Below are 230,686 nucleotides of genomic sequence, written 5' to 3' on the forward strand. Positions count from 1 at the left end.
CTTCAGGCCTCGCCCTGCGGGACTTCCAGGCTGGCCCGTACTCGTCGTTGCCACTTTTCGATGGGTGGGCACACACCGTCAAAGTGGCGCCTAGATTACGAACCAGCCTGAGAGTCTGAGTACGTAAGGGGTTTTTCAACAACCTGCTAGATGAACCACGGATAAAGAATGCATGCCCTGAAAGTTCCAGGGTGAGTCGGACAGAGCCCAGAAAGCGTTGCGCATTTGAGCCTGCTCTATACGCGGAAATATAAAATCAACAGCTTCCGCTTTGGAGGCACCGATAACGGCATCGTAAACACCATTACGGGTATCCTGTAAGGCGCGCAACCACGGCAAGATAGAGTAGCGAACCGAAATACCTTCATCCGCAAAGGCACGCTGAGCAATTTCCACCATAAAGCCCGGCGCTGCACTATCGGGCTCACAGTTATAGGGGCACCAATTATCGGCAACCAAATGTATGGTTTCGCCGAACACATTCGCACAGCTCAAAAATAGCGCTAGAACCGAGGCCGTCAGCGCTTTTGCGACACGTCGCGAACTTTTCGGCATGCAATCAATCCAAAGGGTTACAAATTCTGACAAGATTTGATCTCCTTTATACCATAATCTAGCGTTGTTTTTACTTCCTAAGGAGCTCTATATGAAAAGCGTTTACAGCGCCATTGCACTGTTACTGACAGTCTTAACTGCACACAGCTACGCCCAAAGCGGGCCAGACTTTCCTCACATAGTGGTATCGGGCCTGGCCAACATCGAGGTACCTCCCGACATAGTCACTCTTAACTTTCAAATAATGGAATACGCCAGCGAGGCGGAAGTCGCCGTCGATACCGTAACCCAGCGCGCCGCTCAAGTGGTGCGCCTTGCCGCAGAGGCAGGCCTGAAGCGTGAGCACATTGAATCCTGGGCTATTGATAAGCGCCCGCGCCGTAGCCACGAACCCGGTAGCAACAACATGGCCATTGTCGGTTACGAGGTCACGCAGCGCTTTGTGCTCAACATTGAAGGTTTGGAGGCCTACGAGACGATTGTCAACGCGTTATTGCGCATGCCCAACACCACAGGCCTTAATGCTGAATTTGACGTCAGCAACCGCGATGACGTTATTAGCAATTTAACGGCAAAAGCTGGGCAGGATGCTCGCCGCAAGGCCAAAGCTCTGGCTGCGGGGCTAGAAGTTGAGCTGGGCCAGGTGTTTTCCATCACGGATCAACAAGCAGGCTATAATCCCCGACCACAGTTTGGAATGGATGAAGCGCAATTTTCCAGAATGAGCGTGGGCGCCAAACAGCCCAGTTTTGAGCTCTTTGCACCACAGGGCATCACCCTCGATAAACAGATTCACGTTATATTCTCAATACAACAATAAGGATATTCATTTTGTGCTTCGGCGTAGCTACTGCTATCTTAATTGATACAGTATAAGTAGGAGCAGCCCCACATAGATTGGCTAAATGGGCACCGCTTATAAAGGGAATGCTCATGATCAAGACCCTTCGGGATAATTTTCGCCAAGCTATGGCACTTCTGTTATCTGGTTGCGCCATAGCTGCTATTGCACCGCTGGCGTTGATGAGAGCGCTGTCAGGCGAGTGGCTATTAGCGGGCCTGGATTTCGTGATTGTTCTGGGGATGCTGCTTATTTTTCGCCACACGCTGCGCCACCGGCGTAGCTCAGTAGCCAACCTCCTAAGCTCTGCATTTTACTCACTCGCCGCAACCGGAATGGTGCACCTACTCCCGGAAACAATGATTTACTGGATGTTTCCCGTGGTAATCGCAAATTTCTTTCTTCTCAAGTTAACCCAAGCTATCGGGATCAATATTGTTCTATTTATTGCTATCGGCCCCGCCGTACCTGCGCTGGTTAACCCGCTAGAGGCGGTGGATATGTATGTCGCCCTGGCTCTGGTTTGCGCTTTCGCCGGTATATTCTCCTGGAAAACAGAAGACCAACGCCTTCAGCTCGAGGCGCTTGCACACCTGGATCCACTGACAGGCATAGGCAATCGGCGCAAACTCTTCTCGGCACTGGGCGAAAACCGGCGCGAATATTCTGGCTCCGTGGTACTGATTGACCTCGATCGATTTAAAGCCATCAATGATGAATTGGGGCACGAAAAAGGCGATGATGTATTGCAGCAGCTTACCCGGCTAATACAAAAATTATTGCGAAGCAGCGATGAAATATATCGTTATGGTGGAGAAGAATTTTTAGTTGTTCTCAACAATACGAACCTGGAGAACGCTTGTAAAGTGGCCGAATTGCTGCGCATAGAAGTAGCTCAACACTTGCCGGTAACAGCATCCTTTGGTTGTGCCCAAAAACAGGAAACAGAAAGTTGGGATAGCTGGATTAATCGCGCCGACAAAGCACTGTATCGGGCAAAAAATGAAGGCCGCAACTGCGTGCGGCCAGCGCCTACCAGTTTTCAGAGTGAAACCGCAGATGCTCTTCAATGAAACTGGCAATAAAATAGTAGCTATGGTCGTAGCCTTGTTGCATACGTAAAGTCAGTGGGTAGTTGCTTTTTTCCGCAGCATTGGCCAGCGTCTGCGGCTTTAACTGCTCTTGCAGAAAATTATCACTGTCCCCCTGATCCACTAACATAGGCATGCTACCACCGCGTGCGATCAACACGCTGGCATCGTGCTCGCGCCACGCCTGTTGATCACTGCCCAAATACTGGCGCAATGCCTTTTGCCCCCACGGGCAATCTACCGGATTGGCTATTGGGCTGAATGCCGTCACTGAACTGTACCTACCCGGATTCTTGAGAGCGATAGTCAATGCACCGTGCCCACCCATCGAGTGACCACTGATGGCGCGCTGCTGGGTAACCGGAAATACCGTTTCGACCAGCTGTGGCAACTCCTGCAAAACATAGTCGTACATACGATAGTGCTGTGACCAAGGCGCCTCTGTGGCGTTCACATAAAAGCCCGCGCCGTGGCCAAAATCGTAAGCCCCCTCGGGGTCGTCTGGCACCCCGTCGCCGCGCGGACTCGTATCCGGCGCTACCAGTGCAATACCAAGTTCAGCGGCAACTCGCTGAGCACCTGCCTTTTGCATAAAGTTTTCATCGGTGCAGGTTAAACCCGACAACCAGTAAACCACCGGCACCGATTCGCCCTTTGAGACTTGTGGCGGTAAAAATACGGCGAAGCGCATACTGCAACTGAGAGCGGAGGAGTCATGACGGTACTGCTTATGCCAGCCGCCAAAACATTTGGTGTTTGATACAACCTCTAAACTCATGGGAGCTCCTTGTCACGCCTACTTATCGAAATGAATAACGCTGCGAATACTCTCACCGGAGTGCATAAGATCAAAGGCTTGATTGATATCATTTAACCCCATGGTGTGAGTAATAAAGTCATTGAGTTTAAACTTACCCGCTAAATAGTCATCCACAATTCCCGGCAGCTCGGAACGGCCTTTCACCCCGCCAAAGGCTGTGCCGCGCCAGACCCGACCGGTGACTAACTGGAAGGGGCGGGTACTGATCTCCTGGCCCGAACCCGCCACACCAATAATGACCGACTCGCCCCAACCTTTATGACAACACTCCAGCGCCGAGCGCATAACATTGACATTGCCAATACACTCAAACGAGTAATCAACACCGCCGTCGGTCAGCTCAACAATCACCTCTTGAATTGGCTTGTCATACTCCTGGGGGTTAATACAGTCAGTGGCCCCTAGCTTTTTCGCCAGATCAAATTTACGCTCGTTGATATCAATCGCAATAATGCGACTGGCACCGGCCATTGTTGCGCCAATAATGGCTGAAAGGCCAATCCCCCCCAAGCCAAAAATCGCCACACTGTCACCCTTCTCTACTTTGGCAGTGTTGAGCACCGCGCCCATGCCAGTGGTTACGCCACAGCCGAGCAGGCACACCTCTTCCAGTGGCGCCGTCTTGTTTACCTTGGCCAAAGAGATTTCCGGTAATACCGTGTACTCAGAGAAGGTCGAGCAACCCATATAGTGATAGATTGGCTCACCGTCCTTGTAAAAGCGAGTGGTGCCATCGGGCATTAATCCCTTGCCCTGTGTTTCGCGTATTTGTTGGCACAGGTTGGTTTTACCCGATAGACAAAACTTACATTCGCCGCACTCTGGGGTGTAAAGGGGAATGACATGGTCCCCCACCTCCACACTGGTAACTCCCTCGCCGACCTGCTCAACGATACCGCCGCCTTCGTGCCCCAAGATCGCCGGCCAATTGCCCTCCGGATCATCCCCAGACAGAGTAAACGCATCTGTATGACAAACACCGCTGGCGATTACGCGCACCAGCACCTCCCCCGCCTTTGGGGGCATAACATCGACAACTTCAATACTCAGGGGCTTGCCTGGGCCCCAGGCGACAGCGGCACGTGACTTAATCATGGTGAACTCCATTGCGGACAATAAGGTTTATTTCTAGCTTTCCACTATGGCACTCATTGTAATTATTTTCAGTTGAGCAATAATACGGGAAACGAGTAAAACATTTTTACCTGAGAGAAATAATGAGCAGCTGGGAAGGCATCACCGAATTTGTCGCTGTCAGCGAAACCGGCAGCTTTACCGCAGCCGCTCAGAGGCTGGGCACGTCCATAGCCCACATCAGCCGCCGTGTTAAAGAGCGCGAACAGCGAATGAACACTCGCCTGCTGGATCGCACTACGCGCAAAGTTAGCCTGACCGAGGAAGGCCAAGTGTTTTATCAGCACTGCCGGCAAATCCTAGACGCGATTAACACAGCCGAGAATGCGCTGGCGGACTTACAGACCAGCCCAACGGGCATTTTGCGAATGACAGCACCGGTGTCTTTCGGTGAAAAGTACATCGCGCCCTTGGTGAATGACTTCGCACTGCTGCACCCTAAACTGCGGATTGACCTTACGCTGAGTAATCAGCGCCTCGATTTGATGGACGAGGGACTGGATCTCGCCGTGCGGCTAGGGCCGCTGGAGGATGCCCGCCTCATCGCCAGACGCTTGGCAGAGCGCACACCGCGGGTATGCGCATCTCCAGAGTACTTGCAGCGCTTCGGCACCCCCCACACCCTAAGCGAACTCAACGACCACAACTGCCTGCTGGGAACCCTCGACTACTGGCGCTTTAATGAATCGGGGCGCGCCCGCAGTATTCGCGTCAGCGGTAGCTTGCGCTGCAATAACGGCCCGAGCTTAGTCAATGCCGCGCTTAAAGGATTGGGATTGATCCAGCTACCCGATTATTACCTCAGCGCCGCATTAAGGCAGAAGCAACTTATGGCGGTACTGCAAACCTATACGCCCGAGCGCGAAGGTATTTGGGCACTCTACCCCCCTACCAGGCGCCTCTCGCCTAAGGTGCGTTTACTTGTGCATCACCTGGAGATGCACGTCCCCAAGTTGCTCGACGTGTCTCGCTGAGCGTCCAACAATGCGCCCCGACATGTCGCAACAGTAAGAAAAACTAAAGAAAGCTCACTGCGCCCGATAACCTTCTAACGCATTCCGTTTGGCAGCGACAACGCTTGGATGACTTTCACTGAGACGTCGTCAAAGTCTTCTATACTTTGATCGATATTGCTCACGCTAGGGATAAGACATGTTCAGTACACTAAAAGCCAAACTTCTGGGTGTTATTGCCGCCGCCTTCGCACTGCTACTGGCCGTACTGGTCACTCAGCTGGTGCTTGGGCTGAACGGGATGAAATCGCAACTGGTCGAGCAAACCCAGACCACAATGGAGGCCGAAGTACTGGGCCGCCTGGAAAGTGAAGCGGCAAGCCTCGGCAATACGGTCTCAGGCTACCTCAACAGTTTGTTCCGGGTGACCACCACACTCGCCAGTAAGTTTTCCGACAGCATTCAGGAGGCAGACCACGCGCTTAGCCGCGAGCAGGTCAATAAGCTGCTGAGTTCGACGTTAAGTGCCCATCCGGACATCAGCGCCCTGTACAACCAGTATGAAGCCGACGCCTATGACGGTTTGGACACCGAGTATGTCGGCTCCGATGCAGTACATACCGTTGCCAATACCGGTGCACTGGAAATCTATTGGATTCGCGACGCCAGTGGTCAGCTGCAACAGGAGCGGGTAGAAGATTCCAGCGAAAAGTATCTGGACGAGAAAGACGAGTTTGGCCAACGCGAAGCCGAGTGGTACCTGTGCTCCAAAGACAGTCGCCGCTCATGCACCCTTGAACCCTACTTTTACGAAATACGCGAGGGCTACAGCGAGTTAATGACCAGCTTGACCAGCCCCGTCCTGGTGGATGGAGAGTTTCAGGGATTGGTCGGTATTGATGTTAATTTACCGGTCATTCAAAAGCTGATCGACGATTTGCAGAGTGACCTTTACGGCGGCCGCAGCCGCATCACGCTACTGAGCGAGATGGGCTTGATTGTAGGGTCCAGTGAATACACCGATAAGCTCACCCGCCCACTGGAGGAGGCGCGCGACACTTATAGCGGTACCCTGACCCGCCTGTACGAACAACGCGAACCCTATATGCAACGCGATGGCACTTACTTTGTTGCCTACCCACTGACTATAGAAGCTTCCGGCACGACATGGTCACTACTGCTGGAGCTACCGGAGGACATTGTACTGGCCACCACCAGTCAGCTAACCAATACCATCGATGGCAACATTGCCGCCCTATTGCGCAACGCTATTATTATTGCTCTGGTTGCCGCCATTGCCATTGGCTTTGTGCTTGTTCTCTTAGTGCAATCCATTGTTCGACCTATTCGCCAACTGGACGATCGCGTGCAAAACCTTTCCAGCCAAGAGGGTGACCTCAGCACCTCCATCGACATTCAAACCCATGCCGAGCTGATGTCGCTGTCTAATGGCTTTAACAGTTTTATTTTCAAGCTGCGCAATATGGTCAATGAGCTAAAAAGTATTGGCTCTGATGCACGCAGCTCAGCGGCAACCATTAAGTCGGTCAATACCCGCGCAGCACAAGCCACTACCGAACAGCAGCGCGAAATTGATAGCGTGGTCACCGCCACCAACCAAATGTCACAAACCGCCACCAGCGTCTCCCAACTGGCCGCTCAGGTTTCTGAGAATGCGACAACCTCCCTGGAAACAGTCGTGCAATCCCGCGAGGCTTTGTCCAGCACCGTTGAACGGGTGGAACAGCTAACGGGCGAAATGTTAACCGCGAGCGACAGCATTCGTGATGTCGCCTCGCGCACCGAAGATATCAACCGTATTCTCGATGTCATTCGCGCGATTGCCGAACAGACTAATTTGCTGGCGCTCAACGCGGCCATTGAAGCTGCACGCGCCGGTGAGCAGGGTCGTGGCTTTGCCGTCGTCGCCGATGAGGTGCGCAATCTGGCCAGCAAAACGCAAAACAGTACCGACGAAATTAACGACTTAATTACCAGTTTAAAAGAAGGTGTGCATCGCTCAGTGGCGGTTATCGCCAGCAGTGCCGAAAAAGCTGAAGACACTAAGCTCAATACTCAAGCATCGTTTGACTCCCTGTCTACGGTGGTATCCGACGTCAACTCCATTGCCGACAACATCACACAGGTAGCCACCGCCGCTGAGGAACAAAGTGCGGTCAGCGAAGAAATCAGTCGCAATCTCACAATCATTGGCGATGCCGCCAACCAACTGGCCGCTATGGCGCGTGAATCCGACGATGCGGGTAAAGAGCTAGACTCCATCATGCAGCGACTGGACGAGCAACTGTCCTCTTTGAAAACATAAGTTGAGTGTAGGTAATGGCGCAAAATGAGCTGGAAAGCGATTAGGAATATAGCCTAATATGGGAGTTTACCCAAACGCTAGGAAAGGGGATTCCACAATGCGCCTATGTTTTGTTCTACTCATCAGTCTGTTTACTTCCAGCCTTGTCATAGCAGACCCGCTGCCGTCGTGGGTCGATGCGAAAAGCAAGCAAAGTATTATTGAGTTTGTGGAAACGGTAACCGATAGCAGCGGCGATAAATTTGTGCCAGTTGCCGACCGGATCGCGGTCTTTGATAACGATGGTACCCTTTGGAGCGAACAACCCGTTTACTTTCAAATATTTTACGCTCTTGACCGAATTCAGCGCCTGGCCAAAGAAGACCCATCGATTTTAACCTCCGACGCGCTCAAAGCCGCCAACAAAGGCGATATAAAAGCGGTTGCCGCCGGCGGCATGTCAGCGCTCACTGAGGTGATTAATCTCTCCCACGCCAACATCAGCGTCACCGACTTCCAGGCCGATGTAAAACAATGGCTGAAAACGGCTCGCCACCCCGGTACCGGACTCGCCTATAATCACATGGTCTATCAGCCCATGCTGGAATTGTTGAGCTACCTGCGGGACAACGATTTCAAAACGTACATAGTAACCGGTGGCGGCATACATTTTGTTCGCGCTTTTGCCGAATCGACGTATGGTATTCCGCCCGAGCAAGTGGTAGGAAGCCAACTGAACCTCGCTTATGAAACCAGTGGCTCATCCTCTCGTATGGTAAAGAAACCTGACATCGCCTTTGTCGACGATGGCCCCGGCAAACCTGTAGCCATTGACATTCACATTGGCAGAAAGCCAATTTTTGCAGGGGGCAATTCCGACGGTGATTTCCAAATGCTGGAATGGACCAGCAGCAACAAGTTACCCAACCTTGCGATGATTGTGCATCACACCGACGCTAAACGGGAATTTTCCTACGACAAAAAGAGCCATATCGGCAAGCTGGAAAAGGGAATGGATCAGGCCGCCGATCGAGGGTGGTTGCTCGTCGACATGAAAAATGAGTGGAAGTCGATTTACCCGGAATAATGACTACTGGGTAATGGCGGCGAGCCGCCATTACCCATTTTTTTTGCAATTAAGGATTTAGCGGTAACAGTTTAAGCTCGTCTCTGTGCAGCGCACCCTTACAACTCTTCCTTAGCGCCCGCAGCTTGCTCGCGCGTACTTTTTTATTTTCCCGAGCGTCTTGGCGAAGGTAAATAGACAACTCAAACTCTACCACCAACTCATGATACTCCTGATCGAACCGGCTCGTAGTCAAGCGCTGCTGCCAAACTTGGTACCACTGCGCCAGCCGAGCAAGTGCTTTGCGCGAGGGCCGCTTGCAGCTGCGCAATAGCAGCCAGTACTGCCAAGGTTCGCTGCGATAAATACGTTTGGAATATAGCCATAGTACTCGCAGCAAAACCAAAACCAGTAGCACAAGCCCACAGAGCGCGGCCATTCGCACTGCCCACTGTCTGGGCGTAAGCGGTGCAGGCGCAACCACCAACGCTATGGCGGGCTCACTGACAGTTACAATACTCTCTGTATCCGGCTGGTAATACTGTAACTGAACGGCGGGCAATACAAACTCGCCTGCCGCTACTAAACGAATATTCTGAATTTCTCTGCGCGAGCCTATCAGGCCACCGTCTGTTTCCGATACCCGATCTTGTGTTTGCGGATTACTCAAATAGCTTCTCGCCCAATCGGGGTTTGCCAGCAGCTCTGGCACAAACATCGCGGATGAGCCTTTGACGGTGACCTGCAATTCACGCGAAATATTGTCGCCCACCTGCAGTTGATCCGGTATTTGAACTGATTGCTTCAGAGTAAGGTCATCAGCGATGACATAAGGCTGCAAAGACTTAGCCCCAACCGGAACACTGGCAACAATGGTGGCTGGCTGCGGCGACACTTTAACAACCTGTGGCCGCGCGTTCTGATCGGCAAAATGCAACGTTAACTCGGGTATGGTGACATCGTACTCACCTTCCACCATTGGGATGACGGTGTACTCTTTAACCACACCACTCCAGGTATCGGCTCCCACACGTCTCGATGTTGGATAAGAGCTCTTACTGGTAGCCAGGTTAATTAAATTGATCGATTCTACCGGTTCAAAATAAACCGGTTTGCTGAACCAGGTAGGTACCAACACAGTCACTCTGATAACGGACGGCCTACCCACGGTAACGGGAGTTTGTGGTGCAATCACCTCGACAATCGGCTCTACAGCGGCGAGTACCGGACGCACTATTAGCGATAACAAGACCAAGCCATAAAACCCATACCGGGACAACATCATTTCTGCCCCTCCTGAGCTGCGGCTTCATTGGCAAATTTGGCCGATAAGAAATCGCTCATGTCGGTGTTTACACTGCGCATCCACTGTTCTTTGGAGTCTACCGACAGGTTATCGCTCGCTTGGTAGGCCTGTGTTTTTACGTTGTCATCAACGTTTTTTGCGGTTGTATCGTCGACTTCCATTGACATACTTTGCTCGGCATCGACGTTGCCGCCAACCTCGATCAGTCGGTCGCGAATTCGCTCCGCGATGGCTTTGTTTTGTAAGGCTGGCGCATAATCAGGTCGCTGCTCCAAAACTTGCTGGTAGGTTGCAATAGCCGGTTCAAATTGATGCGCTTTTAGCAGCGCATTGCCGCGATTGTATAGGGCCTCTACAGAGCCAACAGTGGCAAACACGTGTGCCGCTTGCTCGTATTTTCCTTGTTCATACAGCGCTTTACCTTGCCACATAGGATCAGTAAACAGGTCGGCGGCCTGCTCGAAATTATTTTTATTAAAGGCAACAGAGCCCTGTTGATTTTTGGATAAGAACCAGTCAATAGGTTCAGCTGCTGCTTTAGGGCTTAACCCTGTCATTGCGATGCCAATCGCGGTAAGCACAATGACGGAATTTGTGGTGCGATAGACACTGGTAAACCCTTTGCGAAACCACAACGGAACGAGCAATAAAGCAGGCCAACAAAAGTACCAGGCCATGTCCTGATACGGCACTCCCTCTTGCGCCGACAGTGACTCGCGATTAAAGCGCTCAATGCGCTTATTAATACTGAGAATATCCTGATGATTGAGCGTGACATTCTGTGTTTCGACCAACGCCAGATCACGCTGCAAATCGGTGTTCAATACGAGCGTTAAAACCCCACCATCATTCGACTTTGCCAGGGTTCCATCCGACTCAACCAAAGTTCCGCCTTGATCTGTTGCAAACTGCCACCACACAAAGGGTAAGTTCAGATCGTTAATAGCCTGCAGTTCGCTCTCGGCAAAATTGTCAGCAATAACGACAACGCCACCACCCGATTGGGCGAGTTCTTGCTTTGCCAGGCTTAGCGCAAAGGCCGAATCGTCGGCCGTCACACTGTTATCGGGCATAACATCTGGCGTCAGGGCTTCAATAAACGGCAGAAAAACCTCATTGTCTTCGGTTAACGGCAACACTTTATGGCTGGTACCGGCATAGGCAATGAGTGCCGTTTTTGCACCCGCTCGATACTCCAGAAAATCGCGAATTTTTTGTTTTGCATACTCCAAACGATTAGGCTGGAAATCATTGGCCAACATGCTTTCACTGACTTTCAACACCAGCACCGCCGGCGCCTGTCCTTTGCCAGTTGCCGCCTCTTTAAACCACGCGGGGCCTGCCGCAGCCACAAACACTATAAGACCGACCACGGCGGCCAGATCCACTGGCTTAAAAATGCTCGACCAACGCCTTTTGGGCGCAAGAGCCCCGGCAAGGTGGGCGGCAATGACCGACTGGCCCGCACCGGCGTGACTTAACCGACGCCGTAAAAAAAGATAGCATAGAACCAATACCGGCAGGCCTAGTAACCACTCAGGGCGCAAGAAATGAAAATCAAACATGGCGTCCCCTCCACGCGATCTGCAAGCTGCGCAATAACATTGAGAGCAACACGATGACAGCGGCCATTGTCACCAACTCAGGCACTAACGAACTTTCCGAGCGACTCACGGACTGCTCCACTTTACTGGCGCTGACTTTATCAATTTCTGCATAGACGTTTGCTAACGCATCGGCATTTTCAGCGGAATAGAATGCGCCGTTTGTGACGGCGGAAATGTCGCGCAGGGTATCGAAATCAACGCGGTACTGCCCGTCGGCGTTCTCGTCGCCGATGCCAATCGTGTACACCGTCAGCCCTTCCTGTTCGGCGATGTGCGCGGCATTTTTGGGCGACATCTGTGAGCCGGTATCGGCCCCGTCAGTCAACAAAATGAGCAGGCGATTTTTCACATCGGATGACTGAAAGTGTTTGATTGCCAAACCTATCGCATCACCAACAGCGGTATGTGGTCCGGCCATAGACACAGACAGGTCATTTAATATTTTCTCCGCGCTGGCCAAGTCTTGTGTAAAAGGCACTTGTAGGTAGGCCCGCGTACCGAACACAATAAGCCCTATCCGGTCATCCTGGCGCTGGCGAATAAATTCAGTGACCACCTGCTTTACCCCGTCGAGCCGTGATACCAAAGCCCCACCACGGGATGGAAAGTCTTTTTCCTCCATTGACCCGGATAAATCTAACGTCAGCATAATATCGCGGCTCACTATCTGTTCGGTTACCGGCTCCCCCAAACGAACAGGCAAAGCTAACGCCACCACCAGCAAACCCCAAATCAATGATGCGAAAACAATATCGAGCCAAGGCTTAGCAAATATTTCACTACCAGAGCCGACATGCGCGCCCGAGGTTTTGGCGACCAGGTCAAAAAAAGGTATACGAATCGCGTTAGCTCTTTGTCGGAATACAGGCACCAACAGATACACTAAGGCAGGCAAGGGCAACAGACTCAATAGCCAGACATGCTTGAACACAATCATAACGTGAGCCTGTGGTGCGCTAACCAATAGCTAGCGTTACGACGCAACAACGCCCGATCAAATGATTGGCTCTTTAATGCGTAAAAATCCTCAAACTTCGCTTCACCATCGAGGCACGCATTCAAGTAATCCGACCATGCCTGTCCATAAAGTGACGCCACTTGAACGCGCGGTACCTGAGTCAGAACACAACGCTTCAAAATAGCGCTAACCTGCAGTGGATCATAGTCTTCTGGTAGCTGGTTTAACGCTTCAATCGCAAGATATCGATGGCGGTTTTGGTAACGCACCCTGCGCTTCAACCAAAAAATGAGCACAAATGTCACTAAAATTACACCACCCAAAACCCACCAACCTGGCTCGGTGGGCATCATAGAAATAGGCTCAATAGGTGCCAGCGGCTCCATACGATCAAACAGCTGGTAGACCTCTAGTCCGTCGAGTTCTTCAGCGTCCATAGTCAACCTCGAATCGCGAGCGCTTGCGCAATCTGCTCATAGGTGTCATCCGCAGTGCTCAGCTCAACAATAGTAAGATTTAATTTTTGTCGCCACGCCTCCAGCTGCCCCACCCGATCAGCAAGTGCGCGCTGCAGTTTGTCGTGCACGCGATCATTGCCTGTATCCAATGTCATTTGCGACTGTCCGTCACTGACGGCCACCTGTACATTTTTGGGCAGCTGCTTGGCGAGAGGATCGCGCACCAGTACCAGCACCACATCGTTGTGTTGCGACAGCTTCCCCAAATACTGCTCCGTAGACTGGTCGACATCGTCGAAATCGCTAATGATCACGACAAGTTGATCGCGGGCAACCTGCTCCACCGCCGCCTGTAACGGAGTATTGAGAGACATGCTGCGCTCGGGCAGCAAGTGTTGCGCATTCAGACGAAGGTTATAATCGCTGATGCATTTAATAATTTGCTCAGTGCCGGCTGGACTTTTACCCGGCTTAAAAGAGGTTACGTCGCTGTCATTAAAAACAACGGCACCAACGCGATCCCCCTTGGCTAAAATTGCGTACACGCATAAAGTGGCCGCTTCGCTGGCGGCAACAGATTTCATGTTATGCGTAGAGCCGAAGAACATACTCATGCGCTGGTCGACAATGACATGTGAGGCACGATCTTTTTCTTCGGCATAAACCCGAACATGGGCCTTGCCTGTGCGCGCGGTCACGCGCCAATCAATGGTGCGAATATCGTCGCCCGACCGGTAATCACGCAACTCTTCAAAATTGAGCCCCCGCCCGCGAATACGCGAGCTATGGCGACCAGCCAACACACTTTTACTGCGCTGCCTGGGTAGAAAGCTCAAACGTCGGGCCTGACGTTGCAAGCCCTTGAGGTGCGCAAAGCTGGTATAGATTCTGGGATCGGGGGCGCCGCTATCCAACGTTGAACGAGCCATTGATCACTCCACTTAGATTAGGGTAGTGCGACTAACTCGATGATCTTGTCGATAACATCGTCCGTGCTCAGGCCAAGCCCTTGCGCCTGATAACTCAAGGCGATACGGTGGCGCATAACGTCTTTGGCAATCGACCGAATATCTTCTGGCAAAACCTGATCGCGTCCGTTCAGCCATGCTTGCGTGCGAGCGCATTTATCAAGTGAAATGGATGCGCGTGGCGATACGCCTATATCAATCCAGTTAGCCAAATCTTCGTCGTACTTCTCCGGGGTGCGTGTGGCGTATACTAAATCTACCATATAGCGCGCCATGGCAGGATCAACCCCGACAGCGGCAATTTGATTGCGCGCTTCAAAAATAACCGACTGCTCTGTCTGCGCAATTTCTGCATGCGCTTTTATACCGCGTTCGGCCTGCTCTTCGCTGCGCACCAGGTCAATCACTCCCACCTCGTCTTCGGCACTGGGGTAATCAATGGTGATTTTCATAAGAAAGCGATCGAGCTGGGCTTCCGGCAGGGGGTAAGTCCCCTCTTGCTCAACCGGGTTTTGCGTGGCCAGCACCATAAACATCGGTTCCATTTTATGGCTTTTACCGGCAACCGTGATTTGACGCTCTTCCATTGCTTCGAGCAGGGCCGACTGCACCTTGGCCGGAGCGCGGTTAATTTCATCCGCCAGTACTATGTTGGCGAAAATCGGCCCCGGATCAAAGCGAAACTCACTGCCCGTTTCGGTTTGGTAGTACACCTCAGACCCGGTAATGTCCGAAGGTAGCAGGTCCGGCGTGAACTGGATGCGACTGAAACTGCTCACCAGCCCTTTAGCCAAAGCCTTAATAGCCCGGGTTTTTGCAAGGCCGGGTAAGCCCTCTATCAACAGGTTGCCATTGGCTAACAGACCGATCAGCAGCCTATCAATAACATCCTCTTGACCAATAATATTGGCCGCTATTTGTTGCTTTAATGCGTGAACCTGTTCCAGCGTCGTCATGACCAGACCTCTTGTCTTTGTCCAATACTGTCGTTACTGCGCAGCACTTTGCTGCTTTATTTGTTGAATCAGTTGCTCCACTTGCGCATTGTTGGGCACTAATTCAGCCAGCTTATTCGCGTAGTGCAATGCCTGGCGGTAATCTCCACTCGCCTGATAACTGATGGTTAAACTGTAACTCACATCAGGGTTCATCGGGTCTAAGGTATAGGCGCGCTGCAATTGCTGCCGCGCATTTTTACCATCACCTAGATCTTGCAATAGCAACGCATAGGTGTAAACGAAACGCGGGTTAGGATCGACACCGCTAGCGGCTTGTTTGAGAAAACCCGTCGCCTTGGCCTTGTCGCCACTGCGCACATAACTCATGGCCATCGCGTATTGCACGGTGGCCGCCTCGGGCTGAATCGCAAGTGCTTGCGTCAAAATGGCCCGGGCCTCGTCTTCATCGCGGCGCTCGCGATATAGATCCGCTAAATTAACGTAGGCGGGAATAAATATTGGCTCAACCTCAATTGCCTTGCGATAAAGCTTTTCGGCATTGCGTGAGCGGCCAAATATCTGCTCCAGGTTACCGAGATTGGTGTGGGAAAAGCCCCGGTCTGCGGCATAAGCCTGCACTTCACGGTATTCCGCCAAAGCGGATTCAAGCCGTTTTTTATCTTCGGGCAGCAAACTGGTTTCAGGGGGCTGTACCAGCATTTGCGCCAGCGCTCGTGCCGCCTCAACCCGGACCGGTAGGCGCGGGTCATCCAGCAATGAGTTTAACATCCGCCACTGATCCGGCATTGGGTAGGGTGCGGCGGCGGTTATGGCCGCCTGGCGCTTGAGAGGGTCGTCGTCGCGCACCGCACGGGCAATCGCCACAATGGCGTTGCGCCCTGGTGTTTGTGCCATTCGCTGCAACGCAGAGGCGCGAATAATATCCGGGTACTGCGGGTTCTGGGCGATCTTAGTCAGCTCTTGTCCGGCATCAGCCGCACCGGCCGCAGCCTTGTGAAATGCCTGGGCGAAATGCTCACTGCCCATATACAGGCTGTCAGGGTGCCACTCGCGAATTGCCTGCTCAGCCCAAGCCGGTGCTTTGTCCTCGTGGCAGCCGTTACAGGCATTGGGCGCACCCACCGACTGGGTTAGGTCTGGTCGCGGTACTTTAAAAGCGTGATCACGCCGGTCGTCGACTTGCATATAAGTAGTCGCAGGCATGTGACAATCGACACAATAGGCACCCTGAGTATTTGCCTGGTGACCGTGGTGGGTTTTGGCATCGTACTGGCTCACCTCATGACATTGGGTGCACAACTGATTGCCCGGCAGCTTCAGTCCACCTGAGTGTGGATTATGGCAATTGGTGCAAGTCACCCCCGCCTGATGCATTTTGCTTTGTAAAAATGAGCCCCACACATAATCTTCATCCCATATCTGTCCATCTACGTGATACAAATCGGGAGTGATCAATGAGGGTTGATACGTGTGGTGGAAATCGTCTGGTTGCGATTGGTCACTAAACGGCGCTCGCCTGGCATGACAACTGGCACAAACGTCTACTTGCTTACTGGGCTTTAGCGCCGCAATGTTTTTCATCAAACCCTCGTCATCGGCGCGAAACAGAGGTGTTTGACTGCCAATATAGTTGGGGTAGCCTTTTTGCTCGATCGTCTTGTCGCCAGCGGCCCAGCGCAGATGCTCACTGCCATCGCCATGACAGGCGGCGCAGCTTACATTTATTTCGCTATAGGTGGATTGATATTTATTTTTTTCGACATCAAATCCTTTCCGGAACTCGGTGGAGTGGCAGTCCGCACACATTTGATTCCAGTTTTGCCCCATTTGTGACCAGTGAAATTCATCGTTTGGCCCCTGCTCCGGGTGTAAGACAAACCAACGCTGGCCACCTTCTGCTTTTGTTCGCGCATCCCAGGCAAAAGGGAACAACTGAAACTTACCCGGCTCTTGCTCGAACATGTATTGCTGCAACGGATGGTAGCCGAATGTGTGGGCGACCTTATACTCTGCCTGTTTACCATCCAGCCCCGGCATAGTAATAGAATATTGGCCATCGACCGTATTAAATGTGGCGCTGCCGCCCTCAAACGCAACGGATTGATTGGAAAAATCGCCGACATTGGTCGCGCTATTAGCCTGTGCCATGGCATGAAAATGGTGGGACGATTGCCAATCCGCCACCTGTTCGGCGTGACAACTCGCGCAGTTTTGCAATTCTTTAGCAGCAGCCGAAGCCTCTGCACCCAACAGCGCAATTACAAATACCATCCAAACGGACAAAAGACCTTCCACTTTTCCTTGCGCATTCATCTTACAACTCACTATCGCCCCACTGCTGAAAACCTAAGTCCCTTGGCTTCACGTCTACCATAAACCAAACCTGCAAATACTATACAGCTTTACCGTGCATGCCTATAACCTAAAACGCATCGCGATGTAATTTGTAGCGACCGCTCTCGTCACAGCGGTTTAGGTCTAGACAGAACGCAAAGTGATTAATGCGCCATTTATTTGTCTAAAACTTAGAAGTTAAATGACATTGTCATAAATATGACATTTAACCCGTGCAATTTATACTGACTCTATTATTATTAACAGTCGAGGAAAGGTTATTCCCGCACTCTAGACAAGGCTTTGCCACATATTAGCTTGCGGTCGCATTCCCTTCGATTTTGTCTCTAAAGGAGTTAGCTTGTGTTTACATTAAAACAATCCTGGAAGAAAGTGGTCGCCCTAACGGCATTGACCTTAGGTGCAACGACCACCGCACACGGCGCCGACAAGCCCAATATACTGGTCATATGGGGTGACGATATCGGTGTTCACAATGTCAGTGCCTACAACCACGGCATCATGGGTTACCAAACCCCGAACATTGACCGTATCGCCAACGAAGGCGCAATGTTTACCGATGCTTACGCGCAACAATCCTGCACCGCCGGGCGCGCCTCATTTATTCTGGGCCAACACCCGTTCCGTACCGGCCTGCTTACCATTGGTATGCCCGGCTCTGACCACGGTATTCCAGATTGGTCGCCAACCATTGGCGACATTCTTAAAGAGCAGGGTTACGTAACCGGCCAGTTTGGTAAGAACCACCTAGGTGACCAAGACAAGCACTTGCCTACCAATCACGGATTTGATGAATTTTTCGGTAACTTGTATCACCTGAACGCGGAAGAAGAGCCAGAGGGTTACTACTACCCGAAAGACCCTGAGTTCCGTAAAAAGTACGGCCCTCGCGGCGTTTTGCACGCAACCGCCGACGGTAAAATTGAAGATACCGGCCCGCTGACCAAAAAGCGCATGGAAACCGCAGACGATGAGTTTATGGCAGCCGCGCTGGACTTTATCGACCGCGCCGTTAAGCAAGACAAGCCGTTCTTTGTCTGGATGAACACCACCCGTATGCACGTGTGGACTCACCTCAAGCCAGAATCAGATGGCGTAACCGGCAAAGGTTTGTACCCAGACGGCATGGTTGAACACGATAAGTCTGTTGGCGTTCTGCTCGACAAGCTGGACGAGCTGAAAATTGCTGACAACACCATTGTCATGTACTCCACCGACAATGGCGCCGAGACCATCAGCTGGCCCGATGGCGGTACCACGCCGTTCCACGGGGAGAAAGGCACTACCTGGGAAGGCGGTCATCGCATTCCGTTGGTGGTTCGCTGGCCTGGTGTTATCAAGCCCAACACCAAGATCAACGACATCATTTCTCACGAAGACTGGATGCCCACCTTCGCAGCGGCGGCAGGCGAGCCAAACCTGGTTAGCAAACTGAAGAAAGGCTACCGCGCCAATGGCAAGAAGTGGAAAGTCCACCCTGACGGCTATAACTTTATGCCTTACTTTAAAGGTGAAGCTGAAGCGCCACGTAAAGAAATATTCTACTTTGGTGCCACGGGTGAGTTGAACGCCGTACGTTACATGGACTGGAAAGTTCACTTTGCCACGCTGAGCGGCGGTATTAACACAGCGGTTCGTGAAGTACCGGCTTGGCCACTGGTGATTAACCTGCGCCAAGATCCGTATCAAAAAGGTGCTCTGGAATCAGAAATGTATCTGAAATGGTACGCGGAAAACACCATGTGGATTTTCGTACCGATTCAGCAGCAAGTCAGCAAATTCCTGGCAACCATTCCTGATTATCCGTTCCAGCCAGGTGCCAGCCTGAGCATGAGTGATATCAGCTACAAAACTTTCGCACAGAAAGATGCCATGCAGCGTCTAAAAGATCTAGAGGCCATGACCCCTCGTAACTAGTGGTTTAACACTAGGGGTTAATGTTAGCCCTACACTTAAAATGCCCTGGAACTACGCCGGGGCATTTTTTTGTCTGACATTCACAGAGACAATTTACTATGACAGAGTTCGAGATTTCCTACTTAACCGGCGAAGAGCTGAACCGCATGTGGGACATTATGCAATTTTGGGTCAGTATTACCTTTGGCCTGATCGCTATGTCACATATTGCCCGCCGCCATTTAAACGTTTTACTTGTGGGTGCTGTGAGCGTTTTATATTTACTGTTTTCCGTGTTTATCTTTCGGGTGACCTACTTCAACTTACAGGTACTGAAAGGCCACCTATTAGATCTCCATGACTTCGGGGCAAATAATTTAAGTGCTGGCCAACGACACTTTATTGAATATTTCCCATCGAGCTTAGAAATTGGCTTAGGCGTTATGTTTGCCTTTGTCGGGCTGCTTATTTGCGTACTGCTGTTTCTCTGGCACAACACCATAGAGCAAAACAAAGCGTTTAAAAGGAAAAGCACAAAAGACTTGCACAAAGCGAATAATTCAATCGCTGGCAATTGCAAGGTTACAACATAAAAAAACGGCGCCCGAAGGCGCCGTTTAACAGCAATCACTTATGATTAATTTTGATCCATCATTAGCGCGGAAACAGCAAAACGAAATTCATTCTAAAACCAAAACCTTCAGGGCCATTGTCAGGGCTGTCAAGCCAGTAGCGAACACCGCCACCGTACTGAATCATTTGCCCGCCTATTTTACCGATTTTATTAACCATGAAGTTAACGGGTACGGTGGCCTGGTCGGCCTCCCAGTCGTAGGTAGTCTCGCTGTTTACGGTGTAGCTAACACCAGTGCTGGTGCTATAACTTAAAAACGGCTGGAGAAAGGTCGCGCTGATATCGGCCCGGTCATCGTCACCGGCAACGCTTTCAATATGGTTGGTTAGCGCACCATAGGTCCAATGGCCGGTTTGCTTCAAGGCTACCGCGGTGGGCCCCAGCCCCCATTTTTTGGCCGATAGCATATCGTCAGAGCCCGTGGGCAATAACATCACCGGCCCCGCTCCGAGTATCCAGCCGCTATCGGTGGGCGCTTTGGGTGAGAAAAATACACTCTGTACTACATCGCCAATTCCCGACTGACTACCCGCGCCGGCAAAAATGTCCTGCTGGTCGGTGATTGGTAAAATGGTACGGGAGATAACATTCCAATTTTCGTTGAGGTCAATCGGAATGACAGGCTGCACATTCAAGGTAACGCGATCACCGGTATCATCCGGGCCAATATCAGTATCGTAGTTGAGCTGAAACGGTACACTGATGAGCGCCGCCACGGGATTACTGAGCTTTTTCGCAAGCTCAGCAGCTGTTGGCTCTTGTGCCAGGGATTGCTGACCGCTGCATGCGATAACTAGCCCAGCGAAAAGTGGCACATTTTTCATGGATTGCATGGTAAAGAACTCTCCCTATTTCATCTAAAGGTCACTATCAAAGATGGGTAACATTAAAAATATTCGGTTTAAGTGGTACCTATTCATTTAAAAAGGCCATGAATAATTGCTTCAATACCGACACCCGCGATACAGCACCTCACCCGCAACCTGTACCAACGCATCACCACCCTTGCTCCAGAAGACAAATTGACCATCAGTGTATTTTTCACCAGAGGCCGCCTCTACTCTTTTGAGACGATACGCCGTGTGGCTTTGGCGGTCGGAGAGCCACACTTCGTCATCGTCTAACTGGATGCGCATATCATCCGCGCGATACTCGCCAGTGAAAACCATAAACTGTTCGCCACCCTTACAGCTGTATGTACGCTTTTCATGGCTGGATGCTTTGTTATCAAAACAGTAGGGTTTTTGATACGCGGCGCAGGCTTTGCGGGTGCAAACGCCAACGTCGGCGCCTTCGGCCCGTCGGCACTGATTACAACCGTCAAAGTAAACGGTGCAGCTAGCGTCCAATATTGACTTCCAACTATTGGCGTCATAGGTTATGCCGCCGGGAGGTTGAGAATTAGGCAGGGGCGAAGAGCACGCCGCCAGCAAACCAATTGCGCAGCAGCCGATAATGAAGCGAAAGGACAGAAGGACTTTCATTAGAAACATTACCGTATTCCTTCACATAATTCGTTCCGCGGATTTAAAATCACCGTACCGCGTAAAAATACTGACCTACACTATACTGCCACTTGCCAATGCATACTATCGGACAGCGCCTCTCAATCTCCAATATTTACATTTCCTTGGCATAGGCCAATACATTTGGCGCATTTTTTCATTAAAAAGCTATAATCGTAGTGTGCCGGGGGAGCCAACCGTTTGTGATAGACATGTTAACTAACACATTTATGCGACAATTTTTGTGCGTGTTACTGCTGTTTTTCAGCGCTTTTGCCATGGCCAACCAGCATGGAAAGAGCAATACGTTAGAACAACTTGACGCCCAGGTATTACTAAAGGCTCCAGCCCTGAGTATTGATCAGGCTGTCAGCGACACTCGCTGGCAAAGCTACCAAAAACGCGATAGTAACCAGGGTATTGGCAACCAACTGTACTGGCTTCGCTTTGCAGTGGCAAACAACTCTGATGCGCCTAACTTTTACATACTTAGCACTGAGACTACCTATATAGACAATATAATTGTCTATCAGCGCACTGATGCCAATAAACCTTTCACGGTGACAGCACTTTCTGACAGAGAACCTTTCGCCCAGCGCCCTTTATTTTATCGTACACTTGCCACGCCACTGCAAATCCCGGCAATCTCCAGCTCTGAGATCTACATTCAGGCTTTTAACAGTAACCTGATTCAGTGACACTCGGGTTTACTCTGGATACGCCTCCGGCCTTTGGCGCTCGCCAACAACGCGAACATTTAGGCTTCGGCGTTTTCTATGGTGCCCTCAGCATAATGATTATAATGTCTTTGATCTTCGCGATTGCACTTAAACAACGCAATGCCGCTTACTACGCTGTATTTTTATTAAGCACCATCTTGTTCTGGTTAAAGTTAAACGGTATTGGTTTTCAGTATCTCTGGCCCGATGCTGTTTGGTGGCATAACGAAGGCTTTCATATCGTTTATTTGCTATTTGTGGGGTGCGCACTACAGTTTAGTAAATCTTTCCTGCAACTAGACTCTCTGGCGCCAAGACTTAATCGTGTCTTTGCCACCTTGCAGCTGCTAGCCCTTGCAGGCATAGTTGCGCGCTTGCTCGGGTTGTATGAGCCAGTGCTTATGCTGTCGTTTGCACTTCTTGTCGTACTGACGTTTGTTATACCATTCGCCAGCTATAAGGTCTGGCGCGATGGCCTGGATTACGCATTCTGGAGCTTGCTGGCCTGGCTACTTTATGCCGTAGGCCTATTGCTGAGTATTATAAGTGCTTCAACATCGCTCTTTAGCTGGGGAATGACGCCTCTATTTTACGCTCAGGTCGCAAGCCTACTGGAAACGCTTTTTTTGATGATTGGGTTGTCGAAATGGCTCATACAATTAGAGCTCGAGCGTCAAAAGGCAATCTCTCAGGCTAATGAAGACGCGCTAACAGGGCTTGGCAACCGCCGCCGCTTACAGCTTGCCTTTACGCAACTCAAAGACGCTATGGTGATTGATCACCGCCCAGCTTTTGTTTTAATGATTGACCTCGATTACTTTAAGCAGATCAACGACACTTTTGGCCACGATGCGGGTGACAAAGTGTTAACCGAAGTGGGCTCCTTGCTATTGCGCATTTGCCGCGAAAGTGATGTAGTCACTCGCTATGGAGGTGAAGAATTCGCAATTTTATTGCGCGCGCAGGACGTCGACACTGTTGTACAGGTAGCGGAACGAATCCGGGTCGAATTTGCGTCATCACCCACCAAGCACCATGACCATATGATCGAACACACCTTGTGTTGCGGTATTGCAGAGATAATGAACATCGACCAGCAGCCCTCGGTACAAGAAATGATGAAGCACGCTGACGAAGCCCTCTATCAGGCCAAGGCGGCGGGAAGAAACCAAAGCCATGTCTATGCGCATAAACAGCCCCATCATATAGTCTAAAAGACCAAGTGATATTAAGCGTTGCTTAGCGCAGCCAAGGTCTTATACTGTGCGTTAGGTATAATAAAAATCAGACAAATCAACCAGCTAAGACCCTCTATGGAAGCCTACATTTTCAATTTCCACGACGTCATAGTGTTTATGACGATCATTGAGTGCATCATGCTCGCGCTTTTCCAATGGGCGCTGCCTACCGATCGAAAAGTAGCCAGTCGGGCACTGATTGCGTTTTTATTGACCACCAGCTTACACAGTTTTTGTGTACTGCTACTGTGGAATGATTTAGTTCATACCACCGACTTTTTTGATTTGAATGTCGTGCCCTATCTATTGACGCTGGCAGCGTTTGTGAAAGGGCCGGCGCTGTATTTTTATGTTATTTCACTCACCGAGCAAGCATTCAAGCTGCAGCGCAAGCACTTAATTCACCTAGTGCCGCTGGCAGTAAGCTGGCTGTTATTGCTGGTTATGTTTATTGACAGCGATGCGTTGCGCTGGCGTGCCGATGGGCAATCTGAATTCTCGGTGGCTGTGGTTAATTTTATTTGGCACAGCACTAAGGTCATTCCCTTTTTATATGGTGTCGCGTCTGTGTATTTTGCACGTCGCTACTATCTGTCCCTGAAAGATCAGTACTCGTCCTTCTCAAGTGGTGAACCCGGATGGCTTATTGTGCTCACCGGTGGCTTTTTACTGCAGTGGACCTTTTCCTTGTGCGTTCATGTCGGCGCTCAGTTCAGCACCGTGAGCTTATCGAACTACCTGGGCATTTCTGAGAACTATGTCATTTTCGTATTGATCAATGGTTTGTTTGCCTACAGCGCAGCCTACGCACACCGGGTACTCACGACGAAGCCGGTTACCAGCAAAGAAACCTCTCAAGAACTACCCGATAAGATCGCTATCGACAAAGTGCAAAACGGCATGGAAGTAGAGAAGCTGTTTCTGGAGCACAGCCTTAACATTGAAGAATTCTCCAACCGAATCGATCTTCCGGTGCGGGATGTCTCCGGTGTGATAAACAAACACTTCGGCACTAACTTTTTTGAGTTTATGAACTCCTACCGGGTTGAAGAAGCCAAGCGCCTTCTGCTCGCCCCTGAGTACAAAGACCTAACAATTTTGGACATTCTGCTGCAAGCGGGTTTTAACAGTAAATCCGCCTTCCACCGATTCTTTAAGCGCTTGGTGGGCATGTCACCGTCTGAATACCGCAAGCAGAAAGGAGCGGAAGGTGGTGTAACAAATGGGACTTAGGAGCGTCAAACGTCTGATGTCAGACGTCTGACGCTTTGGAGAACTAGCGCACCTCCTTCAGACCTCAGACCTCAAGCTTCACGGCGCCAGATACCGAATATTATCCAACTGCAAATGAACGTTGGCTTGTGACTCCCAGGTAGGCGATATCACAATTGGGGTATTGACGCGAGACAGGTCAAGACCGCCGCTGGTTAAATCGTTCACCGGCAATTCAACCGTTTGCCATGAGCCCGCGCCCACCATACCTACGTCAATATCACCTGAACTACACGGGTGCACACAGTCCGCCCGCACTGAAATATTTGATGCCGAGCCGTAGTCCAGAACATGGATATCAAAGGAGAGAGTACCGCCGGAAAAAGCCGTCATGTCCTTGGTGCCGGTTGATTGAATAAAGGCTATGCCGCTGGCGCCGGAGTCGCCAAATTGCAAATCAATCACTTGACCGCGCACAACGTCTTCAGCGTCGACAATAGCGGCTGACACGTGACCTGCACCCGTTTCATAAATACCGATACCAAAATCCCAGTTCACGTCAATAGTATCGTCAAAAACCGCATGCGGAGCTTCCAAGGTATCTGACTGCCCCATTAGAACGGCCTGAGGGGCGCAATCACCTAAACATTCCAGTGCGATGTTATTGAGCTTTAATTTAGCCGTGCCTGTTGCTACTTCCAAAACGAAAGGATTGATGACATTTTCCAGATTAACCTGACCGGGTTCAATATTATTTGCTTGCAATTCATTGAAGCGTACCGCCATACGAACCCACTCACCAACGGGCGGATCAATTTCAGTAAAGCTGACATTAGGCCAACCACTGTCAACTTTAATCAAAAGGGTGGCATCGCTGGATTTTTCTTCTAGGTAAATATCAAACGCCAGCTGACCGGTTTGCGCAAACTCAGTGAGATTAACACCGGTATCCACGCCCTCTGCACCTGCGGTATTACTAATACCCAGAAAAATATTGGCAAGCCCAAAAAACTCGGCACTCCAAACGGTAGCGTTGTCATCGCTTTGGGCAGGATCGACAATAAGGTTGCCGGAAGCGGCTTCATAGTAGCCCGGTGTCAATGTGGCAGGTTCATCGCCTGCGGGAGACTCCATAGCCACACTGGCGGCACCATCTTTAAACAATTCATAACCTTGAGCACTAGGCGCCGAAAACCCATCGAGCGGCTCTACACTTTCATCCAACTGATCACTACAGCCTTTACCGGTCGTCGTATCCAGCGCGCATTCGTAAACACGCACATGATCAATCAGCAGCGTTTGCGGAAAGCTGGTACTGTCATCCGGTGCCCCGGGCCAATTCCCACCAACCGCGAGGTTCATGATTAAATGAAAAGCCTGATCAAAGGGTGCCGAGCCTTCACCCAACTGAAAACCTTGCCCTGCCGGGCCTTCATAGTAGGTGTACCAACCGTCAGACGTTTGTGTTGCGAAATGCGTATCGTCCACAAACCAGTGAATTTCGCCTTCGCTCCACTCAACAGCGTAGGTATGAAACTCCTCCCACACATTCGCAGGTGGTACAAATGAGGTGCCAGAGAAACGATTGCCTGGCCAGACCGCCCCATAGTGCAGCGTGCCATGCACTTCGTTGGCGCCAGCGGCATTTGTGTTGACCGCCTCCAGAACATCGATTTCACCACTGCGCGGCCAACCGCCATAAATATTTTCGGTAGGCAGCATCCAAAAAGCGGGCCAAATACCCTGTCCTTGTGGAAGCTTTGCCCGTATTTCCATGCGACCATATTTAAAGTCGCCTTTGTTTTTACTGCGCAGGCGGGCAGACGTGTAGTCGCGTTGAACTGAAGTATCGTTTGGGTCATAACTGGGGTCATCATCCCAGCGGCCCGGGCCACTGAAACTTTCCTGGCGGGCGACAATATTGAGGTGACCGTCTGCAACAAAAGCATTCTCGGGGCGCGGGGTATAACACTGTAATTCATTGTTGCCGCCACCAGTGCAATTGACTTCAAAGCTCCACTTACCGTTATCGATAGTATCGCCGTCAAATTCATCACTCCAGATGAGATTCCAGTTTTCATTGAGCGCTACAGAGCTGGACGAACTCGAGCTAGAAGAGCTGCTGGAACTGCTTACACTGCTTGAACTGTCGGAATCTGAAGAGGAACCACCACCGCAACCGTAGAGTCCCGTCAGTGCCAGAGCCAATAAAGATAAAGTGAATTTATTCATGGCTTGTTGTCTCGTTATTGTTTTGATGTGTTTGCAACGGCTGTCGCAGAGGTAGTGAACTTAGTACCTGAATACTGTGCCTGCCCTTGCCTGAAGAAATTATAATGGGGCCATATTATGTTATGTAAAAAGCCCCTCCCTTACGGGAGGGGAATACTATAAGGAGAGTCAGAAATACTCGCATATTCGTTAGACTCTAACCGCAGGCAACCTGACATGCCTGCGGCCGTGAACGTAATCCGGTAAACCGGTTGCCCATACATCCACAGTGCCAGTGTGCCTTCACCCACTCTCGCAATCGTCCCATTTTTACAACATCATCAAAGATGGGAATTCCCCCCAAACCCAGATAATTACTGGCCTGCAGGACATATCGCATTATCCGGGCCAGGCGCCAACCCGTCCCATTAAAAGTGGGATAGAAAAACCTCTCCATATAACACACATAAAAAATCGGCGCCCGAAAGCGCCGTTTTATACTCGTAGGTGACTGCTAAATTACAGCGACTCGATAAACCTCAGCAAGTTATCACGAGCATTATTCGACAAACCGTCGTAAGCCTGCTTCGAGGCCAGCGCCTCACCGCCGTGCCAACGAATGGCTTCATCAATGGTTCGAGCGCGACCGTCATGCAGGAAATTGGCATCGGGTGTGCAGTACTCGTAACCATCCAGGCCAAAGGCATCCCAGCCTCGACCACCTTCAACACCACCGGTGACGCACGCCGATAATCCAACACCCCAGAGCGGCGCTGTTCGCCATTCGCTGCCGGTCGCCTCACCTTCGCCAAGGTTGTCGGCAAGGCCGGGCCCCATGTCATGCAAAAGCATGTCGGTATAGGGGCGAATGGTTTGATCGCGAAGCTCCGCCAGCGGATGGTACTCGCTGGTTTGATGGCTAGGCGTATGACAATCCGCACATCCGATTTGGCCAAACGTTTGTTCACCATTCAATACCGCAGGGTCATTGTATGCGCGCTGTGGGCGAACCCCCAACAACGACACATACTTAATGAGGTTATTCAGGTGCTCATCGGCCAGTTCACTGCCAGCCGGGCCACAATTACTTTGCGCCGAACCGCAGTCAGGACTGGGCAGCAAATTGGTCATCACTCCCATATCGGTATTAAAGGCCGCAGCCACTTGATGCTCGACACTGACGGTTGCCGCCTTGTAACCAAAACGTCCCAGGCGTGTTTGTCCTGTAGCGGGATCACTAATACGGTTGGCCCTCCCTGAAATTCCGTCGCCATTGGCATCGTTGGGATCTTCCTTTGCCAAGATATCAGACTCGGGAATTGCCTCCAGCAAACCAATACCATTTAGGTTAGGCGCCAAACGAGCCGAGAAAGTATCTGGGGCGCCATTGCTGAAAGTGTAGTTGGGTGAGCGCAATCCACCGGACTCGGTCCAGGATTGAATGGCCACATTACCTTCACTGCCTATACCTTGTGGTTGGAGAACACGACCACGGGCAGGTTCAGGATTACCGTCGGCATCGCCGATTTTAAATACCCACCGATCCAGCGGCTCCCCAATTTCAGCGACCGAGGCGCGACCATTACGCACGTGACAATCCGAGCAACGCTCGTTGATATAGTGCGGGCCGGATTTACCCATGGCCGCGTTATTAACGCCGTTTTCCGGGTTCTCATCGTGGGTGCCGTCAACGAACGACGAGTGATGAACGCGACGTCCTAACACAAAAGGCTGGCCATTTTCATAGCCCAGGTTGTTCGCCATTTGTTGAAAGTGACCATCGGGCTCAGCGGTCATCTGCACATGCAAGGTCGTATCTCCACCCATGCGCGCTTTTTCCGGCACGGGGATAGAGTCTCGCTGCAGATAATTACCGCCGACAAATTCCACTTTATCGGTGACATCCCAAGGCACTAAACCTTCACCCACAATGTACAGGTATGTCGTGCCATAGTAGTTAGCACGGCCACGTGGAACACCGACATCAAGGAATTGACTAATTTCGAACTCAAGCTTATCGCCTACCTGAATTGGGCGGCCTTCACGGCAGTTCCAGCTTTCCTCTTTCCAGTAGTTGACATTGTCGTTAGTGTCCATAACACCATTGCCACAGTACTGGGCCAAAGTGTTCAGACCTTCGTACCACCAGCGATTTTCCGCTTCGGTGTCCGAGAGTTTGAACTCGCTACGCACATTCATACGAATGGAATCACCGCCCTTAGCGACGTAATCGACAATCTCAATCGCCGCTGTACGGTCTTCCCAGTAGAAGGTCAGATAATGATCGTAGGCCTGGAAGTGATTTTCCTTGGCGTGCCTATCGCGCGCGCGGTCAGAGAAGCGTGTCACTAATGCATCGCCACGGTCATAGACAATTACCGGCTCCAATGGTGTGTTTTGATCAAACAGTGGAACCACCTGAGCACCGGGTGGTGTCGTTAGCGGGCAACCATTGCCATCAACACTGGTGCCAGCCGGCGTGCCTGGGCACTGATCCTGAGCGTTAACCACACCATCACCATCGCTATCGGTCGGCGTTGGGTCTGGATCGGGACCGGGATCGGGATTGGAGCCGTTGCCGACAGTGTAACTCGCCCAAGGTGAGTCGACCGCACCAGCCAGATTGGCATTCCAGTAAGTGAAGCTGTAATCAATCACATCGCCCGAGCTAAAACCGTTAGCACTATAGGTATTGCGGCCACTGGCTTGCATCATGGCGACATTGATCTGACCACCGCCATTGACGGTGTAGTGCAAGTCAGCCCAGTCTGCTGTATTGAGATAAAACTCCAGGCTGCCAGCGCCAGGTTCGCCAATACCGTAACTGCCATCGTTGCTGTTCACCTCACAACCGTTGCCATCAACCGACGCACCTGCTGGGGTCGCGGGGCACTGATCAAGGTTATCGGTTACGCCATCGCCATCACTGTCACCAAATATCTGACAGCCGTTGGCATCGACATTGGCACCTGCGGGCGTACTGGGGCACGCATCGGCGCCATCAGCCACACCGTCGTTATCCGTATCTAACACCACAGCACAACCATTGCCATCCACCTGAGTACCAGCCGGTGTGTTGGGGCACTGATCCTGACCGTCGTTAACGCCATCATTATCACTGTCAGCGGGCGCAGTGCCAGGCGTCAGGGCCAACCAATTAATATTGAAGGGCACGCTGTCGGCGGTTAAGCGGATCGTAGTCACACCATTGCCTACGGTTACCGAGCCTAAATCGCGGGTAACCCAACTCTGCCAACCACCGGTATCACCAACAGCAGTAGAACCGGTACTGGCACCATCTGCGGTGACAGTGATGCGGCCACCACCACCTTGCGCAGCAACGCGTGCAGTGACGTTGTAAGTACCGGCAGCCAGCTCGGCGCTGTACTCAAGCCACTCACCCGTTGCGGTCCAGCCCACATTAAAACCACCGCCACTGTCGGCTGCCGCTTCGATATCGACATTATCATTGCGATAGGCACCACCTTCATTGCCGGGGGTCGTATCGGAATAGTTAATGTAGTCTTCCGCTTGTAACTGCACACCCGCACTGGCGCAGCCTGCTGCATTCACAGCAGAACCGGCTGCGGTCGCAGGACACTGATCCTGACTGTCGCCGACACCATCGCCGTCGGTATCTATGACTATCTTCTCAAGGCTGATCCAGTTTAAGTTAAAACCGGCAGCATCAATATTGATACGAACATTGGCATCGCCCGCGACAGTATCCACGGTGCCCAACACAATGCTTTGCCATGTTTGCCAACCGCCGGTGCTGTTGACTGCGGTGCTCGGTGTATAAGCGCCATTAATACCGACGCTCAGTGCGCCGCCATCATTGAGAGCCGCTACTCGGGCGGTTACCTGATAAGTGCCTGCGGCAAGATTGGAGCTGTACTCCAGCCACTCACCGGTGCCAGTCCAGCCCACATTGTAACCGCCGTCGGTGTCGCTGGTCGCTTCAATATCAACGTCATCGGTGCGATAGGCGCCGCCATTATTACCGGCATCGCCATCGATATAATTAACGTAATCTTCCGCCTGGACTCTTACACTCTCGGTACTGCAACCCAACGCATTAACGGTCACCCCCGCTTGGGTATTAGGACAGGCATCGTCGCCATCGAGTACGCCGTCACCGTCGGTGTCGGTGGGCACGACAAGCGCACAACCACTACTGTCTACCGAAGTACCCGCAGGCGTCGAAGGGCATGCGTCATTTTGATTGGGAACACCATCACCATCGTCGTCGGCCGCATTGCCTCCGCCCGTCCAAACAATGTCGTCGATCGCCAATGAAAAGTTAGCGCCCGGCAGATTATCGCCATTTAAAATGACAAATGGGTAGGCCAGTGACTGTATAGCGACCAGTGAACCACGCAAGTCCGCCACCGGAATGGTTACAGTTCCCCATTCACCATTACGCACCAAGCCGTACTTGTTTTCACCTGCTGGAAAATCAATGTAGTTTTCATTGGTATAGGTATCGGTCATACCCACTTTAAAGGAAACATTGGCTGGCACCTTGATTCGAAAGCTCACAGTGCCTTCGGCAAAGTTATCCATATTCAGTGGTTGGCGTGCCTGGATGCCACCGCCAAACCACTGCCCAGGGGCGGTATAGTCCCAACTAATAACGTTGTCGCCTTCATACGCAGGCTCGCTGCCACCAACAAGCGACCCAGTACTCCAGATATACACATCAGAGCTGCTGCCCGCTTCTAATTTATTGTTGGTAAAGGTGTCATCGGTAAACACACCAAAGGTACCCACCTCGGGCTGCGATGTTTGACCTAATATGACTTCCCCTAAGCCGTCGTACTCGTACACGCGCACATAGTCGATGTACATTTTGGCGGGAATCGGTGCGGTCACCTGATTGTTTTGCAAAGCGTCGGTAAAGTTACCCCCCACCGCCAGATTCATTAACAAATAGAAGGGCGCGCGAAATTCGTCGGACTCTTCCGTAATGCCAATAGGGGCGTCGTACATATCGTACTCAACGCCATTGTCGATAGCGGTAAATCGCAGTGATTCATCCGTCCAGTACAAACGATAGGTAATAAACCGGTCATTCATCGGCGATTGCGAGACATAAGCGTTATCCGTTTCCCAGGCAGACATAGCCGCACAGGTTGGATTGCCTTCTACACAGGCATCGTCAGAGTAAAAAATAGCGTTGCCGCCAACAAAACTGTTGGGCGTGGCGCCGGCATGGAATTTGTCGATCTCTTCCTGGCGATGGCCCATTTCCATCATGTCGATCTCACCCTTAGCAGGCCAGCTGGCAGTGCTGGTACCCAACAACCAAAAGGCTGGCCACAGGCCGGTTTCAAGGTTCGGCACGCGAATACGAGTTTCGATCATGCCATACTGAATGGCCACGGCATTTTGACTGTCCAGCTTACCGGAGGTAAAAGCGCTGCCGTCTACATTTTCCGAGCGGGCTTCAAACACCAGCGCCGAGTTACCGGGCTCGCCAGGCACAGATTCAATAGAGACATTGTCGGCCTGGTAGTACTCCAATTCCTGATTGCCCCAGCCACACAAGTTTGGGCCGAGCTGACAGCCATTGCCTTCAACAACGTTCCAGTGATTGGTATTGAGGTTATTAAAATTATCCTCCCACAATAACTGGCCCACCTGCTGGGCCTGTGAGGAAGCCGCACTAAGTGCTGCGGCAAGTGCCGCGGCCCCAACCAATAGTGGTCGGGGTGTTTTGCGCCGGTTGCGCTTGTTCATAGCTCTACTCCAGGGTTGATTATTGTTAGGTTCCCTTGGTGCTTATTAGCCTGTGCGATTGTAGATGGCAGTCCATTTAAGTCCGTTGCACAAACTTGAGGCGGCGATGCTTTGGCCCGGCGATTCATTTTAGGGAGCCAACTCATCACACGCACCCGCCTTGAGCATGTCAAACTAGTCAACAACACAGGTAATTTCGTCACTCTTTGACCAGAATCGCAATCTGTGACGAAAATAAAACTGGGAGGCCTGCAGCCCTTTATTTACAGGGGGTTCGGAGCCAAGATTTTTCAACCTTAATATCCCGACATTAACTTCCCACTTTTTCTTTTCGGCAAAAAAGGTGGGAAGATAGGAGTTTGAGGAGTACGGCGACGGCCAAAAGGGGGGTTCTGGCTTATGAGCCATGCTGGGGCAAGTGGGCCCGCCGAAACTCAGTCGGTGAGCATCCAACCAAGCGGTTAAAGAAACGGTGAAAAGATGATTTGTTATTGAAGCCTGAGGCCAATAATATGTCGAGAATGGTCATTCTGGCACAATTTGGATCCGTCAAAAGCGTCTTGGCGTGCTCCACCCGATGATGATTAATAAACTCGAAAAAGCGCGTACCAAGATCTCGGTTAATCACCTGCGAAACAACTCGCGGTGGCATACCCACCTTGTCGGCGAACTGGTCTATATTAATGCTTGGCTGTAGATGCAACTGATAGTGATCTATACCTTTTTGAATAGCCTTAATGACATCATCTGCAGCGGGTATTGTCTGCGCAACAGCGGTATCGGCAGGCTCAGCTAAACTGAGATTCCAAGCATACGCAAGGTTATAAAAAACCAAACCATTCATCAGTAAAAACCGTATTAAATTGTGCAATGTTCCGGTCGCATCCGCCACCTCGCCGCCAACGGTATCCGCCACCAGAACAACCAAGAACGACCAGGTCCAACTCACCAAAAAACAAATGCTGAGTACTGCCAGCCATGTAACCTCCGATACAGGCACACTCGACATACGCTGTTTTACCTGAACCATATAGCGGTTAATTACATACAGAGCCACAAGCGCATAAATGACTGACACCACACTTGAGATGTACCAAATTGCACTGGCGATCGAGTTAGCTAGTGTGTTATCTGATCGGGACTGTAAATCATAGGAGGTAACCCCCAAAACACCCACCGCGGTCAACGCAATCACAAATGGCATAGCATGGGCCATCAATTCTAATCGGCTAAAACGCCGGGAAAATAGCAAAGATGTCACATAAAAAAGGAATAACGGTCCTCGCACAAAGTGAGTAAAGGTAAACAAATAAGCCAGAAACTCCTGCTTAACCCAATGCGCCGCCGGAAACTCAGGGTTCCACATGACTAAATTGGCAAACATATCCAACGCGACCGCAACGAGAAAAAGCACTAGCCATAAATTTCCAGCACCAGCTTTAGTAGGCACTGTAATTCGGTAGGCAGCCAAAATAACCACTTCAAATATAGTTATGACTAAAAATATATCGTGAACATTAAATATTCTTGCGTCCATGGGACCGGCTCTTATTTTTTAGATTCATTATTATTAACAGGCACGACCCTTGCCATTTCTTCTAACAGTTATTACACATAAATATAAAGACAATAACCTATGCTTCCGTGAACTGTGTAAGCGATTAATTTTAAATGGGTTGATGGCCATTTACCAGATACCGTGCAGTAAGCGAAAATTGTTTTTCATCATATTTTTAGTCGCCGTTAGCCATTAAGACGACACTTAACAGAAAGTACACAGCCATCCATTATGTGCTCTGGACGCTATCGGCATTGGCCGCTATAGTGCTCCAATACGTACAAAATTGAGCCTATGTATGAATCAACACTTAAAGCACATCGTAGTACTTGGCGGCGGCAGTGCTGGCTGGTTAACGGCCAGCATTATCGCTGCAGAACACTGTTGCAACAGCCCCAATGGGGTAAAAATTACGCTAATAGAGTCGCCCGATGTCGCTACCGTTGGTGTCGGTGAAGGCACCTGGCCAACCATGCGTCAAACACTCAGCAGAATCGGCATCTCAGAAAAAATATTCTTCCGTGAGTGCGACGCATCGTTCAAACAGGGCTCACAATTTCGCGGCTGGGTTAACGGCTCTGACACAGATGCCTACTATCATCCGTTCGTCCTACCAGAGGGTTATTTTGAAGCTAACCTGCATAACTATTGGCGCCGCCAATTTCGAGGTGCTTCCTATGCAGATACTTTTACTTCCCAGACACACCTGTGTAAAAAAGGCTTGGCCCCAAAGCAAATGGCGACCCCTGATTACGCCGCTGTTGTAAATTACGGCTACCACTTAAACGTAGGTAAATTCGGCCAACTACTACAACGTCACGCGACTTCGAAGCTTGGCGTTAACCATATCCTGGATCATGTTACCGGGGTTAACAGCGCCGATAACGGCGACATACACTCCCTCAGCACTCACAACCACGGCGAACTTAAAGCTGATTTGTTTATTGATTGTAGCGGCAGTGCTTCGTTACTTTTGGGCAAGCACTACAACATAGGCTGGCGCGATTGTCGACCCTATTTGTTCAACGATCGAGCCGTTGCCACCCAAGTTCCCTATAGCGATCCGGAAGCACCGATCGCATCCACCACTATTTCCACAGCTCAAAATGAAGGCTGGATATGGGATATTGCACTTCCAACGCGACGCGGCGTAGGTTTCGTTTACGCCAGCGAATTCACTTCGGATGACCAGGCCGAACAAAATCTTCGCGAGCACATTGAACGCGATACATCTGAAAATATTTTTTCGTCTCTAAACATCAAAGCAATTAAATTCGACCCAGGTCACCGCCACCAGTTCTGGCACCGCAACTGCATTGGAGTCGGAATGTCTGCGGGATTCATTGAGCCACTTGAAGCATCTGCACTCGTTATGGTCGAACTAGCCGCCGAAATGATCCGGGATGACCTACCTACCAATCGCGAAATGATGGATTACACGGCCCGCAGGTTTAACGAAAAATTTCTCTATCGATGGGACCGGGTAATCGAGTTCCTAAAGCTGCACTATGTGTTATCGCAACGTAAAGGTGAATACTGGAACGCCCATCGCAATCCAGAATCAATTCCTGAATCGCTATCAGAAAAACTTATGCTTTGGAAGCATCGCCCACCATCGGAGCTAGACTTCGACCGCAAAGGGGAAGTTTTTCCCTCGGCCAGTTACCAATACGTTTTGTACGGCATGGGTTTTAACACAGAGCCAAGAAGTACTTACAAAGTTTCCGATAATGATGCAACAATTGAAAAATTCATTGCAATGAATAGGCAAAAGCTAACAAAGTACATTAATGCTTTACCGAGCAACCGGGCAATGATCAAACATTTACTACGTTAAACCTCAATATAAACTTCACTTCAACACTGAAGACATTTTGTTCGAACCTCTAAAGCTTCACCAAACTCTTAGCCGCGCCCTAAGAGAAGTCAACAAATATATTGGCAGTGAGCCGCCCCTTCAGAACACTGTGAGATACATCTCTAGCGGGATTTATAAGGCCTGAGTGTAATAAGTTTCCAGGATATACCAGCAATCGATTCATTTGATAATCTATAGAATCAATCATATCGAATTGATCACAGGAGCCTTGCACATACGCAGGGGCAGGGGGACTTTTTTCAATTTCTCGGCGCACGCTCTCGGTAAGCAAGCTTTTATTCTCCACAGTGACTCTTTCAATCGAGCTCGAACGATGCCGAAAGAATCCTGTACCACCAAAATCGCCATCACCCAGATAGTGCATTACCGCAAAATAGCTAGACTTATCCGTATCAAAGTGCGGCAGTCTTTGCAACAACGAAAGGTCTTCTTCTGCATTGGTAACCAGAGAAAACAACTGATGAAAGCAGCGCCCATAATTGTCACTAGGCAAGCCATATACTGACTTAATCAATGACTCCAGAGCGTTATAGATAGCGCCGCCATAAGCAGAAGGGAGAACGGCGCGCTGCCCCGGATACCCTCCCGTAGCCTTAGAAAAATGCGCATATCCATTCGCTATTTGACGCAGCGCATCTATTTGATCGCTAAAGTCGTCAATTACAATAACTGGGGTTTTACCGTTTCCCACTAGCCTGACTTTTGGATCTAGTTTTCCTCTTATATTGATCATTTCATCACAATTTCGGAAAATACTCTTTACCTGGACTCATAGATATCCGTCATTTTACAGTAATGATCGATAAACTGTTGATGAGAGGGTAACTTTGCAACCATTTGCGCCATAGATTGACGGATACTCGCCAGAAACTCGCCCAGCTCCTGATCGCTCATGACATCGGCAAACCCATGGTATGACTTGGGTATTACGCCTTGGCCCATCATCACCTGAATCCAGGACTCTTCACCAAAAAGCTCGTTATTTACTTTGAACACTTTGGCTGAATCAGAAAATAGATCAATTTTTTGTTGAAGTGTTTCCGGAATGGACATATTTTTGCAATATCGCCAGAACTCAGAATCGACTCTATCAGTCACTTTATAATGCAAGATAACAAAATCCCGAATTCGCTCTACGTCAATTTTGGTTTGTCGATTAAATTCGTCGACATCACTGAGATTAACCCCAGAGGACGGCAATAGCTGCATAAAGCGAACCAGCGATTTTTGAATAAGATGGATGCTGGTTGACTCTAGAGGCTCCAGAAATCCACTGGACAGCCCCAGCGCCAAACAGTTTTTGTGCCAGTGCTTGCGCCGGGTACCGGTGCGAAACTGGATAGGTTTGGGCTGACTAATAATGTCGCCCTCCAGGTTGGCCATCAGAACTTCTGCAGCTTTCTCATCACTCCAAAATCGACTTGAATACACGAGCCCATTACCCACCCGAGTTTGCAGGGGTATTCTCCACTGCCAACCAGCATCGTGGGCTATGGATCTGGTGTAAGGCAAGGGCGTCGCTACAGTTTTAGTTTGCACAGCCAGAGCCCGGTCGCAAGGTAGCCAATGTGACCAATCCTCGAATCCGGCATGCAGCGATTGCTCAATGAGCAGCGCACGAAAACCTGTACAGTCAATAAAGAAGTCGCCCTCTATAGTCTCTCCGGATTGCAGCAACAGTGAATGAATATCTCCTGTCGATTTATCAATATTGACCTTTTCTATCTTCCCCTCATGGCGTTTAGCGCCAAGCTTTTCGCTAAGAGAACGCAAATACTTAGCGTACCGTCCCGCGTCCATATGGTAAGCGTAATTCATTCTCCCATTTGGCAACACCGCAAACTTCCCTTCATACGCAGCTAAAAGCTCAGCGCAATAATCAGCGTAGGGGTAATCGATCCCGCGAGCCTTTCCTGCCAACCAGAAATGAACGAAGCTACAGGCCCAACAATCCTTGCCGGCATAACCAAAAGAGTGAATGTATTTATGGCCCTTTTCTCGCCAATTTTCAAAGCTTATACCAAGTTTAAAGGTGCCATTCACTGTCGCCATAAACTCCCGCTCGTCAATATCGAGAATATTATGAAATGTTGTTAGCGGTGGGATTGTTGCCTCACCCACACCCACCGTCGGAATAGCATCAGACTCCACCAAGGTGACTTGAAGGTTCTTTCCCATGGTTTTAGCCATCATTGCGGCCGCCATCCAACCTGCGGTACCACCTCCGGCAATGACGATTTTTTTGATGGGCTTCACGGGTAACACCTCGCTTAACAAGTCAATTGGGTAATGTACATCTTAATCTACGAATTTAGTTTTTTAGAAAAGTTGATCCAAGCCAGCCTGGCAGCTTGTTCATTTTCCGGATCTAACATGCCTTTCAGGTTTTCCGGAATGGCATCCGTAGCAATATTTTGTTCTGCGAAAACGTAGTGATCAAACAAAGCCTTCCAAGACGACCTATCACGATCATTCAATCCCCGAAGCGCCAAAATTGCATGCTCCAACGCGAGATCAGGAATTCCCATATGGTCCGGAGTTTCTTTCCACCAGTAATTGACCAGCATGTTAACCCTGCCTTCGCTTTTCACCCTATGCCACCAAAGCGGCGGAATATATATTGCATCGCCCGGGCTTAGCACTACAGTCTGCGCGTGATCAAGTGCTTTTCTGAATCTGGGATATCTATCAAAATCGGGAGCAGAAAAGTCAACCATACTAATTGCTCGGCCAGACGGAGTTTTGTCTACCGGACCTATATAGAGATTTTCGACTTGCTCGGGAGGAAACAAAGTAAACGTTCGCTTACCTGATACGCAACAAGCAATATTGAGCGGACTATCATAATGAGCCGCAATATCTGTCGCATTGCCAATCCAAAAATTGGCCAACGGCTTTTCAGAAGAAAACTCGACGTCATTTTCGTTGCGAAACCCCGGCAACCACCGATCAATGCGAGTTGAACCAATATAACGGGGGACATCTTCTTGCATCAAAAGAGTCAATACTTCCTGAAAACTTCCACCAAGGCGATCAAAGGTAAAACCACTAAAATCGTTCAGATACCCAATCCGACCTCCAGTTACTCCAGGTTTCACCTGGTAAAAAGTGACCGAAAGATCGGCGACATAGCGACTTAGATATTGCATTAACGCACGATCAGATTGGCACGCCTGCTCAACTACAGGCCAATGATCGACAAAACCTTTTAGTACAACCGGCTTTGCCAGCTGCGAAAGGGTTTGAGGTGCTTTTCCCTTTTCAGGAAAACTTAGAACTTCTACCTCTTGCATAAAAAATTCGCTAGCTGTCGGCAGCGGTGTTTAGAGCGACTTTACGCTCCATTAAACTGCGCACTTTCGCAATGGAAGCTATTGCCATATAGATGGGCTCGAGATAGTGACGCCGATGCAGGTCGGCGAGCTTGTCAGCGGTCAGCTCACGCAGTTTTTTTTCATCTATTGTATAGAAACCGAGTAATTGACCTTTAGTGCCATCATCAAGGGTGATATCCATTGACACTTGCTCCAACAATTCGAATTCTTCTAATGCCTTTAGAAAAACCTCGTTATCTTGATACCAGACATGAATGGTTTCCAACATTCCTGAAACCCGGTCAAGAAATGGCGTGGCGGCACCATGCTCCTCAAACAGACGTTGCCCGTGTTCCCTATTCACCTTGGGGTGCTCTATGTCTACATTGATCAAACGGCGGTCTTCAGCACCTAGGTCATCTTTAGCCACTCCGATCGAGAATGGAATACGCTGAATCATAAGCGGTACATAACCTGCATTCCACTGTCCATTCTCCATAAATAGATTCTCCCCTTGCTCAAACCCGAGCAATGCAACTGACATAAACTTTCCGGTCTGACTGTCTTTCTGGAAGAGTATTGGGTAGTGAGCTTGCGCATTGCGAAATTCGGCGGCAAAGGTTTGCGCCCACATAACGCCGTCCCCCAACTCTGGGGAATATTCGGTATTAATTCGTAAATCTTTGTGCTCTTCACTGTTGAGCATTACAGTTTTCGTCACATTGCCACCCATATTTCATTATTATTGATTGTTCACTTTAACTAAATTCTTGCGCATAAAAAAGCCGCCTTATCTTGGCGGCTTTCCCTGCTGCCAATACCGGCGGGAAGACCCACCGGCATTGCAATCCGCACTTTCTAAACTGGTACTTTAGAAAGTATAGCGGGCACCTAAGTTATAGCGAGCATATCCTTGGTAGTAACCCAGCACCTGATCGTATGAACGACCGTAGTTACGACCGCTTTCTTCGGTGATATTAAGCCCTTCAACAAACACAGACAGGTTATCGGTGACATCGTAGCTGACATTCACGTCAACCTGACTGTACTCGTCAACATATATGGGGTTGTTACCAGTGCCCGATGCGCCAGAGGCAAGGAATGCATCGCGCCAGTTGTAGGCCACACGAGCCTGGAATCCATTCTTTTCGTAAAAGCCCACCAAATTGGCAGTGTCACTTACGCCCGGCAATGAGAACTGTGGATCACGCAATACCATATTATCGAAGTTGGTGCTTACATCAACCATAGTGTAGTTGGCAATAACGCCAAAGCCACTTTCGCCAAAGGTGTGCTGAATAGCCATCTCGATACCATCGACATCGACTATGCGGTCTGAATTCGCCACCTCAGTGACTTCAACAGATACATTCGGATCCTGACCCGGTATGCCGACAATAACAATATTGCCGCTACCATCAATATACGCGGTATCTGGGTCGGCGTAATTTGCGTAAATGTATTCACGGATATCGACAACAGCATTGGGAGAAAGGCCAGAATCAACCGCCGCCTGGAAGCGTTCACCTTGCGCAGGGTGCGGAGTATTTTCCAAGGAATTTTCTTCGGTCACGACACGTGAACCAATAAAGTTTTCCACTTCTTTTTGGAAGTAACCCACTGACACATAACTGGCGTCGGCAAAATACCACTCCGCAGAAAAATCAAAGTTGTCGGCCTTATAAGGCTCTAAACCTGGCGAACCACGGCTAGCGGTAGTGCCATTAACGCGCGGCCCTTGACTATAAGAAGTACCACCGCGCAAATCCAACCAATTGGGACGAGCGATACTTTGCCCGTAAGAAGCACGTAGTATGACATCTTCCATCACCTCTAAACTGGTGTCGATGGACGGCAGCACAAAGTCGTACTCACCACTGTCTGTAATGGCTACCGGCTCTCCCACCGTTGGCATACTAAATTCGTTGGCTGACACCCAGGAAATTGGACCATATGCTTGGGCCGAAGCCGGAGTTTCCACTTCGCTCGACTCATAGCGGACCCCTGCCAATAGATTAAACGGCATCGATGCTATATCTGTATTCCAGGCAACCGATACATACGCACTCTCGGAGCTTTCAGATATGTCGTTGAACTGATCTGGAGCCTGCGCACAATACCAAGTTGACCCGTCGGGGCAATTAGTCGGACCTTCACCATCGTCCAGGTTATTGGCCGCGAAATTGCGCACATCCTCAAAGCTAAATGAGTAGCGCTCGTTCAGAGGCGAGGTATTGGTGCCGCCTAAGAAGTTGATCTCTTCCTGAGAGACTTCACTGTATGTGCCATCAAAGCGATCGAGGATTGTTTCTGGTGTAAACCAGTCTTCGTTCAACATGCCCGGCTCGCCCAAGCCACCCCAGGACTCACGCTGTACGTTGCTAAAGGACGAGCGGTAATCACTTTCTGTGCTGGCAACACCAAATTGTAATTTCAGGTTATCGGTAAATGCGTATTCGCCGTCCAATTGAATTTGGTCAATTTCCTGTTTCATGCGGCTATTGCGGAAATAGCTGCCAGATACCTGCATATCCTGCACACGCAGATTGTCGCCACCAGCACCATCGAGAATATCCAAAATCAATACTGGCATCTCACCGCGAACGTTCACTGTTGAACGATCACGCACATAAGCAGAAACCGCGATGCCTACACTGTTACCGTACTCATTGTCCGGGGTTGCCTCGGCCTCAGAGCTGTGAGCGTCTAAAGACAGTGTCAGCTTGTCAGTAACATTCCATTCAAGATTTACACCAATAGAGTTGTTCTCGTATTTTGCGGCCTGACGGCCCACACCCATAGGCAAATCGCCATCGGTCATGTCTTCTGAGTACAACACTGGAGTTTGGACTGCCGGGGAATCGTAATCGGTAAAAATGGTGCTTTGCCCACCAAAGTTAAACCAGCCACCCACATCGTTGTAAGTAGAGGCAATAGTGTTTTCGCTGTAGGTATAATCCAGCGTCGCAGTCAGATCATCCGTTGGGGCAAATTGCAGCGTAAGCTGACCATTCGTGCGCTCGCGCTCGAATTCGGTAAAAGCGTAGCCCATTTGCTGGGGGGTAGAATAGACGTCATCCGCAGATGGCTGATTTTGGTGATTACCATTAAAGTCGATGCCACCCCATTCCCAATCTACGGTTTCCTGACCACCCCAATCCTGCACTACCGTGCCGGGAAATGAACGCCATCCAGTCCCGATTTGCGCTGCAGCCGATCCACCGTTACGTTCTTGGTAGCTGGCCGTTACCGCCACGCCGATCTTGCCATCGGCAAAAGTCTCGCTGTAGATGCCGGAGATTTCAGGAGTGATTGACGAGTCTTGTGAAGATTGGTCGTATACTCCTTTCACACCGATTGACGCTTTCGAGCCAGCCTCTAATGGTTTCGGCGTTACGATGTTGATGGTTGCACCCATACCACCTGGAGGCGCATCGGCACGGGAGGTTTTATACACCTCTACCGCAGCCACACCTTCGGAGGCGATATTGGCAAAATCAAATGAGCGCGAACCGGAGGCCACTGTTGACTCGAGTGTCGCACCTGGCATTTGACGGCCATTAAGCATAACGAGGTTAAAGTCCGGCCCCAAACCACGGACCGTAACCTTGGACCCTTCACCATCGCGGCGATCGATCGATACACCGGATATCCTCTGCAGCGACTCAGCCAGGTTCGTGTCGGGGAATTTGCCAATGTCTTCAGCGGAAATCGCGTCTACAACACCGCTGGCGTCACGTTTTAAATCCATCGAACGCTGGAGACTGGCACGGATACCCGTAACAATCACCTCTTCCAACATAGCCTCTTCGTCTTGGGCATAGGATACATTGCCAAAACCCGCAATCGCTGTAGAAGCAATTGCAGAGGCAATAAGCTTGCGCTTGAAATTCTGCTTAATACTCATGGAGCTGATCCTCGAACCATTATTGTTATGTTTAAGGTCGGCCTTACCGACCTAACCGAGGCTAATATCGCGCCATAGCAAAAGAGCGTCGTCCCACTTTGACAGTGAGCGATAACATGGCGAGTCTCACTTTTATTTCAGTAAAACGGGAAACACTAACATCATGTATATCAACCACTTAACAATTGATAATACAAAAGCGAGTCAAATTTTATGGCAAATTAAATTCACCATATTTAACCCAAATTCGACTCAATCTAACCCGTCGACTAAAAGCCACCGGGGTGGTAGCGCAATCATTTTTGCGGCTGTGCGCTTGCCGAATACCAATAACAAACATACTTTTGCGAACGTTGAGGAGCTAACCTGTGCTCAGTGTTGTCAAAGTTCCATCGAATGCTCCACCACTCTTTAGGCTGCTCCAAAACGCTATACTGAGTGAATAAATATGACGGCGCTTAAAATCAGTATCGTTCAGGGCACGTTCAGTTTGACTTGTTACACTGTCCATAACACAGCTGAAAATACCCGTATCACGGGAGGCTTATATGATTAGGTTTAAAAGCACTCGCAACTCAAACACTCCATTGTTGGCGGTGCTACGCTTACTGCCAGTGTGGCTTGTTTCGCTCGTACTGATCGCCTCGGCACACACCTATGCCGAGTCTACCCAAGACGTTGAGGCCCCATCACCAGAGAAGCTCCAGCAGCTACTGGCGCCGGTGGCACTTTATCCGGATACCGTACTGACTCATCTGCTGATTGCCGCCACCTACCCATTGGAAGTGGTGCAAGCGGACCGCTGGGCCAAGCAACACCCCGAACATGAAGGCCAGGAAGCTGTGGAGGCAGCTCAGAATGAGCCCTGGGACCCCAGCGTAAAAGCACTCCTCGCGTTTCCCGACCTGCTGGCGCGCATGAGTGAGGACTTACTATGGACGCAGGAACTGGGCGAAGCCTTTCTAATCAGCGAAAGCGACACACTGGCGGCGGTACAAATACTGCGACAAAAAGCACTGAATGAAGGCTCGCTCGAGGATATGGAACATCAGGAAGTGGTTTATGAGAAAGAGCAGATTATTATTCAGCCCGTGCGTCGCGAGGTGGTCTATGTACCCTACTACGACTCGCGTTATGTTTATGGCTCCTGGAGCTGGGTTAACTACCCACCGGTATACTGGTCTTACCCGCCGCGCTACAACGGCGGCTTCTACTGGGGCTTCTATGCCCCCGTCGGTGACTGGTTTTATTTCGGCGGCTTTCACTGGGGCCAGCGCACCGTGGTCATCAGCTACGATCGCCCTTATTACTATAGCCATCACCACCACTATGGCTACCGTCCACGTTATACCGAGCGCTGGTATCACAACCCAACTCACCGCCGCGGTGTACGTTACTATGGCGGCGGCTCTCGCCATAACTACGGTGGCGGCCACGGCCGGCACAACCCGCCATCTCACGACCCGCGCCGCGAACAAGCTACCCGACAACTTGAGCACCACTCAAGCCGCTTAAATGCCATATACGGTGGTCGCGGCCAGCAATCCGGTCAACACCGTGCGGGCACTGCACAAAGCCGGGCCAATGCGGAAATGAGCAGACTTAACCGGGAGCGCACATCTGGACAATACAATGAGAGTGTTCGCCAGCGCGTACTACGCGATACCAGCAGCGCCAATGTACGCCGTAGCTCCACAGAAGAAATTCGCGCCAATCGGGCACCGGTTCGCCCCGGCACCCAAGTTACCCGCACACCAGAGCGCGTTAACCGCAATACACCACAATCAGTGCGCACACCTGCCGCCAGAGTGCCAAGCAACGTCTCACGCCCGGCAAGCACCCCGAGCACGCGCACGTCTCCCCCGGCAATAAACAGTGCGCAGCGCTCTACCTTACAACGGGCCACGAACAATAGCAGACCGGTAAGCCGCACTCCGGCAAGAAGCACTAGTCGCAGCGGTGGCGACCGGGGTGGCCGAATGCGCTAGCGAATATAGGCTATTGAACTTGATATTGCGCTATCACTGCGCGATTCTCAGAGATGGTGCCACGCAGCTCAGAGGCACCGCGCACGAGCTTCTCCGACACCGATGACATTTCGCGCCCTTCTGTATTGATAGCATTGGTATTACTGCCAATTTTCTCCATCACCCGGCGCTGCTCTTCCAGCGCTTGAGCAATTGCCTGAGACATTTCATTCACTTGCCGTGTTTCTTCCGCAATCGCAGCAAGCTTGTCACCCACTGTCATAACCTCGGAACTACTACGCTCCATTTCCTGTTGGCTGCGCCCCATTGACTCAACAGTTTTAGCCACACTGCTGTTAAGCTTTTCAATAAGTGTACCTATCTCACTGGCCGAACTCTTGGTGCGTGCCGCCAGTGTGCGTACTTCATCGGCCACAACAGCAAAACCTCGCCCAGACTCTCCAGCGCGAGCGGCCTCAATCGCGGCATTAAGGGCAAGTAGATTTGTCTGCTCAGAGATGGCCGTTATGCTTTCGACGATGGAGCCAACAGCCAAAGTATCGTCATTAACCTGATTCATCGAGCCAGCAACATCTCCCATATCGGACTCTAACCCCCGAATGGAGCTGACAATAGCCGTCATGCTTTGACTGGCCGCAGATACTTCATCCTCCAGGTGGTTTGTAAGCTGTGCCGAACGAGTGCTGCTTTGCTCTACGGCACCAATACTGTTGAGCATTTCTTCGGTAGACATTGCGATATTGGAAGTCTGATCATATTGCATTGCTATCAGGCGTCCTAAGTTTGAACTGATTTCATCGAGCGCATCACTCAAGGACTCGCTGTTATCAGCACTTTCTCTTAACCCGATAAAGGAATCTTGTAAGGTACTTACCAGCTCGTTGACAGCACGACCAGAATCGGTTTCATCGTGTTCACACCGCGCGAGTAAATTTCGGCTTGAAGCGACTTCTTCGACTACCCGAACAACAGCCTGATCGACCTGAGTTCTACGTCGAAGTATCTCGGCCAATATCGACAATATGGTGGCTTCAAATCCAGCAAAAGCGGCATGGAGGAACGTTATACCCCAGGTGCACTCCACTGCAAATGCCATCAGCGGCATGCCACCAATACTCGTCTCCGCCAATTGCCACAGCGTAAAGCTGATGTGATGTAGGGCTACCGTTAACAGCGCTGCCACAATGGGGCGCCAGTCCTCATACACCAAAAACACCGCCATCATCGCAAAAATGTGGAAGTGCATTTCAATCATGCCAAGCTGGGATTGAATTAAGATAGCGGAAAAACTCATCATCAGGATGGCAAAAGCGACCGACGCTTGCCAATGCCCACGCAGCACTATAAAACACACGAAGGCAACGCCCCCCAGAATTGAGGAGCTAATAACACTGAATAAAAATAAGCCCGCCCCCATCAACCCCGAAATCCAGAGAATAGGCACTTGCAACAGGAGTAAAATGAGCATGGCCTTATCAGTACGTTCACGGTAATCTTGCAGTGATGTCATAAAAACCTCGAGCTCATTAGGTGGTAGCATTTAGCATACTTAAATGTTTTTGCACAGCGTGTGCGCTTAATGCCTCCCCTTGGAAAATTGCTAAAACTCGCCCGTCCCGGGCCAGCAGGTAGGTACGCGGGCTATGTCGACTTAGCTCTTGATTTCGGTCATGAAGCCGTGACCTCAGCGCCCGCAAAGCCTGAGGCTCCAATAGCCCTGATCGGATACCGAGAGCATCAACCAGTTGCCGACGGATCCCAGCCGTATCACGTGTTGCGTCTATCGTAATAAATAAAACCTGAAGTTGTTCAGCATCGGTATTGCGAGAAATTAGCGCCATTTCCGACAAGCGCTTGGGGCAAACGGAGTCACACGATAGAAAACCTAAAAACAATAAGGTATAGGGCGCTGCGCTACTTTGTAACGAAGACCAGCTCCCGTCTACATTTTGCCACCGTAACGGGCCCGCATTGATAAGGCTATTTTGTTTCAATTCGGACATCAAAGACAGTGTCAACCACAAGCCAAACGGCAGCGCCAACAGCGCAAGTGCGAGGGCTGCGGTCATTTTCAGGTGATGCTTCATCATTTCCACCAAAAAGCAATGCTTATTCCACAAACATCAAAAAAAAGGAGTTGATATTCGCGTGGAGCAAGTTACTCTGCACCCTGTAATACCAGTCTAGCTTATACGCACCGCGCCAGTGTTGAGATGTATCGATTTAGACCACTTTTTTATACTTCTCGGCCAGCCTGCACTAAGGATTGCGATCGCGCCAAAAACTCACCAATACATATAAGGCGATACCCAACAGGGCCGTTCCAAGACAGAACCAATGAATGGCATCGTAGGAGAGTAACCCTAACAGCGGGTTGCCCATTCTGAAAGGAAACCAAGGCTGCACATCGGCGTGCATAATACTGTCGAGAAATACGTGGCTATAACTTCCGATTGCGGCGCTAACAAACGCGATTGGCCAGGTAATGGTTTTTCGCTCAGGCGTCACCCGCAATATTTTCAAACCGATCGCAGCCAGTGGTTTGCCCGTTACTGCGGCCAATACGGCGAGCAAACTTGCGCCCAGATAAGTATGAGAGAAACCGTGTAAGTGTCCATCCCCCGTTAACATGACCAACAGAGGCTGTATATCCATTATTATCTGCGCCCAGCCAAATACCATTAAACTAAACGCACCGCGCAGCACCGACTTTATTAGTAGGCCGGGCCCCATATGAAAAGGCGTAAAAGGCATAGCGGTACTCTCGTTATTTCTGTGGGTTTACTATTCCAGAATATACCCATCGCAGTTTACCGGCCAGAACGAAAAAAGCGGGCACAAGGCCCGCTCATACTCTAAAAACGACCGGAATTTTTACCAGCTACCAAACTGCAGGCTAAAGTCTGCTGGCGCTTGTTTAACGTGGATGTAGTGCGTGCAGTGGTTGGTGCCCGTGCTCACAGCACTAAAGCCATTCACCACCTGCGACACGTTGCTGATGACCTCTCCATTACAGTTGGTGACATCGTACTGCGTACCCGCCGCCGCACTCCAACTGCCTAAGCGAAGTTGACCGTCGCTATGATTGTACGCCAGACACTGACCTTGACTGACCCACGTGGTGTTGCCTCCGGTGTCTATGGCATTTGCGATATCACAACCCGAACTGGAAGAGCTAGAAGACGAACTGCTCGAAGAACTGCTCGAAGAACTGCTTGAGGAGGACGAAGTCGAGCCAAGTTCAAACCAATTCATATTCCAACCATCACCGGTAGCCGTTACCTTGATCTCCTGATTGCCAGCAGGCAAATCCACCTGGCTAGTTACTGTCTCCCAGTTTTGCCAGCCCCCGGTAGCCGAGCTTTGCACCACGTCGTATAAGCTAGCACCATCTTCTGACTCAAGCTCGAAGTAAGCCCCGCTAGCGAGTGATGCAACGCGGTAGTTCACGGCGTAAATGCCGGCAGTAGGAACATCAACCCGGTAGGTCACAAAATCGCCGGCATCTATCCAGCCTATGTTTTCGTCTCCAGCATTGTCAGCTGTCGCTTCGGTCTGCACACCACTTTGAGTACAGTAATTTTGCGCCTGTATCCGCCCCGGTACAGCGACCGCCGCGCAAGCCTGACTATCATCAACGGGCTGAACATCAATCCAGTTTAAATTCCAACCTCCAGCACCGACCGCTACGGCAATATTTTGCTCACCAGCCACCAACTCCACCTCGTGAGAAATTGTCTGCCAAGTTTGCCAGCCGCCAGTTGCCGGAACATCAAGCGATCCATACATAGGTGTGCCACCAGCCGCTTCTAGGTTGATGGTTCCAACCGCGTCCGCGGCGGCCACACGATAACTCACGGTGTAGGTTCCGGCAGCGGCCACATTAACCGAGTAGCTTAACCAGTCTCCGCTGTCTGTCCAGCCGACATTTTGACCTCCGCCGGTATCGGTGGTCGCCTCAGTCTGAATACCCTCCATAGCGCAGTAAGCTTCAGCTTCAATTTTACCCGGAAGGTTTATTTGCGAGCACTCAGGGTCTGGGTCAACGCCGCCATCGGACCAGGCGCGCACAATATCACGCACAAAAGTGCCGGAGGCCGTATACTGGCTATCGGGCCAACTGCCCGTTGTATTGGCGCCAGGAACTAAAACAGAAGAGCCTTCTGCCTTGTCGTTTAATGCCCAATTGGCGTGGCTTATATTTCGGCTTTTCAGAAAGTCCATCCAAATATTCGTTTCGTTGTAATCGACACCGCCATCACCGTTAGCATTTACCGTGCCCCACTCAGTGACAAACAAGGGGATCCCCATATCGAGTGCATACTGGGCTTTATCGCGAAGGTATTGAGTGTGAGAGCCCGCGTAAAAATGCAGGGTATAGGCAATATTACTGTAAGAGGTGATGGGGTCATTAGCGGCAGCGTCAACATCCTGCGACCAAGTTGGTGTGCCCACAACAATGAGGTTATCGGGATCTATCGCCCGGATGGCACCTATCACTTGCTCGGCATAGGGCTTAATTGTGCCACTCCATGAGACTTGCAGCGGCTCGTTGTACACCTCATAGATGATATTGTCATACTGTCCGTATTCACTCGCCATTTGCTGAAAAAAGCTCACAGCTTGTGCCGTATATTGCTCTGCGTGGTGACTGTGCCAATCAATAATAACGTACATGTCATTGGCAATAGCGGCATCAACCACTTCCCGCACTTTAGCCATATTGCCAGCCGGATCATCAATATAGCCGCCTGGATCCTCTACGCCCATGGCAGCGCGAATTATTTCGGCATTCCAGTCCTGATTGACACTCGCGACAGCACCAGAGTTGTAAAACTTCTCGCCGCCCCAACCGTTATTGCTCCAAAACAAGCTAGGCCCTGCAACACTGTCCGGAGTGCCACCTATCAGAACTTGATTACCGCTGGTGCTCATGGGCTCCACAGCCGTTGCCATTGCGGCCGACAACGCTAAAGATAATGCACTCAGGGATGTACACAGACTTTTGTGAGATTTTAAAATCATCGCTTACTTCCTCTTTGAGGTTCGTTATTATCAAATCAATGTCAGCGAAACTACTTAAGCTGACCTGCGCGCAGGCTCCTGAATACGAACCTGCTACGTCAGACTCTCCAGAATGAGCAACACTAGGAAAAATGCGCGATAACAACTACCCACTTTGCCTAAGAAGTTAAGTTGGGCAGGAAATACTGAAAGTGGGCAGTAACACTGGGCAAAAACGTAACGGCCTATGGCTATTTTCGTAACATACGTGAGACGAATACAAATACATGTGAAATGTACTCGTTATAGCGTTGCTGAAGATTACTTAGGTGACACTCGGTTACATTTAGTCAACATGATTGCCATTTATCTTATTTTTTATATACTGCCACTATTGCACCCTGCACATTGATACGGGCATTAGCTCAAGCATGGCTTGAGCGCTAACAAGACCAATAATAATGCAACAAACGCTGTTCAATTTACATGAAGTCATTCTACTGATTACTGTTACCGAGTCCCTACTACTTGCATTGGGTATTATTGTAATACCTAAGAAACGGCCTCAATCCCACTGTTTGCTCGCCGGGCTTTTAACCTTAATAGCATCCATACTTTTGGCAACATTGCTGGTCTGGAGCTCCGCCGTACAGCAAACCAGCGCTCTGTACTCCAGCCTACTTATTGCGATATTATCGTTTGGGCTACTGGCTCAGGGCCCTTTGCTGTATTTCTATATGCAGTCACTGACCAAGCACGTTAACTTTTATTCGGCGGCAGTGGCACTTCACTTTTCTCCAGCAGTGATGTCTGTCGTTATTATACTGGTCTTTGATCTAACGCTTTTCGATTGGCTCCCGCACAATTGGCCTCATATCGCCAACTACAAACACAACCTTATTTTGTTTATATGGGCTGGGTTTAAGTGCCTTCCTTTAGCTTATACCGTACTGTGCTGTACAGCAGAGTATCGACTGCGCAAACAGCTGCAAGATCGCTACTCAAACATACCTTTTTGGGAGCTACGCTGGGCGGAAATTATTCTGGGTGGCTTCTCCTTACACTGGCTTTGGGCGTTTGTTGCGTATTGGCTTTCGGGCTATGTTGGCCCGGAAGTCAATCAGCAGATGGGAAAAATTAGCGATTATGTAACGGCAGCCTTGATTAATGTGCTTTTTGGATTCACTTTGTGGAGCGGCCGCAAAGCACTGATACTTCCTGACATTTCCGATCACAAACGCGACTCAAGTATTGTAGAGAACAGCGAAGAAAAACTGGCAGCAATACGCCATGCCATTGACGTTGATTCACTTCACCTTGAGCCTCATATTAATCTGGAGCGCTTCTCAGAACATTGTGGGGTAAAGCCTAGGGAGGCGTCCACGCTTATTAATAAGCACTACGAAAAGAACTTTTTTGAGATCATCAACTACTACCGCGTGCAAGAGGTAAAAAAGCGATTGAGTGAAAATCGTACAAGCACCGTTTTGGATATCGCTTTAGCATCCGGTTTTAATAGCCAATCGGCGTTTCAGCGATTTTTCAAACGCTTTGAAGGCATTACGCCGACACAGTATCGGCGCCAAGCTAACAGCCCTAGCAAGAGGCCAGCGCAACGCGTCTCCGGTAACTTCCCTTAATAGCGCAAGAATCGGGTGGCCATCACTTGGGTTTGCCATTACAGTGCTTTATAACCAAACGGACATCGGCGCATGATAGCAAGCCCGCAATGAGTATTTTATGCGATGACCAAGCAAAGTACCTCAGACAGCAGAAATGGCCAATACCACGTCATTGCACAGGCAATACACTATATTCGCAGCCATTATCAGGATCAGCCATCGTTGGCCGCTATCGCTGCGCACGTAAATCTGAGCCCAGACCATTTGCAGAGAGTTTTCAGTCAATGGGCAGGGGTTAGCCCCAAAAAATTTTCCCAGTACCTGAGTATTGAGCACGCCAAGTCTATATTGACAGACGACTTTGTCGGCCTGGAGGATGCCGCCTACTCAACCGGGCTTTCAGGAACTGGCCGATTACATGACTTGTTTATTAACATAGAGTCAATGACACCCGGGCAGTGGCGTAATGGAGGGGAAAAACTATCCCTTAATTACCAATTTATAGCGACGGAGTTTGGCGAGCTTCTGGCGGCGGCAACGGAACAAGGTATTTGCCACCTACAGTTCTCACAAAACAGAGAGGCTGCACTTCGACAACTTAGATATGATTACCCCAAAGCCCAGTGCGTTGCCTCCAAATCAACCCATTTAGCTCGCGTCGAGAGTTTCTTCCAGCACACCTTCGCATCTGCCGATAGGCTGCATATTCATCTTAAAGGGACAGACTTTCAACTTCAGGTCTGGAAGAGTTTATTGAAAATTCCTCCAGGTAGGCTAACCACCTATGGCCAACTGGCCACTGCTAATGGCCAGCCCAATGCAGCACGGGCAGTCGGCGGTGCTATTGGTAAAAACCCCATCGCCATTTTGATACCGTGCCACAGAGTGATCCAAGCCAGCGGCTGTCTGGGCGGCTACCGCTGGGGTGAAGACCGAAAAGCGGCGCTCATTGGACGTGAAGCGGCCCAACTAAACAACAACTCATTTGATACCATTAAATAACTACGACCGCGCTAGCAGGCTGATAGTCTGAGTACGTAAGGGGTTTTTCAACAGCCTGCTAGTGAGTGGGTGCACTTTCAGATTTGTGGTCAGCATTTTCAAGTTCGCGATTGACCAATACCTTCGCAGCGGGCGCCTCCCCGTTTTTACTCTCGCCAAAATACAGGGTTTGATGCGGAAACGGAATTTCAATATTGTGCTTATCAAAGGCATACTTCATACGCCGATTAAATTCTCGCCCCACCTTCCATTGTCGAATAGGTTTGGTCTTAATACGCGCCTTAATCATAACGGCACTGTCGGCGAAGGAATCTACCCCAAGTATTTCCAGGGGTTCGAGAATATCATCACTATATTGTTCATCTTCCATCATCTCTTTGCTAATCTGATGCAATATTTCACACACTTCATCGGTACTTTCACGGTACGCCACACCGATATCGAACAAGTAATAGCTGAATATCTTGGTAAAATTTTTAACGACCGAAATTTCATTACATGGCACGGTATAGACACAGCCATCTAAGTCCCGCAACTGAATTTTGCGCAGGGTGATTTTTTCGACAATCCCTGTTCTTTCGCCGACTGTCACAACGTCACCAATGCCTAACAAGTCTTCCATGAGGATAATAAACCCATTCAGAACATCCTTAATTAGAGCTTGTGCAGCAAACCCAATAGCGATACCAAATACGCCGGCACTGGCCAATATAGGTGTAACATTAATACCCAACTGGGAAATCAGAGTTATGGCGAAAAGCAATAGCATAATCCCATAGACAATACTGCGCACAATAGGCATAACGGTATCTAAACGGGCGCTTCCTCTTGCCGACACTCTTATAAAGTAACTTTCAATTAGAGCAGATATGACCTCGAATAAAACCACCAGTATTACTAACGCCATTGCAAAGTGAACTGAGCTGGCCAACCAGTTTGTGACTTTTTCCGCTACCGACAGATCAGCGCCAGCACCAAACCAAATAACAAGTATGGTTAGCGTAACGAGTAATACTGTAATTACTTGTAGAACAGTTGAAACAATGTTTCTATATATTTTCAATCGTTTTTTATTGAATTTAAGTTTTTTGTCAATACTGACTATTTTCCGGTAGGCTTTTTTAGAACCGTTGGCGATTAGCCACATCAATAACAGCGCGACGAATACGGTAATCGCGGTGGCTGCCGCCTTTGCCGACCAGCCGGCAGTAAAACCCAGCTCGCTCATCCACGCACTGACTTGGGTTTCCCAGGATGACGCAAGCTTATCCACATCAACCATACCCTCTACTTTCAGATCGATCGGAGGTTTTGACGAATTCGACTCTTCATTCTCACACCCGTCCCCAGAACATTCAGACGGAGCGCTACTGCTTTGCGAAGACGACTGCTCGCCCGCGACTAGATCTACAGAAATTTGAGACCAACAGACAGCGGAAAACACCAGAAGAAAAACGCTTACTACCAACCGGGGACAACTCATTTCGACTAACCCTCAAGCTTTATCAAGAGCACATTACTATAACGTATACGGATTACAAACAAAGCCCCGGATCATCTCTCATCAAGATGATCCGGGGCTCAATGCTCAGCAATATCTATAACTGAAAGCTTAAACGACCTGCAACCTAACAGTTTTCGTCAGACACTTCCTCACAGGCATCTTCAGCCGTATCCGTAACAGTGTCAGCTGCATCATCCACCGCATCGCGGGTTGATTCGGCGGCCTCATCCAGTTTCTCGCCTAGCTGCTCAGCACCACCGTCGTTGGTGTCACAAGCGGCCAGTGGCAGGGCAATAACCAGTAATAAAGCAATACGTTTAAAAATTTCCATGCGTCCTCCTGAGTTTCAATTGTTTTCGCTACACAGGGGTAGTAGCTCAAATCGTGCCAATCTTATGATTAGGGCAACACTTGCGCTAATGGCTGCCAAAACAAAACCTAACACACTGTTTATAAAGGTTTTTTTGAAACGTGACATCTCTGACAACGACTCTTAGAGCCCATTGCCACAATATAAGCTTGATGACAGTGAAAAATAAGATACAAAAATTGAAAAAATTACAGAAGAACTTCTATAGAGACTTAAGAGCGTCGATACTGACAGGCTTTAATATACTTGTTGCGATTCCGGCGGCGCGCAGCTCTTCCTCATTCACACTCTGGCCACTCAATAACACAATGTGCGCCTCGGGTTGAGAATCGCTAATATTACGGGCCACCTGCATGCCATCAATATCGGGTAGATGTAGATCCGTTAGCACTACATCTGGTCTATAGAGATTAGCGCAATGGACAGCGGATTCACCGGTCTGCGCACAATATACCTGCCACCCAATGAGCTCCAACAAGCTAGCCGTAGCCTGGAGCGCGTCTCTATCATCATCAACGACCAGTATAGTTTTCTGTTGTACAGCGGTTACCGGTGATAACTCTCTGGCCAAGTGCTTAGCTAGCATGCCATGTAACTGAACGCGATCTACCGGTTTACTAATGTAAGCGGAAAATCCCGATGTCAGGCATTTATCCATATCGCCCTTCATGTGTGCCGCGGTTAAAGCAATAACGGGCTGCTCAAACCCCATACTTCGCATTTTTTGTGCCGCCTGATGGCCATCCATCACTGGCATATGAATATCCATGAGCACTAAATCTATCGGCTCTCCCGCTTCTTGCACACTGGCTTGCAATACGCGAACGGCATCTTCGCCATTCTTTGCGTAAACCACATCTATTCCACACTGCTTGACGAAATGCCCCACCAGATTACGTATATCAGGTAGGTCATCGACAACCAGAACCCGCCCCTGTAATTTCGGAAAATCTACAGGTTCAAATTTTTCTCCCGCGTACTCAAAAGAAAAAGGTATCATCTCTTTGAGGCTGGCCTTGTCGAATTCAATACAAAAGGTAAATTCGCTCCCCTTACCTGGAATACTCAATAGCTCAATAACGCCGCCCAGGCGGCGCGCAAGCTGTTGACTGATGGCAAGCCCCAACCCCGTACCTGAGCGTGGCTCAGCATAAGAATCTTTAGCTTGGACGAATGGCTGAAAAATATCCTTAGCAACCTCGGGCTTAATACCAATACCGGTATCTTTTACGCTGAACTGCAAACGGCCCACACTTTCCGAAGACAACGCTTCAACGGTTAAGCATACCTCGCCCACGTCGGTAAACTTAATAGCATTGCCAAGTAAATTAAGCAGAACCTGACGCAACCGTGTGGGGTCTGTTTGTATTTTTCTGGGAATGGATCCGATACATTCAACTTTAAGGTCGAGCGATTTATCAACCGCAGCCCCATGCATTAGAAAGTAAATGTCAGTGAGAAATGACGAAAGATATACGTCTTTATTTTCTAGCTCGAGCTTACCCGCCTCAATTTTCGATAGATCAAGGATATCGTTGAGTAGGCCTAGCAAGTGCTTACCGTTTCTATGCACCACCCGCAGATGCCCTTGAGATTCAGCATCACCCGCCTTATTCATCAACAGTTCGGTAAAACCTAGAATGGCAGAAAGTGGCGTGCGCAATTCGTGACTTAAATGGGCCAGAAACTCGCTTTTTGATCGGTTTTCAGATTCTGCCTTCAGACGCTCAACTCGCTCTTTTTCCATCTCTCGCCGCGACAATGCGTAGCGAATAGATCGGGCTAGTTGCTCCGAAGAAAGATGTGCTTTAACCAAATAGTCGACGGCACCGGCTTCCAGCGCCTCCATGTCCACATCACTTTGATGCATTCCTGTAAGCAAAATAACCGGCCCGGAAAATCCACAGTTAATTGCTTCTCGCAGAAGTTCAATACCATTGCGGGCACCTAACTGGTAGTCCATTAAGCACAAATCGTGTTGATCTAATGCAAGTTGCTTATAGCCGTTCTCAAAACTAGAAGCCCACTCAATTCGATAGGTTCCCGAGGAAATATCCTCCAGCAGATCACGCGTAAGAAGAAAATCATCCTCGTCGTCGTCAACAATGAGTAGCTTTATTTTTTCCATAAATATTAAGGCAACTCTACGAATTCCACCCAATATCGGCCCAAAGTCCGCATCAGCTCGACTAATACGTCAAATGTCACCGGTTTAGTAATGTACGAGGCAGCACCCAGGTCATAGCCACGCAACATATCCTCTTCCGCTTTGGACGTCGTGAGAATTACTACAGGGGTGCGCTTTAGAACAGGGTCTTGCTTAAGTTGAGCAAGTGCTTCCCGGCCATCCATTTTGGGCATATTCAAATCAAGCAGAATCAACCCTGGAAGCGGATACTTAGCGCGGTCAGAGTACTGACCCTCGCCTCGCAAATAGTTCAGTAACTGTACGCCATCCTCAACAAAATGAAGCTCATTGAGCACCCGGCTTTCGACTAAAGCTTCGGCCGTTAGCAATCGGTCGTCTTCATCGTCGTCAGCCATCAAAATCACTAAAGGTTTTTTTTCTGTGCTCACGCTTATTCCTCTAAGTAATCCAAATTTAACTGTTTAGTAGGCAGGCTGAATCTGAACTCAGTTCCCTGACCTGGTTCACTAATCGCTATAATCGTACCATTATGGCGTTCGACTATTTTGCGGCATAGCGCTAGACCAATACCAGTACCCTTGTACTCACCTCGACCATGCAGCCTCTGAAACAGGTTAAAGACCTTATCAGAATACTGATCTTCGAAACCGATGCCATTATCAACAACAGCAATACTCCACCATTGGCCATTGTACTCATCTTCTGCGTCTGCATGTTCTGTCAACTCACAAGTTATTGAAATCTCGGGAGTGATATCAGGCTTGCGAAACTTAATACTGTTACTCAGTAAATTCATGAATACCTGGCGTAACTGTGAGGCATCAGCCGCTAATGTTGGCAATTCTCCCACCGTCACTTTCGCATGAGAATCGTCGATGGCATACTCCAGATCTTCCAGCGCATCTGACACCACCTGATTGAGATCAACCTTTTCAAAGGGTTCTTGACGTGTCGTGACCCTGGAAAAGCTCAAAAGGTCGTCGATAAGTTGCGACATTCTCGCCGAGGCGGCATGCATTCTGTCAATATAGTCGGCACCACGCTCGTCAAGTGCGTCACTGTATTTCTGCTTAAGGCGATCACCGAATGCGCGGATCTTGCGCAGTGGTTCTTGCAGGTCGTGAGACGCAATAAACGCAAATTCTTCCAACTCTCTATTACTGCGCTGTAGCTCTTCAGAGTATTGCTGTAAAGCAAATGTTCTGTCAGCAACCTTTTGTTCTAACTCATCATTGGCACTTTCTATTTGTCTATAAAGGCCATGCAGTTTTCTGGCGTGTCGATAGCCGTATATAAAAATTGCAATTGCCAGCAACAGCCCTACGCCGTTAGTTGCCAATAATACGATAAGAATCGACTCTCTATCGCGATTAGCAATTTCACGATTGCGCTCCAGCAATGCCGTCTCATCGGCTTCCATATCTGTAAATAATCGGTCAACTTTACGCATTAGGTCGACGCCAACATCTTGCTTCAAAGATGCGACAGCCTCGGCTCTACGCCCCAGGTGCACCAACTGCACCTTTTCCTGCATACGATCGACCTTTTGGGCAATGAGCGAATCCAACTCCTGAAAACGCTCCTGCTGCTGATCAATTTCGGTATGAGAATCCCCTAAGGCCAATACTAGCCTGTCAATATCCTCCATAGCAGCGTGATAGGGTGCAAGATACTGCCCATCTTCCGTCAAAAGGTAACCGCGCTTGCCCGACTCTGCGCTGACTAGCGCCATTTTTAAGTCTCGAATAATGCCCATTACCCGAAGGGTATTGCCAACACTTAAATTATTTTCGTGCATTAGACCAATCGAGCGATAGGCGGACCCCATACTGCCCAAAAAAAATATTACGACAAGAATGAGAACATAGCCCCAAGTACGGCCAGTGATTCTGGATACGCTAGAGTATGCCTGAGTCACCTCTCCTCCTGTTCAGATTGAGCAATAGCTTCGGTCAGTGTGTCAAGTACATCGCTACACCTCTTACACTCACGTACAATTGTATCTAACACTTCGATAGCTCTCGCCTTATCATCTAAACTTTCAAGTGACAGTTTTCCCAGCTCAGCGTTGACCGAAATATTATTCAGTGGATTTCTCGCATCATGAACTATCTTTCTAAGATCATCTGTCATTCTAAACCTGTTCTTCCGCGTAGCTGTTCAAGCGGTTATATAAAGTTTTTAGACTCACACCCAAGACGTCTGCGGTTGTTTTTTTGTCCCCGTCATAGTGACTTAATGTAGACTGTATTAGCTCGCGCTCCACATCCTCTACTGTTTTACCCACAGCAATTCCCGGCGACGCTTCGCTTCCGCCCTGGGAAAAAGGCGATGAAAAATCGTCAGGTAATACAATCAATTCTTGCTCATCATCAGCCATAATGTAGGCCCGGTGAATGGCGTGACGTAGCTCGCGCACATTACCCGGCCAGTCATATTTTGAGAGTCTATCCATCGCCTCATCACTCACACCTATATTGGCTCCGTACTCCTCGTTAAAGTCTTTAAGAAAATAAGCCACCAACAGTGGTATATCTTCTTTGCGCTGCCTCAACGGGGGAATCGATATAGGGAACACAGCGAGCCGGTAGTAAAGGTCTTCGCGCAAGCACTTTTCTTTGGCTAACTGAGCTTCGCTACGATTCGTTGCGGACACAACCCGACAGTCTACATTTATCAATGTTGTTCCGCCCGTACGTGTCAGCTTTTGAGTTTCTAACACTCTTAATAAGCTGGGCTGTTGATCAATGGGCATTTCCGTCACTTCATCGAGAAATAACGTGCCGCCAATCGCCTGCTCAAACACCCCCTCCTTGCGCTGTATGGCGCCGGTAAATGCGCCTTTTTCATGACCAAAAAGTTCACTGGCGATTAACTCACCTGAAAACGCACCACAGTTTGTAGCAACCAACTCACCTTTTACCTGGCTGGCCGTGTGTACCGCCGCAGCGACCATTTCTTTACCGACACCACTTTCCCCCATCAACATAACGTTTGCCTTCGTTTTGGCAACACGCCTTATCTGCTCGTACAGTCTGTGCATGGGTTTAGATTCACCCACCAGGCAACCGAAGTGTAAATCACTGGAGTCAGACTTAACGTTGGTTCGCCGGGTAGAACTGATTGCCGCTTTTAATTGCTTTAAGTCAATCGGTTTGATCAGGTAAGAAATATTCGGCCCCAGCAGATCTTTTACCAAAGCTTTGACAGAAGGGTGTCCGGTAACCAACGTAATGCTGCTGGCGTTCTGATCTTCGATCGCATCAAGTAAATGAAGGCCGCTGCCATCTGGCAGAATAAGATCGAGTATAAGATGATCAAAGGTTCGGCTACTAATGATTTCTTTAGCAGAGGAAAAAGATGTAGCAGTTGCAACCGAGTGCCCAAGCAGCTCCAACAATTCGCGGGTAGTGTCCACAAATGTTTGATCGTCATCCACTAGCAGTATATTCGCCACTTGGTTCTATCGCCTCTAATGTATTGTTGTTGACTGAATGTACTCATCGCAATGATATTCATCCAAGTATACCAGTGCACGATGTGAGCGCATTAGTCTAAACCAAGCTCAGACCGGGCACAATTGGAATATAGAGGGGTTTGAGTGGGTATAGGCTGTCCTAGCCCTATAGCCCTGAAACGTATAACTGTGCTATTTGCATTACATTGAAACGTTACCAACCACTGGTAGCAGCCCTCTACGAACAAGCGTCGTAAATCTCACTTTAGAGCACAAGACTCCCAGGATAAATCCACAAGATATCAGAGTCACAGTTACGGCTCTTGGTGACACCTGAGCTTGCTGATCACTGAGCTGTTGACTCAGCTCTAGCTTCGCCTGCTGTAGGCGGCGCTGCCGTTGTTTGATGCGGGCCTTGAGTCGCACGATTAACCCCTTCTACGAATGAATGTATGTTTTCGCGTGTGTGCGGGAACGACATCCAGTACGCGGTTCTGCGCAAATACCACTGTAACACTGCAAAACAGATAACTTGCACTACAGTGAAAGTGGCCATGGCCGCAAACACCTGCTGACTCAATGAGTAGGCGAGCCAACCGAGAGTAGTGGAGAACCCGAGCCAGGCAAAAACTAAAACAGGCAATGACAACAACCACGCCGCAATCAACTTTGGAACAGAGTGAACTGTTTGACGTGCTTCCAAACCTACGATCGCAGAAAACTCTTGCAGTAAAGCAATAACTGTTTTGCCAATCACCGCATAGTCGCCGCCGAAAGGCGCAGCCTCTGCGGCCGCGCCCTGCTCGGCTGAAGCTTGCTCTTGCTGTTCAGTGGTCATTATGACCCCTTGCGTGAGCTCAACATACGAGACACCAACCAGCCAGCGGCAAAAGCCACGCCGACAGCAACGACAGGCTTCTCTCTGACGACACTTTCCGCTTTTTGCCCGTAGTCAGTCGCTTTCGCTCTGCCTTCGTCAAGTGCTTCGCGCGCCGTAGCCTTTCCTGCCTCAGACAAAGATCCAAACGCCTGGTACACACTGTTTGACGCCTCTTTAATTTGATTGATCGCTTCTACCACTTCTGCATTATCGGATACTGAATTCGACTTTTTTGCCGTTTGAGTAGCCATAAGTTTTCTCCTTTCCTGTTAAATTAATTGAGCCTTTTATGGGCGACGACGCCCAAAAATGATCGACAGTACAAAAAGTACTAGAAACACGAAGAACAAGATTTGTGCAATGCCTGTGGCCGCACCGGCAATACCGCCAAAACCAAGCACAGCAGCGATTAACGCTATTATGAAAAATAAAATTGCATAACCTAGCATGTCATTCTCCTTTAGTGGGTTCACAGTTATACCTTCAAACTTCGTGCCATCTCTAATTGCGCTGTTTTTAGCGGTTCTGAGAAGATTATTCGCTAATTTTTTGTATAAGCTGCAAATTGTTTACGCTCTTACAAGGATCGCGCCGAGTTGCGGCTCTTTAGAACTCTCTCCCAGCCCCCTAGTAGATTTAGTTGCGCTGCGAGTATTCGACAGCACATCAACAACGGAATAGCCAACAACATTCCTACGGCACCCCACAGCCAACCCCAGAAGAACATCCACAGCACAACAAACAGTGGATTAACGTTAAAGCGCTGCCCCAGGCAGGTAGGTGTTATAAATTGGCACTCAAGAAAATTGAGAATCAAAAAGGCACCTGGCACAATTAGAGCCTCCTGAATATTGTAGAACTCAATATAACCAACCCCTGTCAAGATTACCGTTAACAACATAGGTCCAATGTAAGGCGCAAAATTTAGCATTGTCGCCAGCGCTCCCCACAACAATGCATCGCGCACGCCCAATGCGTATAGAACGGCCGCAGTACATATACCTAAAAGAATGTTAATGAGTGAAATCACTAGAACATACCGGGACACATCGTTTTGAATTGCGCTAAATACTGAGACTATTGTTTTCTTCTTAGACATGGTTTTCTGAAAGCTGACCGTATTTCTAACCAGATCCTCACCAAAGGATAAAAAGAAATAGGTAATGACAACAATGGCACCTAGCTGTATCGCAAATATCACAGTCGTCTCAGCGAGCAGTGCAATGAGGCTATCTACCGAGGCATCTACGGCGCCCCCCATAGCGCCAGAAGCACTATCAGTTTCTGCCGTTGCACCACCCCTGATAGCGGCCAGCGGCTCTGCCACACCATTTACTTCGGATTTCAAGCGGTGAAGTATGTACGGAACTGTCTGTAGCCAGCGACTGGCCGGCTCCACAAGCAAGTTAATAACATAGGTTACCAAGGTGAGTAGGGCGCCAATTACCAACACCGAACCTATGGGTTTAGGCACCTTTACGAGCTGAAGGCCTTTTACTAATGGACTGCAGAAAAGTGCGACGAAACCCGCGACAAATACCGGCACAAGAAGGGATTTAGCGAAATATACGGTATACACAATGGCAAAAAACATTAGAACGTTAATTGCATAGCGCGCGTCACTTCTATCTACCGTTGAAATCCACGCCGTCTTCACTTTGCTGGTCATTGATGTATCCATTTTTGAGTTAAAGAAAGTGTGCCTCAGGCTTGATACCCGAACATCCATTTGTCGAAAGCGATTTTCATACCAATAGTATGAACGCCACCTAATACGCACTTGCTATGCCCCAATAGCTGAATCTACTTATAGCTTTTACAGTCCAATTGAAAAATTTTCAGAATAATCGCTATTTTGAGCACAATCTTTGAGTGGTAAATCCGCTACAGGCCGCGCGACACCGGAAACTATGATTGTTGGCACAATTCCAGCTACGCACCCACCGTATTGGTTTTAACATTTAAGGAGAAACCCTATGAAGCTTCCAACCAAAAAGACGTTACTCGCAACAACATCGGCCGCCTTCGTAACGGCCTCAATGGCAGCTCCTTCGGTACTGGCGGAGGAGCAACAGTACGAGAAGAAACGTACAGCCGAACAATATTGGTCGGAGTTCAAACAGGATGCAGAACAGAACTGGGACACAACAAAAGTGGCATTCCGCGACGGCTGGGTAGAAGGAAAGTTGGAAACGGCTATCGTCATGAATGAACACTTAAACCCTTTCCAGATTGACCTTAAAGTCGACGGTAACGTTGCTACGCTAAGTGGCGACGTCTCCAGCGCTATCGAACGCGAGCTTGCAAGCAACATTGCGCTCGGCATTGAAGGTATTGATGAAGTCAACAACAAGCTCAAGGTTGTAGACGACATCAAACCCGAAGCGAAAGAAGAAGGTCGCGACTTTGCTCAGTACGTGGAGGACCTAAGTACCACCGCCGCCATTAAAACAGAGCTGGTAAGTTCATCGAACATCAGTGGTCTCGATATCAATGTTGACACCTTCCGCGATGAAGTCACTCTGGAAGGTACAGTAGATTCAGAGGCAGAGAAAGAGCTAGTGGAAGCGATCGTGAAAAAACGCGAAGGCGTTGCTTCGGTCGATAACCAGCTGCAGGTTCAGTCATAAACCTCGCGTTGCGTCGGTTTATCTGCCACCACTGATTGCGAAACAGGAGACATTTTTAGTATGAAAAGTACAGCGTTTATTCACGACCTACAAACCCGAAAACAGCAAGCCAAGCAACACATGATGCGCGGCGCAGTCACAGAAGACTACACCAGCGATAGAGAAGTCATTGTTAAAATGCTCAACGAGGCGCTGGCAACCGAACTGATTTGCGTGTTGCGCTACAAAGTACACCATTACACAGCCAACGGACGCGGTGCTCGCGATGCTGCCGCGGAGTTTCTGGAGCACGCACAAGAGGAACAAATACACGCCGACAAACTTGCCGAGCGTATTTCACAACTCGGGGCAGAGCCTGAAATGAACCCAGCTGTTCTCACTGAGCGTGCACACAGCGAGTACCACAGCGGTGGCGACACCGTCGAAATGCTAAAAGAAGACCTGGTCGCCGAGCGTATAGCCATTAGCAGCTATCGTGAAATGATCCAGTTTATTGGCGATAAGGACCCAACCACTCGCCGGCTTCTTGAGGACCTGCTGGCTCAAGAGGAGGAGCATGCCGACGATTTGGTTGAGCTTTTAGAGCATATCGATGCTCAATAGCACTCGCGCGCGAGGCGCCCAGTGGCCACTGTGAGCTAGCAGGCTGCTGAAAAACCCCATGCATGCTCAGCGTAGCCTGAAGCGTGCAGATGTTGTGTCTTGTCTCGACGGACAGGATGGTTCCCTTTGCTAGAGGCAAGGCGCAGCAGATGTGCGTTTCAGGCCACGCCCTGCGGGGCTTTCAACAGCTTGCCAGGTCACTGGCTGGCGGCGGCGTCTTTCGCGTCATTGATAGCCTGAACCAGAAACTTAGGCTGATCAGTTCCCAATCTAACGCTGGCACCACTGCTCAGCGCTAGCTCCACGCCAAGCATTCCAGACACATTATAAATCCAGCCTGTACCATAGGCATGAATGCCAATGCCCATCCACCACGGGTTCTTAACAGCGCGGCAAGCATCGATATCGGACAGGGGTAATCGCTTCCTTATTAACCCTGGACCAAAGTACCAGACAATTTCCTGTTCATTAACCGCAATAGTCATTGAACTAAAGACAATACCCACACCCGTAAAAACCAGCCCTAGCGCGATAAGAACAGCACCCGGTATCACAGCGCCTGCATCGCGCAGAGCCATTATAATTGCCAGCACCATGGGTAAAATGACGAGCACCACCAACCCCCATTGCCGATGACAATAAGTCTGATAACCACCGGCACGCCACACCAGAGATTCCGCTGGCACTTCAAATACTGCCGCCAATGCTCGCACCGTCTCTTGTGAGCCTGTGCCTGCGGCCTCCAGCCTTTGTACGGTGCGCAAGCCAAGGCCCGCCGCCTCGGCCAACTGCTCTTGCGACCACATACGCTCGGCACGCATCCTTTTAACCACTGTGGATTTAACTTTCATATCTTTCGCTTGCATGTTCGGATCTCCGTTCGCTTGATTTACCCCAAGCTAAGCGAAGATGCATAAATTGCGTTACGCCAATCACCCGCCAGCTTTACGCCAACGCCCTAAATAGCTGATTTTATTTTATTTTTCTTGAAAAACAAGGTACACGCATACCTACGTAATAAGCGCTTAAGGTCTTACTAAAGCCTACCGTCTCCGCACTCAAAATAAAGTAAAACTCAATAACTGTCGGGCTCACCCGCAAAGCACTTCGCGTGCACAGCCTGTCGCTCCCATTGAGCTTCCCGCTTAATGAAAATATGCGCATCCGGAGCCTTTGTAATATCGTCATCCAGGCAGCCCGCAGGCAACATCACCAAACCCGATTCATCCAGTACCATAGGGACTGGCGAACCACACTGCGAGCAGAAACAACGCACATGTAGACTGTTCGGTACCTGATAGAATACCCGTAGCGACTCCCCCGCCAACCAGTGTATATCCGCACTTGCCACGAAAAGATTAGCGGCCGCTGCCGAACCACTGCCCTTTTTACAATAGATGCAGTGGCACAAATAAAAGCTTTGTATATCGCCGGTAATTACAAACTTAACGTCACCACACAAACAGCTGCCTTTCATTTATACCTCTTTCACAATGATTTGTATTCGGGAATATGCCTCTTTTCGAGCCCGCCCATCAGCTTAGCAAGCGATCACATCAGCAACCTCCAAAAGCAAATTGAATGGCGGCACCTTTCCCCCATGCATCGGGCCTGCTACGCTCTCTGGCTTATGTGACGTAACCGGCCGGAGCTAAATAGTATGACATTGTTACTGCTTTACATTACCTTGGCGCTCGGGGTTTCATTTCTCTGTTCTGTGGCTGAAGCTGTTCTCTTAAGTGTGACCTCGGCTTATTCATCACTGCTGGAGCAAAGCGGCAAGCGCTCCGGAAGTCTCCTGGCCTCACTCACCCGGGATGTAGAACGCCCCCTGGCAGCAATACTCACCCTCAACACAATTGCTCATACCATAGGCGCCGCAGGCGCTGGCGCACAAGCGACTGTAGTATTTGGCAGTGCCTATCTCGGCTTATTCTCGGCAATACTCACATTGCTCATTCTGGTACTTTCAGAAATCATCCCGAAGACGCTGGGTGCCTACTACTGGCGTACATTGGCACCGGCTACCGCTTATAGCTTGCACTACCTTATCAAAGTGTTATCGCCTTTTATTCGACTTTCCGAATTACTCACTAAACTGATAACGCGCGGCGAGCGCAGTGGCTCAGGCCTGAATCGACAGGAGCTGGCGATAGCGGCCGACATTAGTAGTGCCGAGGGGCATTTGGACGAAAACGAGAGCGAAGTCGTAAAGAACCTTTTGTCACTACGCCATACCACCATCCGTGAGGCCATGACGCCACGCACAGTGCTTTTCACCGAGGATGCCGACAGTACGATCGGCGAAGCTTTTAGTCGCCACAACACCATGCCATTTTCCCGTATCCCTATATACGAACGAGAAAGCGATAATATCAGCGGAGTTGTGCTTCTAAACGATTTACTTCTGGCTCAGGCAAGGGGGGAGACACACCATAAAGTTGGTCAATATAAGCGCGAATTACCGGCGCTTCTCGATGCCATGCCGCTAACTCAAGCACTCGAGGAGTTTTTACGACAAAAAACTCATATGATTTTAGTCGTCACCGAATTTGGCGACATTCAGGGTGTGATTACGCTCGAAGACGTACTTGAAACCTTGCTGGGCCGGGAAATTGTGGATGAGAGCGATAAGGCCCGAGATATGCAGGAGCTTGCACGCCGTCACTGGCAAAGACAAGCGCGCCGAGCACAACAACAAAATGGGCATATAGAAAACGCCAGCGAATAAGCAGGCAATCAAATAAATGTATCTTTGATTGCCTCATAACTGTCGGTTTCAGCAGGCACAAAAACGCATTTGTACTAGCAGGCCGTTGAAAAACCCCTAGCGCACCCAGGCTTTCAGGCTACGCTGAGCATGCATGAGGTTTTTCAACAGCGTGTTAGTTAGAGACGCCTTTATTTTCAGCTTCTAAGGCTTTTAGGTAATCAATACTCTGAGGAATTTGCTCCATAACCCGTGAAGATTCATCCTCCAGAAACATATAGTGAATACCCTGTAGCTTCGCCTCCTTTACCGCACTAGCAATCCCAACATCACCAGCACCAAGTACGACATTAGTTTCGACATCGGCGTGCCCAGTAGATGAGTTTGGCGTCCCTTTTTCACGATCTTTAAGGTGCAAAGACGTAAAAATTCCTGGGTATTTCTGTAACAGCTCAACCGGCTCTACACCAGCGTGCTTAATCCAGTACACATCCATCTGGAATTTCGCATGTTTTGTATGTTGGACCATATAATCAAATACAGTGCCATCTTGATAAGGCAAAAATTCGTATCCGTGAGCATGGTATTGCAACGTAATACCGTTCTCCTCCAACAATTTGCCTGCGCTATTTAACACTGCTACTGCCTCTTTAGCATCCTCAATGGAAAATGGGCGATTTTCACCATGTGGAATCCAGTAGAAAGTAGCGTAATCGGCCGAAAAATATTTGGCTTTGTAGACAGCCGCAATTGGGTTATCCCTTAACTCCGCATAGTTTGTATCAACACTGACAATTTTTAGCTGATTTTTGGCAAGTTCCGCCTTGTACTCATCCAACGGCATACCATTTAGCATGCTACCACCTTCAACGGCGTGCAGCCCCCAATCGCTAATCTGGGAAAATGCCAATGGCATATCCTCTTCCATTTGGTGGCGTAAGCTGTACAACTGCAAGCCATACTCATGAGCGAAGACGGGCATGCTGCTGAGAGACCCCGCACAAATGGCGGCACATACAATTGTGTTTATTATTTTATTCATAGCTACCTCGAACAATGATTGACAATTTTATTTGCACAACGAATATACGCCAATTTCAAAATGGTTAATTCAACTTTGACAATATATTTACTCTTGTTAACAAATTATGAGTGAATTACCGATTGAGCACTGTCGTCAACTCGATCAAATTGAGGCCGTTATGGCTGGCTAAAAAACCTACTGTGAACCTCTCTTAGGGTTTCAATGTCCGGCGCATAGCTCATAGATTGCTCGGCTCTTGCCATAGCTGTTCTCGCCATGGCGCCAGCGGATTGGTTAAACTGATCGCCATAGACGCTCAAGGCAGCAAGGGATTTTTGTACACGAATCTGAACTTCGATTAAGCCCGCACCATCGCGTGCAATGGGCGAAAAGAAATCCACGAAAAGTTCGTTAACATCGATACGAGGAACCCATACATAGGGGTAGGGAACATCTACATCACTAACGTCATCCGGCGTAACGCGCCACTTGCTAATAAGACGAACACCACGGCCAAGAATCTCAATAGCTGTGCCGGGATCATTAATGCCCGGTGAAAGAGCGCGCGAAGCAATTTCGGCCATGACTAACAAACCAAAGCGCGGGTCCTGATCAAACGAGCGTGTATCACCTATAGTGATCGCGTTTTGTAGTTTGGCGCATTCTTCCTGATTGCAACTTTTACTGGCGTAAAGTATTGGCCGCTGATCGTGCACAAAACTGCCCGGCAGACAAACCACATAGAGCTTTACTTCGTGTTCCTTCGCCCAACTGTTCAACGCCTGTATGTCAATATGCTGTATATAGCCAATTTCTGTGGCGGTGATGGCGTAAGCGCCCTTCGGAACATCCGCTAATCGGTCGAGCCGATTTGCATCGAGCCATGGGTGCTTGCCGCGCCGCACGATTGCGGAGCAGGCCGCCACTTCTACCTGTTCCGCAATTTCGCTGACGCGGCTTAAACGGGCCAAATGATTAATCCAAAGCAGTATGGTGCCAACAATGAGCACCACCACAGCAATGGTTACGATAAACAAAACAATGCGCCCCTGCTCGCCATAGAGCCCACTACTGAGCGCAATAATTCCCACCAGAGAGAATACAAATGAACCGACAAACGTCGCCAGTGCATTTTGTGTGGTTGAATCCTCCATCATCAGGCGAGTTGCCCGCGGCGTTAGATTATTGGCCGCCGCACTATGGGCAGATACCATAACGCTTAAGGAGAAAGTCGTTACAGCCAGCATGCTAGAGGCAAGAATTGAAAGAATCTTGTCGACCGCTTCAGCGCCGATCAAACCAGAGAATGAGGCGGGTATTACACCTTTCAATGCAATCGCAACCAAAGCGGTCAATACAGCTAAAATGGCGAACGCTAAAGTCCGCATCCATAGCGCGCGACTTAATTGCAATAACTTCCAGCCCAACTTTGTAAGCATCTGCGCTTTATCCTGTATTGTTTAACGGTTCCATTTCCACGCCTGTCAATTATCACAGGCGCCGCAAAAAATCTTTAATATCGCGCCGGGATGTTAAATGATATACCTCTTTAACTGACTTAACCTCAGATATCATTTGGCGGTACTTAGGCGTCAGCTTTTTATGGCATATCCAAAGGACTTTGTAACTACTCAAGGTGCCTTTAATAATGGGGCTACCATCAGGCCATCCCTCAGGATTAACATACCACCCTTTAAGCAGGCGCTTCGTGATCCACCAACCATGCTGGCATATAGGAAGGTCCACATATATCAGTGTATCGGCCGCAGCAAAGCGCTCCCATGCCGATGCCACGCAGCCAAACCCGTCAATTACCCACCTGTCTTGCTTAAGTAAGTCTGAGTGGTTTTTGAGATAATCTGCATGGGGAACCTCTGCCCCGCCGCTCTGGTACTTCATTTTGTCAAGCGAGCGCAACGGCAGCCCCTTAGCGTCAGCCAGCGCTTTGGCAAGGGTCGACTTACCTCCACCCGCATTGCCAAATATTGCCACCTTTTTCATATTGAACTCCTATAGTTTCGTCAAACCCAAGAAGCAAATACGAAAAACCCGCCTCTCGGGCGGGTTTGAAATACTCAATACATATCAAAACCCACCAACCCTAAGGGATGATGGTAATAATTTTAGAGGTTCTACGTTCTGAGTATTGAGTCATAGCCAAATCATTGCCCATACCGTACGGGATGTCAACTTGGTCTGCAGTACGGGCACGTCCCAGCGGGTGACTTGGCAACGTACCAGTCTCGGCTAGCAGACACTACCGATAGATCCCTTGAAAATAAACGAATTATATTTGAACCTTCCAGAGGTTGGCCTCGACTACCTAGGAAACACCACTTTGAATCTTAGGAGAACGACCATGTATAAGCACTTAACCTTTTCCGCACTTACTCTGGCTTCACTTTCGGCTGCCGCCGACGACACTTTTTATATTCGCGACTTCGATAGTGTTATTTCGCAGGCGCGCGTGATGAACCCTTACAGCCCCTAGGTTCTCGGTGACTACGAAGCCCGATTTATTGGCAGCACCACCCCCCCAGAAAACAGTGGACATTCGACTGCGCACAAAACTGGGATACTACAGTTCAGGCCAGAACCACAACATAGAAGTAACACGCGCCGTTGCAGCGGAAAGCTGTTTGAATATGGCAAACCAATTGCGCCTGAGCGGCAACAAAACATTAGCACTAAAGCTTACTATTCCTTCGGTAGGTGAAGTCAATCAAGAAACAGGTGCACTCGAATACTTGATCTACCATCATGACAACGTTAACTCTGCTCAGCATATGGGCTTTAAGTGTGAGCTGGCTTTACCACCAGGTGCGGTCACGCAATTTGATGGGAACCCTAGCTGGACACCACAAGAACCAAGCCAGCCTACCCGCCGATAATAAGTTCGACAGACGTCACTTGCCGTCGCACGCTGCAAGTGGCGTTATTACGCTACCGAAAAACATCAGAAATAGAATTAAATATTCTGGCAATTTTTTCCCTCCTTCTACAGGGCCGAAAATTAACACAATAGCCTGAAAAATCTACCGTTTCGCAATAATCCAGACAGCGTGAACAATGCCCGGAATATAACCACACAGTGTCAGCAGTATGTTCAACCAGAACTGCAGGCCTATACCGACCTGCAGAAAAACGCCAACGGGTGGAAGTAAGATTGACAGTACAACTCGTATTGCATCCATTACAGTATCCTCTGTTGTTTAAAATCTGCGATAAGCTATAGGCTTAGGTTAAATTACGCAGCTTGCCCTTCGTGCTTTCCTTCGCCAAGCTCCTCCAGAATTTTTGCGTTGAACTGTTCCAAATCTTCGGGACTACGACTCGTCACAAGGCCGCTGTCTACGACAACCGGGCGATCGTACCACCGGGCCCCAGCATTGACTAAGTCGTCTTTCACCGACGGGTAGGAAGTAACTTTTCGATTTCGAACAACACCAGCACTGATTAATAGCCAGGGAGCATGACATATGGCCGCCACAGGCTTGCGCTGCTGGAAGAAATCCCTGGTAAACTCGAGCGCCATCGGATTAGTGCGCAACGAATCAGGGTTAAACACACCTCCGGGTAAAACAAGCATATCGTAGTCATCACTATTGGCGTCCTCAAGCGTCTTATCTACCGTGTACTCTTGCCCCCAATTTGTCTTTGCCCAGGCAGTGATTTGCCAGCCATTGGGAGACACAATATCGACATTTACCTCGGCCGACACCAACGCTTCTCTAGGCGATGACAACTCAGACTCCTCAAAACCACCAGCTGCAAGGATGGCAACATTTTTACCTTTCAACGAAGTAGACATAGAAAACCTCCTAGTCGTTACTAAACATGTTACCTGTACTACCAGCAAAATATGGGCCGAAGATTTCGACGTCAAGTGGCGGGTAGAGTCTTGATTTTTGAAGATTCCACTGCATAAATTGCAATACATTGTGGGCTTTACATTAATCGATAGGAGTTAACGCTGACTTTCAAGGAGTCTCAAACCGAACATCGACGACTCACAATAACCTGTGAGGACATAACGGCTCTGGATAGACCAGCAAGTGGCGCGCGTGGGATTTAATAGTAATAGCAGCGCACAAGGGCTGCCGGAGTATCGACATTAATAAGAGCCCTAAGTAAAAGTAAATTCGGGGATCTTAGCCAAAGTTCCTGGTTGGGGAGGATGCACTAAAAGTGCATCCTTTAGGTTCCGCTGAGCATGCATGGGGTTTTTCAACAGCCTGTTAATTGAACTGGTACGGATTATCTGCCGTCACGCTCATTTCCTGAGCTCGCGACGCCTGCACACTATAATCGCTATTTTGTACCGAAGTTACAAACTCCCAGCGGGCAATAATGCGCTCGTGGGTAATATCCAAAGTTAGCAGTCCACGGTCCGCGCTATTAAGATACTTGAGCCCCTCCACCAAATTGACTATACCGGCTTCGGTTTGCGCGTAAGCATCGGCCGGTATAGCCAGGTACTCTTCCAACCCCGGCGAACTCACCGATGAGGTGGCTAATTCTACAGCGGCGGGGTTGCCTTCGGCGTCGGCAATTTCACTGGCCCATGCGTTGTGAGTATCCCCGGCTAACACCACTAATCGGGCATTTGCCTGGCGGGCCATGGCCAATACTTGTTCGCGTGCATAGCCGTAGCCGTCCCAGGCATCCAGGTTATACGGAATACTGGGCGCTTGCAGCAAGGCAACAACCTGGGGCGTAAGACGCTCTTGATTCGCCTGTAAGTAAAGCAGCTCATCGCTAGTCAGGCTCGGATCGCCTTGCTCTGCGCGAGCGGCTAATAAAGCCAGAGCACCCAGCTCGGCGTAATCCGGTATACTCAACTGTTGAGTGGCAATAGCGAAGGGCAAGTCCATGCGCCCCATTAATACCTGCTGGCCCAGCATCTGCCAGGTTGCACTTGATGTTGTCAACGCTGCCGCCAGCCAGTCACGCTGCTGCGCGCCCAACAGCTCGCGCGCCGGATCGTTAATATCGGCAAACAGACCGGCAAAGTCGAATGCACCTGTCTGTGCATTAAAGTAACTCGCGGTATTTAAGGGTTTAGCGCGCGCTTCGTTGCGGGTATCGAGCATCAATAAGTTAACGAGATTGCCCCATTCGAACTGACGATAAATGCTTGATGGCATAGCCAGACTGTCACTGTCGATAGCCCCTTCCGAGCGAATAGGCAACCATTCAAAATAAGCACGCAATGCTGCCAACTTACGCTCGGCAAAATCACCCTCGCTTGCGTCGTGATTTTCTGCGCCGTCGATGTAGGTGTCGTTGGCTATTTCGTGGTCATCCCACACCACCAAAAATGGTGCAGAGGCATGCGCCCTTTGCAAATCAGGATCTGTGCGGTACTGAGCATAGCGGGCACGGTAATCATCCAGCGATAGTATTTCGTGGGCAGGCAGTACTTCCCTGTTCATTTGCGCTGCCGCATCCGAAGCGTAGCCATTGCGACCATACTCGTAAATATAGTCGCCCAAATGCAGGACTAAATCTATATTCTTATTGGCAACCTCGTTGTATACATGAAAAAACCCCGCTGGGTAATTCGAGCAAGATACCACGGCCAATGACAGCTGCTCCGCGCTGTTATCAGGCATGGTTCTTGTGCGCCCAGTGGTAGAGACGGCATTGGCCGTTTTATATCGATAGTAATAGTGCGAGTCCGGCGTCAGGCCCCGTACATCCACCTTAATGGTAAAGTCACGCGCAATATGCGCCTCGCCCGAACCCCCGGCAATAATATTGTTAAACTCTTGATCATCGGCAACCTCCCAACTCACCCGTACTGCCTCTGCACTAGCATCAGAAGGCGTGACCCGCGCCCATAAAATGACGCTGTCGGCCACTGGATCACCTGAAGCTACACCGTGGGCGAAGCTGCCCATTCCCAAGTTTTCGTTGTCATCGCTGCCGGCGCAACCTGCCAGTACCGATGTCACATACACACCACCAAGGCCCATTAGACCGTTGCGGATAAAACCCCGCCTGGATACATCTGGCATACATCACCCCAAAGCTTTAGCAAATAAACAATTATTGCCGGCGTTGGTGACATAGGTGTGACAGACTTCGCCTTAAAACTAGCGGCATTCAGAAAGAGGGAAGGGGGGTTAGCAGAATGAAGAAAAGGGCGTAACTCATCACCCGCAGCTGTGCAACTGATCTAACACCTTGTTACACTAGCTTTTTTGCATACAATTTCTACTATGCGGCACGACGAACACTGGTCTTCACCAATCATTGAAAATACACTAACACATAATATTTATCTGCTAAGGCCGCACAGTAAAACACAGCTGGGAGAAAATATATGCGAAGCATCAACAAATTTTCAGCATTGAAAACCGCCATTGCCAATGGTGACAAAACATCAGTCAAAGATTTATTGGCCCAAGAACCCATTGTAGAGCTCGAAAAATCTTACCTCGTAGACCTCGCCGAATTGAACGGCAACGAAGAAATTATCGAGCTACTGAAAGACGCACCGATTAAAAGGTAAGACAACCGCGACGAATGGACTTATTTTACTGTCCGTATCCAGCAGCGATGTCAAATTTAGACTGGCTACACTAAACACGGAAGCCAGGCATTGAAGCTTAGAGCCTCAGCCGGAAAACAATATTCACAATTCAAGACTTGACCATCATATTTCTATGAACTCTTTCATTCCTTCGATATTGTCTTCTTCCCGATCAAAATAGTAACGTCCTTCATCAGCTCGACATTCAGCTATCAGGTGACCGAAAAAGTCATTTTCGAATAACTCTTTAGCTTTTTCACTTACGCCGACAACTCTTCGCATACTATCAAGAGCTTTAGCTTCATTCGACTTCCAGACCCCGAACAGACCACTCTGTTTGGTAAAATTAACCAAGCACCCAGTCAATAGAATTGAAAAACCCAAAAATATTATTTTCACTTGGAACATTGGCAGTTCTAACGCCGCGCTCTGCGGAAATTTAGGAGCTCTAGCGAGTAAATTTTTCCCAGCAGCGCTTGTTATATTTTCCCCGGTTATACTCTTGTGGATCAAGAAGGCCATTCCTGCGAAAATGCCTTTGTTAAATGCTGAATAACCAGCTTTATTCTTTCAACATTACGTAGATCAGGGTGTGTTAACAACCATAAGTTACTGGGTTTATTCACCTGAACGCCAAATAGCCTTGTTAATTCTGGTCGAAGTTGGTCGTCAGGCAAAAAAGCCAGGCCCTGGCCTGACTCTGCAAAGTAAGACATCGCGGTCAGATCATCACAGCGTGTTATCACTTGATCAGCAAAGTGTTTATCCAGCCAAACGAAAGCTGGAAGATTGCGCATTGCTCCTGTAGCACCAATTAAAGAATGATTTATCAACTCACCCTTATCGTTAGGCAAACCAAATTTATCTGCATATCTTTTGCTGCCAAACACACTCCAATTAAGGGTACTTACCTGTCTTCCAACCAAGTGTTCCGGCGGTGAAGATGTTGCTCTCACCGCAATATCAGCTTGACGATTCGACATATTCAATTCTTGATTACTCACCAATAACTCGATGTGTATCTCCGGATAAAGGCTATTAAATTCGGAGATATAGCGTGGCAAATAGCGATAAGCAATATTGTTGGGTGCGGTGATCTTCACGATACCCTTGGGTTGAAAATCCTTGCCAACAATGTAGCGATCTATGGTATCAAAAGAATTTTCGATATTTTGTGCGAGGTCAAGTAGTTCGTATCCCAATGTTGTCAATTCATAGCGGTTATTGATACGTTCAAATAGCTGCCCACCGATTTCTGCCTCAAAGGCATTCAAGCGTCGGAAAATGGTCGTGTGATTAACGTCGAGATCATTGGCCGCCCCAGATAAAGATCCACGACGAGCAATCGACAGAAACACTTTCAATGAATTCCAATCCATACAGCATCCCGTGCATTGCAATTATGCAATATTATTTTGCATATTTTGCTAATTTACCACCAATAACGCAAGGCGCATACTCTACAGCACTTACTTAAACGGAGATAACCACCATGAACCGCTTACTCAATCCAGATACCGGCGCATTTATCGTAAGAGTTTCCCTCGGCACCGTACTCCTAGCACACAGTCTCTACCTGAAACTGGTCGTGTTTACCTTGCCTGGCACTGCACAATTTTTTGGCTCAATCGGATTACCGGAAATACTAGCTTATATTGTCTTTCTTGTTGAAGCGATCGCTGGTGTGGCCCTTCTAGTGGGTTTCAATACAAGGATTTTTTCTGCACTCGCTATACCCGTTTTACTTGGCGCGACCTGGGCACACTCATCCAATGGATGGTTGTTCACTAACGCTGGAGGGGGTTGGGAATACCCACTACTGCTCACCTTCATTGCAGTCTCACAGATCGGCCTAGGCGATGGGAAGTACGCAATTAGTCATTACTTTTTATCAAAACAATCACAGCTCAGCTAATTGGAAAACCATGCTATGAAACAACAAAATTTCCATCTCATAACCCACGCCTTATGTCCATACGTGCAACGCTCAATTATCACTTTGGAAGAAAAGAGTATTGCCTATACCAGAACCGATATTGATCTTGCCAATAAGCCGACCTGGTTTAAACAAAAATCACCGATGGGAAGGGTTCCTGTTCTACTAGTTGATGAAAACCGCGCACTGTTTGAATCGGCGGTCATTTGCGAGTATTTAGATGAAGTGACATCCGGTTCTTTACACCCCACTGATATATTGGAGAAAGCGTATCACAGAGCGTGGATAGAGTTTGGCTCCGGCATACTGCAAAGTATCGCCAGCCTGTACAACGCAAAAAACAGCGCGAGCTTCCATAGAATTCATACTGAAATACACGGTAAATTCCGGATTATTGAAGGGAAAATTTCTGGCATCCCATTTTTTACAGGTGAACAGTTTCATTTGATAGACGCTGTGTATGGCCCCATTTTTCGGTATTTTGATGTATTCGACAGCTTCACTGATTTGAATACTTTTACCAATTTACCTAAGTGTCAGTGGTGGCGTAGCGCATTGAGACAACGGAAATCTGTTCAGCAGGCGGTTGCAGAAAATTACCCGGCTCTTTTAGTCCAATTTTTAAAAAATAGAGATAGTTATACATCACAGCTTATTCTGACAGAGGGCATGTAGTTGCCAGAAAAATAATCGTGGTAGAACGCCCCATTACTGAAACGCCCCCACACAGATCCGGACGTGCGGAATTACCGCACCCGGCTCCTCATTAATATCATTGCCCGCGTAAATCACAAGCTCTCTCATCATACCAGTCCACGATGACGCGCGGCTTGCGCACTCGCATTGACCGGAAACCAAAGTGGTTAAGCATACTTTTCATACCATTCCATGTAAAACTCCTTCTCTGACTACGTCTGTTGAGCCATTTGTAAAGACCATCAAGGATACAATCAAAGACTCTACCTACACTACGGCTATTGCCACTGAGTGCGAAGTAGCTTCGAAAGCCCTGCACCTTAGTTTAATTTTCCGTTTCAATAATCTTTAACTAAACCAATAGACTTCGAGCATTATATTATAAAATTTGAACAACTCTGGCCCTATTGACCCCCTACAATAAACGACATCGAGATTACAGCGCCGCCAAATATGAGTGGCAGCTTTGCAACATATACCGACTGAAGTGAACTTTCTCCAGAGAAAACACCCAAGAATATCACGCCAAAAATATTGTAAGCTTGACACTCATCGGAACCTTCACGCCTTAAATAAGGACGCACGTTAGTGCGTCTCGGCCGTAGTAGCGGTACTTGGCCTTGTGAGGGCTTATGGTGTATAGTCGTACGGAAATTCCGTACAAGAGGAAGCCCGTATGGACACAATTAGCGTAAACAAGTTTAGAGACAACCTGAAAAGTGTTGTAGAACAAGTGGTTAGTCGACATGAGCCCCTCAAGGTAACCAGACGGGCGGGCGAGGCATTTGTGGTCATTAGTGCCGACGACTGGGAGCGAGAGCAAGAAACTCTTTATGTGCTCCAGAACAAGAATCTCATGCAGCAGATTGCCAACTCCCTTGAATCCCATGCCCGTGGCCAAGGCTATAAGCCGATTGACGAACAACTGAATGAAATCACTGATATTTGAGGGTAATACATGGGAGGAGTATGAGGCTCTGCGCGAAAAGGACAAGCAGCTCCACAAGACCTTGCGGAAATTGCTCAAAGAAATACTCCGCTCCGACGACCCGTCTTCTGGCTTGGGAAAACCTGAGCCGCTGAAGCATAACCTTTCAGGTCTCTGGTCAAAACGAATTTCGCAAAAAGATCGCTTAGTATATCGCTTCGATGATAATTCCATTTATATCTTCGCGATTGGTGGACACTACGATCAGCCCTAACGAGTCTGCAGAATTGCAGTTTTCTTAAACCGGTAATTCGTTGGCGATTTTGATTGTAGTGAAGCTCATCATTTGAACATGTCTGCTTAACATAATCTCGCTCATCAACACTTTACACAAGGCGAGTATGAATAAGGCTGCGGATCAACTCACAGCTCCGTAATTCGCTAACTTCTCAATATTATGAGCTGAGCAATACAGTTGACAGAGCCTGCCCCAGACGCGGCTAACTCTCTCGCCAAACCGCCAATGTGAACTATGCCGCCAGCGGTCAAACGCAATGCCCCCACAAAGCGGAACTGTCGCCAAAATTGACTATACTGATCGGGTACGGGTAGCGAAAACACCGTACCCTTCGCTACCATGAACAGATGCCTGCGCGGCCAACAACAATACAGTGCCCGAAGATAAGGAGCCTCGCGAATGCAACCCGAAACCCGACGCAGACTGTCTGGCATGGGCGCAGTGCCGCTCGCCATCACTGCGCTAGCGCTCACCGTTAGTCTGGTCAGCGCAACGGTCTTTCGCGGACCAACGCTCGTGGCGCCCTCTATCCATGAGCTTGTCGAAGCGCTGAGCGGCGCGGCGGCCTTGACGGTCATGCTACTGCTGCTCGCCAACCCATCCATTGACAGGCCCATAAAGCATTGCCTAGCCGCTGGCTTCGGCCTTATGGGGTTATTGGATTTGCTACACGCCGTCGCGGCACCCGGGTATGCCGACAACTGGCTGCATGTTGTGTCCGCTTTGTTTGGCGGCATCTGTCTCGCCTCCCTTTGGCTCAGCCACAACCCGCGGGTCATGCAAGGCCTGCTGGTAACGGCTGTGGCTGGCTCGTCAGCTTGCGCATTGAGTTATCTGCTGGCGCCGGACAAGAGTGCAGTCCTTTTAATCGAGTCGTTAGGGTTACTGCTGCCGCGGGCATTCAGCCTTCTGGCCGGCTGCGGCTTTGCCTTGGCTGGCGCATTTTTCTATGTCACGCAACGCCCGTTGGAGCGCCAGGCAAGCTTTCGGGCCCTGGCGCTCGTGCTGCTCGCCGTGGCCAGCCTGTCCTACGCGCTGAGCACAAGCTGGCAACTAACCTGGTGGTGGAGTCACGCACTTCGCTGGACCGCCTATCTGTTAATGATTGCGTCTCTTTGTATCGGCAAAAGCCTCATCCAACGCCCCGACTTCGTCAACCTATCTGCGCTGCCAGAAAGGATAGCCGCACGAACCTTGAGCGTCTACCTAATGTCCGGCGTGATTATGACCCTTGGTTTAATCGTTATAGTGGGCTGGTTTTTCAACGCCACCGTCGTCGTGCAACTTCACCCGGCATTGGTTCCCATGCAGTTCAACACCGCGGTTGGTTTTCTCACCACAGGTCTGGGGCTATTGTTATTGGCCCAGCACCGCCTCACAAGCGCGACTGTGCTAGGGTTATTGGTGATGCTGCTAGGGTTACTGACGCTCGTCCAGTACCTGGCGGGGCTGAACCTCGGCCTTGATCAACTCCTTTGGACCCATCATGTCGTGACCAACACCTCGCACCCCGGGCGCATGGCACCCAACTCGGCGCTGTGTTTTGTATTGAGCGGTACGGCCATCGCTCTTTTGGGCCAGTCACGACTCAACTTAAGGCTTCGCGAGCTGTGTGGACAGTTAATCGGCGTCTTATTGGGGGCATTGGCAGCCACAGCGCTACTGGGCTACCTGATTCAGGCAAAAGGCGGTTATGGCTGGGGCGAATACACCCATATGGCTGGCCACACTGCGGCGGGCTTCTTGTTGACCGCCACGTGTCTTACACGCCTGTCCACCAGGTTGTCCTCAGGCGCCAGCGGCGCCGTTCCTCTTTGGGTGCCCGGAGCTCTATTTTTAATCGTACTGATTGCGGATGCCTTCACACCTATGGGTATTGCCGCCGGCGTTGGCTATATTCCGCTGGTATTTTGCTGCCTATGGTACAGGAAACGAAGCGCACCACTTGTTTTTGCGGTTCTGTCCACAGCCTTAATCGTTCTCGGTTACTTTCTTTCCCAAGACGGCATCGCGCCCGTGGAAAACTCACTGGTCAATCGCACCGTATCAGTCGTTGCGGTATGGATTACAGCGACCATTGTTTATCTGTATTTCAAAGTGACCGAACAACTGGTGATCACCCGCGACCGACTCAGGCTCGCTATTGAAGGTGCCTCACTGGGCACTTGGGACTGGGACGTCAGCACCGGTCAGGTGGTTTTTTCCGAGCGCTGGTGCGAAATGGTCGGTTATCGGCGCGAAGAGCTAGCTCAAGACTTTTCCACCTGGACAAAGTTAGTGCACCCTGATGATATCGACGCCGCCACACAAACCGTTACTGATTATATTCAGGGCAACAGGGAGCTCTACGAATCGATCTTCCGGATGCAACACAAAGACGGAAACTGGCGCTGGATTCGCTCCCTAGGCAAGATATTTGAACGCGACTCCGAGGGCAACCCACTGCGCCTGTCCGGCGTTCACGAAGATATCACCGACCGCTTGCTCGCCGAGCAGAGGCTTCTCCTGTTGCAGAGCGCTGTGGATAATTCCCAAACTTGTGTTCTGATAACCACGGCCGACATCTATGAGCCCAAAATCGTCTACGCCAATGAGGGCACCCTCGCACTCAGCGGCTATTTACCCGAGGAAGTGATCGGGAGAAACCCTTCATTTTTGCAACAGGGCCCTGAGTCCACTCCAGATCAATCCGAGGCCCGAGAGGCCATCAAGCAGGCGCTGCAAAACGAACAGATATTCCACGGTGAGCTGACCAATTTCAAAAAAAACGGTGAAGAGTATCAGATCAACATTACCATTTTCCCGGTTCGGGACAACAACGGCACTATTACAAACCTGGGCTCAATTGCCTACGACATTACCGAACAGAAGCTGGCCAAAAAAAACCTGGAACAAGAACAGCTGCGATTCCGGGCTGCTATGGAGCACTCGCCTATCGGGATGGCACTGGTTGCACCGGACGGCTCTTGGCTCAAAGTCAACCAGTCTTTGTGCGACATTGTCGGCTATTCGCAAGAGGAGTTGATGGCCTCAGACTTTCAAACCATTACCCACCCGGACGATCTCGATTTAGACCTTGAGCATGTTAGGAATGTGTTGTCGGGGAAACTATCGACCTATGAAATGGAGAAGCGATACATTACCAAGCTTGGCGAGGTGGTTTGGGTTTTGCTCTCAGTATCACTGGTGCGTCATGAAGACGGCAGTCCAAGACACTTTATTTCACAGATTCAAAACATTCAGGCACGCAAAGAGCAAGAAGCCCAAATAAAAGCCTACCTGGAAGCGCTCGAAAAAAGCAACCGGCAACTGGACGATTTCGCCTACATCGCCTCACACGATTTAAAGGAGCCTCTTCGCGGAATCAACAACCACTCTCAGTCACTGCTGCGCAACTACGCCTCCTCGCTGGATGAGCGCGGCGAGCACAAACTCAATAGACTTGTCGCTCTAACAGGTAAAATGGAATCTCTGATTAACGACCTCCTATTTTATTCCAGGCTCAACAAAAACAAAGATACGTCTGAATTAATTGATACAAGGGAGTTGGCACGCGAAGAGATTGTGCTTTTGGAGAAGTACATAGCCGACCACAACGCCGAACTGATAGTCGCAGAAAACTTGCCTCGCCTTAAGCACAATCGAAGCAGGCTAGGCATCATTTTCAGAAATTTAATAGTCAACGGCATTAAGTACAATGACAACAACAGGAAGATAATTACAATATCCTTTGATGAAACATTTTCCGGTCAGGAAGGAGAGTGCAGCAATGTGTTTCACATTCGCGACAACGGCATTGGCATTGGCAGCGAGTTTCACAACAGTATTTTCAGAATGTTCAAACGCCTTAACAGTGAGAAGGCCTACGGCATGGGAACGGGCGCCGGACTAACGTTTGTCAATAAGATCATCAGCCAGGACGGCGGCAAAATATGGCTGGACTCCACTCCCGGAGAGGGAACCACATTTCACTTTTATTTACACGGAGAAGACAGTGAGAAGAATTAGCCAATCGCAACGTATCATGGTGGTCGAAGACAGTGATGACGACTATGACATCATGATGGAGGCTTTCTCCATTTACAACAACGTCAAGAACCCTGTCGTCAGATTTGAGGACGGCAAAGAGGCACTGCGGTATCTCAACGACCTATCTGAAGCCAAAGAACAATCCAAGGATCACTTCCCGGGAATTATACTGCTAGATCTTAACCTTCCCGGAATAGACGGAAGAGAAGTCCTGCGGCAAGTAAAATCCAACGAAAGACTCAGAAAAATACCCGTCGTCATTCTGACAACGTCCCAGGACGAACGGGATATTGAAGACTGCTACGCTATTGGCGCCAACACTTATATCCAGAAGCCCGTGGACCTGGACAAGTTCTTTGAAGCGATCAAACAGCTCAACGAATATTGGTTCGAGATTGCCATACTACCTAAGGAGTAAGCGATGAAAGCGAGTCTCAAAGTTCTCGTGGTCGATGACAGCGAAGACGACCGGGAGCAATACCGCGAGAGACTGACCGAAGACGAACAGCGAAGCTGGCTTATTACCGAGGCGGAAGATGGCCGTACGGCTATTGACCTGGTTAAAAACCGCTCTTTCGATTGCATCCTGCTCGACTATTCGCTACCCGGCCGTGATGGCTTAGAGATTTTGAAACGCCTTCGCGAAAGTAATATCAAGGTGCCGATTATTATGCTGACCGGCCAGGGTAACGAAAAAATTGCGGTTGAGGCCATGAAGTTGGGAGCGCAAGACTATCTTCCTAAAAGCAATATTGACACGGCAATCATCACCGGCAGTATCGTACAGGCCATCGAGCGCAAGAGCGAAGAAATAGAGCTGTTCAGAAGGGCAAATTACGACCACCTAACTGGTCTCGCCAGCCGATCGCTACTGGACGACCGGTTACTTCGAGCGGTAGACCTTTGTACTCGAAACAAAAGCGCGTTCGCCCTTATCTACTTGGACTTGGACAGATTCAAGCAAGTCAATGATACCTATGGACATGACTGTGGTGATGAACTTTTAATAGAGGCGGCCAGGCGACTGCAAAACACCGTTCGCGCAGCCGACAAAGCCATGTACGAGTGTAAACGCAACACAACTCTTAAATTTATGTTGTTCGAATAATACAAATTTTTATTTAATATCTAGCAAGGCTGTTGAAAAACCCCAAGCGTACTCAGACTTTCAGGCTGACTCGTAATCTAGGCGGCCGTTTGAAGGTGTGTGTCCACCCATCGAAAAAGGGCAACGACGAGTACGTGCCAGTCTGAAAGCCCCGGAGGGCGTGGCCTGAAGCGCACATCTGCTGCGCCTTGCTTCTAGCAAAGGTAACCACCCTGTCCGTCGAGACAAGACACTACATCTGTACGCATCAGGCTACGCTGAGCATGCATGGGGTTTTTCAACAGCCTGCTAGTCACGGGCCTTATAAAGTCCGGCCTGAACTCACCGAAGAAAAGTACTCAATGTATAACAACAAAGGCATCGTCTCATAAGCGACTGAGCCAAGTGAATGGAATGAGAAAGTCTGATGTCAGACGTCTGACGACGGACGCAATAGAAAAATAAAAACTGGAGGACTGACGGTGAACGGTGAACGGTGAACGGTGAACGGTGAACGGAAAAAGCATATAAAAAAGGCGAGCCAAAGCTCGCCTTTCAATACACAACCGAAGGTTAAAACCTACCCCTTCGCGCGCTCTTCCAATATCGCTACCGCTGGCAATTGCTTACCTTCTACAAACTCAAGGAAAGCACCACCGCCGGTGGATACATAACTTACTTGATCCGCCAAATTCCACTTATCGATAGCCGCCAAAGTATCACCACCACCGGCTACCGAGAAGGCGTCGCTTTCGGCAATCGCGCGGGAAATAACTTCGGTACCTTTGGCAAAGGCATCGTATTCAAACACGCCGCAGGGGCCATTCCACAAAACGGTTTTGGCGTTTTTGATAATCTCGGCAACGCGGGCCGCGGTTTCCGGGCCGTAGTCGATAATTTCTTCGTCAGCCTGAATATCGCTGGCCGCTTTCACTTCGGTTTTACTGTCGTGACTCCAGTCACTGAAACCGTCTTTGGTGGTGCGCACATCGGTAGCAAAAACCACTTCAGTGGTGTCACGCAAACGCTGCGCTTCAGGCATCAGGTCTTTCTCGTACAGAGAGTTACCCACTTCGTTACCGGCCGAGGCAACAAACGTGTTGGAAATACCGCCGCCCACCACCAAAATGTCAGCAATTTTTGACAGGGCATCGAGCACGCTCAGCTTGGTCGATACTTTAGAGCCACCGACAATCGCTACCAGTGGCCGAGCTGGGTTATCCAAAGCCTTACCGAGAGCATCTAATTCACCGGCCAGTAAGGGGCCTGCGCAGGCAATAGGTGCAAACTTAGCAACACCGTGGGTCGAGGCCTGCGCGCGGTGCGCGGTACCGAAGGCGTCCATTACGAAGATGTCGCACAGAGCCGCCATTTTTTTCGCCAGCGCATCGTCGTTGGCTTTCTCGCCCGCGTTAAACCGTACGTTTTCCAGCAGCACAACATCGGCGTCACCCATATCGACACCGTCCACCCAGTCTTTTACCAGAGCGACATCGCGCCCCAACTTTTTGCTGAGCTCTGCGGCGACAGGGGCAAGTGAAGCGGCTTCGTCATAGGTGCCCTCTTCCGGGCGACCCAGATGAGACATCAGCAGTACTTTGGCACCGCCATCCAAGGCTTTTTGAATAGTCGGCAGCGAGGCGTCGATACGCACTGTGCTGGTGATTTTGCCGTCATCCAAAGGGACGTTCAGATCCTGACGGATCAATACGCGCTTGCCTGAAAGGTCCTGATCAGTCATCAGTTTTACGTTCATGTGTCGCTCCGTAAATTGCGCTCTGCGCTGCTAAATAGGAAAGAGTAATAAGATAGAAAAAAACGCCGCCGGGCGGCGGCGTTCATAGCCTAAAAGCTTAGTCTAAAAGCTCTTGGGCAGTGGCAGCAATGTTATCGGCAGTGAAACCGAAGTGCTTCATCAGGTCTGGCCCTTTGGCAGATTCGCCGAAGGTAGTCATACCCACAATGCGGCCATCGATACCCACATACTTGTACCAGCAATCGGCGTGGGCTGCTTCCACGGCAACGCGGTTGCTAACAGCCAGAGGCAGTACAGCCTCTTTATAAGCCGCATCCTGCAGATCAAACACGCTGGTGCTTGGCATAGACACAACACGCACTTTGTTGCCTTTAGCGATCAGCAGCTCAGCCGCTTCAACGGTAACCGGCACTTCAGAACCGGTGGCAATCAGAATCACATCTGGCGTGCCATCACAGTCTTTCAGTACGTAACCACCTTTAGCGATGTTGGCCACTTCGCTGTCAGCGCGCTCAACCGGGTCGATACCCTGACGGCTGAAGACCAGCGCCGAAGGCCCGTCTTTACGCTCAATGGCAGACTTCCAGGCAACCGCAGTTTCGGTGCTGTCGCACGGACGCCAGGTTTGCATGTTGGGCGTCAAGCGCAAGGTGCCCAATACTTCCACCGGCTGGTGAGTTGGGCCGTCTTCACCCTGACCAATAGAGTCGTGGGTGTAAACAAACACGTTGCGCAGCTTCATCAGCGCCGCCATACGTACCGCGTTAGCCGCGTACTGCTGGAACATCAGGAAGGTTGCGCCGTAGTTTATAAAACCGCCGTGCGCGCTCATACCGTTCATGATGGCGCTCATACCAAACTCGCGAACACCGTGGTAGATGTAATTGCCATCGGCATTTAACGCTGTGATTGGGCGTGAACCCTCCCACATAGTCAGATTAGAGCCGGCGAGGTCGGCAGAGCCACCCACCATTTCTGGCAGTAGTTTGTTAAAGGCGGCAATGGTTTTTTGCGACGCTTTACGTGAGGCCACTTTCTCTGGGTTAGCCTGACACTCGGCAATAAAGGCTTCAGCTTTTTCGGCGAAATCGGCAGGCAGGTCACCTTTGATAACACGGCGCTCGTACTCAGCCGCCTCAGCAGGGTAAGCCGCTTTATAGGCTTCGAATTTGGCCTGCCAGCTCTTTTCAGCAGCGGAACCTGCCTCTTTGGCATCCCAACCGGCGTAAACCTCAGAGGGAATTTCGAAAGGTGCGTGCTCCCACTTCAGGAATTCGCGAGTCGCTGCCACTTCGTCATCACCCAGCGGGGCGCCGTGACAGTCGTGTGAGCCAGACTTGTTAGGCGAACCAAAACCGATGGTGGTTTTGCAGCAAATCAAAGTTGGCTTTTGATCTTCCTCTTGCGCGGCGACAATGGCTCGCTTGATAGCTTCTGGGTCGTGACCGTCAACGGCGGGAATAACGTGCCAGCCGTAAGCCTCAAAACGCTTAGGCGTGTCGTCGGTAAACCAGCCTTCAACGTGACCGTCGATAGAGATGCCGTTGTCATCCCAAAAGGCAATCAGCTTGCCTAGGCCTAAGGTGCCCGCGATAGAACAAGTCTCGTGCGAGATACCTTCCATCATGCAGCCATCACCCAGGAAGCAATAGGTGTTGTGATCGACAATGTCGTGACCGTCGCGGTTAAATTGAGCGGCCAGCATTTTTTCGGCAATGGCCATACCTACCGCGGTGCTGATACCTTGACCCAGTGGGCCCGTGGTAATTTCAACGCCTTCGGTGTAACCGTACTCTGGGTGACCAGGTGTTTTTGAGTGCAACTGACGGAAGTTTTTCAACTCGCCCATAGGCAGGTTGTAGCCCGACAGGTGCAGCAGAGAATAAACCAGCATGGAACCATGGCCGTTGGACAGCACAAAACGGTCGCGGTCGCTCCACTGAGGGTTCTCTGGGTTATGTTGTAAGAAGTCGTTCCACAGGACTTCGGCAATATCTGCCATACCCATGGGGGCGCCAGGGTGGCCACTTTGGGCTTTTTGCACGGCATCCATAGACAGGACACGGATGGCGTTTGCAAGTTCTAAACGAGACGGCATAGGGGTCAAGGCTCCTTATAAAGTAGCTTGGGTTAGATTCAAGTTGACCTCTGGCGGGCCTAAAATCAGTTGTTACGCAACCTTGTCTTGCGTGGCTCACAAGTACTTGGGCTGAAAATAGTCAAAGCCTAAGCCTGTTGGCTCCACTTTTTTGGGGGCGCTATTGTCCCGCACCTCGTCGCCACAGTAAAGGCAAAGGCCGCCTGAGCACGCCCTAAACGCCGAATTTTAGGGAATTTGCGCGCTCAATCGAAGAATGCATAACGAAGCACGACATCTATATCAAAAAATTTTGATATAGATGTGGAATTCGACTATCATACCGTCCATGACACAAGCACTCACTGCCAATGCGGCCAACGATACTCCTGCAGCCGACGCCACCGCGTCCGCCTGTGACACCTTAGCCTGTTTATTAAAAGCGGCCGGAGATCCCCTGCGCCTGCAGATTCTCGCCATACTGGCGCAGAATTCGTTTGGCGTTTCCGAGCTGGCGCGCATATTTGACGTGCGCCAATCGGGCATGAGCCACCACCTCAAGCTGCTTACCGCCGCCGGTTTAACCAGCTCGCGTCGCGAGGGCAACTCTATTTATTATCGGCGCGCCATGGTGCTGCCTGAGCAACCCTACGCGGCCCTGCAATTATCGCTGTTCCAAAGCGTAGACCAGTTATCGAGCGACCCCGCGGTAGCCGGGCAATGCCGAGCCATTGCCGAAGAGCGCGCGCAGGCCTCACAACAGTTTTTTGCCGATAACGCCCATAAGTTTCGGGCCCAGCAAGACTTAATCGCCAGCTACTCAGTGTACGGCGAGCAGGTTGCACAATTGTTAAGCAACACCCCGTTTAGAAGCCGGCATCTGGCACTGGAGGTCGGCCCGGGCCAGGGTGAATTTTTACCGGCTCTGGCCAAACGCTTTGCTCATGTTGTCGCGCTCGACAGCGCCGAAGCCATGTTGGAACACTCGCGCGAAGCGGCCGCGAAGGCCAAGCTAAACAATGTTGAATTTATTCACGGCGACACCAGTTGCCTGCCCCAACATCGGGTACTGGCCGACGGCATTGTGATGAATATGGTGCTGCACCACACCCCATCGCCAGCGGATATTTTTAAAGATTTAAGCCAGGCACTGACACCCGGCGGCGCCTTAATCGTAACCGAACTGTGCCGCCACGAGCAGGATTGGGCGCGGGAGAACTGCGGCGACTTATGGCAAGGGTTCGAGCCTGCCGACTTAACCCAGTGGGCCAGTGACGCCGGCCTGGAAGATGGCCAGAGCATGTACATTGCCCTGCGCAATGGCTTTCAGGTTCAGCTCAGACAATTTATTAAACAACTTTAACTTTTTAGACACCAGCAGGAGCCAATCAATTATGGCCGAATACGCTCTTTTTACTTCCGAATCCGTGTCGGAAGGCCACCCCGACAAACTGGCCGATCAGATATCTGACGCGGTACTGGACGCAATTCTGACCGATGACCCGGATGCTCGCGTTGCCGTAGAAACTCTGGTTAAAACCGGCATGGCGATTGTGGCGGGTGAAGTGCGCACCTCTACCTACGTTGATCTGGAAGATTTGATCCGCCAGGTGATTCTCGATATCGGCTACGACAGTTCCGATGTAGGTTTTGACGGCGCCTCTTGCGCCGTGCTGAACGCCATCGGCAAACAGTCCGCAGACATTGCTGTTGGCGTTGATGAGGCCGAAGCGAAAGATCAGGGCGCCGGTGATCAGGGCCTGATGTTTGGTTATGCGTCCAACGAAACCGACGTACTAATGCCCGCACCTATTTATTACTCGCATCGCTTAGTGGAAAAACAGGCCGAGCTGCGCAAAAACGGTACGCTCAATTGGTTGCGCCCGGATGCTAAAAGTCAGGTGACACTGCGCTATGAAAACGGCCAACCCGTTGCCATTGATGCGGTGGTATTGTCGACCCAGCACAACCCGGGCATTGCCCTAAAAGATTTGCAAGATGCGGTGCGTGAAGAAATCATTAAACCGGTTCTGCCGGCCGAGTGGCTGCACGACGAAACCCTGTACCACATTAACCCAACCGGCCAATTTATTATCGGCGGCCCGGTGGGTGACTGTGGCCTGACCGGCCGTAAAATTATTGTAGACACCTACGGCGGCATGGCGCGTCACGGTGGTGGTGCCTTCTCTGGTAAAGACCCATCCAAGGTTGACCGCTCCGCCGCTTACGCTGGTCGCTATGTGGCAAAAAATATTGTCGCCGCCGGCCTGGCCGATCGCTGTGAAATTCAGGTGTCTTACGCCATTGGCGTAGCCGAGCCCACTTCAATTTCCATTAACACCTTCGGCACCGGCAAACTGCCCGATCAGGAAATTGAAAAATTGGTACACCAACATTTCGACCTGCGCCCCAAAGGCCTGATCGCCATGCTCGATCTCAAGCGCCCCATCTACCGCCCCACCGCGGCCTACGGCCACTTTGGGCGGGAATTGCCTGAGTTTACTTGGGAGAGGACGGATAAAGTTGATGTACTGCGCAAAGCGCTTTAATTGGAAACGTCAGATGTCTGAAGTCGGAGGTCTGACGTTTTAGAAAATCGATCACAGGGAGGTGAACGATGAAAAGAAAATATCAGCAACTTAAAGTTTGGCAGGAATCTATGCTGTTGACGGAAATGGTCTACAAATCGCTCTTAAACTTACCCAGTTCTGAGCGCTTTGGGCTAGCGGATCAATTGCGTCGGGCGAGCGTCAGCATACCGTCTAATATTGCCGAGGGTGCGGGTCGGGGAAGTGACCGGGAACTTGTAAGATTTTTGCAGATTGCAAAGGGCTCCTTGCAAGAACTTGAGACTCAACTGCTGCTTTGCACGCGGTTAAGATTATTGCCAAACACGGATAGCTTGTTGGAAGTAACAAATCGGGTTTTTGCCCTATTAACGGCATTTATAAACCGACTGAAACAAAACCTTTAATGCATCTGACGTCCGACATCAGACGTCCGACTCAATCGACCGAGGACACTATGACTGCAATCGAGAATTCCTTCACCGACTACAAAGTCGCCGCCAAAACCGCGGAAGACTTTCAACAACTGGCCGCGTGGGGCCGCCTTGAAATTGATATTGCCGAGGGTGAGATGCCGGCACTGATGGCGCTGCGCACTGAGTACGCCGATTCTCAGCCATTGGCTGGCGCTAAGATTATGGGCTGTATTCACATGACCATTCAAACCGCCGTGCTGATCGAAACCTTGATCGCACTAGGCGCTGAAGTACGCTGGTCTTCGTGCAATATTTTCTCAACTCAGGATCACGCCGCTGCGGCAATTGCTGCGGCCGGCATTCCTGTATTTGCCTGGAAAGGCGAAACCGAAGAAGAGTTTTGGTGGTGTATTGAACAGACCATTCTAAAAGATGGCGAAGTTTGGGATGCCAACATTATTTTGGACGATGGCGGTGATCTGACTCAATTGGCCCATGAAAAGTACCCGGCACTGCTGGACAACATTCATGGCATCAGCGAAGAGACCACCACGGGCGTGCACCGCTTGCTGGATATGATGAAAAAGGGCACTCTGAAAGTACCTGCCATCAACGTTAACGACGCGGTCACCAAAAGCAAGAACGACAACAAGTACGGCTGTCGCCACAGCTTAAACGATGCCATCAAGCGCGGCACCGACCACTTGCTTTCAGGCAAGAAAGCCTTGGTTATTGGTTACGGTGATGTCGGTAAAGGCTCCGCACTGTCGCTGCGTCAGGAAGGCATGATTGTAAAAGTTACCGAGATCGATCCGATCTGTGCCATGCAAGCGTGCATGGATGGCTTTGAAGTGGTATCCCCTTACCAAAACGGTATTAATACAGGCGCGGCCGCCGACGTAAACTCCGACGTATTGGGCAACACGGATTTGCTGGTGACCACTACCGGTAACATTAACGTCTGCGACTCAGCCATGCTACAGGCTCTGAAAAGCGGCGCCGTGGTTTGTAACATTGGCCACTTCGACAATGAAATTGATACCGCCTACATGCGCGAAAATTGGGAGTGGCAAGAAGTTAAGCCACAAGTTCACAAGGTGTACCGTGACCGCGCCAGCAACGACCACTTGATTCTGCTGTCCGAGGGTCGTCTGGTAAATCTGGGCAACGCCACCGGCCACCCGTCACGCATCATGGATGGCTCTTTTGCCAACCAGGTACTGGCGCAAATTTATCTGTACGAACGCAAGTTCGCCGACATGCCAGCGGCCGACAAACCCAACAATATTTACGTGAAAGTACTGCCGAAAAAGCTGGACGAAGAAGTCGCCCGCCACATGGTGGAAGGCTTTGGTGGCGTAATCACCAAACTGCGTGACGACCAGGCGGAATACATCGGCGTTGCAGTAGAAGGCCCGTTCAAGCCTGAGAGTTATAAATACTAAACGGAAAATGGTAGACGGGTTACGGTTGACGAAGCCTTTTTCGTTCTCCACACACCGTTCCCCGTTCTCCTCCTTCCGATAGGAATTGATTATGAGTGAAGATACATTACGGTTGAGCTTTGAGTTCTTCCCGCCCAAAACCGAAGAAGGCAAGACCAAGTTAACGGCGGTGCGCGAAAAGCTGGCTGTATTTGCGCCGGACTTTTTCTCAGTGACGTATGGCGCAGGCGGCTCTACTCGCGACAACACTAAGAATCTGGTTACCCAGTTTAATGCCTTGGGAACCTCGGTGGCGCCTCACCTTTCATTCGGTGGCGACGATGAGGCAACCATCAAGGAGCTTATTGAGGAGTACCGCACTGCGGGCATTGAGCGCATTGTCGCCCTGCGTGGTGACATGCCATCGGGCGTTGGCGGCTCTTACCAGTTGGTGTACGCTAATGAATTGGTGGCATTTATTCGCCAACACTTTGGCGATGCGTTTGAACTTGAAGTGGCCGCCTACCCTGAAATTCATCCTCAGGCGAAAAGCTATGACGATGATGTGCGCTACTTAAAAGGAAAATTCGATGCAGGCGCGGATAATGCCATTACGCAGTACTTCTATAATCCAGATGCCTACTTCTATTTTATGGATGCCTGCGCCAAAATCGGCATTGAGAACCCAATTTACCCGGGCATTATGCCTATTATTAACTATCGCAACTTAACGCGTTTTTCAGACAGTTGTGGCGCGGATATTCCGCGCTGGTTGCGTCGTCGCCTGGAGAGCTTTGAGCACGACCCGGAAGCCCTGCGCGACTTTGGCGAAGAGGTGGTAACCGAGCTGTGTGAAACTCTGCTTGAAGGAGGTGCACCTGGGTTGCACTTCTACACCATGAACCAGTCTGAACCGGTTGCCAGCATTGTGCGCAATTTGGGGCTGGATGATCTTTAAGAGGTATACATCAATGCGTTCGTTATTGTTACTGTGTTCTGCCGCCGCCTTCAGTGGGGCCTGCACTTGGGTGGAGCTTGAGCCTGAAGCACAGCAAATTGCGCTGGCCACGGCTGAGGATATCACCGACTGCGAGCGCTTGAGTCACGTATCCGCCAAGGTTCTTGATGGCGTTGGCTTTATCGACCGCAGCGAAGAAAAAATGGCCAATGAGCTAACCACCATCGCCCGCAACGAAGCTGCACGCTTGGGCGGAGACACAATAGTACCGGCCTCCGATATTGTCGAAGGCCGTCAGCACTTCAGCGTATTTGTCTGCAACGACTAGCTCATTTGCTTGCTTTGTAACAAATATGTCATGTACTCGGTATAGGTTGCAGGGAGTTTAATGAAGCATCTAGACAGAGGTAGTAACGTGTCCGAGCAGTTTTTTAACCGGGAACTCAGCCTGCTGGAATTCAACCGGCGGGTACTGTATCAGGCCTACGACAAGAGCCTCCCCCTGTTAGAGCGGCTGCGCTTTCTCTGTATATTTTCCACCAACCAGGACGAGTTTTTTGAAGTTCGGGTTGGTGGCCTGGTGCAAATGTTGGAAGTTGGCACCAGCGCAATCCCCCCTGACGGTCTCACCCACGGCGAGAACCTCGCCGCGATTGGTGATATATGCCACCAGCTCGTGGACGAGCAATACGCTCTGTTTAATGACGAAATTCTGCCAATGCTCGGCGAGCACGGTATGCATATCGTCCGCCGTGAAGACTGGAGCAGCGATCAAAAAACCTACTTGCGCGAGTATTTTGAAACCGAAGTTTTGCCACTGCTCAGCCCCATTGGGCTAGACCCGGCGCACCCCTTTCCACGCATTATGAACAAGTCGCTTAACTTTATTGTTAAGCTCGATGGCAAAGACGCCTTCGGACGCAGCTCTGGTCGCGCTATTGTGCAGGTGCCGCGTTCGCTCCCCAATATGATTGAGCTGCCCAACGACGTAGCGAAAAATGGGCGCGAGTTTGTCTTTATGTCATCCATTATTCACTATTTTATGGGCGACATTTTCGTTGGCATGGTGGTTCAGGATTGCGTTCAGTTTCGCTTAACCCGCAACTCGGATATCTTTCTCGACGAAGAAGAAGCCGATGATTTACTTCGCGCCATGCAAGGTGAATTGGTTTATCGTCAGTATGGCGACGAAGTTCGCCTGGAGCTGACCGGCACCTGCCCTCAGGACATTGAAAACTTTCTGCTTGAACGCTGCGAAATTCATCAGCGCGACCTCTACAAAGTGAATGGACCGGTTAACCTGAATCGCCTTTCCGATTTGTTTGACCTGGTACAAGACACGGATTTGTTTTTTCCGCCGTTTGTGCAATCTATGCCCAAACTACCCAAGAAAGCGGACAATTATTTCGATGCCCTGAAGAAGAACGACATACTGCTGCATCACCCGTTCGATTCATTTCAGGCCGTAGTCGATTTTCTGCGCGAAGCAGCAATGGATCCGGACGTTTTGGCCATCAAACAAACACTGTATCGAACCGGGTCCAATTCTCCGGTGGTAGACGCACTGGTTGCTGCAGCGAAAGCCGGCAAGGAAGTCACTGCTATTGTAGAGCTGCGCGCCCGTTTTGATGAAGAGCAAAACGTCGCGCTGGCGGAACGCTTACAGCGCTACGGTATTCATGTTATTTACGGCGTGGTGGGTTATAAAACACATGCCAAGATGCTGCTGGTCGCGCGCCGCGAGCAGAAAAAGCTGGCCTATTACGTACACTTAGGTACGGGGAACTACCACCCGAAAACCTCCAAGTTGTACACCGACTACGGCCTAATGACTTCTGACACAAACATTTGCGCAGACGTTTACCGGATTTTCCTGCAGCTCTCGAGTATGGGCAAAGCCTCGAAGATGAATGAGCTGCTGTATGCTCCTTTCACGTTGCACAAAGCAATGATCAAGCATATTCACCAGGAAATAGAAAATGCGAACAACGGGCTACCGGCTCGCATTGTCGCAAAGATGAACTCGCTGTACGAAGATCAATTAGTACTGGCCTTATACGATGCCTCTAATGCCGGCGTTAAAGTGGATTTAGTTGTGCGCGGTGTTTGTCAATTGCGCCCCGGAATAGCGGGCCAATCGGAAAACATTCATGTTCGCTCCATTGTCGGCCGCTTCTTGGAGCACTCGCGAGTCTTTTGTTTTGAAAATGGCGGCACGCCTATCGTTTACTGCTCTAGCGCCGACTGGATGATTCGCAATATGTTTCACCGGGTAGAGACCTGCTTCCCGGTGAAATCGAAAAAAATCCGCGAACAGATGATCAACGATTTGGAGTTATACCTTGCGGACAATACTCACGCCTGGGTGCTCCACAGCGACGGACACTATGAAAAGCTCGCCCCCGCTGACGGCGAAGAAACCATCGACGCTCAGGGCACGCTGCTCACTCAGTGGGCGACCGGGAATAACCTTTAACATAACGGTGCTCCCTGCCATCGCTCATTATTCTTCGGTTGGTATGATCATTGTGTAACCGGCGTTTTTGAGGTGCCCTACCTCGGACTCAAGGTCGGCCATGGTGAGTGGATTTTGCTCTAGCCATTCGTGTGCCACCTTCAACTCTATACACTTCCCGTCAACGGATACTTCCAGTCCCTCTGGCAGCGAATGCCTCTTGGTTCGATTAAATATGTGCCCAAGTCTCAGCAAAATGGCCAATGGGATGAGCTCAGTGCCGACATCAACAAAATGCTTTTCGCGCAAGCTTTTACGATGACAGCGTACCAGCGCCGCCAGCTGCGCTTGCTCGGCGCGCGAGCACCCGGCAATATCGACGTTCTCTACAATATAGGCGCTGTGTTTATGGTAATCACTGTGAGCGATATCTAAACCGACCGGATACAGGTACGCGGCCCAGCGCAACAACTTGTCGGCATCGCTGATTCCGAGCGCCCAGGACTCAGCCACCTGGTGTAGCAGTGTTTGCGCCATAACCGCGACGCGTTCGGCTTTTGCCATATTGACATGAAAACGCCTCGCCAACGCCTGCACACTTTGTTCGCGAATATCGTGATCTTCCAACCGGCCCTTTAAGTCGAACAACAAGCCCTCGCGCAACGCCCAATCAGCGGCATACATAGACTCGATATGCAGGTTTTCGAACAGCGCGGTAAGCACAATTGCCCCACCTAAAAAAACGGGCTGGCGATCCTCGGAAACACCAGCGAGAGGGATATCGGTAGCGCCGTGCTTAACGTAATGTTTAAGAATTTTTTCCAGCGACTTAAGCGTAATTTCACCGTCGCTCCAGCCGGCCTGTAGACAGACACTGGCAACGGCCTTAATCGTGCCCGATGCGCCGAGCGCCTCTTGCCAGGAGTGCTCACTGTAGCTGTCAGCGACGGGCGCTATTTCTTGTCCGGCGGCAATACGAGCTTTCTTGATCGCTTTTTCGGTGACTTTTCCATCGGCAAAAAAGCGCTTGGTCATAGCCACGCAGCCCATACTCAAGCTTTCTTTTACCCGCGGCTCCATTCCCTGACCAAAAATCACCTCGGTACTACCGCCACCAATATCCATCACTAAGCGAGTTTTATCGCCGGGAGCGATGCAGTGCGCCACCCCCAGATAAATCAGACGCGCTTCTTCCTCACCAGAAATAATTTCTACAGGGTGACCCAACTTTTGCTTTGCGAGGGCCAGAAATTCACGGGAGTTATTTATCGAACGCAGCGTTTTGGTACCCACCGTACGTACACTTCCAGAGGGGAAGTTACGCAGCCGCTCACCAAAGCGCTCCAGACACGCCAGTGCGCGCTCCTGGACTTCGGGATTAAGGCTTCCGTCTTTTTCCAACCCCCAACCCATACGCACCGGCTCTCGCAGCCTGTCGAGCAAGGTAAGTTGTTGGTTTTCCCAGCGGGCAATAATTAAGTGAAAGCTGTTTGATCCCAAATCAATAGCCGCAATATGGCTATTTTCTTTTGAGAGTATCCGCGAGAGGTTAAACATAGTGATAGCGCTCCATTATTGCGCGATTTATTCTGAATACTACCCCTTAAGCCGCGGCTTAACAAAGCAACGCGGAGAATTTATCAACAAGAAAAATACGGCTGGCACAAAAAAGCCCGCAGTTGCGGGCTCTTTGCAAACGTCTGAACAGGGGGTGCCTAAGCATCCGCCGTTGCACCAGTCTGCTGCCTTTGCTGAGCTTCGGAAACAGCCTGCGCAAAAACCGCATCAAAGTTAATCGGTGGCAAATTGATCGGAGAAAACCCGCCGCGATTCAAAATACTGTCGATGGCCTCACGTGCGTACGGAAACAATATATTCGGACAATTGGCGTTTATTATCTGAGCAATAGCCTGATTAGGCATATTGGCAATTTCAAATACGCCGGCCTGTTTTACTTCCACCAAAAATACCGCGCGCTCATCAACGGTTGCGGTAATCGTTAAAAACAGCACCACTTCGTGGTGAGTATCGTTCACCTTATTGACTTGCACATTGAGCTCTTGATTAACCTTTGGTGCCTTAGTTTGGCTATAACCTTCCAGTCCCATTGGCGTCTCAAAAGAGAGGTCCTTCAGGTAAATGCGCTTAATGGCGAACGACGGCTCCGCACCTTCGTTGCCAGCTGCCTGAGTATTTTCTTCTGCGGGGGTGTTTTCTTCTGACATAATATTTGTCTCTACAATCTGTGTTTAGTTATTCAGCAGCCAGCAAGGCGTCGAGCTCACCGCGCTTATCCAGCGCCCACAAATCGGTAAATCCACCGACATGTCGGTTACCAATCCAAATTTGTGGCACGGTGTGACGCCCACTGTCTGCCATCATTTTTTGGCGCAGGTGTGGTTCACGATCGACCCGCATCTCCTTAACCGCAACGCCCTTAGCATCAAGCAGTCGCTTGGCATTTACGCAGTACGGGCAGATGGCCGTTGTGTACATCACTACCTGACTCACAATTCGCTTACTTCTTAATCAGTGGCAAGTTTTGATTTTGCCATTCCGAGATACCGCCTGACAGGCGACATACCTTATAGCCTTTGGCACCCAATTGACGCCCGGCGCTACCGGCATGTTGCCCCATTTTGTCCACCAAAATCAGCGTTTTTTCCCGGTGCTCTTCCAGGCTATCGGCTTGCTCAGCCAACTTACTGAAAGGAATATTCAGCGCCCCGGTAATGTGACCCGCCTTGAACTCCGAGGCATCACGCACATCGACGAACTGAGCAGTACCCGCATTGATCAAAACGGTAGCTTCAGATGTGGTGACAGGTTGTCCATTTTTCAACCTCTCTCGCCATGCATATAGGTAAACCAGTGCTATCAGTACCCCGACTAACAACCACTGCTCACCGACAAATGTGAAAATATCGTTCACGCGGCACCCTTAATTTGCTGTTAACAGTCGCCTTGGCGACGACAAAAGGCGGGAGTATACACCAGCTACGCCGCGGCCGACAGGCGTGTAACACTATCGGCCAGATAGAAAAAACCCGCCTCTTGAGCTGGCTTCAACGTAGAGTTGTCGCAGCTAAATCGGTAGAATAAAGCGAATCTACCCTTTTTGACACGACAAACAAGCGACTGAATCTATGACAGCCAAGAAAAAGCCTATGGTTTTGCTGATACTCGACGGCTTCGGGTACTCAGAATCCACCGAACACAACGCTATCTACAGTGCCAACACGCCAAACTGGGACCAGTACTGGAATAACTGCCCGAAAAGCCTTATCGGCACTTCTGGCCTGGCCGTGGGGCTACCCGAAGGTCAAATGGGTAACAGTGAAGTGGGGCATATGACACTGGGCGCCGGTCGCGTGGTATACCAAAGCTTTACCCGCATCAACAAGGCCATTGAAGACGGCGACTTTGCCACCAACCCCGCCTATGTTAATGCCATCAACAAAGCCAAAGACGGCGGCAAAGCTGTTCACATTATCGGTTTATTGTCTTCCGGCGGCGTACACAGCCATGAAGACCATATTCTGGCCATGATTAAAACCGCTGCAGATCAAGGTGCCACCGAAGTGTATTTACACGCATTCCTCGATGGCCGCGACACCGCACCGCGCAGTGCCGAAGCTCCCCTGCAAAAAGCTGAAGCATTATTTGCCGAGCTCGGGGTGGGGCGCGTCGCCAGTATATGTGGCCGCTATTTTGCCATGGACCGCGACAATCGCTGGGACCGGGTTGAACAGTGCTACAACGTGATGGTGACGGGCGATTCAGAGCACGATGCTGAAACCGCAACGGCAGGTTTGCAAGCCGCTTACGCCCGCGACGAGAATGACGAATTCGTAAAAGCCACCGTCATTTGTGCGGAAGGCCAGGAAGTAGCCACCATTAACGACGGCGATTCGGTTATTTTTATGAATTTCCGCCCCGACCGCGCCCGCGAAATTACCCGCGCACTGGTTGAGCCTGACTTCGACGGCTTCGAACGCAAGCTGGTTCCGGATTTAGCTGACTTTGTCATGACTACCGAGTACGCGGCGGACATTAAAGCCAGCTGCGCCTTCCCACCGCAACCGCTGACCAACTCCTTTGGTGAGTATTTACAAAATCAAGGTAAAACCCAATTGCGCATCGCGGAAACGGAAAAGTACGCGCACGTCACCTTCTTTTTTAACGGTGGCCAGGAAGCCGTATTCGAGGGCGAAGAACGCATTTTGGTGCCCTCGCCCGATGTTGCCACCTACGATCTTAAGCCAGAAATGAGCGCGCCGGAAGTAACCGACAAGCTGGTGGAAGCCATTGAGTCGGGCAAGTTTGACGCTGTGATTTGTAATTATGCCAACGGCGACATGGTCGGTCACTCTGGCGTATTTGAAGCCGCTGTAGCTGCGGTAGAGGCCGTGGACACATGCATTGCCCGGGTTGTCGATGCGACGCGCGCCGCCGGCGGTGAAGTACTGATTACGGCGGATCACGGCAATGTAGAAGAGATGTTCGACCCCGAATCGGGGCAGGTGAGCACTCAACATTCTACCTTACCCGTACCCCTGGTGTTTGTCAGCGAGCGCGATGGCAGCATTAGCAGTGGTGGGTCGCTGGCCGATATCGCCCCCACCATGCTGTACCTCATGGGAATGGAGCAGCCCGCGGAAATGACTGGCCGCAACCTGGTCGAGCTGAAAAGCTAGGCCGGCGGCAACCAGTCGTTATGCGATTTAAGCGAACCCAGTGCAAGCCGCGACCTCTGGTTGCGGCGTTGTTAATTCTATTGCTGAGTGTGAGTGCCCAGCCAATTTTTGCTGCCGATGACGCCGCCGAATATCAACGAAAACTCGAGGTATTGCAGGAAAATATCGACAAACTCAAGCGCGAACTGGAGCAGGTGAAGACTGAGCGCGGCGAGCTGCAAAATGAGCTGGAAGAGTCTGAAACCGAAATCGACCAGCTGGAAAATAAAGTTGATAATTTAAACGAAGAAATTGAAGAGCAAGACGAAAACCTGCAAACAATGCAGCAACGTCAGCGCAATTTAAACCGTCAGCGCGCCGGCCAAAAACGACAAATTGCTCAGCAAGTGCGCAGCGCGTATCAGAACGGCCCGCAGAGCCCGCTGAAAATTCTCCTCAATCAAGAGTCTCCAGAGCGCCTGTCCAGGCTGAACACCTACCACGACTATCTGCTAAAAGCGCGCAACGAAAAGCTCGAACGCTATTTAGCCACGCTGACCGAAATCAAGACGTTGACGCCAAAAGTGCGGGCCAGTCGCGACGCCTTGGCGCAGCAGCGCAAACAGCTCAGCCTGCGCCAGCGCCAGCTGCAAGGCCAGCAACAAAAGCGCGCAACCACCTTGGAAAAGTTGGCTGGCATTATCGCCAGCAAGGATGCCAAGTTAGCGGCGGATCAGGAAAATCAGGCCCGGCTTAGCGCCCTTTTACAGGAGATGACCGCGACCCTTGGCACCAGCTTCGCCAACAACAGCCCCTTCAGCCGCCTGCAGGGAAAACTGCCCTGGCCTGCGGAGGGTAGGATTCGCCACGGTTATGGCAGCGACCGAGTGGGCAATCAATTGGCCTGGGAGGGCATGGTGATCGAGGCCCAAAATGGCGCTCCGGTGGTCGCCGTACATAGCGGAGTGGTAATCTTTGCCGACTATTTACGAGGCCACGGTCTACTCCTGATTATCGATCATGGCGAAGGCTATATGAGCCTCTACGCGCACAATCAAACTCTGCTCAAGCGACCCGGTGAACGGGTAGCCAGTGGAGAAGCAATCGCCCGAGTGGGCAACAGTGGCGGTCAGAATTATTCTGGCCTGTATTTTGAGATTCGCCACCAGGGTCGCCCAACCAATCCCAGACCCTGGCTAGACCGCGCCTGACGGCATCGGTCGAATCTTTAGGAGAACTGCATGCGTTTACTTCCATCCAGCCTTACTCTTTTGGCACTGCTATGCTGCAGCAGCCTAAGCTGGGCCCAAACGGCTACGGACAATAGCCCGAGCGAAGGTGAGCTTAGTGCCATTGATGAGACCGCAGCACAGGGCTTGCTGCCACTGGATGATCTGCGCACATTTACCCGCGTTTACGACCACATTCGCACCAGCTATGTGGAAGAGCTTAGCGATACCGAGTTACTGGAATACGCCATCAAAGGCATGATGGCGGAGCTCGACCCACACTCCTCGTATCTCGATGCCGAGCGCTTTGAAGATTTACAAGCCAACACATCCGGTGAGTTTGGCGGCCTGGGTATTGAAGTTGGCATGGAGAATGGCTTTGTCAAAGTTGTCTCACCCATCGACGACACACCTGCACAAAAGGCCGGCATAGAAGCCGGCGACCTGATTATCCGGCTTGACGAACAGCCGGTAAAAGGCATGACGCTAAATGAAGCGGTCAGTGTTATGCGCGGAGCCAAAGGCAGCGAACTGACCCTGACCATTGTCCGCGAAGGTGTCGACCAACCCTTTGAACTGACCATTGAGCGCGACATTATTAAAGTGCGCAGCGTGCGTACCAAAATGCTCGACGACAACTACCTCTATGTGCGCATTGCTACTTTTCAGGTCAACACCGGTCGCGATGTTGCTAAAAAGCTTAAACGCACACTGCAAGATAGCGCTAACGTTCGCGGTGTCATTCTCGATTTGCGCAACAATCCGGGCGGAGTTTTGCAGGCGTCGGTGGATGTGGCCGATGCCTTTCTAGACGGCGGCCTGGTGGTCTACACCGAGGGCCGCATTGAAAGCAGCAAGAGCCGCTATAACGCCAATGCCGGCGATATTACCGAGGGCTTGCCGATGGTCGTGCTCATCAACGACGGCTCGGCATCGGCGTCTGAGATTGTCGCCGGGGCGCTGCAGGATCAGGGGCGTGCCGTCATAATGGGCACCCGCAGTTTTGGCAAAGGTTCGGTGCAAACGGTGGTACCCATCACCGAAAGCCGCGCCATTAAATTAACCACCGCGCGCTACTACACCCCTGGCGGACGCTCCATTCAGGCGCAAGGCATCGAGCCCGATGTCGTGGTGGAGCGCGCCAAGGTGACCGCGGTTAAACCGACCCTGCGCACCACCGAAGCCGACCTGGCCGGGCATTTAGGCAATGGCAACGGCGAAGAAGAAGTCGGCAGTAAGGAGCGTAAAGAAACGCGCGACGGCGAAACATCGATGCTCGCCCGTGACAATCAACTGCATGAAGCGCTCAACCTTCTCAAGGGTTTGCATATTTTCCGTCAACAGGCCTCGGCCGACGCGGAACAATAGGCCACGCTGTGCGTTACTGGCTTGCCGCCCTCGTTGTACTGTGCGGGCTGAGCAGCGCGGCGCAGGGGGCACAGCTCGCCATTATTATTGATGACGTAGGCTATAATAGGGCGCTCGGCGAGCGCACCGCCCGCCTGCCCGGCGCCTATACCCTCGCTCTACTGCCAGATACACCGCACAGCCAATTCTTAGCGCAGTTAGGCCATCAACAACACAAGGAGCTGATGTTGCATGCGCCAATGGCTAGTCTGGGGGGCCTTAAACTTGGCCCTGGTGCCCTTACCTTAGAGATGTCCCGAGCCGACTTCGTCAGCAGCTTACGTCAATCAATTGCCCAGATTCCTCATATCAAAGGAATCAATAATCATATGGGAAGCGCTCTAACCAGCCAATTTCAAGCCATGGGCTGGACCATGACGGAGGCGCGCCGGGCCGGACTCTATTTTGTCGATAGCCGAACCACGGCTAGCAGTATCGCCTTTAGTACAGCTCAAGCCTATGGCTTACCCAGTGCCAGCCGCGATATCTTTCTCGACCACGAAAAGGACCGCGCCGCGATTTGGCGACAGCTTAAACGAGCGGTGGCACTCGCGCAGAAAAGAGGGCACGCCATTGCGATCGGCCACCCTTACCCAGAGACACTCGACGTGCTTGAGGCCGCTTCCGGGCAATGGCTGGAGCAACAGGGTATAGAGCTGGTCGCCGCATCCAGTTTAGTCCGTCGGGCCATACCCGGGACCCTCACCTGTCCCGCTCCCCCTGTCCTACTGCGTCAAAGGTCGGGCTACTTCTTTGCTCAAAACTCCCCTCAAACGGCCAATATATTGCCGAGCCTCAGGAACCTCTGATTAAGTCTCCAGTCGTCTCTGCTGAAGGCTTAATCAGAGGTTCCTTAATAGGATTTAGTTATCATCGGCTTTTAAGGGTAGATAAAGACGATATAAACAATTCTGGCTGATGTGCGTATAATCTAAGGACGGGTGGTCATAACTGACCCTCGGGGCACACCTGAGCGACCGTTTGTTTGCATTTATCAAGCACACTGGTACATTGTTATAGGTGTAACGCGTATTCACAGCAGGGAACAGCGCATGGGCGCCCCGGCCGGCATAGCAACAAAACGTTGTATGGGGGTCGAATTTCAGGATGATCAACGCGAGGTGAACACTATGAGCTCAAATTTGCGAGATGGCGAACAGGGTACCGTCCCAGACAGAAAAGGACGTTTTTTGGAGAAATCCGGGTATTGGTACTACATGACCCGTGAGGGCGTCGATATAGGCCCCTTCGACAGTCGCGCTGATGCCGAGATAGGTGTGGGCGAATTTATCGATTACGTCTGCTCTTCGGCACCCGGCGCCGCCAAAATCATCGAACGCTACCGCGCAGCGTAACTGCCCCCGCCTTTTTCTTGTAGCGACGAGCCCCCTCGTCGCTAAAAATCCTTTGCGTCATCATTTTTGACCCCGCAGTATCCACCCGACGAACTTTAGCTACCTACTGCGCGCTTGACCGGTTATACATCCAGAGTTTAACAAAACCGAACTGCCTCAGGCTTTTCCGTGGTTGCGCACTCCCTGACCCGAAACCTTGTTCAGTCTCGCCGCAAGACACGGACATCTGCGACTGTATGGCCGCGAATCAATGGGTAGCCGCCCTTTGTCCTCGCTGGTTGCCATGCGTCGGTCGAGGAAGCAGTACACGGCACAAACTTGTATTGAATTTTCGCCCACCAGCTTTCAGCAAATGGCGGGAATGACCTGCTATTACCATTCACCGAAGCTTCGCTATCCTTACATCAGCTGCGACGACGAAGGGCAACGACAATTAAATATCATGTCGTGTCTGGGTAACCTCGATTTAATGGCAGACTTTCCCATCGAGCCGAAATCAATAAGGAAGCCCTGCATTTTGCCTATAAGTTTCGATGGCCGGGATTGGCAAACCATAGACCATACCCTGGATGCGACTTTCCTTTCCTGCGAAGCCGGCAAGGGGGATGGTGCCAGTTTTACCAGGGCTTTTGTGGGAATGGCTTGCCAGGATATGACGGGAATGCAGAAACCCGCTGACTTTACCTATTTTCACTATTACCAGTAATTGCCCGGCACCTAAAGTGGGACGATTTATTAAGCAACGACTCGTACAGTAAACGCCCATTCGCGCCATGGATAATAAAAAGGTAAAAATGCCATGAACGTCAACCAGCTCGCTGATCAGTTTTGGCAAGACGGGTACCTTGTGTTAGAGCAGTTTTTCCAACCGGCTCTTATGGACGCCTACCAGGATTTAATTCTCGACCACTTTGGCGCCTCGCCCAAGTTTCTTCACGATGATGAATTCTTGACCCTGTCGGCAACCGAAGTGATTCCATGGTTTCCTCAGCGGGATGGTGTTAACCAGTTCGATACGGTTGAGCACGACCCCCGACTGCAAGCACTGACCGAAGCCATTTTGGGGGAAGGCTGGTACACACTCTATTGTATGACCATGTTTTCCCGGCAGGGCACCAAAGGCCAGGCCTGGCACCAAGACTGCGACCCGATGGAGGACAGCCAGAAGTTCAACGTCAATCGCCTGATTTACACGGCCGACATTACCGACGAAATCGGCGGTCAAACGTTGGTCATACCAGGCTCGCACAAACGCGGCACCATTAGCGTCGGCGCAGTCGATGAAGACTTTGCCGATCAGATAACTCTAAAACCTAGAAAAGGCACATTGGTACTGCTGCACGGTCATACCTGGCATCGCGTTAAGCCCGTTACCGGCGGCTACCGAGTATCAACCAACTACCGCTGTTGCCCGCAAGGTACGCCAGAAGACATCACCGACGTCTGCGTCTATCGCAATATGCGCTACCAATTTGCAACCAGTTCAGTGATCGAACACCGAGTCGCACCATAATAACTACACATTGAGCACGCTAATATGAATCAATCCAACTATGCATTTCGTCTGGCGATCATCGCTTCGCTCGGCGGCTTTATTTTTGGCTTCGACGCATCGGTTATTTCCGGTGCCGTTAATTACATCGGCGCCGACTTTGATCTTACCGACTGGCAATTAGGGCTGGTAGTGGGCGCGCCGACACTAGGCGGTATTATCGCCGGCGGCAGCACAGGGCCGTTGAGTGACCGCTTTGGCCGCAAGCCCATTTTGCTACTACTGGCTATTCTCTACTTTGTATCCGCTATATTTTCGGCGCTTGCCCCCGACTATTTTACCATTTCGCTGGCGCGCTTTATCGGTGGCCTGGGATTTGGGGCGCTGAGCCTGGCCCCTATTTATATTGCCGAAATATCCCCGCCCGGGGTACGCGGGCGCATGGTTTCCATCAATCAACTGAATATTGTCGTCGGGTTTTCCGCCGCTTATTTTGCCAACTACACCATTTTACAAATGGCCAATTCAGGAACCGAATGGACTCAGGCACTGGGCATAGACACTCACACCTGGCGCTGGATGCTCGGCATTGAAGCCGTACCCGCGTTGATTTATGTCTTTGTGTTAATGGGCATACCTGAAAGCCCACGCTGGCTGGTGCTAAACAGCAAGCCGGCCAAGGCACAATCAGTGCTGGGCAAACTATTACCCGGCTCAGACCCGGCGCAAGAGGTGGCCGCCATTAGTGCCACTCATCACACCCAATTGGATCCTTTTCTGTCCCGCCTCAAACAACTTTTTAATAGCAAAATTCGTCTGGCGTTAATGATCGGACTGGTGGTGGGCATTGCCCAGCAAGCCACAGGTGTTAACGCCATTTATTTTTACGCTCCCACTATTTTTGAACAGAGCGGCATCGGCACCAACGCCGCCTTTGCCCAAGCTATATGGGTGGGCATCACCAATGTCGTCTTCACCATTGTTGCCATGGTGCTGATCGAGAAGTTGGGCCGCCGGCCACTGCTGATTATTGGTCTGTCTGGCGTCATGGTCAGTATGGCAATTTGTACCTACGGATTTAAACAGGCCAGCTACGTCATTGATGACGTCACCACCATTGAGATTTCCGACGAGTCGGTAAAGTCGCGTTTAAAAGTACTTGAAGGGGTTACCTTTGCGGACGATGTCAGCTTTAAAAACGCTTTGCGCGAACATCTGTCGGAAAACGAGCTGCGTACACTGCAAGGTGAAATCATCGCCGTCGCCGCCAACATGAATCCCTATATTATATTAATTGGTATTCTCGGTTTTGTGGCCGCGTTTGCCGTGTCGCTGGGGCCGGTCATGTGGGTACTGCTGTCCGAGATTTTCCCCAACCACTTGCGCGGTGTCGGCATGGCATTTATTGGCATGATCAATAGCGCCGTAAGCTACGCCATACAAGTTGTTTTCCCTTGGGAACTTGCCACTTTCGGTGCGGCCTTTACGTTTATGGCCTACGGCTTAAGCGCAGCAGCAGGTTTAGCGCTGGTGTTGTGGTTACTGCCGGAAACCAAAGGCAAAACCCTGGAAGAGCTGGAGCAAGAGCTGACGGCAAAGAAGGTAACTGCGTAACAGCAATATCTCAGAGATGATGTTGCGGACCAGGCTGCCGCTCTTAAGCTATTAAGAGCGGCTTAGTCAGCCCTTACAAGCGCACTTCAATACCGCGCTCTTGCATATAGGCTTTGGCTTCATTGACGGTGTATTCGCCAAAGTGAAAAATACTGGCCGCCAACACCGCGTCGGCGCGACCGTCAATCACACCGTCAGCCAGATGCTGCAAATTGCCGACACCGCCGGAGGCAATCACCGGAACCGGAACCGCATCACTGATCGCTCGCGTCAGTTCCAGGTCAAAGCCGTTTTTGGTGCCGTCGCGATCCATACTGGTTAACAAAATTTCCCCCGCGCCGTAATTGCTCATCCGCTCGGCCCACTCAACCGCATCAATCCCGGTTGGCTTACGACCGCCGTGGGTGAAAATTTCCCAGCGCTTGGCTTCGCCTTCGCCACTGACTTGTTTCGCATCAATAGCCACCACGATGCATTGGGCACCGAACCGGTCGCTCGCCGCTTTAACAAAATCTGGATTGTGCACGGCGGCCGAGTTAATACCGACCTTGTCAGCACCGGCATTAAGCATTCGACGAATATCATCGTTACTGCGAATGCCACCGCCCACGGTCAGCGGAATAAAGACTTCACTCGCTATTCGCTCTACGGTATGTACAGTGGTATCACGGCCTTGATGGCTGGCCGTGATGTCGAGAAACGTTATCTCATCGGCACCGGCTTCGTTATAGCGTTTGGCTACTTCAACCGGATCGCCGGCATCGCGAATATCCACAAACTGCACGCCTTTGACGACGCGCCCCTCATCAACATCCAAACAGGGAATAATACGTTTTGCCAATGCCATGATGAATTACTCCGGGCTGTCGCAGTAAGCTTGCGCTTCGGCGACATCAAGCGATCCTTCGTAAATAGCGCGGCCGGTAATGGCGCCACAAATACCGTGACTGGCTTTGGCTTTCAAAGCGCGAATATCATCCATATTGGTAATACCACCGGAGGCAATAACAGGAATACTGGACGCTTCGGCCATGGCAACAGTCGCCTCTACGTTCACCCCTTGCATCATGCCATCGCGGGCAATGTCAGTGTATACAATGGAGCTAACGCCATCCGCTTCAAAGCGGCGCGCCAAATCGTGGGCGCTAATATCGGATACTTCAGCCCAACCGTCGGTGGCCACCCAGCCGTCTTTCGCGTCCAAGCCAACAATAATGTGGCCGGGAAATTCGCGGCACATATCGGTAACGAAGTCGGGCTCTTTTACTGCCTTGGTACCAATAATGACGTATTCAACACCCGCTTTAATGTAGTGCTCAATGGTTTCTGCCGAACGGATACCACCGCCAATTTGAATCGGCAGCTTCGGGTAAGCCTTGGCAATAGCCGTAACCACATCACCATTGACGGGGGTACCGGCAAAAGCACCGTTCAAATCCACTAAGTGCAAACGGCGACAGCCAGCGTCTACCCACTTGGTGGCCATGGCGACCGGGTCGTCGGAAAATACGGTGGAATCATCCATCAGGCCCTGACGCAAACGCACGCACTGACCGTCTTTTAAATCGATGGCGGGAATAATAAGCATGTAAAACTCTCTGTAATGTGTCGGTCAGGCCTGGCCGTTCCAGCGAACGAAATTTTGCAGTAACTGCAATCCGGCGGTGTGACTTTTTTCGGGGTGAAATTGCACAGCGAATAAGTTATCGCGGCCGAGGGCTGCGGCAAACTCGACGCCATATTGGCAGCGACCTTTGACCTCGCTGCCAGAATTCTCAACGAAGTAGCTGTGCACAAAATAAAAGCGCGCGAGCTGCGGGATACTCTCCCATAACGGGTGATCAACCTGCTCTACCTGATTCCAGCCCATGTGCGGTACTTTTAACGGCGCTCCGCTTGCACTTTTCAGGTCGTGCCCAAAAAACTTTACCTGGCCTGGAAACAGGTCGATACAATCTGTGCCGCCGCTCTCTTCGCTATGGGCCAAAAGGGCCTGCATACCCACGCAAATACCCAAAACGGGCTTGCCTGAGCTTACTTGTTCGCGCAGCAGCTGATCAAAGCCCAATCGGTGTATTTCGCCCATGCAGTCGCCAATGGCGCCGACGCCAGGGAAAATAACCCGGTCGGCTCCGCGCACTTGCCCGGCATCACTGGTGACCACAACGTTTTGATCGCACACCTTACCCAGAGCACTGGCCACCGAATGCAAGTTGCCCATGCCATAATCTATTACTGCAACCGTTTCTGTCATCGCTTACAGACTACCTTTAGTGGACGGCGTCATGCCCGCCATGCGCGGGTCTTCTTCCAGCGCCATGCGCACGGCGCGGCCAAAGGCTTTAAACACGGTTTCGATCTGGTGGTGGGCGTTTTCCCCGCGCAAACAGTCGATGTGCAGTGTCACTTGCGCGTGATTGACAAATCCGTGAAAGAATTCCGAAAACAGTTCCGTATCGAAAGCCCCTACACGCTTTTGGGTGAAAGGCACTTTCATAATCAACCCAGGGCGGCCAGAAAAGTCGATCACCACACGAGACAAGGCCTCATCCAAAGGCACATAAGCGTGCCCATAACGGCGAATACCCTTCTTGCTACCAATAGCCTGAGCGATCGCCTGACCGATGGTAATGCCGATATCCTCAACACTGTGGTGATCATCAATGTGATTGTCGCCCTTACAGGTGACTTTCAAATCGATCATTCCATGACGGGCGATTTGGTCCATCATATGCTCGAGAAACGGCACGCCGGTATCAAATTCTCCGCATCCGCTGCCGTCGAGATCTAGCTCGACACTGATTTGAGTTTCCAGAGTATCGCGTGATACCTGCGCTTTGCGCTCTGTCATGATGGACTCCAACTGAATATGCCCGAAGGGCCGAACCGCGAATTATAAAGGTTTGGCCCAAGCAAGTGCCAGTATTGAGGGCGAGAAACTCAATGAACCCGGTGTGGCTCCAGTTCCACCTGCTCAATGCGTCGGCCCAGCATGAGAACCCGGCCGCTGTATCGATCTGAACCGGTGGAGGTAAATTCGAAATAAAAGGCACGCCACAAGCTGAGAGCGCCCTTGCTATTGCGCTTAAACCAAAGGCGGCGCAGATAGACACTCTGATCCAGCATCTGCACCCCCATCTCTTTGCAGTGCCGCGTCGCAGCGCTGAAAGCCACCTCTTTGGCCATAAGCGCGCGCCACCAGTAATAGCCAACGGCAACTACCACAAAAAACCAAATAACGACGGTTAAATCAGACAAGCAAGCACCTTACCCTTCAATCAAAAACGACACGCAAAAACGCCCCAGGCCGCTTTGCAACCAGGGGCGAAACAATTTTGTTTGCTTACACCCGGCGCAGCACTTTAGCTCAGTGCATCGCGGGCGTCGAGTCAGTGAGAGCTTATGTAGCCGTCACATTTTCAGCCTGCGGGCCTTTTTGGCCCTGAACCACCTCAAAGGTCACGTTTTGACCTTCAAGCAGGGTGCGTCTACCCGTGCCGTTAATGGCACGAAAGTGTACGAACACATCCGGACCACCTTCACGCTCGATAAACCCATAACCTTTTGCATCGTTAAACCACTTCACAACACCTGAGACCAATTGCTCTGACATAACGCCCTCTTACTTACTTTACTAACCGGCCAAACCGGTTTCCATACTTACCCACACTGCCATGTGCGGTACCCGAAAGTGTAGAGCCGACGGGCCCTGGGACCAAAATCAAAGGCGAGTTTATCGCAGCTCAACTCAGGTCTTCCGAGACCATAATCCGACATAACGCGCCGGACACGATCAAATATATAAGTTTTGGTTGTAGCCAATAGGAGCAAGGGCAAAAGGTGCGTCACATAGGGTTATTGCGCTCTCCTGTGGGGCGGCGACAAAACACTTCGTGCAGTACCAGCGCAATCACTACCACAGCAAACCCGCCCAACATCGCCGGACGCTTTACCACCTCGAAGGCCAGTTCTTCCTTGGCGAGCTGGTAACAGGCCAAACCCCAGGCGGCGGCGGAGAAATACCCCCACCTTTGGCGTTTAAAGACAAAAAACGCAATGCCCAGGGTCACCAACGCAGCAAATATTGTGACCACTTGCAATTCCGACGCGAGAAAACCCGCTGCCGCTATCAGCCATAGCAATAAAAGAGCATTAAAAAAATGTGCCAGTACGTGTAGTTTCATAGAAAAAGTCGACATTATTATTACAAAGAAAGGCCCATTGCCTGCTCGGCCAGTGTATTTTTCAGTGGTGTCAGGCGGTTAACAGTGTCCATACCGCGATTGCGCAGGTGCAAAACCGAGAGACTCTGACTGCCGTATAACCGCTTAAATGCCTCCATGGCCGCCATCATGGTCAGATTATGCCCCATTCGGGACCGTTCATAGCGCCTTAATGTGGCATATTCATCCGGCTTTAATCCGCGCTGTCCGGCTCGCTCTAGCTCTTGTGCAAGGCAGGCGACATCCAGTAAACCCAAATTTACGCCCTGCCCCGCCAGCGGGTGAATACTGTGCGCGGCATCACCTACCAGCGCTAACCCCGGGCATACATACTGACGAGCGTGGCGCTGGTGCAGCGGCAAAGCAAACCGTTTCGCCACCGATTCGACATTACCCAAGCGATGCTCGAAGGCGAGCCCGAGGCGCCTGGCAAAGCTCGTCTCATCGAGCGCCATCAGCTCATCGGCCAATGCTTGCTCCGCCGACCAGACAATGGAGCAATGTTTCGGCGCAGCCTCGCTGCTTGTTGTCCGCAGCGGTAAAAACGCCAGTGGCCCCTGGGCGGTAAAGCGCTGGCGCGCGGTAAACTGATGCGACAGCTCGGTTTGCACTGTCGTAACGATAGCGCTTTGGCCATACGACCACTCGCGGACCGCAAAACCCGCCAGATCGCGCAAACTAGACTGGGCCCCATCGGCGGCAATGGTAAGGGGGGCAACCATGCGCTCACCTGTGTCCAGAGTGACGCCGACGATGCGATTTTGGGCAAACGCCAACGCCTGCACGCTGGCCGGTACAGATTCTATCTCCGATGCTTGCACCCGCTGCAGCAGTTGGCGGGTTATCAAGCGGTTCTCCACAATATGACCGAGCGCCTCGCGGCCCAGCTCGTTGCTGTCGAACTGAATGCTTCCGGCGCCCTCTCCGTCCCAGACGTCCATGCGACTGTATGGGCACACTCGCTCAGCGACCAGCGCTGACCATACGCCTAAGCCTTCAAGCAGCGACCGGGAGTGCTCCGTCAGCGCCACGACGCGAGGATCAAAGGGCTCGGGGTTGGTCATGTCTGGTGGCGTGGGGGCGACCAGCGCTATGCGCTTGTCAGGCAAGCTTTTGTGCAGTTTTAACGCGCAGGCGGCTCCGACCATACCGGCGCCTACGATCAATATGTCGGCAGAGCGCTCAGCCATGTTCACCACCGTTATTCATCGCAGCCGGGACCGACATTACCGGACGGTTCACCCCCAGCCCCATCATTTGGCGGCCGAATCGCTGCTTCAGCGCTGGCAGCACCTCTAGCCCAAGCAGGCCAAGGTGGCGCAAGGTGACAGCAAGCGGATTGCTGCGGCTAAACAGACGCACCATCGAATCTCCCATAGCCGTCGTCAGACGCTGGTCAAGGTCTCGCGCCTGCTGATAGGCTAAGAGCTCACTGAATGCGCCCGGGTCCGTTCTGGATAGGTGGTGGGCAAGCTGTACGCAGTCGCGCAAGGCCAGATTAAAACCCTGCCCTGCCACCGGGTGCAGCGAGTGGGCCGCATTTCCAACCAGCACTAGCCGGGAACGCACTTGCTCGTTCGCCTCCCGCCGCACCAGTGGGTAGCTCGCGCGCTCGCTCACCGACTCGAAACGCCCCAGACGATGACCAAAGCGCCTCTGCAATGACGCTAGAAACTCTGCGTCGGACCAATTTCGTGCGAGATCTGCCTGGTCGATCGGCAGCGTCCAAATCAGCGCCAGCTCGTGTGCATCGGCCAGTGGCAATAGCGCAAGCGGCCCCTCACTGGTAAAGCGCTCATAGGCCACCCCGTTATGCTTTTGGCTGACGCGCACATTGGCGATCACCGCCTGCTGAGCATAATCGTAATCGGTGGTAGCGATGCCGAGGCGCTCCCGGGTCACTGACTGCGCACCATCGGCGACAACAACCAGCTTCGACGCCAAGGTCGAACCACTGTGTAGCCGCAGCTGCGCACAACCGGCGTGAAACTCAATCTGCCCAACCTGATCAGTCACGGCGTGCACACCTGATGCTTGCTCAAGCGCCTTAAACAGCGCGTGGCCCAGCGCAATATTGGGTACCACATAACCCAGAGCGCTGCGCTTAAACTCAGAGGCCCGAAGCCTCTGGCCTGGCAAATAGCCCCGATCGGACACATGCACCTGATCGATAACACCGGAACAGTCGGCGAGTGTTGACCAACACCCAAGGCTTTGCAAACAGTCCGCACTGCCTGCCGACAGTGCGCTGGAACGGGAATCGAAACTGGGCCGCCCCGCCGCTGACATGGCCGGTGCCGGCTCGGGGTCGATGAGCGCTATGCGCCAGTTCGGATTGGCCCGGGCGCACAGCAACGCCGCCGAGGCTCCGACCAGACCACCACCGATAATGGCAATATCAACATCGTCCAAGGTTTATGCACTCCGGTGCGTCTGCGCGCTCGCCATGACCGCCTCAATCTCGCTGACGGTTTTGGGAACGTCTTTGCTCAATATGTCGTAACCGTCTTTGGTCACTAATACGTCGTCTTCAATGCGAATACCGATGCCGCGCCACTTTTTGGCGACGGTTTCATCGTCGGGCGAGACATATATGCCAGGCTCCACGGTCATCACCATGCCGGGCTCCAGCACGCGCCACTCGCCACCCACTTTGTAATCGCCAACGTCGTGCACGTCCATCCCCAGCCAATGACCGATGCGGTGCATGTAAAAGCGGCGGTATGCACCGTCCTCAATCAGCGTTTCGAGTTCGCCTGCAAGCAAGCCTAAACCCAATAGCCCCTCGGTAATCGTACGCACCGACGCCTCGTGCGGCTCATTCCAGTGCGCGCCGGGTTTAACTGTGGTTAGGGCAGATTCCTGAGCGGCCAGCACGATCTCGTAAAGTGCTTTTTGTTCTTCACTAAAGCTGCCACTCACCGGGAAGGTACGGGTGATATCAGCCGCGTAACCGTCGAGTTCACAACCGGCGTCAATCAATACCAAGTCACCGGCCTTTAGCGCCGCTGAATTTTCCACATAGTGCAGAATACAACCATTTTTTCCGCCGCCCACAATAGAGTTGTAAGCGGGCGAGCGGGCACCGGCCATTGCAAATTCATGCAGTATTTCAGCCTCTAACTGATACTCCATAACCCCGGGCTGGCAATACTGCATGGCTCGCACATGGGCGCGCGCGGAGATCTCACTGGCCTCTCGCATCACCCGGATTTCACCGGCGCTCTTATATAGGCGGTTATCATGCAGAAAGTGCGCGAGGTCGAGAAATTCACCGGGCGGCGTCGCGCCGGAACGAACCTTAGCACGGATAGTATTAACCCACTCCATTACCTGACGATCGAACCCTGCGTCCTTGCCCATCGCGTAATAGACGCGCTCGCGCCCTTCTAACAACCCAGGCAGAATATCGTCGATATCGTCAATCGGGAACGCATCGTCGGCGCCAAACTGCTCACAGGCGCCATTGGGGCCGGCCCGATAACCATCCCAAATTTCTCGCTCCGGGTCGCGGTCGCGACAGAACAGAACAAACTCGCCATGTTCGCGCTCGGGGATGAGCACCAATACGGCCTCGGGTTCGGCAAAGCCCGTCAAGTAAAAAAAGTCGCTATCCTGACGATAAATATATTCGGTATCGCGCGAGCGAGTGCGCTCCGGGGCCGCCGGTACAATGGCAATGCTGTCCGGCTCCATCACGTCCATCAGCGCCTTGCGACGCCGGGCAAATTCAGATTTGGCAATTCTCATAAGGTATTCAGTGCAAGGTGTTAGAGGCTTCGTCTCGGCTCGCAGAGTCAGACTCTACGGCTTGCGGATGGTAGTGCTGGAAAATTGTCAGTGCCGACATACGCACATACTCGGCGACCTCAATAAAATCAGCTTCGGTGCTGGCGGCATCGTTATCATCGGCCGCAACCTGAACAATCGCCGAAAAATCTTCCAGAGTATCGGCAATTTCGCGGGCCAACTCATCTTGTCCTGCCGCACCCGATGCACCAAAGCCGCTTAAAAAACCGTGGCACCACTGGGAAAGGGCCTCAACCCTTTCCGCCATACCCTGCTCATCATCGGGCAGCAATAACACAAAGCTAAAGCCTTCACCCGCTAACTGGCTGCGCGTCTGTGTTAAGAACTCCAGCAAGGCGGACGTTGTAGCCTGATCAGGCTCTTCGGTCAACGCCATAAAATCGCTCACCAATCGCAGCCAGTCGGCCTCATTCAAGGCCACACCACACAAGCGGCCACACAACATGCCCTGCAGTTCTGCCGGGCTATTAAGCGCGTTTAACGGCGCGAATCGCTCATCCCACTCATCAAATGGATTGGCGACTTTTTCCAGTTCAGACATAAAAACCACTCCCAAATAATGAGCATATGCTAGCACAGGGGCCGGGCAGTCCGAGCACAGCGCGCAATAGCGCACAAAAATGCCTTTGATATTCGCACTCTGCGCGTATAAGCTAGAAACTACATCAACAACAATTGACCCCTGCAAGCTGGGGCAATTATAGTATCTACCGTTTCTCAACGGATCTTGCTAATGTCCGACGAATTGATCAATACGCTAGAAGCCAAACTGGATGAGTTACTCAGACAGTGTAAGCGCCTGCAACAGGAAAACACAGAGCTCAAGCTGCGCGAAAGTGACTGGCAGCGCGAGCGTGTACGCCTGATTGAAAAGAACGATTTAGCCCGCACCCGGGTAGAAGCCATGATTACCCGCCTGAAGAGTCTGGAATCCGAATAAAGTGAGGCTCCTATGAGCAGTCAAACCATTAATGTACGCATTCTCGACAAAGATTATCAGGTGGCCTGCCCCGACGAGGAGCGACGCGCGCTGATCGAATCCGCACAAATACTCGATGAACGCATGCGCATGATTAAAAATTCTGGCAGTGTTATTGGCCTCGAACGCATTGCGGTCATGGCCGCTCTCAACCTCAGCCACGAGCTGCTGCTGGCCCAGTCCGCGGAGGGTTCCGCCTCATTTGACGCCAGCGCCATCGAGCGTATGCAAGAAAAAATTGAAGCGCAGCTCGACCAACTCTCAGCCAGTTAACCGATTCTTTACCTCTATTTCTTTGGGGTACAGCCTAATGTACGTTATAATTAATGTACCCTGGGATGTACGCCAGTTGACTATGTCCTTGAGCCGATAATGCTGTACCCGGTAGCTCCTCGCTGGTGTTTGTGAGCATGTCCGCATGACGGAAAGCCTAATAACATCGCTGGGGCCACCCCTTGAACTTTAGGGTTCAAGGCCCACTCGACAGCGGCATCCTGGGGCTTTATTCCCGCATGAACACTGAATCAGGCAAACGCCAATTGCGCACAGTCTTGCGCAGCAAGCGTCGCGCCATCCCCCCCAAACAACAAACTCTCGCCGCTCAGGCGCTGGTTAATATTCTCTCAATGCAACCATGGCTGCAGCGCGCCAAGCGTATCGCGTTGTACTGGCCGGCCGACGGTGAACTCGATCCGCGCCCTATTGCCCACTGGGCCTGGCAGCACAATATTGCCTGTTACTTACCGGTATTACACCGGTGGCACAAGCGCAAGCTCTGGTTCACACCCTTCACACCCGAGACTCTGTTCAGCCGCAATCGTTTCGGCATCCCCGAACCGATTCAACACCGGGCAGCACCGCTAAGCGCCCATCACCTGGATGTAGTGTTAATGCCGCTGGTAGGCTTCGACCGCCACGGCGGACGACTGGGCATGGGCGGCGGCTTCTACGACACCACCTTTGCGTTTAAACGACGTCAAAACGGATTTACCAAACCGCGCTTGATCGGCATTGCCCACAGCTGTCAGGAAGTGGAGCAGTTGCCACTAGAGCCCTGGGATATTGGGTTGGATGCCGTGGTGACGGAGGAAGGAATGATCGTCTGAGGTCTGAGGTCTGAGGTCTGAGGTCTGAGGTCTGAGGTCTGAGGTCTGAGGTCTGAGGTTTTCCATTGTGGCCAATTAACATTTAATGACGTCAAGATCCGCACGGAATAACTATTCGCACATTGCGAAGCGTCTGACGTCAGACGTCAGACGTCAGACGCCAGACTTTTTCTTTTACCCCAAAAAATACTGATACGCTTCGTTATCGGTCTCTTCCCAAAACGGGTAGTTAATCTCGGCCAAAAACTTACGTACCTGAGCGCGCTCTTTAGGTGGCACTTCCATGCCCACCAGGACACGACCAAAAGCGGAGCCGTGGTTGCGATAGTGGAATAGCGATATATTCCAACGGCCGGCCACTTGCGTTAAAAACTGCAACAACGCACCGGGTCGCTCGGGAAACTCAAAACGAAACACCATTTCGTCTTTCACCTCGGCGGCGTGACCACCCACCATATGCCGGATATGCAACTTGGCCAATTCGTTATCGGTCATATCCACAAGGTCATAGCCCTGCCCACGCAAGTCACTGACCAGCTCATCGCGGTCGGCGGGATCGGCGCTCACCTGAATACCGACAAAAATACGCGCTTTGTCGGTGTCAGCAAAGCGATAGTTGAACTCGGTAATACTGCGCCGACCCAACGCCTTACAAAATTCTTTATAGGCACCCGGGCGCTCGGGAATGGTTACCGCTAAAACCGCCTCGCGTTTCTCACCAATTTCGGTGCGCTCGGAAATATAGCGCAGGCGATCAAAGTTGATATTGGCCCCGCAATCAATGGCCACTAACGTCTGCCCTGTTATACCGTTTTCAGCGACGTATTTTTTTAAACCCGCCACACTCACCGCACCGGCAGGCTCAGCAATAGAACGCGTGTCTTCAAAAATATCTTTAATGCCGGCACAGATCTCATCCGTGTTGACGGTAATAACGCCATCGATGGTCTTTTTCAAAATTCGAAAGGTTTCCTTACCAATTTGTGCCACGGCCACCCCGTCGGCAAAGATCCCCACCTGAGGCAGCTTCACCCGACGGTTTTTCTCCAGCGCTGCGGCAAGACAGGCCGACTCTTCAGACTCTACGGCGAAGACTTTGACATCCGGGCGCACATATTTCACATAAGCAGCAACGCCGGCACAAAGGCCACCGCCACCCACAGCAACGAAAATAGCGTCGATATGCTTGGGGTATTGACGCAAAATTTCCATGGCCACTGTGCCCTGCCCGGCAATCACGTCCGGGTCGTCAAAGGGATGGATATAGGTATAGCCTTTTTCAGCAATCAACTTTTGCGTGTAAGCCGCGGCCTCATCGAAGTTATCACCGTGCAAAACAACCTTTGCACCGCGCGCGCGCACCGCGTCCACTTTAATCGCGGGGGTCGTGCGTGGCATTACAATGACGGCTTTTACACCCAAGTGCTGCGCTCCTAGCGCCAGCCCCTGAGCATGGTTACCGGCCGACGCCGCAATAACACCACAAGCTCGCTCCTCTTCGGTCAGTTGCAACAACTTGTTATATGCTCCGCGAATTTTAAAGGAGAATACCGGCTGCAAATCTTCACGTTTCAGCAGAACGTTGTTATTGGTACGCTGGGAAATCAAGCGAGCCGACTCGAGCGGCGTCTCAATAGCTAAATCGTAGATGCGAGCGTTGAGAATACGTTTGATGTAAGAGTCGGCCATAGCAGTGCCTTAAATTAAGAGAAACAGAACCGCTGCATGATAAACAATTTGGCCATCGGTTACACGCACAGAAGCGTGACAGGCGCTGATAATTCGCGCACAACCGCTTATAATGGATTAAACCGAACAAACGAGAGCACTATGAATCAGGATCAACTCAAGCAAGCCGTAGCGCGCGCCGCCATCGACTACATTGCCCCCAAGTTGGAAAAAGACAGCATCCTCGGTATTGGCACCGGCTCTACCGCCAACTTTTTTATCGATATGCTCGACGAGCTTAAGGATGATTTTGCCGGCGCCGTGGCCAGCTCCGACGCTTCGGCAACCAAGCTCAAAGCGCTCGGTATCGAAGTGCTGGATTTAAACGAGGTCAGTGAATTGGTCGCCTATATCGACGGCGCCGACGAGTCCAACGCACAACTTGCACTGATCAAAGGCGGCGGCTCAGCCCTTACCCGGGAAAAAATTGTCCGCGCGGTGGCCAGGGAATTTGTCTGTATCGCCGACGAAAGCAAGTGGGTTTCGGTGCTGGGCGAGTTCCCATTACCGGTAGAAGTCATTCCTATGGCTCGCTCTTACGTGGCGCGCGAGCTGGTTAAGCTCGGCGGCGATCCGGTATACCGCGAAGGCGTTGTCACCGACAACGGCAACGTCATTTTGGATGTTCACAACCTGTCGATTGTTAACCCCAAAGAGCTGGAGCTGCAAATCAACCAAATCACCGGCGTAGTCGCCAATGGCTTGTTTGCCCAGCGTGGCGCCGACGTACTGCTGCTAGGTCGCAGCGACGCGGTGGAAAAGCTATACCCAAAATAACGGTGTACGGTCTACGGGGAACGAGCCGCAACCGTTAACCTTTAACCGTTCCCCGTTTATCGTCTTCTCGCCCTACCAACAAAAAAGCCCGACCATCTCTGGCCGGGCTTTTTTGTATCGGGTCAAAATCGATTTACTTGATTTTGCCTTCTTTGTACATCACATGCTTGCGAGCAACGGGATCGTATTTTTTGATCTCCATTTTCTCAGGCATGGTGCGCTTGTTCTTGTCGGTCGTGTAGAAATGACCGGTACCGGCACTTGAATTCAAACGAATCTTCTCGCGCATGATTTATTCTCCTCGATTAGACTTTTTCACCGCGAGCGCGCAGTTCAGCCAATACGACTTCAATGCCACGCTTGTCGATAATACGCATACCTTTAGAAGAAACGCGCAACTTAACAAAACGCTTCTCGGCTTCTACCCAGAAACGATGAGAGTGCAAATTTGGCAAAAAACGACGCTTAGTGTGGTTTTTTGCGTGAGAAACGTTGTTTCCAGTTACGGGACGCTTGCCGGTAACCTGACATACCTTAGACATGGAGTTGCCTCTTAACCAATTTATAACGCGCTGCGCCACCTGGGTGAGCATCGGCCCCGGTGGCCCAGAGCTGGATTCATTGAGCAGCCAATTTATACCAATGCGGCCTTTACTCGAGGGGTTCGAACGGTCCGAAAACTCCCAAGAGGGCCTTAATGGATGCCTTGTTCAGCAACCCGGCCGCGAAGAGCCGCGTTTTATACCAAAAGCGACCCTCAATAGCAACGCTTAGCTGCTTTTTTAGCCAAAAAAACTGGTTTTTGACCCACGACGGGCTAAATCAGCCCCCGCTCGGCGAACGAGGTCACACAGCCATCGCCCACAATCATATGATCGAGAACCCTCACCCCCACCAGCTCCAGCGCATCGATCAACTTGCGGGTAATACCCAAATCCGCCTGGCTGGGCTCCGCCACACCTGAGGGGTGATTATGGGCCAATATCACAGCCGCCACATTGTACTGCAGCACCAATTTGACCACTTCACGCGGGTACACACTGGCACTATCGAGAGTGCCCTCAAAGAGCGGCTCGTAGCGAATCAGCTGGTGTTGGTTATCGAGCAGTAGTAGCGCAAACACTTCTCGCTGGCAGTGGCGTAATTGAGACACCAAAAATTGCCGCACCGTGTCAGGGCTGGTGAGCACATCACCCGCGCGCAAAGACTCACCGAGATGGCGCCGCGCCATTTCCAGCACCGCAGCCAATTGCGTGTATTTGGCATCGCCAAGCCCTAACCCCGCACAAAAGCGATCGCGTGGAGCTTCCAGCAGCGGACGCAAACCACCAAACTGCACCAGCAACTCGCGGGCTAGGTCCACGGCCGACTTGCCGGCGCACCCGGTGCGTAAAAATATTGCCAGCAACTCGGCATCGGATAGAGCGCTGGCACCGCGCTCCAATAACTTCTCGCGCGGCCTTTCTGCCGCCGGCCAGTGTTGTATCGACATAGCAACTCCCTTGCACTGTAAAACGGTTATCGTCCCTGATTGCCCCTTGGGCCTCCTCTAGTAGTGTCGTCGCCCCTGTGGAAAATTCAAGTGATTATTAATTTACGTGCCGAGGCGGGTGCGATCCGGGCCATTGAATGTTATCTTTATGGAATAGGCGAGCAACTACTTACATACCCTGCAACGTAGGTCAGCGCTTACCACAGCAGCACCTGGCGAATTATAAAGCGGCGCGTTCGCGCGAAGGGAAAAGCATGTCCACTCTGCAAAACAAGCGAGTACTACTGGGCGTTACCGGCGGTATCGCGGCCTACAAGTCGGCCGAGCTGATTCGCGGGCTGCGTGAGCAAGGCGCCGACGTGGCGGTGGTCATGACGGAGGCGGCACAAGAGTTCATCACAGCGCTCACCCTACAGGCTTTGTCGGGCAACCCGGTGCACACCTCACTGCTCGACCCCGCTGCCGAAGCCGCAATGGGCCACATTGAACTCGCGCGCTGGGCTGACAGGGTACTGATTGCGCCGGCATCGGCCGACTTTATGGCACGCCTTGCCAGCGGCATGGGCAACGACCTGTTAACCACCATATGCCTGGCCACCCGAGCCCCGGTGATGATTGCTCCGGCGATGAATCAAGCCATGTGGGAAAACCCCACCACTCAAGAGAATTTATCCACACTAAAAGCGAAACTCGCAGCCATTTACGGCCCTGGGGTAGGCAGCCAGGCCTGTGGCGAAGTGGGGCCCGGGCGAATGCTAGAGCCGTTGGAACTGGTAGAACAGCTGGCTGCGAGTTTCGAATCTGGCCTGCTCGCGGGCAAGCACGTTGTCATCACCGCCGGCCCTACCCGCGAAGCTCTCGACCCGGTACGCTACATTAGTAATCACAGCTCAGGTAAAATGGGCTACGCATTAGCGACTGCCGCTGTGGAGGCTGGTGCCAGGGTCACCTTGATCTCGGGCCCCAGTCAACTGCCCGCACCAGATCGGGTAGAATTCGTCAGTATCGACAGCGCAGAACAAATGCTGACCGCCAGCATGCAAGCTGCAGAACATTGCGACATGTTCATCGGCGGCGCCGCGGTGTGCGACTACCGCCCAGAGGCGATCAGTGAGCACAAAATAAAGAAGCAGGGGGAGGCAACCCTTACGCTGAGCCTCGTACCCAACCCAGACATCATTGCCAGTGTGGTAAAACAATACCCGGCCGTATACAGCGTAGCGTTTGCCGCAGAAACTGAAAATGTACTGGAGTACGCGCGCGCCAAAAGAGTAAAAAAAGGCGTCCATTGTATTATTGCCAATGACGTTAGCGACGACCACATTGGATTTAACAGCGACGAAAACGCCGTCACCATTATTGACCGTTCCGGTGACATACGTCTCGATCAACGAAGCAAAGCGCAGCTAGCCCGGGATTTAATCGAGCTACTGGCAAACAAGAGTGAACAGGCTAAGGACACCACACCATGAGTGAGAAGCCGGGCGCAAAACAACAAAACCCCGACATTGCACCAGCAGACCCCAACGCGGCCAAACTTACCCGTGGCGAAAAGCGCGCACTGGAGGCCAAAAAGCAGTTTCACGCCCGACGCCATAAAGCGCTTGCCATTTTGGTTGCAGCGTCGCTGGCCATTAACGTGATTCTGGGCTGGTGGCTCTACGGCGTTATGGTGGAAAGCAAACAACAGCAACGTGTAGAGCAGTACTCACAGGAAGCCGCAACAAAAACGGCCGCCAGCATTGATCAACACATAAAATCGCTGCGCGACGACGTTGCGCTGTGGGCCAGCAGCCCCAACTTAATTTCCGCAATGCAAGCGGGCGAACGCGATACCGCACAGCAAGTGCTTAATGGCATTAGTGTCATAAAAGGTGAACTGCTCGCCGTTCGCGCCTTCCCCAAAGGAACCGAGCACACCATTGTCGATACAGCGGCCCCTGTGCGCTTTGCCGAACTGGATTTAGTGCGCCGCAGCACTCGTCGGCTCGATACATTAGCCGAGGCGGCTCCGCTGGAAGACGGCTGGCAACTGCAAATTGCCGTTCCGGTGCCTGTCGAGGGTGAAGAAATAGCCGCAGGCAGCCTTCTCGCCACCTACGCCAGCGACGCTCTGGAGCATTCCGTTACCAGTGCCGACCTCTCACTGGGGCAATATACGCTGCAACAAACATTCTCGAGCGTCAGACCGGTAGCACTCACAAGTGCCGGCCAGGGCAATGCCGGTGACAGCGCCACGGCCAAGGTGCCAGGCTCCTACCTGAGTGTTGCTTTTACGCCCTCAGCGGTGCTCATTGCCAATGCCAGTGAACTGCCCGGCCTATGGTTGGTGGTTGTTTGTCTTTGCGCAACAGCCGGGCTTGCCCTCTCACTGATATTGGCTCGTGTTCTGGTTCGCCCCAAACAAGGCCCCGGCGATGAAGGCCTGGTGCTGCCTCAGCAATTCAAAGACGCCGCTGCCGAAGACGACCAGGAAAAATCCGAAACTGTTGCGAGCGCGACACCGGGCGGGCTATATCAATCACAGGACATACTCGACATCTCAGTCGTCGAAGAAGACGCGGACATTCTCGGACTGGACAGCGCCGCCCCTCGCAAAAAAGCGCCAGCGGCCGCCACTTACGCAGCGGGCAATGATGACAGCTTACCCGACGAAATTTTCCGGGCTTATGACATCCGCGGCGAGGTAAAAGAGAACGGGATTTCGCCCGCACTGGCCAAACGAATCGGCCAAGCCCTGGGCAGTGAAGTACAGGATCAGGGCGAAGACACCATTGTAGTGGCACGCGACGGTCGGACGCACAGCCCTGAGCTGTGTGAGGGTTTGATCGAGGGCATTCTCAGCACCGGCTGTGATGTTATTAACATTGGTCAGGTGCCCACCCCCGTCATGCACTTTGCGACGGCCGAACTGGAAGACACGAGCAGCGGGGTGATGGTCACCGCCAGCCACAACGGACCACTCAACAACGGCTTTAAAATCGTTATTAACGGTGAGACCCTATCGGACAATGGCATTAAAGATTTACGCTCGCGCATTGCCCAAGAACGCTACCTGGATGGCAACGGTGAAGAAAGCCAGGAAAATATTACAGCCGATTACATCGAGCGTATTTTCTCAGACGTTGCACTCGCCGGCCAACTTACCGTTGTCGTCGATGCCGGCAATGCCGTACCAGGCTTGGTGGCGCCACAACTGTTTGAGGAGTTGGGTTGCGATGTTATCGAACTTTACTGTGAGCTCGACGGCACCTTCCCGAATCATCCACCCGATCCGAGCAAGCCTGAAAACCTGCAAGACTTAATCGCCAAAGTACAAGAAACCGGTGCCGACTTGGGCATTGCATTAGACGGTGACGGTGATCGCGTGGTGGTAGTAACACCTTCCGGTGATATTATCTGGCCCGACCAGCTGTTAATGCTGTTCGCCAAAGATGTGCTGTCGCGCAACCCGGGGGCAGACGTACTGTTCGATGTAAAGTGTTCCAAACAGCTCAACCAGCTCGTTTCCAGTTATGGTGGGCGCCCCATTATGTGGAAAACCGGCCACTCCCACATGAAGCGCAAAATGATAGAGACCGGCGCGCTTATCGGCGGCGAGTATTCGGGCCACATTTTCTTTAAGGAGCGCTGGTACGGTTTTGACGACGGCCTCTACGCCGCTGCGCGACTCATGGAAATTATTACCCTGCGCGATCAAACGATTGAGGAAGCTTTTGCGGCATTCCCCATGCTGCCAAGCACGCCGGAGTACCGCATAGAAGTGCCCGAACAAGAAAAATTTACTTTGGTCGAACAATTAATCGAGCAAGGTGACTTCCAAACGGGCAAACCCACCACCATTGATGGTTTACGCGTTGATTTCGCCAAAGGCTGGGGGCTGGTACGGGCATCCAACACAGGCGCTGAAATAACACTGCGATTTGAGGCAGAAACTGACGAAATTATCGACCAAATTAAAAAGCTGTTTAAACGCGAACTGCGAAAAATCAACAAGAATTTGAACCTGGATTTTTAACTATGTCTCTAAATCGCGATGAGGCGATGAATATCGCCCACGTACTGGCAGAAGCGCTGCCTTATATTCAACGTTTTACCGGCAAAACCATCGTGGTTAAATTTGGCGGCAACGCCATGGTAGACGAAGAACTGCAAAATAGTTTCGCCCGCGACATCGTGATGATGAAGCTGGTCGGCATGAACCCGATTGTCGTTCACGGTGGCGGCCCACAAATTGGCGATTTGCTCAAGCGCCTGAATATTGACTCGCAATTTGTAAATGGCATGCGTGTCACTGACAGCAAAACCATGGACGTGGTGGAAATGGTGCTTGGCGCCACTGTAAACAAACAGATTGTCAGCCTCATTAACCGCAATGGCGGTGAAGCGATCGGCATTACCGGTAAAGACGGGCAGTTAATTCGCGCTAAAAAACTTGAAGTTACCTCTCAATCACCGGAAGTTTCGGCGTCTGAAATCATCGACATAGGTCATGTCGGCGAAGTGGCCTCAATCAATAAGTCGGTCATCGATATGTTACTAAACAGTAACTTTATTCCGGTGATTGCACCTATTGGCGTGGGTAAGGACGGGGCCAGCTATAACATTAACGCCGATCTGGTTGCCGGAAAAATCGCCGAGGTACTGCAAGCAGAAAAGCTTATGCTACTGACCAACGTAGCCGGCTTAATGAACAAACAGGGTGAAATTCTCACTGGACTGTCGACCCAACAAGTGGACGAGCTGATAGCAGACGGTACCATTTACGGCGGCATGCTGCCTAAAATCGGCTGCGCTCTGGATGCGGTTAAGTGTGGCGTAACATCTGCGCACATCGTCGATGGCCGGGTATCGCATGCGGTTCTGCTGGAAATATTTACCGATATAGGTGTCGGCACACTGATTACCAACAAAGCTTCGTTGTAACCACAATCGCTTTTAAACAAGGAATATTGAGTCAGCGCTATGAGTAAATCCAATCAAAAGGTATCCCGCCGCCAACAGATTCTCGAAGCACTGGCCAGCATGCTAGAAGCCAGCCCGGGTGAGCGAATTACCACAGCGGCACTGGCGAAAGAAGTTGGTGTGTCTGAAGCAGCCCTTTATCGTCACTTCCCCAGCAAATCAAAAATGTTTGAAGGGCTCATCGAGTTTATTGAAGAGACCATATTTAGCCGGGTGAACTTAATTTTAAGTGAAGAACCGCAGGCTCTTGTACGCTGTGAGAAAATTCTTTTTTTGCTGCTAAGCTTTACTGAGCGCAACCCAGGCATCACCCGGCTGCTCACCGGCGACGCACTCACCGGCGAAACCGATCGTTTGCGCATACGCGTAGCACAGCTGTTTGAACGCGTTGAAACGCAGCTTAAACAGGTTATCCGGGAGGCGGAATTGCGTGAAGGGCTGCGCCCGAACTTACCACTTTCGGCCGCCGCTAATTTGCTTATCTCTTTGGTGGACGGGCGAATCACCCAATTTGTGCGCAGCGAATTCAAACGCTTACCAACGGAATACTGGCAAGATCAATGGCAAGCATTAGCCGCAGGGCTGATGCGTGAAAACCCGCCGATGTAAGCCCGCCCCAAACGCCCGCCTTTAAGGCGCTGGCGTTTCTCCCAGTATGACGCGAAAGCGCTCAATATCACGATCAAATGTTTTGGCCCTTTGTGCCAGCTCGTTCTCACGTGTAGCGATTTGACGAATCACCTCAACACGCTCTGACTCCAGGCTGGCAATATTATCCAATACCGTTTGCGGAATTTTCTGAGCATTGCGCTCTTTAACGCCAGCCAGGCGCTGCTGCTCTTCCAACCGACTAACGACACCCGACAAATTTGAACGCAATATACCGAGGTTACCGCTCAATTCACTGAGTGCGCGCTTTTTCGCCGCCTCAATATCCTTGATGCTACTGTAGCGGCGCTTCAGCTTGGCATCCCACTCGGCCAGCTGTGCTTCCCGGCGCAAACGCTCGGCATATTTAACCGCGTCCTCACCTTGCAGGGCCTTCGGTACCTTTTTTAATACCCGCCCCTGTTCGGTAATAATCTCATAACCACCGGCCGCGGCCGCTGGTGGAATACTTTGCTCCACCACCAGATTGCCCTTGTCATTGGTGTAACGGAATAAGACATTGGTTGTCGTATCCTCATCACCGAGCTGCGCCATCACTGCGCAACTCATCGTCAGTAAAACACCAACAGCAACCCATCTGGTTAGCATAATCAACTCCTAAACGCCGTACTGAGCACGGTAGCGACGCACCGTATCAAGTTTTTGCGCATCGCCCTCAGATTCAAGGTAATTAATAATATCGCCTAGGTTAACAATATTTACCACCGGAATGTCGTAATCCCGCTCAACTTCCTGAATCGCGCTGAGCTCACCCTGACCCCGCTCCTGCCGATCCAGACCAATCACAACCGCCGCCGGTTTGGCGGTTTCGGCCGCGAGAATATCCATCACCTCACGCACCGCGGTGCCCGCCGTAATCACATCATCAATAATAAGCGCACGACCTTCAAGCGGTGCACCTACTAATGTTCCGCCCTCGCCGTGGGCCTTGGCCTCTTTGCGATTGAAACAGTAGGGCACATCACGGTTGTGATGCTCAGCCAGTGCCACTGCAGTAGCGCTGGCCAGCGGTATACCTTTATAGGCAGGGCCGAACACCAGATCGAACTCAATGCCGGCATCGACAATTGCCTGAGCGTAAAATTGGCCCAACAAAGCCAGCCCTTTACCGGTTTGAAAAAAGCGGCCAGCGTTAAAGAAATAAGGGCTCACACGACCCGACTTGAGCGTAAACTCACCGAATAATAAGGCCTGCTTTTCAATAGCCAGATCGATAAATTTGCGCTGATAGTCTTTCATAGGGTCGGCTTCCTGTAGTGTTTTAGTGAAAACAGGCTATTATAAACGAGGAGCGGTTGCCACGCAGTGCGCCGTAGAATGACGATTTTTTAACCAACAACAATAAAAAAGGGTAAAAAGTCTCTCTGAATTGCCGCTACGTCCGATAACGCATAACACAATAGCTTTCGGCTCGGGTATCATACACAGTCCGTAACAAAGGGGCTAACATGAGAGTGATCAGTCTGAGCGTCGACGGTATCTTTCAAGCGGCGCAACGAGGCCTGTACGACTGGCTGGGTAATCAAGATGCAGACGTTATCTGTCTGCAGGATTTGCGTGCGCTCGAATACGAGCTGGACGATCCGGTGTTTCACCCGGAAGGTTACTTCGCTTATTTTTTCGACTCCGGTACTCCACACTACAACGGAGTGGCTATCTATACCCGCCAACAACCTAAAGCCCTGATCTTTGGCCTGGGCTTCTCATCGGGTGTGGATATGGAAGGCCGCTATCTGCAAATCGACTACGAGCACATGAGCATCGGCTCACTGCTGGCACCGAGCGCTAGCTCCGAAGCGGAATCTCAGGAAGTGAAGATTAAGTTCTTCGATGACCTGCAAGCCCATATGGACAAAATCACCCGCAAGCGCCGCGAGTACATATTCTGTGGCAACTGGCAGATGGCGCATACGCCGCGCGATGTAACCGATTCCGACGCAATGCAGCACGACTCGGGCTTCCTGCCCCACGAGCGCCAGTGGCTGAGCCAGCTGTTCAACCAGATTGGCTATGTCGATGCCTTTCGCCGCGCCATTCGCGACCCCGACGAGTACACCTGGTGGCCCGAAGGAAAAATGGGCCAGGGCCCCGGCTGGCGCACCGACTTTCAGGTCGCCTCTAACGCCATTGGCCAAAAGGTCGAGTACGGCGCGATCTACAAGACCACCACCTTCTCAACCCACCTACCGGTGATTGTTGATTACGATATGGAGTTGTAAGGGCGCCTGGCGCCCTGTCTGACGACCGACGTCAGACGTCAGACGTCAGTGCCTCTTGCTGCAGCTTGTTGAGTTCGGCAATTCCCAGCTTCGCCAACGCAAACATCGCGGTAAACTGCTCTTCGGTAAACGGGTCGGCCTCGGCGGTGCCCTGAATTTCGATAATGCCGCCATCGTTCGCCATGACCACGTTCATATCCGTATCGGCGTTGGAGTCTTCCGGGTAATCCAAATCGAGCACCGGAACGCCTTGGTAAACACCCACCGAAACAGAGGCAATGGCGCGCAGGAGCGGGTCGCCCTTGGTCATACCCTCTTTTTTCATGTAAGCGATGGCATCTGCGATAGCAACCCAGGCACCGGTAATAGACGCGGTGCGTGTGCCGCCATCGGCCTGGATAACGTCGCAGTCGATGTGCAGGGTATTTTCGCCCAACTGGTTTAAATCTACCGCGGCGCGCAGTGAGCGGCCAATCAGGCGCTGAATTTCTACGGTGCGGCCACCTTGCTTGCCGCGTGCGGCTTCACGGCCCATGCGACTGCCAGTCGAGCGTGGCAACATGCCGTATTCGGCCGTTAGCCACCCCTGGTCTTTACCCCGCAAGAAAGGCGGTACCCCGGGCACCACACTGGCGGTACAAATGACCTTGGTATCACCAAATTCGACCAATACAGAGCCCTCGGCGTGCTTGGTGTAGTTGCGGGTAATCTTGATTGGGCGCAGCTGTTCGGGCTGTCTTCCACTCGGCCTTTGCATAGGTTAAATCCTGTTGTGTCGCGAGCCTAACGAAGGTTAGGGTGTGATAAGATCAGACCATGTTAACGTTTAACGGGGGGTAATCTCTACCACCCCGAGCCCCAGATTTGTAAGGACTGACAATGCCACGCAGCATGACCGGCTTCGCCCGCTTAGAAAGTAAGCAAACAGACTACACCCTGACCTGGGAAGTTCGCAGTGTTAATCACCGCTATCTGGAAATGCATTTGCGCCTGGGCGACGACTTTCGCGAAATAGAACCGAAGCTGCGAGAAATCATTCGCACCAAACTGCAACGCGGCAAACTCGAAGTCACTATCAACTTCCAGCCCGAACAGGCAAGTGCCGGCAAAATTGGCCTCGACAGCGAACGTCTGGCACAGCTGGCGGATGCCTGTACCCGTATCGATGCCCAGGTACCCAACTGTGCCGCTATCAACCCACTGGAAGTGCTGCGCTGGCCCGGTGTACAAGTCACTCAGGAAATGGATCGGGAGTCTCTGCACGCAAGCGCACTTGCACTGTTTAGCGATACCCTCGATCAACTTGTTGAGCACCGCGCACGCGAAGGCAATGAACTGGCCAGCTTTATCGAACAACGCTTGGTAAGCATTGCCGAACACGTAGCGCAACTGCGCGAACGCATGCCGGAAATTCTTCAGGCGCAGCGCGACAAACTGGCCGAGAAAATCGCCGCCCTGCAAGTGGAGCTGGACCCCGACCGACTGGAACAAGAAATTGTTATGATGGCGCAAAAGGCCGACGTCGACGAAGAACTCGACCGCCTCGACACCCACGTGCAGGAAGTGCGTCGCACATTAAAACAAAAGAACTCCCTCGGCCGTCGCCTCGACTTTTTAATGCAAGAGCTCAACCGCGAAGCCAACACCCTCTCCAGCAAATCCGTCGTCAGTGAAACCACTCAAGCGGCGGTAGAATTAAAAGTACTGATCGAACAAATGCGCGAGCAGGTGCAGAATATAGAATAAAGTCAGACGTCTGAGGTCGGATGTCTGACGCTTTTACATCCGACATCACGCATCCGTCATCAGACTCTCATAATATGTCCTCACCCAACTAGCCACATCTACTCAACATGGCGGCGCGGCTGTAATACTTTGGCGCACAGCTATTCAATGTTTATCAGCCTGTTGAGTTCCCTCATGACTTTACCGCCTTTTACTTCGTCTAATGCATCCGGATGAGGATCGGCAAACGTTCCTTTATCATTGTCAAAGTAAAGCCCGGAGGCCTGGGCAAACTCTGGGTTCAAAGCGGCCTTTAACAGAATGTCGGCTCCTATATTTAAATCGTTACCGGCAACACCAAAACCTTCTTTCACCATTTTACTGGCGAGTAACGAGCCGGGGTTAACCGCGATTACCGCCGGCCCTTTGCTCTTTAGCTCAAGGCCAAGCTGGCGCGACCACATGGTGAGTGCCAGTTTGCTTTGCGCGTAGGCTGCAAAGTCGTCGTTCAAGATTTTTTTGCCTGCCAGCGCCTGTAAATCCACCGGTGCCTGAGCGGCGGATGATAAATTGATTACCCGGCCGCCGGGCGGCATCAGTGGTAACAAGCTGGTGGTTAATAAGTAGGGGGCGAGGGTGTTCACCACAAAGCGAACATCCTGCCCACTGGCATTAAGCGGTTGGGCGATTTTGTAAACACCGGCGTTATTGATAATCACATCCGGCGCGACACTCTGGCTTTTGATTTGTTGCACCATGGCCGCCACCTCGGCCAGATCGGAAAAATCCGCCCGGTAGGTGCTAATAGATACCGCACCACACTCGCGTAAGGTTTTTGCGGCGGCGTTTAGCATGGTCTCACTGCGCCCGTGAATCAGCAGCGAGTGACCAAGCGCCGCTAACTTTTGTGCGGTTAACAGGCCAATGCCATCGGTTGCGCCGGTAATCAAAATCGCTTTGCTCATGGTGCTCTCCGTGTTTAAGGTTCACTACGAAATGGTAATAACCACTTTGCCCATGCCCTGTCCGCTCTCGGCGTAATCGTGCGCGGCGGCGGTTTCGGCCAGGGTAAATTGTTGCTCGGTCAGTATCGGCTTCAGCTCGCCGGCATCCACAATGCTCGCCACCTGCTTTAAAATTTCGCCGTGGCGCTCGCGCCCGACGTTGTGCAGCATCGGCAATAACATAAACACAATGTGCATGCTGGCGCCTTTAATATGAGCCAAGGTTAAGTCGATTTCCGACATGGTAGAGGTCGTTGCAATTTGGCCGTTCAGCGCAATCGCCTGAAACGAATTAAGCAGGTTGGCATCGCCGACGGTGTCGTAAATCACATCGAAGCCTTTGCCCGCGGTGTGCTGCTCGACATACTCATCCACCGCTTGGGTTTTGTAGTTGATGCCTGTCGCCCCGAACGATTCAATCAGTTGCAGCTGCTTGTCGCCGCCACCGGTGGCATACACCTCGGCGCCTAATTGTTTGGCCAGCTGCGCGGCAATATGCCCAACACCACCGGAACCACCGTGTACCAATACTTTTTGCCCGGCGCTGACACCGGCGCGGGTAAGGCCTTCAAAGGCGGTAATGCTCACCAACGGCAAAGCGGCAGCCTCGGCCATGCTTAAGGTTTTGGGTTTGTGCGCCATCAAGCGCGCATCGGCGACCATGTACTCGGCCAGAGTACCGGGTAAGTCCGCCAAGCCACCGGCGCAGCCGTAAACTTCATCCCCTACGGCAAAATCCGTCACGCCTTCACCGACCGCGTCAACGGTACCGGCAAAGTCCATTCCCAACACGGCGGGCAGAGCCGGGGCAAAGGGTAAGTCGTCCCCGGCGGTGCGAATTTTGTAGTCCACTGGGTTAACACTGGTGGCGGCGATGCTCACCAAAACATGGCCGGGCTTAACCTCGGGCTTGGCGATCTCGCTCAAGGTAAAGTGCTCACTGCTGCCGTACTGGGTTAAGGTCATTGCTTGCATAGTGTTCTCCTGAAAATTAATTAAAAAAATAAAGGGTGCGGACAAAGTTTGCGGGCCGGGTTGGGCCGCTTATACCAATGGCACGCTGGGAAATTCGGGCAATACATCACGGGCCAAAACCTCCAGCGTCGCTTCAATAGGGGCGCGGTTAAATCGCAAATTAAGCGCTACATGATTTATGCCAATGTCTTGCAGCGCGTGCAGGTACTCCACCAAATGGCGGCTGCCCACGCGTAGCCCCAGGTGAATTGCCTCGGGTTTTGCATCCGGGTTTTCGGCCAAATCGATATACAGCGGCTGCATAACCGGCTTGGCAGGACCACCGGCCGCTCTTACCTGCGATCGCCACGCATCAATAACAATTTTTTGTTGGTCGGTAGCGCGCGGGTAAAGCATCCAGCCGTGGCCGTTTTGCGCAATCCACTCGGGCGCCTGCTGGCTGGAGCCGGTAATCAGCAAGGGCACTTCGCGCGCAGCGGGCTTGGGCAGTAACTCCAGCTCCGGGCTCAGTTGGCCGTAGCGGTTATTGACCTGGGCCGGGCTGTGCCAGGCGCTCTGAATGTATTGCAGGGCATCGCGAAAGCGCTCTGCGCGATCGGCAAAGGGGAAGTTCATCGCCGGGTACTCTTGCGGCCGATCGCCCGAGGCCACGCCCAACAGCAAGCGCCCGCCGCTTAACTGATCCACACTGGCCGCCGCTTTTGCCACATGGGCGGGGTGGCGCAGCGGCAGCACAATGCTGGATACCCCCAAAGCAATATCAGAGGTTTGAGCCGCGAGATAGCCCAGGTACACGAAGGGGTCATAGATCTGACCGGCATCGCCAAACGAGGGCACATTAAAGGGCACATCGCGCAGCCAAAGCGCGGCAAAGCCCAGTTGCTCAGCCAGCCGGGTACGCTCAATGTGCGCCTGCATTGTCGGCACCGGGCTGTCGGGGTAGCGCTCCAGCGGCGCCACTAACCCCAGGGTTAAACGCGAGGGCCGAAACACGCGGGTAAAGGCGGCGTTTAGCGTCTGAAATGACTCGGCAATAGGGGCAAATGTATTCACAGCGTGGCTCCTTCGGCTCGTAAAGCTTTGCGCTTATCGATAAGGGCCAGTATATTTATACTTAAACCTGTTGATAATGCCGTTTTTTAAACAATCACTTTTAAGATTCTGTTGAAAATACTATGAATATAGAGCATTTACGTCTGTTCGTTCGCGTGGCGAGCACGCACAACATCAGCCAGGCCGGCGAAGAGCAAAACCTGTCGCCAGCGGTGGCCAGTGCCTATATCAACAAGCTAGAGAAGAGCTTGGCAACGCGGCTGGTACACCGCACCACCCGGCATGTATCGCTCACCGAAGACGGCGAGGCATTCTTACCCCACGCCGAAGATGTGCTCGCCAGCGTTGAGGCGGCCGAGGCCGCCATAGGCCGGGGCAATCACGACCCCAGCGGCACCTTGCGTATCACCGCCCCGGCGTCTTTCGGGCGCATGCATTTGATGCCGCAAATGCATGGCTTTATGCGAGCCTACCCCAACCTGACCATCGACTGCCGCTTCTCGGACGCGATTGTGGATTTAGTTGAAGGCGGTTTTGATATCGCCATTCGCAATGCCGAGCTTAAAAACTCCAGCCTGATCGCCCGCAAGCTGGCACCGGATAACCGCATACTCTGCGCCGCGCCTTCCTACCTAGAAGAGTTTGGTGTGCCGCAAACACCGCACGAACTGATCCAGCACCAATGCCTGACACTCACCGGATTAGACACCTGGCGCTTTACCGGCCCCGAGGGGCCAATCGCGCTCAAAATTAAGGCCAAACTGCGCACCGACAACGGCGAGGCCGTGCGCGACGCCTGCGTGCAGGGCATTGGCATCACCATCAACTCCACCTGGAGCGCCTATCAACAATTGCGCAGCGGCGAACTGGTGCATATTCTTAAAGACTACCCGCTGGTGTCCAACACCTCCCTCTGGGCCGTCTACCCCAGCTCGCGGCAACTGGCCCCCAAAGTGCGGGCGTTTATTGATTATTTTGCCGGCTTATACAGTGGAATACCTTACTGGGAGCAATAAAGCATCATGCTACACTGGCGCCTGATGATGAAACCGCCACACTCTCCCGATGCCTAACTCCAACACGCCCGCCACTCGCTTAGCCACCCGCCTCGGTTTTTTAGTGGCGGGGTTTGGTATTGCCTGCTGGGCGCCGATGGTGCCTTTTATTAAAAGTAATTTAGGCATTAGCGAAGCCATTCTGGGTGTGCTGCTTTTGTGTATCGGTTTTGGCTCTCTGGTTGCCATGGTGCTAACCGGTATTATTGCGGCGCGTATTGGCAGCCGGCCGGTGATTCTGATCAGTGGTTTTGCCCTCGCATTAATTTTACCGCTGTTACCTTACGCCACCAGCATTGAAGTGCTCGGTGTATTTTTATTCGCCTTCGGCGCCGCCATGGGCTCACTGGATGTTGCCATTAACCTGCACGCGATTGAGGTAGAGCAGGCATCGGACAAACCTCTTATGTCAGGCTTTCACGCCATGTTCAGTTTGGGTGCGTTTATCGGTGCGGGCTTTATTACCTTGCTGCTGTCATTGCAATTGAATTTATTAACCGCATGCCTGGCAGGCGCCGTGATCATGATTGGGGCGATGGCCTGTTCCGCCCCCAAATTACTGCGCGACCGCCCACCCGCAGGCGATGCAACACTGGCCATGCCGCGCGGTAAAATTTGGCTTATTGCCGCGCTTACCGCCATCGCCTTTCTAGCCGAGGGCGGCATTCTCGACTGGAGCGCACTGCTTATTGTGGCAACGGAAAAAGTGCAGGCAAGCCACGGCGGTTTGGGTTATATGCTGTTTGCCATGGCCATGGTTGCGGGCCGCCTTAACGGTGACCGACTCGCCACCCGCTTTGGCGATTACCGTTTACTCGTCAGCAGCGGGTGCCTCTCGGTTGCGGGCTTTGTGGTTTTACTGGCCATCGACCAAACAAGCATTTCGCTCGCAGGCTTTACGCTAATCGGCCTGGGGCTCGCCAACATTGTTCCCGTACTATTCCGCCGCGCCGGCCAACAAAAAGACATGCCCCCCGCACTCGCCATCGCCGCCGTTACCACCGCCGGCTACGCCGGCATCCTCATCGGCCCGGCACTGATTGGTTTTGTCGCTGAATGGGTCGGCCTTACTACGTCTTTCTGGTGTTTGGCAGCACTGTTGGTGTTGGTGGTGGTAAACGCGAAAGGGAGTTGCCGGTGAATCTAGCACCTAAAACCAACTGAATCTCATCCAATGCCCTTACTTATTATTCAGAGAGGCTGAGCACCACAGGATAACAAGTAATTATAAGTCCCATCATAAAATTCAGGAGCTCTGGTTTCATCTGTACTATCCCCTTCGGGCACGTAAATAATCATCCCTTGCCTCGCCCTAGTTAGAAGTACCCGATAGGTATTTGTAAGATATCGCTGGCTATCTGCATTTTTTCGCCTCTACCACTTACTGCCCTTAAATTGCCAATACTCAAAGCGATCACCAGTGAACCTATAGTCAGCATCCCAAGCGACTAAGCACCAATCAAGCTCCAAGCCTTGAACTTGAAACTCAGTAGCCACTTCTTCGAGACAATTCGAAGACCTAACGTCCTCAAAACAATTAAGAAACCAGTTTCTTGGATCAATCTCGTTTTTTACAAAAATACCTTTTGACCTCAGCCGGTGGGCACCAGAAGATGCGATCACTCCTGCCGATTCAATGCCACGCTGGCGCCCCCTAATCCATCGTTTTGCATCCTCAAGACTCCGAGTAACACGAATAAGGTATAAACTTTCGAGACTACTGATCTCTACTTTGGTCGATCGATCGTCCCCATTGATTAGGTGATGAACCGCATTGGATAGATATTCCGCCCTGAAGGAGCGTATAGATGTTGCCAAATGTAACTCTTCCATTGATTGAGCTTTAGAAAAAGACGACTCACTCAGTCCATCTGTAACATAGGCCCCCTCAAAAAGCTTATTTGAATAATAAATATCCCAATGACTAAACCTATTACTGAGAGCTTCAATCCAACCAAATAGGCCCACCTCACCAGTGTTTATTTCCTGACCACCACCAACAAGCGCAACAATTACGGACCACTGTTTATGACGATCCATATATTCAACTAAAAGCTCTGGCTCCGACATTAAAAATTCTGGCTTTCCACGCTTTTTTTGCATAAACGCACTGGTTTGATCCACGTTCCAGGCCCGTTGTGCTTCATCAAAAATGGCAACTTGTTCTGGGGGAGTACTGCCATCAAGGTGAGCATCTCGAAACCGATGTATATTTTGTATCATTTGTTCGGTTTTTCGGCGCGCGTCCTTGAGTGGAATATCAATATTCTTTTTTTGATCTCGAGCTAACGCTTCTTGAAGAACAGAGACTAAAGGTCCGTTTCCGCTAAGAAATACTGAGTAAAGTGAGTCATCTGGAGTGGAGTGCTCGCTAGCGACATTCAGACCAACTAATGTTTTTCCTGCACCTGGAACGCCCGTCACGAAACAGATAGACTTCCTCTTCCTCTCTTTACTGTATCGAATGATTTCGTTTATTTTTGTGCTCGTAGTGACGATACAAGGTTTATCGGCTTCACTTCGAGTTATGTCAGCTACACTATGAGAGCCGTATAGCGCTTGTGCAGCCTCTATGATTGTAGGCGTAGGAAGATAGCCAGATGACAACCACCCATTTACATCAAAACACTGAGCATTAGTTTCTTTAATAACGCTGCTAATCGTACGAACTAATTGTGACGGCGCTATTCTTATCACTCTAGCAACATTATCGAATGTCCAAAAATAGCTTATCATTTATTTCTTCTGAATGTGTTGCCAAAAGCATTGGCACAATAAGCTTGTCATGACTTCCTTTGTGAAAGTTTTTTAAGTCCAAAGCGTAACCATGACTTTGACGAACATCCTCAGCAAAAAAAGATTTGGCCCCAACCTTAAACTCAACAACAAATATTAGCCCCTTAATAATTATCACAACGTCAGCTCGCCTACCTATTCTTGGAATATAAAATTCAAGGAAAATGTAAGCACCTTCCGTGTCTACCCCCTTCAAAGCACCTTTTAAAATTTCAATTTCTGATATCCATGCTTGAGTAGCAACATTCCGGAGATTTTGCGTGTGAACCGCAGTTAGTTTTCCAACAATAGAATCCGTACTTTCATCTAAGAATGAACCCAAAGGACTTGAATACATCGCCGGATTAATCATGGGCAACACCAATGTCAATCAGTTCTGAAGCTTTTACATTGAGGGCTTGAGCGATTTTGAATAAATTGATTATGCTGACATTACGCTTGCCACGCTCGACACCACTGATATAGGTCCGATCTAAATCAGCAAGGGAGGCTAAGCTCTCTTGAGACAAGTTTCTTCTTAGACGAATAGCTTTGAGGTTCTGGCCAATAGCAACAAGTAAGTGATCTGACATAAGTATCTCCTTATGTATCAGATCATCCAATCATGTAGACAATGAGCCTACGGACTATAAGTCACACTTGCTTCGTGAGAAATTTTTCTGGCATATGCACAACTGCCCACTGTTTGTACTGCCGAAATCGAGAACTGAGTTTTGGCTAGACAAACTTACCACCAATACCCAAAGAGACGAAAAGGCATGCGAGGAGCTGACAGCCAATGGCTGGGGTGTACTCTGTGTATGGGAGTGCGCCATAAGAGGCCGCTTAAGGCTGCCTGAGGATACGCTTATGGTTCTTGTAACGGATTGGCTGGAGGAGGGGTATGCAAACACAGACATTACCGGCAATTACTAAAAGGCTATCGGAAGACTATCTATTTATTTAGCGGCACCAAGTCCGGCCTGCGGCATTTTCGATAACAACACGCCCAATGGCCTCGAGGCCCCATCGCCCGTATACCGTTCCCCGTGCACCGCTCCCTCCCTCTTCAAAAAACCAACTTCAGCACCCTCTACTTAACCGATTTACCAGGCGGCGTGCGCACCAGTCAGGGGTTGGTATAGGCAAAACCGAAGCTGGGCAAAAGATGGGCTCGGCCATGAGCCACCCGTCCCACTGGACAATTCTGGGACAGCTGGACAATTCTGGGACAGCCACACTTTTTCCAAAAAGCGCTTGAGCCTGTACCAGCGTCTGGCGGCCTGGATCAATCATGGTGATAAGACAACGGGCGAGGCCTACTCCGCTAGCGAATTGATGCGTTAACGCTTTGACGCTATAATGTTATAGCGTCAACTTGATGGGAGAATTTCATGGGCGAGACCTCGAAGCGCTCTACGGTTTATTTTGACCCCCAGATACACGCTGCGTTGCGGCTGAAGGCGGCACATACGCATCGCTCGTTGTCAGATATCGTCAATGAGGCGGTTCGTGCGGCATTGGCTGAGGATCAGGAAGATCTGGTGGCGTTTGAGGAACGGGTTTCTGAGCCAACCATAAGCTATGAGGCTTTGCTGGACGATTTGAAGGCTCATGGCAAACTATAAGCTTGTATTCAAGAAATCTGTTTCTAAAGATCTTCGTCCAATCCCAAATAAAGATGTTGCACGCATTGTTCAGCGCATGGAGAAGCTGCGGGAGGATCCCCGTCCAGTCGACAGTGAAAAGCTTTCGGGGCAAGAGCGATACCGAATCCGGCAGGGTGTGTACAGAATCATATATGAAGTGGCGGATGAGCTTCTTGTCGTAACGGTTGTGAAAGTTGGCCACTGAAAGCATGTCTGCCAGCGCGGGTAGAGGGATCAGTACTCCTATCACGCTTGCCGATATTCGGCGGGTGGAGCAGTGGCCGCTGGAATACATCAGCCTGCTAGCCATTTTATGAACATGTTGGGCATAAAACGCCAGCAAACCCATACATTCTTTTTTTACATTACTTTTGCAAATTAATAGCACCATTAGCTGTGCGCCATTAACAAACTACACAGGGGCGTATTGATATAGTAGTTAGCGCGGCCAATTTTTTGCTTTTCCAAAAAATCATGTTCTACCAATTTCTCAAGATACTTGGTCGCCGTGATACGCGAGACGGACAAGTCCTCCATAACGAACTCAATCTTGGTGTAGGGGTGGTTAAACATATTGTTTAACAACTCCTGACGGTAGATTTTAGGCAGCTCCTCGCGCAGACGGTGCTTATAGGCCTTCATCAATTTTTTTATTTCCTTAATCAACGCAATGGTATTTTGGGCTGTGTTGGAAACCCCCTCAAGCATGTACAGCAACCAGGGCCCCCAATCACCTGTCACTCGCACCGTCTGGAGGTGTTGATAATAATCGGCTTTGTTGCGGATAAGAAAACGGCTCAAGTACAGAACAGGCAGGTTAAGCAGGTCTTTTGCCACCAAGTAAAGCATATTCAGAATACGGCCGGTACGACCGTTTCCGTCGTAGAAGGGGTGAATGCTTTCAAACTGATGATGAATAATCGCCATCTTAACCAGAGGGTCAGCATCACAGAGAGCCTCGTCGTTGATATACGCCACCAGATTGTCCATTAGCTGAGCAATAGCTTCGGCATGCTGTGGTGGTGTGTAGACGACTTCACCGGTTCTGGAGCTTTTAAGTTCGGTACCCGGCAAACGACGAAAGCCCGCGTTGTTTTTTTCAAGAGTTTGCTGGATGGCTAGAATATCTGACAGCCGAATCAGCTTTTGATGGCGCACAACCTGAAACCCTTGCTTGAGAGCAACAGCGTAGTCTTGCACCTCTTTGGCGGCTGGGTTGGGCAGGTTTTCCTCAAACAGACTTGCCTTGTAAAGCTCGTCGTGGGTGGTGACGATGTTCTCGATCTCGGAGCTGTCCTTCGCTTCTTGCAGGCTCAATGTATTGATCAGAATGGCTTCGTTGGGAATGGTGGCCGCTACGCCTTTTAGCTCCGCCAAAAAACGATGCGCTTCAGCCGCTTTTTTCAGAACTGCCCGGGTCTCCAATTCAGTGATATTGGGCAGAGGGAGTACAGGGGGCTGAATCTCCATAGGTGATGCCTGCGGTTTTGGCTCGAACGACGGCGCAAATATATGTATAGATTTTCGCACATTCTATACATATTGTGTGGAAATGTATATTTTTCTTAGCTTCCTATACTCGTTGAGCCGGGTATCTATACAACCGGCTAAAACACCACCTTCAATAACCTTAAATCAAAAATCAGCACGGCATTGGGCCCAATTTTATTACCCACACCCTTTTTACCCCAGGCCAGTTCAGGCGGTACGACGAACTCGTAGCGGGCGCCCTCGTGCATCAGCTGCAGGCCCTCGCGAATGCCGGGTATGGCCTCTTTCATGGTGAATTCGTCGGGCATGCCTTCTTTGTAGGTATCGCCGATGATTTTGCCACCGATCAGTTGAATGCGTTGATTCACCTCGACGGTGTCAGTTTCGGTAGGGGTCATGCCGTCGCCTGCTTCCAGCATGCGGTAGAGCAGGCCCGTGGTGGTTTCCTGCACGCCGTCTTTCTGGCGGTATTTGTCGATATAGCTTTCGCTGGCGGCGCGGTTTTGTCCGGAGGAGCCTTTGTTGAGTTTTTTCGATGCCATGGTTCTGTACGTGGTAAATCGGTTAGTTTACCACGAAGCGCGGCTAAGACCGGAAGCACACCGGCGAGGCAGGGTCGTCCCGATCGCCATTATCCTCGGCGTGAAGGGCATCCAGTATCGCGCGCCGCAATATGGGCAAATGCGAGTTTTCAGGTTCTTTGCTGGCCGTCAGTAGCGTGAGGCTGCCCTGCCTTGCAGCTCGCATTAAAGGAACCAAGCATTCCGGGCTTTGATCCAGCTGATGACGGTAGGCGTGACCAAAAGCCGCCTCTGTCAATTCATTTCTGTGCCAGCACTGACGAATTCCGGTGGAGGGAGCAGCGTCGCGGCACCATTCCGCTAGCGCGAGCTCGTCTTTGCGTTTACCGCGAGGCCAGAGGCGATCAGCCAGTATGCGCGTGCCGTCGGCTGGCGCTGCATCTTGGTAAATTCGTTGCAAACGGATGTCGTAAGCCATGGCTTGAGTTTAGCAAAGACGCGCTGGGGTATGACATACCCGCACCTGATTAGGCGAAGCGCTACTCGCGACCGCCTTCCATTGCATGGCGTTCGTCGCCCAACACTTTTAAGGCCTGTTCCGACGTCAATTTAGAAGTCGGCGTCAGCAAGGTGACGACGATACCGACCACGAGCGAGCTGATCACCGCGGGAATAACCGGGTTGCCCCAAAACCCCTGGTAAAAATTAACCACAACCAGAGACGCTACCGACGCGGCCAACAGCGAGGCAATAGCGCCGGGGGCGTTGTAGCGCAGCCAAAAACGCCCGAGCAACCCACAGACAAAAAGCCCGGCCATAACCGTTGAAATCATGGTGGTGATATAACCGATAATATCGTTGGATAAAAGCGCGAAGCCGAGCGCCACCGCAATAATACCCAGCAGCGCCAAACGGGACTGATGTATCACGCGATTCTTGGGCGGCATTTTTCCGGTGACCATCGCATAGGTATCACGCATTAAAATGCTGACGCCGGCGATAGCATCGGAGCTGGCGCTCGACATTGTCGCCGACAAACCAGCGATGAGTACCACCACACCCACCGCCAGCGGCAACACTTCTGCGGCCAGAAACGGGAAGGCAAAGTTGCGGTTTTCTAACTCTGGGTTAAGCGCGTAGGCGCCCATACCGATAATGGCCGGCACGCATGAGAAAAAGACATAGAGCGTGCCCGATATATAAAACGATTTGCGCACCGAGCTCACCGTTTGCGCCGAATAGATGCGCTGGCGAAAAGAGGGAGTTGCCAGCACGCCAACGGCAACGACCAGCATCAGTGATACGGCGTGCAAGGAGCCGACAGCGTCGATTGCCAAAAAGGATATATTCTCCACCGGCTGCGCGTCCATCAGCGCCTGCCAACCGCCCACGGCATCCACCGCTAGCACGGCCATAAGAATAAACCCGAAGAATAATATGATCGCTTGCAGTGTGTCGGTCCACACCACTGCGTTGTAGCCGCCAATAATCACGTAAATTGCAAAGCTTACCGCGATGATAATTTTGGCCGTTTGCAATTCAACGTCCGCAATCCAGGCCAGGTACAAACCGCCACCTAAGATGTGTGCCCCCAACCAGCCAATACTGGCCACAAAAATAAGCACAGCCACAATATTCTTAACCCAGCGATTGGCACCTACATAGTAGGAAATCTCTTCGCTCATGGTCATAAATTCAAACTTACGCACCGGCGCAAACCACAAACCCAGCAGCAATATGCCCACAGCGCCACCTACACCGTACAGCATGCCCGCCCAGCCATTGGCATAACCAAAACCTACGGCCCCCATAGAGGAGCCGGTACCCACCATGGTTGCCACCGTAGTGCCAATGGTCAGAAATATTGGCAGGCCGCGACCGGCCAGCAGAAAATCCTCCCCGCTTTTATTATTGCGAGACACAAATAGGCTTAGCGCAATTAGACAAATAATATAAACGGCAAGAGCGGTTAAAAATATACTTGTATTCATAAAGTATTCGAAAGTTAGTGATTAAACTCAGGGGTTGTTATTCTGTGCTCGCCGGAATTCGGGGCGGGGTACGGGGTACGGGGTACGGGGTACGGGGTACGGAAAAGAATCACATATGTATTTTATTTCGTTCACTTCCCTCCGACTCATATTCCATTATTTCCCGTTGTAAGTTGCCTTCCTCAATCCCAGCCCTAGTATTTTTTCGTTTCCCGTACTCCGTCATCCGTTTCCCGTCTTACTCCGGCTGCTTATAACAAACCACACCCACTTCCACTTTGCAGTCAACCACCAGGTCGCAAACCGAACAAATACGGGCCGGTGGCGCTTCGCCAAACACTTGCTTGAAGACTTTGTTAAACGACTGAAAGTAACGCGCGTCGGTCAAAATAACGGTTAAATGAACCACATGCTCTTTACCGTAGCCGGCGTTTTTCATGATCTTTAAGCAGTTATCAATCGCCAATTGTGACTGCTCAACCACGGAGCCTTCTACAACTTCGCCATCTAGCATTGGGGTTTGGCCCGACACATAAAGCCAACCCGCCGCTTCGGCCGCCATGGCAAAAGGTAGATGCTGCCCACCGGTACCCATACTACCTTCCGCCCCGTATCGCGTAATACTCATACTGACTCCCACTTAATTTTCAATAAACAAATCGTAAATTTAGACAACTGTTTGGATACATTTAATAATTATGTTGACGCAGTAAAAACTCTCCACTGCGGCCGGTTTGCGGTTGGCCCGGCTGATAACTGAGCACGCCGTTGACCCATACTTTTTCTATACCTTCCGCTGCCAGTTTGGGCTCGGCGAAAGTGGCCTTATCTTTTATTTTTTCGGCATCAAACAATACTAAATCGGCGTGATTACCACAGCGAATTTCGCCGCGCCCGGCCAGTCGAAACTCTCTGGCAGACAGCCCCGTCATTTTGTGAATGGCTGTGGCCATATCAAACAATTTTCGATCGCGACTGTAGTGCGAAAGCACGCGCGCGAATGCGCCCCACAATCTTGGGTGTGGGTGCGGATCATTGGGCAAACCATCGGAGCCGATCATGGTGCGCGGGTACTGCAATATATTTTCTACATCGTTTTCATCCATGCAGTAGTAAACGGCACCCGCTGGCTGAAGTTTGCGGGCGGTATCCAGTAGACTGAGCTGCCACTGATCGGCAATATCGCGCAGCGTGTTGCCCGTCTTGTCTGGATGCGCGTCACTCCAGGTAATAAAAATATCGGTGTCTTCCGTTACCTGTGCCAGATCAAGCGTGCTGGAGCTCGCCGCATAGGGGTAACAATCACACGCGACCTGTTGCGTTTCGATTGCGTGCTCTATTTGCTCCAGCAGTTCACCACTGCGCCCCCAATTGCCTTTGCCCGCGCATTTAAGGTGGGAAATAATCAGCGGCACTTTGCCGCTGCGCGCGGTATAGAACGCCTCGCCCATGGCTTCCAAAATACCGTCAAACTCTGTGCGCAAATGCGTGGTGTAAATGGCGTCGGCGCTACCGAGCGCTTTTACCATTGCAATCACTTCTTCGGTTGTTGACTGTCTGGCACTGGCGTAGGCCAGGCCGGAGCTCATCCCCAGAGCGCCATCTTTGAGCGCGCCGCGCAATTGATCCACCATGGCGGCCAGTTCAGTTTGACTCGCAGCGCGATCGAGACGATCCATATGGTTATTGCGAATCGCGGTGTGGCCCACCAGTGCGCCGACATTGACACTGGGCTTGGCACTGCGAACTTTCGCTGCGTAATCGGCAAAACGTGGGAACGTAAATTGCGCTCGATCGCCCAGTAGGTTGAGCGGGTCGGGCGGGTCGCCGGCGAGGGTGACCGGGCTGGCACTGATGCCACAATTACCGACAATAACGGTGGTAACCCCCTGGCTGATTTTCTCCAGCATATGAGGGTTGTGCACAACGTTTAGGTCATCGTGAGTGTGGACATCGATAAAGCCCGGGGCGAGACATAGGCCCTGGGCGTCAATCGTATTCTGAGCGTCGGCCTCTAATGAGGCCTCTATGGCCGCGATAGTGCCATCAACAATGGCGACATCCGCCTGGCGGGGAGGCGCGCCGGTGCCATCGAAAACCAGCGCGTTTTTTATCAGGGTTTGATACAGCATAAATCTCTTCGCTGACAAACCCTACTGCAATCGCGAGAGTTTGCCTGTCAGTCTCCAAGCGGCAAACGATCTCTGCCTTGCTTGTGTATATCCAGTGTGTGTTTAATTCGGCGCAACGTCTCCCGGCTTTTGCGCTTGTGACGCACCGCCAACTCGGTGACCAAAACATCAACCGCCGCCAACATAACGTAGCGCGACGCACTGGGCTTAAAAATAAAATCGGTTTCCATGGACTCTATGGGCAACAAACAATCAACAGCGCCACCCAGGGGCGAATCTTTCGTCGTTATACCAACCAACTTGGCGCCGTAATCGCGCGCTATTTGTGCCGCCTCTTGTACGTCCGGGCTAAAACCCCCGGCAGAGAGACAGATAACCGCGTCATTGCCATCGAGCGTCGCCGCCGCCATGCGCATCAGCATAGGGTCGGAATAAGCCGTTGCCGTCAGTCCTAACCTAAACAGCCGATACTGGCACTCCTGCGCCAATACCGTGGAACCGCCACCAACACCGAACACTAAAATTTGTCGGGCACCGGCCAGTGCATCCACCGCAGGCTCAATAACTTCATCGGTAATCAGCGCAGCGTTCATCTCCAGCGCGGCCTGAACCGCCTCAAACACGGCGTGTTTTCCGTCGGGCTCTACCTGAACGTCGGTGTAGAACCTCTGCCCCACGGCAACCGACTGCGCCAGACGCAACTTCAAATCGCGTACATTCTTACAGTCTACGGCGCGAGCAAAGCGGGTGATGCTGGCCTCGCTGACACCGGCCTTGGCTGCCATGTCGCTGATACTGGACTCCGAAGCAAACTGTAAATCGGCCAGTATCATTTTGGCGATTTTTTGCTCGGCGTCTCGCAGCTGCCCATAAAGCGTATTAATACGGGATACGATATCCAGGTCGTGAGTCACTGGCCGCCCCCCTGCAGGTCTACAATTGCCTTAGGGGCCCAAATATTCAGATATATTATGCACTTAATGAAATTATGTATCAATGTTTGACCGCCACTAATGTTATTTAATATCATACCGTTCAATATAATTCATCTATTACAGCGTCGACTTGCATGACTTCATCTAATAATAGTGTATCTCTAAGCCAAAAGGGTGTCGCCAATGTGGGCAAAAACACGCGCTCGATGCTGGACGAAAGCATTAGCTTACCCGCCGCCGTATTGTACCAGCCCCGGCTGACACAGAATCTAAACTGGATGCAGAGCTTTGCCGAGCAACAGGGCGTCAAACTGGCACCTCACGGCAAAACCACGATGGCGCCGGCCCTATTTCGCCAGCAACAAGCGCAGGGCGCCTGGGGCCAAACGGTGGCCTCTGCCCAGCAAGCAAGCACTGCCAAAGATGCCGGCATTCATCGCATTATTATGGCCAACCAGCTGGTGGGCCGGGCCAATATGCAGATTATCAGTGAGCTTATAGCGGACACCGAAGTGGATTTTCACTGCCTGGTGGACAACGCTCTGAATGCCAAAGCGCTCAGTCAGTTTTATGCTGACGCGGGCCAGTCACTCAATGTCATGATTGAGATAGGTGTGCCCGGCGGGCGCTGCGGCTGTCGCAGCCAGGAACAAGCGCTGGAACTCAGTGCATTAATCGCCCGTTTACCCGCTCTTAAGTTATCGGGCATTGAAACCTATGAGGGTGTTATTGGCGGGCCAGATGCCCCCAGTAAAATTCACCAACATTTGCAATCGGTACTGACAACCGCCGAAGCGGTGCATGCAGCGGGTTACTTTGCAGAGCCTAAGGCCGTGATCACCGGCGCCGGTTCTGCCTGGTACGACCTGGTCAGTGACGTGTTCGGTAAGGCCGACCCGGATAAGTTTATTCCGGTCATCCGCCCCGGCTGCTACCTTATTCACGACCAAGGCATTTACCTGGAAGCGCAAAATAAGGTGCGCGAGCGGCTGGGAGACAGCTGTGCCGTTGAAGGGGATTTAGAGTCTGCCCTCGAGGTATGGTCGTATGTGCAATCGCTGCCAGAAGAGGGGCTCGCCATTGTCGCGCTGGGCAAGCGTGACTGCGCCTTTGACGCCGGGCTACCGCAACCCTCATTGCACTTTCGCCCGGGCACCGGCGTTCCCAAGCCCGCGCCATCTCAGTGGCAAGTGTTCCATATTATGGATCAACATGCGGCCATGAAAATTCCGCCCCACTGTGACCTGCAGGTGGGCGACATTCTCGCCTTTTCCACATCACACCCCTGCCTGACCTTCGATAAGTGGCGCCAGGTGCACATTATTGACGAACAGTACCAGCTACTGGACACCATCGATACCTGCTTTTAAGGCAACGAGCGAAGCCCCTATATGAAACTAATTATTGCACTCTCTGTACTGTTACTCGCGCTAGTTGCCTATGGCGACGACAGTGTTGCAGTGCCTGATATCGACCTTATGCCAATGCCACAAAGTGTTGCGGCCAGCGGCGAAGTATTTGCGCTGACTGGTTTGCCAGTGATTGAAGCGCCAGATGAGGCCAGCGAACGATTGCAGGCGGCTCTGGGACGCTTCGAACAACGCCTCAGCCAACAAACTGGGCTCACCACGGCGGGGGCAAAAATTGCGCTCAGCATTATTGTGGACGATAACGCTTACGACTTGCTGGACAAAAACGGCGAAGGCTACACGCTTAAGGTTGCCGCCACCGGCATTGAGCTCAGCGCCAACAGCGAGCGTGGCGCTCTGCACGGGCTGGAAACCTTACTGCAGCTTGCCGGAATCAGTACAGATCAGCAGCCGCAACTGCCGGTTGTGACGATTGTCGACGCACCGCGCTTTGCCTGGCGCGGCTTGTTGCTGGACTCGGTTCGCCACTTTCTGCCCATTGACGATATCAAACGCCAAATCGATGGTATGGCCGCCGCCAAACTTAATGTATTCCACTGGCACTTAACCGATGACCAGGGCTGGCGGCTGGAGTCGAAAACCTACCCGCGCCTGCACGAGGTTGCATCGAACGGCCAGTTTTACACCCAAGAGCAAGTGATAGATGTGATCGCCTACGCCGCCGCCCGTGGCGTTTATGTTCTGCCAGAAATTGATATGCCGGGCCACGCCAGCGCCATTGCCCTGGCCTACCCCAAACTTATGTCAGCACCCGGCCCCTATGCAGCAGAGGACCGCTGGGGAGTACACAAACCTTTGCTGAATCCGGCCAACCCCGAGGTGTACCAATTTGCTGAAGCTGTTTTGGGGGAAGTCGCCTCCCTGTTCCCATTCCCCTATGTGCACATTGGTGGTGACGAAGTTGACGCCGAACACTGGGAGACCAACCCAGAAATTCAGGCCTTCGCCAGGGCCAATAAGCTGGCCGATAGCCATGCCATACACGCCTACTTTAATCAGCGCCTCGCCGATATTTTAGGCGAGCTAAACCGTAAAATGATTGGCTGGGACGAAGTGCTGCACCCCGATTTGCCCGAAGGCACGATTGTTCAGTCCTGGCAGGGTCCGGATGCACTAGGCCGCGCTATTAACATGGGGTTTCCCGCACTTCTGTCGACAGGCTTTTACCTCGACCAACCGCAGTACGCCAGCTACCACCACCGGGTTAAGTTTGTGCCGCAAAAAATCGACATTGCAATCGAGCCGACAGCCTCTGAACCATGGCGCAGCTGGTCGTTCAAGGCTCCGCGCAAACGCGGCAGCGCGGTACAGGGGCACCTTACTCTTTTAGGCCAAGGCGAAAACCTGCGTGGATTTATCGACTTTAAAGGCAAGTCGCGTCAAACACTGAATAATGTCCGGGTCAACGGCGAACACATTAGCTTTAACATCGATACCTGGATGGGCCCGGTAACCGCTAACCTTACCGCTAAGAAAAGTGACTTGAGCGGGAGTTTATTGGTAGGCAATGCACCTTACGCGCTCACTGCAACGTTAGTAGCGACGAACACCATAGCTAACAGCCAGATACCCAAACCCGTCGCAAAAGACTACATTGGCGAAGATAAACTCGATCAAGTACTGGGCGGGGAAGCGGCGCTTTGGAGCGAAATGGTTGATCACACCAATCTGGACCTGCGGCTTTGGCCGCGCGGATTTGTGGTCGCAGAGCGACTTTGGTCTGACGCAGCCGTGACTGACGAAATGTCTATGCAGCGCCGCCTTAACGCAGTATCGATGTGGTCAGCGAAATCGGTAGGCTTACAACATTTCGCCCAGCAGCAAACCTTACTGGCCAAACTCGCCCCGCATCTTGCGGTGGATACGCTGCTGACCTTCAGCTCCGCAATCGAGCCTGCGCATTACTATCATCGCCACCACGAAAAATCGGAGAAAGAAACCTACTCCCGACGCGATTCACTCAACCGCTTTGCGGACGCACTGCCATCGCAAAGTAACCCAGCCCTACAATTTAGCCAACACGTTACACAGTGGCTGCACCAGCGTCATAACGACGCCTTAACTCAAAACACTCAACAACAACTCAACGTCTGGCAGGATGCCAGTATTGCCGTTGGCAAGAGTCAATCGATAGAACCCAATTCTGAATTAGCCCAGCTGAGCGAAAGTGTTGAAAAAGTCAGCTATGCCGGCTTAGCCCTAATGGCGCATTTACTTTATGAAAGAAATCTCAGTAAAGAACAACTTGAAAGCTTTGCCGGCACGCTAGAGCAGGCTCAATCAATACAACATGAAGTCATTATCGCGGCAGCCTTCGGCGTATCGCAATTACTCGATGCCGCCGACCTCAAAAGGAACAAACCATGAAACTTGAAAAGTCCAAAAGACTGAGTAGTTCGTTTCTGCTGTGTCTTGGCCTTACCGCCTGCGGACACGTATCAGCGGTAGATACTATAGACTGGGTTGAAGAAAATACCTTTACCCAAGGCATAGAAGGCCCCGTGGTGGGGGAGGACGGTCATCTATACGCGGTCAATTTTCAGCGCGAAGGTACCATCGGTCAAATCACGGGTCAAAATCAAGCCAGCCTTTGGCTCGCATTACCCGAGGGAAGCACCGGCAATGCGCTGCGCATTGCACCGAACGGGAATATGTACGTTGCCGACTACACTGGCCACAATATATTAAGCATCGACACCACAACCAAAGAAGTTGAAGTGTTCGCCCACAACAATCAAATGAATCAGCCCAATGATATTGCCATAAGCGCGGCCGGAATTGTGTTTGCCAGCGACCCCAACTGGGCAGAGAGTACCGGCAACCTGTGGCGCGCCGACAGCAAAGGAAAAACCACACTGCTCGAATCCAATATGGGCACCACCAACGGCATTGAGCTTGCGCCCGATGGCAAAACGCTCTATGTAAACGAAAGTGTACAACGCAAAGTTTGGGCCTACGATCTAGACGATCAAGGCAACATTTCCAACAAACGTGAATTCTACTCGTTCGATAACCACGGCATGGACGGCATGGCCTGTGACATTGAAGGCAATCTTTATATTGCTCGCTATGGCGCAGGCACTATTGCAGTGTTGTCCCCCAAAGGTGAGCTTATTAAAACCATCGCTCTCAACGGCAAACACCCCACCAATATTGCCTTTGGCGGAGAAGACAACAAACGAGCGTTTATTACTATGCAAAAGCGCGGCAATGTAGAAAGTTTTGTGAACGATATACCCGGTTACAAATAATTATTTATAGATTCCGAAAAATAGGAACGCATAATGAGCCAAACAAAAAATAGTGCCCTCAATATAATGGCAATAGCAATTTTATTGCCTCTAACGAGGATGGAATGATGTTACGTCAACGTATAGTAAGCATTTTAGCAGCACAGGGACTTCTTATAGCAGCGGGCTGCACCAACGCCCCGGACAAGCAAGTAAGTTGCGATATCCCCAACTGGCAAGAGCAAGGGCTTGCAGATGCCAGCTCAGGCGCCCAACCCGATATTATAAAAAATTATCAGGAAAGCTGTGGGACACAATTTTCTGGCGATAACATAAATGCCTATAAACTGGGTTTTTTCCTAGGCCTACAGCAGTTTTGCAGCTACGAGAATGGTTTCGAGTTAGGTTCGAAAAACAACATAAAAACTTACACTTGCCCAATGGAGCAGGCGGAAAAGTTTCGACAGGGGCAAAAAGACGGTTATCGTGAATATCTCGCGGCCACAGGTCAGGACAACAGCTTGACGCGAGTCTCCCGCGATTTTGAACACATCAAAAGACAGAACACTTTTGACAGCAATATGGGAGCGGGTGACGGTGCCTGGACCAGCACTTTCGAACCTCCAACGACTGGCCGCTAACTAATTGACCAACAAAGGAACTGTGTATGTAGTGTGCATGTCGCGCTTATCATGACAACCAAAAAGGCTGAAGTGCTCGCTCACGACGATCGAATGAATCAGCCCAATGACATTGCAGGAAGTGAAACAGGGGGGGGGTCGCCAGCGCCCCTCACTGGGCAGAAAGTACCGGAAACTCTTTGGCGGAAAAAACAACAAATGAGCTTCCATCAACACGCAAAAACGTGGCAACATGGAGAGCTTCGTTAACAATGTGTCAGGCTATAAACAGCCATCACATATAAAAAATATAACAGATATAAAAATGGAAATTATAAACCAATAAATCAGTAATCCCTGCACTTTCACGGCAATGGAAAACCAGTGTCTCCAACTAAGGATAGAATTATGTTTCGTCAACGCGTATTAAGTGTTTTAGCCGCACAAGGACTCATTATCGCTGCGGGCTGTAGCACCGCACCAAACAATCAGGTAAGTTGCGATATTCCCAACTGGCAGGAGCAAGGTATTGCAGATGCCAAATCAGGAACACAGCCCGATATTATAAAAAAATACCATAAAAGCTGTGGAGATCAATTTTCTGGCGATAATTTGAATGCCTATAAACTTGGTTTTTTTCAAGGTCTACAGAAATTTTGCACCTACGAGAATGGTTTCGAACTGGGATCAAAAAACGACATAGACTCTTACACTTGCCCAATGGAGCTGGCAGACACATTTAGACAGGGACAAAAAGATGGCTATCGTCAATACCTCGACGAGACAGGTCAATACAACAGCCTGGAGCGCGTTGTACACGATTTTGATGAATATGAACGGAAGACTGACTTTGATCGCAATATGGGGTTTGGTGACGCGGCCGGAGAACATTCATTCGACGACCCAACGATACCTGGCGGCTAACCGCCTTACCACCTGGTAACCATCTTACCAACAAAGGAACTGTATATGCCGAGAGTGTACATCACCCTTGTCACCCTTTTCTGTGGGCTAGCCTGCGCCTGTTCTGCGCAGGCGCTAAACCCGTCCAACACAGATGCGTGGCTAAGCCTTGAAATTCAAAGAAGTCAGATTGAAAGCGACTGGCTTGAAAGGAAAATATTGCTCGATCAACAACTTTACTTGCACAAAACCAAGCAAGAGGAGCTGCAAAGTAAAATTGAAATTAGCCAGACCACGCAAACGGATGCGCAGGAACGTCGATCCGATATAAATGAAAAAATGTCGGAGTATCAGGACAGTCAAAGTGAACTCATGACGTCTGTTGAGCAGTATACGTTTAAGGTTAATGGCTTAAGTGAACGCTTACCCCCGCCTTTACTCGAAACAATTGACGGCAAGCTTGAGGTGATGAATGACACCAGCGCCTCCGTCACCGACCGCTTATCGGCACTTATCGACAACGTTAAAAATATCAATAACTTTAGTGAGTCATACCATAAAACTGAAGGCCCTATACTCATAGGCCCGGACAGCTCACTGCATGTAACGCAAATTTATATGGGGATATCTTTTGCCTGGTATCTATCACCGGACAGTAGTGAATATGGTGTCGGCATGCCCACGGCAGACGGCTGGCAATGGATAAGCGCTGATAACACCAAACAAGATTTAGGTTTTAGTATTAGCACCAAAGAGATTCAAACACTCAGCGATGCACTGAACGGCCCAGACGGCAGCCAGTTTGTGAGCATACCCATTGCTATAAGGAAGAAGTAATGAAATCCGCACATTGTATAGCTTTGTTGATCCTATTGTTGTCACTTTACCCAATAAAGGGAACCGCCGAGCAACTGGATAACCCCGGCGTCTCGGCAAAGGTCGAGTCGGCCAAGAACAAATTAGATGACATTCAGAAAAACATTGATAGGGAAAAAATTGAGTACGCAAAACGTCTGGAAACACAAGACCGTAAAACCAGACTGCTAGAGAAAGAAATTAAGAAAATTCAATCCGCCGCAGACAATCAACTGATCTCTCTAGAGAAGTTACAAAGTGATTTGAAGCTGTGGGAGGATCAACACTATTATCAAAGAAATCTGTTAATAAACTTTCATCAGTACTACCAAGAATCGACCGACGAACCGGATCAGAACACCACTTTAGCGACTTTCTCAGGTGCACTGGATGATATTCGAAACAACCTATCACCACGCTGGCAAGAACAAACTATCACCAGTATAGGCGGTAAAAATATTAGCGCTGATGTACTTGATCTAGGCGTCCATCGCTACTTTATCAGCAACGAGGAGTCGGGATTTCTACAGGGACAAAAACCTCCGTTTAGAGCCCACTATTTATTCAGTGGCGATGACCATCAGGCAACTATCAACTTGCAAACGACAGGGCATACGACTTTGAAGATCGACCCATCGCAGGGCCGAGCAGTCGAGCTGGAACTGGCCGAGGAAAGTGTGTTGGCACACCTGGAAAAAGGTGGCGTTTGGATCATTCCGATTTTAGGCTTTGGTGCTATAGCACTCATCATTGCGCTCGGCAAGGCGGTTCAGCTGGTTCGCCTACCTAAGCTGTCTGAGAAAACCATGAACAACATTGAGACCTTATTGGGAGACAATACTGAACGGTCGAAAAAGCTACTAAGGTCTTTATCTGGCGAAATGGAGAATGTTTACTACGACTTGCTGCGAATTGTACTGGATCAACCCGCGTCAACCAGTCGCGACGATCTGCTTATCAACCGAATTCACAAAGAGCGCCGCACCTGCGAAAAGTTTTTAACCATCATTACGGTAACCGCTGCGGTATCTCCCCTACTGGGCCTATTAGGTACGGTATCGGGCATGATTGAAACATTTAAGATGCTCTCGATTTTCGGAAATAGCGATCCTGTGGCGATTTCCGGCGGCATTTCTGAGGCACTGGTCACTACCGAGCTAGGCCTCATAGTGGCCATTCCCGCTCTGGTCACCGGGGCTCTATTAAGTCGACGCGTAAAATCTCACCTGCATCAGGTAGAAGAAACCGCCATCGCCATGAACGCAAAATCGGCGGCCTAATCATGGAAGCCATTAGCGAACAAATACTTGCAACCCCGGTGCTGTGGCTAATTATAAGTCTGGCAATTGGCTGCTACACCATCCTTATGTATTTGTGCTTTTTCAGCAAGCGCAATCCAGCCTGGCTCAAGCTCGTAGATTCGTGGCGCACTAGCCTAAAGGCGATGGCTGGCGCTCTTCCTTTGCTGGGCTTGCTCGGCACTATTACCGGACTCATGTCAACCTTTTCTACACTGGCAACCGGCATATCCGATATTCAGTTACTTATGGCGAGCGGCATTTCAAGCGCACTGACAACGACGCAAGCGGGCATTGCTTTGGCCGTACCCGGTATTTTGCTTTGCACGCTGCTTAATCGAAAGCGTGCGAAGTTTTACGACTCGGAGATGGCATAATGCAAAGGGATTTTAGGCAGCGTTTAGAGTCTGAAGAACAAACCGATATTGATCTGGCGCCACTGCTGGATGTTGTCTTCATTCTTCTCATATTTTTCATCGTGACCTCTGTATTTATCAGAGAATCTGGCGTTGACATAGACAAGCCTTCGGCGGCAACTGCCCAAGAAAAAACCGACTCCATTATTATTATCGCAATCACCGACAATAACGAGGTTGTTTACGGCGGCCAAAACATTGGACTTAACGGGGTGCGAAAAACCGTAACTACGGAACTGAGGCGTTCGGACAAACCCGTGGTCATACAGTCAGACAAGTCGGTTTCCACCGATATGCTCGTCAAGGTAATTGATCAGATCAAGCTCGGAGGCGCAACCGATGTCAGCATCTCCACAGAACTTTAGCTTCACATTTTCCCGCCGGGAGTTAATACCACTGCTATTAGCCTTTTTAGCGGCTGTGGCTTTAACCTTTTTTACTCTTGGCGTTATTTTCTATGACGGCAACCCTGAGCCCAAAAGCTCATCGCAAAAATTACGTAAGATTAGTTTTGCACCAACCCCACCTCCACCGCCACCACCGGTTGAGAACACACCGATTGAGGATCAGGTTCAGCAAACACTGAGTAGCAACTTGACCAACATGACGGCCAGTACCAGCGTCGCCTTTTCGCAAAAGCCCAATATTCTCAATACCACTTTGAACGAAATACCAGAATTGAATTTGAACGACTATCAACTGGACTTTAGCGGTGAGTTAGAGGGCAGCCTGCAGGCCTACGATGTCGAAGAGCTGGATGAAAGGCCTAAAATTTTGTCCAGTAGAAAGTCTATGATTCCTTCCGAGCTCACTAAAAAAGGCATAAATTTTGTAGAAGCGCAAGTCGACATTCTTATTGATCGCTATGGGGACGTCCACATTAAACGCATTGTTGACCCGGGATACAACGAAATGGTCCCCGTCATCAGAAGCCATATCGACGCACTTAAATTTAGCACACCCCTTAAAAATGGTGCTCCGGTCAACGCCGAGTATTTGTTTATCATAAGATTTAGAGTATTTAAGTAAAAGGACGACTATGAAATATTTACTTTCACTGATATTGCTTTGCAGTGTTGGAGCACAAGGCATATCCGTTCAGGAGCAAAGCCCCGACGTCAAGATTACGCTGGCGCCAACGGAGTTTGTTATCCCGCGCTTCTCAAACCCCTTTTCCAACCGAGAGAGCAGTATTCCACCACACGAGTATGAGTACGCCGATTCTTTGAGAGCTCTACTCGATGCGGACGATAAACAAGAAGCACTTACGTCATTAAACACTCTGTTTGAGTTTGAAATGAGCCCGGCGCTCTTGCATCTTAAGGGTCAAATTTACTTCGCGCTGGAAGACTATAAAAACGCCGAAACAACTTTTTTAATGGTGTTGGCCCGTGTACCGCAGTTAGTGCGGGGTCACAGTGACATTGGCCAACTGTATTTGGTAACCAATCAGCTGGAAAAAGCCCGCAAGCATTTTTCTCTCGCCGTTAAATACGGTGAGTACAATCCCATAGTACTGGGCCAGCTCGGCTACCTTAATCTACAGCTTCACAATCCTATGTCTGCCGTTATGGCTTATCAAACTGCGCTGACTATGGAGCCCGACAACAAACAATGGCAAAACGGCTTACTGTCTGCGTTATCGCTGTCCGGCCAAATCCAGAGTGCGTCTTCGCTGCTCAATGAAATGATTAAACAGACGCCGGATGACGTCAACCTTTGGCTTAACCGGGCATTTAACTACCTCAACCAGGATGATTACTTCAACGCTCTTTCCAGCCTGGAAACCGCCATGGAGCTTGGCGAGAACACACCCGAGAACGTCTTAGCCGCAATTCGACTGCATTTCCAACTGAGCAGTCACGCCAGAGGATACGAGCTGGCAACCACGTATTTTTCCGAACATGGTATGCCCGTAGACATCGCGTACGAGGTGACGAACTGGCTAACCCACTACGAAAAATTTAACGAAGTAGAAGCGGTACTTAATCAGCTGCAAAAGAATGGGGATCTCAGTCAAGCAGAGATGGCTGTACTGGCTTCACGACGCGCTGTTTTGCTTCACCAAAGAAAACAAATCGATGCAGCTAAGAAACTGCACGAACAAGCCTTAGCATTGGCCCCCGCTGACGGCAAAATACTGCTCGATGCCGCGAAGTTTTACTTTGCCATTGACCAACTCGCCAGAGCGGACACTCTGTATTCCCGCGCCAAGTCATTCCCGCAAAGCCGACAGCACGCCATGCTAGGTCAAATAAAGGTCTACATTGAACTTAAGGAGTACCCACACGCCCTGCGTTTAATGCGAGATACCTATCAGGAATTTCCGGGCTTGTATGAACTTAAGGACAATATTGCCTTGCTGGAATCCACCATTGCAGCGCAAAAGCTCTAGGGAGCCTCTGATTAAGTCCTCAGTGGCCTCTGGCTTACAGAGCTTTTCGAGGTCAAGGCGGCGATCCGATGGCGTGCCGATAGCCCGGTGAGGGGAGCCAACACAGAGATCGGAAAGCTCTGCAAGCCCCGAGGGGCGCGGCCAAAACGTCCATCCGCTGTGTTGCACCTCTTGCCAAGGACTATGGCCATTGCCTGCGAAGCGCGCCTTGCCGAGTGAACGTTTTGACTCGCGCAGAGACCACTGGAGACTAGATCAGAGGCTCCCTAGCAGGCTGCTGAAAAACCCCATGCATGCTTGCATTATCAAACAGTCAGCCGCCCAACGCTGCCTCTAGTGTGGGCGTCTGCGGGCTTTTACTGTCCGACTAACGCGAGAAAAAGAGGGTGTAAATCAGGAGCAGGTATAGCCCGTACTGCAACGTATAGTAAAGGCGCGCGTTATACGCTTTGAGCTTTTTACCGAGTGATCGCACTTTATAAACCCGCCCAAACACTCGATTCAACCAGCCGACTTTATCCCCGGGCAGGTTTTTAGTGACGGTAGCTGACACCACGGCCCGAGAAAACAAGTGGTTAAAGCCATCAACCCAGGCTTGCGTCACTGGCCGTTTGACGTCTAGAAAAAGAACAATCCGATTCTGGTCGGTTTTATTCTCTGCATAGTGAATGTAGGTTTCATCGAACATCACCGCTTCGCCGTCGCGCCAGTGATACTTTTCACCGTCCACATCGATATAGCAATCTTCACTGTTGGGGGTTACCAGGCCCAAGTGATAACGAAGCGATCCGGCATAGGGGTCGCGATGCTTTACCAAACGCGCCCCCGGCGGCAACATAGCAAACATGGCGCCTTTCACATTGGGAAGCTTTGCCAGTAACTCGCAGGTTTTAGGGCACAGCGCCCGTGCCGACGCCACGGGATCGCCGTACCACGAAAGATAAAACCGCTTCCAACCGGTGCGAAAAAAAGAATTAAAGCCTAAATCGTCCAGGTCCTTTGAGGCCTTAATTTCACTTTGCTCATGCAGGCCCAAGGCTTCTTCGCGAATCACCTGCCAGTTGTCTTGCAGCAGGGCCAGCTCGGGAAAATCATCTAAATTAAGGTAGGGCCGATTTTTGACAGCCGAGAAACCGTAGAACAAACAATTGATTGGCGCTAACAGATTGGAGTGATCGGTCAGCCGGCGGGTCAGCTTTTGGTGGCGAACTCTACCGCGAAACTGCACATAAACCGCACAGATAACAAAAATACTGAATATTACTATGCCCACAGCTACATCTCCTTGTGAGTAATACAAAGCGCATCCAGACCATAGGCCCAGAGCTTGTTAATATTTTCGTTGGAATTATTGGAATAGTTTGGCCGGCAGCCGAGTGGCCACCAGAGTTTTAAATTATCTTACCCTGACGCAAACAGCAAGAGAGCTAATGCGCCATTAACATTTTTATTACAATTGCTGATCGACCGCCGACACCATGGCCGCGATACCACCGGTTTTTAATTTCGCCACCAGTTCGGCCAGAGCGGCCAGCTGGTCGACAGCAATAGTGTTCTTAGCGTCTGGTGCCAGTCGGCCTTTACTGATCATAGAGTCGACGAACTCCCGGCTTACGCCCAGGTATTCGGCGCTTTCGTCGATCGACAAACGGGTCTTCATAGGGCTATCACCTTGCTACTTTGACAATGGGGGCAGGCGCAGTGTTCGGCGCGAACCCCCTGTGCCATAATACTCGCTTTCATTCACCCTTGCGCACTTAAGGTAAACACGCCCGCCATGAGTAAAGGAATTCTATACACTGTTTCTGCCCCCTCCGGCGCAGGTAAAACCAGCCTGGTACAGGCACTGGTAGAGTCCAACCCGGAAGTCTGTGTTTCGGTTTCCCACACTACACGGCCTATGCGTCCCGGCGAGCATAATGGTGTCAATTACCATTTCGTCAGTCACGAACAGTTTGCAAGCATGCTTGAGCAAAGCGCCTTTCTGGAGCATGCGGAAGTTTTCGGCAACCTCTACGGCACGTCACAACACTGGGTAGAAGATACTCTTACCAGCGGTATGGACGTCATTTTGGAGATCGACTGGCAGGGCGCGGAGCAAGTGCGCAAACTTATGCCCGACACCGTCAGCCTGTTTATTCTGCCCCCCTCATTGCCAGCATTGCAGCAGCGGCTGACAGGCCGGGGCCAGGACGACCCAGCGGTGATTGAGCGCCGCATGAATGAAGCGATTAATGAAATCTCGCACTATATTGAGGCCGATTACCTGATCATAAACGACGACTTCACAGTTGCGTTAGCTCAGTTTCAGGCTCTTATCACCAGCCAGCACTTGCGCCAACCTGTGCAGTCAGACCGTCATCGGGCCTTACTCAGCGAACTGTTAAGTGAGCAGGCATTGTAAATATCGAGAAAGGTCTTTTCCTGCTGGGCAATTTGTGTACAATACGTCCCCCGCTCGCGACCGCCCTCACTGGCTCTTAGCGCCATATTGACGCATAATAGCCCCAAAGGCCGCGATTATCGCGAGCTCCCTATTTTAAGTCTCACGAAACGGAAACACTCATGGCACGTATTACTGTTGAAGATTGTCTCGATCATGTCGACAACCGCTTTGAACTGGTTATGGTTGGTAGCAAGCGCGCTCGCCAAATCGCTGTGGGCGGTAAGGACCCTCACGTACCCGAAGAGAACGATAAACCAACGGTTATTGCTCTGCGTGAAATCGAAGAAGGTTTTGTTGATGCCAGCATTTTGCTGGAGCGCGACGAGCCAGCACCGGCACCGCAAATGGAAGAAAACAGCTTCGAGCAACAATCTCCTATGTAACGCCGCTGAACCGATCGGAGGAATCATTTGTTAACCATTGAGGCACTGAGCCACCGGCTTTCGTCCTACTTGGAACCCCCTCAGATCGATCAGGTCAAGCGTGCCTATTTTTACGCTGAACAAGCGCATGATGGGCAAAAACGCCGCTCGGGTGAGGATTACATCACTCACCCGCTCGCGGTCGCGGATATTCTGTCCGGCATGCACATGGACCATCAAAGCCTGATGGCTGCCATGCTGCACGATGTCATTGAAGACACCGGCATTCCCAAAAAAGCCATTTCCAAACAGTTTGGTGACACCGTCGCCGAATTGGTTGACGGCGTCAGTAAGCTCACTCAAATCGAATTTGAATCCCACGCTGAAAAACAGGCCGAGAACTTCCAGAAGATGGCGCTGGCCATGGCCAACGATTTACGCGTAATTTTGGTGAAGCTCGCCGACCGTTTGCATAACATGCGCACCTTAGGGGCTATGCCGCCGCACAAGAAACGCCGCATTGCCAAGGAAACCCTTGAGATCTACGCCCCCATTGCCCACAGACTGGGGATGAATGACTTACGCCTGGAATTTGAAGATCGCGGTTTTTACGCCATGTACCCACTGCGGGCAACGCGTATGCAGGCCGCGCTCAAAACCGCCCGGGGCAACCGCAAAGAGCTGGTTGAACAAATTCAAACCGCCATTGAAAAACGCCTGGCCCGCGAAATGATTACCGCGGTCGTGATCGGCCGTGAAAAGCACCTGTACAGCATTTATCAGAAAATGCGGCAGAAGAAGAAGTTCTTCAAAGAGATCATGGATGTCTACGCCTTCCGTATTATTGTGGACAGCGTCGATGCCTGCTATCGGGCACTGGGCATGATCCACAATCTGTACAAACCGGTGGCCGGAGAATTCAAAGACTATATTGCGATTCCCAAGGCCAACGGCTACCAATCGCTGCACACAGTGTTGGTGGGTATGCACGGCGTGCCGATTGAAGTACAAATTCGCACCAAAGAAATGGACGAAATGGCCAACACCGGCATTGCCGCTCATTTTCTCTACAAATCCAACAGCGATGACACACTGAGCAGCAGCCACAGCCGCGCCCGCCAATGGGTACAAGGCCTGCTCGAAATGCAACGCCGCGCCGGCGATTCGCTGGAGTTCATCGAAAATGTGAAGATCGACCTGTTCCCGGATGAGGTCTACGTATTCACACCCAAAGGCCGTATTGTGGAGCTACCCCATGGGGCAACGGCGGTTGACTTTGCCTACGCTGTGCACACCGATATCGGCAACACCTGTGTCGCCTGCCGCATTAACGGTCGACTCGCGCCCCTATCGCAGCCACTGCAAAGCGGACAAAAAATCACCATCATTACCGCACCGGGTGCGCAGCCCAACCCAAATTGGTTGGACTTCAGTATTTCTGGTAAAGCGCGCAGCTCCATTCGCCACTTTTTGAAAAATCAACGTCATCACCAGTCAGTGGCGCTGGGCAAAAAGATGCTCAGCCGCGCACTGGGTGACCTGGACATTGATGTTGACAACCTTACCCCAGAACAAAATGACAAACTGCTACAAGCGACTGGCTCTCACTCGCTGGAATCACTTTTTGAAGAAATAGGGCTGGGCAATCGCATAGCCTACGCTGTCGCCAAACTGTTGCAACCCGATGCGGACATTGACCCGCGCGGTGGTAGCATTTATTCGCCGCTGACCATCGACAGTTCAGACGGCGTACTGATAACCTTTGCTAAGTGCTGCCGCCCCATTCCCGGCGACCCGATTATTGGCCATATCAGCTCGGGCAAAGGCTTGGTTATTCATCAGGAAACCTGCCATAACTTAGCGGAAATACGTGACAACCCGGAAAAAATTAGCCATGTAAACTGGGCCCCCACGGTAACCGGTGAATTCCTGGTGGATATACGGGCCGAGGTTGAATCCGAGCGCGGTATTATCGCTACTCTCGCTACCCGCGTCACCGAACAGGGAGCGAGCATCGAACATATTCACGTCAATGAACGCGATGCCCACAACAGCGTTATCAACCTGTGTATTGGAGTGCAAAACCGTATTCACCTGGCGAACATTATGCGCCGGGTCAGGAATTTGAGTTTCGTGATTCGCATACAGCGGGCAAAAAATTAGTCCTGTAAATCGGCTAAATCATCAGTCACAAAGTATTACATTTCACCAGGCACTCTTCGCGTTAGACTGTTAACACATGCAACTAACATGGAGATTTTGCATTGATGGTGAAGCTATGGATGAGACTGTTCGTATGCATCGCGCCGGCCTACCTCGGCGCCTGTAGCGGTGGCGACGACATTGACAATATCGCCGGCTGCGGCGAACCGCCGCCACCTCAGGAGTACTCCATTTCACAATACCAGGTCGAGGCGGTTGTGCATGATGAAGCACTCAGTGATCTTACGTTCGGGGGCGGCTCCGTCGTCGGCGAGCAGCCGGTCGATTGGGCACATCTGGGTATCGAGCTTAACACCGAGCGCGACTATTTTTTAGTTCAGCACAATGCACCACAGCCATCGCGATTTAGCCTGTTTGGACAGGCTCATGCCTGTTCGTTCGCAGGACCACAACCCGCTGAAAAGATCATTCGCGTCGAGGTGGTTAGCGACAATGCCTATACCGACGACTACCCTGCGGGCACGGATTTAAGCGCGCTGACCTCGCTTTATGACAGAGCGTATCTGGACGGTGTCGCATCGCTTGCTGACTATGAATACACACCGGCCCCCGCCCGCGAGTGGATAAAGTTCTTCTTTACCGAGCCCCCACAATATCAACGGCAAAGATTTACCGTAACGATAGAACTCGACAGCAATAATACCTTCGTAGTCACGACACCAGAAGTCTACCTAGTTAACGAATAATAGAAGCCCTTGCTATCAGGTTACTCTAGCAGCAACTGTGTTCCCCCCCCCTCAGTGCAGCTGCATTCAAATTGGCCCAATAATTTGCCGTCATTGCTAGACAACACCCGACTGCTGTGCAACTATTATCCACTATTGCGACAGTGTTCACACGCAATCCGTGAAACACCGCACACATTCCCCGGGGAGCATCAAATATGTTACGAAAGTTACTCGTTTCGAGCGCGGCATTGGGCTTGGCGCTACTGACACCAATATCCATGGCACAAAGCGTCGGCACTGGACCACTTGCCGGTGCGGCGAGCCTACCCGCTAACAATAACTTTGCTCTCGTATTAACGATGCTGGCTGTGCTGGTGGCAGGTGTTTGGGCGCTACGCAACCGCAATGGCCGATGGCTACCCGCTATCATCGCCCCTACCTTAATTGTTACTTCGGCTGCCGGCTTGATTTACAGTCACAAAATTCAAGCCATTAACCCTCCAGTTGCGGTGTCACTGACGAACCCCAGTGGGGAAGTTATCGACTTATCTGCGTCATATCAGCAAGGTAACCAGTACTTTGAACTGACTAACAACGCAGGCGTATCCTTGCGAATTAAAACTATCACCCAGCCGGCCTGTGGAATCGGCAAATCCGATATGGAAGCTCAAACCAAACCAAACCCAGATACACCTGCCTTACTGGAAGCTCCAGGACTGCCTACATGCGAAGTAGGAAGCGTATTGACACAAGGTGCAGGTTGCTCAATTAATTTTGTACCATCCTGTATCCCAACCTGATCGTATTGCCAACCAAAGGTAAAGTTCCCTCCCTTGGTTGGCACTAATGCGCTTTCAGGGATAACCGTCGCGCTAAGATAAATACTCGTTGCACATTCCGCACTATGCATAGCACTATCTTATTCTCTGTCTATGGCTTAACGCACTAGCACAGGCCCTCATCGCAGCTATAACGCTAGCGTAAGGCAATAGTTTTTCACTCAAAGGCGAGAACACCAAAACTACTGCCAATTCAAATGGCCCTCGTCGCGAGCAAAAATTACAAATGGTTTATACTTTTATTAAATCAAAGTAGCGTGGAGTTGGGACCTCATAAATGGCGCATTCCCAGCTTATAGACTCTTCAGATCCCGAAACTGCAAACTTTGCCGGCGCGACATTTCCAACGTCACCCCTGATGTAAGAGTGACTTCTACCGCCCCGCCCACCGATGTACTGACATCGGATATATTATTCAAATTTATCAAAAACTGCCGATTAGCCCTAAAAAACAAGTCGACTGGCAGACGCTGTTCCAGCTGATTTAGCGAGCGTCGAATCATCGGTTTATTTTCATCAAAGTAAACACGGCTATAATTGCCAATTGATTCAACAGCTACAATTTTTTCCACAGGTACAAACCAACACTGATCTCCATCTTTTAAGAAGACTTTATCCGCCCCTCCTAACGTAGGCTCCGTCTCAGTGCCGGTATATTCTGAGCGCACTTTGTCGACGGCCTGGCGCAGGCGATGAGGTTCAATCGGCTTGAGGAGATAATCAATAGCGGACACGTCAAATGCTTTCAAGGCATATTGATCAAAGGCAGTTACAAAAATTATATGGGGTCCCGGGTCGAGCTCTTGCAAAAAATCAAACCCACTTTTTCCCGGCATTTGAATGTCTAGAAAAACAACATCCGGACCAAGCTCAACACTTTTCTTTAACGCCTCATCCGCGCTTGACGCTTCCCCAACAATGTTGATGTCTTCATACTCAGACAACAACTGACGCAACTCAACGCGCGCCAATCGTTCATCATCGACAATCAGTACTTTCATGATTGCGCGCCCCAACTCATTCTTGCCACCACTTGGTCTTGCTTCTGTTCCAACTCCAAACCAGCCTGCGGCCCAAAAACCTGCTCAAGCCGCGCCCGTGTATTTGGCAAACCCGTCCCGGTTGAATGCTCACCAGATGCCGTTTCGCGCAAGTGACCCGAGTTAATAACCTCTACCTCTATCCAGCCCTGGCGTTTCTCGATTTTCACTGAAATTGATCCGCCCTCAGGCCTTTGTGCCAAACCGTGCTTTACAGCATTCTCAACCAGTGTCTGAATGCTCATGGGCAAAACAGGTTCGTCATGCAATCCTTCGGCGACTGAAAACTGATAGTTTAATCGATCTTCAAAGCGCACTTTTTCCAACTCCAGGTAGGCCCGAACTGCGTCCAATTCTTGTTGCAATGGCTGCGTGTGCTGCTCAGAGTCACGCAAAGAATAGCGCAATAAACTCGCCAACTGGGTAATCATTGATCTTGATTTTTCCGGGTTTTCAAGCACAAGAGCGCGCACACTATTTAACGCATTGAACAAAAAGTGCGGATTGAGCTGATTCTTAAGATTGGCCAACTGCGACTCTTTCAGAATCAACTCTAATTGCAATTTTTCCATCGTCTCTCGCCTGCGCTTTAGGGCCACGTTGATGCCGAAGTACAGCATCACCCACAAACTGAGGACAACGAAATAGTAATAGTACCAAAACAATGTCGCCGCAACGCTTATGCTTTGTAAGTCGTAAAAGTGCAGCCAGCCAATATGGAGCACAAAAATAATAAGTGACTCCCATATTGCAGCACAAATCACCACAAGCAGTAGAATTTTGCCAAGTAAAGGCAGTAATGCCAATTGTTGCAGCCACCTGCGAAGAAACAAGGTGCGCATTGTATGACTCACAACCAACCCTACTGCCCCAATAAAAACACCGTTCACAACACTGACGTTACTGAGCGGCATACTCATAAGGGTAAATAATATGTGCGCGACTGAGAAAAGCGACCAGGCGATTATTTGCACCAAATAATAAGTATGATTTTTTGTCATTAGGGCTACACCTGATTCACCTACGCGGCGTCCGCGTTAGGGTTGATGATGCAAATATGAATCGATTGCCTCAATTGTCCATTGCGGATCGTCAAGCATGATAAAGTGCTTAGCACTGGAATGCATCTTGATCGTAACATCTGGCACATTCTCGTACTGCACCGAAAAATTGTGACGAACCGTATCCATTGTGCCACCCATATCTTTTGCGACTGTCCAACTTCCGAGCACCAAAGCAGGGGATCTTATGTCAGCAATCTCATCGCGCAAGTCAGTAGTAAACATTTCATACATTGCCTGACCGGTCATCTTAGGGTCTGAACTCATACTCCACTCAATAATGGTTTCAACGTCAGACGCCTCACTGACCAAGCCTGGCAAGCTCTGCTGATAATACTGAAGCCGGCCTTGCTCAGGCGAGTTGAGAATACCCTGACGCTGCTGCTCGGCCATAGGCTGCATCGACGCTTCGGTTGCCATGGGGTTAAAGGCCAACGGAAAGAAGGGCAGCGAGTCTATAATAATTAACTCACCCGTCTGCTCGGGCTGGCTACTGGCCACCCAAAGTGATACAAACCCACCCAGGCTGTGCCCCATCATAATTGGCTTAGACAGGTTTTTATCGTCGATATAATCGAGCAAATCAACTTTTACCTGGTTCAACGAAGCCTCACCGTTCAAGGGGTTTCCCGCAAAACCGTTAATATGAACTAAGTGCAGTTGGTAATTTTTCTGGTAGTGCGCCTGCAAATCAGCCCATACCGCCGGCGAGCTATTCAGCCCCGGGATAAGAATCATTGGCTTCCCTTGTCCAACCACTTCCACGTCGAAACTGCGCTCTGCCGCCTCACTCATATTTGCCGCGGCAATTGCGACACCCAAAACAGCCATGACCGATACTTTTAAACCTTTCATCGTTACTCTCCTTGCGTTTGATTAAGTAGGTTTAGAATAAGGGTGGGAGCGCCGTCATTGGGGCAATATGTGATTAGCGGTTGAGACACGCCATGGGCGGTGCGATTAAATAGTAATACGTGGTTTGTGCCAGTTTGGTGACCGGTGCGGATGGGTTTATACTTAGCCGTTTTTACAGCGTTGGAAAAATCATGCCGAACAAAGCCGTTATTCACACTGAAAATGCCCCGCAAGCTATTGGTACGTATTCGCAAGCGGTTAAGGTCAATGGAACTGTTTACCTGTCTGGCCAAATTCCACTCGACCCAGCCACTATGGAGCTGGTCAGCGACGATTTTGCGGAGCAGGCCGAACAGGTATTTAAGAATATCGCAGCCGTTTGCGCCGAAGCCGGTGGCAGCCTTAATGACATAGTGAAATTGAACATCTACCTCACCGACCTGGCCAACTTCCCCATTGTCAACGAAGTGATGGCGCGTCACTTTGACGAACCCTATCCGGCGCGAGCCGCTATTGGTATTAGCCAATTACCCAAAGGGTCGCAGGTTGAGGCGGACGGCATTATGGTGACTGCGGGATAATCTCACTAAAACCCGCCCTAAATGTGGGGTAGCGACACTCGAAGCCTGCGGCGCGCAAGCGCCCGCTGTCTATTCGCTTATTGCGATGTGTGACCACTTGTTCATTGAGCGGTTGCACCTGAAGCCGCTCAGCCAACCAACGTACAACCTCTGCCTGCGTGGGTGCCTCACCATCACTCACCAAATAGACCGACTCAGGCTGCTGCATTTCATAGAGTAAAAAGTCCAGTGCCCGGGCGGCATCCTCAACGTGTATGCGATTCGTAAAATTGGACGCGGGTGCGATTAAACCATCGCGCACACGCCCGAGTAAGCGCTCGCGGCCGGGACCATAAATACCTGCTAATCGCGCCACAGTAACGGGCAGCTTCGCATTTCGCAGCACATTTTCCGCCTCCAGAACACGAGTACCGGCGTAACGGCTGGGTATGGTGAGCGAATCTTCATCCACCCAACTGCCATCGGACTGACCATAGACCGACGTACTACTGACAAAGACTATCTGCCTGGGCTGCGGCACACCGCGCAGGACACTGACCAGATTTTCACACAGTGAAACGTATCCGCGCCGATACCCGTCATCTGAGCGCTCAACCGGAGTCGGTGTTAGCACAATGCGGTCAAAGCCTGCCGACAGCACCTTTCGCAATGAAGATACATCGGTATAGTCGGCGGCTACGTACTGTATTGCCGGGTGCAGCCCGGCCGGCACATGTCGTTTAATGCCGGTAACTCGCACCGGGCGTTGGCACACGTTGTGTGCCAAGCGGCGACCCAGATCACCACAACCAATTATTAATAGTTTTTCGCTATCCATTTTGTTAGATTATTCACATTTGCTGAATGTTTGATACTACCGAACCAAGAACCCACTAGGGCCGCCATGACACTGACCGAATTACGCTATATCGTCACTCTCGCTCAAGAACAACACTTTGGTCGCGCTGCCGAACGCTGTTTTGTCAGTCAGCCCACCTTGAGCATTGCCGTAAAAAAATTGGAAGAAGAGCTTGGAGTGGCACTGTTCGAACGCTCTAAGTCGAGAGTTTCAGCGACGCCGCTGGGAGAAAAGATTGTCGCACAGGCCAACCTGGTACTGGAACAAACTTCCGCCATTAAAGATCTCGCCAACGAGGGCAAAGATCAACTATCGAGCCCGTTGAGCATTGGCGCGATTTTTACCATAGGGCCTTACCTGTTACCGTTTTTTATCCCCGAGCTGCAAAAAGAGGCAAGCTCGATGCCTCTGTATGTAGAAGAAGGCTACACCGCCACGCTGCGCAATAAACTGCGCAAGGGCGAACTGGACGTGATTGTGGTGGCACTGCCCTTCACTGAAGCCGATGTGGTCACGCAGCCTTTGTATGAAGAGCCCTTTGTGGTGTTAATGCGCAAGGACCACCCACTCGCCGCACTCGACAGCATTGCCCCCGACAGCCTCGATCAGGAAGAAGTGCTGCTGCTGGGAGAAGGCCACTGCTTCCGCGATCAAGTGCTGGAAACCTGTCCCAACCTAAAAATGTCTATGGAAAATGGGGCCAATACCGCTCATGGCAAAATCCGCACCGCAGCGGAGGGCAGCTCTTTGGAGACGTTGCGCCACATGGTGGCCTCGGGCCTGGGCATCACCATCTTACCTGTGTCAGCGGCCAGTACCGCGGGATACAGCGAAGACGTAATGGTGACTCGCCCATTTTCTGGCAACGGCCCCAAACGTACCGTCGCCCTTGCCTGGCGGGCTAGCTTTCCGCGCTTTAAAGCCGTAGACGCTCTGCGCGGCGCCATTCGGCGCAGCCAGCAAAATAACTCGCTGATTTCACTCATCAATTAACAGCCATGAATTCGGGCTCTTCAGCTCTGGCGGCAAAGCCGGTTACCTCCTTAAAAGGGGTGGGACCAGCGCTGGCCACCAAACTTGAAAAACTCGGCATATCCAGCGTTGGCCAGTTGTTGTTTCACTTGCCTAATCGCTACCTTGACCGCACCCGGATTCAAGCAATCGGCAGCTTGCAACCGGCCTCTAGCGCGGTTGTCGAGGCCGAAGTACGGGTTTGCGACGTGGTCTATGGGCGCCGCCGAACACTGGTTTGCAAAATTCAGGACCATTCCGGAATACTGACACTGCGCTTTTTCCACTTTACGGCGGCACAAAAACAACGTTTGGTGCCCGGTGCCCAAATTCGTTGCTTTGGGGAGCTACGACGAGGCGCTACAAGCCTGGAAATGGTTCACCCAGAGTACGAACTGGTGGACCAGAACAGCCCCAAACCGTTGGCTCAATACCTGACCCCCAACTACCCCGCGACAGAGGGATTAACTCAGCCGAGGTTGCGAGTTCTTATCGAACAAGCGCTGGAGCAACTGGAACAGCAGCCAATAGCCGAACTTTTACCCGCTCAGATTACCCAAGCGCTGGGCCAAATTCCGCTTGCTCAAGCGCTGCAATTGCTGCATAAACCACCGGTGGGTACTGACCTACAGGCGATAACAGAAGGCACGCACCCCTATCAGCAGCGTCTTATTTTTGAGGAACTGCTGGCGCATCAACTGAGCATGCTCATGTTCCGCAATCGCGCCAAGCAAGCTCGCGCTCAGCCGTTGGGCAATGGCGGTGAGTTAGCCCAAAAATTTCAACAAAGTCTTCCCTTCTCTTTCACCAAAGCCCAGCGCCGCGTTGTGGAAGAATTAAACAGCGACCTCGCCCAATCTGAGCCCATGTTGCGACTGGTGCAGGGGGATGTCGGATCGGGCAAAACCGTCGTCGCGGCCATGGCTGCATTGTGTGCGGTAGCCAGTGGTCAGCAGGCAGCAGTGATGGCGCCCACTGAAATATTAGCCGAACAACACTACGCCAACTTCAGTCAATGGCTGGGGCCCCTAGGGGTCACCGTAGCCTACCTCAGCGGACGCCAGAAGACCGCCGCGCGCCGCGAAGCCCTGCAGCTGGCCGCCAGCGGCGCAGCTCAAGTGGTCATTGGTACCCATGCCTTGTTTCAGGAAAATGTGCAGTTTAACCAACTGGCTCTGGCCATTATTGATGAGCAACACCGGTTTGGCGTCCACCAGCGCCTGGCACTCAGCAGCAAGGCTCCGGATGGGCTCACACCGCATCAGTTGATCATGACAGCCACCCCTATACCGCGCACACTGGCGATGAGTGCCTATGCCGACCTGGACTGCTCTGTCATTGATGAGCTGCCCCCGGGGCGCACACCCATTGCTACCGTGGTGATAGCCGATACACGCAGGGATGAGGTCATCGAACGGGTCAATCGGGCTTGCTCGGAAGGCCGCCAAGCCTATTGGGTCTGCACGTTAATTGAGGAGTCCGAGGCGATGGAGGCGCAAGCTGCCGAGGCAACCTGCGAACTCCTGCAATCACTGCTGCCCAGCCTTAAGATAGCGCTGGTTCACGGCCGCATGAAGGCGGCCGAGAAAGACGCTGTTATGCAGGCCTTTAAGGCGGGTGATACTGACTTGCTGGTCGCCACTACCGTCATTGAGGTGGGAGTCGATGTCCCCAACGCCAGCTTGATGATCATTGAGAACCCAGAAAGGCTGGGGCTTTCCCAGCTACATCAATTGCGGGGTCGGGTAGGGAGGGGGGCTGCCGCCAGCCATTGCGTGCTCTTGTACGGATCCCCCCTGTCGAACCACAGCAAAGAGCGACTGCGAGTCATGCGCGAGAGCAGCGATGGATTTTATATTGCCGAACAGGATTTAGAACTGCGGGGCCCCGGCGAAGTACTCGGCACACGCCAGACCGGCGAAATGCAGTTTCGTATCGCTCAACTGACCCGCGACAGTTATCTACTACCCGATGTTCGCAAAGCCGCCGAGTACATGCTTGCTCACCACCATGCAAAAGCTCAGGCAGTGCTGGCGCGCTGGCTAAGCGGGCGGGAAAAATACCTGGGTGCCTAAACGATCTAATCAGAGCAATATTTGTTCACATTTACACCCGCCATGCGTCTTTATCGGAAAAATATGCACTTCATCACAGTTGATGTAGAAACACAGAAGATAAAACCCTATATTTACTGCTAATCTGGATAGAGAGAAGGCGCATTTTAAATAGAGAAAAATGCCCGCCCGCTGCCAAGCGAAGCAAGTTCAAAGGAGATACAAACCGTGCCAGTACCCACCAGCGTAGAGTCGCTGCTCAGCAGCCAAAATATCCGCTATGGCCTGACCGCCACCCCCATGGACGCCGACGATCAGCTCATTTGGCACGATCAACACCTGAGAAGTGTTGGTGCCGCCAAATCGATATTGCTGCAAGACGAAATTGGTCGGGTGCAGGTAGTCATTGCCGCCAATACCCTGCTTGATGTGGGCACGGTTAATCGACAACTGAATCGCGAACTGAAGGCCGCCAGTGCCGAGGAGCTCAAACAGTTTTGCGACGCCAATCAATTTCAGTCGGTTCCAGCGCTGCCCCAGGTCGCCGGGCTTCTCACGTTGGTCGATCAGGCGCTGCTCGACCGCAACGAGTTACTGCTCGACTCTGGCGATGATGAACAGCTAATTCACGTGCAAAGCGCCGACTTCCAGCAGATGCTGAAAGACGCCATCGTCAGTGAAATTGCCACCCCGCTGGCACCACTCGAAGCGGACAACAGCCAGGCAGATGACATTGCCGATATTAATAATGCCATCCAAAGTTTCACCCAACTGCGCATTCAACAACGCCTGGAAGAAACTCTGGAGCTGCCGCCACTGTCCGATACCGCGCAGCGTATTATTAAACTGCGGGTTGACCCCAACGCCGACATATCCGATCTGGCCCAAATCGTCGAAACCGACCCAAGCCTCGCCGCCCAGGTTGTCAGTTGGGCGGCATCGCCTTATTACTCAGCACCAGGCAAAATCAAATCCATTCACGATGCCATCGTGCGCGTGCTCGGCTTCGATATGGTGCTAAATTTGGCACTGGGTCTAGCCCTTGGCAAAACCATCTCTTTACCCAAAGACAGCCCCAACGGTGAGCTCGCCTACTGGCAGCAATCGGTTTACATGGCCGCCACCATAGAGGGCTTGGTCACCGCGATACCGCGCGACTACCGCCCCAGTTTTGGCATGGCCTACCTAACCGGGCTGCTGCATAATTTTGGCATGCTTATCATGGCAGAAGTCTTCCCGCCGCATTATCAGCAGTACTGCCGACTGAGCGAAGCCAACCCACACACGGTACCGCAAGCTATTGAACGTCATATTCTGGGTGTCACCCGCGACCAAATCGCCAGTAAATTGATGGAACTGTGGTCCATGCCGGAGGAAGTCGTTGTCGGCATCCGTCACCAACAAAACCCGAACATTCAGGGTGAACACGCCATTTATGCCAAACTTATTTACGTCGCAAAAGGTCTGCTGCGCCAGCAAGGCATCGGCAGCGGGCCCAAGATTGCGATACCCGCAGCCCTGTTTGACGAGCTGCATCTGAAGCGGGACAAGGCCGAGGCAACCGTCGCCAATATTATTGAGTCGACGGATGAACTTGAGCATATTGCCAGCGCGCTGTCACCCGGCTGAAGAGGGCTGTAAACGCGAGAACGATAGCAAAAAAAGCCCGGCAAATTGCTTGGCTTTTTTCGTTTGTGCCGCTCTATGTTCATCGTGTCATAACGTTAATCCCGGAGTGTGGGCTCGCTGAATCGTTCCCGATCGAGCAGCGACTCACTATTGGCAACCACCGAGCTCACGGTAGCGTCTCCGGTTATGTTGACCGACGTGCGCAGCATATCCAGCAGTCGGTCAACGCCAATAATCATGGCAATCCCTTCGACCGGTAAACCCGCCTGCTGCAGCACCATGGTCAGAGTAATCATCCCCACTCCCGGCACACCAGCGGTGCCAATAGAAGCTAACGTCGCGGTCAGTACCACCATCAGGTAACCGCCAATGCCAACATCAATGGCGTATGCCTGAGCGATAAACACCGTTGCAACTCCCTGCATGATTGAGGTGCCATCCATATTCACCGTCGCGCCAAGGGGCAAGGTGAAAGACGCGACTTTATTGTCCACCCCCAGTTTGTCCCGCACCGTCGTCAAGGTAAAAGGCAGGGTTGCATTACTGGAGGCCGAGCTAAAGCCAAACAGCAACACCGGCGACAGTTTACGGAAGAAAATCAGCGGGTTGAGACCGGCTAAAAATTTCAACAAGCTCGGATACACCACAAAACACTGTAGCGCCAACACGGCGATGACCGTGCAAAAGTACCACAATAAATTACGTATAACGCCGACGCCCTCACCGGCAAACAGTTTGGCGAGTAGGCAGAAAACACCGTAGGGAGCAAAATGCACCAGCATCAAAATCATTTTCATAATGACCTGATTGAGGTTCTCGAAAAACTCCACCATAGGTTTGGCGCTGTCACCACTGCGGGAAATGGCAAGCCCGAGCAAAATGGAGAACACAATCACCTGCAGCATATTGCCTTCGGCCATTGCCCGGACGGGGTTATCCGGGAAAATATTAACCAGAGTCTCTTTAATGGAGGGCGCCTGGGCATCCATAGCCACGGCAACGGTATCGGGCTCGACGCCTTCGCCTGGCGCTACTACGATGGCAATGGTAATCGCCAGGCTAATAGCAATAGCGGTGGTCAACAGATACAGCCCTATCGTCTTGAACGCCAGCGAACCCATCCGCGCGTGGTTACCGAGAGTGGCGGTACCGCAGACCAAAGACACAAATACCAACGGCACCACTAATAGTTTGAGCGATGCGATAAAAATACTGCCGATCGCGTCAAAAACACCTTCGACCAAAAACACCTGTATCCAACTATTGGCCGCACCGGAATCCAGTAGATTGAGCACAATACCGGTAGCAATACCCAGCATCATTGCCATTAAAATGCGCTTAGTTAAGCTCACGAGAGATTCTCCTGCAGGGCTGAGCGCAGTGCCTGCGCCGGGCGAAAACCGATAACATTGCGCTGGGCAACGTGCACGGTGGTTCCGGTTTGCGGATGCCTTTGCTGACGTGCGACCCGATGGCGCACCTCGAAAGTCCCCAGACCTGAGATGGCGATGCGCTCTCCACGGCCCAGCGCCAGGGCTATTTGCGCCCACAATTCTTCAAACAGGGTGTCAGCCTCGGCTCTCGACAAACGGGCGGAAGCGCTAATCGCAGCCACCAGATCGGCTTTTTTCATAGTTTTATACAACCGGTTGCATTGGGAAGGCCATTAAACCAAGGTGCCGGCCGTGGGTAAAGCACACCACAGCTAACACGCGCGACTGTGCGGCTGGTAGAATAGCGGCCGTCGCTATCTGTATCCAGAGGTTAGTCTTGTCGCACACCGTCGGCCGCCGTCACCAACATACGCTTTTGTCCCGTCCTTGGCGTCATCGCGGGTTTGGCATGTGGCAGCCATCAAGCGCCCGTTGGGACATTCCCAAACATTTGCGACCTTGGCTCAACGACCCGGGTTCGCTTACCGCGCGCCTCAACGCGCTAGGCCGAGCCCCGATAAAAGTCCAGGTACTGCGCCAGTCATGGGGCAGACCACGCCTGAGCGAAGCCCGTACTCTGGGACTGAGAACCAGTAAGACCTGCCTAATTCGCGAAGTCGTGTTGTATGGCCCCAGACAGCAACCCTGGGTATTTGCACGCAGCCTATTCCCGGCTGCAAGTTTGACCGGGGCCTTGCGTCATCTGCGCCAGCTCGACAGCCGCCCACTCGGCGGTTATTTGTTCACCCATGCCCGCCTTGGCCGCTCAAAACTGCAGCTTGCCCTTATTCCCCCCACCGGCATTATTCCGGCAGCACTGCAAGGAGATACATCACTGTGGGGGCGTCGCTCTGTATTCACCTTATATGGTAAAAAGCTATTGGTAAGCGAAACGTTTTTGCCCGACCTTGAGCAAACCTTGCAGAGGAACACATAATCATGCCCGATCGCCTCAGGTTGTTCGTACAACTGACCCGACTGAACCGGCCCATTGGCTGGCTACTGGTACTGTGGCCTACGCTTTGGGCGCTGTGGCTTGCGAGTGACGGCATACCACGGCCCGACCTTTTGATTATTTTCACGCTGGGCGCCATCATTATGCGCTCGGCGGGTTGCGTTATTAACGATATTGCCGATCGCAATATTGATGGCCATGTTGAGCGCACCAAAGACCGGCCGCTCGCCCGAGGCCAACTCAGTGTGCGTGAAGCTTGGGCTGGCTTTGCCGTACTTGTTTTTATTGCCGTCATACTGGTCTTGCTAACCAATGCCCTGACCATGCAGCTGGCGGTTGTCGCGCTGCTTCTGGCAAGTGCCTACCCCTTTATGAAGCGCTATACCCATCTCCCCCAGCTTGCGCTCGGCGCGGCATTTGCCTGGAGTATTCCCATGGCCTTTGCCAGCGTGCAGAACACTGTGCCTGCTGAGGTGTGGCTGGTCTACTTCACCGTGGTTATCTGGACCATGGTGTACGATACTTTTTACGCCATGGTTGACCGCGACGATGACCTGCAAATTGGCGTGAAGTCCACCGCCATACTGTTTGGTGAGCAGGACCGTGTTATTACCGCAACGCTTCAAGTGTTAGTGATACTGGGACTGTTGATGATGGCGCGCCGGTTTGACTTGAATAACTTCTACTACCTAGGTGTGGCAGGCGCTGCTGGCTTGTTTGTCTATCAACAGCGATTGATTCGTTATCGCCAGCGCGGCCAGTGCTTCAAAGCCTTTCTAAATAACAATTGGGCGCAAATCTCTGTCTTTATTGGCATTGTTATTGGGTCACTTCCTCACTAAAAATACCGCATTGATGCAATGTGACCGAACAATTGTCATAAATATGCAACAATTAATACATTAAATACGCTTGCACGGTTGGTACCCCAAGGCTTCTTGCCCCGGGTATTCAATCAACAATTTGAGAGATTCAGTTTTTTGATGGACCACAGGCAGGCAATATGACAAGTCGTACCATTCTCATCGTTGATGACGAATCCGCCATTCGCGATATGCTACGTATCGCCCTTGAGATGGCAGAATACCGCTGTCTGGAAGCCAGCAACGCACAGGATGCACACGCCTTAGTTGTCGACGAAAAGCCAGACCTTATTCTGCTCGACTGGATGATGCCAGGCACCAGCGGTATTGAGCTCGCCCGTCGCCTTAAGCGCGACGAAGTGACAGCCAACACCCCCATCATCATGCTTACCGCCAAAGGCGAAGAAGACAACAAGATTCAAGGGCTGGAGGTAGGCGCAGATGATTACATCACCAAGCCCTTCTCTCCGCGCGAATTAGTTGCTCGGTTAAAAGCCGTTTTGCGCCGGGCCGATCCACAGTCCACCGGCAAACCCATTAAAGTTCAGGGTTTGTGTCTGGACCCGTCCAGTCATCGTGTCACCATCAATGAGCGCGAGGTAGACATGGGCCCCACCGAATTCCGCCTGCTGCAATTTTTCCTAACCCATCAGGAGCGAGCCTACACGCGCAGCCAATTGTTGGATCACGTCTGGGGTGGTAATGTCTACGTTGAAGAGCGCACGGTCGATGTACACATCCGTCGCTTACGTAAAGCACTCACTGTCGATCAGCATGAAAACTTAGTGCAAACAGTGCGCGGTACAGGTTATCGTTTCTCGACCAAAGCAGGTTAGCAGGCCACTGAAAATCTCCCGCATGCTCGGCGCGGACGCAAGTGTGCGGCAAATATGGCTCGGCTCGATCGGCTGGGATTTCCTTTCCCGGAGAAAAAGCGCAGCATATGTAGTTGCAGAGCTGGCCCATGCGAGTCGTTGCGGCGCCTCTGTGAATGGCCACATTCCTCAAAACGGGGCCTGGATTGCAAACTGACGTGAAGGCCTGGGTACGCTACAGGTTTTTCATCAATCTGCTAATCTAAACGAAGCCACGTATGTTCCGCATCGTTAGTGTGGTCCGACAGATAAGGTTGTAATTTGTTTCAAGGATTCAACACCGAAGTAAAACGCCTGATTGTGGCCACGGCCATTGCCGGTATTATCGGCCTGCTGGTCGATCAATTGGCTTGGGCGCTACTTTTAACTGCCGCTTGGTACATAGGCTGGAATTTATGGCAGATGCTGCGCCTTAGCATCTGGCTTCAGGGCAAGCGGAAAGCACAACCGCCAGAATCCACCGGTCTTTGGGGCGAAGTTTTTGACGCAATTTACCATCTACAGCGTCGGCAAAAGCGCGAAAAGAAAAACCTGCAGGCGGTTATCAACCGCGTCCAGGAAACCACATCCGCACTAAAAGACGGAGTCATTCTATTGGACTGGCGAGGCTATCTGGATTGGTGGAACCCGGCCGCCCAGCGACTGCTCGGGTTCTACAACTCCGACCAAGGCCAGTCCGTGCTCAATTTTATCCGCCACCCACGCTTTGTCGAATACTTCGAGCAAGACGACTACGCCGAGCCATTGGATATTCCCTCTTCGCGCTTTCCGGACAAACGACTACAGTTTCAAATTACGCGTTTTGGCAAAAATGAACGGCTTATTGTAGTTCGGGATATCACTCAAATATTCCACCTCGAACAAATGCGCAAAGACTTTGTGGCCAATGTATCGCACGAGTTGCGCACCCCGCTGACAGTTATCAGCGGCTACCTGGAAACCATGGCCGATAACAACAGCACACCCGCCTGGGATAAGCCGCTGGTGCAAATGCAGCAACAATCTAAGCGTATGTCGCTGCTTATTAACGATCTAATCACACTCTCCAAACTCGAAACCGCCGACACCGGATTTAACCAAAAACGTATGCCTCTCGAGCCTTTACTGCAAAGTATTAGAGCCGAAGCTATGGTATTAGCAACCGATAAGGAACAAACCATTACGCTGGACGCCAGCGCCGATATCACTGTCGTAGGCAACGAGAAAGAATTGCATAGTGCATTTTCAAACCTTGTTATAAACGCGGTGAAATACACACCTGAGCAGGGCAAAATCGCCATGCGGTTGTGGCGCAGCGGGCCCAGCGTGTACTTCTCGGTAACGGATAACGGGGCGGGGTTTGAGACGAAACACATTCCACACCTCACCGAGCGCTTCTATCGGGTAGATGCCAGTCGCAACAGTAAAACCGGCGGCACCGGCCTCGGGCTCGCCATCGTTAAGCATGTGTTACTGCGCCACGACGCCGAGCTGCAAATCCACAGTGAAGTGGGCAAGGGCAGCGTCTTTACCTGTGTCCTGCCCGCTAACGATGGCAGAACGGGCCTGCGCCCTAACGACAAGTAACCCGCTTCGCGCTACACTAGGCCTATGAACCCCCAGCTAACCGGGCGATATTAGGCCGATATAAGTGCGTATACCTGTGATCCGAACTCTGCTCATAAGTCTTGTGCTGTGTATAACCGCGGCCAAATCTGCGGCCACCCACCTGGGGGTACAAGATCGCTTTCTCTATTCACCCTGCGGTGAGCGCATTGTCCTGATGGGCCCCAACCGCATGGTTTACTGGATGGATCGCACAGGGCTGTCCAGCTTCGCTGAAATTGCGAAAACAGGTGCCAATAGTGTCCGCATCGTTTGGACGACCGAGGGCTCTGCCGCGGAATTGGATACCGTTCTTAAGAATGCTCGCCGCCACCAATTGCTGCCTATTATTGAACTGCACGATGCCGCCGGTGACTGGTCCAAGCTTAGCGACCTAATAGAGTACTGGCGCCGCCCCGATATTGTCGCAACCATAGCTAAGCACCAGGCTTACACGATTGTTAATATTGGCAATGAGGTTGGAGATGATGTACTTCTACCCGAGTATATTGAAGGCTACAGCAAGGCGATTGAACGTTTACGCCAGGCCGGCTACAAGACGCCGCTGATGATTGACGCTCCAGGCTGGGGCAAAGACATTGATACACTTCAGGCTGCGGGCCCTGCGCTAATTGAGGCCGACCCTCAACACAACATTCTGCTGTCTGTGCATATGTGGTGGCCCAAAATGTGGGGCTATGACGCCGCCAGGGTCAGAAGCGAAATCATCGAGTCAGTAGAGGCGAAACTGCCCTTGATCATCGGTGAGTTTGGAGATCGTTGGGATGACACCGAAGGTGGCCAAATTCCCTACCGAACCATCATAAAAACAGCGCTCGAGTTTGATGTTGGGTTTTTACCCTGGTCCTGGGGCCCGGGCAACAAGCCACAACAACATTTGGATATGAGTGATGACGGCTCGTTCGAGGGACTCACAGGATGGGGGCGAGAAGTAATGCTCGACGAAGCCTACTCCATTGCCAAAAATGCCGTAAAGCCCAACTGGCGTTGTATGACCTCTCCAGCGCCTGAACTTACACCCCAGAATTAGCGTGCAAGTGAAGCCAATATGAGCCTACCGGAAAACGAACTCGACAGTAAACAACACAGCAATGTGCTGCGCCGTACCTACCGCAAAGTAAAACAAAAATACGCAGGCAAGATTCGCGACAAGGCAATTGAAAGGGCAAAAACAAGAATTTATTTACATGGCCGCAAACCCGAAGATTATGATCCGGATATACTAGAGGCCATTGTGCGTGAAGAAGAAGACAAACTCATCAGCGAATACAAGTCCCGTGGCATTGTCGCTCTGGTCGCCGCGCTTGGCCTTAGCCTATTCCCTTAGAGCGAGCTAGCTATGTTTCGATTTCTCGCCAAGTCTGCCCTCGCAACCCTGATTTGGAAACGCTACCACCGTCCCATAGTGGCCACCTTCGCATTGTTAATTGGTTATTTTTTAGTTGCAATGATTCACGGCGACTATGTTGACTACGTCAAAGGCGCGGCCGATACGACGTACCTGTGGCTTTCTTACTTATTTAAGTGGGGGCTATTGATCGCGCTCACAGTCGCTTACTACCTTTACCTCAATCGTCAGCTGCGCCAATCAGAAACGCTTGGTCAGGGTACGCCCAATCCCGCCAAGAATACGGGAACCAAATCCACAGCGACGCCTCAAAGTGCTCAAGACCCTTTTGCCGCTATTCGCAGCAAACGAAAACTCAAAAGCCATGCCGACGTTGCACTCGATCAGTCCAAAACAGGTAATACCGAGAACAAACGCGGCTCGCAATAAAGATAAGAAATTACTCTATGACAATCTGGAAACTTCTCACTTTAAGTGTATGCCTGACCGCTATGCACTTAAATGTCAGCGCCAACGACAGCCTCAACAATTCCGATGACGCAGCCGAAAAACTGTTTGACGATATTTTTGAGCAATGGGTAAGCCTTAGCCCTATGATGCAGACACGGTTGGGGCGCACTAGCGACAAAGGACTGTGGGATGACATCTCGCCCGCAGCAGACCGTAGAGCGCATAAGCTGTACCAAGCGCAACTTCAGCAAGTCGAATCTCTCGAGATGGACACCCTATCAGCGGCAAATAAACTCAACCGCCAGCTTCTGATCAATCAATTAAGTGATAGTATTGCTGGTTATCGCTGGCGTGAGCACTCCTATCCAGTGAACCAAATGTTTGGCTGGCACTCGAGCATACCCGCTTTCTTAATTAATGCTCACAACGTCAATACTGAAGCCGATATTCAGGCCTATATTAGTCGCTTGCAAGGTGTCTCAGAACTGATTGCACAAGTCATTGAGAATTTAGAAGTGCGCGCCCAGAAGGGTATTCTAGCCCCGCAATTTGTATATTCACAGGTTCTGCAAGACTGTCGCAACTTAATTTCAGGGGTGCCATTTTCAACCTCAGGCGTCGATCCTAGTCTAGCCAGTATCGATAGCCCACTGTGGTCCGATTTTACCAGCAAACTTAACAAGCTCGAGCTTACTGACAGCAAACAGCAAAAATATTTAGACGAGGCTAGAATAGCTTTACGGAAATCGCTGCAACCGGCCTATCGAAACTTAATAAACACCCTGCAAAAGCTTGAGCAGCAAGCTGACAATCGAGCAGGTGTTTGGAAGTTTCCCGCCGGGGATGATTTCTACCGAGACCAGTTGCGCTCGATCACTACGACTGAGCTCAGCGCCGAAGACATCCATAACATTGGATTACAGGCCGTTGCGCGAATTCACGAAGAAATGCGTGCGCTACAAAAAAGCATTGGCTTTGAGGGTAACCTACAAGAATTTTTTACCCATTTAAAAACGTCGCCGGAGCAATATTATCCCGATACGCAGCAAGGCAGGGCAGCGTATCTAAGCGATACCAGGTCGATTATCGATCAGATCGAACACTTGCTGCCACAAATATTTGGCCGCCTACCAAAAGCTGAGCTGACAGTAAAAGCCGTGGAACCGTTTCGAGAGAAATCTGCCGGCAAAGCTTTTTATCAGGCTCCGGCCGAAGACGGCTCCAGACCCGGCATCTACTATTTGAATTTACATGACCTTGCAGCTATGCCCAAATATCAAATGCGGGCTCTGGCCTACCACGAGGCTTTGCCGGGCCACCATATGCAAATCGCCATTGCCCAGGAGCTGGAAAATATGCCGGCTTTTCGACGCCACAGTCACTACACAGCTTATATTGAAGGCTGGGGCCTCTACGCCGAGCAAGCCGCTAAAGAACTCGGACTATACCAAGACCCTTACGCCGACTTTGGCCGCTTAAGCTTCGAGTTGTGGCGCGCCATTCGGTTGGTAGTGGACACTGGCATTCACCACTATCGCTGGACTCGTAAACAGTCCATAGAGTATTTTGTTGCCAACTCGCCGATGCCCCGCGCCGATGCTACACGTGAAGTAGAGCGCTATATTGTACTCCCTGGGCAGGCGACATCCTATATGATTGGCATGCTCAAAATACAAGCACTGATGCAGCAATCTAAAAACGCTTTGAAAACGGACTTTAGTCTGCGCGAGTTTCACGATCAAATTCTCGACAGTGGTGCGTTACCATTGAACATACTTGAGCAAAAAATCGATAGCTGGGTCAACTCGAAAAGCCTTACGCCGTAATGTTACAATCACAAATATTACGCACCAACGCAGAGATTACTTTTATGTACACATTACGATTAACGCTTGTATCCATGTTGGCCTTAACGAGCGTATCAGCCAGTGCAGGACTGCGCGAGCTTGGAACAGATTACAGAATGTTGCGTTCCAACTACACCATGCTGGAAACCATTCAAGACCGCTGTCCAGATTTCAAAATACCAGAAATGGTGGATAAGCAAACCGTCAACAAAGAACTGGAGGCTAAGCTCGGTTATGACATGTTTGCCAGAATCTATGGAGAGGTCGCAAAATCCGACTTGAAGCTAAAAGCGAAAAAAACGGTAAATACGCTTTTTGAGCAAATCGAAGGCTGCGAAGACCCCAAACTTCTCGCGGTCGTGAATCGCATCGCCGAAGTGCAAGGCGAAACCTACGCTAGGTTTACAGCCGAACCCGCAGCTGCGGTTGCACCAAATGCCGTACCCGTCCCAATGCGTCGCAGTGAGTAAGTTATAGATAAGCGGAGTACAAAAACGCAACGCTTATATTTACTTTTATAGGAAAACCCAGCTTACAGCAAAACCTGCCGTAACATTGTGTTCGGTTTCAATAAGGGGGCTATCTAGGAATCCTGCCCCCTGAATATTGGAGTATCGAACATAGAATGCGTACCAGTAATCACTAAAGCGCCGGCTTAACGCCAGCTGCCCATTAAAGCCGTTGTAACCACTTCCCGCTTCATACTCGGGTCGCTCACTGTTCGCATAGGCCGGTTTTACCGAATAGTAGTAATCATGATACCGACCGCTTGCAAATACAGGCCCCGCCCGCATACTCCATTTCCAGCCATCGCCATGAGCCAAACGGTAAACCAATGACGGTGCGCTAGTAAATCCAATATATTCTGGTGCCCCATCGCCCACCGTAAAAACAGCACGAATAGGCACTGTCAGTGCTAGTCCTTCAGAGAAGTGTTGGCCTGTTAAATTGATATTAAGCGCCGGCCCCACCTCTAACGTTGAAAGTAATTCCGGCATTCCCTGTCGCAGTTCATTCTTATCCGTATCAGGCGTCACAGAAAGCGCCATACTGGCGTTTAGCTCTAGCCTATCGGTTCGCCAAAAATCTCCGCGTACTCCATCGCGATCAGTTCGAATGACTGGCCCTCGATACACAACATAGGGGATGGGCGCAATATACTGTCGATAAGACTTTGAGCCTTTGTAATCAGGTGCGGAAAGCCCGCCCAAGCCGATACCCGCCTCCCAGCGTTTTTCTCCTGGAACTTGCGCCAACGCGGCTGACCCCACAAGACCAACCAAGCACACCGTTAAAAGACGTAGAAAAATCAATGTAAGGTGTCCTGTCCAAACATACCTCGCACATCCGACGCATCGAATCGGTAGACCTGGTTACAAAACTGGCAGTCAATTGCAATAGTGCCTTGTTCTATCAATAATTGCTCAACATCGTCACGACCTAAAGATTTTAGTGCGGCAACGCTGCGTTTGCGCGAGCAACTGCATTCAAATCGTATTGCGGATGGACTAAACACGCGAACTTTAAACTCGTGAAAAAGCCGGTACAAAAGTTCATTGTGCTCCACGTCAAGAAGCTCTTCACGTTTTACCGTGTCCGCCAGAGTTGTTGCTGTGTGCCACTGCTCTTCATTGACTTCTTCGTTTTCAACGATTTGCGTAGGCAGAGCTTGCAACAGTATTCCGCCGGTTTTTTTGGCGTCAGCCTGCAACCATATGCGAGTTTTTAACTGCTCAGACTGATAGAAATAGTGCTCCAGACACTCAGCCAACGTATTTGCATCTAGCGGCACAACCCCTTGGTAGCGCTCCCCCTTGGCAGGCTCTACAGTAATGGTAAGAATTCCCTGACCAATCAACTCTGGCAAGTCGGCCGCATCCTCCGGAAACGCGACGGTTTCAGAGAGCCGGACAATACCGCGCAACGCATTATGATGTGTACATTCGGCCATAATGAGCGACACCGGGCCAACCCCCTTTGCTTGCAAGGTAATAATGCCATCGAACTTTAGGGTACTCGACAGTAGCGATGCAGCCGTTAAAAACTCGCCTAACAAGCGCTGCACCATCTCGGGGTAAATATTATGTTCGAGAACATTTTGATAGCTTTGCTCAAGCGAAACAATCTCTCCTCGCATATCGCACTCGTCAAACAAAAACCGATGCAATAAATCACTGTTGGTCATAGCGCCTCAAATTTTTAACAGTTTTCAACAATTAGCTGCTCGAGTTTTTTCTGACGCTCTTTTCGTTCACGTTCAGAAATATCGAATTCGTTTCCTTCTTCATCTACAAAATAGACCGGGCCTTTAATTTTTCGCAAATGCTCCCGCATTTGCGAGCACTGAGCGTCAGTACGCCGCTGTTGTTCGGCCTTCTTCTTATTCGCGGCCTGTCTCTGCCGAGAATCATCTCGATCAGGAAAAACATTTCTAAGCTTTTGCGTTTCATGTCTGCTTTCATCTACGTTGACCGGCTTAAGATCTTGGTCAATTTGATCTGCTGCGACTACGTCATTTGGTTTTCGGTCGCTAAAATGAACTTTCCCATTTTCGTCCGTCCAGCGATATAACTCCGCCACACCCATGGCCGGATATACGATCAACAGCCAAATAATAATTTTCCATGCAAATCTCATTGTGGCTCCCTATACAACATACGCTTGGTGTTTTTCAACAGCCTGTTAGTCTTCACCCATGTTTTGACGAAAACGATGAATCTGTCGACGCTGCTTTTTGTTTGGCTTATGCTCGCTCACAATGAAGGCTCCCAAGCCCGCCTTGCGCTCTGCGGCTCGCTCCTCCCGAAGAGCAATGCTTTGCTCCTGTTCACAATACAGCTTCTGAGCCTCTGGCGCTCCACGACGCTGATCGCTTAACGCCAATACATCGACTGTTTTGTCATCCCAGCCCTGGCGCACAGTAACCACCGAACCCACTTCAAGTTCGCGGCTTGGCTTTACCCTCTGACCATTTATTTGAACTTTACCGCCCTCGACCGCCTGCTTCGCGATATTCCGGGTTTTGAAAAACCGTGCGGCCCACAGCCACTTATCAATACGAACCTTATCCATAGGATTACTATGCCACGGGGGGCATTATTTCACTGAAATGTTCTATCGCGGGGTACTCATCAACCCGCCGCGAGATTTGACTGTCCGGTTGGTGAATTGCCAACAAATGGCCGATACCGAAGTCGCGGGCAGAATCCAGCACTCGCAGAGTGTCGTCAATAAACAAAGTTCGGGCAGGCTCAAATGCCTCTCGCTCCGCCAGGGCATGCCAAAACTGCTGCGCCTCTTTGGGGTGGTCAAACTCATGGGAAGATATAATTAAGTCTAACCACTGATCCAGGCTGGTCACTTCAAACTTAAGTGACATACTTTGCGGGTGAGCATTGGTCACTAAAATGGCCTGCTTACCCGCCTGACGCAGGCGAGTAAGAAACTCTTCGACGTGGGGTCGGACTTGAATCTTGTGTTGAATCTCTTGCTTTAGTGCACGAATATCTAAGTCGAGTGTTTTCGACCAGAATTCAAGGCAATACCATTGCAAGCGACCTTGCTCGGCGGCGATTTGAGCTTCCAACCGGCTGCGAACAGAATCAAACGGCTGACCATGAATTTCAGCGTAACGCTCAGGCAGGTGCTGACGCCAAAAATAGTTGTCGAAGTGCAGGTCAAGTAATGTGCCATCCATGTCTAACATGACGGTATCAATGGCCGACCAATCAATCATGATTTACCTCAAAGAGCTATAACTGCTTTATTTTATCACTTTCTACCAGCCCGGAGACAATCTCAATATTGATGCCGTCCGACAGACCGGTTTCAACCTGGCGGCGCTCGAACTGCTGCGGAGCCGTTTCTACATCAACAAAGTGGGCCCCTTCTTCGAATATTAGATTGCCCTCGTTAATTGCCAGCACTTGCTCGCGCTTGTCAAGCACAATGTCTGCGTTGGCACTGTAATTGGCCCTGAGAAACACCTGATCCTGTAATTTAACCGCAGCCCGAATCTGAAATTTGATCGTGCCTTGATCTTGCTGCCCTTTTGGTGAAATGTACTCGAGCTCTGCCTGAAAGGGTTCACTGTCAAGAGCGCCTATATCCAGTAAAAGCTCCATTCCCTCGCGAATTTTGCCGACCTCCGCCTCATCCACCATACCTTCAAATATCATATCGTTCATGTCCGCTAACGTCGCAACTGTCGTGCCGGAGCCAAAGGTACTCGACTCAACGATAAAGGCACCTTCTTTGTTCGGTATTTGCAGGATCATGCCATCGCTGGTGGCCTTGATAATGTTCGACACCAAGTCTGACTGCAAGGTTGAACCCTCGCGTATCAGCAACAGGTTATTCTCGGCCGATTTTACACGCTCTTTTTTGAGTTCGAAGTCAAGCAAAAATTTATTGTACTCCGACTCCGAAACGAGCCGCTGAGCCTTCAAATTTTTCTGCCGCTCGAGCTCTCTTTCGGCATTGCTGAGACTAATCTTTGCACTTTCGAGTTGAGACTCGGCATTATTGAGCGCAATCATATTCGGGGCTAGTGATATTTTCGCGATAATATCGCCTTTAGCCACGGTATCACCGGCATCAACAAACAACTGGTCCACCACACCTGACACCTGCGAAGTAACATTCACCTCTTTGCGCGGAATAACCTTGCCCGTGGCGACGGTTTTCTGAATTATATCTGTAATAAAAGGCGAACTCGTTTCATAGACCACAGGCTTTTCTTTCGACTTATTAAAAAGAAAAACCGCAGTTCCTACAAACACAAGCACAAGGATAAGTATTCCTAAAATGGTAAAAAACTTTTTCATGGTTAAATTCCGTTATTCATCCTGTAACGCCACTATGGGATTTACCTTTGCAGCCTTCGTGGCAGGAAGTAGCGCTGCCAAAACACCTGATACTACTAACACCACGACAGCCACGACTGCCGTTGAAAAATCCACACCGGGGCGCTGAAACATGTCATTACCGCCTGAAGCCTCTACCGCCGCCGAGACAAGCTCTAAAATCATAACCCCGGCGACCAATCCTAAGTACCCAGCGACCGCCGTGATCAGAACAGCTTCCTGTACAATCATAATCACGATAGAGGCTGGTGTTGCCCCAAGCGCTTTGCGAAGACCAATTTCCCGCGTTCGCTCTTTGACCACGATTAGCATAATGTTACCAACACCAATGGCACCGGCCATAATCGTACCAATTGCAACCAACCAGCTGAAAAAGGTAATCCCCAGAAATAGGCCATTAATTTTGTCGAATTCTTGCTGCAGATTGAAACTGCCCAAAACCCCCACATCATCGGGATGAATTTTGTTTTTTTCATACAAGAATTCCTTAACTTCCCGCTCCACAACGGCAGCGTCTACACCCTCTTTGGGTATAAGCATAAAACTACCGAGCCAGCCCACCTGGTTGAATGCATAGCGAAGCGTGGCATTTGGTATGAATATTTTTTCTTCTTCCTGAGTTGAATTGCCCTGGGAAAGCGATCTGAAAGTTCCAATCACCTGAAAGCTTATGCCATTAATAGTAATGTCAGCGCCGATCACCTGATCATCATCGGTAAACAGCTGCTCTTTAACGCGACTGCCAATGACCGCCACCTTACGTCTCTCATCCATGTCTATCAGATTCAGGTAGCGACCACTGGTCACCTCCAGCGAATGCATTAACGCCATTCCCTCGTGCGAGCCCTGCACAAAAAAAGTTCCATTTTTGTCTTCATGCACTGTGTAAGGTGGCGATCCATTCCAAATTCCCACACTGTTTAACCCCTGTACAAAACCGACCGAATCAACATTGTTGGCTATGTCGTTAACATCCTCCGGTCGCAATGTCACACGCCGGCCGATTGCCATACCCTTGTAGGGAATCTGTGTCTCACTACCCGACCAAACCCATACGCCATTCGGCACCTTGGGAAACCCATCCATTACCCCATTCTCCAGGCCCTTAGCTGCGCCCAGTAAAACCGACAACATGAAGATGCCCCAAAAGACACCAAATGCGGTCAACGAAGTGCGCAATTTATGTTGGCCCAGCGTTGTGAGTATTTCTCGCCATTTTTCGGTATCGATTAACGTCATCCGTCGGACCTCATGGCTTCCACCGGCGCAATTTTCGCTGCCCTGATCGCCGGTATTAACCCCGCCAAAGTGCCGACCACCACGAGTAGCACTAGCGCTGTCACGGCCACCTGAAAATCCACTTCAGGGCGCTGAAAAAAATCCATCTTGGCGCCACTAACTTCTAGCCCGTACGCCATCAACTCGACAATACCCACGCCAACCACCAACCCCATGTAGCCAGCAAAGCCTGTCACTAGAATTGACTCCATTAATAAGGTACTGACAATGGAAAAAGGGGTAGCCCCCAGCGCCTTGCGAATCCCAATCTCCCGGGTTCTCTCCTTAACCGTAATTATCATAATGTTACTGATGCCGACGATACCGGCTGTTAAGGTGCCCAGACCCACAAACCAGATCAGTGCATTGATTGCCACAAACATGCCCTTAACCATTTTGGCAGGCTCTGCGAAATTGAAAGATTGAATGGCGCGACGATCGTCAGGAGACACATTGTGACGTTTTTTCAACAATTCAATGATGTTTTCTTCCAGAACCTTGCCATCCACGTTTGCATCTGGCCGGGCCCAAATAACATGGACCTGATTGCCACGACCGAAGGTTTTAGTGAAGGTGCTGTAGGGCACAAACAGTCGCTCGGAGTCCCGCCCGTTGTTATTACGATCGTGAAATACACCCACCACAGTCAGGTTGATGTTATTCACTCTGATCATCGCACCGATGGGGTTTCCATCATGACCAAAAAGGCGATCGCGAACAGCGCTACCAATAACAGCCACTTTTCGCGTTTGCTCTTGATCTAGAATCTGAATGGTACGACCCGCCCTTATGGGCACCTGATCCCGAATCTTGAAGTAGGTATCGTCGATGCCGTACACATCAAAAAAACCGGTTTTGCTGCCATAGACAACCGTTCCCTGGCCCATTGAATTGGCACCGGTGACAAAGCGCACCCCGTCTATGTGATGCCGAATCGCTTCGATATCATCGTCGGTGTAAGAAACACGCCGCCCCAGCCCCTGACCGTTGTGCGCAACCGATGTGGTACCGCTCCAAATTATAATGGTGTCGAGCGCGTTATCGGCAAAGCTGTCAATAACACCGTTCTGCATGCCCCGGCCAGCACCCAGAAGAAATATCAGCATAAAGATACCCCAAAACACGCCGAACGCGGTCAGCGCCGTGCGCAGCTTGTTTTGCTTTAGGGTATATAGAATTTCCTGCAGGCCGTCGATCAAACCACCACCTCGGGTGTCATAGCGGCATCGGCCGTATCGATCAAACCGTCGCGCAAATGAATCTGCCTTTGCGTTTGATTGGCAATATCCTGTTCGTGCGTCACTATCACGATGGTATTGCCCAGGCCATGGAAGTGCTTAAGCACCTCCATAACCTCTGCGGTTGTCTGGCTATCCAGCGCGCCGGTTGGCTCGTCGGCAAGTATTACTTTAGGCTGCGTAACCAATGCTCGCGCAATGGCAACGCGCTGCTTCTGCCCACCGGAGAGTTGATTCGGCATATGCCCGGCACGATCGCTAAGCCCGACCATTTCAAGGTATTGCGCAGCACGTCGGTTGCGCTCTTTTCGACCCATTTTCTGGTAGTAAAGTGGCAGAGCGACGTTCTCTAACGCATTTTTGAAGGGCAATAGATTAAATGACTGAAATACGAACCCAATTAATGCATTGCGCAAGTGCGCAGCATGACGCTCTTTCAGATGTTTTATCTCTTGTCCGGCCAAATGATAGTGACCCGCGTCGTGCGAATCCAGAACACCGAGGATATTGAGTAGCGTCGACTTACCGGAGCCCGAAGAGCCCATAATGGAAACCAGCTCTCCTTCTTTGATATGTAAATCAATCCCTTTAAGCACGTGGATCGACTGCTCTCCAGTCTGGTAATATTTATGTATATTATTGAGCTTTATCATAGTGATATCCGTAAAAACACCGGCGGGCCCTTTTTGCCTGCAACAACCTGTAGTAGGTTTGACGTGAATTTTCAGCATTTAGATGCAGTTTTCCAGTGCATGTATAGTACGCGTTTTCTAAGCCTCTTTACATGTATTATCCCAGTAGCCGTGGCCAATCAGTGAGTGGGTACTTGCCGATACACTGACTGGCTGCCGGCGTAAGATGGAGACGTCTCGGCGCAAATAAGCTGCCACCTAACAAACAATACACAACTTGCGCTCGGCAGTGATTGTTGCAGGACACCATGCACTGCCAGCCGGCACACCAAATAGGATGCACATGCCGAATACCCCTATCATTCTGGAACGTAATACTGTCGCCCGCAGTCGTTTGTTTCGCGCAGAAGAGTTACAACTAGAGTTCTCCAATGGCGAGCAACGCACTTATGAAAAGCTCTGCAGCGGTGGGCCAGGCGCTGTTTTGATGGTGCCCATGCTCGATGACTCGACAGTACTTATGGTACGCGAATACGCCGGCGGGCTCGAAAATTACCACCTGTCACTTCCCAAGGGTGCCATGGATGCCGGTGAGACTCCCGCACAGGCCGCAAACCGCGAGCTAAAAGAGGAGATAGGCTACGGCGCCAAGAGTATCCATTTTCTTAAACAGGTGCACCTTTCGCCCTCATACATGGAGCACAAAATCAATATACTGATAATGCGGGACCTTTACCCAGAGACACTGCAAGGCGACGAGCCCGAGCCCATTGAAGTCGTACCCAGCCCGTTTGATGATCTGTTCAGCCTAGTCATGCAAGATGATGTCATTGAAGGTCGCTCCATCGCAGCCCTTTATATGACCAGAGATTGGCTGGCGCAAAAAACATCATAACGGGATTATCGCTCGAACAGCCTTCAATCAAGCAAATCATTCTAATAGGCTCGCTGGCGATTGAGCGCCATCGTGTTAAGCTCTTGGTAAGTCACGGAATGAACCAAGGGAGAGTAGAATGGCCCATGCCCAGAGCCATTTTGGCATATCAATTAATATCAACCACACAGGCCTACTTAGGCGCCAGCTGATTTCTGAGATTACCGGTCTGGAAAGGCAGGTTCACGAACTCAAACTGCAGGGACAAGGTGTAGATTTTTCGCTAATGGCGTCCTATCAAGAGCTGATCAAAAGCCGCAAAGATTTGATGAAAAAGCTACCCAATTCGTGGTGTTGGTAGCTCTGCGCTGAGGCTTTCAGCTAAACCCACTGATTCATTGGCAACACCTGTACCGTATCCCCGCGCCTAATAAGCTGGCCTGCCGGGATATACACTAGGCAGTCTGCCCACACTACCGACGACAGCGCTCCCGAGCTTTGCTGGGGAAACAGTGCGACTCCATCTGCCGTTATTTGACCGCGCGCATACTCATCCCTGCGCCCGGCGGTGACCCTGGTAAAATTTGCAGGCAACTCGAGCCTGTGCAAATGCGACACTGATTCACCCATCAACGCCTGCACAAATGGCCTGAGTAACAACTGAAAAGTGACATAGGCAGACACTGGGTTTCCGGGCAGCCCGATAAAAGGCGTTTGTCCCACCCGCCCAAAAGCGATCGGCTTACCTGGCTTCATTGCCACCCGCCAAAAATCCAACTGCCCCAAAGACTCTACCGCCGCCTTGACCCGATCCGCATCTCCTACCGAGACCCCACCGGTAGTCACAATGACATCGGCTTGGGCTGATGCCGTCTCCAGGGCCTGACAAGTAGCGTTATAATCATCGGAAACAGCTTGCTGGGTAACAAGCTCGCAACCCATCTGTGCAAAAAGGGCAGACAACATTGGTTGATTGGAGTTATAAATTTTACCGGGTGTCAGTGGCTGGCCCGGGGATACCAGTTCCGCTCCGGTAACCAACAGCCCGACTTTTAGTCTCCCCCTAACCGCAAGCTCCACGGTATTTACTGATGCTGCGAGCGCTAAGTCTTGCGGACGCAAACGCCGACCTTTTGTTAAAACCTGCTGTCCTTGCGCAACATCCTGACCTGCGGGACGGATATTGTCACCGGCTGAAAAAGGCGTATTAATAATGACGCCTGTATCACCAGGCGATACATTTTCCTGAATCACAACGGTATCAGCGCCTGGGGGAATTTCCGCACCGGTAAAAATTCTCGCCAGCGTCCCCTCCTGCAGTGGAGCCGGAGAGCTCCCTGCCAAAACAGTTTGGCTAACCTCATACCCGACACCCGGTCGACAGCTTTTGGCACACAAAGCATAGCCATCCATGGCGCTATTGGCGGCCGGGGGCACACTCACTGAGGCGTATAATGGCGTCGCCAATATACGGCCGAGCGCCTGATCTGAACCGACGTGCTCTACCGAGTCCAACGCATACTCTTGCGCGCAACCTAGCAAGCGCGCTCGCGCTTGCTCTAGAGTTAGCCCCAGGCTCATCGCAATTGACCGACAAAATTACAGGGGCCGTGACGCGCATCGAGCTGCTCTTCGATGATTTGCCAAGCCGTATTACAGGCACCGGTTGAGCCGGGCAGACAAAACATTAAGGTTTTATTGGCAAGACCTGCCGTAGCCCGCGACTGTATCGTTGAACTGCCTATTTCCTGATACGATAGTTGGCGAAATAGCTCGCCAAAACCGACGACGGTTTTGTCAAACAGCGGCGTCACGGCCTCAACCGTTGAGTCGCGCCCGGCAAATCCGGTACCGCCTGTAATCAACACAACCTGGATATCTGCACGAGCGATCCAACGCGATACTTCAGCGCGAATTTGATAAATATCGTCTTGCACCAAAGCTCTCTCAGCCACGTTATGACCAGCCGTTCGCGCCAGCCCTTCCAACGCTGCTCCAGACGTGTCTGTTGCACGTGTGCGCGTGTCCGAAACCGTAAGAACGGCGCAGTTCAGCGCAATAAACTCTTTGTTGCTACTCATAAAATATTTGCTCGTAAGATCACTCGCTTACGGGTTGCTTCAAAAGACCGGGAGTCTGCGCAAAGTGGCCGTCACCCACCCGTCATATTCATAAAGCGCACCACTTGTACATCCGAAGACTCGACATCAAAACTGTGCGCTTCGGGCTTAATTTGCATCGCATCGACAATGGCCGCGGCCAGGTCTTGCTCGCCACCCACCCGACTTCGCAATACATGTCGTAAATCTTTGCTGTGTTCCTGGCCCAAGCAAAGCAAAAGGCGACCTGTCGCGGTCAAGCGCACCCGATTGCAACTGCCACAAAAGTTATGACTGTGTGGTGAAATAAACCCCACTTTCGACGCTGAGCCCGGTAACGCCCAGTAGCGGGCCGGGCCGCCGCTCTGCTCAGCACTTGGCGTCAGGGTAAACTGACTCGCCAATTGCTCACGCAGCTCGTCACTGGAAATGTATTCGGCCACACGCCCATGACTGGTCACCTCACCCATAGGCATTTCTTCGATAAAACTAATATCCAGATTCCGGGACATTGCAAACTCTACCAACTGGCCGGCCTCATCCGCATTGTAGTGCTTTAGAGCCACACAATTGAGCTTGGTTTTCTCGAAACCGGCGGAAATCGCCGCATCGATACCCTCCAGCACACTGGCCAGACGGCCGTGGCGTGTCATGGTACGGAATTTATCTTCCGAGAGAGTATCGAGACTAATATTCAGTCGTGTTAAGCCTGCGGCTTTAAGCGGCTCGGCAAACTCAGCCAACCGGGTTCCGTTGGTGGTCATGCAGAGTTCTTTTAACCCCTGAATCGCACTGAGCTTTGCCACTAAAGATACAACGCCCTGACGCACCAACGGCTCACCGCCGGTCAGCCTGATTTTCTGAACACCAAGGCTAACAAAGACTTGCGCCAACTGTTCTAGCTCTTCTAAGGTCAGCACCTCACTGCGCGGCAAAAAAGTCATATCTTCTGCCATGCAATAGACACACCTCAGATCACAGCGGTCCGTAATGGACATCCGTAAATAGCGAATCTCGCGACCAAAGCGATCTATCAGTGCGGGCTTGGTGTGGCTAAGCATAATAGGATAACGTCAAATAAAATTAAGCATGGCTTCAAGATTGCCGCAATCTTGCGGCAAAAGCTCGACTAGATTCGCGGCAATTGAGAATAATACGTCAGTCTACACTGACTCACGCGCGGTTTAGCACATATTTTCCGGCTACCTGCACAACTCTAACAGCAAAATACAAACCAGTATTACCACATCCACCTATATTGGGGTGAAGGGCTTTGTTGCCACCATTAGTAGTTAATCTATCGCAACGCGCCCATAAGTTCACGCACCAAAATGTGCACCACTATGACACCCCCGAAGTTAGGCGCCTCACAAAAGCACCATAATTGACCACTGCATTTTCACCATAAAAACACCCCGATGGGGCATATGGTGGTGCAAAGCGCACCACTGTAAAGCCTTTGTTATTTTTGGCAAGCGCTGCACAGTATTCGATCCAACCTTATAAGTAATTGTTTTATTTATAAAATAGTAGTTTTTTGGGCAATATTTTTAGCTCTGGCACTGACCTTGCTCTATCCAACGCAAATCATTAACAGCCAGCGGCCGTTTTAGTACGACCAAGCGAGAATGCACCATGCACAACAACTGCACACAACAGCCCAATACAATCGTATCGCTCAACGGCCGACCTTCGCGTCAGCCCGGCAAAGTATTACTGGTCGGTGCAGGCCCGGGTGATGCTGAGTTACTCACTATTAAAGCGCTGAAAGCAATCGAAAATGCCGACGTCATCTTTTTTGACCAACTGGTCAGTGAAGAGATCCGCGCGTTATTCCCCAAAAATACACCCGCGATATACGTAGGCAAAGTTAAAAATCATCACAGTGTTGCTCAGGCTGACCTCAATCAAATGCTGGTTGAACATGCCAAACGCGGCCTGAATGTATGCCGCATCAAAGGCGGTGACCCTTTTGTATTTGGTCGTGGCGGCGAAGAGTTATTAACGTTGCGCCAAGCAGGCTGTGATGCGCAAGTCATTCCCGGCATAACGGCCGCCTCTGGCTGTACTACCGCAGCGGATATTCCACTCACCCACCGGGGCGTTTCACAAGGCTGCACTCTTATCACCGGCCATGGCGAGAAAGATTTGAACCTCAACTGGAGCGCGTTGGCACAGCTCAATCACACCCTGGTTTTTTACATGGGGATCAGTAAGTCAGAGTTCATTCAAAATCAACTGTTGAACGCTGGCATGAAGGGCAGCACACCGGCGGCTTTTATTGAAAACGGCTGTAGGAAAAACCAACGCATCGTAACGACAACTGTTGCCGAGCTATTCAATACGGCACAACAACATGCAGTGCAGTCACCCGCACTCATTGTCGTAGGTGAGGTAGTGTCAATGGCAAGCCAACTGCAACAAGTTGTCAATCAACATCCAACAGGCCAGCTAGAAAGCCTGAGCGCATAACCGAATTAGTAGAGGAAGAAACATGACTACAGAACGCATCATCGTCGTCGGCAACGGCATGGTTGGTCACAAGTTTATCGATACTGTGATCAACAGTGACAACCCCGAAAATTATGAAATCGTGACCTTTTCTGAAGAACCTCGTTTAGCCTACGACCGGGTTAAACTGTCGAGCTACTTTTCCGGCTCCAGTGTCGATGACTTAATGCTTACCTCAGAAGAGCATTATCAAAGCTCAGGCGTTGTCTATACGCTCAATGACAAAGTGCTGGAAATCGACGGTGACGCAAAAACCGTGACCACAGCCTCAGGCAAAGTTGAAGGCTATGACAAGCTCGTTCTTGCCACGGGCTCCTTTCCTTTTGTTCCTCCGATCCCTGGTAAAGATCAACCGCACTGTCTGGTTTATCGCACCATTGAAGATCTGGAAGACATCACCGCGTCGGCGCAAGAGAGCAAAGTAGGCGTTGTCGTCGGCGGCGGTCTATTGGGCCTCGAAGCGGCTAATGCACTCAAAAATTTGGGTCTGGAAACACATGTGGTTGAGTTTGCACCGCGCCTTATGGCCGTACAGCTGGACGAGGGCGGCGGCAATTTGCTGCGTAGAAAAGTTGAATCTCTCGATGTGAATGTACACACCGAGAAGAACACCAAGAATATCGGCGCCGGTAAAAAACGTCGCTACGTTATGGAATTCACTGATGGCAGTGAACTGGAAACCGACATGATTGTGTTTTCAGCTGGCATTCGTCCACAAGACGAGCTGGCACGCAATAATGGAATCGACATTGGCGAGCGCGGCGGTATTGTCGTCGACAATTACTGCCGCACCTCAGTCGAAGACATTTACGCCATCGGTGAATGCGCATTATGGGATGGTAAGATCTTTGGTCTGGTAGCCCCTGGCTACCAGATGGCTAAAGTTGCTTACGCTCATATCAATGGCGACAGCGACCAGTTTACCGGTGCCGATATGAGTACCAAGCTGAAGTTGCTGGGAGTAGACGTGGCCAGTATCGGCGATGCCCACGCACGCACTCCAGGCGCGCAGACTTACACCTACGAAGACGGTGTAAACGAGGTCTATAAGCGCATCATTGTAAGCGAAGACGGCAAGAAACTTCTGGGCGCCGTTCTCGTTGGTGACGCCGAAAGCTACGGCACACTGCAACAGATGTGCGTAAACGATATGGCTTTGCCTGAGTCACCAGAGCAGTTGATTCTACCTGCTTCTGACGGCAGTGCCGGCGCCTCGATGGGCGTTGACGCATTGCCAGACGCGGCGCAGCTGTGTAGTTGTTTAGATGTCACTAAAGGCGACATTGTCGATGCTGTACAGAGCGGCTGTTGCTCCATGGGAGACATCAAAGACAAAACCGGCGCTTCGACAGGTTGCGGTGGCTGCGCGGCGTTAGTTAAAAGTGTCATGGACAAAGAGCTGGAAAATTTGGGAGTTGAAGTAAACAACCATATTTGTGAGCACTTTGAATACTCGCGCGCGGAACTTGCCGATATTGTGCGGGTTAAGAAAATTGAATCTTTCGATGCGCTGCTCGATAGCCACGGCAAGGGCTTAGGCTGTGATATTTGTAAACCCGCCGTGGGCTCAATACTCGCCTCGTTCTGGAATGATTATGTTCTGGAAGATAAGCATATAGGCCTGCAGGACACCAATGATATTTACCTGGGCAACATGCAAAAAGATGGTACCTATTCCATTGTGCCGCGTGTGGCCGGCGGGGAAATCACCCCGGACAAGTTAATCGTGTTAGGACAGGTAGCGAAAGAGTTTAACCTTTACACCAAAGTCACCGGTGGCCAACGTATTGATTTATTTGGCGCTCAGTTACACGAACTGCCACTCATCTGGAAACAATTGGTTGATGCAGGCTTCGAGACAGGGCATGCGTATGGTAAATCTTTACGTACGGTCAAATCTTGTGTAGGCAGCACCTGGTGTCGCTACGGAGTGCAAGACAGTGTCGGCATGGCCATCGCGCTTGAGAATCGCTATAAAGGTGTGCGCTCGCCACATAAAATTAAGTTTGGTGTATCCGGCTGTACCCGAGAATGTGCCGAAGCACAATCAAAAGACTTCGGTGTTATCGCCACCGAAAACGGTTGGAACTTATATGTCTGCGGTAACGGTGGGATGCGCCCCCGTCACGCCGATTTATTTGCCACTGACCTCGATGACGAGACACTGGTGAAGTATATCGACCGAGCGATGATGTTCTATATCCGCACAGCGGACCGCTTACAACGAACCTCGGTATGGCTGGAAAACTTAGAAGGCGGCCTGGACTATCTGCGCGACGTCGTGATTAACGACAAACTCAATATCGCCCAAGAGCTGGAAGACGACATGACCAGCAATATCGGCAAATACCAGTGCGAGTGGAAAACCACTATCGAAAACCCTGAAAAACTCAAGCGCTTCCGTCACTTTGTTAACAGCGAAGAACAAGACACTAACTTAGCCTATGTTGTGGAGCGCGATCAGCGCCGCCCAGCCACCGAAGCTGAACGTGAAAATCATATACCTGCTGTTGAAGTTACCGCTTAAAGGAGAGTACGAAAATGACTACAAATTCAGCAAGCGTTAGCGAGGCAAGCCAATGGGTAGAAGTCTGTCGTCTGACAGACTTAACCCCGGACACGGGCGTGTGCGCCCTGATAGAGAACAAGCAAATTGCACTATTTTATTCGGGTAAATTAAATGAGCTGTTTGCCATCGATAACTTCGACCCAATTGGCAAAGCCAATGTATTGTCCCGCGGCATTATTGGTTCACAGGGTGATCGCATCTGTGTCGCATCGCCTCTGTACAAGCAGCATTTTGACCTGAAAACCGGTGAGTGTCTGGAAGAGCCTGAGCACAGTGTTGCCGCTTATGCCGTTAAGGTTGAAGACGAGTGGGTCAGTATCGCCATCAATTAATTCTGTTGCTCCTAGATTCCGGTACTTACTAATGGCAGTAATGCAGACAAAGGATTGTCTGGTACCGGTTTTGAAACGGCGAGTGTAATCCTTCACTCGCGGCCAGTTGGCTGATCAAGGAACGTCGGCTTATTGGTTGATCGCTGTTTCTTCCCCCGATAGCTTCATGGTATCGGACTTCGGGATAGCCTTTTGGCTATCCCTTTTTTTATGCTGGTAGAAAATTGCGCCATAGTGCCACAAATCTGCCGTTTAGGTGGATTCCACCTCTGTGTGTATCCTATCATTAGCCCATAACGACCCTAAAATTCAAGGAGATTACTATGCGTCTAAAACATTGGGGGATTTGGCTCGCCACCATTTTCTGTATTACCGCTACACCGCTTAGCTGGGCAGGACCGCGGATTGCGGTAGTTGACTTCGAAAACAAGAGTCAACACGGTGGCTGGCGCGTGGGCCGTGGTGCGGCTGATATGCTGACAACAGAACTTGTCAAAGGCACCGATTACGACATTTTCGAGCGCGATCGCCTCACCAGCATTATGGAAGAGCAGAACCTCGGCTCTTCGGGTCGGGTCGATCCCGCTACAGCCGCCAAGATTGGTAAGATTATCGGTGTGCAATATATTGTAACCGGCTCAGTAACCGAGTATGGCCAAAGCCAAGCAGGCGGGGGCGGAGGCGGCGTGCATGTCGGCAAGAAGGGCTATCACGCAACTGTCGATGTACGTGTTGTGGATGTTAACAGCTCTCGTATTTTATTTGCCGATACAGGCAGTGGCCATAAGTCATCTATGAATGTGCGAGTATTTGGTTTTGGCGGTGGCGAAAGCTGGAATGAAAAAAGTGCGACAGAAGCGATGCGTGGTGCTATCGGCGAGCTCGTGACCAAATTAGACAATGCTGATTTCGCGACGAAAGCCGCAGCGGCCAAGCCGGCCGGCCCAGTGCTACTGGCGGATGTTGCCGGCAACGATATTATTCTAAACGCCGGCAGCGGCGCCGGATTAAAGTCGGGCCAAACCCTTGACGTGAAACGCAAGGGCCGTGAAATTAAAGATCCGGCAACCGGTGCGGTACTTAAAGTCACCTATAAAACTGTCGGCACTATTAAGCTTACCAATGTGGAAGCGAGTTACGCCGAGGCAACGGTAGCCTCAGGCAGCGACTTTAAGGTGGGCGATATAGCCGAGCCGTAATAATCAGTAAGAACAAAAAACTAGGGGCCATATGGCCCCTTTTTTGTGTCTGTACAATGCTACAATTGTCGTTTTGCGAGCAAGACATTATGTTGAAAGGCGTTATATTCGATCACGACGGCACTCTGGTAGATTCCGAACGCAAGCACTACGGTTTATGGGTAGATATACTGGCGGAATTTGGTATTGATTTTCCCGAAGAAGTTTACAAAACCCATTTAGCCGGTGTCCCTACGCAATTTAACGCCCGTTACTTAGTTGACACGTATAATCTGCCATTAAGCGCCGACGAACTTTTTGCCAAACGCGAGATCGCTACCAATGCCACATTGGGTAAAGAGGCGTGCCCGCTAATTCCAGGCGCAAAGCAACTGGTGCAATGGGTGCATGGTCGGCAGCTAGCAATGGCTATCGCTACCGGTGCAGCCACGCGCGAGGTTGAACCGACACTCAGCCAACACGGTTTTGCGCAATACTTTCCTATCGTTGCCAGTCGTGACCATGTTGACAACGCCAAGCCGGCACCGGATGTCTATCAATACGCTCTGGACAAGCTCGGCCTCCAAGCCAAACAATGCATTGCCATTGAAGACAGTCCTACCGGCTTAAAATCAGCTATTGCTTGTGGCATCGATTGTATTGTCGTGCAAAACGATTACTCGAGGGGGCACGACTTTTCAGGTGCACTTGCTGTCTTTGACCGTATGGATGAGGCCCAAAATCACCTCGCCAAGATGCTTGACGTTTAACCTGTACCTGAGAGGTTTTATTCTCTGGGCACTCTCGTTGAAAACCTCAAGATTAACGCTTGATCAGCTCTGGCAACGCGTGCAATAGACCGTCGCGCGCTGCCCCAACTTTATTTCCTTTAAAGGCTTGTGGCATGTAACACAAGGCTCCCCGCCGCGCCCATAAACCGTGAGCTGTTGCTTGAAATATCCGGGCTTGCCGTCCCCGCCGACAAAATCTTTGAGCGTAGTGCCGCCTTGCTCAATGGAACGGGCCAATACAAATTTAATTCGCCCGACCAATTCTTCACACTGTTTACGGGTTAAGCTTGCCGCCTTGCGGATTGGCTTAATGCCCGCCATAAACAAGGCTTCATTAGCGTAAATATTACCGACACCGACCACCATATGACTGTCCATAACAAACGTTTTTACCGGGATGCTGCGTTTACGGCTGAGCTTAAATAGCAACTCTCCGCTAAACGCCTCGGTCAATGGCTCGGGCCCTAAATTGGCCAGTAATTTATGCTTTAAAACCTCGCCACTTTGCCAAAGTATTGAGCCAAAACGCCTGGGGTCGTGATAGCGCAGTATGTTGCCGGCGAAGACGAAATCTACATGATCGTGCAGCTGTGGTTCGGTGCCCACAGGAACAATGCGCAAGCTGCCCGACATACCCAAATGAATCAGCACCGTACCACTGCTGAATTTCAACAATAAATATTTGCCGCGGCGATCAACCGCCCTTACAGCCTTGCCGGCCAACAGCTCAGGCAAATTAGCCGGTACCAGCCAGCGCAACTGTGGCTGTCGCACAGTGACACTGCGCACTCGCTTACCGGTGATATGTGGCTCGATACCGCGGCGTGTCGTTTCAACTTCGGGCAGTTCAGGCATGATGACCAACCAAAAGCTCGTATTTAGCCAAAGTTCTTCCCCCGAGTAAACGCATGCGTGGCATTCAACCTTCACACCGGCAATCCTAATCAAGCGAAAACTTCGCGTTTTCAGATAAACGCCTATAGCAAACTGGTATTCCCCGTGGCATTTCGTACAATACCCACCTCACTCTTTATGGGGCCCTCCCTATGCTGCTTGGCATCGACACAGGTGGAACTTTTACCGATTTCGTGTTGGTCCGCGATGGTCAATTGTCTGTCCACAAAGTGCTATCGTCACCGGACAGCCCGGAACAGGCAATTTTGCAGGGCATAGATGAACTCGGCCTGACTCCCCATCTCGCCCGGGGCGAAGTTTCGATTGTGCACGGTAGCACCGTAGCCACTAACGCCGCTCTTGAGCGCAAAGGTGTAAGCACCCTGTATGTCACCAATCGCGGTCTTGCCGATGTGCTAAGCATTGGACGCCAAACCCGCAAAGGTTTGTACGACCTTACACCGACACCAGTCGACGCACCCGTGGCTGCAGAACTCTGCCTGGAAGTAAGTGCTCGCTTATCTTCTAATGGCAGCCGTCTGGAAGCATTGAGTGACGACGATATTAACCACCTGCAGGCAGCTATTGCCGAGCATCGCCCCGCAGCCGTGGCAATCAACTTGCTGTATTCGTTTCTCGATGACAACGACGAAAAAGCGCTTGAGAAAGCCTGCCCGGATTGGGTATTTGTAAGCCGCTCGTCGTTCGTGCTGCCAGAATATGGCGAATATGAACGCGGCATTGCCACTTGGCTCAACGCCTATCTCGGCCCCCTTGTGCAAGGATATTTGCAGCGCCTGGCCCTCGCCATTGCGCCCTGCCCGCTCGGGATCATGCAAAGCTCCGGCGGCACTATCGATGCTCATCAGGCGGGAAACCGAGCCGTCAACCTACTGCTTTCAGGCCCCGCCGGGGGCCTGGCCGCCGCGCAGTTTATCGCGCAGCAGCGCAACCTTGGCCGTAGCCCTGAGCCAATGTTGACTTTTGATATGGGCGGTACATCGACAGATGTAGCGATGATTATCGATCGACTGCTATTGACCAATCAAGGGCGTCTGGGCCCTTACCCAATTGCGGTACCGATGGTGGACATGCATACGATTGGCGCCGGTGGCGGCAGCATTGCCAGTGTCGATGCCGGAGGTTTAATGCAAGTTGGGCCAGAATCAGCCGGCGCCAGCCCGGGCCCGGCCTGTTACGGCAAAGGCGGCACTAAGGTCACAGTGACAGACGCCAACGCGTACTTGGGCCGCCTGCGCCCGGAATATTTTCTCGGCGGTGCCATGACTCTGGATCATCAGGCCGCAGAGCGGGCTATTGTTGCGCTGGCAGCGGAGCTCAAAGTGACACCCCTGGCGGCTGCACTCGGCGTCATCCGCCTTGCCAATGAGCACATGGTCGCCGCGCTGCGGGTTATTTCCGTGCAACGTGGCCACAATCCAGCCAATTTTCGGTTGTGCTGCTTTGGCGGCGCGGGCGGACTGCACGTGTGCGCTTTAGCGCAAGAGCTGGGTATGCGCAGCGCAATTGTCCCGGTACACGGCGGTGTTTTATCTGCACTGGGCATGTTGGTTGCCCCGCGCGAACGGCAGTTATCGCGTTCCTGGCAAAAACCAAGCTCAGACAGCAAGCCTGACGAGCTCGGGCAAGCCTTTGCCCAATTAGCGCAGCAAGGCCGTCAACAACTGGAGCAGGAGGGTGTTAACCCGAGCGCCATTGAACAGCGATACAGCCTGGACCTGCGCTACCTGGGTCAGAGCTTCTCAATTAACATCCCCTACCGCGAGTCGTCCGATATTGACGAGGCCTTCCACCGTGCCCACGAACAGCGATATGGACACCGCTTGCCCATCGCCGTGGAATTGGTGAACCTGCGGGTACAGGTAACCGCACAAACCCAGCCTCTCTCTCTGCCAAAACTGAAAAATACCGCTGCAATCGCAATTCAAACTGTGTCACTACCAGAGCTTGGCGACACCGCAATCTATCGCCGCGAGCAACTGTGCGCCGGGCAGACGATAAATGGACCTGCGCTTATCGTTGAGCAAGTCTCAACGACTTTGGTGGCTCCAGGCTGGACGTTAACCGTAGATGACGTTGGCAACCTATTGTTGGAGCGTTAAGCCCTACTGTTCACCGGGCCGGCTATCTGTCCCAGCCAAGCGAACATTTGAGCCAGTACCGCAGCGCGCACCGGCGGTGACGATAAAATCAAGTCATGCATACCGCCTTCAATTTCAATAAGGCTAACAGTTTGCCCCAGGCCCGGGCCAAACCGGCGCATGTGCTCGACATTCAGGACCGCATCAGTACTCAACATGTCATCGCGCCAGCGTCCTAAACCTCGTATCGACTGCGCTGAGTGCATAACGAGTACCGGGCATTGGATATTGAGCCCCGCCTGCAATTCGCGCTGACCTGCAACAATCGCGTTCAACCACCCTAAATAAAGGGGAAACCCTTGTGCAGGTTTTATCGTCAGGTTGTAGTCCCATTCGCCGCGATAACCCTTATAAATGCTTTGCGCGTACAAGGACGGCTTACTGCGCGGGTAAGACGCGTGCGGAAATATACGACCGAGCCAAGCGACAAGCTTAATTCCCAATAACTCAATACCATCGGCGGGGAATTCGAAAAAGGGGCTGTTCAAACACAAACCGTCAATCTGCTCGCGCTCAAGACCACGGTGGGCGTAAAGGCTGAGAATGAGCCCCCCGGTGGAGTGAGCATTAATTGTTAAAGTACCCGAGGTTTCCGCTTTAATGGTGTTGATCGCCAAATCGATTTCGGCGAAATACTCATCAACCGTATCGCAGTAATTTGGCCTTTCATTTGCTGTAATCGAGCGCCCAAAACCATGCAAATCAATCGCATAGAAAGCAAAACCGGCCTCAACAAAGGCGTGCGCCAGGTGCTCCTGAAAGAAATAGTCAGTCATACCGTGCACATATAAGATGGTATGTGTGGTCGACTTTGGGTTATTACTGGCCCGTATTAAAGTAGCGGTATGAGCCAAATCCTCCTGACCCACCTTGAGTGGCATGACCTCGAAATCTGTCAATTCGGTGTCTGCTGTCCATTGCTCTGTTTTAACTGCCTGCACTGCTAGGCTCCTTTGTCTGATCAGAGAAATTAACTGGCTGTTGAAAAACGCTGAGCATGCATGGGGTTTTTCAACAGCCTGTTAAGTATAATAATAACGAAAGCTTTTCAATTTGATGGCTGCTACATCAGGATGACCTATGCAAAGTTCACGTCCCGCGCTTATTTTTGGCGCTTTTTTACTTGTCGCTTTTGGCATACTTGGCTATTTCGGCAAAAGTGCTGCCATCGCGGTTAAAGAATACGAGCGCACAGTGACCGCAAAAGGCCTTGCCGAGCGCGAAATGTTTGCCAATATTGTCATATGGCCCATAAGCTTTACCCTCGCCAGTAATCAACTGTCTGAGCTTTATACCAACTTAGATCAAAGTAGCACACACATTCGAGACTTCTTGGCTGAACATGGTATAGCCAGCCGTGATATTACCACTAATGCTCCCGTTATCACGGATAAGTCTGCTCAATCTTACGGCGCTGACAGCGCACCGTTTCGCTATGTTGCCACCGCCGTTGTCACCGTATACAGCGAAGACTTGCAAACCGTGCGTAAGGCCATGGCAAACACAAGTAATCTGGGTAAAAATGGTATTGTACTCACGGCCGGAAACTATGATGCTCGCACCGAGTATTTGTTTACCGGTCTCAATGACATAAAGCCTGCGATGATTGAAGAAGCTACGGTAAAAGCCCGCGAAGTTGCTAACAAGTTCGCCATCGACTCCGGCAGCCGTTTAGGAAAAATAAAACGGGCATCGCAAGGCCAGTTTTCTATCAGCGCGCGCGATGCAAACAACCCTCACATTAAGAAGGTTCGCGTTGTCTCGACTGTCGAATATTACTTAACGGATTGAATAGCTGATGGATTTTAACATTAACCCTCAAGAAGTACTTGAGCATCTTGTGCAAATGAGCATTGCTCTGTTACTGACCGCGCCCATGGCTTTTAATCGCGAACATGCAACTCCCGGCGCGGGTTTGCGAACCTTTCCTTTGGTCGCTCTTGCTTCGTGCGCCTATATGCTTGTCGGCATGCAGGTTTACGACACTAGTGGTGCCGAAGCCAAAGTGATGTATGGAATCATCACCGGCATTGGTTTTATCGGCGGTGGCGCAATATTGAAAAACAACAATCATACGATGGGAACGGCCACCGCTGCCAGCATTTGGAATACCGGCGCGATTGGCGTTTCGGTAGCGTATAATCGCTATGAAATTGCTCTGGTACTATCGCTGACCAATTTTTTTATACTGCAGTTCGCTACACCACTTAAGCGCACCAACAAAGAAGAAAGTAGTGAATAATAGAGGCTTTCTCCGATACGATCCGCCCCTATCATTGTGCATTGATTCGACTTTTTACTTCAATCCAGCGCGACATAAACTCTGTACTACGCGCGCTATGATACTGAAACATTCCGCCCAAAAAGTTATTGCGACGAAATCTCTCTAACGATTGCAATCGAGCGCAGACGATACTCATAAGTTCTTCGCTACGCATGGCAAAGTCGTACCGGCTGCATAACAGTGGCAAACACGCCTGTGATGCCAATAACCAATGCGATTCATTTTGATAAATTTGGGCCGCAGCGTCGACAAACGACTCTTTAGTATCGGCTACAATTCCAGGCCAAGCACAATCGCCCGCCATAGATTCTGCGGCAATGGAGGTTACGACACTTGGCGTGGAGGTTCGCATAGCATCAACAATTTTACCTTTTATACCTGCACCAAACCGTAAAGGCGCCAATAAAACCTTCGCATTTTCCACTACTTGCAACGCATCATCAGCCCAACCTTTCACTAAAAAGCGCTCTTTCGGATTGGTGAGCTGAGTTGCCTTCTTAGGCGGATACGCGCCGTAAATATGCAATTGCGCAGATGGACACCGGCGACGCAACAACGGCCATAGATCCTGCTTTAACCAAAGCACAGCATCCCAGTTGGGCGCATGACGGAAATTACCGATAGAAACAAAGTGCTCTCTTTCTGCAAAGGTCGGGGTAGAGCGCGCAGAACACTCAACCATAAATGGCACGTGCAGTAACAAGGATGCAGGTACGGAGAAAAACCGGGTAAGCAAATCGATTTCAAATTCAGAAATCATCAACGATAGATCACAGCGAAATATAGCCGCAACTTCTCGCATGACTAACTCATCTTCGCGCATTACCTGAAAAATTTCTTGGCTCTGCGCTAATACTGGCCCACATTCTTGATTATTTTTTTGAGCCTTCTTAAGTATTTTTTCACGCGCATAGCGCAGGCTGTGCAAATCTTCAGTATCTAGTATGCGCATTGCGCCTGAGCAAGATTCCGCTACACGCCAGCCAAATTGCTCCTCCGTGACAAACCGATCAAAGATAACGAGTTCAGGCTCTAAAGTTGCCACAAATTGATTAAAGCTAGAACTATTAAGCTCAATGGTATGCGCCGTGACCTGCATGGCGCCTAAATCAATCTGATGCTCAGTTGGCGCAGCAGCGCAAGCGAAGTGCACTTCGAGTCCTCTACTCTGAAGCGCCTTAATCAGTTGAACTATACGGGCACCCGCTGCCGATGAGTTCGGCTCAGGCCAAACGTACCCCAATATTAAGGCTATCGAATTCAATACAGGCTCGCTGTCAGAAATTAAAGGTGAACGTCAGATTACGCAAGTGTTCGGACTACTCGGGGTCGTCCTCAACTTTCATATAGACTTTGTAATTTTCTCTGTAATCTTCCAGGTTATCGCTCAGTACATCGCGAAACTGGTTGGTAAGATATTTACCAGCCGCCTCCATTTCTTCGGTATATTCTTTTCGGTCTACCGATGAACTGGCCACCAGAAAAGCACTGTAACGGCCCAGAGCCTGTAGCATGGCAGCACTAACCAGACTGGGGTCGGCACGGTCGGTTAGTTTGTTGGCATGATCAATAAATGAGTCCACCAAATCCCAAAACAGTGTTTCATTCTCTGGGTTATTCATAGCTAAAAATCTCACAAAGTATGCAGGTAAGCTGTATTGACTAGTTTAAGAACGTCATTCGACGAATTAAACCGTTTTTGAATTCATAGATTTTGACCACGGCCACGTTCTGCCTTTGGCCATTAACCTTAAACGTGGCCAACTCATGAGTAATGACTTTATTGTTAATTTCGATGGTATTGAGTATTTCAGAGGTCGGGGATCGAGCCGAAAAGTTATCAGTCGTGGTGTCAATTAAAGATAGCCTACCCGCGGTAAGCGGTGTATCCGGGTAATTATACACCTCAATATCCGGATGAAAGTAGCTGGCATATTTCTCCACGTCATGTTCATTATACGCCGCGGCTTGACTTTCCACCACGGCAATATTTTGCGCCCAGCCAGAAAGGGCTGTCATTAGCAACCCACCTAACAAAATGATTCTTAACACCCGCGCCTCCAACATTTGCCAGCTCGTACATTATACGCGGGTTATTGTAGCTTAAAAATCACGCTTCTTGTCGAGAATAACCAGTACTAGTGTCGCAATTGGACCCAGCAAAATTGACAGTAAAAACCACGCCAACCCACTGCGGTTTTTGCCTTGAGCTATGCCCGCATTGATTAATGTCAAGGTACCCCACCCCACCACATAGCCACTTGACTGGGCCAAAAAATCCACTTCATTCATGTTATCTAGTCTCCTGGGTTACGCCGACTTCCGCCCATCACTAATGCCGACCTATGAATCAGTGCTACTCCATTTGCATGGGCTGCACAGTGCGCTGCAGACTGTGCTCGTATCGCTCACCAGCACCATGACTCAAGTGAAAATAGTCCTCACTGGCTGTAATTAGCTGGCCATTCACAACCTGATAATGCTGTTTTGATTCTGTTTCTATATGAAAGCGAATAAAGATAAAAACGCGCCCAGATGCATCAACCCGGCTGCGCGAGGCCAATGGTGTGCCGTTTTGATCAACCCACACCGAGTAAATCCCCTGAAACGATTTGATGTATTTACGCTGTCCTTTACTTAAACGACTTTCCGGCAAACGAAAGTCCAGCCGTCGCGCCTGCTTATCGTTGTATGTATCCTGATAAGCAGCAATGTTTTCTGCTTCTGCCATTACTCGCTGCATTTGCTCCGCAGCATTGATCGCTGAGCGCAAAGGCAAAAGCGTCAGTTCCCGCACACCATCTATGGCTGGCGTAGGTGCATCTTTGTTGCTCAGTCGCGCCTGCTCCTCGCTCGCCATTGTCGCCAGAAGTGCTGCTGAATAGACTACACTAAGATTTTCACCATCATCATACACCTGCACACCAGCCTCGCCCCGACGGACAATTTGATCATCTCCCTTGCCATTTAACTGCTTGGTCATTACCGACACCAAATAGTTCGCTTCACGAGGTTGACTAAGGTCAAGCAGCTCGGCTTGCAACTGCGCCAACGGATCAGCAATCGCGTTGGCGCAGGCCATCCCCAAGACAACACTAAACCATACATATATCTTCATGGTCGCCGCACTTCTTGTATACCCACTATCAATACCGTCACACTAAGTATGAGGCTAAACAGCGCACCATAGTGCAGAAAACCATTGGCAACAGAGCGCAACTCGGATGTTTGCGTCGTTACATCTGAATGCGAAAAGCTGATCTGATTAACAACCTGTGCCCCCCAATGCCTTATGCTGCGCAATCTATCACTGGGCCAATCTGTGTCACTCCAGACCCAGGACGTGGGGTAAACACTTTGCACCAGCTCGTGGGCAACTTTAGGCCAATGCGTTTCGGCTCGCGCACTGGCAACGAGCAACAAAAGAAAACTGAGCATTATCAAACGTTTCATTTCGAGCCCTAGATCTCAAAACGCCGGTCGCGCAGCCATACAGCTGCAAATACACAAAGCGCGCTAATGGCCAGCCCTATATAGAGCCCTGGCGCCGCAAGTAATCGCCACGCATTTGACCGCAACTCCAGTGACTCCAGCGGCACAAAACTCACCTGCCCCACGATCTCTAAGCCACCAAAATAGCCGCGCAAGGTATCCGCTAGGTAATGAGTTCCAAAAATCCATTTCTCCAATACCCATAAAAACATCAACACCGCACCAAGCAGGCCCAGAGGGGATTTACGAGCGAGCGCAGAGAACGTCAATATAATTGCGTACATAGGTAGCGCCCACAATGCTGTAAGCACAAGGCCAACAGCACTTAGTGCAAGCGTGCTAAAAAAAGATATTTGTTGCCAGATCACCTGAGGGTCCGCACCCAATACCACTTTAGCAAACGCCCCTGCTATGATGGTATATGCCACCACAGTAGCAAGCGCGAACAACCAGTAGGCCAGGGGCAGCAAAAACACCGCAACCACTAATTTAGTCGACACCACCTGCCATTCGGACAAAGGCAAGGATTTAAAGAACAACACACTGCGATCTTTGCGATCGGTTACCAATGCACTAAGCGAATAATTGATGGTGTTAAACAGGCAGCCAATACCAAACAAAATGTAGATGATGTACTGACCATGGGAGATTTTCTCAACTACGGTCTGCGGCGTTGCGTCTTCTCCCTGCTTGTCGCTGCCAATTTCCGAATGCAAACTCCAACTCCATTGCTCAGAATTTGACTGCAGATCCCAATCGGCTACAACGCCATTTTGCAATGAGTAAAAAGAAATTGCCGACAAAAATATAATGAGAACAAAAAGCACGATAGGCGCTTTATAGAATATGCCTGGGCTCTCCCAAACTTCACGCTTAAACTGAGTAATAATGCTATTCATGAGTGTTTCTCCGCTGCGCCACCAACGCCTGTGACCTTGGCGACAAATACCTCAGCCAAACTTGCCATTGACACTTCGCCCAAGGCCATCAATTCGTCTACACTGCGTCCTTCAAAAATAAACTCTCGCCCAGCCAAAGCCCGGCTCTCCATAATGGGGTGCAGCGACCGCGCCTGTTGTTGGGTGTCTTGCCCGGCAATTAGCTTTAAAAACCGGCCCTCAAAAGACTCCAGCGTTTGATCAAGCACAATCTCGCCATCGTGAATAAACAACACATCGGTAAGCAGGTGTTCAATTTCTTCCACTTGGTGTGTGGTGATTATGATGGTGCGGTCCTGGTCATAGAAGTCATTGAGCAGAGCATCGTAAAAGCGGCGGCGATAGACGATGTCCAAACCCAACGTGGGCTCATCGAGCACAAGCAATTTGGCATCAATCGCCATAACCAGCGCCAAGTGCAACTGCGTAACCATCCCCTTAGACAGCTGGCGCACCTTAGCTGAGTGTCTAATTTTGGTGTCGGCTAGAAATTTTTCCGCCCGCTGGCGACTGAATTTAGGGTGAATACCAGCGACATACTCCAGCAACTGCTCGACGCTTATCCAGCGCGGCAAGGTAGCGGTGTCGGCAATAAAACAAACATCTTCCAGCATCGCTGCCCGCTCTTTGCGCGGGTCACGCCCCATCACCGAAATATCACCAGCGGCAACACTTAAACCCAATAGCGCCTGTAATAAGGTTGTTTTGCCCGCACCATTGGGGCCAACAAGACCCACAATTTTGCCAGCTGGAATATCGAGGTTAATTCCCCGCAATATCTGGTGCCGACCGAAACGTTTGTTTATATTCTTTGCAGTTACTATTGCCGTCATTGCTATTGTTCCTCCCTTGCCTTTTGCAGCGCCTGCACCAGCGCGTCAAGCCCGATCCCCAAAGCTGCCGCCCGCTCCACCAACGCAGGCAGCGATTGAATAAATTGTTCGCGTTCGCGCTCGAGTAAATGCTCCCGAGCCCCCTCCAACACGTACATTCCTACACCGCGCCGTTTCTCAACTAAGCCTTCATCTACCAGTGCCTGATAGGCCTTTGCGACGGTTAAATGATTGATTTTAAAGTCGGCCGACACCTGACGAACCGAGGGCAAACCTTCGCCGGCGGCCAGCTGGCCGCACATGATTAAATCAATCATGCGCCCGTATAGCTGTCGGTAAATCGGCTGATCATCTCGCCACTGCATGCTGTTACGTCTCTCACATTCGATGAATTGCTCTAGTGATATATATAACTATATCAGCATATCGGAGTTTGGCAAACCCCTACGGAATTTGCTACAGACACAGAAACCCGACGAATTCAAGACTGTACTCACCGGCGGAATTGCGCATAATGCTTCGACTTCAGCACTATGAAAGCGGTTAAAGAGACAACATCATGAGCAGTATTTATCAGCGCATTGCCGACGAGTTAAACATTCAGGGCCAGCAAGTCAGTGCCGCCGTCAATCTTCTCGATGAAGGCGCCACCGTGCCCTTTATATCTCGCTATCGAAAAGAAGTCACCGGAGGGTTGGACGACACGCAAATGCGGTCGTTGGAGGAGCGCCTGCGCTATCTGCGTGAGCTTGAAGATAGGCGTGACGCCATCCTCAAAAGCATTGCCGAGCAGGACAAACTGAGCCCCCAGCTCGAAAGCGAAATTAAGTCTGCCGATACCAAAACTCGCCTCGAAGACCTCTATCTACCCTACAAACCAAAGCGCCGCACCAAGGGGCAGATAGCCATCGAGGCCGGGCTGGAACCTCTGGCCCAATCCCTGCTGGACGACCCAACGCTGGAACCCGAAACAGAAGCCAAAAAATTCATCAATGCCGAGCACAAGATCGAAGACACCAAGGCCGCTCTGGATGGAGCCAAATACATTCTGATGGAGAGGTTCAGCGAAGATGCCGACCTTTTAGCTAAACTTCGCGACTTTTTGCTAAAAGAAGCCGTTATTTCGAGCCGGGTTGCCACCGGTAAAGAAAATGATCAAGCGCAGGAAGTGCAAAAATTCCGCGACTACTTCGAGCACGATGAACCACTCAAGTCGACCCCATCACACCGGGCACTGGCCATGTTCCGCGGTCGCAATGAGGGGGTGCTCACTCTGGCACTGGTTCTCGCCGACCTCGAGCCCGGTTCTTCTCACCCCTGTGAAGCGATGGTGGCTGAGCATTGGAATGTGCGAAGTCAAGACCGGGCCGCCGACGCCTGGCTGGCCGAAGTAATCCGCTGGACCTGGCGCGTTAAGTTATTAACCCACCTTGAAACCGACCTGCTAGGTGAGCTGCGTAACGTCGCAGAAGAAGATGCCATCAAAGTCTTCGCCTCCAACCTTAAAGACTTACTGCTGGCAGCTCCGGCCGGGCAAAAGGCTACGATTGGCCTCGACCCAGGCTTGCGCACCGGAGTTAAAGTCGCGGTTCTGGACGCCACCGGAAAAGTATTGGATCACGGCGCTATTTTCCCCACCCCACCCCAAAACAAGATAGCTGAATCCGAGAAAATCCTGGCCCACATGTGCCGCACTCACAACGTCAATCTCATTGCCATTGGCAATGGTACGGCCAGCCGCGAGACCGAAAAATTCGTTAAAGATATGCTTAAGCGCAACGACGACCTGACCGCAAAACCTGTCATTGTGAATGAGTCTGGCGCATCCGTGTATTCTGCCTCGGAGTTTGCCGCCAAAGAATTTCCCGATCTGGATGTGACTATTCGCGGCGCCATCTCTATTGCCCGTCGCTTGCAAGACCCACTGGCAGAGCTGGTAAAAATTGACCCTAAATCCATTGGAGTAGGGCAGTACCAACACGATGTCTCGCAATCTCAGCTGGCGCGATCACTGGACGCTGTAGTGGAAGACTGTGTAAACGCCGTCGGCGTCGAGGTGAACACAGCCTCCGCGGCACTATTAGCGCGTGTATCGGGGCTAAACGCGACACTTGCCAACAATATCGTGGAATTTCGCGACAAGAACGGAGCGTTTTCGACCCGCAGCCAACTTAAAGATGTGGCCCGGTTTGGCGCCAAGACATTTGAACAGGCGGCCGGCTTCTTGCGTATTGCGGAGGGTAGTAATCCCCTGGACCGCTCCGCCGTCCACCCGGAAAGTTACTTATTGGTGGAATCGATTGCGCAGAAAAACCAACGCGAAGTCGCCGATCTGCTGGGAGATTCGTCATTTCTATCGAACATTAAGCCGCAGGAGTATGTGACTGAGCAATTTGGTGTTCCCACCATTACCGATATTCTGCGCGAGCTCGACAAGCCCGGTCGCGACCCTCGGCCCGAGTTTCGCACCGCCGAGTTCAAAGACGGCGTGAACACCATAAAAGACCTGGAGCCAGGCATGGTTCTCGAGGGCACCATCACCAATGTCACCAACTTTGGCGCGTTTGTCGATATCGGCGTCCACCAGGACGGCTTAGTGCATATCTCTGCCCTGGCAAATACCTTCGTCAAAGACCCCCGCGAGGTGGTAAAAGCCGGTGATATCGTTAAGGTCAAGGTGATGGAGGTAGATGTGGACCGCAAACGAATCGGCCTGTCTATGCGCCTGGAAGATACTCCCGGTGAAAAAACCGGTGGCGACGGTCAACGCCCCAAGCGGGCTCCATCGACCCAGAAACACAATAAATCTCAGCAGCCAGCCAAGGCCGCCGTAGGCAGCATGGGCGCTCTGCTGCAGCAGGCCATGAAGAAAGGCCGCTAGCGCTAAACGCGAGGCGAGTACTGCGCGGCGGCACAAGCGCTTACTCGCTGCTTTGTGTCTCTACCAACCCGGGCAAATAATCACTTAACTTTTCGCCACGCCAGCCGTAAACCTTATCGCTGGGCTCTCCGTGCTCTTGCCCGTAAGATACGGCGCGGAGAGACCCGGCATTATCACTATGGTTATAAATTCTTGTAAATTTATTACAAAACAATACTTGCCTGTTGCTGCTTTATGCGCCAACTTGTCTGTACTAACGTGCACACACAGCAAATAATTTCTAAAGTAAATATAGAAGTTGCGACGATAATTTGATTCCACGGACGGCCACCTAATAACAAAAATTAAGAGGCAAATAAGTGAGATATTTTTTACTGGTAATAGGCCTGATAGTTACATTTCCATTGCAGGCCGCAATGGAAATTAACTTAGTATCGCGAGGTGATGGCAACGCCCGCTACGCCATTAATATGATCAAGCTGGCGCTGGATACCGTTGGCACTGAATACGATTTGAAAATCTCCGACGGCACACTCACCAGTGCCCGACAACAGCAAGATACCGAAGAAGGCGTCATGGACATTATGTGGGCTGCTACCACTGATGACATAGAGCAGCGCCTATTGCCTATACGCATCCCATTGTATAAGGGTCTTCTGGGCCACCGCGTCTTTATCATTCACAAGGAGAATCGCAATTTATTTGCCGATGTATCAGAGTTTGATCAACTCAAGAATTTTGTATTCGGCCAGGGTAAGGGTTGGCCAGATACCGACATCATGCGCCACAACGGCCTGGAGGTAGAAACGGGCACCTACGAAGGTCTGTTTCTCATGGCCGACGGCCAACGCTTTCACGCGTTTCCACGCGGTGTAAACGAGCCCTGGGGGGAAATCGAGCAGCGCCCGCAACTGGATCTTACCGTTGATCAGAACTTAATGTTTGTTTACCGCATGCCTTTTTATTTGTTCGTGAGCCCTAAACGCCCAGAAGTAGCCCAAGCCATTGAAAATGGCCTGATGCAGGCAATTAATAATGGCGCTTTCGACGCCTTGATGATGCAGGACCCCATGGTGCAAATGGTTATCGCGCGCGGCAATATGTCGGAGCGCACAGTATTTGAGCTCGACAACCCCAGCTTGCCTGCCGCCACTCCTGTAGACAATACCGACCTATGGTTTGATATTGAAAGCTTAACCAAGCCCAGTGAAGAAGTAGACGAAACAATAGCGAGTGACCCACTATGATAAGAAAAACGCTCACGGTAAAGCTGATGCTGGCCTTGACTGCCATCTCCTTGCTCATTGCTGCCGCCATTGTCATCATTAACTATCGATTTCAAAGTGCCAATCAGGACGAAGTTTTTCAAATCAGTGTTGACGGACAGATACAACTGGCATTATCGGCTCTGCGCGAACCGGTGTTTTCCTATGATTTACCACAGATTGAAACTATTGGTAAGTCTTTAGCCAACACCCCGCTGATCATCTCTATTGATATTGTCGACCACCGCGAAAAATCACTGGCCTCTGCTAGCGACAGCCAGCGCCCCGACACTGACTTAATTGAACGTCGGGAAAAAATTGAAATCACCCGCAAAGAGAAGTTGATTGGCTATATCAATATCTATTTTTCCAAACAACAGGTGCAAGACACACTGGCCAGTCAATCGCTGGCCACTTTTATCACGATAGCCACTTTGCTGATTGGCAGTTTAGTGACCGTTGCTTTATTAACCAAAAAAATGATTTCACGGCGCATACTTGAAATCAGTGAGTCACTAGGAGAAATTGCCGACGGTGGTGGCGATCTAACCCGCCGACTTCCCACCAACAGCTCTGACGAGATTGGGGACTTAAGTCACAATTTTAACCGGGTTATGGAGCAGATTGCATCGATTATTCAGCGTGTTACCGAGTCCAGCAAAAGTGTGACATCGCAATCAGAACGCATGACAGAGGCATCTCAAAACACATCACTCGCCATTACTCAGCAAATTAGAGAAATTGAACAAGTGGCGGCCGCCCTGCAGCAAATGTCGCACTCGGCGCAAGAGGTGGCCGATCACGCCAAAAATACCGCGGCCGACACGCAAGCGACCATGCGCCTTACTGACGAAGGCTCCGATGTTGTCAAAAGTGCCATTGGCACCATTAATCGCTTAACCGGACAAATTGAAACAACAGCCGATAAAATTAAAGGGTTGCGCGAGAAATCCGACAGCATAGGCTCCGTCATGGAGGTTATTCGCAATATCGCCGAGCAAACCAATCTCCTGGCCCTAAACGCCGCCATTGAAGCTGCGCGAGCGGGAGAGCAGGGGCGAGGCTTTGCGGTAGTAGCCGATGAAGTTCGCTCCCTGGCACAAAAAACTCAACAGTCCACAGAAGAAATAGCGTCCATTATTCAGGAGTTGCAAAAGTCCGCGGATGATACCCATCACTCGATGGAGTATAGCGTTAAAGCCGTGGAGGAAACGATTTCGACGTCCAGCCGGGTGGAACAAGCACTAGAGAATATTCGCAGTAACGTCGAGTCAATCAATAATATGAACCACCATATTGCCGACGCCTCGCGCGAACAAAGTACAACGGCGCACGAAGTCAGTAAAAATGTAACCACCATTCACGACATCACCGAGCGAGTTTCTCACAATGCCGAAGTTGTGCGAGACAGCAGCGCGACTCTTGATCACGACAGTCATGAATTGCGGGATGAGATGTCAAAGTTCACAACCTAGATCAAACAAAAAAACTCAATACCAAAAAGCCCAGCGATTGCTGGGCTTTTTGGTTTATCGCTTTTCTGCCGACACAGAATACTAGAAAATAAAGCAGGGCATTTATACAGAGAAATGCGCTATTTGTTTCTCCAGCTTCTGTGCAGTGACATCCAACTCGTTCGCCGTTTCTGTAGATTTCTGAGCACTGGCCTGCGCGCTTTGCACCATGGAAACGACGTGGGTTACATTTTTGTTAATTTCCTCAGCCGCATAGCTTTGCTCTTCGGCGGCGGTGGCAATTTGCGTATTCATATCGAGAATACTGGAGATTGCTTGGGAAATCGCGTGAATAGCCGCACCCGTTTCTCCCATTAAACTCACCGTACGCTGAGTTTTGTCCCGGCTGACGACCATTGCTTGCGCCGCACCGGATGCTCCCGACTGCACGGCCTCGATAATCTGTTGAATTTCCGCCGTAGACTCCTGGGTGCGCTGCGCTAAGGCCCGCACCTCGTCCGCCACAACGGCGAAACCGCGGCCTTGCTCCCCCGCTCGCGCAGCTTCAATGGCCGCGTTGAGGGCAAGCAAATTCGTTTGTTCTGCGATGCCCTTAATCACACCGAGCACATGACCAATACGGTCGCTTTCGGTTTCTAACTGGGCCATGGATTGGCTGACTTCTTCCACCTGGGTGGCCAGCTCGTTAATGGAGCTTACGGTATTTTCCATGACATTAATGCCATTTTTAGCATTGCTGTCTGCACCGCCAGCGGCCTCGGCTGCGCCCGACGCGTTGGTTGCGACTTCCTGCACAGTGGACGACATCTCATTGACGGCAGCGGCCACCTGATCGGTTGAGTGCTCAGTTTCACTGATATGGCGGGCAATATCGCTTGCGGTTTGGTTAATGCTGGCCGAGGCGCCGCCTAATTGTTGTGCGGTATCTTTTACCGAGGATACGACGCCGCGTATCTCTTCTTGCATTTGCGCCAAATTTTCCCCCAGTTGCCCCAGCTCGTCATTGCGCTGCAAATGAAAGCGTTTGGAAAAATCGCCCCCAGACATAATCCGGATATGGTCCATAATCGCCTGCATTGGCTGAATAATGGTTGTGCTTAACAGCCACCAGAGCACTGCCAGAGCGGCAACTGCGACCGCGAAAGTGGCCAACTGAGCCCAAAACGCGACCTTAGCACTGAGCGCCTGCACCTCTGCCGCCGCCTTTTCCACCTCGGCCTTAATGATATCTGCGGCCTCTTGCAACAATCGGCTGGGCTCACGGTCTATTCCTGCCACCGCTTCGTCGCCGGCGCGATGGTTGTACCCTGAGGCGACAAAAGCATCGAAACCCTCGTTATACTGGTCAAAGGCCGTTTCATGAGCGGCCAAAAAGTCCCCCAACAAGCGCGAGCTTTGACCCGATTTCAGGCCCCTTGAAAGCTGGCCTCCCTCACTTTGAATAGTCTCGTGGTGCTTCTGAAAGCGGTCCCAGTACTTTTCTCGCTGGCTAGCGTCGGCGCCGCGTAACAACACGTTTTTCCACTCTTGCACCTGAACTTTAAAATCAAAGTTCATACGGTTAATTTGGCGCTCCTGCGCAATATTGTTGTCGATTAAGCGATTGTAGCTGTTAATTTGCCCATTCAGCATATATATCGCTACCTCAGCGGCAATCAATAAACCCGCCAAGCCAATACCCACAGCCACCATCAAGCGCATTTGTACGCTTTCCGTTATCCAACGCATGCTACCAATCCTCGAAAACCGGCGAGCGCAAGCTCACCTGAAAAATAGATGTTTACTGGAGTATAGGAGATATTTCGCGCCGTACAGGCACGTACCTGTCGGGCAGAACAGCGCAGCGGGCACTGCTGTTGGTTAACTGTTCAGCTGATCGAGCTGATCCTGTACCTCTAACCATTTTTCTTCCGCGTCGCTAAGCTGCTGCTGAAGCTGCGATTGCTTAAGCAGCAGTGCCTGTAACCGCGCTTTATTCTCTTCCTCGTACAAGGCCGTATCGGCCAAATCCGCCTCAACTTGAGCCACCTGGCCGGTTAGCTTTTCCACCTGTGTTTCGAGTTTCTTGAGATTCTTCATTAGCGGCTTGCGTTGCTCTCGCTGAGCTGCGGCATCCTGGCGCTTGTTTTTCCTGCTCGCCGTCGCCTCGGGCTGAGCGGCGGTTTGCCCAGTGGCTGACGCGCGCTTATGTTCAAGCAGCCAGACGTGATATTCCTCGAGAGTGCCATCAAACTCCCGGGCGACGCCTTCGGCCACCAGCACCCATTCATCGACGGTATTGCGCAACAAGTGACGATCGTGCGAGACCACAATGACCGCACCTTCGTAGTCCTGAAGTGCCATGGTCAAAGCCTGGCGCATTTCCAGATCCAAATGGTTGGTGGGCTCATCCAACAACAGAACATTGGGCTCTTGCCAGGCGATTAGGGCTAACGCCAAGCGAGCCTTTTCACCACCGGAGAAGTGAGCAATGGTTTCAAACGCACGGTCGCCGCGAAAATCGTAGCTGCCGAGAAAATTGCGAATTTGCTGTTCACTGGCCTTGGGGCTGAGTCGTTGAATATGCAGCGCCGCCGATGCGCTCATATCCAGGGCTTCAAGTTGATGCTGGGCAAAATAGCCCAAACGGAAATGCTCACCGGTGACACGCTCGCCGGTCATGGGTGGCAAGTTGCCAGCAATGGTTTTAATCAAGCTGGATTTGCCGGCTCCGTTGGGGCCAAGCAAGCCAATGCGCTGACCCGGAGCGACATTCACATTGACACCGGACAAAATTTTCTTATCACCGTAGCCCACATCGACGTCGCGCAACACGAGCAGAGGATCTGACACTTTCTCGTATGTGGGGAGTGTGAAGGTAAAAGGTGAGTCCACGTGTGCAGGGGCAATAGCCTCCATACGTTCCAACTGTTTAACGCGGCTTTGTGCCTGCTTAGCCTTGGTCGCCTTGGCCCGAAAACGGCGGATGTAGCTCTCGAGGTGTGCTACTTTTTCTTGCTGTTTGGCGAACGCAGCCTGCTGCTGTGCCAGACGCTCTGCACGCTGCCTTTCATAGGACGAGTAGTTACCGCTGTAGCTGATCAACTTTCCGGACTCAATACTGACAATACGACCCACCACATTGTCGAGAAAGTCGCGATCGTGAGAGATAATCAGCAAGGTGCCGTCATAGGCCTGTAGCCACTGCTCCAACCACAGAGTTGCATCTAGATCGAGGTGGTTGGTGGGTTCATCCAACAACAGCAGATCCGATGGGCTCATCAGTGCCTGAGCCAGATTAAGCCGAATACGCCAGCCACCGGAGAAATCTGTCACCGGGCGTTGATGATCGGATATGGCGAATCCGAGCCCATCGAGCAACTGAGCGGCGCGGGCATTGGCGGTATAGCCATCTGCCTGCTCTAGATCACCGTACAGAGTAGCCAGCTTTTCACCGTCGTCTTCAACGGCCGCAATGGCTCGCTCCAGTTCACGCAGATGCGTGTCACCATCCAAAATATAGTCCAGGGCGCTGCGTTCAACATCGGTAACTTCTTGTGCCATATGCGACAAGCGCCACTGGGCCGGAATATCCAGGCGCCCGGCATCAGCGTGCAACTGCTTCAGTAGCAGCTTAAATAATGACGACTTACCGCTGCCGTTGGCTCCGATCATGCCCAGCTTCTGCCCGGGAAAAATGGAAAGATCGGCTTCCTGCAACAAAAATTTGGAGCCACGCTGTAAGCTAACGCCTTCTAATGCAATCATGGTTTATCTATAAGCCTGTTAAACTGGCGAGCCTTTGGACCCGGGTACCGACAAAAATATGTGCGAACCTTACACAGATATCTGGCATTTTGCTACGACGGTGTATCGACAACCCGAGGTCGAGCCCTTATGCCTGCAGTTGCAAGAAGAGCAGGGCGTGAATGTGACGTTGTTGTTGTGGCTACTGTGGATCGACAGCTATTTTGCAAAGCCTCCCGCATCGCTAAATGCTGGTCATCTAATCGCCGAACAGTGGCAACACAATATTGTCACACCACTGCGAACCGCCCGCCGTTGGATGAAGCGCAACCTTGAGCTAAATGGCGATAAGGCGCGTTTGCGCGAGGCCATAAAAAGCCAAGAACTATTCGCTGAAAAGCTATTACTTTCACAGCTGCAATCGCTAGTCGAACACACACCATCGCACAACAGAGCGCTCACCCGTGTTGATCAACTCCAAGCGAGCGCGGACTACTTAACCCACCTGGGTATGGCGGCTCCTGCGCGCGCAAGCACATTGAAAACCTTACTCCTCGCGATACAAGCTGCACATAACAAAAAGCCCTGCTGAGCAGGGCTTTTACGCTGACATATGGTGGCCGTTTAGCGTTTACTCTTCGTCAAATAAGCTGCCCGATTTAGGTACGGCCGGAGCATCCGGTACCGGCTCGACCGTTAACTTACCCGGCTCGCTGGGCTCAATAACGTGTGTACCCATGTGATGCGGGAGTGGGTTTGGTGCAACAGGCTCTGGCTTTACGGTCGCGGGAGCGGGGCTAGCCTGCGCCGGCTCGGCGACAGATGCCGGGGTTGTGTTGGTCGCTGCGGCCTTGTCAGTCGCCGTTTTTTTCGCGGCCACTTTCTTTTTAACCGCAGGCTTCGCCTTGGGCTTTGCCACAGACTGAGCGGACGCCTTAGCAGGTTGGCGCTTGACGGGTGCTTTTGCCTTTGCACTTGCCGCTTTTTTCGCCGTAGCGGGCTTTGCGCTTTTAGGCTCAGATTTACCAGCAACCGCCGGTGAAGACTGTGTGCCTTTTTTTGCAACGGTTCGCTTCGCCTTCGCGCTCTTGACCGCCTGCTTTCGCTTGGCCTCGGCTGCTTTGACAAACTTGGCTTCCACTTTAGCGAGCTGTTCGGCATCCTTTTTCGCCTTGCGTGCAGCGGCCAAGGCGACTACCGCCTCCGCGTTTTCTGCGGCGAGACTAGCCACCAATTTTTGCTGAGCCGTTAACGCAGCGCTTGCCTTTACCGAACGCGCCTTCGCAGCCGCGCTAGGCTTCGCCTTGGCGGCGGCCACTTTGCGCGATTTTAGAGTCGTCAGTTTCTTTCTTGCTGCATCCAGCTTTTTCTTAGTCGCGGCTTGTGCTTTTTCAGCAGCTTTTACAGCCCTGACTCGCTCACTATCGAGCTTGGCCTTCAGCGAAACAATTTCTCTTTCCAATTGCGCAACAGACAAAGCGGCTTTTTTCTTCGCAGCCATAGTAAAACCCTTCTAAATAATTGGACGAACATGAAACAACAGTGAATAAATCTTGCGCATTATTGTAGACCCAATACAGCAAAATGTGTACGTCTCAAACATTACCAAATCACAGTTTCAACGTTAAAACGCCCCCCTACAGATGTTGCTCGGGACCATAGCGTGGCAGCGCAGCAACACCTTGAAGTTACGCCATATATCCCCAAATAGAGGCTAACCCCACCGGTAAGGTGGCGCGCTTTTACCGCAAACGCCGACCAGGAGTCACAAACTGGTGCAAACTTGCGTTACCATAGGCGCTCGGTTTGTAACGCCCGAATCGAATACCTATCGACAGTTGCATTTTTGACAGGTATTAAGCTGGACCCGGGCAGCGATAAAGCGGTCGGATACACCGACCAACCACCATCCACCCAGAGGCAGGTGGTCCAACACACGACAAATAAATAGGTTTTCTATGATGAACAAGCGTTTACTGATGACTGGCGTGCTGTGCTCTGTAGCGGTACTGGCCGGTTGCAACCAGAGCGAGCCTGAAGCCGAAAAAGAGGTCACACTCGACACTCTGGAACAAAAAGTGAACTACTCCATTGCCCTGAATATGGCCACCAACTTTAAAAGTCGCGATGTTCCGATCGAAGTAGACGCCTTCACCAAAGCATTAACAGACGTACGTGATGACGTTGAACCCATGCTGACCGAAGAAGAAATCCAGGAAGTGATGCAAACCTTCCAAGAGCAGCAAATGGAGCTACAACAGCAGCGTCAGAAAGAACTCGCCGAAAAGCACAAGCTAGAAGGTGAACAGTTCCTCTCCGACAATGCCGCCAAAGAAGGTGTTGAGATCACCGACAGCGGCCTGCAGTACAAAGTGCTTGAAGCTGGCGACGGTATCAAACCTGGCGAGATGGACACCGTCACCGTTCACTATGAAGGCCGCCTGATTGACGGCTCCGTTTTCGACAGCTCGTACGAGCGCGAACAAACCGCCACCTTTGCCCTCAACCAGGTTATTCCAGGTTGGACCGAAGGCCTGCAGTTGATGGAAACTGGCTCAAAATACCAGCTTTATATCCCATCTGATCTAGCCTACGGCCCAGGCGGCAATCAGGGTATTCCACCGAACTCAACACTGGTTTTTGATGTTGAGCTGATTGAAGTTGAACCCGCCGAAGCGCCTGCCGAAGAAGCGGCTGAGTAAGCAGTTATCTTCCCCCGGCTTGTGCCGGGGGGAGTTTCCCACCCCGGCATTTACTCCCTCCCCCGTATAACCGTCTGCCGCTTAGTAGGCTAGGGTGTAGACGAAGCCACTGCTGCCAATTGCCTTGTATTGATCATCAAAGGCGGTAAAACTTAAGTCCATCACGGCATTTGCTGTTGGCTGCCAGGCTTTGCGCTTGGGTAGCTGCCAGGTATAGACCTCAGCTTGCCCATCAATATCCCAAAGTTGCACTCGCCCATCGGGCCTACCGGTCAGCAGATAACGGCCATCATCCGAAAAACGCGCAGCAGTAACACTGAGGCCACGCATCATTTTCTCCTTGGTAAAAGGCAATTGCCACAGAGCTTGCTGACTGGCTACGTCTATTATTTCGACTCGGTCATATTGCGCGGCGACCATCGCCCGGTCACCGGCAGGGGTCAGTGCAACCAACTGCACCGGCTCACTGTAAAGACGTTCCATAATAAGCTCGCCGGTTTGTGAATCCCACAATCTGGCGGCAAAGTCTTCCCCACCGGTAAGCGCACGGGACAGATCGTCGGTAACCGCCACTGTGTTCACGCCACCGGCATGCTCAAAGCTTTGATAAACACCGCCGCCGCGCACGTTATAGAAAGCGGCGCGACCATCGAGCATACCGAGCAGAGCTACATTACCGTGACGACCCAGTGCGACCGACGTCACATCTGCCGTCAACCTCCAGAATCCATGACTGCGACCGGTTTGCGTATTCCACAACACCAGTGACTGTTCATCCACCGTCGCAGCCCAGCCACCATCCGGCGATATATCCGTGGCGAGAACTAATGTGTCTGGTGCTTCGCTGTGGTTCCAGCTAAACAGGCGCGCCTGTGTGGCCAGGTCCCAATAGCTGGCGCCGTGATAGACCGAGCCGATCGCGGCTGAGTCGCCGTCGCGCGATAGCGCTCCTGCCTGGACGGTGCGTGCGGCCACCTCGAGCGCATCGACAGGCTCGGGCACTGGCGAACAGGCTGTGAGCGCATGCGAGAGTATAAACAGTGAGATTAGCGAGGTGATTTTATTCATGTGCCCTGCAGCCGAAAATTCATCCGTTGCTCAAGTGTAGCATCTTGCAGAGGCAGAAAACCCAGCGAGCGCTGGGTTTTCGTGGAGGCTAAATCATGTCTTTATGCACATCGTGAAGCACAGCAATCATCTGATCTTCCGCCGAAAAGCGAGCTTCAAGTACCTCACCCAAACGCGAGAGATCGATATCGAGAGTGGTCAGATCGTCAATTTCTTGATATTTATCGTTAAAATCGAGAACCTCTTCGGTGGTAGCATCCACTTTCGTGAACAGCTCTGCGCCTGCTTTCACAGCGTCGGCATCACCGAAATCCTGCCCCTCTTTGAGCAATTGATCGTAAACCTCAAAATGCCCGGCCGACACATAGTCGACCATAATTTCACACATGGCCCGTAGTTTGGTACCACGTGCGGTATCATCGGCGTCTTTCGTGTCCGACAGTGCACAGTATTTCACCAACATTTGTTGACGCTCAGCCAGCCAGCGATCAACAATTTGACTAACGCCACCCCAACGTTGTTTGGCGTCTTGGCAGTTTTCCAGCATACGACTTCCCCTAGGGGTTATTAATATATGTTGCGCTTTATACTAACACGGAGTCACGCTTTAGTAAGCGCCAGATTGGTCGATAGTCTCTTTGCAGTAAACTAATAACAGCGCTATTGTGTATCGACGTCCGCCCGGGAGAAAGACTGTGAAATTGATCAAACTGACACCACTGCTTTTACTGATGTTACTGGCATGTACCAGCACGGTTTGGGGGCAGGAAGAGGAGGAGGCCGAAGGGGCTGTTGAAGGCGCCATTTACATCCCGATGGAGCCACCATTTGTCGTGAACTATGGCGGCGCAGGGCGCTTAAAGTATTTAAAAACTGAACTCTCGCTGCGCGTGAACGACGTGCACACGGCCTCGGCCGTGCGTCACCATATGCCGTTAATACGCAACGCCATGGTCATGCTGCTGTCGCGCCAAAGTGAGGAGGCGATTACCTCGACAGACGGTGTTGAAAAGCTACGCGAATCCGCCAAACAAGAAGTTATTGCTCTGCTTGAATCTGAACAAAACGCCGCCGAGGTTCTCGATGTTTACTTTAACAACCTGATTGTACAGAAATAGCGGACTGCGGTTCGCACCCACAACTCTCACAGTCGCGATACTGGGCATAGTACGCGGCAAGGTGTGCTTCAAAACTGATGGCATCCGCCGCCTCAATCTCCTGCTGGCGCGACAAAGACTCTCGTGCCTGCGCAGCAAACCGTTGATAGTCATCATCCTCCAGAGGGCGCTCGGCATAGTGCCGTTGATGCTCGCGCGCCAGCTCCATAATCAGGGCGTAATAGGTTTTATTCTCGGCTTGCATTTGCTTGAGCATTTGCTCAGCCGGCGTCGCCGTTTCCCCGGCTAATTTGCGTCCTTGCGCCCGGTGTGATTGCTGGTAGTGCTCACCACCGCAGGCCGTATCGAGCAATCGGGCACAGGCGCCAATTTCGCTTTGCAAGCTGTCAGCCCAGTCACGCATAAGTCGCTCGTCACCGCGATTTCGCAAGGTCAATGCCGGGTTGCGACCCGCATCAACCACACGCTTTTGATTTTCCTGCATATCCTGGTATTCAGCGGCGTCAGTTTCGGGGCTATCGGTCAGTAAACAGAAAAGTAAGAAAGCATCGAGGTAATGCAGCTGCTCACTGCTAACCCCCAGGGGCTGATAAGGGTTGAGATCGACACAGCGCACTTCAACATACTCGACCCCCCCCAAACGCAAGGCCTGCAGTGCAGTCTCACCCGACTTTGCCGTGCGCTTGGGACGAATGGAACTGTAGAATTCATTTTCAATCTGCAGCAGGCTAGTGTTGAGCTGACGATATTCACCGCCCTCATCCCGCAAACCGATGCTTTGATAGTCTGGGTGAGACTGAGTAATGGCTCCGCAAAGCGTTTGCAAGTAATTATCAATGTTGTTGTAACACACCACCAATGATTGCTGCGCCGCACTCTGATAGCCCAAATCCCCCATGCGCAGTGAAGTCGCGTAGGGCAGATGCAGCGTGTTTTCATCCTGCCCTAACGCCTGCAATTTGTGATCGCGCCCGCGCACAAAGCTGCGACATACCGCCGGAGCCGCACCAAACAAATAGAGCAGCAACCAAAAGTAACGACGAAAATTGCGGATCAAGGCAAAATATTTGTCGGTTTTAAACGCCTGTAGTGTGCGGGTATTGCCTTCAATTTCCGATAGAGCCTGCCAAAAACTATCCGGCATGGAAAAGTTATAGTGCACCCCGGCAATGGTCTGCATTGCCCGACCGTAACGGTGCCCCAACCCCAAACGATAAACGGTTTTCATGCGGCCACTGTTGGATGTGCCATAGCGGGCCACTGGTATGGCATTATCACCGGCCAGCACACAAGGCATACTGCCCGGCCACAATAGCTCATCGTTGAGTTGGGCGTAGGTGTAACGCTGCACCTGATCCAACTCAGACAGTGCGTCGGCAATGCGCTCATGGGGCTGAGTGATGAACTCCAGCAAGGCCTCGGAATAATCGGTGGTAATGTGAGGGTGAGTCATAGCCGACCCGAGCGCTTTGGGGTGCTCGGTTTGCGCCAGCTTACCCTCTGGAGTCACCCTTAGACTTTCCTTTTCCAGTCCGCGCAGAATTCCACGCAAGGTGCTATTAGCAGCGGGGTCCGCAAATGCGGCCAGCTGCGCGTCTAATTGTGACAATGTGGTGTCCTCGTTAACCGACGCTCGCCGTAGGTTGGTCTGCGCCCGCAGGGGCTTCACTGGATACGGTTTCGACGCCCTCAGCCTGCTCCGGGACGGTTTCAGGCTCAAGCTCAAGTGCCATAGAGTCTTCACCTTTGGCCTTGGGTAGCGGCGGCGGTAAAATGTCAGGATCAATCAGTGGCACACCGCGCTCATTCAGCGCGCAACTCACCAGAGACACTCGCTGACTATAATCTTTGGCATTCACCTCAAACTTTTCGTTCACCGCTTCGTCCCGATGTGGGGTACGGTATAAACCGGCCGGTTCGCGGCCATCAACCCAGGCGCGCTGTTTACTTAAAAACAGCTTATCCTGATTCTGAATAATAAAAACCTCAGACATAACAACTCACGTCTCTATACATATTACGGCAATATAAGACCCATAATGGGGCCTTAGCAGAAAGAGTCAAGCCCAACCCTCACGCGAAAAAACGTCCTGACTTAAGGCGCCTAAACGGGTCGCGAACGGCTGCGATATGGCGCCCATCTCCAGCAAGCTAGCGCGCGCGGGGAATATCCACAATAAAGTCTGTCGCACCGATATCGACCCCGAGCTGACAGAGCAGGGTGCTGACCTGGCCGCGATGGTGGGTTTGATGATTGAACATATGGCACACCAACTCGCCAAAATCTTGTGTCGCCGCTTCACCTTTCGCATTGTGATAAGACAGATTGCGAGTTAAATCATCGGCTTGCAGCTCATCGCTTACCCAGGTCAGTAGCGTTTCATCCACCAGAGCCCTGGCCGCACCGAGCGCTCCGAACCGATCGTAGATCACATTGTCCAGCGCTGTCGGCTGAGGCAGCTCTTCCAGCGCCTGCAGGCTGCGATAGGTCTCGCTGTGCCGGCGAAAACGGTGCAACCACAGCAGATCGCCAACCATCAGGTGGTTAAGCGTACCCAATACCGAGCCAAAGTAGGCCCCCATCGGCTTGCTGAGTTGCTCCTCTGGCAAGGTGGCGGCGCCACTGTATACCTGGCGATTCATTCTAAGGTTATAGCCTGCCATCAGGCGCAGGTGCGTGAGTACTTCCATAACATCCTTCTCTCAGAGCCTTGGCGGCCAACCCTGTAAGTATTTCATAGCCTGTGCCTGTGATACCACCCCAAACTGCGACGCGCCTACCACTGGGTAAATTTACAGTGAAATGTTATCCTTGACCCTTCAACCGCCAACAGCCAAATGCAGAACTATTCATGGAAGCACCAGAACTTGTCGACAATTTAAACCAGGCCCAACATCAGGCCGTTACCGCTGACCCCGGCAATCAGCTGATTCTCGCCGGAGCCGGCAGCGGCAAAACGCGCGTACTGGTGCATCGGATTGCCTGGCTGGTGCAAACTCAAGGCGTCTCTCCCTACAGTATTCTCGCCGTCACCTTTACCAACAAAGCCGCGCGCGAAATGCGGGCGCGCTTAGACGAATTATTTCGCGATTCCGGCACACCTATAAATACTCGCAGTATGTGGGTAGGCACCTTCCACGGTTTAGCACACCGACTGCTCAAGGCTCACTGGAAAGACGCCAAGCTGCCGCAGAACTTTCAAATTCTCGACAGTGACGACCAGCTCCGGCTGATTAAGCGCGTGTATCAAAATTTAGGGCTGGATGCGGAGCGTTGGCCTCCGCGTCAGGCGCAGTGGTTTATCAACGGTCAAAAAGACGAAGGGCTGCGCGCCAAACATATTCAGGAGTCCGCCGACCCGTTTGTTCGCACCATGGCTGCGGTGTACAGCGCCTACGAGGCTGATTGCGAGCGGGGCGGCCTGGTCGACTTCGCCGAATTGCTGCTGCGCGCTCATGAATTGTGGCTCAACAACCCGGCGCTGCTCAATCACTATCAGGGTCGCTTCCCCTATATTTTGGTGGATGAGTTTCAGGACACCAACTCGGTACAGTACGCCTGGCTGCGGGTACTGGCAGGTGAGGCTTGCTTTGTCACCGCCGTGGGCGATGATGATCAGTCCATCTACGGTTGGCGCGGTGCAAAAGTGGAAAATATCCGTCGCTTCGAAGAAGACTATCCGCAAACACAGGTGGTACGCCTGGAACAAAATTACCGTTCCACCGGGCATATTCTCAATGCCGCCAATGCGGTCATTGCCAATAATTTTGGCCGGCTGGGAAAAGAGTTGTGGACCGAGGGCGCCGACGGTGATCCTATATCGCTTTACGCTGCCTTTAATGAACAGGACGAGGCGCGTTTTATTGTCGAGCGTATCACCGACTGGGTCGCGCAAGGCAACAGTAAAAGCAGTTGCGCCATTCTTTACCGCTCCAACGCCCAGTCGCGGGTACTCGAAGAGGCGCTGTTACGCGAGGCCATTCCTTACCGCATATACGGTGGCCAACGTTTCTATGATCGACTGGAAATTAAAAACGCCCTAGCCTACATGCGTCTGGCAGCCAATCAGTTTGACGATCCGGCTTTTGAGCGCGTAATCAATACTCCCACACGAGGTATTGGTGGCAAAACCGTCGATGATATTCGCGCCTTTGCACGCGAGCACGGTTGCTCCCTATGGCAGGCGTCGGAGCAGATGCTGCAACACAAGATGCTAAGTGCCCGTGCCGGCAATGCGCTCCAGGGATTTATCAAACTTATCGATGAGCTTACTCAAAAAAGCCAGGAGATAGCACTGGATCAGTTAGCCAAGTCCGTGCTCGACACAACCGGGATTTTCGAGTTTCACAAAAAGGAAAAAGGCGAAAAGGGCCAGGCCCGGGCCGAAAACCTTGAGGAACTGGTTACCGCATGCGGGGCATTTGAGGCTGCCGATGAAGACGAATCCGTCTTGCAGCAGTTTCTTGATACCGCCGCTCTGGACGCCGGTGAGGCACAAGCCGATGAATTTGAAGACGCCGTGCAGCTAATGACTCTTCACTCGGCCAAAGGCCTGGAGTTTCCTTTGGTATTTATGGCCGGGGCGGAGGAGAATCTTTTTCCTCACAAGATGTCTGTAGAAGATCCGGACCGGCTGGAAGAAGAGCGCCGCCTGGCCTACGTGGGCATAACCCGTGCAATGCAAAAACTCTATATATGCTATTCGGAAACACGGCGCCTGCACGGCAGCGAAACGTTCAACGCTGTCTCGCGATTTGTAAAAGAAATTCCCAATGAACATTTAGAAGAAGTTCGTATTAAAAGTACCATTACGCGTCCCGCACGACTGCAGAATCAAGGCTCACGAAGCCCGTCGCGAGGCAGCAAATCGGCTGTACGCCTCAGCGACTCCGGTGCGGACACAGGCTTTAGACTAGGGCAGCGTATCGCCCATAAAAAGTTTGGTGAAGGTATCATTATTCACTTTGAAGGCTCAGGGCCCAGCACCCGAGTGCAAATCAATTT

The 230,686-nt window shown here is 51.2% G+C and carries 222 protein-coding genes, 1 other RNA gene and 1 pseudogene (1 of these 224 cut by a window edge); 103 read left to right on the forward strand and 121 right to left on the reverse strand.

Annotated elements, in window-relative coordinates; genetic code table 11:
- Positions 1–135: 135 nt before the first annotated feature.
- Positions 136–588 (reverse strand): transporter substrate-binding domain-containing protein, encoded by a 453-nt coding sequence (locus QWI17_RS21660; protein WP_302724619.1) that lies wholly within the window; start codon positions 586–588, stop codon positions 136–138.
- A gap of 58 nt (positions 589–646) precedes the next feature.
- On the opposite strand from QWI17_RS21660, the gene QWI17_RS21665 reads away from it, so the two are divergent.
- Complete coding sequence (locus QWI17_RS21665; RefSeq protein WP_302724620.1) at positions 647–1,375, forward strand: SIMPL domain-containing protein; 729 nt, start codon at positions 647–649, stop codon at positions 1,373–1,375.
- Positions 1,376–1,488: 113 nt separating this feature from the next.
- Complete coding sequence (locus QWI17_RS21670; RefSeq protein ID WP_302724621.1) at positions 1,489–2,469, forward strand: GGDEF domain-containing protein; 981 nt, start codon at positions 1,489–1,491, stop codon at positions 2,467–2,469.
- Here the strand turns inward: QWI17_RS21670 and fghA are convergent.
- Positions 2,429–3,265: an S-formylglutathione hydrolase gene (gene fghA, locus QWI17_RS21675; RefSeq protein WP_302724622.1), complete on the reverse strand. Its 837-nt coding sequence runs from the start codon at positions 3,263–3,265 to the stop codon at positions 2,429–2,431. The two genes, QWI17_RS21670 and fghA, sit on opposite strands and share 41 nt — an antisense overlap.
- Before the next feature lie 18 nt (positions 3,266–3,283).
- Positions 3,284–4,414: an S-(hydroxymethyl)glutathione dehydrogenase/class III alcohol dehydrogenase gene (locus tag QWI17_RS21680; protein WP_441294603.1), complete on the reverse strand. Its 1,131-nt coding sequence runs from the start codon at positions 4,412–4,414 to the stop codon at positions 3,284–3,286.
- A gap of 110 nt (positions 4,415–4,524) precedes the next feature.
- Here QWI17_RS21680 and QWI17_RS21685 point away from each other — a divergent pair, with 110 nt between their 5' ends.
- From QWI17_RS21685 to QWI17_RS21695, 3 genes are all read left to right on the forward strand, one after another.
- A complete protein-coding gene (locus QWI17_RS21685) occupies positions 4,525–5,415 on the forward strand; it encodes a LysR family transcriptional regulator (RefSeq protein WP_302724624.1) in 891 nt (296 codons plus the stop codon).
- 178 nt (positions 5,416–5,593) lie between these two features.
- Positions 5,594–7,720 (forward strand): methyl-accepting chemotaxis protein, encoded by a 2,127-nt coding sequence (locus QWI17_RS21690; protein ID WP_302724625.1) that lies wholly within the window; start codon positions 5,594–5,596, stop codon positions 7,718–7,720.
- Between the two features lie 97 nt (positions 7,721–7,817).
- Positions 7,818–8,786 (forward strand): HAD family hydrolase, encoded by a 969-nt coding sequence (locus QWI17_RS21695; RefSeq protein WP_302724626.1) that lies wholly within the window; start codon positions 7,818–7,820, stop codon positions 8,784–8,786.
- A 49-nt stretch (positions 8,787–8,835) separates the two neighbouring features.
- Here QWI17_RS21695 and QWI17_RS21700 read toward each other — a convergent pair whose 3' ends face one another.
- Genes QWI17_RS21700 through QWI17_RS21730 form a run of 7 tightly spaced genes read right to left on the reverse strand, consistent with a single transcriptional unit; the run spans position 8,836 to position 17,346 of the window.
- Complete coding sequence (locus tag QWI17_RS21700) at positions 8,836–10,050, reverse strand: hypothetical protein (protein WP_302724627.1); 1,215 nt, start codon at positions 10,048–10,050, stop codon at positions 8,836–8,838.
- Positions 10,047–11,636, reverse strand: a complete 1,590-nt coding sequence (locus QWI17_RS21705; protein WP_302724628.1) for a VWA domain-containing protein — start codon at positions 11,634–11,636, stop codon at positions 10,047–10,049. Before QWI17_RS21705 ends, QWI17_RS21700 begins: the two co-directional genes overlap by 4 nt.
- Complete coding sequence (locus QWI17_RS21710; RefSeq protein ID WP_302724629.1) at positions 11,629–12,615, reverse strand: VWA domain-containing protein; 987 nt, start codon at positions 12,613–12,615, stop codon at positions 11,629–11,631. Before QWI17_RS21710 ends, QWI17_RS21705 begins: the two co-directional genes overlap by 8 nt.
- On the reverse strand, positions 12,612–13,073 hold the full coding sequence (locus tag QWI17_RS21715; RefSeq protein WP_302724630.1) for a DUF4381 domain-containing protein: 462 nt from the start codon (positions 13,071–13,073) through the stop codon (positions 12,612–12,614). The genes QWI17_RS21710 and QWI17_RS21715 overlap by 4 nt, the downstream gene beginning before the upstream one ends.
- 2 nt (positions 13,074–13,075) lie before the next feature.
- A complete protein-coding gene (locus tag QWI17_RS21720) occupies positions 13,076–14,023 on the reverse strand; it encodes a DUF58 domain-containing protein (RefSeq protein WP_302724631.1) in 948 nt (315 codons plus the stop codon).
- Between the two features lie 17 nt (positions 14,024–14,040).
- A complete protein-coding gene (locus QWI17_RS21725; protein WP_302724632.1) occupies positions 14,041–15,018 on the reverse strand; it encodes an AAA family ATPase in 978 nt (325 codons plus the stop codon).
- Between the two features lie 33 nt (positions 15,019–15,051).
- Positions 15,052–17,346: a tetratricopeptide repeat protein gene (locus QWI17_RS21730; RefSeq protein WP_302724633.1), complete on the reverse strand. Its 2,295-nt coding sequence runs from the start codon at positions 17,344–17,346 to the stop codon at positions 15,052–15,054.
- 372 nt (positions 17,347–17,718) lie between these two features.
- Between QWI17_RS21730 and QWI17_RS21735 the strand changes: the two genes are divergently transcribed.
- Both QWI17_RS21735 and QWI17_RS21740 read left to right on the forward strand, forming a co-directional pair.
- Positions 17,719–19,293, forward strand: a complete 1,575-nt coding sequence (locus tag QWI17_RS21735; RefSeq protein WP_302724634.1) for a sulfatase-like hydrolase/transferase — start codon at positions 17,719–17,721, stop codon at positions 19,291–19,293.
- 98 nt (positions 19,294–19,391) lie between these two features.
- Positions 19,392–19,865, forward strand: coding sequence for a hypothetical protein (locus tag QWI17_RS21740; protein ID WP_302724635.1), 474 nt, complete (start codon positions 19,392–19,394; stop codon positions 19,863–19,865).
- 61 nt (positions 19,866–19,926) lie between these two features.
- On the opposite strand, the gene QWI17_RS21745 is transcribed toward QWI17_RS21740, so the two are convergent.
- On the reverse strand, positions 19,927–20,739 hold the full coding sequence (locus tag QWI17_RS21745) for a transporter (protein ID WP_302724636.1): 813 nt from the start codon (positions 20,737–20,739) through the stop codon (positions 19,927–19,929).
- A 111-nt stretch (positions 20,740–20,850) separates the two neighbouring features.
- A complete protein-coding gene (locus tag QWI17_RS21750; protein ID WP_302724637.1) occupies positions 20,851–21,399 on the reverse strand; it encodes an MliC family protein in 549 nt (182 codons plus the stop codon).
- A gap of 224 nt (positions 21,400–21,623) precedes the next feature.
- Between QWI17_RS21750 and QWI17_RS21755 the strand changes: the two genes are divergently transcribed.
- The 3 genes from QWI17_RS21755 to QWI17_RS21765 all read left to right on the forward strand — a co-directional run bounded on the left by QWI17_RS21755 (position 21,624) and on the right by QWI17_RS21765 (position 24,601).
- Positions 21,624–22,109, forward strand: coding sequence for a 7TMR-DISMED2 domain-containing protein (locus QWI17_RS21755; RefSeq protein WP_302724638.1), 486 nt, complete (start codon positions 21,624–21,626; stop codon positions 22,107–22,109).
- Positions 22,106–23,344, forward strand: coding sequence for a sensor domain-containing diguanylate cyclase (locus tag QWI17_RS21760; protein WP_302724639.1), 1,239 nt, complete (start codon positions 22,106–22,108; stop codon positions 23,342–23,344). The genes QWI17_RS21755 and QWI17_RS21760 overlap by 4 nt, the downstream gene beginning before the upstream one ends.
- A 99-nt stretch (positions 23,345–23,443) precedes the next feature.
- Positions 23,444–24,601 carry a helix-turn-helix domain-containing protein gene (locus QWI17_RS21765; protein ID WP_302724640.1) on the forward strand — a complete coding sequence of 386 codons (1,158 nt, stop codon included), beginning with the start codon at positions 23,444–23,446 and terminating at the stop codon, positions 24,599–24,601.
- A gap of 78 nt (positions 24,602–24,679) precedes the next feature.
- On the opposite strand, the gene QWI17_RS21770 is transcribed toward QWI17_RS21765, so the two are convergent.
- The 3 genes from QWI17_RS21770 to QWI17_RS21780 all read right to left on the reverse strand — a co-directional run bounded on the left by QWI17_RS21770 (position 24,680) and on the right by QWI17_RS21780 (position 34,070).
- Entirely contained in the window at positions 24,680–26,812 is a 2,133-nt protein-coding gene (locus QWI17_RS21770) for a glycoside hydrolase family 16 protein (RefSeq protein WP_302724641.1), read from the reverse strand.
- 498 nt (positions 26,813–27,310) lie between these two features.
- On the reverse strand, positions 27,311–32,533 hold the full coding sequence (locus tag QWI17_RS21775; RefSeq protein ID WP_302724642.1) for a di-heme oxidoredictase family protein: 5,223 nt from the start codon (positions 32,531–32,533) through the stop codon (positions 27,311–27,313).
- Between the two features lie 397 nt (positions 32,534–32,930).
- A complete protein-coding gene (locus tag QWI17_RS21780) occupies positions 32,931–34,070 on the reverse strand; it encodes a helix-turn-helix domain-containing protein (protein WP_302724643.1) in 1,140 nt (379 codons plus the stop codon).
- A gap of 319 nt (positions 34,071–34,389) precedes the next feature.
- Here QWI17_RS21780 and QWI17_RS21785 point away from each other — a divergent pair, with 319 nt between their 5' ends.
- Entirely contained in the window at positions 34,390–35,928 is a 1,539-nt protein-coding gene (locus QWI17_RS21785) for a tryptophan halogenase family protein (protein WP_302724644.1), read from the forward strand.
- 79 nt (positions 35,929–36,007) lie between these two features.
- Here the strand turns inward: QWI17_RS21785 and QWI17_RS21790 are convergent, their stop codons facing one another.
- From QWI17_RS21790 to QWI17_RS21810, 5 genes are all read right to left on the reverse strand, one after another.
- Complete coding sequence (locus tag QWI17_RS21790) at positions 36,008–36,703, reverse strand: DUF6445 family protein (protein WP_302724645.1); 696 nt, start codon at positions 36,701–36,703, stop codon at positions 36,008–36,010.
- Between the two features lie 26 nt (positions 36,704–36,729).
- Complete coding sequence (locus QWI17_RS21795) at positions 36,730–38,226, reverse strand: tryptophan halogenase family protein (RefSeq protein ID WP_302724646.1); 1,497 nt, start codon at positions 38,224–38,226, stop codon at positions 36,730–36,732.
- A 47-nt stretch (positions 38,227–38,273) separates the two neighbouring features.
- Positions 38,274–39,263: a cupin-like domain-containing protein gene (locus QWI17_RS21800; RefSeq protein WP_302724647.1), complete on the reverse strand. Its 990-nt coding sequence runs from the start codon at positions 39,261–39,263 to the stop codon at positions 38,274–38,276.
- Between the two features lie 10 nt (positions 39,264–39,273).
- Positions 39,274–40,005, reverse strand: coding sequence for a SapC family protein (locus QWI17_RS21805; protein WP_302724648.1), 732 nt, complete (start codon positions 40,003–40,005; stop codon positions 39,274–39,276).
- A gap of 150 nt (positions 40,006–40,155) precedes the next feature.
- Complete coding sequence (locus QWI17_RS21810) at positions 40,156–43,191, reverse strand: TonB-dependent receptor (protein ID WP_302724649.1); 3,036 nt, start codon at positions 43,189–43,191, stop codon at positions 40,156–40,158.
- Between the two features lie 548 nt (positions 43,192–43,739).
- On the opposite strand from QWI17_RS21810, the gene QWI17_RS21815 reads away from it, so the two are divergent.
- On the forward strand, positions 43,740–45,179 hold the full coding sequence (locus QWI17_RS21815; protein ID WP_302724650.1) for a DUF3300 domain-containing protein: 1,440 nt from the start codon (positions 43,740–43,742) through the stop codon (positions 45,177–45,179).
- A gap of 10 nt (positions 45,180–45,189) precedes the next feature.
- Here the strand turns inward: QWI17_RS21815 and QWI17_RS21820 are convergent, their stop codons facing one another.
- The 4 genes from QWI17_RS21820 to QWI17_RS21835 form a co-directional block, all read right to left on the reverse strand.
- Positions 45,190–46,689 (reverse strand): methyl-accepting chemotaxis protein, encoded by a 1,500-nt coding sequence (locus tag QWI17_RS21820; protein WP_302724651.1) that lies wholly within the window; start codon positions 46,687–46,689, stop codon positions 45,190–45,192.
- A 16-nt stretch (positions 46,690–46,705) separates the two neighbouring features.
- Positions 46,706–47,266, reverse strand: a complete 561-nt coding sequence (locus QWI17_RS21825; RefSeq protein WP_302724652.1) for an SCO family protein — start codon at positions 47,264–47,266, stop codon at positions 46,706–46,708.
- A 172-nt stretch (positions 47,267–47,438) separates the two neighbouring features.
- Positions 47,439–47,933 (reverse strand): metal-dependent hydrolase, encoded by a 495-nt coding sequence (locus tag QWI17_RS21830; RefSeq protein ID WP_302724653.1) that lies wholly within the window; start codon positions 47,931–47,933, stop codon positions 47,439–47,441.
- Between the two features lie 120 nt (positions 47,934–48,053).
- The gene (locus QWI17_RS21835; protein ID WP_302724654.1) at positions 48,054–50,204 is read right to left on the reverse strand and encodes a cellulase family glycosylhydrolase; all 2,151 of its coding nucleotides are present in this window, start codon (positions 50,202–50,204) and stop codon (positions 48,054–48,056) included.
- Between the two features lie 440 nt (positions 50,205–50,644).
- Here QWI17_RS21835 and QWI17_RS21840 point away from each other — a divergent pair, with 440 nt between their 5' ends.
- Both QWI17_RS21840 and QWI17_RS21845 read left to right on the forward strand, forming a co-directional pair.
- A complete protein-coding gene (locus QWI17_RS21840) occupies positions 50,645–51,823 on the forward strand; it encodes a helix-turn-helix domain-containing protein (RefSeq protein ID WP_302724655.1) in 1,179 nt (392 codons plus the stop codon).
- A 105-nt stretch (positions 51,824–51,928) separates the two neighbouring features.
- Positions 51,929–52,807, forward strand: coding sequence for a methylated-DNA--[protein]-cysteine S-methyltransferase (locus QWI17_RS21845; RefSeq protein WP_302724656.1), 879 nt, complete (start codon positions 51,929–51,931; stop codon positions 52,805–52,807).
- 58 nt (positions 52,808–52,865) lie between these two features.
- Here QWI17_RS21845 and QWI17_RS21850 read toward each other — a convergent pair whose 3' ends face one another.
- From QWI17_RS21850 to QWI17_RS21900, 11 genes are all read right to left on the reverse strand, one after another.
- Positions 52,866–54,290, reverse strand: coding sequence for a mechanosensitive ion channel family protein (locus tag QWI17_RS21850; protein WP_302724657.1), 1,425 nt, complete (start codon positions 54,288–54,290; stop codon positions 52,866–52,868).
- Positions 54,291–54,435: 145 nt separating this feature from the next.
- Positions 54,436–54,642, reverse strand: a complete 207-nt coding sequence (locus QWI17_RS21855; RefSeq protein ID WP_302724658.1) for a hypothetical protein — start codon at positions 54,640–54,642, stop codon at positions 54,436–54,438.
- Positions 54,643–54,883: 241 nt separating this feature from the next.
- Positions 54,884–56,809, reverse strand: coding sequence for a response regulator (locus QWI17_RS21860; protein WP_302724659.1), 1,926 nt, complete (start codon positions 56,807–56,809; stop codon positions 54,884–54,886).
- A gap of 5 nt (positions 56,810–56,814) precedes the next feature.
- Positions 56,815–57,258 (reverse strand): response regulator, encoded by a 444-nt coding sequence (locus tag QWI17_RS21865; RefSeq protein ID WP_302724660.1) that lies wholly within the window; start codon positions 57,256–57,258, stop codon positions 56,815–56,817.
- Between the two features lie 2 nt (positions 57,259–57,260).
- A complete protein-coding gene (locus tag QWI17_RS21870) occupies positions 57,261–58,748 on the reverse strand; it encodes a sensor histidine kinase (RefSeq protein WP_302724661.1) in 1,488 nt (495 codons plus the stop codon).
- Entirely contained in the window at positions 58,745–58,963 is a 219-nt protein-coding gene (locus QWI17_RS21875; protein ID WP_302724662.1) for a histidine kinase dimerization/phospho-acceptor domain-containing protein, read from the reverse strand. Before QWI17_RS21875 ends, QWI17_RS21870 begins: the two co-directional genes overlap by 4 nt.
- A gap of 1 nt (position 58,964) precedes the next feature.
- On the reverse strand, positions 58,965–60,287 hold the full coding sequence (locus tag QWI17_RS21880) for a sigma-54-dependent transcriptional regulator (protein ID WP_302724663.1): 1,323 nt from the start codon (positions 60,285–60,287) through the stop codon (positions 58,965–58,967).
- A gap of 346 nt (positions 60,288–60,633) precedes the next feature.
- On the reverse strand, positions 60,634–61,125 hold the full coding sequence (locus QWI17_RS21885) for a hypothetical protein (RefSeq protein WP_302724664.1): 492 nt from the start codon (positions 61,123–61,125) through the stop codon (positions 60,634–60,636).
- Positions 61,125–61,418 (reverse strand): hypothetical protein, encoded by a 294-nt coding sequence (locus tag QWI17_RS21890; RefSeq protein ID WP_302724665.1) that lies wholly within the window; start codon positions 61,416–61,418, stop codon positions 61,125–61,127. The genes QWI17_RS21885 and QWI17_RS21890 overlap by 1 nt, the downstream gene beginning before the upstream one ends.
- A gap of 36 nt (positions 61,419–61,454) precedes the next feature.
- Positions 61,455–61,616, reverse strand: coding sequence for a DUF1328 domain-containing protein (locus QWI17_RS21895; RefSeq protein ID WP_302724666.1), 162 nt, complete (start codon positions 61,614–61,616; stop codon positions 61,455–61,457).
- A 128-nt stretch (positions 61,617–61,744) separates the two neighbouring features.
- Positions 61,745–62,836, reverse strand: a complete 1,092-nt coding sequence (locus QWI17_RS21900) for an AI-2E family transporter (RefSeq protein ID WP_302724667.1) — start codon at positions 62,834–62,836, stop codon at positions 61,745–61,747.
- A gap of 307 nt (positions 62,837–63,143) precedes the next feature.
- Here QWI17_RS21900 and QWI17_RS21905 point away from each other — a divergent pair, with 307 nt between their 5' ends.
- Complete coding sequence (locus QWI17_RS21905) at positions 63,144–63,797, forward strand: BON domain-containing protein (protein WP_302724668.1); 654 nt, start codon at positions 63,144–63,146, stop codon at positions 63,795–63,797.
- Between the two features lie 60 nt (positions 63,798–63,857).
- The gene (locus QWI17_RS21910) at positions 63,858–64,400 is read left to right on the forward strand and encodes a ferritin-like domain-containing protein (RefSeq protein ID WP_302724669.1); all 543 of its coding nucleotides are present in this window, start codon (positions 63,858–63,860) and stop codon (positions 64,398–64,400) included.
- A 197-nt stretch (positions 64,401–64,597) separates the two neighbouring features.
- On the opposite strand, the gene QWI17_RS21915 is transcribed toward QWI17_RS21910, so the two are convergent.
- Positions 64,598–65,266: a helix-turn-helix transcriptional regulator gene (locus QWI17_RS21915; RefSeq protein WP_302724670.1), complete on the reverse strand. Its 669-nt coding sequence runs from the start codon at positions 65,264–65,266 to the stop codon at positions 64,598–64,600.
- A 209-nt stretch (positions 65,267–65,475) separates the two neighbouring features.
- The gene (locus QWI17_RS21920) at positions 65,476–65,877 is read right to left on the reverse strand and encodes a GFA family protein (RefSeq protein ID WP_302724671.1); all 402 of its coding nucleotides are present in this window, start codon (positions 65,875–65,877) and stop codon (positions 65,476–65,478) included.
- Positions 65,878–66,060: 183 nt separating this feature from the next.
- On the opposite strand from QWI17_RS21920, the gene QWI17_RS21925 reads away from it, so the two are divergent.
- Entirely contained in the window at positions 66,061–67,131 is a 1,071-nt protein-coding gene (locus QWI17_RS21925; RefSeq protein ID WP_302724672.1) for a CNNM domain-containing protein, read from the forward strand.
- A gap of 154 nt (positions 67,132–67,285) precedes the next feature.
- Here the strand turns inward: QWI17_RS21925 and QWI17_RS21930 are convergent, their stop codons facing one another.
- The 3 genes from QWI17_RS21930 to QWI17_RS21940 all read right to left on the reverse strand — a co-directional run bounded on the left by QWI17_RS21930 (position 67,286) and on the right by QWI17_RS21940 (position 70,135).
- Positions 67,286–68,152, reverse strand: a complete 867-nt coding sequence (locus QWI17_RS21930) for a sugar phosphate isomerase/epimerase family protein (protein ID WP_302724673.1) — start codon at positions 68,150–68,152, stop codon at positions 67,286–67,288.
- A 158-nt stretch (positions 68,153–68,310) separates the two neighbouring features.
- Positions 68,311–69,573, reverse strand: coding sequence for a DUF2254 domain-containing protein (locus tag QWI17_RS21935; protein ID WP_302724674.1), 1,263 nt, complete (start codon positions 69,571–69,573; stop codon positions 68,311–68,313).
- A gap of 52 nt (positions 69,574–69,625) precedes the next feature.
- Complete coding sequence (locus QWI17_RS21940; RefSeq protein WP_302724675.1) at positions 69,626–70,135, reverse strand: P-loop NTPase family protein; 510 nt, start codon at positions 70,133–70,135, stop codon at positions 69,626–69,628.
- Positions 70,136–70,493: 358 nt separating this feature from the next.
- Between QWI17_RS21940 and QWI17_RS21945 the strand changes: the two genes are divergently transcribed.
- Both QWI17_RS21945 and QWI17_RS21950 read left to right on the forward strand, forming a co-directional pair.
- Positions 70,494–70,625: a hypothetical protein gene (locus tag QWI17_RS21945; RefSeq protein ID WP_302724676.1), complete on the forward strand. Its 132-nt coding sequence runs from the start codon at positions 70,494–70,496 to the stop codon at positions 70,623–70,625.
- A 7-nt stretch (positions 70,626–70,632) separates the two neighbouring features.
- Complete coding sequence (locus QWI17_RS21950) at positions 70,633–71,025, forward strand: hypothetical protein (protein WP_302724677.1); 393 nt, start codon at positions 70,633–70,635, stop codon at positions 71,023–71,025.
- A gap of 144 nt (positions 71,026–71,169) precedes the next feature.
- Here QWI17_RS21950 and QWI17_RS21955 read toward each other — a convergent pair whose 3' ends face one another.
- The 3 genes from QWI17_RS21955 to QWI17_RS21965 all read right to left on the reverse strand — a co-directional run bounded on the left by QWI17_RS21955 (position 71,170) and on the right by QWI17_RS21965 (position 74,154).
- A complete protein-coding gene (locus QWI17_RS21955; RefSeq protein ID WP_302724678.1) occupies positions 71,170–71,328 on the reverse strand; it encodes a YqaE/Pmp3 family membrane protein in 159 nt (52 codons plus the stop codon).
- Positions 71,329–71,381: 53 nt separating this feature from the next.
- Complete coding sequence (locus QWI17_RS21960; protein WP_302724679.1) at positions 71,382–71,945, reverse strand: type 1 glutamine amidotransferase domain-containing protein; 564 nt, start codon at positions 71,943–71,945, stop codon at positions 71,382–71,384.
- A 427-nt stretch (positions 71,946–72,372) separates the two neighbouring features.
- Entirely contained in the window at positions 72,373–74,154 is a 1,782-nt protein-coding gene (locus QWI17_RS21965) for an alkaline phosphatase D family protein (RefSeq protein ID WP_302724680.1), read from the reverse strand.
- A 308-nt stretch (positions 74,155–74,462) separates the two neighbouring features.
- Between QWI17_RS21965 and QWI17_RS21970 the strand changes: the two genes are divergently transcribed.
- Positions 74,463–74,651 (forward strand): hypothetical protein, encoded by a 189-nt coding sequence (locus tag QWI17_RS21970; RefSeq protein ID WP_302724681.1) that lies wholly within the window; start codon positions 74,463–74,465, stop codon positions 74,649–74,651.
- A gap of 144 nt (positions 74,652–74,795) precedes the next feature.
- Here QWI17_RS21970 and QWI17_RS21975 read toward each other — a convergent pair whose 3' ends face one another.
- Positions 74,796–75,194 (reverse strand): hypothetical protein, encoded by a 399-nt coding sequence (locus QWI17_RS21975; RefSeq protein ID WP_302724682.1) that lies wholly within the window; start codon positions 75,192–75,194, stop codon positions 74,796–74,798.
- Positions 75,182–76,051 (reverse strand): LysR family transcriptional regulator, encoded by an 870-nt coding sequence (locus QWI17_RS21980; RefSeq protein WP_302724683.1) that lies wholly within the window; start codon positions 76,049–76,051, stop codon positions 75,182–75,184. The genes QWI17_RS21975 and QWI17_RS21980 overlap by 13 nt, the downstream gene beginning before the upstream one ends.
- A gap of 113 nt (positions 76,052–76,164) precedes the next feature.
- Between QWI17_RS21980 and QWI17_RS21985 the strand changes: the two genes are divergently transcribed.
- The 7 genes from QWI17_RS21985 to QWI17_RS22015 all read left to right on the forward strand — a co-directional run bounded on the left by QWI17_RS21985 (position 76,165) and on the right by QWI17_RS22015 (position 83,667).
- A complete protein-coding gene (locus tag QWI17_RS21985; RefSeq protein WP_302724684.1) occupies positions 76,165–76,587 on the forward strand; it encodes a DoxX family protein in 423 nt (140 codons plus the stop codon).
- 15 nt (positions 76,588–76,602) lie between these two features.
- The gene (locus tag QWI17_RS21990; protein ID WP_302724685.1) at positions 76,603–77,283 is read left to right on the forward strand and encodes a glutathione S-transferase family protein; all 681 of its coding nucleotides are present in this window, start codon (positions 76,603–76,605) and stop codon (positions 77,281–77,283) included.
- 697 nt (positions 77,284–77,980) lie between these two features.
- Positions 77,981–78,253: a type II toxin-antitoxin system Phd/YefM family antitoxin gene (locus QWI17_RS21995; RefSeq protein ID WP_302724686.1), complete on the forward strand. Its 273-nt coding sequence runs from the start codon at positions 77,981–77,983 to the stop codon at positions 78,251–78,253.
- Positions 78,234–78,506 carry a Txe/YoeB family addiction module toxin gene (locus QWI17_RS22000; RefSeq protein ID WP_302724687.1) on the forward strand — a complete coding sequence of 91 codons (273 nt, stop codon included), beginning with the start codon at positions 78,234–78,236 and terminating at the stop codon, positions 78,504–78,506. The genes QWI17_RS21995 and QWI17_RS22000 overlap by 20 nt, the downstream gene beginning before the upstream one ends.
- 423 nt (positions 78,507–78,929) lie before the next feature.
- Positions 78,930–82,538, forward strand: a complete 3,609-nt coding sequence (locus tag QWI17_RS22005; protein WP_302724688.1) for a PAS domain S-box protein — start codon at positions 78,930–78,932, stop codon at positions 82,536–82,538.
- A gap of 16 nt (positions 82,539–82,554) precedes the next feature.
- Positions 82,555–82,977: a response regulator gene (locus QWI17_RS22010; protein ID WP_302724689.1), complete on the forward strand. Its 423-nt coding sequence runs from the start codon at positions 82,555–82,557 to the stop codon at positions 82,975–82,977.
- 3 nt (positions 82,978–82,980) lie between these two features.
- A complete protein-coding gene (locus tag QWI17_RS22015) occupies positions 82,981–83,667 on the forward strand; it encodes a response regulator (RefSeq protein ID WP_302724690.1) in 687 nt (228 codons plus the stop codon).
- Between the two features lie 559 nt (positions 83,668–84,226).
- Here the strand turns inward: QWI17_RS22015 and QWI17_RS22020 are convergent.
- Together QWI17_RS22020 and tkt are read right to left on the reverse strand one after the other, a co-directional pair.
- Complete coding sequence (locus QWI17_RS22020; RefSeq protein WP_302724691.1) at positions 84,227–85,402, reverse strand: phosphoglycerate kinase; 1,176 nt, start codon at positions 85,400–85,402, stop codon at positions 84,227–84,229.
- Positions 85,403–85,499: 97 nt separating this feature from the next.
- Positions 85,500–87,500 carry a transketolase gene (gene tkt / locus QWI17_RS22025; protein WP_302724692.1) on the reverse strand — a complete coding sequence of 667 codons (2,001 nt, stop codon included), beginning with the start codon at positions 87,498–87,500 and terminating at the stop codon, positions 85,500–85,502.
- A gap of 328 nt (positions 87,501–87,828) precedes the next feature.
- Here tkt and QWI17_RS22030 point away from each other — a divergent pair, with 328 nt between their 5' ends.
- The 7 genes from QWI17_RS22030 (at position 87,829) to ppk1 (ending at position 95,320) form a co-directional block, all read left to right on the forward strand.
- On the forward strand, positions 87,829–88,842 hold the full coding sequence (locus QWI17_RS22030; RefSeq protein WP_302724693.1) for an ArsR/SmtB family transcription factor: 1,014 nt from the start codon (positions 87,829–87,831) through the stop codon (positions 88,840–88,842).
- Positions 88,843–88,873: 31 nt separating this feature from the next.
- A complete protein-coding gene (gene metK / locus QWI17_RS22035; RefSeq protein ID WP_302724694.1) occupies positions 88,874–90,028 on the forward strand; it encodes a methionine adenosyltransferase in 1,155 nt (384 codons plus the stop codon).
- Positions 90,029–90,096: 68 nt separating this feature from the next.
- The gene (locus QWI17_RS22040; RefSeq protein WP_302724695.1) at positions 90,097–90,453 is read left to right on the forward strand and encodes a four helix bundle protein; all 357 of its coding nucleotides are present in this window, start codon (positions 90,097–90,099) and stop codon (positions 90,451–90,453) included.
- Between the two features lie 50 nt (positions 90,454–90,503).
- A complete protein-coding gene (gene ahcY / locus QWI17_RS22045) occupies positions 90,504–91,907 on the forward strand; it encodes an adenosylhomocysteinase (RefSeq protein ID WP_302724696.1) in 1,404 nt (467 codons plus the stop codon).
- Positions 91,908–91,998: 91 nt separating this feature from the next.
- Entirely contained in the window at positions 91,999–92,844 is an 846-nt protein-coding gene (gene metF, locus QWI17_RS22050) for a methylenetetrahydrofolate reductase [NAD(P)H] (protein ID WP_302724697.1), read from the forward strand.
- Between the two features lie 13 nt (positions 92,845–92,857).
- Positions 92,858–93,172, forward strand: coding sequence for a DUF4156 domain-containing protein (locus tag QWI17_RS22055; RefSeq protein WP_302724698.1), 315 nt, complete (start codon positions 92,858–92,860; stop codon positions 93,170–93,172).
- Between the two features lie 60 nt (positions 93,173–93,232).
- Complete coding sequence (gene ppk1 / locus QWI17_RS22060; RefSeq protein WP_302724699.1) at positions 93,233–95,320, forward strand: polyphosphate kinase 1; 2,088 nt, start codon at positions 93,233–93,235, stop codon at positions 95,318–95,320.
- A gap of 27 nt (positions 95,321–95,347) precedes the next feature.
- On the opposite strand, the gene ppx is transcribed toward ppk1, so the two are convergent.
- The 4 genes from ppx to QWI17_RS22080 all read right to left on the reverse strand — a co-directional run bounded on the left by ppx (position 95,348) and on the right by QWI17_RS22080 (position 98,231).
- On the reverse strand, positions 95,348–96,856 hold the full coding sequence (gene ppx / locus QWI17_RS22065) for an exopolyphosphatase (RefSeq protein ID WP_302724700.1): 1,509 nt from the start codon (positions 96,854–96,856) through the stop codon (positions 95,348–95,350).
- 158 nt (positions 96,857–97,014) lie between these two features.
- A complete protein-coding gene (secB, locus tag QWI17_RS22070; protein ID WP_302724701.1) occupies positions 97,015–97,524 on the reverse strand; it encodes a protein-export chaperone SecB in 510 nt (169 codons plus the stop codon).
- A 28-nt stretch (positions 97,525–97,552) separates the two neighbouring features.
- A complete protein-coding gene (gene grxC / locus QWI17_RS22075) occupies positions 97,553–97,810 on the reverse strand; it encodes a glutaredoxin 3 (RefSeq protein ID WP_302724702.1) in 258 nt (85 codons plus the stop codon).
- 7 nt (positions 97,811–97,817) lie between these two features.
- Positions 97,818–98,231, reverse strand: coding sequence for a rhodanese-like domain-containing protein (locus QWI17_RS22080; protein ID WP_302724703.1), 414 nt, complete (start codon positions 98,229–98,231; stop codon positions 97,818–97,820).
- Positions 98,232–98,445: 214 nt separating this feature from the next.
- On the opposite strand from QWI17_RS22080, the gene gpmI reads away from it, so the two are divergent.
- The 8 genes from gpmI (at position 98,446) to QWI17_RS22120 (ending at position 107,072) form a co-directional block, all read left to right on the forward strand.
- On the forward strand, positions 98,446–99,996 hold the full coding sequence (gpmI, locus tag QWI17_RS22085) for a 2,3-bisphosphoglycerate-independent phosphoglycerate mutase (RefSeq protein ID WP_302724704.1): 1,551 nt from the start codon (positions 98,446–98,448) through the stop codon (positions 99,994–99,996).
- Positions 99,997–100,016: 20 nt separating this feature from the next.
- Positions 100,017–101,186, forward strand: a complete 1,170-nt coding sequence (locus QWI17_RS22090; protein WP_302724705.1) for a murein hydrolase activator EnvC family protein — start codon at positions 100,017–100,019, stop codon at positions 101,184–101,186.
- 30 nt (positions 101,187–101,216) lie between these two features.
- Positions 101,217–102,572 (forward strand): S41 family peptidase, encoded by a 1,356-nt coding sequence (locus tag QWI17_RS22095; protein WP_302724706.1) that lies wholly within the window; start codon positions 101,217–101,219, stop codon positions 102,570–102,572.
- Between the two features lie 8 nt (positions 102,573–102,580).
- The gene (locus QWI17_RS22100; protein WP_302724707.1) at positions 102,581–103,420 is read left to right on the forward strand and encodes a divergent polysaccharide deacetylase family protein; all 840 of its coding nucleotides are present in this window, start codon (positions 102,581–102,583) and stop codon (positions 103,418–103,420) included.
- Between the two features lie 321 nt (positions 103,421–103,741).
- Positions 103,742–103,966: a DUF6316 family protein gene (locus tag QWI17_RS22105; protein WP_302724708.1), complete on the forward strand. Its 225-nt coding sequence runs from the start codon at positions 103,742–103,744 to the stop codon at positions 103,964–103,966.
- Positions 103,967–104,162: 196 nt separating this feature from the next.
- A complete protein-coding gene (locus QWI17_RS22110; RefSeq protein WP_302724709.1) occupies positions 104,163–104,672 on the forward strand; it encodes a beta-xylosidase family glycoside hydrolase in 510 nt (169 codons plus the stop codon).
- 93 nt (positions 104,673–104,765) lie between these two features.
- On the forward strand, positions 104,766–105,479 hold the full coding sequence (locus QWI17_RS22115) for a phytanoyl-CoA dioxygenase family protein (protein WP_302724710.1): 714 nt from the start codon (positions 104,766–104,768) through the stop codon (positions 105,477–105,479).
- Positions 105,480–105,503: 24 nt separating this feature from the next.
- Positions 105,504–107,072, forward strand: coding sequence for a sugar porter family MFS transporter (locus tag QWI17_RS22120; protein WP_302724711.1), 1,569 nt, complete (start codon positions 105,504–105,506; stop codon positions 107,070–107,072).
- Between the two features lie 73 nt (positions 107,073–107,145).
- On the opposite strand, the gene hisF is transcribed toward QWI17_RS22120, so the two are convergent.
- From hisF to QWI17_RS22175, 11 genes are all read right to left on the reverse strand, one after another.
- The gene (gene hisF / locus QWI17_RS22125; RefSeq protein WP_302724712.1) at positions 107,146–107,919 is read right to left on the reverse strand and encodes an imidazole glycerol phosphate synthase subunit HisF; all 774 of its coding nucleotides are present in this window, start codon (positions 107,917–107,919) and stop codon (positions 107,146–107,148) included.
- Between the two features lie 6 nt (positions 107,920–107,925).
- On the reverse strand, positions 107,926–108,660 hold the full coding sequence (gene hisA, locus QWI17_RS22130) for a 1-(5-phosphoribosyl)-5-[(5-phosphoribosylamino)methylideneamino]imidazole-4-carboxamide isomerase (RefSeq protein ID WP_302724713.1): 735 nt from the start codon (positions 108,658–108,660) through the stop codon (positions 107,926–107,928).
- Positions 108,661–108,684: 24 nt separating this feature from the next.
- On the reverse strand, positions 108,685–109,326 hold the full coding sequence (gene hisH, locus QWI17_RS22135) for an imidazole glycerol phosphate synthase subunit HisH (protein ID WP_302724714.1): 642 nt from the start codon (positions 109,324–109,326) through the stop codon (positions 108,685–108,687).
- A gap of 3 nt (positions 109,327–109,329) precedes the next feature.
- Complete coding sequence (hisB, locus tag QWI17_RS22140; protein WP_302724715.1) at positions 109,330–109,923, reverse strand: imidazoleglycerol-phosphate dehydratase HisB; 594 nt, start codon at positions 109,921–109,923, stop codon at positions 109,330–109,332.
- 89 nt (positions 109,924–110,012) lie between these two features.
- Entirely contained in the window at positions 110,013–110,330 is a 318-nt protein-coding gene (locus QWI17_RS22145; RefSeq protein WP_302724716.1) for a DUF3301 domain-containing protein, read from the reverse strand.
- A 142-nt stretch (positions 110,331–110,472) separates the two neighbouring features.
- Positions 110,473–110,685 carry a cold-shock protein gene (locus QWI17_RS22150; protein ID WP_302724717.1) on the reverse strand — a complete coding sequence of 71 codons (213 nt, stop codon included), beginning with the start codon at positions 110,683–110,685 and terminating at the stop codon, positions 110,473–110,475.
- A 232-nt stretch (positions 110,686–110,917) separates the two neighbouring features.
- Positions 110,918–111,256 carry a hypothetical protein gene (locus tag QWI17_RS22155; protein WP_302724718.1) on the reverse strand — a complete coding sequence of 113 codons (339 nt, stop codon included), beginning with the start codon at positions 111,254–111,256 and terminating at the stop codon, positions 110,918–110,920.
- A gap of 20 nt (positions 111,257–111,276) precedes the next feature.
- The gene (locus QWI17_RS22160; protein ID WP_302724719.1) at positions 111,277–112,485 is read right to left on the reverse strand and encodes a UbiH/UbiF/VisC/COQ6 family ubiquinone biosynthesis hydroxylase; all 1,209 of its coding nucleotides are present in this window, start codon (positions 112,483–112,485) and stop codon (positions 111,277–111,279) included.
- The gene (ubiH, locus tag QWI17_RS22165) at positions 112,478–113,707 is read right to left on the reverse strand and encodes a 2-octaprenyl-6-methoxyphenyl hydroxylase (protein ID WP_302724720.1); all 1,230 of its coding nucleotides are present in this window, start codon (positions 113,705–113,707) and stop codon (positions 112,478–112,480) included. The genes QWI17_RS22160 and ubiH overlap by 8 nt, the downstream gene beginning before the upstream one ends.
- A gap of 3 nt (positions 113,708–113,710) precedes the next feature.
- The gene (gene pepP / locus QWI17_RS22170; protein WP_302724721.1) at positions 113,711–115,045 is read right to left on the reverse strand and encodes a Xaa-Pro aminopeptidase; all 1,335 of its coding nucleotides are present in this window, start codon (positions 115,043–115,045) and stop codon (positions 113,711–113,713) included.
- Between the two features lie 7 nt (positions 115,046–115,052).
- Positions 115,053–115,646 (reverse strand): UPF0149 family protein, encoded by a 594-nt coding sequence (locus QWI17_RS22175; RefSeq protein WP_302724722.1) that lies wholly within the window; start codon positions 115,644–115,646, stop codon positions 115,053–115,055.
- A 192-nt stretch (positions 115,647–115,838) separates the two neighbouring features.
- On the opposite strand from QWI17_RS22175, the gene QWI17_RS22180 reads away from it, so the two are divergent.
- From QWI17_RS22180 to QWI17_RS22195, 4 genes are all read left to right on the forward strand, one after another.
- Complete coding sequence (locus tag QWI17_RS22180) at positions 115,839–116,045, forward strand: TIGR02449 family protein (RefSeq protein ID WP_302724723.1); 207 nt, start codon at positions 115,839–115,841, stop codon at positions 116,043–116,045.
- A 12-nt stretch (positions 116,046–116,057) separates the two neighbouring features.
- On the forward strand, positions 116,058–116,357 hold the full coding sequence (locus tag QWI17_RS22185; RefSeq protein ID WP_302724724.1) for a cell division protein ZapA: 300 nt from the start codon (positions 116,058–116,060) through the stop codon (positions 116,355–116,357).
- A 54-nt stretch (positions 116,358–116,411) separates the two neighbouring features.
- Positions 116,412–116,589: non-coding RNA, 6S RNA (gene ssrS / locus QWI17_RS22190), on the forward strand.
- Between the two features lie 7 nt (positions 116,590–116,596).
- Positions 116,597–117,190 carry a 5-formyltetrahydrofolate cyclo-ligase gene (locus QWI17_RS22195; RefSeq protein WP_302724725.1) on the forward strand — a complete coding sequence of 198 codons (594 nt, stop codon included), beginning with the start codon at positions 116,597–116,599 and terminating at the stop codon, positions 117,188–117,190.
- A 174-nt stretch (positions 117,191–117,364) separates the two neighbouring features.
- Here the strand turns inward: QWI17_RS22195 and ilvA are convergent, their stop codons facing one another.
- The gene (ilvA, locus tag QWI17_RS22200) at positions 117,365–118,879 is read right to left on the reverse strand and encodes a threonine ammonia-lyase, biosynthetic (RefSeq protein ID WP_302724726.1); all 1,515 of its coding nucleotides are present in this window, start codon (positions 118,877–118,879) and stop codon (positions 117,365–117,367) included.
- Positions 118,880–119,020: 141 nt separating this feature from the next.
- Here ilvA and rpiA point away from each other — a divergent pair, with 141 nt between their 5' ends.
- Positions 119,021–119,695, forward strand: a complete 675-nt coding sequence (gene rpiA, locus QWI17_RS22205) for a ribose-5-phosphate isomerase RpiA (RefSeq protein WP_302724727.1) — start codon at positions 119,021–119,023, stop codon at positions 119,693–119,695.
- A gap of 133 nt (positions 119,696–119,828) precedes the next feature.
- On the opposite strand, the gene rpmG is transcribed toward rpiA, so the two are convergent.
- The 3 genes from rpmG to radC all read right to left on the reverse strand — a co-directional run bounded on the left by rpmG (position 119,829) and on the right by radC (position 121,187).
- Positions 119,829–119,984: a 50S ribosomal protein L33 gene (rpmG, locus tag QWI17_RS22210; RefSeq protein ID WP_302724728.1), complete on the reverse strand. Its 156-nt coding sequence runs from the start codon at positions 119,982–119,984 to the stop codon at positions 119,829–119,831.
- A gap of 16 nt (positions 119,985–120,000) precedes the next feature.
- Positions 120,001–120,237, reverse strand: a complete 237-nt coding sequence (gene rpmB, locus QWI17_RS22215) for a 50S ribosomal protein L28 (protein WP_302724729.1) — start codon at positions 120,235–120,237, stop codon at positions 120,001–120,003.
- A gap of 275 nt (positions 120,238–120,512) precedes the next feature.
- Positions 120,513–121,187: a RadC family protein gene (gene radC, locus QWI17_RS22220; RefSeq protein ID WP_302724730.1), complete on the reverse strand. Its 675-nt coding sequence runs from the start codon at positions 121,185–121,187 to the stop codon at positions 120,513–120,515.
- Positions 121,188–121,441: 254 nt separating this feature from the next.
- On the opposite strand from radC, the gene coaBC reads away from it, so the two are divergent.
- The 4 genes from coaBC to slmA are packed head-to-tail and all read left to right on the forward strand — an operon-like array spanning position 121,442 to position 126,761.
- Positions 121,442–122,659, forward strand: a complete 1,218-nt coding sequence (coaBC, locus tag QWI17_RS22225) for a bifunctional phosphopantothenoylcysteine decarboxylase/phosphopantothenate--cysteine ligase CoaBC (protein ID WP_302724731.1) — start codon at positions 121,442–121,444, stop codon at positions 122,657–122,659.
- The gene (locus tag QWI17_RS22230) at positions 122,656–125,205 is read left to right on the forward strand and encodes a phosphomannomutase/phosphoglucomutase (protein ID WP_302724732.1); all 2,550 of its coding nucleotides are present in this window, start codon (positions 122,656–122,658) and stop codon (positions 125,203–125,205) included. The genes coaBC and QWI17_RS22230 overlap by 4 nt, the downstream gene beginning before the upstream one ends.
- A 2-nt stretch (positions 125,206–125,207) precedes the next feature.
- Positions 125,208–126,113 (forward strand): acetylglutamate kinase, encoded by a 906-nt coding sequence (gene argB, locus QWI17_RS22235; protein ID WP_302724733.1) that lies wholly within the window; start codon positions 125,208–125,210, stop codon positions 126,111–126,113.
- Positions 126,114–126,152: 39 nt separating this feature from the next.
- Positions 126,153–126,761 (forward strand): nucleoid occlusion factor SlmA, encoded by a 609-nt coding sequence (slmA, locus tag QWI17_RS22240; protein ID WP_302724734.1) that lies wholly within the window; start codon positions 126,153–126,155, stop codon positions 126,759–126,761.
- Between the two features lie 21 nt (positions 126,762–126,782).
- Here slmA and QWI17_RS22245 read toward each other — a convergent pair whose 3' ends face one another.
- Together QWI17_RS22245 and pyrE are read right to left on the reverse strand one after the other, a co-directional pair.
- Positions 126,783–127,409 (reverse strand): hypothetical protein, encoded by a 627-nt coding sequence (locus tag QWI17_RS22245; RefSeq protein ID WP_302724735.1) that lies wholly within the window; start codon positions 127,407–127,409, stop codon positions 126,783–126,785.
- Between the two features lie 9 nt (positions 127,410–127,418).
- Positions 127,419–128,060 carry an orotate phosphoribosyltransferase gene (pyrE, locus tag QWI17_RS22250; RefSeq protein WP_302724736.1) on the reverse strand — a complete coding sequence of 214 codons (642 nt, stop codon included), beginning with the start codon at positions 128,058–128,060 and terminating at the stop codon, positions 127,419–127,421.
- A 209-nt stretch (positions 128,061–128,269) separates the two neighbouring features.
- On the opposite strand from pyrE, the gene QWI17_RS22255 reads away from it, so the two are divergent.
- Positions 128,270–129,040, forward strand: coding sequence for an exodeoxyribonuclease III (locus QWI17_RS22255; protein WP_302724737.1), 771 nt, complete (start codon positions 128,270–128,272; stop codon positions 129,038–129,040).
- Between the two features lie 31 nt (positions 129,041–129,071).
- On the opposite strand, the gene rph is transcribed toward QWI17_RS22255, so the two are convergent.
- Complete coding sequence (gene rph / locus QWI17_RS22260; RefSeq protein WP_302724738.1) at positions 129,072–129,797, reverse strand: ribonuclease PH; 726 nt, start codon at positions 129,795–129,797, stop codon at positions 129,072–129,074.
- Between the two features lie 122 nt (positions 129,798–129,919).
- On the opposite strand from rph, the gene QWI17_RS22265 reads away from it, so the two are divergent.
- Positions 129,920–130,786 carry a YicC/YloC family endoribonuclease gene (locus QWI17_RS22265; protein WP_302724739.1) on the forward strand — a complete coding sequence of 289 codons (867 nt, stop codon included), beginning with the start codon at positions 129,920–129,922 and terminating at the stop codon, positions 130,784–130,786.
- A 140-nt stretch (positions 130,787–130,926) separates the two neighbouring features.
- On the opposite strand, the gene QWI17_RS22270 is transcribed toward QWI17_RS22265, so the two are convergent.
- From QWI17_RS22270 to QWI17_RS22280, 3 genes are all read right to left on the reverse strand, one after another.
- Positions 130,927–131,730: an SDR family NAD(P)-dependent oxidoreductase gene (locus tag QWI17_RS22270; RefSeq protein ID WP_302724740.1), complete on the reverse strand. Its 804-nt coding sequence runs from the start codon at positions 131,728–131,730 to the stop codon at positions 130,927–130,929.
- A 24-nt stretch (positions 131,731–131,754) separates the two neighbouring features.
- On the reverse strand, positions 131,755–132,744 hold the full coding sequence (locus tag QWI17_RS22275; RefSeq protein ID WP_302724741.1) for a zinc-dependent alcohol dehydrogenase family protein: 990 nt from the start codon (positions 132,742–132,744) through the stop codon (positions 131,755–131,757).
- Between the two features lie 69 nt (positions 132,745–132,813).
- Positions 132,814–133,797 (reverse strand): LLM class oxidoreductase, encoded by a 984-nt coding sequence (locus tag QWI17_RS22280; protein WP_302724742.1) that lies wholly within the window; start codon positions 133,795–133,797, stop codon positions 132,814–132,816.
- 122 nt (positions 133,798–133,919) lie between these two features.
- On the opposite strand from QWI17_RS22280, the gene QWI17_RS22285 reads away from it, so the two are divergent.
- On the forward strand, positions 133,920–134,813 hold the full coding sequence (locus QWI17_RS22285; protein ID WP_302724743.1) for a LysR family transcriptional regulator: 894 nt from the start codon (positions 133,920–133,922) through the stop codon (positions 134,811–134,813).
- Positions 134,814–134,862: 49 nt separating this feature from the next.
- A complete protein-coding gene (locus QWI17_RS22290; RefSeq protein ID WP_302724744.1) occupies positions 134,863–135,993 on the forward strand; it encodes an MFS transporter in 1,131 nt (376 codons plus the stop codon).
- A 50-nt stretch (positions 135,994–136,043) separates the two neighbouring features.
- Here QWI17_RS22290 and QWI17_RS22295 read toward each other — a convergent pair.
- The 3 genes and pseudogenes from QWI17_RS22295 to QWI17_RS22305 form a co-directional block, all read right to left on the reverse strand.
- Positions 136,044–137,588, reverse strand: a pseudogene (locus tag QWI17_RS22295) (DUF2075 domain-containing protein).
- Positions 137,560–138,000 (reverse strand): hypothetical protein, encoded by a 441-nt coding sequence (locus QWI17_RS22300; RefSeq protein ID WP_302724745.1) that lies wholly within the window; start codon positions 137,998–138,000, stop codon positions 137,560–137,562. Before QWI17_RS22300 ends, QWI17_RS22295 begins: the two are co-directional and overlap by 29 nt.
- A complete protein-coding gene (locus QWI17_RS22305) occupies positions 137,993–138,220 on the reverse strand; it encodes a helix-turn-helix domain-containing protein (protein WP_302724746.1) in 228 nt (75 codons plus the stop codon). Before QWI17_RS22305 ends, QWI17_RS22300 begins: the two co-directional genes overlap by 8 nt.
- A gap of 801 nt (positions 138,221–139,021) precedes the next feature.
- On the opposite strand from QWI17_RS22305, the gene QWI17_RS22310 reads away from it, so the two are divergent.
- Both QWI17_RS22310 and QWI17_RS22315 read left to right on the forward strand, forming a co-directional pair.
- Positions 139,022–139,255 (forward strand): RH3 domain-containing protein, encoded by a 234-nt coding sequence (locus QWI17_RS22310; protein WP_302724747.1) that lies wholly within the window; start codon positions 139,022–139,024, stop codon positions 139,253–139,255.
- Entirely contained in the window at positions 139,242–139,481 is a 240-nt protein-coding gene (locus QWI17_RS22315) for a type II toxin-antitoxin system RelE family toxin (RefSeq protein ID WP_302724748.1), read from the forward strand. The genes QWI17_RS22310 and QWI17_RS22315 overlap by 14 nt, the downstream gene beginning before the upstream one ends.
- Before the next feature lie 185 nt (positions 139,482–139,666).
- Here QWI17_RS22315 and QWI17_RS22320 read toward each other — a convergent pair whose 3' ends face one another.
- The 7 genes from QWI17_RS22320 to QWI17_RS22350 form a co-directional block, all read right to left on the reverse strand.
- The gene (locus tag QWI17_RS22320; protein WP_302724749.1) at positions 139,667–140,746 is read right to left on the reverse strand and encodes a Fic family protein; all 1,080 of its coding nucleotides are present in this window, start codon (positions 140,744–140,746) and stop codon (positions 139,667–139,669) included.
- Positions 140,747–140,883: 137 nt separating this feature from the next.
- Entirely contained in the window at positions 140,884–141,309 is a 426-nt protein-coding gene (locus QWI17_RS22325) for an FKBP-type peptidyl-prolyl cis-trans isomerase (protein ID WP_302724750.1), read from the reverse strand.
- Positions 141,310–141,352: 43 nt separating this feature from the next.
- Positions 141,353–141,748, reverse strand: a complete 396-nt coding sequence (locus tag QWI17_RS22330; protein ID WP_302724751.1) for a DUF488 domain-containing protein — start codon at positions 141,746–141,748, stop codon at positions 141,353–141,355.
- A gap of 79 nt (positions 141,749–141,827) precedes the next feature.
- Positions 141,828–143,279 carry a sodium:solute symporter family protein gene (locus QWI17_RS22335; RefSeq protein ID WP_302724752.1) on the reverse strand — a complete coding sequence of 484 codons (1,452 nt, stop codon included), beginning with the start codon at positions 143,277–143,279 and terminating at the stop codon, positions 141,828–141,830.
- A gap of 238 nt (positions 143,280–143,517) precedes the next feature.
- The gene (locus tag QWI17_RS22340) at positions 143,518–143,907 is read right to left on the reverse strand and encodes a RidA family protein (RefSeq protein WP_302724753.1); all 390 of its coding nucleotides are present in this window, start codon (positions 143,905–143,907) and stop codon (positions 143,518–143,520) included.
- Between the two features lie 61 nt (positions 143,908–143,968).
- Entirely contained in the window at positions 143,969–145,411 is a 1,443-nt protein-coding gene (locus QWI17_RS22345; RefSeq protein ID WP_302724754.1) for an N-acyl-D-amino-acid deacylase family protein, read from the reverse strand.
- A 47-nt stretch (positions 145,412–145,458) separates the two neighbouring features.
- On the reverse strand, positions 145,459–146,325 hold the full coding sequence (locus tag QWI17_RS22350) for a MurR/RpiR family transcriptional regulator (RefSeq protein WP_302724755.1): 867 nt from the start codon (positions 146,323–146,325) through the stop codon (positions 145,459–145,461).
- Between the two features lie 155 nt (positions 146,326–146,480).
- Here QWI17_RS22350 and QWI17_RS22355 point away from each other — a divergent pair, with 155 nt between their 5' ends.
- The 11 genes from QWI17_RS22355 to QWI17_RS22405 all read left to right on the forward strand — a co-directional run bounded on the left by QWI17_RS22355 (position 146,481) and on the right by QWI17_RS22405 (position 157,493).
- Entirely contained in the window at positions 146,481–147,716 is a 1,236-nt protein-coding gene (locus QWI17_RS22355) for an amino acid deaminase (RefSeq protein WP_302724756.1), read from the forward strand.
- 21 nt (positions 147,717–147,737) lie between these two features.
- Positions 147,738–150,143 (forward strand): beta-N-acetylhexosaminidase, encoded by a 2,406-nt coding sequence (locus QWI17_RS22360; protein WP_302724757.1) that lies wholly within the window; start codon positions 147,738–147,740, stop codon positions 150,141–150,143.
- The gene (locus tag QWI17_RS22365; protein ID WP_302724758.1) at positions 150,140–151,027 is read left to right on the forward strand and encodes an SMP-30/gluconolactonase/LRE family protein; all 888 of its coding nucleotides are present in this window, start codon (positions 150,140–150,142) and stop codon (positions 151,025–151,027) included. Before QWI17_RS22360 ends, QWI17_RS22365 begins: the two co-directional genes overlap by 4 nt.
- Positions 151,028–151,131: 104 nt before the next feature.
- The gene (locus tag QWI17_RS22370) at positions 151,132–151,647 is read left to right on the forward strand and encodes a DUF2799 domain-containing protein (RefSeq protein ID WP_302724759.1); all 516 of its coding nucleotides are present in this window, start codon (positions 151,132–151,134) and stop codon (positions 151,645–151,647) included.
- Positions 151,648–152,034: 387 nt separating this feature from the next.
- The gene (locus QWI17_RS22375; protein WP_302724760.1) at positions 152,035–152,550 is read left to right on the forward strand and encodes a DUF2799 domain-containing protein; all 516 of its coding nucleotides are present in this window, start codon (positions 152,035–152,037) and stop codon (positions 152,548–152,550) included.
- Positions 152,551–152,595: 45 nt separating this feature from the next.
- Positions 152,596–153,366 carry a DUF3450 family protein gene (locus tag QWI17_RS22380; RefSeq protein WP_302724761.1) on the forward strand — a complete coding sequence of 257 codons (771 nt, stop codon included), beginning with the start codon at positions 152,596–152,598 and terminating at the stop codon, positions 153,364–153,366.
- Positions 153,366–154,664: a MotA/TolQ/ExbB proton channel family protein gene (locus tag QWI17_RS22385; RefSeq protein WP_302724762.1), complete on the forward strand. Its 1,299-nt coding sequence runs from the start codon at positions 153,366–153,368 to the stop codon at positions 154,662–154,664. Before QWI17_RS22380 ends, QWI17_RS22385 begins: the two co-directional genes overlap by 1 nt.
- Before the next feature lie 2 nt (positions 154,665–154,666).
- Positions 154,667–155,059: a MotA/TolQ/ExbB proton channel family protein gene (locus QWI17_RS22390; protein WP_302724763.1), complete on the forward strand. Its 393-nt coding sequence runs from the start codon at positions 154,667–154,669 to the stop codon at positions 155,057–155,059.
- A complete protein-coding gene (locus tag QWI17_RS22395; RefSeq protein WP_302724764.1) occupies positions 155,059–155,463 on the forward strand; it encodes an ExbD/TolR family protein in 405 nt (134 codons plus the stop codon). The genes QWI17_RS22390 and QWI17_RS22395 overlap by 1 nt, the downstream gene beginning before the upstream one ends.
- A complete protein-coding gene (locus QWI17_RS22400; RefSeq protein ID WP_302724765.1) occupies positions 155,438–156,127 on the forward strand; it encodes a hypothetical protein in 690 nt (229 codons plus the stop codon). The genes QWI17_RS22395 and QWI17_RS22400 overlap by 26 nt, the downstream gene beginning before the upstream one ends.
- A gap of 10 nt (positions 156,128–156,137) precedes the next feature.
- Positions 156,138–157,493 (forward strand): tetratricopeptide repeat protein, encoded by a 1,356-nt coding sequence (locus QWI17_RS22405; protein WP_302724766.1) that lies wholly within the window; start codon positions 156,138–156,140, stop codon positions 157,491–157,493.
- A gap of 367 nt (positions 157,494–157,860) precedes the next feature.
- Here QWI17_RS22405 and QWI17_RS22410 read toward each other — a convergent pair whose 3' ends face one another.
- Together QWI17_RS22410 and QWI17_RS22415 are read right to left on the reverse strand one after the other, a co-directional pair.
- Positions 157,861–158,766, reverse strand: coding sequence for an aspartyl/asparaginyl beta-hydroxylase domain-containing protein (locus QWI17_RS22410; protein ID WP_302724767.1), 906 nt, complete (start codon positions 158,764–158,766; stop codon positions 157,861–157,863).
- A 177-nt stretch (positions 158,767–158,943) separates the two neighbouring features.
- Positions 158,944–159,153: a MerR family transcriptional regulator gene (locus QWI17_RS22415; RefSeq protein ID WP_302724768.1), complete on the reverse strand. Its 210-nt coding sequence runs from the start codon at positions 159,151–159,153 to the stop codon at positions 158,944–158,946.
- A 117-nt stretch (positions 159,154–159,270) separates the two neighbouring features.
- Here QWI17_RS22415 and gmk point away from each other — a divergent pair, with 117 nt between their 5' ends.
- The 5 genes from gmk (at position 159,271) to QWI17_RS22440 (ending at position 163,992) form a co-directional block, all read left to right on the forward strand.
- Positions 159,271–159,897 carry a guanylate kinase gene (gmk, locus tag QWI17_RS22420; protein ID WP_302724769.1) on the forward strand — a complete coding sequence of 209 codons (627 nt, stop codon included), beginning with the start codon at positions 159,271–159,273 and terminating at the stop codon, positions 159,895–159,897.
- Between the two features lie 161 nt (positions 159,898–160,058).
- Positions 160,059–160,322 (forward strand): DNA-directed RNA polymerase subunit omega, encoded by a 264-nt coding sequence (rpoZ, locus tag QWI17_RS22425; protein WP_302724770.1) that lies wholly within the window; start codon positions 160,059–160,061, stop codon positions 160,320–160,322.
- Between the two features lie 27 nt (positions 160,323–160,349).
- Positions 160,350–162,464, forward strand: coding sequence for a RelA/SpoT family protein (locus tag QWI17_RS22430; protein ID WP_302724771.1), 2,115 nt, complete (start codon positions 160,350–160,352; stop codon positions 162,462–162,464).
- Positions 162,465–162,583: 119 nt separating this feature from the next.
- Positions 162,584–163,210 carry a hypothetical protein gene (locus QWI17_RS22435; protein ID WP_302724772.1) on the forward strand — a complete coding sequence of 209 codons (627 nt, stop codon included), beginning with the start codon at positions 162,584–162,586 and terminating at the stop codon, positions 163,208–163,210.
- A gap of 197 nt (positions 163,211–163,407) precedes the next feature.
- A complete protein-coding gene (locus QWI17_RS22440; RefSeq protein WP_302724773.1) occupies positions 163,408–163,992 on the forward strand; it encodes a midcut-by-XrtH protein in 585 nt (194 codons plus the stop codon).
- A 332-nt stretch (positions 163,993–164,324) separates the two neighbouring features.
- Here the strand turns inward: QWI17_RS22440 and QWI17_RS22445 are convergent, their stop codons facing one another.
- The 3 genes from QWI17_RS22445 to QWI17_RS22455 are packed head-to-tail and all read right to left on the reverse strand — an operon-like array spanning position 164,325 to position 166,987.
- On the reverse strand, positions 164,325–165,032 hold the full coding sequence (locus tag QWI17_RS22445; RefSeq protein ID WP_302724774.1) for a LytR/AlgR family response regulator transcription factor: 708 nt from the start codon (positions 165,030–165,032) through the stop codon (positions 164,325–164,327).
- Positions 165,029–166,072 carry a sensor histidine kinase gene (locus QWI17_RS22450; RefSeq protein WP_302724775.1) on the reverse strand — a complete coding sequence of 348 codons (1,044 nt, stop codon included), beginning with the start codon at positions 166,070–166,072 and terminating at the stop codon, positions 165,029–165,031. The genes QWI17_RS22445 and QWI17_RS22450 overlap by 4 nt, the downstream gene beginning before the upstream one ends.
- A 36-nt stretch (positions 166,073–166,108) precedes the next feature.
- A complete protein-coding gene (locus QWI17_RS22455) occupies positions 166,109–166,987 on the reverse strand; it encodes an alpha/beta fold hydrolase (RefSeq protein ID WP_302724776.1) in 879 nt (292 codons plus the stop codon).
- Positions 166,988–167,178: 191 nt separating this feature from the next.
- On the opposite strand from QWI17_RS22455, the gene ridA reads away from it, so the two are divergent.
- Complete coding sequence (gene ridA, locus QWI17_RS22460) at positions 167,179–167,568, forward strand: deaminase RidA (RefSeq protein WP_302724777.1); 390 nt, start codon at positions 167,179–167,181, stop codon at positions 167,566–167,568.
- Here the strand turns inward: ridA and QWI17_RS22465 are convergent.
- Entirely contained in the window at positions 167,549–168,385 is an 837-nt protein-coding gene (locus QWI17_RS22465; RefSeq protein ID WP_302724778.1) for an NAD-dependent epimerase/dehydratase family protein, read from the reverse strand. The genes ridA and QWI17_RS22465 overlap by 20 nt on opposite strands.
- Positions 168,386–168,451: 66 nt before the next feature.
- Here QWI17_RS22465 and QWI17_RS22470 point away from each other — a divergent pair, with 66 nt between their 5' ends.
- From QWI17_RS22470 to QWI17_RS22480, 3 genes are all read left to right on the forward strand, one after another.
- Positions 168,452–169,399, forward strand: coding sequence for a hydrogen peroxide-inducible genes activator (locus tag QWI17_RS22470; protein WP_302724779.1), 948 nt, complete (start codon positions 168,452–168,454; stop codon positions 169,397–169,399).
- A 5-nt stretch (positions 169,400–169,404) separates the two neighbouring features.
- On the forward strand, positions 169,405–171,492 hold the full coding sequence (gene recG / locus QWI17_RS22475) for an ATP-dependent DNA helicase RecG (RefSeq protein WP_302724780.1): 2,088 nt from the start codon (positions 169,405–169,407) through the stop codon (positions 171,490–171,492).
- A gap of 207 nt (positions 171,493–171,699) precedes the next feature.
- A complete protein-coding gene (locus QWI17_RS22480) occupies positions 171,700–173,100 on the forward strand; it encodes an aminoacyl-tRNA deacylase and HDOD domain-containing protein (RefSeq protein ID WP_302724781.1) in 1,401 nt (466 codons plus the stop codon).
- Positions 173,101–173,195: 95 nt separating this feature from the next.
- On the opposite strand, the gene QWI17_RS22485 is transcribed toward QWI17_RS22480, so the two are convergent.
- Together QWI17_RS22485 and QWI17_RS22490 are read right to left on the reverse strand one after the other, a co-directional pair.
- Positions 173,196–174,452 carry a dicarboxylate/amino acid:cation symporter gene (locus QWI17_RS22485; RefSeq protein WP_302724782.1) on the reverse strand — a complete coding sequence of 419 codons (1,257 nt, stop codon included), beginning with the start codon at positions 174,450–174,452 and terminating at the stop codon, positions 173,196–173,198.
- Positions 174,449–174,733 (reverse strand): HU family DNA-binding protein, encoded by a 285-nt coding sequence (locus QWI17_RS22490; protein WP_302724783.1) that lies wholly within the window; start codon positions 174,731–174,733, stop codon positions 174,449–174,451. The genes QWI17_RS22485 and QWI17_RS22490 overlap by 4 nt, the downstream gene beginning before the upstream one ends.
- Before the next feature lie 209 nt (positions 174,734–174,942).
- On the opposite strand from QWI17_RS22490, the gene QWI17_RS22495 reads away from it, so the two are divergent.
- From QWI17_RS22495 to QWI17_RS22535, 9 genes are all read left to right on the forward strand, one after another.
- A complete protein-coding gene (locus tag QWI17_RS22495) occupies positions 174,943–175,470 on the forward strand; it encodes a chorismate--pyruvate lyase family protein (RefSeq protein WP_302724784.1) in 528 nt (175 codons plus the stop codon).
- Positions 175,471–175,472: 2 nt separating this feature from the next.
- Positions 175,473–176,330, forward strand: coding sequence for a 4-hydroxybenzoate octaprenyltransferase (gene ubiA, locus QWI17_RS22500; protein WP_302724785.1), 858 nt, complete (start codon positions 175,473–175,475; stop codon positions 176,328–176,330).
- A gap of 161 nt (positions 176,331–176,491) precedes the next feature.
- Positions 176,492–177,187 (forward strand): phosphate regulon transcriptional regulator PhoB, encoded by a 696-nt coding sequence (phoB, locus tag QWI17_RS22505; protein ID WP_302724786.1) that lies wholly within the window; start codon positions 176,492–176,494, stop codon positions 177,185–177,187.
- 300 nt (positions 177,188–177,487) lie between these two features.
- Positions 177,488–178,792: a phosphate regulon sensor histidine kinase PhoR gene (phoR, locus tag QWI17_RS22510; RefSeq protein WP_302724787.1), complete on the forward strand. Its 1,305-nt coding sequence runs from the start codon at positions 177,488–177,490 to the stop codon at positions 178,790–178,792.
- Between the two features lie 64 nt (positions 178,793–178,856).
- Positions 178,857–179,861 carry a cellulase family glycosylhydrolase gene (locus tag QWI17_RS22515; protein WP_302724788.1) on the forward strand — a complete coding sequence of 335 codons (1,005 nt, stop codon included), beginning with the start codon at positions 178,857–178,859 and terminating at the stop codon, positions 179,859–179,861.
- An 18-nt stretch (positions 179,862–179,879) separates the two neighbouring features.
- Complete coding sequence (locus tag QWI17_RS22520) at positions 179,880–180,158, forward strand: dihydrouridine synthase (RefSeq protein ID WP_302724789.1); 279 nt, start codon at positions 179,880–179,882, stop codon at positions 180,156–180,158.
- A 12-nt stretch (positions 180,159–180,170) separates the two neighbouring features.
- A complete protein-coding gene (locus QWI17_RS22525; RefSeq protein ID WP_302724790.1) occupies positions 180,171–180,608 on the forward strand; it encodes a hypothetical protein in 438 nt (145 codons plus the stop codon).
- 17 nt (positions 180,609–180,625) lie between these two features.
- A complete protein-coding gene (locus tag QWI17_RS22530; protein WP_302724791.1) occupies positions 180,626–182,455 on the forward strand; it encodes a DUF885 domain-containing protein in 1,830 nt (609 codons plus the stop codon).
- A 44-nt stretch (positions 182,456–182,499) separates the two neighbouring features.
- Positions 182,500–182,946: a hypothetical protein gene (locus QWI17_RS22535; RefSeq protein ID WP_302724792.1), complete on the forward strand. Its 447-nt coding sequence runs from the start codon at positions 182,500–182,502 to the stop codon at positions 182,944–182,946.
- A 45-nt stretch (positions 182,947–182,991) separates the two neighbouring features.
- Here QWI17_RS22535 and QWI17_RS22540 read toward each other — a convergent pair whose 3' ends face one another.
- The 9 genes from QWI17_RS22540 to QWI17_RS22580 are packed head-to-tail and all read right to left on the reverse strand — an operon-like array spanning position 182,992 to position 190,510.
- Positions 182,992–183,789: a MipA/OmpV family protein gene (locus tag QWI17_RS22540; protein ID WP_302724793.1), complete on the reverse strand. Its 798-nt coding sequence runs from the start codon at positions 183,787–183,789 to the stop codon at positions 182,992–182,994.
- Positions 183,786–184,661 carry an Hsp33 family molecular chaperone HslO gene (gene hslO, locus QWI17_RS22545; protein ID WP_302724794.1) on the reverse strand — a complete coding sequence of 292 codons (876 nt, stop codon included), beginning with the start codon at positions 184,659–184,661 and terminating at the stop codon, positions 183,786–183,788. Before hslO ends, QWI17_RS22540 begins: the two co-directional genes overlap by 4 nt.
- A 14-nt stretch (positions 184,662–184,675) precedes the next feature.
- Complete coding sequence (locus QWI17_RS22550; RefSeq protein WP_302724795.1) at positions 184,676–185,113, reverse strand: DUF4124 domain-containing protein; 438 nt, start codon at positions 185,111–185,113, stop codon at positions 184,676–184,678.
- Between the two features lie 45 nt (positions 185,114–185,158).
- Positions 185,159–185,548: an RNA-binding S4 domain-containing protein gene (locus tag QWI17_RS22555; protein WP_302724796.1), complete on the reverse strand. Its 390-nt coding sequence runs from the start codon at positions 185,546–185,548 to the stop codon at positions 185,159–185,161.
- 7 nt (positions 185,549–185,555) lie between these two features.
- Complete coding sequence (yrfG, locus tag QWI17_RS22560; protein WP_302724797.1) at positions 185,556–186,212, reverse strand: GMP/IMP nucleotidase; 657 nt, start codon at positions 186,210–186,212, stop codon at positions 185,556–185,558.
- A gap of 16 nt (positions 186,213–186,228) precedes the next feature.
- Positions 186,229–187,302 (reverse strand): efflux RND transporter periplasmic adaptor subunit, encoded by a 1,074-nt coding sequence (locus QWI17_RS22565; protein ID WP_302724798.1) that lies wholly within the window; start codon positions 187,300–187,302, stop codon positions 186,229–186,231.
- A 12-nt stretch (positions 187,303–187,314) separates the two neighbouring features.
- A complete protein-coding gene (locus QWI17_RS22570; protein ID WP_302724799.1) occupies positions 187,315–188,580 on the reverse strand; it encodes an ABC transporter permease in 1,266 nt (421 codons plus the stop codon).
- Positions 188,577–189,818, reverse strand: a complete 1,242-nt coding sequence (locus QWI17_RS22575; protein ID WP_302724800.1) for an ABC transporter permease — start codon at positions 189,816–189,818, stop codon at positions 188,577–188,579. Before QWI17_RS22575 ends, QWI17_RS22570 begins: the two co-directional genes overlap by 4 nt.
- Positions 189,815–190,510, reverse strand: a complete 696-nt coding sequence (locus tag QWI17_RS22580; protein ID WP_302724801.1) for an ABC transporter ATP-binding protein — start codon at positions 190,508–190,510, stop codon at positions 189,815–189,817. The genes QWI17_RS22575 and QWI17_RS22580 overlap by 4 nt, the downstream gene beginning before the upstream one ends.
- Positions 190,511–190,832: 322 nt before the next feature.
- On the opposite strand from QWI17_RS22580, the gene nudE reads away from it, so the two are divergent.
- Entirely contained in the window at positions 190,833–191,384 is a 552-nt protein-coding gene (gene nudE / locus QWI17_RS22585) for an ADP compounds hydrolase NudE (protein WP_302724802.1), read from the forward strand.
- A gap of 118 nt (positions 191,385–191,502) precedes the next feature.
- Positions 191,503–191,724 (forward strand): hypothetical protein, encoded by a 222-nt coding sequence (locus QWI17_RS22590; RefSeq protein ID WP_302724803.1) that lies wholly within the window; start codon positions 191,503–191,505, stop codon positions 191,722–191,724.
- A gap of 20 nt (positions 191,725–191,744) precedes the next feature.
- Here the strand turns inward: QWI17_RS22590 and QWI17_RS22595 are convergent, their stop codons facing one another.
- From QWI17_RS22595 to moaA, 3 genes are all read right to left on the reverse strand, one after another.
- A complete protein-coding gene (locus QWI17_RS22595; protein ID WP_302724804.1) occupies positions 191,745–192,944 on the reverse strand; it encodes a molybdopterin molybdotransferase MoeA in 1,200 nt (399 codons plus the stop codon).
- Complete coding sequence (moaB, locus tag QWI17_RS22600; RefSeq protein ID WP_302724805.1) at positions 192,941–193,444, reverse strand: molybdenum cofactor biosynthesis protein B; 504 nt, start codon at positions 193,442–193,444, stop codon at positions 192,941–192,943. Before moaB ends, QWI17_RS22595 begins: the two co-directional genes overlap by 4 nt.
- Before the next feature lie 71 nt (positions 193,445–193,515).
- Positions 193,516–194,523, reverse strand: a complete 1,008-nt coding sequence (gene moaA / locus QWI17_RS22605) for a GTP 3',8-cyclase MoaA (RefSeq protein WP_302724806.1) — start codon at positions 194,521–194,523, stop codon at positions 193,516–193,518.
- A 574-nt stretch (positions 194,524–195,097) separates the two neighbouring features.
- Here moaA and cobA point away from each other — a divergent pair.
- The 5 genes from cobA (at position 195,098) to QWI17_RS22630 (ending at position 200,822) form a co-directional block, all read left to right on the forward strand.
- Positions 195,098–195,934: a uroporphyrinogen-III C-methyltransferase gene (gene cobA, locus QWI17_RS22610; protein WP_302724807.1), complete on the forward strand. Its 837-nt coding sequence runs from the start codon at positions 195,098–195,100 to the stop codon at positions 195,932–195,934.
- Positions 195,935–195,956: 22 nt separating this feature from the next.
- The gene (gene nirB / locus QWI17_RS22615; protein ID WP_302724808.1) at positions 195,957–198,500 is read left to right on the forward strand and encodes a nitrite reductase large subunit NirB; all 2,544 of its coding nucleotides are present in this window, start codon (positions 195,957–195,959) and stop codon (positions 198,498–198,500) included.
- 14 nt (positions 198,501–198,514) lie between these two features.
- Entirely contained in the window at positions 198,515–198,874 is a 360-nt protein-coding gene (gene nirD / locus QWI17_RS22620) for a nitrite reductase small subunit NirD (RefSeq protein ID WP_302724809.1), read from the forward strand.
- Between the two features lie 323 nt (positions 198,875–199,197).
- Entirely contained in the window at positions 199,198–200,073 is an 876-nt protein-coding gene (locus QWI17_RS22625) for a CsgG/HfaB family protein (RefSeq protein WP_302724810.1), read from the forward strand.
- Between the two features lie 89 nt (positions 200,074–200,162).
- On the forward strand, positions 200,163–200,822 hold the full coding sequence (locus QWI17_RS22630) for an HAD family hydrolase (protein WP_302724811.1): 660 nt from the start codon (positions 200,163–200,165) through the stop codon (positions 200,820–200,822).
- A 63-nt stretch (positions 200,823–200,885) separates the two neighbouring features.
- On the opposite strand, the gene mutM is transcribed toward QWI17_RS22630, so the two are convergent.
- Positions 200,886–201,698, reverse strand: coding sequence for a bifunctional DNA-formamidopyrimidine glycosylase/DNA-(apurinic or apyrimidinic site) lyase (gene mutM / locus QWI17_RS22635; protein WP_302724812.1), 813 nt, complete (start codon positions 201,696–201,698; stop codon positions 200,886–200,888).
- A gap of 191 nt (positions 201,699–201,889) precedes the next feature.
- On the opposite strand from mutM, the gene QWI17_RS22640 reads away from it, so the two are divergent.
- Entirely contained in the window at positions 201,890–203,860 is a 1,971-nt protein-coding gene (locus QWI17_RS22640) for a hydantoinase/oxoprolinase family protein (RefSeq protein WP_302724813.1), read from the forward strand.
- Here QWI17_RS22640 and QWI17_RS22645 read toward each other — a convergent pair.
- Positions 203,857–204,840, reverse strand: a complete 984-nt coding sequence (locus QWI17_RS22645; RefSeq protein WP_302724814.1) for an alpha/beta hydrolase — start codon at positions 204,838–204,840, stop codon at positions 203,857–203,859. The two genes, QWI17_RS22640 and QWI17_RS22645, sit on opposite strands and share 4 nt — an antisense overlap.
- A gap of 139 nt (positions 204,841–204,979) precedes the next feature.
- Here QWI17_RS22645 and QWI17_RS22650 point away from each other — a divergent pair, with 139 nt between their 5' ends.
- Complete coding sequence (locus QWI17_RS22650; protein ID WP_302724815.1) at positions 204,980–205,690, forward strand: SIMPL domain-containing protein; 711 nt, start codon at positions 204,980–204,982, stop codon at positions 205,688–205,690.
- Positions 205,691–205,697: 7 nt separating this feature from the next.
- Positions 205,698–206,141, forward strand: a complete 444-nt coding sequence (locus QWI17_RS22655; RefSeq protein ID WP_302724816.1) for an MgtC/SapB family protein — start codon at positions 205,698–205,700, stop codon at positions 206,139–206,141.
- Positions 206,142–206,172: 31 nt separating this feature from the next.
- On the opposite strand, the gene QWI17_RS22660 is transcribed toward QWI17_RS22655, so the two are convergent.
- The 9 genes from QWI17_RS22660 to QWI17_RS22700 form a co-directional block, all read right to left on the reverse strand.
- Entirely contained in the window at positions 206,173–207,336 is a 1,164-nt protein-coding gene (locus tag QWI17_RS22660; RefSeq protein ID WP_302724817.1) for a glycosyltransferase family 4 protein, read from the reverse strand.
- A 166-nt stretch (positions 207,337–207,502) separates the two neighbouring features.
- The gene (locus tag QWI17_RS22665; protein ID WP_302724818.1) at positions 207,503–207,805 is read right to left on the reverse strand and encodes a DUF3144 domain-containing protein; all 303 of its coding nucleotides are present in this window, start codon (positions 207,803–207,805) and stop codon (positions 207,503–207,505) included.
- 40 nt (positions 207,806–207,845) lie between these two features.
- Positions 207,846–208,202, reverse strand: coding sequence for a nuclear transport factor 2 family protein (locus QWI17_RS22670; RefSeq protein ID WP_302724819.1), 357 nt, complete (start codon positions 208,200–208,202; stop codon positions 207,846–207,848).
- An 84-nt stretch (positions 208,203–208,286) separates the two neighbouring features.
- Positions 208,287–208,475: an antitermination protein NusB gene (locus QWI17_RS22675; protein WP_302724820.1), complete on the reverse strand. Its 189-nt coding sequence runs from the start codon at positions 208,473–208,475 to the stop codon at positions 208,287–208,289.
- 64 nt (positions 208,476–208,539) lie between these two features.
- A complete protein-coding gene (locus QWI17_RS22680) occupies positions 208,540–209,301 on the reverse strand; it encodes a hypothetical protein (protein WP_302724821.1) in 762 nt (253 codons plus the stop codon).
- Positions 209,298–209,636 carry a hypothetical protein gene (locus QWI17_RS22685; RefSeq protein WP_302724822.1) on the reverse strand — a complete coding sequence of 113 codons (339 nt, stop codon included), beginning with the start codon at positions 209,634–209,636 and terminating at the stop codon, positions 209,298–209,300. The genes QWI17_RS22680 and QWI17_RS22685 overlap by 4 nt, the downstream gene beginning before the upstream one ends.
- An 8-nt stretch (positions 209,637–209,644) precedes the next feature.
- Positions 209,645–210,574: a hypothetical protein gene (locus QWI17_RS22690; protein ID WP_302724823.1), complete on the reverse strand. Its 930-nt coding sequence runs from the start codon at positions 210,572–210,574 to the stop codon at positions 209,645–209,647.
- Positions 210,571–211,446 (reverse strand): ABC transporter ATP-binding protein, encoded by an 876-nt coding sequence (locus QWI17_RS22695; RefSeq protein ID WP_302724824.1) that lies wholly within the window; start codon positions 211,444–211,446, stop codon positions 210,571–210,573. The genes QWI17_RS22690 and QWI17_RS22695 overlap by 4 nt, the downstream gene beginning before the upstream one ends.
- Positions 211,447–211,448: 2 nt before the next feature.
- The gene (locus QWI17_RS22700; protein WP_302724825.1) at positions 211,449–211,811 is read right to left on the reverse strand and encodes a GntR family transcriptional regulator; all 363 of its coding nucleotides are present in this window, start codon (positions 211,809–211,811) and stop codon (positions 211,449–211,451) included.
- Between the two features lie 194 nt (positions 211,812–212,005).
- On the opposite strand from QWI17_RS22700, the gene QWI17_RS22705 reads away from it, so the two are divergent.
- The 3 genes from QWI17_RS22705 (at position 212,006) to QWI17_RS22715 (ending at position 217,067) form a co-directional block, all read left to right on the forward strand.
- Positions 212,006–214,327: a Tex family protein gene (locus QWI17_RS22705; protein ID WP_302724826.1), complete on the forward strand. Its 2,322-nt coding sequence runs from the start codon at positions 212,006–212,008 to the stop codon at positions 214,325–214,327.
- A 416-nt stretch (positions 214,328–214,743) separates the two neighbouring features.
- Positions 214,744–215,574: a diguanylate cyclase gene (locus QWI17_RS22710; protein WP_302724827.1), complete on the forward strand. Its 831-nt coding sequence runs from the start codon at positions 214,744–214,746 to the stop codon at positions 215,572–215,574.
- On the forward strand, positions 215,571–217,067 hold the full coding sequence (locus QWI17_RS22715) for a methyl-accepting chemotaxis protein (RefSeq protein ID WP_302724828.1): 1,497 nt from the start codon (positions 215,571–215,573) through the stop codon (positions 217,065–217,067). The genes QWI17_RS22710 and QWI17_RS22715 overlap by 4 nt, the downstream gene beginning before the upstream one ends.
- Before the next feature lie 102 nt (positions 217,068–217,169).
- Here QWI17_RS22715 and QWI17_RS22720 read toward each other — a convergent pair whose 3' ends face one another.
- The gene (locus QWI17_RS22720) at positions 217,170–218,795 is read right to left on the reverse strand and encodes a methyl-accepting chemotaxis protein (RefSeq protein ID WP_302724829.1); all 1,626 of its coding nucleotides are present in this window, start codon (positions 218,793–218,795) and stop codon (positions 217,170–217,172) included.
- A 132-nt stretch (positions 218,796–218,927) separates the two neighbouring features.
- Positions 218,928–220,814, reverse strand: a complete 1,887-nt coding sequence (locus tag QWI17_RS22725) for an ABC-F family ATP-binding cassette domain-containing protein (RefSeq protein WP_302724830.1) — start codon at positions 220,812–220,814, stop codon at positions 218,928–218,930.
- Positions 220,815–220,872: 58 nt separating this feature from the next.
- Between QWI17_RS22725 and QWI17_RS22730 the strand changes: the two genes are divergently transcribed.
- Positions 220,873–221,385: a TIGR02444 family protein gene (locus QWI17_RS22730; protein WP_302724831.1), complete on the forward strand. Its 513-nt coding sequence runs from the start codon at positions 220,873–220,875 to the stop codon at positions 221,383–221,385.
- A 39-nt stretch (positions 221,386–221,424) separates the two neighbouring features.
- On the opposite strand, the gene QWI17_RS22735 is transcribed toward QWI17_RS22730, so the two are convergent.
- Entirely contained in the window at positions 221,425–222,294 is an 870-nt protein-coding gene (locus tag QWI17_RS22735) for a hypothetical protein (protein ID WP_302724832.1), read from the reverse strand.
- A gap of 460 nt (positions 222,295–222,754) precedes the next feature.
- On the opposite strand from QWI17_RS22735, the gene bamJ reads away from it, so the two are divergent.
- On the forward strand, positions 222,755–223,495 hold the full coding sequence (gene bamJ, locus QWI17_RS22740) for a BamJ family beta-barrel-assembly machinery protein (protein ID WP_302724833.1): 741 nt from the start codon (positions 222,755–222,757) through the stop codon (positions 223,493–223,495).
- Positions 223,496–223,576: 81 nt separating this feature from the next.
- Here bamJ and QWI17_RS22745 read toward each other — a convergent pair whose 3' ends face one another.
- Both QWI17_RS22745 and rsd read right to left on the reverse strand, forming a co-directional pair.
- On the reverse strand, positions 223,577–224,563 hold the full coding sequence (locus QWI17_RS22745) for a WD40 repeat domain-containing protein (RefSeq protein WP_302724834.1): 987 nt from the start codon (positions 224,561–224,563) through the stop codon (positions 223,577–223,579).
- A gap of 88 nt (positions 224,564–224,651) precedes the next feature.
- A complete protein-coding gene (gene rsd / locus QWI17_RS22750) occupies positions 224,652–225,110 on the reverse strand; it encodes a sigma D regulator (protein ID WP_302724835.1) in 459 nt (152 codons plus the stop codon).
- Between the two features lie 148 nt (positions 225,111–225,258).
- Here rsd and QWI17_RS22755 point away from each other — a divergent pair, with 148 nt between their 5' ends.
- Complete coding sequence (locus tag QWI17_RS22755; protein ID WP_302724836.1) at positions 225,259–225,681, forward strand: flagellar basal body-associated FliL family protein; 423 nt, start codon at positions 225,259–225,261, stop codon at positions 225,679–225,681.
- Here the strand turns inward: QWI17_RS22755 and gshA are convergent.
- From gshA to QWI17_RS22770, 3 genes are all read right to left on the reverse strand, one after another.
- A complete protein-coding gene (gene gshA, locus QWI17_RS22760; protein ID WP_302724837.1) occupies positions 225,656–227,290 on the reverse strand; it encodes a glutamate--cysteine ligase in 1,635 nt (544 codons plus the stop codon). The two genes, QWI17_RS22755 and gshA, sit on opposite strands and share 26 nt — an antisense overlap.
- Positions 227,291–227,303: 13 nt before the next feature.
- A complete protein-coding gene (locus tag QWI17_RS22765) occupies positions 227,304–227,675 on the reverse strand; it encodes a hypothetical protein (RefSeq protein WP_302724838.1) in 372 nt (123 codons plus the stop codon).
- Positions 227,676–227,832: 157 nt separating this feature from the next.
- Complete coding sequence (locus tag QWI17_RS22770; RefSeq protein WP_302724839.1) at positions 227,833–228,372, reverse strand: DinB family protein; 540 nt, start codon at positions 228,370–228,372, stop codon at positions 227,833–227,835.
- A 161-nt stretch (positions 228,373–228,533) separates the two neighbouring features.
- Between QWI17_RS22770 and uvrD the strand changes: the two genes are divergently transcribed.
- On the forward strand, positions 228,534–230,686 hold the 5' portion of the coding sequence (uvrD, locus tag QWI17_RS22775; protein ID WP_302724840.1) for a DNA helicase II. The gene runs 58 nt beyond the window's last position; only the first 2,153 of its 2,211 coding nucleotides appear in the window; it begins with the start codon at positions 228,534–228,536; its stop codon lies beyond the right edge, outside the window.

This window comes from Gilvimarinus gilvus (assembly GCF_030518155.1).
Classification (GTDB): Bacteria; Pseudomonadota; Gammaproteobacteria; order Pseudomonadales; family Cellvibrionaceae; genus Gilvimarinus; species Gilvimarinus gilvus.

What these genes read in the sequence shown, in the direction of transcription:
- QWI17_RS21665 (WP_302724620.1), top strand. Translation starts at nt 647, where the DNA reads ATGAAAAGCGTTTACAGCGCCATTGCACTGTTACTGACAGTCTTAACT.
- QWI17_RS21670 (WP_302724621.1), top strand. Translation starts at nt 1,489, where the DNA reads ATGATCAAGACCCTTCGGGATAATTTTCGCCAAGCTATGGCACTTCTG.
- fghA (WP_302724622.1), bottom strand. Translation starts at nt 3,265, where the DNA reads ATGAGTTTAGAGGTTGTATCAAACACCAAATGTTTTGGCGGCTGGCAT.
- QWI17_RS21680 (WP_441294603.1), bottom strand. Translation starts at nt 4,414, where the DNA reads ATGGAGTTCACCATGATTAAGTCACGTGCCGCTGTCGCCTGGGGCCCA.
- QWI17_RS21685 (WP_302724624.1), top strand. Translation starts at nt 4,525, where the DNA reads ATGAGCAGCTGGGAAGGCATCACCGAATTTGTCGCTGTCAGCGAAACC.
- QWI17_RS21690 (WP_302724625.1), top strand. Translation starts at nt 5,594, where the DNA reads ATGTTCAGTACACTAAAAGCCAAACTTCTGGGTGTTATTGCCGCCGCC.
- QWI17_RS21695 (WP_302724626.1), top strand. Translation starts at nt 7,818, where the DNA reads ATGCGCCTATGTTTTGTTCTACTCATCAGTCTGTTTACTTCCAGCCTT.
- QWI17_RS21700 (WP_302724627.1), bottom strand. Translation starts at nt 10,050, where the DNA reads ATGATGTTGTCCCGGTATGGGTTTTATGGCTTGGTCTTGTTATCGCTA.
- QWI17_RS21705 (WP_302724628.1), bottom strand. Translation starts at nt 11,636, where the DNA reads ATGTTTGATTTTCATTTCTTGCGCCCTGAGTGGTTACTAGGCCTGCCG.
- QWI17_RS21710 (WP_302724629.1), bottom strand. Translation starts at nt 12,615, where the DNA reads ATGATTGTGTTCAAGCATGTCTGGCTATTGAGTCTGTTGCCCTTGCCT.
- QWI17_RS21715 (WP_302724630.1), bottom strand. Translation starts at nt 13,073, where the DNA reads ATGGACGCTGAAGAACTCGACGGACTAGAGGTCTACCAGCTGTTTGAT.
- QWI17_RS21720 (WP_302724631.1), bottom strand. Translation starts at nt 14,023, where the DNA reads ATGGCTCGTTCAACGTTGGATAGCGGCGCCCCCGATCCCAGAATCTAT.
- QWI17_RS21725 (WP_302724632.1), bottom strand. Translation starts at nt 15,018, where the DNA reads ATGACGACGCTGGAACAGGTTCACGCATTAAAGCAACAAATAGCGGCC.
- QWI17_RS21740 (WP_302724635.1), top strand. Translation starts at nt 19,392, where the DNA reads ATGACAGAGTTCGAGATTTCCTACTTAACCGGCGAAGAGCTGAACCGC.
- QWI17_RS21745 (WP_302724636.1), bottom strand. Translation starts at nt 20,739, where the DNA reads ATGCAATCCATGAAAAATGTGCCACTTTTCGCTGGGCTAGTTATCGCA.
- QWI17_RS21750 (WP_302724637.1), bottom strand. Translation starts at nt 21,399, where the DNA reads ATGTTTCTAATGAAAGTCCTTCTGTCCTTTCGCTTCATTATCGGCTGC.
- QWI17_RS21755 (WP_302724638.1), top strand. Translation starts at nt 21,624, where the DNA reads ATGTTAACTAACACATTTATGCGACAATTTTTGTGCGTGTTACTGCTG.
- QWI17_RS21765 (WP_302724640.1), top strand. Translation starts at nt 23,444, where the DNA reads ATGGAAGCCTACATTTTCAATTTCCACGACGTCATAGTGTTTATGACG.
- QWI17_RS21770 (WP_302724641.1), bottom strand. Translation starts at nt 26,812, where the DNA reads ATGAATAAATTCACTTTATCTTTATTGGCTCTGGCACTGACGGGACTC.
- QWI17_RS21775 (WP_302724642.1), bottom strand. Translation starts at nt 32,533, where the DNA reads ATGAACAAGCGCAACCGGCGCAAAACACCCCGACCACTATTGGTTGGG.
- QWI17_RS21780 (WP_302724643.1), bottom strand. Translation starts at nt 34,070, where the DNA reads ATGGACGCAAGAATATTTAATGTTCACGATATATTTTTAGTCATAACT.
- QWI17_RS21785 (WP_302724644.1), top strand. Translation starts at nt 34,390, where the DNA reads ATGAATCAACACTTAAAGCACATCGTAGTACTTGGCGGCGGCAGTGCT.
- QWI17_RS21790 (WP_302724645.1), bottom strand. Translation starts at nt 36,703, where the DNA reads ATGATCAATATAAGAGGAAAACTAGATCCAAAAGTCAGGCTAGTGGGA.
- QWI17_RS21800 (WP_302724647.1), bottom strand. Translation starts at nt 39,263, where the DNA reads ATGCAAGAGGTAGAAGTTCTAAGTTTTCCTGAAAAGGGAAAAGCACCT.
- QWI17_RS21810 (WP_302724649.1), bottom strand. Translation starts at nt 43,191, where the DNA reads ATGAGTATTAAGCAGAATTTCAAGCGCAAGCTTATTGCCTCTGCAATT.
- QWI17_RS21815 (WP_302724650.1), top strand. Translation starts at nt 43,740, where the DNA reads ATGATTAGGTTTAAAAGCACTCGCAACTCAAACACTCCATTGTTGGCG.
- QWI17_RS21820 (WP_302724651.1), bottom strand. Translation starts at nt 46,689, where the DNA reads ATGACATCACTGCAAGATTACCGTGAACGTACTGATAAGGCCATGCTC.
- QWI17_RS21825 (WP_302724652.1), bottom strand. Translation starts at nt 47,266, where the DNA reads ATGAAGCATCACCTGAAAATGACCGCAGCCCTCGCACTTGCGCTGTTG.
- QWI17_RS21830 (WP_302724653.1), bottom strand. Translation starts at nt 47,933, where the DNA reads ATGCCTTTTACGCCTTTTCATATGGGGCCCGGCCTACTAATAAAGTCG.
- QWI17_RS21835 (WP_302724654.1), bottom strand. Translation starts at nt 50,204, where the DNA reads ATGATTTTAAAATCTCACAAAAGTCTGTGTACATCCCTGAGTGCATTA.
- QWI17_RS21840 (WP_302724655.1), top strand. Translation starts at nt 50,645, where the DNA reads ATGCAACAAACGCTGTTCAATTTACATGAAGTCATTCTACTGATTACT.
- QWI17_RS21845 (WP_302724656.1), top strand. Translation starts at nt 51,929, where the DNA reads ATGACCAAGCAAAGTACCTCAGACAGCAGAAATGGCCAATACCACGTC.
- QWI17_RS21850 (WP_302724657.1), bottom strand. Translation starts at nt 54,290, where the DNA reads ATGAGTTGTCCCCGGTTGGTAGTAAGCGTTTTTCTTCTGGTGTTTTCC.
- QWI17_RS21855 (WP_302724658.1), bottom strand. Translation starts at nt 54,642, where the DNA reads ATGGAAATTTTTAAACGTATTGCTTTATTACTGGTTATTGCCCTGCCA.
- QWI17_RS21860 (WP_302724659.1), bottom strand. Translation starts at nt 56,809, where the DNA reads ATGGAAAAAATAAAGCTACTCATTGTTGACGACGACGAGGATGATTTT.
- QWI17_RS21875 (WP_302724662.1), bottom strand. Translation starts at nt 58,963, where the DNA reads ATGACAGATGATCTTAGAAAGATAGTTCATGATGCGAGAAATCCACTG.
- QWI17_RS21885 (WP_302724664.1), bottom strand. Translation starts at nt 61,125, where the DNA reads ATGACCACTGAACAGCAAGAGCAAGCTTCAGCCGAGCAGGGCGCGGCC.
- QWI17_RS21890 (WP_302724665.1), bottom strand. Translation starts at nt 61,418, where the DNA reads ATGGCTACTCAAACGGCAAAAAAGTCGAATTCAGTATCCGATAATGCA.
- QWI17_RS21895 (WP_302724666.1), bottom strand. Translation starts at nt 61,616, where the DNA reads ATGCTAGGTTATGCAATTTTATTTTTCATAATAGCGTTAATCGCTGCT.
- QWI17_RS21900 (WP_302724667.1), bottom strand. Translation starts at nt 62,836, where the DNA reads ATGACCAGCAAAGTGAAGACGGCGTGGATTTCAACGGTAGATAGAAGT.
- QWI17_RS21905 (WP_302724668.1), top strand. Translation starts at nt 63,144, where the DNA reads ATGAAGCTTCCAACCAAAAAGACGTTACTCGCAACAACATCGGCCGCC.
- QWI17_RS21910 (WP_302724669.1), top strand. Translation starts at nt 63,858, where the DNA reads ATGAAAAGTACAGCGTTTATTCACGACCTACAAACCCGAAAACAGCAA.
- QWI17_RS21915 (WP_302724670.1), bottom strand. Translation starts at nt 65,266, where the DNA reads ATGCAAGCGAAAGATATGAAAGTTAAATCCACAGTGGTTAAAAGGATG.
- QWI17_RS21920 (WP_302724671.1), bottom strand. Translation starts at nt 65,877, where the DNA reads ATGAAAGGCAGCTGTTTGTGTGGTGACGTTAAGTTTGTAATTACCGGC.
- QWI17_RS21925 (WP_302724672.1), top strand. Translation starts at nt 66,061, where the DNA reads ATGACATTGTTACTGCTTTACATTACCTTGGCGCTCGGGGTTTCATTT.
- QWI17_RS21930 (WP_302724673.1), bottom strand. Translation starts at nt 68,152, where the DNA reads ATGAATAAAATAATAAACACAATTGTATGTGCCGCCATTTGTGCGGGG.
- QWI17_RS21935 (WP_302724674.1), bottom strand. Translation starts at nt 69,573, where the DNA reads ATGCTTACAAAGTTGGGCTGGAAGTTATTGCAATTAAGTCGCGCGCTA.
- QWI17_RS21940 (WP_302724675.1), bottom strand. Translation starts at nt 70,135, where the DNA reads ATGAAAAAGGTGGCAATATTTGGCAATGCGGGTGGAGGTAAGTCGACC.
- QWI17_RS21945 (WP_302724676.1), top strand. Translation starts at nt 70,494, where the DNA reads ATGTATAAGCACTTAACCTTTTCCGCACTTACTCTGGCTTCACTTTCG.
- QWI17_RS21955 (WP_302724678.1), bottom strand. Translation starts at nt 71,328, where the DNA reads ATGGATGCAATACGAGTTGTACTGTCAATCTTACTTCCACCCGTTGGC.
- QWI17_RS21960 (WP_302724679.1), bottom strand. Translation starts at nt 71,945, where the DNA reads ATGTCTACTTCGTTGAAAGGTAAAAATGTTGCCATCCTTGCAGCTGGT.
- QWI17_RS21965 (WP_302724680.1), bottom strand. Translation starts at nt 74,154, where the DNA reads ATGCCAGATGTATCCAGGCGGGGTTTTATCCGCAACGGTCTAATGGGC.
- QWI17_RS21970 (WP_302724681.1), top strand. Translation starts at nt 74,463, where the DNA reads ATGCGAAGCATCAACAAATTTTCAGCATTGAAAACCGCCATTGCCAAT.
- QWI17_RS21975 (WP_302724682.1), bottom strand. Translation starts at nt 75,194, where the DNA reads ATGGCCTTCTTGATCCACAAGAGTATAACCGGGGAAAATATAACAAGC.
- QWI17_RS21980 (WP_302724683.1), bottom strand. Translation starts at nt 76,051, where the DNA reads ATGGATTGGAATTCATTGAAAGTGTTTCTGTCGATTGCTCGTCGTGGA.
- QWI17_RS21985 (WP_302724684.1), top strand. Translation starts at nt 76,165, where the DNA reads ATGAACCGCTTACTCAATCCAGATACCGGCGCATTTATCGTAAGAGTT.
- QWI17_RS21990 (WP_302724685.1), top strand. Translation starts at nt 76,603, where the DNA reads ATGAAACAACAAAATTTCCATCTCATAACCCACGCCTTATGTCCATAC.
- QWI17_RS21995 (WP_302724686.1), top strand. Translation starts at nt 77,981, where the DNA reads ATGGACACAATTAGCGTAAACAAGTTTAGAGACAACCTGAAAAGTGTT.
- QWI17_RS22000 (WP_302724687.1), top strand. Translation starts at nt 78,234, where the DNA reads ATGAAATCACTGATATTTGAGGGTAATACATGGGAGGAGTATGAGGCT.
- QWI17_RS22005 (WP_302724688.1), top strand. Translation starts at nt 78,930, where the DNA reads ATGCAACCCGAAACCCGACGCAGACTGTCTGGCATGGGCGCAGTGCCG.
- QWI17_RS22010 (WP_302724689.1), top strand. Translation starts at nt 82,555, where the DNA reads ATGGTGGTCGAAGACAGTGATGACGACTATGACATCATGATGGAGGCT.
- QWI17_RS22015 (WP_302724690.1), top strand. Translation starts at nt 82,981, where the DNA reads ATGAAAGCGAGTCTCAAAGTTCTCGTGGTCGATGACAGCGAAGACGAC.
- QWI17_RS22020 (WP_302724691.1), bottom strand. Translation starts at nt 85,402, where the DNA reads ATGAACGTAAAACTGATGACTGATCAGGACCTTTCAGGCAAGCGCGTA.
- tkt (WP_302724692.1), bottom strand. Translation starts at nt 87,500, where the DNA reads ATGCCGTCTCGTTTAGAACTTGCAAACGCCATCCGTGTCCTGTCTATG.
- QWI17_RS22030 (WP_302724693.1), top strand. Translation starts at nt 87,829, where the DNA reads ATGACACAAGCACTCACTGCCAATGCGGCCAACGATACTCCTGCAGCC.
- metK (WP_302724694.1), top strand. Translation starts at nt 88,874, where the DNA reads ATGGCCGAATACGCTCTTTTTACTTCCGAATCCGTGTCGGAAGGCCAC.
- QWI17_RS22040 (WP_302724695.1), top strand. Translation starts at nt 90,097, where the DNA reads ATGAAAAGAAAATATCAGCAACTTAAAGTTTGGCAGGAATCTATGCTG.
- ahcY (WP_302724696.1), top strand. Translation starts at nt 90,504, where the DNA reads ATGACTGCAATCGAGAATTCCTTCACCGACTACAAAGTCGCCGCCAAA.
- metF (WP_302724697.1), top strand. Translation starts at nt 91,999, where the DNA reads ATGAGTGAAGATACATTACGGTTGAGCTTTGAGTTCTTCCCGCCCAAA.
- QWI17_RS22055 (WP_302724698.1), top strand. Translation starts at nt 92,858, where the DNA reads ATGCGTTCGTTATTGTTACTGTGTTCTGCCGCCGCCTTCAGTGGGGCC.
- ppk1 (WP_302724699.1), top strand. Translation starts at nt 93,233, where the DNA reads ATGAAGCATCTAGACAGAGGTAGTAACGTGTCCGAGCAGTTTTTTAAC.
- ppx (WP_302724700.1), bottom strand. Translation starts at nt 96,856, where the DNA reads ATGTTTAACCTCTCGCGGATACTCTCAAAAGAAAATAGCCATATTGCG.
- secB (WP_302724701.1), bottom strand. Translation starts at nt 97,524, where the DNA reads ATGTCAGAAGAAAACACCCCCGCAGAAGAAAATACTCAGGCAGCTGGC.
- gpmI (WP_302724704.1), top strand. Translation starts at nt 98,446, where the DNA reads ATGACAGCCAAGAAAAAGCCTATGGTTTTGCTGATACTCGACGGCTTC.
- QWI17_RS22090 (WP_302724705.1), top strand. Translation starts at nt 100,017, where the DNA reads ATGCGATTTAAGCGAACCCAGTGCAAGCCGCGACCTCTGGTTGCGGCG.
- QWI17_RS22095 (WP_302724706.1), top strand. Translation starts at nt 101,217, where the DNA reads ATGCGTTTACTTCCATCCAGCCTTACTCTTTTGGCACTGCTATGCTGC.
- QWI17_RS22105 (WP_302724708.1), top strand. Translation starts at nt 103,742, where the DNA reads ATGAGCTCAAATTTGCGAGATGGCGAACAGGGTACCGTCCCAGACAGA.
- QWI17_RS22115 (WP_302724710.1), top strand. Translation starts at nt 104,766, where the DNA reads ATGAACGTCAACCAGCTCGCTGATCAGTTTTGGCAAGACGGGTACCTT.
- QWI17_RS22120 (WP_302724711.1), top strand. Translation starts at nt 105,504, where the DNA reads ATGAATCAATCCAACTATGCATTTCGTCTGGCGATCATCGCTTCGCTC.
- hisF (WP_302724712.1), bottom strand. Translation starts at nt 107,919, where the DNA reads ATGGCATTGGCAAAACGTATTATTCCCTGTTTGGATGTTGATGAGGGG.
- hisA (WP_302724713.1), bottom strand. Translation starts at nt 108,660, where the DNA reads ATGCTTATTATTCCCGCCATCGATTTAAAAGACGGTCAGTGCGTGCGT.
- hisH (WP_302724714.1), bottom strand. Translation starts at nt 109,326, where the DNA reads ATGACAGAAACGGTTGCAGTAATAGATTATGGCATGGGCAACTTGCAT.
- hisB (WP_302724715.1), bottom strand. Translation starts at nt 109,923, where the DNA reads ATGACAGAGCGCAAAGCGCAGGTATCACGCGATACTCTGGAAACTCAA.
- QWI17_RS22150 (WP_302724717.1), bottom strand. Translation starts at nt 110,685, where the DNA reads ATGTCAGAGCAATTGGTCTCAGGTGTTGTGAAGTGGTTTAACGATGCA.
- QWI17_RS22155 (WP_302724718.1), bottom strand. Translation starts at nt 111,256, where the DNA reads ATGAAACTACACGTACTGGCACATTTTTTTAATGCTCTTTTATTGCTA.
- QWI17_RS22160 (WP_302724719.1), bottom strand. Translation starts at nt 112,485, where the DNA reads ATGGCTGAGCGCTCTGCCGACATATTGATCGTAGGCGCCGGTATGGTC.
- pepP (WP_302724721.1), bottom strand. Translation starts at nt 115,045, where the DNA reads ATGAGAATTGCCAAATCTGAATTTGCCCGGCGTCGCAAGGCGCTGATG.
- QWI17_RS22175 (WP_302724722.1), bottom strand. Translation starts at nt 115,646, where the DNA reads ATGTCTGAACTGGAAAAAGTCGCCAATCCATTTGATGAGTGGGATGAG.
- QWI17_RS22180 (WP_302724723.1), top strand. Translation starts at nt 115,839, where the DNA reads ATGTCCGACGAATTGATCAATACGCTAGAAGCCAAACTGGATGAGTTA.
- QWI17_RS22185 (WP_302724724.1), top strand. Translation starts at nt 116,058, where the DNA reads ATGAGCAGTCAAACCATTAATGTACGCATTCTCGACAAAGATTATCAG.
- QWI17_RS22195 (WP_302724725.1), top strand. Translation starts at nt 116,597, where the DNA reads ATGAACACTGAATCAGGCAAACGCCAATTGCGCACAGTCTTGCGCAGC.
- ilvA (WP_302724726.1), bottom strand. Translation starts at nt 118,879, where the DNA reads ATGGCCGACTCTTACATCAAACGTATTCTCAACGCTCGCATCTACGAT.
- rpiA (WP_302724727.1), top strand. Translation starts at nt 119,021, where the DNA reads ATGAATCAGGATCAACTCAAGCAAGCCGTAGCGCGCGCCGCCATCGAC.
- rpmG (WP_302724728.1), bottom strand. Translation starts at nt 119,984, where the DNA reads ATGCGCGAGAAGATTCGTTTGAATTCAAGTGCCGGTACCGGTCATTTC.
- rpmB (WP_302724729.1), bottom strand. Translation starts at nt 120,237, where the DNA reads ATGTCTAAGGTATGTCAGGTTACCGGCAAGCGTCCCGTAACTGGAAAC.
- radC (WP_302724730.1), bottom strand. Translation starts at nt 121,187, where the DNA reads ATGTCGATACAACACTGGCCGGCGGCAGAAAGGCCGCGCGAGAAGTTA.
- coaBC (WP_302724731.1), top strand. Translation starts at nt 121,442, where the DNA reads ATGTCCACTCTGCAAAACAAGCGAGTACTACTGGGCGTTACCGGCGGT.
- QWI17_RS22230 (WP_302724732.1), top strand. Translation starts at nt 122,656, where the DNA reads ATGAGTGAGAAGCCGGGCGCAAAACAACAAAACCCCGACATTGCACCA.
- argB (WP_302724733.1), top strand. Translation starts at nt 125,208, where the DNA reads ATGTCTCTAAATCGCGATGAGGCGATGAATATCGCCCACGTACTGGCA.
- slmA (WP_302724734.1), top strand. Translation starts at nt 126,153, where the DNA reads ATGAGTAAATCCAATCAAAAGGTATCCCGCCGCCAACAGATTCTCGAA.
- QWI17_RS22245 (WP_302724735.1), bottom strand. Translation starts at nt 127,409, where the DNA reads ATGCTAACCAGATGGGTTGCTGTTGGTGTTTTACTGACGATGAGTTGC.
- pyrE (WP_302724736.1), bottom strand. Translation starts at nt 128,060, where the DNA reads ATGAAAGACTATCAGCGCAAATTTATCGATCTGGCTATTGAAAAGCAG.
- QWI17_RS22255 (WP_302724737.1), top strand. Translation starts at nt 128,270, where the DNA reads ATGAGAGTGATCAGTCTGAGCGTCGACGGTATCTTTCAAGCGGCGCAA.
- rph (WP_302724738.1), bottom strand. Translation starts at nt 129,797, where the DNA reads ATGCAAAGGCCGAGTGGAAGACAGCCCGAACAGCTGCGCCCAATCAAG.
- QWI17_RS22265 (WP_302724739.1), top strand. Translation starts at nt 129,920, where the DNA reads ATGCCACGCAGCATGACCGGCTTCGCCCGCTTAGAAAGTAAGCAAACA.
- QWI17_RS22270 (WP_302724740.1), bottom strand. Translation starts at nt 131,730, where the DNA reads ATGAGCAAAGCGATTTTGATTACCGGCGCAACCGATGGCATTGGCCTG.
- QWI17_RS22275 (WP_302724741.1), bottom strand. Translation starts at nt 132,744, where the DNA reads ATGCAAGCAATGACCTTAACCCAGTACGGCAGCAGTGAGCACTTTACC.
- QWI17_RS22285 (WP_302724743.1), top strand. Translation starts at nt 133,920, where the DNA reads ATGAATATAGAGCATTTACGTCTGTTCGTTCGCGTGGCGAGCACGCAC.
- QWI17_RS22290 (WP_302724744.1), top strand. Translation starts at nt 134,863, where the DNA reads ATGCCTAACTCCAACACGCCCGCCACTCGCTTAGCCACCCGCCTCGGT.
- QWI17_RS22300 (WP_302724745.1), bottom strand. Translation starts at nt 138,000, where the DNA reads ATGATTAATCCGGCGATGTATTCAAGTCCTTTGGGTTCATTCTTAGAT.
- QWI17_RS22305 (WP_302724746.1), bottom strand. Translation starts at nt 138,220, where the DNA reads ATGTCAGATCACTTACTTGTTGCTATTGGCCAGAACCTCAAAGCTATT.
- QWI17_RS22310 (WP_302724747.1), top strand. Translation starts at nt 139,022, where the DNA reads ATGGGCGAGACCTCGAAGCGCTCTACGGTTTATTTTGACCCCCAGATA.
- QWI17_RS22315 (WP_302724748.1), top strand. Translation starts at nt 139,242, where the DNA reads ATGGCAAACTATAAGCTTGTATTCAAGAAATCTGTTTCTAAAGATCTT.
- QWI17_RS22320 (WP_302724749.1), bottom strand. Translation starts at nt 140,746, where the DNA reads ATGGAGATTCAGCCCCCTGTACTCCCTCTGCCCAATATCACTGAATTG.
- QWI17_RS22325 (WP_302724750.1), bottom strand. Translation starts at nt 141,309, where the DNA reads ATGGCATCGAAAAAACTCAACAAAGGCTCCTCCGGACAAAACCGCGCC.
- QWI17_RS22335 (WP_302724752.1), bottom strand. Translation starts at nt 143,279, where the DNA reads ATGAATACAAGTATATTTTTAACCGCTCTTGCCGTTTATATTATTTGT.
- QWI17_RS22340 (WP_302724753.1), bottom strand. Translation starts at nt 143,907, where the DNA reads ATGAGTATTACGCGATACGGGGCGGAAGGTAGTATGGGTACCGGTGGG.
- QWI17_RS22345 (WP_302724754.1), bottom strand. Translation starts at nt 145,411, where the DNA reads ATGCTGTATCAAACCCTGATAAAAAACGCGCTGGTTTTCGATGGCACC.
- QWI17_RS22355 (WP_302724756.1), top strand. Translation starts at nt 146,481, where the DNA reads ATGACTTCATCTAATAATAGTGTATCTCTAAGCCAAAAGGGTGTCGCC.
- QWI17_RS22360 (WP_302724757.1), top strand. Translation starts at nt 147,738, where the DNA reads ATGAAACTAATTATTGCACTCTCTGTACTGTTACTCGCGCTAGTTGCC.
- QWI17_RS22365 (WP_302724758.1), top strand. Translation starts at nt 150,140, where the DNA reads ATGAAACTTGAAAAGTCCAAAAGACTGAGTAGTTCGTTTCTGCTGTGT.
- QWI17_RS22370 (WP_302724759.1), top strand. Translation starts at nt 151,132, where the DNA reads ATGATGTTACGTCAACGTATAGTAAGCATTTTAGCAGCACAGGGACTT.
- QWI17_RS22375 (WP_302724760.1), top strand. Translation starts at nt 152,035, where the DNA reads ATGTTTCGTCAACGCGTATTAAGTGTTTTAGCCGCACAAGGACTCATT.
- QWI17_RS22380 (WP_302724761.1), top strand. Translation starts at nt 152,596, where the DNA reads ATGCCGAGAGTGTACATCACCCTTGTCACCCTTTTCTGTGGGCTAGCC.
- QWI17_RS22385 (WP_302724762.1), top strand. Translation starts at nt 153,366, where the DNA reads ATGAAATCCGCACATTGTATAGCTTTGTTGATCCTATTGTTGTCACTT.
- QWI17_RS22390 (WP_302724763.1), top strand. Translation starts at nt 154,667, where the DNA reads ATGGAAGCCATTAGCGAACAAATACTTGCAACCCCGGTGCTGTGGCTA.
- QWI17_RS22395 (WP_302724764.1), top strand. Translation starts at nt 155,059, where the DNA reads ATGCAAAGGGATTTTAGGCAGCGTTTAGAGTCTGAAGAACAAACCGAT.
- QWI17_RS22400 (WP_302724765.1), top strand. Translation starts at nt 155,438, where the DNA reads ATGTCAGCATCTCCACAGAACTTTAGCTTCACATTTTCCCGCCGGGAG.
- QWI17_RS22405 (WP_302724766.1), top strand. Translation starts at nt 156,138, where the DNA reads ATGAAATATTTACTTTCACTGATATTGCTTTGCAGTGTTGGAGCACAA.
- QWI17_RS22415 (WP_302724768.1), bottom strand. Translation starts at nt 159,153, where the DNA reads ATGAAGACCCGTTTGTCGATCGACGAAAGCGCCGAATACCTGGGCGTA.
- gmk (WP_302724769.1), top strand. Translation starts at nt 159,271, where the DNA reads ATGAGTAAAGGAATTCTATACACTGTTTCTGCCCCCTCCGGCGCAGGT.
- rpoZ (WP_302724770.1), top strand. Translation starts at nt 160,059, where the DNA reads ATGGCACGTATTACTGTTGAAGATTGTCTCGATCATGTCGACAACCGC.
- QWI17_RS22435 (WP_302724772.1), top strand. Translation starts at nt 162,584, where the DNA reads ATGAGACTGTTCGTATGCATCGCGCCGGCCTACCTCGGCGCCTGTAGC.
- QWI17_RS22440 (WP_302724773.1), top strand. Translation starts at nt 163,408, where the DNA reads ATGTTACGAAAGTTACTCGTTTCGAGCGCGGCATTGGGCTTGGCGCTA.
- QWI17_RS22445 (WP_302724774.1), bottom strand. Translation starts at nt 165,032, where the DNA reads ATGAAAGTACTGATTGTCGATGATGAACGATTGGCGCGCGTTGAGTTG.
- QWI17_RS22450 (WP_302724775.1), bottom strand. Translation starts at nt 166,072, where the DNA reads ATGACAAAAAATCATACTTATTATTTGGTGCAAATAATCGCCTGGTCG.
- QWI17_RS22455 (WP_302724776.1), bottom strand. Translation starts at nt 166,987, where the DNA reads ATGAAAGGTTTAAAAGTATCGGTCATGGCTGTTTTGGGTGTCGCAATT.
- ridA (WP_302724777.1), top strand. Translation starts at nt 167,179, where the DNA reads ATGCCGAACAAAGCCGTTATTCACACTGAAAATGCCCCGCAAGCTATT.
- QWI17_RS22465 (WP_302724778.1), bottom strand. Translation starts at nt 168,385, where the DNA reads ATGGATAGCGAAAAACTATTAATAATTGGTTGTGGTGATCTGGGTCGC.
- QWI17_RS22470 (WP_302724779.1), top strand. Translation starts at nt 168,452, where the DNA reads ATGACACTGACCGAATTACGCTATATCGTCACTCTCGCTCAAGAACAA.
- recG (WP_302724780.1), top strand. Translation starts at nt 169,405, where the DNA reads ATGAATTCGGGCTCTTCAGCTCTGGCGGCAAAGCCGGTTACCTCCTTA.
- QWI17_RS22490 (WP_302724783.1), bottom strand. Translation starts at nt 174,733, where the DNA reads ATGAAAAAAGCCGATCTGGTGGCTGCGATTAGCGCTTCCGCCCGTTTG.
- QWI17_RS22495 (WP_302724784.1), top strand. Translation starts at nt 174,943, where the DNA reads ATGTGGCAGCCATCAAGCGCCCGTTGGGACATTCCCAAACATTTGCGA.
- ubiA (WP_302724785.1), top strand. Translation starts at nt 175,473, where the DNA reads ATGCCCGATCGCCTCAGGTTGTTCGTACAACTGACCCGACTGAACCGG.
- phoB (WP_302724786.1), top strand. Translation starts at nt 176,492, where the DNA reads ATGACAAGTCGTACCATTCTCATCGTTGATGACGAATCCGCCATTCGC.
- QWI17_RS22520 (WP_302724789.1), top strand. Translation starts at nt 179,880, where the DNA reads ATGAGCCTACCGGAAAACGAACTCGACAGTAAACAACACAGCAATGTG.
- QWI17_RS22525 (WP_302724790.1), top strand. Translation starts at nt 180,171, where the DNA reads ATGTTTCGATTTCTCGCCAAGTCTGCCCTCGCAACCCTGATTTGGAAA.
- QWI17_RS22530 (WP_302724791.1), top strand. Translation starts at nt 180,626, where the DNA reads ATGACAATCTGGAAACTTCTCACTTTAAGTGTATGCCTGACCGCTATG.
- QWI17_RS22535 (WP_302724792.1), top strand. Translation starts at nt 182,500, where the DNA reads ATGTACACATTACGATTAACGCTTGTATCCATGTTGGCCTTAACGAGC.
- hslO (WP_302724794.1), bottom strand. Translation starts at nt 184,661, where the DNA reads ATGACCAACAGTGATTTATTGCATCGGTTTTTGTTTGACGAGTGCGAT.
- QWI17_RS22550 (WP_302724795.1), bottom strand. Translation starts at nt 185,113, where the DNA reads ATGAGATTTGCATGGAAAATTATTATTTGGCTGTTGATCGTATATCCG.
- QWI17_RS22555 (WP_302724796.1), bottom strand. Translation starts at nt 185,548, where the DNA reads ATGGATAAGGTTCGTATTGATAAGTGGCTGTGGGCCGCACGGTTTTTC.
- yrfG (WP_302724797.1), bottom strand. Translation starts at nt 186,212, where the DNA reads ATGATTGATTGGTCGGCCATTGATACCGTCATGTTAGACATGGATGGC.
- QWI17_RS22565 (WP_302724798.1), bottom strand. Translation starts at nt 187,302, where the DNA reads ATGAAAAAGTTTTTTACCATTTTAGGAATACTTATCCTTGTGCTTGTG.
- QWI17_RS22570 (WP_302724799.1), bottom strand. Translation starts at nt 188,580, where the DNA reads ATGACGTTAATCGATACCGAAAAATGGCGAGAAATACTCACAACGCTG.
- QWI17_RS22580 (WP_302724801.1), bottom strand. Translation starts at nt 190,510, where the DNA reads ATGATAAAGCTCAATAATATACATAAATATTACCAGACTGGAGAGCAG.
- nudE (WP_302724802.1), top strand. Translation starts at nt 190,833, where the DNA reads ATGCCGAATACCCCTATCATTCTGGAACGTAATACTGTCGCCCGCAGT.
- QWI17_RS22590 (WP_302724803.1), top strand. Translation starts at nt 191,503, where the DNA reads ATGGCCCATGCCCAGAGCCATTTTGGCATATCAATTAATATCAACCAC.
- QWI17_RS22595 (WP_302724804.1), bottom strand. Translation starts at nt 192,944, where the DNA reads ATGAGCCTGGGGCTAACTCTAGAGCAAGCGCGAGCGCGCTTGCTAGGT.
- moaB (WP_302724805.1), bottom strand. Translation starts at nt 193,444, where the DNA reads ATGAGTAGCAACAAAGAGTTTATTGCGCTGAACTGCGCCGTTCTTACG.
- moaA (WP_302724806.1), bottom strand. Translation starts at nt 194,523, where the DNA reads ATGCTTAGCCACACCAAGCCCGCACTGATAGATCGCTTTGGTCGCGAG.
- cobA (WP_302724807.1), top strand. Translation starts at nt 195,098, where the DNA reads ATGCACAACAACTGCACACAACAGCCCAATACAATCGTATCGCTCAAC.
- nirB (WP_302724808.1), top strand. Translation starts at nt 195,957, where the DNA reads ATGACTACAGAACGCATCATCGTCGTCGGCAACGGCATGGTTGGTCAC.
- nirD (WP_302724809.1), top strand. Translation starts at nt 198,515, where the DNA reads ATGACTACAAATTCAGCAAGCGTTAGCGAGGCAAGCCAATGGGTAGAA.
- QWI17_RS22625 (WP_302724810.1), top strand. Translation starts at nt 199,198, where the DNA reads ATGCGTCTAAAACATTGGGGGATTTGGCTCGCCACCATTTTCTGTATT.
- QWI17_RS22630 (WP_302724811.1), top strand. Translation starts at nt 200,163, where the DNA reads ATGTTGAAAGGCGTTATATTCGATCACGACGGCACTCTGGTAGATTCC.
- mutM (WP_302724812.1), bottom strand. Translation starts at nt 201,698, where the DNA reads ATGCCTGAACTGCCCGAAGTTGAAACGACACGCCGCGGTATCGAGCCA.
- QWI17_RS22640 (WP_302724813.1), top strand. Translation starts at nt 201,890, where the DNA reads ATGCTGCTTGGCATCGACACAGGTGGAACTTTTACCGATTTCGTGTTG.
- QWI17_RS22650 (WP_302724815.1), top strand. Translation starts at nt 204,980, where the DNA reads ATGCAAAGTTCACGTCCCGCGCTTATTTTTGGCGCTTTTTTACTTGTC.
- QWI17_RS22655 (WP_302724816.1), top strand. Translation starts at nt 205,698, where the DNA reads ATGGATTTTAACATTAACCCTCAAGAAGTACTTGAGCATCTTGTGCAA.
- QWI17_RS22665 (WP_302724818.1), bottom strand. Translation starts at nt 207,805, where the DNA reads ATGAATAACCCAGAGAATGAAACACTGTTTTGGGATTTGGTGGACTCA.
- QWI17_RS22670 (WP_302724819.1), bottom strand. Translation starts at nt 208,202, where the DNA reads ATGACAGCCCTTTCTGGCTGGGCGCAAAATATTGCCGTGGTGGAAAGT.
- QWI17_RS22675 (WP_302724820.1), bottom strand. Translation starts at nt 208,475, where the DNA reads ATGAATGAAGTGGATTTTTTGGCCCAGTCAAGTGGCTATGTGGTGGGG.
- QWI17_RS22680 (WP_302724821.1), bottom strand. Translation starts at nt 209,301, where the DNA reads ATGAAGATATATGTATGGTTTAGTGTTGTCTTGGGGATGGCCTGCGCC.
- QWI17_RS22685 (WP_302724822.1), bottom strand. Translation starts at nt 209,636, where the DNA reads ATGAAACGTTTGATAATGCTCAGTTTTCTTTTGTTGCTCGTTGCCAGT.
- QWI17_RS22690 (WP_302724823.1), bottom strand. Translation starts at nt 210,574, where the DNA reads ATGAATAGCATTATTACTCAGTTTAAGCGTGAAGTTTGGGAGAGCCCA.
- QWI17_RS22695 (WP_302724824.1), bottom strand. Translation starts at nt 211,446, where the DNA reads ATGACGGCAATAGTAACTGCAAAGAATATAAACAAACGTTTCGGTCGG.
- QWI17_RS22700 (WP_302724825.1), bottom strand. Translation starts at nt 211,811, where the DNA reads ATGCAGTGGCGAGATGATCAGCCGATTTACCGACAGCTATACGGGCGC.
- QWI17_RS22705 (WP_302724826.1), top strand. Translation starts at nt 212,006, where the DNA reads ATGAGCAGTATTTATCAGCGCATTGCCGACGAGTTAAACATTCAGGGC.
- QWI17_RS22710 (WP_302724827.1), top strand. Translation starts at nt 214,744, where the DNA reads ATGGAAATTAACTTAGTATCGCGAGGTGATGGCAACGCCCGCTACGCC.
- QWI17_RS22715 (WP_302724828.1), top strand. Translation starts at nt 215,571, where the DNA reads ATGATAAGAAAAACGCTCACGGTAAAGCTGATGCTGGCCTTGACTGCC.
- QWI17_RS22720 (WP_302724829.1), bottom strand. Translation starts at nt 218,795, where the DNA reads ATGCGTTGGATAACGGAAAGCGTACAAATGCGCTTGATGGTGGCTGTG.
- QWI17_RS22725 (WP_302724830.1), bottom strand. Translation starts at nt 220,814, where the DNA reads ATGATTGCATTAGAAGGCGTTAGCTTACAGCGTGGCTCCAAATTTTTG.
- QWI17_RS22730 (WP_302724831.1), top strand. Translation starts at nt 220,873, where the DNA reads ATGTGCGAACCTTACACAGATATCTGGCATTTTGCTACGACGGTGTAT.
- QWI17_RS22735 (WP_302724832.1), bottom strand. Translation starts at nt 222,294, where the DNA reads ATGGCTGCGAAGAAAAAAGCCGCTTTGTCTGTTGCGCAATTGGAAAGA.
- bamJ (WP_302724833.1), top strand. Translation starts at nt 222,755, where the DNA reads ATGAACAAGCGTTTACTGATGACTGGCGTGCTGTGCTCTGTAGCGGTA.
- QWI17_RS22745 (WP_302724834.1), bottom strand. Translation starts at nt 224,563, where the DNA reads ATGAATAAAATCACCTCGCTAATCTCACTGTTTATACTCTCGCATGCG.
- rsd (WP_302724835.1), bottom strand. Translation starts at nt 225,110, where the DNA reads ATGCTGGAAAACTGCCAAGACGCCAAACAACGTTGGGGTGGCGTTAGT.
- QWI17_RS22765 (WP_302724838.1), bottom strand. Translation starts at nt 227,675, where the DNA reads ATGTCTGAGGTTTTTATTATTCAGAATCAGGATAAGCTGTTTTTAAGT.
- QWI17_RS22770 (WP_302724839.1), bottom strand. Translation starts at nt 228,372, where the DNA reads ATGGAAGTACTCACGCACCTGCGCCTGATGGCAGGCTATAACCTTAGA.